Here is a 227,314-nt window from a genome sequence, read left to right as displayed (position 1 = left end):
ATCGTCATGCCGCCCATGCTGTGGCCCGCCAGCACCGCCCGCTCACCCGCCGGGACGAGCGCGGTGACCACGGCCTGGAGGTCGTCGGCCAGCTGCGCGGTGCCGTAGCCGGCCGGGCCGGCCGGTGCCTGGCTGCGGCCGTGGCCGCGCTGGTCGTACGCGATCACCCGGTGGTCGGCGGCCAGCCGGTTGACCACCGGGGCCCAGAACGGCGTCGAGCACGTCCAGCCGTGCGACAGCACCACTACCGGGGCCCCCTCGGGGCCGTACACCTCGGCGTTGAGGCCGGTGCCGTCGGCGGAGCCGATCCGGTGGACGGCCACCGGATCGGGGAGCACGAAGTCCGGGGCGATCACGCGGCCACCTCCGCGGCGACGGGCGCGGTCCGCTTGATCAGCTCGTACTCGGCGAGGTCGACCCGGCGGGTGGCGCGCCGGAAGGAGGTGGTGGAGCCGGGCCAGAGCACGGTGTTGCGGCCCTGGTCGTCGAGGTACCAGCTGCTGCAGCCGCCGGTCGTCCAGACGGTGCGGGACATCCGCTGCTGGAGTTCGAGGTTCCAGTGCCGCTGGGCGCGGGCGGTGGGCTGCATGGCGGTGGCGCCGACCGAGGCCATCGAGGTGAGGGCGTCGACCAGGTAGTTCAGCTGGGACTCGATCATCAGGATCATCGAGCTGTTGCCGAGGCCAGTGTTCGGACCGATCACGAAGAAGAGGTTCGGGAAGCCGCGCACGGTCGAGCCGCGCAGCGCCTCCATGCCACCCTTCCACTCCTCGGCCAGGCTGCGGCCGCCGACGCCGTGCACCCGCTGGGCGATCGGCATGTCGGTGACGTGGAAGCCGGTGCCGAAGACGATCGCGTCCACCTCGTGCTCGCTGCCGTCCGCGCCGACCACCGTGGAGCCGCGCACCTCGCGCAGCCCGGCGGGGACGACATCGGTGTTGGCGGCGGCCAGCGCCGGGTAGTACGTGTTGCTGAGCAGGATCCGCTTACAGCCGATCCGATAGTCCGGGGTCAGCCGGGCGCGCAGGGCCGGGTCGGCGACGCCGCGGGCGATGTGCCGCTCGGCGATCTGCTGGACGAGCCTGAGCAGGCCGGGGCGGCGGACGAAGGCGTCGACCTGGAGCTCGCGCAGCGCGAAGAGCGTGCCGCGGCGCAGCGCGCCCGTGGGCGGCAGGGCGCCGTGCAGCCACTTCTCCAGGCCGGAGATCTCCCGGTCGCGGCGGGGCAGCACCCAGGCGGGGGTGCGCTGGAAGACGGTGAGCCGGCCGACCTTCGGCTGGATCGCCGGGATGATCTGGGCGGCGGAGGCCCCGGTGCCGACCACGGCGACGCGCTTGCCCGCGAGGTCGTAGTCGTGGTCCCAGCGCGAGGAGTGGAAGACCCTGCCGGGGAAGTCGGCGAGGCCCGGGATGTCGGGGATCTGCGGGTCGGCGAGCGGGCCGGCGGCGGAGACGACGGCGTCGGCCGTCCACTCGCCAGCCTTGGTGGTGAGCCGCCAGCGGGTGGCGTCCTCCTCCCAGCGGGCCTCCAGGACCTCGGCCCCGAAGCGCAGGTGGGGGCGGAGGCCGAAGGTGTCGGCGACCCGCTCCAGGTAGGCGCGGATGTCGGGCTGGCCGGAGAAGCTGCGCGGCCACTGCGGGTTCGGCGCGAAGGAGAAGGAGTACAGGTGGGAGGGGACGTCGCAGGCGCAGCCGGGGTAGCTGTTGTCGCGCCAGGTGCCGCCGACCGCGTCGGCGCGCTCCAGGACGACGAAGTCGGTGATCCCGGCGCGGCGGAGGCGCACGCCGGCGCCGAGGCCGCCGAAGCCGGATCCGATCACGGCGACCCGGACGTGCGGGACGGCGGTCGGCGCGGGTGTCTGCTTGCTGCGGGGTGCCATGCGGCGGCTCCTGGGCGAGGGGGCGGGGGCGTTGCGCGGGGCGGGTGGCTCATCCATTCAAACCGCGCCAGTGAACACTGGCACGATCGGCAGGGTAGCCCTTGTCGACAGTCGAGGGAAGAAGACGGGCGCCACCGATTCCGGCGAGTCGCCGCCCTATGCTGAGCGGCGTGGCGGAGATCAGCAGCACCGGACGGACCCGCGAGTACCGCGTCGAGGAACTCGCCGAGGCCGCCGGCATCACCACGCGCACCCTGCGCTTCTACCGTGAACGCAAACTCCTCCAGCCGCCCCGCAAGGAGGGCCGGATCGCCTGGTACGGCGAGGAGCACCTGGCCCGGCTGCGGATGATCGGCGAACTGCTGGAGCGCGGCCACACCCTCGGCGGCATCACCGAGCTGATCGGCGCGGGCGAGCGCGGCCGGGACGTCGCCGACCTGATCGGCCTGCGCAACGAGATCACCGCGAACTGGTCGGACGAGACGCCCGTCCGGATGTCGTGGGAGGAGGTGCTCGCGGCCTTCGGCAACCAGCTCACCCCCGAGAACACCGCCGAGTCGATCGCCCAGGGATACATCACCGTCGAGGACGACGGCATCACCCACATCAGCCGGCGATTGATGGACGCCACCGTCGCCCTGATCGAGGAGGGCGTGCCGCTGGCCGCGGTGCTCGCCGCCAGCCGCACCGCGCAGGACCACGCGGACGCCGTCGCCCAGGCCTTCACCGACCTGGCCCGCGACCACCTGTTCGGCGACCTCGCGCACGCCGACGCGATCAGCCCGGAACGCGCGGCGGCCCTCACGGAGCGGATCCGCCGGGTCCGCCCGCTCGCCCGCGCGGTCGCCGACGCCCAGTTCGCGCTGGCCATGGACCGCCGGGTGAAGTCCGCCTACGAGGGCCTGGCCCAGGGCAACTGACACCCCGTCGGCCCCATCCTTGGCGGGTCGTCCAACCGCGGCCCGGCCCCGCTGTGCGATCCGCTGGGCGATCCGACCGTTCCCGGGCCGGCCCGGCCGCCGATAGCCTCGCAGAGCCAACACCCGCGGACCGTCGAGACGTTCAGGGCCGCTGGCCGGGAGGCGGGCGCCCGGCCGCGGTCCGCGAGGACGGGTCGGCGATGGCCGCACGGACGAGGTTGCGCACCACCACCCGGCTGACCGGCCGCCGGGTGCTGCTCTGGTCACTGCTGGGGCGGCTGCCCAACGCGATGTGCCCGATCGGCGCCCTGCTGCTGGTCACCCACGACTCCGGCAGCGTCTGGCGGGGCTCCGCGGTGACCGGCGCGCTGGCCGTCGCCCAGGCCGTCGGCGGGCCCCTGGTCGGCCGGCTCGCCGACCGGCGCGGCCAGCGCGGGGTCGGGCTCGTCGCGGCCGCCGTCAACGCCGCGGCGATCGTGGCGCTGGTCGCCGCCTCCACCGCCGGGCTGCCGCTCGCGGCGCAGACCGGCTGCGCCGTCCTGATCGGGGCGTCCGTCCCGCTGGTCGGCCCGCTCTCGCGCAGCCGCTGGGTGCGGCTGGCGGCGGGCGACCCGGAGGCCACCACGTCCGCGCTCTGGCTGGACGGCACCGTCGACGAGATCAGCTTCACCGCCGGGCCGGCCGTGGTCGGGGTGCTCGCCACCCTGACCGGGCCGGCCTGGGGCTGCTCGCGGCGGCCGCCCTGGTCGGCGTCTGCGGCACCCTGTTCGCCCGCCACCCCACCGCCGCGCCCGGCGAGCCGGCCCGCCGCAAGGGCGGCGAGCGGCTGCTCGGCCGGGCCTACCTGCTGCTGCTCGCCGGCATGGCCCTGCTCGGCGTCTGCTTCGGCTCCGTCCAGGTGGGCGTCACCGCGGTCACCGGGGCGGCCGGGCGGCCCGGCGCCGCCGGACTCGTCTACGGACTGCTCGGCGGTGCCAGCGCCGTCTCCGGGATCGCCACCGCCGCCCTGCCGGCCCGCTGGGACCTGCCGCTGCGGCTGCGGGCCGGCACCGCGTTGCTGCTCGCCGCCGCGCTGCCGCTGCCGGCCGTCCGCGGGGTCGGCGGCCTGGCGGCGGCGATCGGCTGCCTGGGCCTCGCGGTGGCGCCGCAGATGATCACCATGTTCGGCCTGGTCGAGCGGGCCGTCCCGGCGGCGCGGCTGGGCGAGGCGATGGCCGCCCTGGTCAGCGCCATCACGCTGGCCCAGTCCGCCGGCACCCTGGCGGCCGGCTGGGCGGCCGAGCGGTACGGACCCACCGCACCGTTCCTGGTCACCTGTGCGGCCGCCGGCGCCGCCCTGGTGCTGACCCTGGCCACGGCGACCGACCGGACGTACCGGCCCCGCCCGCAGGAGGCGGTGCCCGCGCTCGCCGGCCGGCGCTGAGAAAATCCCGTTCGGACGGGGAGACCGGGCCGGTACGGTGCGCCCATGGACACCACCGGTACGGAACGCGTCGCCCGGGACGGCCGGGCGCTGGCCGCGGCCGGCACCACGGTGCTGCTCTGGGCCTCCGCCTTCGTGGCGATCCGCGACGCGGGCAGTCACTTCGGCCCGGGAGCACTGGCCCTCGGGCGGCTGCTGGTCGGCTCGGTGGCGCTGCTGGCGCTGCTGCTCCGCCGGGGCGAGGGGCTGCCGCCGCGGGCGGCCTGGCCGGGGATCGCGGCCTCCGGGGTGCTCTGGTTCGGCGTGTACCTGGTGGCCCTCAACTGGGGCGAGCAGAAGGTCGACGCCGGGACGGCCGCCATGGTGGTGAACATCGGCCCGCTGCTGATCGCGCTGCTCGGCGGCCTGGTGCTGCGCGAGGGCTTCCCCGGGCGCTGGTCGCCGGGATGGCGGTGTCCTTCGCCGGCGCGGTCGTGGTCGGTCTGTCGACGTCCGGCTCCGGCCACGGATCCCCGCTGGGGATCGGGCTCTGCCTGGTGGCCGCGGCGACCTACGCGGCGGGCGTGGTCGCCCAGAAGCCCGCGCTCGCCCATGCCTCGCCGCTCCAGGTCACCACCTTCTGCTGCCTGATCGGCGCACTGGTCTGCCTGCCGTCCGCGCCCGCGCTGGTGCACGAACTCGGCCGGGCCCCCGCCGGAGCCACCCTGGACGTGCTGTACCTGGGCCTGTTCCCGACCGCCCTGGCGTGCACGACCTGGGCGTACGCGCTCTCGCGGACCACCGCCGGCCGGATGGGCGCCACCACCTACGCGGTGCCCGCGCTGGTGGTGCTGATGGCGTGGGCGATGCTCGGCGAAGTCCCGGCGCCGCTGGCGCTCGGCGGCGGCGCCCTCTGCCTGGCCGGGGTGGCGGTCTCCCGGCGGCGCTGACGGCCGGCCGCGGGGCGGAGCCCGGGGCGGCTCAGGCCTCCAGCCGCCGCAGCCGCTCGGCGTCGCACGTCCGCGGACAGGTCGCGCAGGCCTCGTCCGGGCGGATGGCGTAGTACAGGCAGCAGCCGTGCCTCGTCCGGGTCGGACGGCTGCGCCCGTCGGCGCCCGTCAGGCGGCGGAAGGCGGCGGCCCCGGGGAACGGCGGGGTGCCGCCCGGCAGCACGGCGGTGGCCGCGGCCACCGCGCGGTCCTCGTCGCCGAGGGTGCGGCCGAGGTACCAGAGGGCCGAGACGAGGTCGTCGCCGACCATGCCCCACATCGCGTGCGGGCCGCGGCGCACGGCGGGCCGGAAGGCGGCCAGCACCGGGCCGCAGTGCGCGGCGACCGCGCCGCGCAGGTCCTCCGGGCCGCCGAGCGGCGCCCCGTCGGGGGCGTCACGGCGAGGGCGGCGGTGGCCTCCTCGATCCACAGCGCCGCCGGGTCGAGCCGGGCGACGCGGCCGGCCAGGTACCAGAGGCCCGCGGTGAGCAGGCAGACCGACCAGAGGTAGTGGTGGAGCAGCCGGGAGGCCGCCACGTGCGGCGGCGGCACGCTGCCGTGGCGGACGGCGATCCGCCCGGACTCGGCGGCGACGAGTGCCTCGACGCGCAGTGCCAGCTCCGTCCCGGCGTGCCAGGTGCCGCCGGTGGCCGGCCGCTCGGCCACCAGGGTGACCCGGAGGTCCGGGCAGCCGTCGACGAGGCGGCGCAGCGACGCGGCCGGGCCGTCGCCCGCGGCGTTCCCGGGCGCGGCGTCGGCGGCGTCGGGCCGGTGCAGGGGTGCGGCCGTCAGGTGGACCATACGGACTCCCGGTGATCAACTAAGGCATGCCTCACCTTACACACCTGACGCCTCATCGGCTCGCCGACACCCGCGGACGCCGCCGGATTTGACGCGATTAGGCACGCCTAACCTAATGTTCCGTTCCGTGTCCAGTACCGAACCCCGGGTGACCGCGCACCGGGCGGCGACCGCCGCCCGGCGACGGTTGCCGCGGCCCGTGCCCGGGCACGCTCGACGGCATCCCGCCGCCGACCCGGCGGCGCACCGACCACGGCGCACGACCACGCCCGGCACGCGCCGTCCCGCCACCGCCCCGAGGACGATGCCCATGCGGCTGTACCTGCTCGCCCTGAACCCCACCGACTCGGTCACCGAGGGCTTCCTCCCCGCCGCCGCCCGGCTGGGCCTGGACGTCACCGTGCTCACCGACTCCCCCGACGCCCACCGCGCCGCGTACGACGCCGCGGACGCCCCGCCCGGGACGGCCGGCGTGGACGTCCTGCCGTGCGACGTCCGGGACTTCCGCGAGGTGGTCGCCCTCGTCGCCCGGCACGGCACGCCCGCGGCGGTGTTCACCAACAGCGACCACCTGCAGACCCAGGCGGCGCTGGCCGCCGGGTACTTCGGACTGCCCGCGAAGGACTGGCGGGCCACCCTGCGGACGAAGAACAAGGCCGAGCTGCGCCGCCACCTGGCCACCGCCGGGCTGGACACCGTCCGGGCCCTGGAGATCCCGCCCGGGCAGGACCCGGCCGACCTCGACCCGCCCTTCCCCTGCGTGGTCAAGCCCCGCGAGGGCGTCGCCAGCGAGGACGTCGCCCTGGTCGAGGACGCCGCGGGACTCGCCGCCCGCTGCTCGGAGTTCCGCCGGCGGCGGCCCCGGGACACCCTGCTGGTCGAGGAGTACCTGACCGGCGGCCTGCACACCCTGGAGACCCTCGGCGACGGCGTCCGGCGGCACGTCCTCGGCGGCTTCCGGACCAGGCTCTCCCCGCCGCCCCACTTCGTCGAGGAGGCCCTGGAGTTCGACCCCGAGCCGCCCCGCCCGGTGGTCGACCAGGTCCTGGCCCAACTCGACGCGCTCGGGGTCGGCATGGGCGCCTGCCACACCGAGTTCGTCGTCCAGCCGGACGGCCGGGCCCGCCTGATCGAGGTCAACTACCGCGCCATCGGCGACCAGTGCGACCTGATGCTGGCAGGGCTGCTGGAGATCCCTTACTTCGAGCACGTGCTGAAAGTCCACCTCGGCGAGCCGCTGCCCGCCGAACTCGGCTCCCGCACCGACCGGTTCGGCACCAACCGGGCGATCTGCGCCGACCGGGCCGGCACCCTGACCGCCGCACCGCCCGCCCAGGAGCACCGCGGCGGCGGCGTCCACCTGGTGTACCGGCCGGTCCGCGGCATCGGCGAGTACCACGAGCACCACCGCACCAACCGGGACTACCTCGGCCTGGTCTGGGCGGTCGGCCCGGACCGGTCCGCCGTCCACGGCGCCGTCGACGACTTCCTCGCCGCAAACCGCTGGGAGATCACCCCGTGACCGGCCCCGACGGCCCGGCGGACGCCCTCACCCTGCGGGTGCTCGGGGCACTGCACCGCGAGGACGTGCTCGGCCTGCGCACCGACGGCGTCCTGCAGCACCGCGCCGACGGCCCCTGGCTGGCCGGCCCGCGCCTCGCCCTGCCCGTCGCCGAGGACGGCTTCCAGAGCCGCCACCGGGCCCGCCGTCCGCTGCTCGAACTCGACGGCACGGCGATCGGCGGCCTCGACGCGATCCTCGACGCCGTGGCCGCCCTGGCCGACCCCCGCGACCGGTCCGGACACCTCGCGTTCGCCGAGGAGTGCCGGCAGGCCCGCACCGCCGAACGCCTCCAACGCGCCACCCGGGACACCGTGCTGGCCGGCCTGGCCGCGCGGCTAGGGGCCGACCCCGCCGACTGGAAGGGCCACGCCGGCACGCTCGGCTTCGACACCCTCGCCGCCCGCCGGCACCACCCCGTCCACCCGACCGGCCACGCCAGGGCGGGCCTCGACGAGGACGCGCTGCTCGCCCACGCACCCGAGCACCACCCGGAGTTCGCGCTGCGGTGGGTCGTCCTGCCGCCGACCGCCGGGCTCGACCTGGGCCCCGCGCCGCTCCCCGGCCGGTGGCCCTCCCCGCCGACCTCGGCCTGCCCGGGCCCGGCACCGCGCTGCCCGTGCACCCGCTCACCGCGGCCGCCCTGCCGCTCGGTGACCTGCCCGGCGCCCGGCTCGCCGACCGCCCGTACCTGACCGTCCGGCCCACCCTGTCGATGCGTACCGTCGCGCTCGCCGACGACCCGGCCGTCCACCTCAAACTCCCCCTCGCCACCAGCACACTGGGGCTGCGCAACCGCCGCACCGTGAAGCCGGGCACGCTGGCCGACGGCGCCGCCGCCGAGCGGCTGCTGGCCGCCGTGCTGGCCCGCGAGCCCCGGTTCGCCGGACGGATCCTGCACGCCGACGAACAGTGCTGGGCGCACAGCGGGCACGAGCTGCTCGCCGTCCTCGTCCGCCGCCAGCCGCCCGGCCTCGACGACGCCGTCATCGCCCCGCTCGCCGCGCTGCTCGCCGTCGCCCCCGGCGGACGGACCGTCCTGGAGCACCTCGCCGACCGCTTCTTCGACCGCAACCCCGTCCGGCTCTACGACACGCTGCTGCGCCTGCTGCTGGACTGGCAGACCACCCTGTTCCGGCACGGCATCGCCCTGGAGTCCCACCAGCAGAACATCGCGCTGGTGCTCGACCGGGCCGACGGGCGCACCCGGCTGCGGCTGCTGTTCAAGGACGACGACGGACTGCGCGTCAACACCGCCCGTCTCGGCGGACTCGGCCGCCGTGCCGAGGAGTTCGACGACGCCAGGATCCGCGTCGACGACGACCGGCCGCTCACCGACCTGTTCGCCACCATCACCGGCCACCTGTGCACCGGCTCGCTCGCCTTCGGCCTGGCGCACCGCGGCCTCGCACCGCTGCCGCACACCCTCGGACTGCTGCGGCTGCGGCTCACCGAGTCCCTCGACCGGATCGGCGCGGCGGGCGCACCGCTGCACGCCGCCCTGCTGGAGGCCGAGAGCCTGCCGGTCAAGGCGATGGTGAGCGCGGGCACGCTGCTCGATAAGGCCCGCTCGGGCGCCTCCGACATCAACAAGCACTACACGACCGGGCCCAACTACCTGCGGGCGGCGCGGGCGTGGGCTCCCACGCCCGCGACCGGGCCCTCCCACACCCCCGCTGGAGCACCCGTATGACCATCCGGCTCGACGCCCGCCGCCGCCCGGCCCCGACCGGGCTGCCCACCGCCGACCACGCCGTCGCCCACACCCTGCTCAACTGCCTGCTGCGGGAGGTCTCCCGGCCGGAGCGGCAGAGCGCCGTCATCGGCGACGAACTGCTCGTCCGGCTCCCCCGGCGCGGCACACTGCTGCGGATCGCGCTGCGCCGCAGCTCGCTCTCCGGGGCGCACCGCTTCACCGGCCCCGTCCTGGCCGACACCCCCGACGGCCCGCGGGAGCTGGGCTGGCACGAACTGGCCGAACACGTCCAGGACGAGCTCGTGCTGCGCGGCGGTGTCCGCAACGAGGAGTTCCTGGAGCAACTCGCCGCCAGCCACGCGGGGGTGGCCGCCGCGCTGGCGGAGCGGCCGGCCCCCGGCCCGGACCGCTACCTGGAGTCCGAGCAGGCCCTGCTCTTCGGGCACCGCTTCCACCCGGCGCCCAAGGCCCGCAGCGCGGACCGGTCCGCCTGGCGGGCCTGGGCGCCGGAGGCCCGGGCCGCCTTCCGGCTGCGCCACCTCGCCGTCCGCAGCCACCTGATCGCCGAGGAGACCGCCGAGGAGGCCGCGCCCGCGCTGCTCGACACCCTGGGCCGCCGACTGCCCGACGGCTACCGGCTGTTGCCCGCCCACCCGTGGCAGTACCGGCTGTTGAGCGGAAACCCGCTGCTGGCCGCCGCCCTCGACCGCGGCGACCTGCTCGACCTCGGCCCCGGCGGCGAGCCGTTCACCGCCACCGCCTCGGTGCGCACCCTGCACGGCGCCGACGCCTTCCTGAAGTTCAGCCTGAACGTGCGGATCACCAACTGCCTGCGCAAGAACGCCGCGTACGAGCTGCGCGGCGCGGTCGCGCTCACCCGGCTGCTCGCCGACCCGCTCGCCGCGCTCGCCCGCCGCCACCCGGACGCCGTCGTGCTGCGCGAGCCCGCCTACCGCACACTGGCCCTGCCCGGCCCGGACGGCCGCCCCGACACCGCCCTGTTCGAGGGGTTCGGGCTGATCGTCCGGGAGGGCCTGGGCAGCGCCGTCCGGCCCGGCCTCACCCCGCTGCTGGCCGCCGCCGTCGCGGACGAGTACCCGACCAGCTCCGCGCACGTCTCGGTGCTGCTCGGCGACGGCGGCCCCGCCGAGGCACTCGCCTGGTGGGCCCGCTACCTGCGACTGCTCGTGCCGCCGGTGCTCGCCGCCTACCTGGACCACGGGATCGTCCTGGAGCCCCACCTGCAGAACGTGCTGGTCTGCGTGGACTCCGACGGCCGGCCGGCGCAGGTCGTCCTGCGCGATCTGGAGGGCACCAAGCTGCTGCCCGGGCACCACCGCGCCGCCCTCGCCGCCCTGCCGCCGGAGGTGGCCGGCCCGATGACGTACGACGCCGACCGGGGGTGGGACCGGGTGGTGTACTGCCTGCTGGTCAACCACCTCTCCGAACTGCTCTCCGCGCTCGCCGACCGGGCGCCGGCCGCACTGGCACCCCGGCTGGAGGCCCGGCTCTGGGCGGAACTGCGCTCCGTCCTGGTCGAGTTCGCCGAACAGAACGGCCGGCCGGCCCGGCTGACGGCCCTGCTCGACGGTGCTCCGCTGCCCGCCAAGGCCAACCTGCTCACCCGTTGGGAGCGGCGGGCCGACCGGGAGGCGGGCTACATCCGGCTCCCCTCCCCGCTCGCGCCCGGGCTCCCGGCCGAGGCGGCGCCCCTCCCGGGAGGGGCCCGGTGAGCGCCGAGGCCGCCGAGGCCGCCGGCCGGAACCGGGTCGCCGAGCACGTCGCCGCGCTGCCCGCCGACGCCCTGCCCGCCTACCTGTACGACCTGCCCGCCCTGCGGGAGCACGCCGCCGCCGTACGGGCCGCCCTGCCGGCCGGGGTCGAGCTGCACTACGCGGTGAAGGCCAACCCGGACACCGCCCTGCTGACCGCGCTGCGGCCGTTCGTGGACGGCTACGAGGTCTCCTCCGGCGGCGAGTGGGCACACGTCCGGACGGTGCTGCCCACGGCGCCACTGGCCTTCGGCGGCCCCGGAAAGACGCCCGCCGAGGTCGCCGAGGTGGCGGCTGCGGGCGTCCATCGCTGGCACGTGGAGAGCGTCCAGGAGCTGTACCGGCTCGCCGCGACCGGCCGGCCCGCCGACGTCCTGCTGCGCGCCAACCCCGGCCTCGCCGCCGGACGCCTGGCGACGGCGGCGCTGGCCATGGGAGGGGGCCCCAGCCCGTTCGGCATGGACCCGGACGACATCGGGGAGTGCCTCCGGCTGCTGCGCCGGCCCGGCTTCGACCGGTTGCGGCTGCGCGGCATCCACGCCCACCTGGCCAGCGGCCTCGACGCCGAGGACCAACTCGCCACCGCCGAGGCGGTCGTGGCCTGGGCCACCGGGCTCGGCGCAGCGGAGGTCAACATCGGCGGCGGGATGGCGGTGGACTACGCCGACCCCGCCGCCCGCTTCGACTGGCCGGCCTTCGGCACGGGGCTGGAGAAGCTGCTCGACCGCCACCCCGGGCTGCGGCTGCGGATCGAGCCCGGCCGGTCGCTGACCGCCTACTGCGGCTGGTACGCCACCGAGGTGCTCGACGTGAAGCGCAGCCACGAGGAGGACTTCGCCGTCGTCCGGGGCGGCACCCACCACCTGCGCACGCCCGCCACCCGCGGGCACGCGCAGCCGTTCTCGGTGCTCCCGGTGGACGGCTGGGCGCACCCGTGGCCCCGCCCGGCCGCGGCCGGGGCGAACGTCACCCTGTCGGGCCAGCTGTGCACCCCGAAGGACGTGCTCGCCGGGCGCGTCCCGGCCCCGGGGCTGCGGGCCGGCGACCGGGTGCTCTTCGCGATGGCCGGGGCGTACGCCTGGAACATCTCGCACCACGCCTTCCTGATGCACCCGCAGCCGGGCTTCCACGTGCTCGACGACCCGGCGGTCCGACCGGCGGCCCGGCCGTCGGGCGGCCGGGTGACGGCCGGGTGACGGCCCCGTCCGGGCGGGCCCGCGCGCCGCGCCCGCCCGGGGCAGGGCCGCCGCAGGTGGCGCCCCTACCGGCGTGCGAGAGTGGTACTCAGCGAAGGGAGCGGGCACGTGCTGATGGAGAAGGTGGCGGAGATCCTCGCCGAGGCGTCTGCCGAGGTGGTCGAGCCCCGATTCCGGGCACTGTCCGCCGGCGAGGTGATGGAGAAGGCTCCCGGCGAGATCGTGACGGTGGCCGACCGCGAGGCCGAGGTGATCATCTCCAGACGGCTGCGGGAGCTGCTGCCCGTTCCGGTGGTCGGCGAGGAGGCCGTCTCGGCCGACCCGTCGCTGGCCGAGGCACTCCGCTCGGAACCGGCCGTCTGGCTGGTCGACCCGGTGGACGGCACGGCGAACTTCGTGGCCGGCCGGCCCGACTTCGCCGTGATGGCCTCACTCGTCCGCTCCGGCCGCACGGTCGCGTCCTGGATCTACCAGCCGGTGACCGGGACGAGCTACGCCGCGGAGCTCGGTGCGGGCGCCTGGCGGGACGGCAGCCGGCTCGTGCGGGAGCCCGCCGCGGACGACCCGGAGAAGTGGCGCGGATCGGTGAAGAGCCGCTACCTCGACCCCGTCCTCCACCACCGGCTGCAGACCAACGCCAGGGCGTTCGGCCGGATCTCCCACGGACTGCGCTCCGCCGGCATGGAATATCCGCAACTCGCCGTCGGCGAGCAGGAGTTCATCCTCTACTGGCGGACACTGCCGTGGGACCACGCACCCGGCTCGCTGATCGTGACCGAGGCGGGCGGGGTCTCCGCCCGCCTCGACGGCTCCGACTACCGGCCCGACCCGCCGGGCTGCGAGGACGGTCTGCTGGTCGCCTGCGACCCGGCGGTCTGGGAGCGCACCCGGGAGATCCTGCTGGACGCCCGGGGCTGACCGGGGCCGGCGCCCACCGGGGCGGCCCCGGCCGAGGCCGGCCGGCCCGGTCACCAGACCACCGGCAGCCGCTCCGGCAGCCGCTTGATGAAGCCCGGACGCCAGGCCAGCTGCTCCAGCGGCAGGGCGAACCGCAGCCCGGGCAGCCGCTCCACCAGCACGGCCAGCGCGATCTCGGCATGCGTGCGGCCGAGCGCCGAGGCCGGGCAGAAGTGATGCCCGGCGCCGAACGCGAGGTGCGGGTTCTGCGCACGGTCGAAGTCGATCCGCTCGGGCTCGGGGAAGACCGCCGGGTCGTAGTTGGCGCCCTCCACCAGTACCAGCACCAGCTCCCCCGCGCGCACCAGCACGTCGCCCACCCGGACGTCGGCGAGCGCCAGCCGGGGCAGCGCGTCGCCGATCGACAGGTTGTGGCGCAGCAACTCGTCCACCGCCCGCCCGATCACGGCCGGCTCGGTGCGGATCCGCTCGGCGAGTTCGGGCCGGCGGACGAGCGCAATGATCGCGTGCAGCAGGAACGACGAGGTGGAGACCGCGCCGGCGCCGAACAGCGACAGGGCCACCGTGGCCAGCAGGTCGTCGTCGACGTGGTCCGACACGTCCGGCGAGCGCCGGAGCGCGGCGAACCGGCCGAGCAGGCCCTCGGTGGGCTCCGGATCGGCGTTCAGCCGCTCCACCATGTAGCCGAGGTCCTTGTACCAGTTGGGGGCCGAACCCTCGAACGGCACCGGGCTGGTGACGAAGGCGAGGTCGACACCGGCCATCAGCCGCCGCCAGTCGTCGGCCGGGATGCCCAGCAGCCGGCAGTGCAGGGCCGCCGAGTACGGCTCGGCGAAGCCGTCCCGCAACTCGCCGGGCGCGCCCTGCTCGACGAGCCGGTCGATCAGCCGGTGCGCCTCGGCCTCCAGCCAGCCCGCCAACTCCCGGTCGGCCCGCGGGTTGAGGGTCTTCATGACGGCCTGGCGCAGCCCGGCGCTGTTGATGTTGCCCATGTTGTTCACCACCTCGGGCGGGATGGTCAGCGCGTACTGGCGCGGGACGCCCGGGTTCGCGGTGTCCTTGAGGCTGAACCGCTCGTCCTCCAGCACCTGCTTGGCCAGGTCGTACGAACTCACCAGCCAGGCCGGGTCGCCGGTCATCGTGCGCACCCGGGCGACGGGGTGCTTCTCACGCAGGACGGCTGCCTCCTCGGGCAGCACGTCGCCGCGGCGGGAGAGCGGGAAGGCGAACTCGGGCTGTTCGGCCGTGGTGGTCATCGGGCTCCTCGTGGATGGGTCGGTGATGGTGATGGGCGGGGCGGGTGGCGCCCGGTCAGGCGGCGACGGCCGCCACGGCCGCCGGACGGACCACGGCGTAGGCCTGTCCGGCGGCTGCGCGCAGCCCCTCGGCACGGCCGAACAGCACGCCGGTGAGCGGCAGTTCGACGTGGTAGCAGGCGACCGAGGAGGCCACCCCGAGCAGGGCCGGGGTGTCCAGGAAGAACGGCAGTTCGGCGGCGATGTAGGCCACGCCGGCCGCCAGCTGGTCGGCGGCCGGGGCAGCTCCGTCGAGCCTGGAGTGCAGGAAGCCGCCGGCCATCCGCTCGGTGGCCGTCCGCAGGGGCCGGTCGGTGCCGAGGGCGTCCAGGACGCCGCGGTGCAGCCGTCGGTAGGCCGCCGTGTCCGTGAAGTCGGACAGGGCATGCACGCCGACCGCTGTCCGTCCGGCGTCGGCGACGCCGCGCTCGACCCGGCGCCGGGTGGCCTTGACCTCCTTGGCCGCCCGACGCGCCGCGGCGTCCGGCGGGTACCCGGCGGCGGCGAACTGGGCCTCCACGTGGAGGTCGGCGTGGACGACGTCCACGGCGGAGAAGCGGCTGCGCCCCCAGTGGACGAGCTCGGCGATCCGCCCGGCACTGAAATAGCTGTTTCCGGGGCTGACCCCGATCAGCAGGTGGTCGCCGCGGCCGAATATCTGCCGGCAGCGTTCGGAGAAGGGCGCCGCGTGGAATTCCGCGGCCGTCGGGGACGGATTCGTCCCGGTGCTCACCGGGGTGTCGCTCAGAAGGGTTTCGCTCATGCCGAAGTCTCCGCAGGGCAGGGCCCGTCGAACGGGGCCGAATGGAAGGGAGAAGTGGTGCGAACGCGCGCCCGGGCGCCCGGTTCGGGCGGGCGGAGCAGTGCGCGGGGAACGGGGCGCCGGGTCGGGCGCGAGTGTTCGGGAGGGGGCTCGGACCGGCCGTGGACAGGCCGGGAACGGCAGGCTGGAGATCCCCCTGCGCCGCTAGTCCCTGGGTGCCGTGTGCTCCCGGTGTGGCGGCGACCACGAGAAGTTACCGCCGTTGATCACCGGATCCGCAAGCCTTGGCAGTTGGTTGGCGAAATCCCGCCGTAGTCCGGCCGAATGGCGATGGACAGCCGGAAGGAAGTATGTTCACGGAACTCCGGCGCATCGATAGCATCATGACTGGTCGTCAGCCATGGTGAGTTTCTCCGGATCCGATGGTCCGCAAAGCCTCCCGGGCTGTACGGGGATTCCGTCAGGCGGATTTCGGCCGGACGGCAATCAGGGCAGCGCGGAGGATCGGCCGGCTCGCCTGAGCCTGGACGGCGTGCGGTCGGCATGATCGAATGAGGCGATCGCCGAGCCGGAGGTGGGAGTGCGACGCAGGGGGTTCCTGCTGCTGGGTGCCGCGGTTGCGGTGCCGTTGGCGGCCGGATGGGCCTGGCAGGAACGGGAGTACGCCCAGGAGGCCCAGCAGCAGCCGGAGGTGTCGACGGACCTCGGACCGATCCGGCGGGATCTGGTGCTGCTCGGGCCGATCGTCTCGACGCACTGGATGCAGACCTCGCCCGGCAGACCCGGGGACCGGGTTCCGGGGCCGACGGACTGGCTCTCCAGCATCGTGGCCCGGTTGGCCCCCGGACAGGTGGCCCGCCTGCTCGGCGATCGGCAGACGACTCCCGTGTCGATGCCGCCCGCCCAGGGAAGCGCCGCCCAGGTGGGGTTCGCCGACTTGGAGATCCCCGCCCCGCTCGCGCCGTTCGTGCCGGCCGGCGGGTTCTGGGTGCGGAACGAGGCACTGGACACGTCCCTGGTGCGGGCCGAGAGTTCGCGGCTGTACTTCGACCGCTCCTCCGACACCGTCTACGTGTCCGCGGTCAACATCCACGACCCGCAGGCGCCCTACGCCCACCACGACCCCGACGGCCACACGGTCGTCGTCACCCCGTCACCGGTTCCCGTTCAGTCCTGAGCCGCCCGCGACGGACCAGGGGCGGATTCCACCTCGCGTCCCTGGCGGACGATGTCGGCCAGCAGTCGGTCGATGTCGGCGGGTGAGGTGTGCGGGTTGAGCAGGGTCAGCTTGAGGCGGACCCGGCCCGGCCCGTGCCGGGCAGCTCGGTGCGGCCGACCACCGCGCGGCCGGTGTGCAGCAGCCGGCGGCGCAACTCGGCGTTGATCCGATCGGCGGCGTCCGGGCCGTCCGTGGCCGGGCGGTAGCGGAACAGCACGGTGGTGAGCAGCGGGTCGCCGTGCAGGTCGAGGGCGGGCTCCGCCCGGACGGCCGCGGCGGCGTGCAGGGCCAGGTCGTGGCAGGCGTCGACCAGGGCGCCGAGGCCCGGACGGCCGAGGGTGCGCAGGGTGACGGCCAGTTTGAAGGCGTCCGCCCGGCGGGTGGTGCGCAGCGACAGCCCGAGCAGGCTGGGGTAGCCGGCCTGCTCGTCGTCGGCGGGGTTGAGGTAGACCGCGCGGCGGGCGAGCGAGGCGTAGGTCTCCTCGCACCGGACCAGGAAGACCCCGGCGGCGGCCGGCTGCCAGCCCAGTTTGTGGAAGTCGAGCGCGACGGAGTCGGCCCGGGCGATGCCGTCGAGCAGCGGGGCCAGCCGGTCGGAGAGCAGCGCGCCGCCGCCGTACGCGGCGTCGACGTGCAGCCAGGCGCCGTGCCGCTCGGCGAGGTCGGCGCAGCGGCCGAGCGGGTCGACGGCCCCCGTGTCGGTGGTGCCGGCGGTGGCGACCACCGCGATCGGGGTGGCGCCCTCCCAGACCGTCTCGGCGAGGGCGTCCGCGAGGGCGTCGCCGTCCATGCGCTGGTCGCGGTCGACGGGGACGCTGCGGACGGCCCGTTCGCCGAGGCCGAGCAGGGCGGCGGCGCGCTGGACGGAGAAGTGGGCGGCGGCGGAGGCGATGATCCGGGGCCGGCGGCCGGGCGGCAGGCCGTCGAGCTCGACGGCGCCGCCGAGGACCCGGTCGCGGGCCAGCATCAGGCCCATCAGGTTGGACTCGGTGCCACCGGAGGTGAGCACCCCGGCGGCAGCGGCGGGCGGGAAGCCGACCAGGGCGGCGAGTTCGGCCAGCAGGGCGGTCTCCAGGGCGGTGGCGGCGGGTGCCTGGTCCCAGGAGTCCTGCGAGGGGTTGAGGGCGCTCACGGCGAGGTCGGCGGCGACCGCGACGGCCAGCGGCGGGCAGTGCAGATGGGCGGCACAGGCCGGGTCGGCCGGGTCGGCGGCCCCGTAGGCGAGGAGTTCGGTGAGCCGGCGCAGGGCGTGCCGGTCGGGCCCCTCGCCGGTGAGCACCCGGTCCACCTCGCGGGCGAGTTCGGCGGGGCCGCCCGGCGGCACGGGGCCGCCGCGGAGCCGCGCGCCGGCCGCCAGGGCGTCCAGGGTCTCGTCCAGCAGCGGGCGCAGGGCTGCCGGGCCGCCGGACCCGCCGGAGAGCGGGGGCGTGCCCCCGGCGGCCGTCACGCCGCGGACCGGGCGGCGGCCTCGACGGCGTCGGCGAGCCGGTCGAGCACGGCCTCGGCCTGCTCGTCGGTGATGGTCAGCGGCGGCAGCAGGCGCAGCACGGTGTCGTGCCGGCCGCCGAGTTCGACGATCAGGCCGCGGCGCAGGCAGGCTTCGCGGACCCGGACGGCGAGGGCAGGGTCGGCGGGCAGCGCGCCGCAGGCATCCGGGGTGCCGGCCGGGTCGACGAGTTCGACGCCCATCATCAGCCCGCGGCCGCGGACGTCGCCGACCACCGGCAGCCGGTCGCGCAGCGCGGCGAGCCGTGCGGTCATCCGGGCGCCGAGTTCGGCAGAGCGCGCGACCAGGCCGTGGGCCGCGACGTACCGCAGGGTGGCGGCGCCGGCGGCCATGGCGAGGGTGTTGCCGCGGAAGGTGCCGGTGTGCGCGCCGGGCTGCCAGGCGTCGTACTCCTCGCGGTAGACCACGACGGCGAGCGGCAGGCTGCCGCCGATGGCCTTGGAGAGCACCATGGCGTCGGGGGTGATGCCGCTGTGCTCGACGGCCCACATGGCGCCGGTGCGGCCGACGCCGGTCTGCACCTCGTCGACGATCAGCGGGATGCCGCGCTCGGCGGTGATCCGGCGCATCGCCCGCAGCCAGTCGTCGGGGGCGGGGACGACACCGCCCTCCCCTGGACGGCCTCCAGGATCATCGCCGCGGGCGCGTCGACGCCGCCGGACGGGTCGTCGAGCAGCCGCTCGGTGTAGGTCGCGGAGAGCTCCGCACCGAGTCGGCCGCCGACCCCGAAGGGGCAGCGGTACGGGTAGGGGTAGGGCAGCCGGGTGACGTCCCCGCGGGCGGGGGTGCGGCGGTGACGGAGCCGGTGACGGCGAGGGCGCCGGCCGTCATGCCGTGGTAGGCGCCGGTGAAGGCGAGTGCGCCGCGGCGGCCGGTCGCGGTGCGCATGAGCTTGAGCGCGGCCTCGACGGCGTCGGTGCCGGCCGGGCCGCAGAAGTGCACCCGGGCGCGGTCGGCGAAGGCGGGCGGCAGCGACTCGAACAGGGCGGTGGTGAAGTCGTCCTTCTCCGCGGTGGCGAGGTCGAGCAGGTGGAGCGGGGCGCCGCTGTCCAGGGTGCGGCGGATGGCGGCCAGCACGACCGGGTGGTTGTGGCCGAGGACGAGGGTGCCGGCCCCGGAGAGGCAGTCGAGGTACCGCCGCCCGTCGGCCCCCTCGACCGTCATGCCGTGCGCCCGGACGGGGACGATCGGGAACGACCGGGCGTAGGTGCGGGCGGCCGATTCGCGGATGCGCTGGCGGCGCAGGATGGCGTCGCCGGCGGGGGCGGCGGCGTCCACGGTGGGGCTCACGGGCAGGCTCTCCCTCAAAGTTAGGTAAGCCTAAGTTTACCGCCACGCCAGCCTCGACCCCGGACCGCCCCGGCGGAACCACCCGGCCGGGTGACACCACCCGCCCTGCACCAACGAGCGCCCGCGGCGAAGGTCACGCGGCCGACCCTCCGGACCGCGCGCCACCGGACCACGGACGACCAGGCCACGGACGACCGGAGCACGGACGACCGGAGCACGGACGACCGGAGCACGGGCGAACGGGGAAGTCCCCCGCGGCCCGCCGATGCGCGGAGCCGGCCGCGACGGGCTCGCGACCGGCATTTCCGCACCGCGCCGAAAGGACCCTGGAGATCCGTTGTTCCACAGTCCTGTCGGCGATATGACGAAGCATCATGCAATCCCCGTCAAATTCCGGCCTTCATCGCGTCAAGGCCGTTGTCAACGCGTTCCCCCTCCGATCAGGCCCTGATGGACGGCCAGGGTCCGCTCGGCGACCCGGTCCCAGGAGAACAGCAGCTCGGCCCGCTCGCGGCCGGCCCGGCCGAACCGCTCCGCCCTCGCCGGGTCGTCCAGCAGCGCGTTCACGGCATCCGCCAGGTCGGCCGCGAGCCGGTCGGGGTCGGCCGGCTCGCCGGTGCCGTCCGGGAGCCGGTCGTACGGGACCAGCAGACCGGTGACGCCGTCCTCGACGACCTCCGGGATGCCGCCGACGGCGGTCGCCACCACGGCCGTCGCGCAGGCCATCGCCTCCAGGTTCACGATGCCCATCGGCTCGTAGAGGGACGGGCAGACGAAGACCGTGGCACTGCTGAGCAACTGGCGCAGGTCGGCCGCGGGGAGCATCCCGTCGATCCGCCGGACACCCTCGCGCACGGCACTCAACTCATTGACCAGAGAGGCGACTTCGGCGCCGATCTCCGGGGTGTCCGGCTGCCCGCAGCAGAGCACGAGCTGTGCCTTCGGATGGATGTCGAAGGCGGCGCGGAGCAGGTGCGGCAGGCCCTTCTGGCGGGTCACCCGGCCGACGAACAGGACGATCGGCAGATCGGGGTCGAGGCCGAACCGCCGGAGCGCGTCGCCCGACGCGTCCGGCCGGTGGACGGCGGTGTCGATACCGTTGTGGATCACGCGCACCCGCTCCGGCGCGACCTCGGGATAGACCGCGAGGACGTCGTCGCGCATGGCCCGGGAGACGGCGATCACGGCGTCGGCGGCCGCCACGGCCGAGCGCTCCATCCAGCCGGACAACGCGTAGCCGCCGCCGAGCTGCTCGGCCTTCCAGGGACGCAGCGGCTCCAGGCTGTGCATGGTCATCACGTGCGGCACGCCGTGCAGTAGCGCGGCGGTGTGACCGGCCGCGTTGGCGTACCAGGTGTGGCTGTGCACCACGTCCGCGCCCGCGCAGTCGGCCGCCATGAGCAGGTCGGCGGCCAGGTGGCCCAGGGCCGGATTGGCGTCGCGGAAGTCCCGCGGGACGCGGTAGGCGGTGGTGCCGGGCTCGTCCTCGGCCCGCCGAGGCAGCGGACCCGGACGTCGGCGAGCCGCCGCATCGCGCGGGTGAGCTCGGCCGCGTGGACGCCGGCGCCGCCGTACACCTCGGGCGGGTACTCCCTGGTCAGCAGGTCGATGCGCATGGTCAGCAGCACTCGCCGGTGCCGGGCCCCGAAGTGCCGGTCGGGGTCGGGGTGGCAGTGGGGGCGGGGCCGTCGGCGAGGACCACCGGTGCGGCGCCGGCACCCCAGACCGGGGCGACCCACAGGGCCAGGCCGGCGGCCAGCAGGACGGCGGAGAAGCGGGCGATCAGGGTCTTGGACATCGGTCGGGGCCTTCCGGGGAGACGAGTTGACACCATGAGTCAATCCTGTGTGACAGATCCTGTCAATCATTCCGCGGCGAACGATCGCACACCAGGAGTACAACGTCATGTCAACCCTCTTTCGAAACCTCCGAACCCGGCACAAAGGCGGATTTGACACCGCCGAGCAACAAAGCTGACCGAGCCGCTTGGCCCGATTCGACGAGTCCTGTAAAACGGGAAGCCACATAACCCTCTCGGAGATGGATACATGGACCAGACGCAGAGTGGGACGAGCGGAATCGGGCAGCGTCTGCGCGAGCTGCGGCTGAAGCGCGGCCTCAACCAGCAGGACCTGGCCTCCGAGGACATCTCGGTCAGCTACGTCTCCCTGATCGAGACCGGGAAGCGGGCGCCCTCGGAGACCGTGCTCAGGAGCCTGGCCGAGCGGGTCGGATGCTCCGTGGAGTACCTGCGCACCGGCCACGACGACGCCACCGTCAAGGAGCTCGAACTCAAGGTCGCCTTCGGCGACATGGCCATGCGCAACGGATCCAACGGCGAGGCCCTGCAGTCGTACAGCGAGGCACTGGCATCCGCCCCGCTGCTCAGCGAGACCATGGTCTTCCGCGCCCGCCTCGGCCAGGCCCTGGCCTTCGAGAAGCTGGGCCGGCTGGAGGCCGCCATACAGCTGCTGACCACCCTCTACGAGGACCCGAACACCGTTGCGGGCTCCGCCCAGTGGGCGCAGATCGCGGTCGCCCTCTGCCGCTGCTACCGGGAGTCCGGCGACCAGATCATGAGTGTCGAGGTCGGCGAGCGCGCGATGCGCAAGCTCGACTCCCTCGGGCTCGACATCACCGACGACCACATCCAGCTCGGCGCCACCCTCATCGGCTGCTACAGCGAGCGCGGCGACCTCGGCCAGGCCAACCTGGTGGCCGCCCGCCTCATGGTGGTCGCCGAGCAGACCGGATCCCGGGTCGCCCGCGGCTCGGTGTACTGGAACGCCGCGATGGTCGCCAAGTCCCGCGGCCGCCTCGACGAGGCGCTGACGCTGACCGAGCGGGCGCTGATGCTGATGGCCGAGACCGACAACGTCCGCCACCAGGCCCTGCTCAAGGGCGTCTACGCCCGGCTCATCATGGATTCCGACTCCCCCGACCTGGAGCGCGCCCAGACCCTGCTGGACGAGTCCCAGCTCGCCCTGCTGGAGGCCGGCACCGCGGCCGAGCAGGCGTGGAACGAGACCGGTCTCGCCCAGCTCGCCGTCCACCAGCGCCGGTACGACGAGGCGGCGGGCCACGCGAACCGCGCGCTCGGCCTGCTGCGCGCCGAGCCGCGCTGGGAGTCCGCCAAGGCCCGGGTGATCCTCGCCGAGGCCCAGTACCTGGGCGGCCACCCGGACAACGCCGTCGCGACCCTCCGCGCGGTCGAGCGCCAGCTCGCCCAGCTCAGCAACAACCGCAGCTCCGGCGAGGTGTGGCGGCAGGTCGGCGACCTCTGGCAGCAGTTCGGCCACACCGCCGAGGCACTGGCCGCCTACCGGCGGGCGCTGACCAGCGTCGGCCTGCGGGGCCTGTCGACGGCCACCGGCGCGGTCATCTCGCCCGGGGTCAACTGAGGCATGACCACCGGATCCCGCCGGACACGCACCGACGTCCGCGGACCGGGACGGGCGAGACCCGCTCGCCCGTCCCGGCCCCGGCCCGGCACGCCCGGCCCGGCGGTCCGCGGCGCCGTCAGCGCACCGGCCGGGTGGCCGCCCGCAGCACGGCGTTGCGCAGCCGGCCGAGCCCGCCCTCGTCCGGCGCCTCGGCGTTCAGCCGCAGCACCGGTGCGGTGCCGGACGCCCGGAGGTTGAACCAGGAGCCGTCGGCGAAGGACGCCGTCAGGCCGTCCAGCCGGTCCGTCGCCGCGGCCGCGTCGCCGAGGGAACGCTCCACCCGCACCATCGCCGCCACCGGGTCCGGCACCACCAGCTCGATCTCCGCCGAGGCCGCGTACCGGACGCAGCCGCTCACCAGCTCCGACAGCGGCCGGCCGGTCGCGGACAGCTCCGCCAGGAGGTGCAGCGCCGCGAGCATCCCGGTCTCCGCGCACCAGAAGTCCCGGAAGTAGTAGCGCCCGGAGTGCTCACCGCCGAGGACCGCACCGTGTTCGGCCATCAGCGCCTTCACGAAGGGGCGGCCGACCCGGGAGCGCACCGGCACCCCGCCCCGCTCCTCGATCACCTCGATCGCCGACCGGGAGGTGAGCAGGTCGTGCACCACCCGGGCACCGGGCTCGTCGGCCAGCAGCCGGGAGGCCACCAGGGCGAGCACCGACGACGCCGGTACCGCCTCGCCCCGCTCGTCCACGGCGAGGCAGCGGTCCCCGTCGCCGTCGAACGCCAGCCCCACGTCGGCACCCTCGGCCCGGACCCGGGCCCGGAGGTCCGCCACGTTGGCCGGCCTCGCCGGATCCGCCTCGTGGTTCGGGAAGGCGCCGTCCGGCTCGAAGTAGACCGGCACGACCTCCAGCAGCGGATGGTCGAGCACCAGCGGCACCGTCAGGCCGGCCATCCCGTTCCCGGCGTCGACGACCACCTTGACCGGGCGCGGGCCGGATAGGTCGACCAGCGAGCGCAGCCGCGCCGCGTAGTCGTCGAGCAGGGCGACCCGGCGGCGACGTCCGGGGACGGCCGCCGGCCGCGCGGCCGCGGGCCCGGCGAGGGCGGCCCGGATCAGCTCAAGGCCGCTGCCCTCACCGACCGGGACGGCGCCGGCCCGGCAGAGCGTGATGCCGTTGTACGCGGCCGGGTGATGGCCCGCGGTGACCATGGCGCCGGGGACGCCGAGGCACCCGGACACGAAGGACAGGTAGTCGGCCGAACCGGGGCCCGCGTCCACGACGTCGGCGCCGTGCTCCAGGACGCCCCGGGCGAAGGCGTCGGCCAGCATCGGGGAGGTGCCGCGCATGTCGCGGGCCACGGCGATCTCGTCGGCCCCCGTCAGGGCGACGAAGGCCGACCCGATCCGGTGGGCTGCCGCCTCGTCGAGCTCCTGGGGTGCCAGGCCCCGGATGTGGTGCGCCCCGACGAGGCGGGCGGCGGTTTCAGGCTCCATCGTGCTCCTTCGGTTGCAGCCAGAGGGTGGCGAGCGGGGGCAGGGTCAGCTCGGTGCTGTGCGTCAGCCCGTGCCAGGGGCTCGGCCCGGCGGTGTGCAGGGCCGTCCCGGCCGCGCCGGCGCCGCCGTAGCGGGGCGCGTCGGTGTCCAGGACCGTCCGCCACCCGCCCGCTCCCGGCAGGCCGACCCGGTGGCCGTGCCGGACGACCGGGGAGAAGTTGCAGATCGCGACCAGTGGCGTGCCGTCGGCGGCGTACCGGACGAAGGAGAGCACGTTCGCGTCCGCATCCGAGGCGTCGAGCCAGCGGAAGCCGTCGGGGGTGGTGTCCTGCTCCCAGAGGGCGGGGGTGGTGCGGTAGACGGCGTTGAGGTCGCCGACGAGCTGCTGGACGCCGCGGTGGTCGGCGGCGGCCGGCCACCCCTCGTCGAGCAGCCACCACTGCGGGCCCTGCTCGTGGTCCCATTCGGCGCCCTGGGCGAACTCCTGGCCCATGAAGAGGAGTTGCTTGCCGGGGTGGGCCCACATGAAGCCGAGGTAGGCGCGGTGGTTGGCGCGCTGCTGCCACCAGTCGCCGGGCATCTTGGAGACCAGGGACTGCTTGCCGTGCACCACCTCGTCGTGCGAGATCGGCAGCACGTAGTTCTCGGAGTAGGCGTAGACCATCGAGAAGGTGATGTCGTTGTGGTGGTACTTGCGGTGCACCGGCTCCTTGGACAGGTAGCGCAGGGAGTCGTGCATCCAGCCCATGTTCCACTTCAGGTCGAAGCCGAGGCCGCCGCTGTCGGCCGGGCGGGTCACGCCGTCCCAGGCGGTCGACTCCTCGGCGATGGTGACCACCCCGGGGCAGCGCCGGTGGACGGTGGCGTTCATCTCCTGGAGGAACCGGACGGCGTCCCAGTTCTGGTTCCCACCATGCCCGTTGGGTGTCCAGGCACCGGGCCCGCGGGAGTAGTCGAGGTAGAGCATCGAGGCGACGGCGTCGACCCGCAGGCCGTCGACGTGGAACTCCTCGCACCAGTAGACGGCGTTGGCGACGAGGAAGTTGCGGACCTCGGTGCGGCCGTAGTCGAACTCCAGGGTGCCCCAGTCGGGGTGCTCGGCGCGCAGTGGGTCGGCGGGTTCGTAGAGGGGTTCGCCGTCGAAGCGGGCGAGGGCGAAGTCGTCCTTGGGGAAGTGGGCGGGGACCCAGTCGACGATGACGCCGATGCCGGCCTGGTGGAGGGTGTCGACGAGGTGGCGGAAGTCGTCGGGGGTGCCGAGGCGGGCGGTGGGGGCGTAGAAGCCGGAGACCTGGTAGCCCCAGGATCCGCCGAAGGGGTGTTCCATGACGGGCATGAACTCGACGTGGGTGAAGCCGAGGGCGGTGAGGTAGCCGGGCAGGACGTCGGCGATCTGCCGGTAGGTGGTGAGGTCGGGGCGCCAGGAGGCGAGGTGGAGTTCGTAGACGGACATCGGGGCGCGGTGGTGGGGGGCGCGGGTGCGGCGCTCCATCCAGTCCCGGTCGTTCCAGGTGTGGGTGGAGGCGGTGACCAGGGAGGCGGTGTCGGGCGGGCACTGGGCGGCGCGGGCGAGCGGGTCGGCCTTCTGGCGGACGTCGCCGTGGCGGGAGCGGATCTCGTACTTGTAGACGGTGCCGGCCTGCAGGGCGGGGACGAAGAGTTCCCAGATGCCGGAGGAGCCGAGGGAGCGCATCGGGTGGCCGGTGCCGTCCCAGTGGTTGAAGTCGCCGACCAGCCGCACGCCGGCCGCGTTCGGCGCCCAGACCGCGAACGACACCCCCGCGATCCCCTCCACCTCCCGCAGGTGCGAACCCAGCACCCGCCACAACTGCTCGTGCCGGCCCTCCGCGATCAGATGCAGATCCAGCTCCCCCAGCGTCGGCGCCACCCGGTACCCGTCCTCCTGGACGGTCTCCACGCCGCCGGGATACCGCACCCGCAGGCGGTACCCCGGCGGCCCGACGGCCGGCAGCAGCACGGTGAACAGGCCGTCCGGGCCGCCGGTGAGCGGCACGGCGCCGCCGGCGGTGAGCAGGTCCACCCCCACCGCGCCGGGCCGCAGCACCCGTACCGCGGTGCCGTCCCCGACCGGATGGGCGCCCAGCACGGCATGCGGGTCGTGGTGCCGGCCGGACAGCAGCCGCGCGGTGTCGTCGGGCGCCGGACGCGCCTCGGGGAGCGGGATCGGGGCGGTCTGCAGCACGGTCACGGAAGGTCCTCTCGGAGTCGGTGGGGAGCGGGGTCAGCGGCCCCGGGCGAGCCGCTCGACGGCGGCCAGCGGGATCGGCATCCAGTCCGGCCGGTGGCGGGCCTCGTACAGCACCTCGTAGACGGCCTTGTCCGCCTCGAAGGCCCGCAGGACGGCCGGATGGCAGTACGGGTCCACCGGCCCGGCGGCGGCGTAGCCGGCCATGAAGGCGTGCCGGCCGCGCTGCGCCCAGGCCCGCGCCTGCCGGATCCGGCGCAGCCGTCCCGGCGAGAGGCGGGCCGCGCCCGCGCCGTCCTCGCCCTCCTCCGCGAGGACGGCGCCGAGGGCCTGCGCGGCGGCGTACTCGAAGGAGCGGAGCATCCCCGCGACGTCGCGCAGCACCGGCTGGGGCCTGCCCTGGGCGGCGCCCGGGCGCCCGGGCTCGCCCTCGAAGTCGATGACCTTCCAGCCGGTCTGGGTGCGCAGCACCTGGCCGAGGTGCAGGTCGCCGTGGATCCGCTGGCCCTCCAGGCCGCGCCCCTGGGAGGCCGCCCGGGTGAAGTCGTCGTAGATCCCGACGATCCGGGCGGCGTACGGCTGGAGCGCGGGCACCTCCTTGGCCGCCTGCTGGAGGCGGAGGGTGAGCTCGTCGGCGCACCGCACGACCTGGGTCGGTGTCAGCACCCTTCGGGGGAAGGCGTCGGCGAGCAGCCGGTGCATCCGGGCGACGCTGCCGCCGAGGGCCTGCGCGTCGGCACTGAAGCCGCCCAGGCCGCAGGTGTCCTCCCGGCCGCGCAGGCTGTCGGCGGCCTGCCGGACGCCGAGTTCCCATCCGCTGCCGTCGGCGGGCAGGTACTCCTGGAGGACGCCGAGCACGAAGTCGCCCGCGTGCAGCCGCCCCAACAGCCGGGGAGTGTGGGTGGAGCCGGCCTCGGTGAGCGCGGACAGCACCTCGACCTCGGGGTTGTTGCCCGGCTGCGGCTGGCGGAACAGCTTGAGCATCAGCCGATTGCCGTACACCACGGAGGTGTTGCTCTGCTCGGCGTCGAGCAGGCGCGGCTGGAGGCCGGCCGGGACGGCGTCCGGCGCGGTGAGCGTCAGGTGCGGAGGGCGGCCGCGGCCGGTGCGGCCGCGCTCCACCAGCAGGGACATCAGTTCCGGGTCCTCGGTGGCCTCGTAGAGCCACCAGTCGTGCCAGCGGCCGCCGGTGATCCGGCCGATGACCGCGCCGGAGAGGGCGGCGGTCAGCCGGCGGCGGACACCGAGCAGGAGCTGGTAGCGGCGGGAGGCACCGGAGGTGTGCTGGGCGGCGAGCAGGGCGTGGACGAGGACGGCGCCGCCCGGGTGGGCGGTCACCGCGTCGGTGATCGGCCGCAGGTCCTGGAGGCAGCCGCTCTCGTGGGTGAACCAGCGGCGGGTGACCAGCCACGGCAGCAGGACGGGCAGCATCGGGCGGAGCAGTTCGTCGCCCTCCAGCCCGGAGCGCCGTTCGGTCGCCAGGCAGGACTCGCATATCGCGGCGGTGGGCATGGTCAGCCGTCCTGACGGACGGTGAGGAGGTGGGCGGGGCTGTGCGCCGGGTCGAGCCGGACGTAGTTGCGGCCGCCCCAGAGGTAGATCTCGCCGGTGAGTGCGTCGCGCACCTTGGTCTCCTCGGGCAGGTCGAGGGTGACGGTGGCTTCCTGGGTGTGGTGGGGGTCGAGGTTGACGACGGTGATGACGTGGTCCTCGATGCCGTCGTCGGTGGTGGCGCGCTTGGAGTAGGCGATGACCTGGTCGTTGTCGGTCTCGTGGAACTGCAGGTCGCGCAGTTGCTGGAGGGCCGGGTGGCGGCGGCGGAGCCGGTTGAGGGCGGTCAGCAGCGGGGCGAGGGTGTCCTTGCGCGTCCAGTCCCGGGGCCGCAGTTCGTACTTCTCGGAGTGCAGGTACTCCTCCGAGCCGGGGTGCGCGGCCTCGTTCTCGGCGAGTTCGTAGCCGGCGTAGACGCCGTAGCTGGGGGCGAGGGTGGCGGCCAGCACCGCGCGGACCGCGAACGCGCCCCGGCCGCCGTGCTGCAGGTAGCCGTGCAGGATGTCCGGGGTGTTCGCGAAGAAGTTCGGCCGCATCCAGGCCGCCGCGTCCCCGGTCAGCTCGGTCAGGTACTCGGTCAGCTCCTGCTTGGTCGTGCGCCAGGTGAAGTAGGTGTACGACTGGTGGAAGCCGATCTTCCCCAGGGTGTGCATCATCGCGGGCCGGGTGAACGCCTCCGCCAGGAACACCACGTCCGGGTCGGTGCGGGCGATGTCGCCGAGGACCTTCTCCCAGAACACCACCGGCTTGGTGTGCGGGTTGTCGACCCGGAAGATCCGCACCCCGTGGCCCATCCAGAACCGCAGGATCCGCACCGTCTCCTTGACCAGGCCGTCGAAGTCCTGGTCGAAGTTGATCGGGTGGATGTCCTGGTACTTCTTCGGGGGTTCTCCGCGTAGGCGATGGTGCCGTCCGCGCGGTGGCTGAACCACTCCGGGTGCTTGTTCACCCACGGGTGGTCCGGCGAGCACTGCAGCGCGAAGTCGAGCGCGACCTCCAGGTTCAGCCCGGCGGCCTCGGCCACGAAGTGGTCGAAGTCCTCGATCGTGCCCAGGTCCGGGTGGACCGCGTCGTGGCCGCCCTCCGGCGAGCCGATCGCCCACGGCGAGCCCACGTCGTGCGGACCGGCCGTCAGCGTGTTGTCCGGCCCCTTGCGGTGCGCCCGCCCGATCGGGTGCACCGGCGGCAGGTACACCACGTCGAAGCCCATCGCCGCCACCGCCGGCAGCCGCAGCGCCGCCGTCCGCAGCGTCCCCGACACCGGCGGCTGCACCCCGGACGGGTCCACCACCGCACCCTCCGAACGCGGGAAGAACTCGTACCACGCCCCGTACAACGCCCGCCGACGATCCACCTGCAACGGCAACTCCTGCGAAACGGTCAGGAGTTCGCGCAGCGGGTAGCGGGCGAGGACGGCGCCGAGGCGGGGGCGGCGGGTCTCCAGCAGCCGTTCCTCGGCGGGGCGGGAGACGTCGCGCAGGGCGGCGGCGGTGCGCTCCAGCAGGCGGCGGCCGCGGCTCCCGGGGACGCCGGCGGCAGCCCGCTCCAGCAGCTGCGCGCCCTCCTCCAGGACGAGTTCGGTGTCGATCCCGGCCGGGATCTTGATCGCGGCGGTGCGCTGCCAGCTGGCGACCGGGTCGCTCCACGCCTCCACCCGGTACGACCAGCGCCCCGGCACGGTGGGGGTGACCTGCGCACCCCAGCGGTCACTGCCCGGTTCCAGCTCGCGCATCGGCGTCCACGGGCCGCGCCGATTGCCGGGGCCGCGGAGCACCACGTTGGCACCGACGGCGTCGTGGCCCTCCCGGAACACGGTGGCGGTCACCGGGACGCTCTCCCCGGTGACGGCCTTCGCCGGTCTGCGGCCGCCGTCGACGGCCGGTCGCACGTCCTGGACCGGGATCCGCCCGGGACGTTCGGGCCGCTGGTGTACCGGGACGGTCGTCCGACGGCGGTGCGGGGCGCTGGCGGTCATGGCGGGACTCCTCTCGTGGGGGCGGTGCGGCGACGGGCGTCAGGGCCGGGTGCCGCGCCGGGAGATCTGGTCGATGATCGTGCGGGCGAACAGGTGGCAGTGGTTGCCGGTGCGGGCGGTCACCAGGTCGCGGTCGACGACCACGTCCTCGTCCACGAAGACGCCGCCCATGTTGCGCAGGTCGCCGAGCAGGTTGTTGTGGACGACCGCCTGCCGGCCGCGGATCACCGCGGGGATCGGCGCGGCCAGCCACATGCCGTGGCAGATGATGCCCTTGACGATGGCCGGGTCGGCGAACGCCCGGCGCAGGAAGGTCGAGGCCGGCGGCAGCCGGTCCACGTCCTCGGTGTAGCGCAGCCGGTCGGCGACGATCCCGGACGGGACGATCACCGCGGCGTACTCCCGCAGGCCGTACTCGTCGATGTCCTCGAAGGACTCGGTGACCTCGAAGGGCATGCCGTGCTCGTGTCCGCGGAAGACCAGCCGGTCGTTGCCCCACATCCGGCTGAGGAAGTGGACGGTGCCACCTTCCTCGGCGAAGCGGCGCTGGTAGTAGAGGATCTCGGGTTCGTAGAAGTCGCTCTCCATGAGCACGGCGATCTTCCGGCCGTTCAGCTGCACGATCATCAACTCCCCTCTTGTGGGCGGTGGGTCGTCACGCCCGGCCGACCACGAGGTCGATCAGGAACGGGCCGGGGTGGGCGAGGGCGGCGTCGATCGCCGGGCCGACCTGCTCGGGCTTCTCCACCCGGACGGCACGGACGCCGAGCGACTCGGAGAGCGCGGCGAAGTCGATCTCCGGGCGGGTGAGGTCGAAGATCCCGGGGTAGTCGTGCGGTTCGATGCCCTGGGTGCCCCAGTACTGCGTGATGTTGTCGTCGAGCAGCTTGTAGCGCCCGTTGTTGCAGATGACGAACTTGGCGGCGATGCCGTAGCGGGCGGCCGTCCAGAGCGCCTGGACGGTGTACATCGAACCGCCGTCGCCGGTGAAGCCGACCACCGTGCGGTCGGGGTGGGCGAGTTTGGCGCCGATCGCGCCGGGGATGCCGACGCCCAGCGAGCCGCCGCGGGTCTGGAACCACTCCCCCGGCGTGTTCGGCGGCAGGTAGCGGAAGAGGCCCGGGAGCTGGTCAGCGCCTCGTCGAAGAGGACCGCCCCGGCGGGCAGCCGGTCGGCGAGCGCGCGGCCGAAGGCGGCGGCGGTCAGCGGCAGGCCGCCGGCCTCGTGGTCGTCCCGGGCCACCGCCTCGACCAGGGCGGACGCCTTCTCCCGGCCCCAGCGGGCCAGCCGCTCGGCGGCCCGGCGGGCCTGCTCGGAGCCGGCCCGGCGGCCGATCGCGTCGGCGAGCAGGCCGAGCGAGCGGCGGGGGTCGGCGACGATGCCGAGGTCGACCGGGAAGTTCTTGGCGATCGCGCCGCTGTCCAGGTCGACGTGGACGACCGGGGCACCCGGCGCGAACACCCCGTCCAGCGCCGGGAACACCTCCGGCAGCACGTAGGTGCCGACCACCAGCACCGCGTCGGCGGCCGCGGTGACCCGGCTGCTGACGGAGCCGAACATGTGGCCCAACTGCCCCCGGTAGGCGGGGTGGTCGACCGGCAGGTTGACCTCGGCCCAGTCCGCGCCCCACACCTCGGCGCCCCACACCTCGGCCAGCCGGGCGAGTTCGGCCTGCGCGCCGGAGAAGTGCACCCCGTCGCCGGCGATCACCAGCGGCCGCTGTGCACCGGCCAGCAGCTCGGCGGCCCGCTCGACCGTCTCCGGCGCGGGCAGGGAGGTGGTGACCGGGTAGCTCGTCGGCACCACGGCCTCGTCGGTGAGGCCGTCCAGCACGTCGGCCGGCAGCACCACCAGGACCGGCCCGTACGGCGGGGCGCCGGCGGTCTTGAAGGCCCGGCGCAGCACCCTCAGCGTGGAGTTGGGGTCGACCACCCGGGTCGCCCACTTGGTGACCGGCTCGGCCATGGCCACCAGGTCGGCGGCCATCTGGGCCTCCATGGCGTCGTACGCGAGGCCGGCCTCGCCGACCACCACGACGAGCGGGGCGTGGCCGCGCATCGCCTGGTAGAGCATGCCGATGCCGTTGCCGAGCCCGACGCCGGAGTGCAGCTGGATCAGGGCGGGCTTGCGGGTGGCGCGGGCGTAGCCGTCCGCGAGGCCGACGACGGCGGCCTCCTGGAGGGCGAGCACGTACTCGATCTCGGGGAATCCGCGCAGCTCGTCCAGGAAGCCCTGCTCGACCGTCCCGGGGTTGCCGAACATGTACGGGACGCCGTCGGCCTTGAGCTGTTCGAGCATCGCCACGCGGGCGGGCCTGCTGGCCATGGTCTGTTTCTCCTTCGGGTCGTCGGTGGTCGTCCGGTCGCCGCCGGCCCGGGGGCGGGACGCATCCCGTCCCGCCCCCGGGGGACGGCGGTGCGTCAGCTGGTGAAGCCCCACTGGCGCAGGCCGTGCTCCAGCACCTCGACCAGCTTCCGGCCGGTCAGGTAGGAGTCGGGGGTGGAGCGCCCGGTGATGAAGGGGTAGTCGACGATGACCGACGTCTCCTTGCCGAAGTTGCCGTGGAAGGCGCCCTCGGGTGCGGTGGCGTCGCGCAGGATGTACTCCAGCGGGTACGGCGGCGGCCCGATCACGAAGTCGGTGCCCATGAAGCCGGTGCCGTCCTTGTAGTCGTACTCGATGCAGTGACCGGTGACGTGCTTGTTGCGCAGGATGCTCACCCGGTCGTCCTGCTCGCGGGCGAACGCCAGCGCCGCCACGCCGTAGCACTCGGCGGCGATCGGCAGGTCCAGCGCGTGGAACGCCAGGATCAGATCGTGCACCCGCCAGTTGTTGGCGAGGTCGACGATCGGACCGCTGCCGCCGACGATCAGCAGCGCGTCGTAGCGGGCCGCGATCTGCTCCTGGACGTGCTCGCGGCGGGTGTTGTAGCCCTCCCAGGCGCGCAGGAAGTCGCTGCGGCTGCGGTACGGCCGGTCCGGCAGCCAGGACGACAGGTCGAGCGGGTCGTCCAGCCGGTCGGAACGGTCGAGCAGCCGCACCTTCTCGGCCATCTCGGTGCTGGTGACCGAGCGGCCCAGCGGGGGTCGATGTACTCCGGGTCCATGCTGGGCGGCAGGGCCGCGGCCCGCTTGCCGGTCGGGGTCGCGAACGTGACCTCGTAGCCGGCCCGGTCGAAGGTCTCCAGCGGTCCGACGAGTTCCTCACCCCAGTAGCCGTACTCCGAGAGCACGACCAGGATTCGCTTCTTCGCCATCGGCGGTTTTCTCCTATCGACTGGCTGGTAATTCCAGCCGGATACCGCGGCAGGACGCCTGCGGCAGTTCTGTCTAACAGCCGATCCGAATTCCGCGCCAGATCCCCCGGCGCACTCCGGGGACCTTTCGAAGTCGGGCATAGGACTTCGGCATGTTCATCGCAGGAACGGTGCTGGTCAGGCGAGTTGCCGAAGAATGGCAGGTGACTTCCCACAGTGCCGACCCGCCGGTCCGATCTCGTTGACGCTCCCGGCGGGCGGATTCTAGCGTCCTTCCCAGACCGCGCACACGAATAGCGGAAAGGGGATCGGCAATGGCCGGCGCAACCTTCGGACAAGGTCCGGAAATCAAGGAATTCGCCCAGGAGTGGTTCGATCTGCTGAGCCGTCACGACCCGGTCGGCACACTCCTGCCACTGGTCGCGGACGAAGGCCTGGAGATGGCCTTCCCCGAGCGGACGCTCCGCTCCCACGACGACTTCCGGGACTGGTACACCGTGGTCGGCGAGGCGTTCGCCGACCAGACCCACACCCTGGAGTCCTTCGACTCCCGGGAGCAGGACGGCCTGGTCGACATCGAACTGGTCGTCGTCTGGGCCGCGCAGCACCTCGCCGACGACGCGTTCCGGGTCTTCCGGGTCGAGCAGAGCTGGCAGCTGCGGCGCGACGCCGGCACCGGCGCCCTGCGCATCCTCCGCTACCGGGTCGGCGCCCTGACCCCGGTCGGGGACGCCGGCTGATGGCGGCCGACTTCGTCGTGGTCGGCGCCGGGTCGGCCGGCGGCGCACTGGCCGCCCGGCTCAGCGAGGACGGCGCCCACCGGGTCGTCCTGCTGGAGGCCGGCGGCTGGCCGGAGCGCGAGGAACTGCACCGCACCGACGCGGACGCGGTCCTCTCGCTGCTCACCGCCGACTGGAGCCCGAGCATCGACTGGGGGTACGCCACCGAGCCCGAGCCGGGCCTCGGTGGGCGGCAGGTCCCGATCGCCCGCGGCCGGGTGGCCGGCGGGTGCAGCGCGGTCAACGCGCTGATGTGGGTGCACGGCAGCCCCCGGGACTACGACGGCTGGCGCGACCTCGGCAACCCCGGCTGGGGGTACCAGGACGTGCTGCCGTACCTGCGGCGGGCCGAGAACTGGGCCGGGGCACCCTCGCCCCGGCGCGGCACCGGCGGCCCGGTGGCGGTCACCGCACCGGAGCGGCCGAGCCGGCTGGCCCGCGCCTTCGTCGACGCGGCCGCCGAACTCGGCTACAGCACCGGCGACACCGACTACAACGCCGGCCGGCAGGAGGGCTTCGGCTTCCACTACCAGCACACCCGGACGGCGGACGGGCGGCGGTCCTCGACCGCCACCGCCTACCTGCGCCCGGCGCTCGGCCGCCCGAACCTCACCGTCGAGACCGGCGCCCAGGCGACCCGGCTGCTGCTGGAGGGCTCCCGGGTGGTCGGCGTCGAGTACCTGCTCGGCGGACGGCCGCACCGGCTGCGGGCCGAGCGCGAGGTGATCGTCTGCGCCGGCGCGTTCGAGAGCCCGAAGCTGCTGATGCTGTCCGGCATCGGCCCCGCCGACCGGCTGCGCGCCCTCGGCATCCCGGTGGTGCAGGAGCTGCCCGGGGTCGGCGAGAACCTCCAGGACCACCTGTTCGCCCCGGTCTGCTACGAGTCGCTGCGCTACTTCCCGGACGACTCGCCGCTCTCCGAGGCGGGCCTGTTCACCCGCAGCGGCGCGGCCGGCCCCGGGCACGGACCGGACCTCCAGTTCACCTTCGGGCCGGTGAAGTTCCTGCCGGCCGGCTCCCCCGACGAGTTGTGGGAGGGGCCCGGGTTCACCTTCGCGCCGATCGCACTGCTGCCCGCCGCCCGCGGCGCCGTCACCCTGCGCGACACCGACCCGCTGTCCAACGCCGTGGTGCGGGCCGGGTACCTGGACGAGCCCGCCGACCTCCAGGTGCTGGTGGAGGGCGTCGAGCTGGCCCGGGAGCTCGCCCGCACCGCACCGTTCGACGAGTTCCGCGGCGAGGAGTACGGCCCCGGCAAGGAGGCCTCGACCGCCGCGGAGCTGCGCGCCTACGTGCGCGCCAACGCCACCACGCTCTGGCACCCCGCCGGCACCTGCCGGATGGGGACGGGGCCGGAAGCCGTGGTCGGGCCCGACCTCCGGGTCCACGGCATCGACCGCCTGCGGGTCGCCGACGCCTCGGTGATGCCGGTGATCACCGCCGGCAACACGCACGCCCCCAGCGTCATGATCGGCGAGAAGGCCGCCGATCTGATCCTCCGTTGACCGAACAAGGAGAGCCCCGATGACAGACCGGCAGGACGCCCTCGACCTGTACCACCGCTTCCTCGACGCGCTGAATCGCAACGACCCGCAGGGCGTCGCCGAGGTGGTCGACCCGGCGTTCGTCGACCACCACCCCGGCTTCGACATCAGCAGCCTGGCGACCTACCAGCAGGCGATCAAGGAGGTCCACGAGTCGCTCGACCTGCGCGGCGAGCTGGAGGAGGCGTTCACCGCCGGGGACCGGGTCGTCACCCGGGTGCGGCTCACCGGCACCCACCGCGGCGAGGTGCTCGGCATCCCCGCCACCGGACGCCCGGTCGCCTGGACCACCACCGAGATCTGGCGCGCCGAGGACGGCCGGCTGGTCGAGCGCTGGGCCCAGGACGACCTGCTCGGCCTCAAGGAGCAGCTCGCCCGCGGCGCCGAGAACGTCGCCGTGGTGCAGCAGGTCAGCGACGCCGTCAACGCGCACCGCTACGACGACCTGGACGCCCTGTTCGGCCCCACCTTCCGGGACAACAACCCGGCCTGGAGCGTGGCGAGCCTCGCCGAGCTCAAGGGCATCATCGTGGCCGCGCACGAGGCGCTGGACTTCCACGCCCACCTGGACGCGCTGTACCCCGCCGACCCGGACAAGGTGATCATGCACATCACCTTCACCGGCCGGCACGTCGGCCCGTTCTTCGGCATCGAGCCGACCGGACGCGAGGTCAGCTGGACCAGCCTGGAGGTCTACCGGCTGGAGGACGGCAAGGTCGTCGAGCGCTGGGTGCAGGCCGACACGGCCGGCCTGATGCGCCAGATCGGCGTCGAGCTCCCGTAGGACGGCGCCGGCACCACCACCGCGCAGCACCCCCACCGATCGCAGGAGGAAACCGATGGACACCAGGGACGTCGTGGACCGGTACTACGAGCTGGCCAACGCCGGCGACTGGGACCCGTGGTGCGACCTGTTCTCGTCCGGCACCGTGATGGACGAGCAGCTGGCCGGCCACGTCGAGGGCCGGGAGACCCTGCGCGACATGATGCGCGGATTCCCGGACATGTACGCGGAGTTCGCCAACAAGCCGGTGCACGTCGTCATCGACGGCGAGCAGGCCGCGGTGGTCTCGCACATCACCGGCCGGACCAACAGCGGCATCGAGATCGAGGCGGAGGTGTGCAACTACTTCCGGATCGTGGGCGGCGAGATCGTCTACATGGCGAACTTCCACGACAGCGCACCGTTCGCCCCGGTGCTCGGGAAGTGAGGCCGCGATGACCGCACCCGCATCGCTGCGCTGGGCGCACGTCGGCCTGAACTGCCGTGACCAGGCGGCCACCGAGGAGTTCTACACCCGCTGGTTCGGCTTCCGCCGGGCCCGGGTGGTGTCCGGCGACGGCTGGACGGTGCTCTTCCTGCGCCGCGGCGAGGCCTGGCTGGAGCTGTTCGGCAGCGACGCCGAGCCGGCGCCGGCCGCAAGGACGACGGCCCGGCCAACCCCGGCACCGTCCGGCACCTGGCCTTCCAGGTCGACGACGTGGACGCCTTCCTGGCCGGGGCGGACGGCGAACTGCCGATCTCCCTGGGCCCGCTGGGCTTCGACGAGTACATCCCGGGCTGGCGGACGGTCTGGGTCACCGACCCGGACGGTGTCGTCATCGAGGTCAGCCAGGGCTACACCGACCAGTCCCCGGAGGAGCTCGGCCGACCCGCCTGACCCGGTGCGGTCGGCCCGTCGGCGGAGCGGTACCCGCGGGCGGGCCGGCCGCCGTCAACGGCCGTGCCACGCAGAGAGGGTGAAGCGATGTTCCACCACCACCACGGCCCGTCGGCCGACGGGATCCGCACCCGGGCCACCTGGGCCGAGCTGTTCTACGACATCGTGCTCGCGTTCGGGGTCAGCCAGACCACGCACATCCTGGCGCGCTCCCCCAGCTGGGCGACGTTCGGCGAGGCGCTCCTGGTGCTCACCCCGCTCTGGTGGGCCTGGGTGGATGTCGCCCTCGCCGTCAACATGGTCGAGGAGACCCATGTCGAGCGCCTGCTGCTGCTCGCCGCGGGCCTGGCCACGTACGGGATGGGGGTGGCCGCCCCGCACGCGCTGACCGGCCACGCCGAGGCCGCGCTGTTCGCCGGCTCCTACCTGCTGCTGCGGCTGCTGATGGGCGAGGCGACCCGCCGCGACCGGCCGTTCGCCCGGACGATCCACCCGTACGCGGCGGGCGTCGCGTTCGCCCTCGCGCTGACCGCCGGGGCCTTCATGAGCCCGCCGGCCCGGGCCGCGGTGTGGGCCGCCGCGATCCTCTCCGAGGCGGTGCTCCCGGCGCTGTCCAGCCGGCGGCTGCACGGCATGACCTACAGCGCCGCCCATCTGCCCGAGCGGTTCGGCCTGTTCATCATCATCGCGCTCGGGGAGAACCTCCTGACCGTCGGCTCGGGGGCGTCCGCGCGGGCGCTCACCGGCGCCCTGATCGCCACGCTGGTGCTCAGCTTCGTGATCGGCGGCGCGCTGTGGTGGCTGTACTTCCACCTCGCCGCACCGGCCGTCGAGCACTCGATGCGCACCCACCACACCCCCGGCACGGTCGTCCGCGACGTGCTCAGCTACGGCCACCTGCTGCTCGTCACCGGCCTGCTGCTGGTCGCCGTGGGCACCGCCCGGACGGTCGCCCGGCCGACCGGGATCTCGCACGACCTGTCCACCGTCCTGCTGCCGGTCGGCGCCGCGATCTTCGCACTGACCTTCGGCTACACCCGCTGGCGGATGTTCGGCGCCGCCTCGGCGACCCGGGTCGGCGCCGGCCTGTGCCTGCTCGGACTGGCGGCCGGCGCGCCGTTCCTGCCCGCCATCGCCACCCTGGGCGCGACCGCCGTCCTGCTGGTCGCCGTCAACGGCCTGGAGCACTGGCTGGTGGCCACCGGGCGCAGCGTCCCGCTGCTGTTCCAGCGCTCCGCGCAGCGGCCCCGGCCCTCCGCGGACCGCCTCTCCGGGTAAAGAGAACAACGAAGTTGACGCAATGTCAGGCAACAGCTCCCACAGTGTGCGACCGAGCGGCCGGCACGGGAACCGGCACCCGCCGACTCGTTAGCGTTTCCGGTGGAAGAAGAGCCCCCGACGACCGGTCCGCGGCCCACCGCCCGACCGGCGCGGCGGCGGATCGGGACAAGGGTGGCCACGACCCCGGGCACATCCGGCAGCTGCCGATCACCCCGTCCGCTCGACGTGCACCGAAACCCCTGCGAAACGAGGTCCCGTGAATCCTCGAAACCCCACCCCCGCCCTGTCCGCCCTCGCCCTCGGCTACTTCAGCCTGGGCACCACCTCGCTCGCCGTCGTCGGCCTCAACGCGCCGATCGGCAAGAGCCTGCACGTCGCCCCGGCCAGCGTCGGCCTGCTGGTCACCGTGTTCGCGCTCACCTTCGCGGTGGCCGCGCCCACCGCGCCGGCGCTGCTGCGCACCATGGACCGCAAGAAGGTCCTGCTGCTGGGACTCGCCCTGCTGACCGTCGGCGGTGCGCTCAGCGCCCTCGCCCAGGGCTACGGCACCATGGTGGCGACCCGGGTGCTCGGCGCCCTCGGCGCCGCGGTCTTCGGACCCGCCTCCTCGGCCGCCGGTGCGGCGATCGTCGCGCCGGAGCGACGGCACCGCGCCCTGGCCACCGTGTTCGGCGGCATGACCGCCGCGTCGGTGCTCGGCGTCCCGCTGGCGTCGTTCCTGGGCTCCACGCTCAGCTGGCGGCCCGCCCTGCTGGGCGTCGCCGTGCTGTCCGCGGTCGCCCTGGTGCTGGTCGCGGTGCTGGTGCCGGACATCCCGGCCGGCGAACCGCCCACCGCCCAGGCGTACCGGGCCGCGCTGCGGACCCCGGGCGCGCTGCCGACGGTGGCGACCACCCTGCTGTTCATGGCTGCCCAGTTCACCGTGTACGCGGTGGCGGGTGCCTACCTGGCCGCCCGGTTCGGCGCCTCGGCGGGCATGGTGTCGGGCACCCTGATGGCGTTCGGCATCATCGGCGTGCTCGGCAACGGGCTGGCTCCCCGGATCAGCGAGCGGCTCGGCGGCACCCGGACGATCACCGTCTCGCTGACCGGTCTCGGCGTGGCGCTGGCGGCGCTGGTCGTCACGCCGAGGGCGGCGGTCGCCGGTCTGCTGATCTTCGCGGTCTGGGCCTTCTTCAGCCAGATGTACCAGGCGCCGCAGCAGGCCCGGCTGATCGCCATCCTGCCGTCCCACCCGGGGCTGATCCTGGCCCTCAACGCGGCCGCGCTCTACCTGGGCATGAGCCTGGGCAGCCTGCTCGGCTCGACGTTCCTGGCGCCGGTGGGCGCCACCTGGCTGCCGGGCGTGGCCCTGCTGCTCCTGTTCGCGGCCGGCGGCACCCAGCTGCTGTCCGGGCGCGCCACCAAGACCCCGGAGCCGGCTCCCGCCGCGCGTCCGGTCCCCGCACCGTCCAACTCCTGACGAAACGGAAGAGTCAACGATGTCCGCAGAGAACAAGCAGCTGGTGACGGACTACCTGGAGAACGTCTGGAACCAGGGCAAGGTCGACGAGGCCGACCAGTACCTGGCCGCCGGACTCGTCCAGCACAACCCGAACCTCCCCGACGGGATCTCCCCGCTGACCACCTTCATCGCCGGCTTCAGGACCCAGGTCCCCGAGGGCCGGTTCGAGATCCGTCGGATCGCCGCCGACGGCGACCTGGTCTTCACCCACAGCCACTTCACCGCGCAGGACGGCGACCGCGGCATGGCCGTGGTGGACGTCTTCCGGATCGAGGACGGCCGGATCGCCGAGCACTGGGACGTCACGACCGATGTCCCGGAGAACACCGCGAGCGGTCACCCGATCGTCTGACCCCGCCCCCGCTGCCCGGAAGCCCCGACCTGCTTCCGGGCAGCACCCTTCCCTGCGGCCCCGTCCGGCCGCGCCCATCCCCGGAGGCGCCATCGTGACCCCCATCGACCGACAGACCATCCTCATCACCGGAGCGACCGACGGCCTCGGCCGGGCCATGGCCGCGCAACTCGCGGCCCAGGGCGCCACCCTGGTGCTGCACGGCCGCAGCAAGGACAAGGGCGAGGCCCTGGTCGAGGAGCTGCGCGCGAAGACCGGGAACGACCGGATCAGCTACCTGCTGGCGGACTTCGCGCGGCTCTCCGACATCCACCGGCTGGCGGACGAGGCCGGCGCCCTCGACCGGCTGGACGTGCTGGTGAACAACGCCGGCATCGGCGTCGAACTGGACCGCCAGGAGAGCTGGGACGGCCACGAGCTGACCTTCCAGGTGGACTACCTGGCCGCGTACGTGCTGGCGGTGCGGCTGGCCCCGCTGCTCGTCCGCTCGGCGCCGGCCCGGATCGTCAACGTCAGCTCGGCCGGCCAGGCGCCGGTCAACTTCGACGACGTGATGCTGCGCCGCCGCTGGGACGGCGTCCAGGCCTACTGCCAGGCCAAGCTCGCCCAGGTGATGCTGACCGTCGACCTCGCGGCGGCGCTGGAGGGCACCGGGGTCACGGTGAACGCCCTGCACCCGGCGTCCTACATGCCGACCAAGATGGTGGTGGGCCTCTTCACGCCGCAGAGCACCGTCGCGGACGGCGTGCGGCACACGCTGCGGCTGGTGACCGACCCGTCGCTGGACGGGGTCACCGGCCGGTACTTCGACCGCTCGACGGAGGCCCGGGCCAGCAGTCAGGCGTACGACAGCGCGGCCCGGGCCCGGCTGCGGTCGATCAGCGAGGAGCTGACCGGGGTGCCGTTCCCGTACGCCGCCTGACCGTGCGGCGACGCGGTGGGGGCGGGCCCGGCCGGGCCCGCCCCCACCGCGTCGCCGGCTCAGCCGGTGGCCGAGCTGCCGTCCTCGCCGCGCTCCCGGGCCAGGCCGTGCAGCAGGTCGTAGCCGAGGGCCGCGGAGGCCAGCGTCACGTGGTGGTGCCAGCCGCGGAAGGAGCGGCCCTCGAAGTCGCCGAGGCCGTAGTCGCGGTGCAGCCGCTCGAAGTCGGCGGCGGCCCGGCCGCGCAGCTCGGCGAGGGCCACCAGCTCGGGCAGCCGCTGCACCGGCAGGTTGGTCACCCAGTAGGTGCGCGGCTGGGAGCGTCCGAACGGCCACTCCACCACCAGGTGCCGGGCCGCGGCCGGCCCGCCCGCGCCGCGCCGCCCGGCGGTGAGCGGCGCCACCACGAACTGCGAGTGGCGGGCCCGGGCGTCCGGGGCGTCCCGCCAGGCCAGCACCGCGCGCTCGCCCTGCGGCCCCAGCTCGTCGGCGAGTTCGGCCGCGCGGCGGCGGACCGCGGCCGGCGCCCGGTGCACCCGGTGGGCGAGCGGGACGGCGCGGTGGGCGCCGCCGGCGCCGGCCTGCAGCACGGTCGCGGCGCCGGTCTGCACCAGGTACCCGAGGCCGCGCTCCTCCAGGCCCACCAGCAGCGGCTCGACCTCCGTCTCGTGGCTCCAGTCCGCGAGCACCGGCGCGAGCGGGACGTCCCACTCCCCCAGCATCTCGTCGAGCGAGTCGAGCACCAGGCGGTGCCGGGGCAGGCACCGGACGCCGTCCGGCACGTGCGCCTGGCTGCGCAGCTCCTCGTCGGCGTCCCAGTGCCGCGGCAGCACCAGCTGCCAGTTGACCGGCTGGCTCCCGTGCTGCGACACCAGCGAGGTGGCGACCGCGAGCTGGCAGTTCATCATCCGGCCCTGGCGGGGCACGAACTGCCGGGCCACACCCGCCGAGCGGGTGCCGTTCTTGGGGAACACCACGTCCTGGACGGACCAGGCCTGCGGCGGGGCCGCGGCGCCCACGAGTTCGGCCAGCCGGCGGCGGACGTCGCCCGCCTCCCAGGTGCTCTGGTTGACGAACTGCTGGATCGGTTGGACCGTCCGGCGGCCCAGCACCTGTTCGGAGATCGCGGCGGGTGTCTTGCGCCCCGGTGTCTGGAGCAGCCCCCGCAGGTACACCTCGCCCCAGCGGCGCTGGTCGGAGCGGGCGAAGTCGGCGAAGAGGTCCTGGCAGTACGCGGAGAGGCCGTCCTGCCGCAGGGCCGCACGCGGTGAACGGAGGTTCGAGATCATGGGCACGGTCGGTCCTTGGGTGAGTGCGGGCACGATGGCGGTGGGCGGCCCCTGCCCCCGCCGGGCGGTGGCCGGCGGGGGCAGGGTCACGGCGGTCAGTCCGTGCTGCAGCGGCTGTCCTCGTCGATCAGGAACGCGTCGGTGGCCAGCAGCGCCCGGGTGACCTCCGGCAGGGTGCAGCCGACGATCACGAAGTCGACGTCGAGGCCGATCTTGGTGCGCTGGAAGAGGAGTTCGTTGATGGCCGGCCTGGCGAGCTCGGTGACCTGGCAGAGGTGGAACTCCACCCGCCGGGGCTCCACCGACAGCGCCTCGGTCAGGCAGCGGCGGAACTTGTCGAGCTCCTCACGGTCGATCACGCCCTCGCAGTGGATGTGCGCGGTGCGGCCGTCGAAGTCGCTGGAGACCCGCAGCCGCATGTCGACCGGCTCGATCTCCACCCGCACCCGCAGCGGCCTGCTGCTGACGGGCAGCCGGACGGTGAGCTGCTTGGCGTCGAAGTCCTCGTGGCGCTCGTCGTCGATCCACACCCGGGACAACTGGACGGTGCCGTACGGCAGCAGGTCGGGCGCGACGCGCAGCACGTGGTCGGGGAAGGCCCCGGGCTGCGGGCGGAAGTGCAGCGTGAGCGGGGCGGAGCCGACCAGCAGCCCGGTGTAGGTGGCCGCCAGGTAGCAGAGCTCCAGCGAGTGGTAGCCCGCCATCGAGTGGCTGCCCTTGAGCCGCTCGGTGCCGACCAGGTACGGAATGCCGTTGGCCAGCACGTTGAAGTAGACGCCGCCGTCGTCGTAGTCGAGGAAGAAGGCGTTGTGGAAGGCGGCGGCCTCACGGGCCAGCCGGCGGTGCTCCGGGTCACCGGTGACGCCGGCCAGGATCAGGTACGCCAGGATCGCCTGCTCCTGCTGCCACCAGGCCTTGCGGTCGTGCCAGACCAGGTGGTGCAGGCCGGTGTCCGGGTCGGCGACGCGCTCGACCACGTCGTACCAGCCGCCGCGCTGCTGGTCGCTGCCGACGGCCGGCATGATCTCGGCGATCCGCTCGGCGAGGGCCGCGTACTCGGGCTTGTCGCGCAGGGCGCGGATCCGGGTCAGGTTCCAGGCGATCTTGAGGTTGTGGCCGACGACGGCGCGGTCCTGCTGCCAGCCCCAGGTGCGGTCGGGGCTCCAGTCCTCGTGGAAGCGCTCCTGCACGAACGGGCTGTTCGGCTCGTCCGGGAAGCGCGCCACGATGGTGTCGGCGGTCTCCTCCAGGAGGTCCGCGAAGTCCTCGCGGCCGGTGGCGAGGTAGGCGTTGATCAGGTAGGCCGGTGCGTGGTCGCCGACGGAGTTCCAGTTCTTCCGGGAGCGGTTGCGGCCCAGCGAGTCGGCCCGGGGGTCCATGGTGATCGGGTCGAGGTGGGAGAAGAAGCCGCCGCGGACCTCGTCGCGGAAGTGGCGCTGGAACAGCTCGACCGTCCGGTCGATGTCGGAGAGGATCCGCGGGTCGCCGGTGATCCGGTAGGTCTGGGTGGGGCCGGCCAGGGCGTAGATCTGCTCGTACATCGGGACGGCGTCGAAGTCGTCGCCGAACTCGGAGGCGAAGACCTTGCGCTGGCCGTTCTCGCCGATGTCGACGCCGTGGTACCAGTACACGACGCCCTCCTCGTCGTCGGCGACCTGCATGTGCTCGCGCAGGTACTCGGTGCCGGACTCGGCGGCGGCCAGGAAGCGCTCCTCGCCGGTCAGCAGGAATGCGGTGGCCAGCCCGTAGACCATCCGGGAGATGGTGTCGGTCTCCTGACGGACGTCGTCACCCGCGAAGTCCGGCAGGTGGGTGCCGCCGAGCGTCAGCTTCGTCCGGAAGTCGCGCCAGTCGTAGCGGCCGTCCGGGCCGGGTCCCTGCGGGAAGTGCCCGCGCAGGTAGAAGTCGGCGATCTCGCCGGCCTGCTGGACCCACCAGGCCGGGTCCTCGAACACGTAGCTGCCGCGGCTGGTCTCCGGGAAGACGATCTGGCGGGCCTCGATCCGCTCGCCGCCGTCCCACTGGTAGAAGAGCCCGTAGACGAAGACGTAGCGGCCCTCGGCGAGCATGTCGCGGGTGGCGTCGCCGGTGTCGCGCGGCTCGTCGCCGAGGTTGCGGACGATCTCGGAGCCGAGCAGGCCGTTCAGGTGGATGGTGAACTCCCGGCCGTCCGAGGTCCGCAGGCCGAACCGGTCGTGCCCGGGCTCGTAGGCGGTGACGTACCCGGCGATGCTGTCGGAGTAGGTGCGCCGGGTCTGGGGTGTGGTCATCGGTGGGTTCCTCCCGAGTCGGGCAGCGCCGCCAGGACGACGACGCTGCGGCCCTGGGCGTGGTGGGTCGGGCCGGGCACGGGGACGCCGGCCTCCGGGGCGAGGACGTCCTCGCCGGCCGCGGCCGCGGTGTCCACCAGACGGGTCCAGCGGTGCCCGTCGACGGCCGGCAGTTCGAAGTCCAGGCCCAGGTGGAACATGTTGAGAATGACGTGCAGGTCGGGGTCGCCGTCGAAGCCGGCGAGGGTGAGGGCGAGCACCCGGGCGTGCGGGTCGTCCCAGCCGGGCTGCTCCAGCACGGTGCCGTGCCAGGTGACGTCGGGCAGTCCGCGCTCGTTCGTCCGGCCGGAGAAGAACCGGGCCTCCCGCAGGGCGCGGTGGCGCTTGCGCAGCGCGATCATCCCCTGGAAGAAGGCGCGGACCTCGGTCTCCTTCTCGGCCTGCTCCCAGTCCAGCCAGGAGACCTCGTTCTGCTGGCAGTAGGCGTTGTTGTTGCCGCCCTGGCTGTTGCGGAACTCGTCGCCGGCCAGGATCATCGGCACGCCCCGGCTGAGCAGCAGCAGCGCCGCGTGGTTCTTGATCTGCCGCACCCGCAGCTTCTCGACGTCCTCGGCGTCGCTGGGCCCCTCGACGCCGCAGTTCCAGCTGAAGTTCTCGCCCGCGCCGTCGGCGCCGGCCTCCCCGTTCGCCCAGTTGTGCTTCTCGTCGTAGCTCACCAGGTCGTTGAGCGTGAAACCGTCGTGGCAGGTGATGAAGTTGACGCTGTTGGTGGGGAGTTCGCCGTCCTTGCCGAAGAGGTCGCGGGAGCCCCCGAGCCGGTCGGCGACGGTGCCGACCAGGCCCGCGTCGCCGCGGACGAACTGCCGCACGTCGTCCCGGTACGGGCCGTTCCACTGCGACCAGCGCTTCCCGGGGAACCGGCCGACCTGGTACAGGCCGCCGCCGTCCCACGGCTCCGCGATGATCTTCGACTCGGAGAGGATGCCGGACAGCTCGATGCCCCAGAGCACCGGCGGCACGTCCATCTCGTACCCCTCGGCACCGCGCGAGAGCTCGGAGGCGAGGTCGAACCGGAAGCCGTCCACGTGGTGCTCGGTGACCCAGTACTCCAGGCACTCGATGATGAACTTCGCCACCGCCGGATGGTTGGCGTTGACCGCGTTGCCGCAGCCGGTGAAGTCCATGTAGTGGCGCCGGTCCTGCGGCCAGAGGTGGTAGTAGACCTCGTTGGCCTGCCCCCGGAAGCTGATCGTGGGGCCGTGCTCGTTGCCCTCCGACGTGTGGTTGAAGACCACGTCCAGGATGACCTCGATGCCGGCCCGGTGGAGTGCCTTCACCATGTCGCGGAACTCGGTGATGTGGGTGCACTCGCACGGGTCCGAGCAGTACCCGGTGTGCGGGGCGAAGAAGCCGAACGGGTCGTAGCCCCAGTAGTTGTGCAGCGGGGTGCCGTCCGGACCGACCCGGAGCACCTGCCGGTCGTCGAAGTCGAACACCGGCAGCAGCTCGACCGCGGTGATGCCGAGCTCCTTCAGGTACGGGATCTTCTCGACCACCCCGCTGAACGTCCCGGGGTGCCGCACGCCGGAGGTCGGCGAGGCGGTGAGGCCCCCGACGTGCACCTCGTAGAGGACGGTGTCGGCGAGCGGCGTGCGCAGCGGCTCGTCGCCCTCCCAGTCGTAGCCCTCCAGGTCCACCACCATGCTGCGCATCGACCAGGCGCAGTTGTCCTCCGGCCCCAGCGCCCGGGCGCGGTCCCAGAGCGAGTTGACGTTGGCCCGGGCGTACGGGTCGAGGAGCACCTTGCGGGGGTTGAAGAAGGTGCCCGACTCCCGGGTGCGGCGCGGGCCGTCGACCCGGTAGGCGTACACCTGGCCGGCGGTCAGGCCGGTGAGGTGGCAGTGCCAGAAGTGGTAGCTGCGGTGGCGCTCCGGGTCGAGCGACACGACCCGGCTCGGCGCCAGGTCCTCGTAGTGGTCGAACAGCAGCAGCTGGACCCGGGTGGCGTGCTCGGAGAACAGCGAGAAGTTGACACCCTCCCGGTCGAGGGTGGCGCCCAGCGGCTGGGGGCGGCCGGGGCGGACCTCCGCCGCCGCGACGGCGGAGCTGCGGGCTGCCTGGCGTTCGGTCATGCGCGTCGTCATTCCTCTGCGGCCGGCGGGTCGGGGGCTCGGGGTTTCGGGGCGGCGGCTGCGGGGGCGGGTCAGCCGACCGGCGTGCGGTCGCCCAGCAGCGCGGCGAAGGCCTCCGGCCAGCGGGTCGCCGCGAAGCCGGGCTCGTTGAAGATCTCGAACGTGACGCCGTCGGCCGCCCGGTGGTAGAGCGCCTGGACGCAGGCCTCGGCGACGTCCTCGCGGGCGACCTGGCCGAAGCCACGGTCGCCCTGCTCCAGCCGCACCCGGGCGCCGCCCGGCAGGTCGGTCAGCCAGCCGGGCCGGACGACGGTGTACGGCAGGCCGGAGCTGCGGACGGCCTCCTCGCCGGCGAGCCGCCAGTCCAGCACCCGGCCGTAGGCGTTCAGCGGGTGTGTGCGGTGGGTCGCGTGGATCTGGCTGACGAGCACCACGCGCGGCCGGTTGCCGCCCTGCGTCGCGGCGGCCAGGGCGTGCAGCACGCCCTGGTGGACGGTGGTCTCCGGCCGGTCCGGTCCGCTGTCGTCCGTCCCGGGCTCCACGCAGTAGACCAGGGCGGCGCTGCGGGCCAGCGGTTCGCCGAGGCTCTCGGGTTCACGTACGTCGGCGCGGTGGAACACCGCGCCGGGCGGCAGGCTGCGGCGGGCGCTCTGCACGCTCCGGCCGACGACGCGTACCTGTTCACTCCGGTCCAGCAGGCGCTGCACGATGAGGCGGCCGAGCCTGCCGGCGCCGCCGAGCACGACCACGGGGCTGTCCATCACTTCCTCCATCGGGAGTTCGGGTGCGGTGCGCGGGCGGGTGCTCAGACCCAGCGCAGGATGTCGTCGGAGCTGGTGAGCGCGGTGCCGGCGGGCAGGTTGGCGAGGGCCGGCACCCGCAGCCGCGGGTAGACGCTGACCCCGGAGAGCCGGCTGCCCTGCCACAGGTGGGCGCCGTCGCCCACCGCGCAGTAGCCGTCGAGCAGCGCGGGCCGGTCCCGGGCGGAGTGGATCTCCGCCATCGGGCCGATGTAGGAGTCGGTGATCCGCGCGTACGGGCCGATGACCGAGGAGTCGCCGAGGGCGGCCCCGCTGAGGCGGGCGCCCTCCCGCAGTTCGGCGCCGTCGCCGATGTCGGTGTACTCCAGGCGGACCCCGGAGCCGACGGTGACGTCCCGGCCGATCCGCACGCCCGGGCCGACCGTGACGTCGCCCTGGGCGATCTTGTCGGCGAGGGTCGTCCCGGAGATGTCGTCCTTGGTGTGCAGGGAGCTCTCGTGGATCCAGTAGCGCGGCTGCTCGCTGCGCGGGTCCGGCATCAGCTGGTTCATCTGGGCGTACGTCCCGGACAGCACGTGACGGAGCGTCAGCAGGTAGTCCTGGACGTTGCCGAGGTCGCCGAGCCGGGCGATGTGGTGGGCCGCGACGGCCCGTCCGTTGCGGACCAGCCAGGGCAGCAGGTCGCCGCCCCAGTCGAGGCTCTGCTGCGCCTGCCGCATCAGCTCGGGCTCGCGGGCGGCGAGCCGCAGGCGGTCGCAGTCGACGAGGTACATCCCCGCGTTGGTGGGGACGAGGGCGCAGCTGTCGGTGGTCGCCTCCGGGAAGAGCTCGTGGATGAGCCCGAGGCCGGGCTTCTCCACGAAGCCGGAGACCAGGCCGTCGCCGTCGGTGCGCATCGCCCCGTACTTCCCCGCCACCTCCAGCGGGCTGCGGGCCACCGCGGCGACGGTGACCACCGCGTCGGAAGCGCGGTGGGTGGCCTCCAGCTCCTCCAGGGAGAAGTCGAAGATCGAGTCCACCGGCAGGACGAGGGCGCGGCCGCCGAGGTCCCACTGCTCCAGGTTGTGCAGGGTGGCCGCGCCGGACCCGACGTTGTAGCGGTCGAAGCTGGAGCGCGAGTAGCGCACCTCCACCCCGTACCGCTCGCCGTGGCCGAGCAGCAGTTTGATCTGGCTCCGGTTCTCCAGACCCTGGGCCACCACGTAGAAGCGTCTGATGCCCTGTTCGCGGCAGGCGTCGACCACCCACTCGATCAGCCGACGGCCCGCGAAGGGGATCAGCGCCTTGCTCCGGATGTAGTCGGCGGACTCCAAGGTGATCGGCTTCGCGCGCTCACCCCGCCCGCCGGCCAGGATGATCCCGACCGTCCCGCTCTCCCGCTCGGCCATCTCGCTTCCCTCGGCTAGGCGACCTTGTCGAGGCAGATACAACACTCATTGTCAAATCCTGTCAAGTCAGCTTGTCAAGCAAGCATTCATGGACATGACATAAATGCCGGCTTGTCATCCACTAAGCGGCCCCCACCTCAACAACACAGGGGCCGGACGGCCCATGAGAACTCGCCGAAGACCTTTACTGGCTGTCAAAAATCGACCTTCACGATCAGAACCCGGGTGGGGCATGATGACGCAGACCGCGCAGGTGGCCCCTGCGGCGGACAACGACCAGGGGGACCACGGCATGCTCACTCAAGCGCGTCGCCGGGCGGCGTTCTTCGACCTCAGGCACAACCTGCTGGCATCCGGCTCGGCGCCGGCCGTCCGGGAGGCCGCGGCCCGCCACCGCTCCGCCGGCGACCTGCTGGTCTGCGTCACCGCCGACCCGCCCCCGGCGGCGCGACCACCCACGGCACCGGACTCGCGGCCGACCTGGTCCTGTACGCCGGCGCCCCGAGCGCGGCCGCCGGCTCGGAGGTGGTCGTGGAGGCGATGGTCCGGCTCGGACTCGACGCCGCCCAGTGCTTCGCCTACGGGGACCACCGGGAGGGCCTGACCATCCTGCGGGTCGTGGGCAACCCCCGGGTGGTGGGCGGCGATCCGCTGATGGCCGAACTCGCGCGGGACAGCGGCTGGCCCGTCCTGCCCACCCCTGACACCCGGCCGCCGCACGCCGGGCCGCCCCGGAGCCGCCTCCGGGCGGCCGGGAATCATTTCCCGCCAGAAGAGACCCGCGGGTCGATTTCCGCGCCACGGCCGTCCGGCCGAGTCCGGCCGGACCGGAGATTCCACAGCGTGGACCCGCACCTGGCGCAGTATGCGGCGGGCCGGCCGGCCACCGCCCACCTCCCCGGAACGCCCATAACGTGCTTGGTGTCCGCACCGAGTGCGATTGTCCGGGCATCCCCGGAGCACCCGGAACAGCTCACGGCTTTTCCGAGGAAAGGGTTTGGTGTTCATCGTGGCCGAAATGTCCCGTCGCGGGATCCTGCGTACGGCGACCGCACTGGGCGGCACCGCCGCCGCGTTCGTCCTCACCGGCGCGGAGCTCGATAGGGCGGCCGCCGCCCCCTGGGTGACTCCGATATTGACAAGGCTGTCGATGTTCTTGTCGATCCGGTCACCGGGGTGCTGCCGGCCGCCGCGACCGTCACCGCGAGCGACAGCCGCTACCTCGATCTGGTCTCCCGCGGGTACAACGGCCGCTTCGCCGCCCAGCCCGACGCGGTGCGGGTCGTCCACTCGACGCGCCAGGTGGTCGCGGCGGTCGGCGACGCCGTCCGGGCCGGCAAGCGCATCGCCGTCCGCAGCGGCGGCCACTGCCTGGACGGCCTGGTCGACGACCCCGCCGTCCGGATCCTGATCGACGTGTCCGAGATGAACGCCGTCGCCTACGACCCCGCCCGGCGCGCCTTCATGGTGGAGGCCGGAGCGATGCTCGGGCACGTCTACCGCACGCTCTACCTCGACTGGGGGTCACCGTCCCCGGCGGCACCTGCCCGACGGTGGGCGTCGGCGGCCACGTCCAGGGCGGCGGGTACGGCGCGATGTGCCGCCAGCACGGTTCCGTCGTCGACCACCTGTACGCGGTGGAGGTCGTCGTGGTCGACGCCGGCGGGACCGCCCGCGCGGTGGTCGCCACCAGTGACCCGGGCGACCCCAACCGCGAACTGTGGTGGGCCCACACGGGCGGGGGCGGCGGCAACTTCGGCGTCGTCACCCGGTACTGGTTCCGCACCCCGGCCGCCACCGGCACCGACCCCGCCGGTCTGCTGCCGAAGCCGCCGGCCACCCTGCTCAAGGCCACCGTGGTGTGGAAGTGGGCCGACCTGACGGCCGACTCCTTCGCTGCCGTGGTCCGCAACCACGGCGCCTGGCACACCGCCAACAGCGCCGACGGCTCGCCCTGGGCCAGCCTGCACAGCGTGCTGATCCTCGGCAACGCGGCGCTGGGCACCGTCACCCTCAGCGCCCAGATCGACGGCACCCTGCCCGACGCCGCCGCGCTGATGACCTCCTACCTCGACGCCGTGACCACCGGCGTCGCCGCGGCGTCCACCCGGACGACCGCCACCTCGCCCTGGCTGAAGGCCACGCTCAAGGACCCGTACGACACCGGCGCCTTCAACCGGACGAAGTCCAAGGGCGCCTACCTGCGCCGCGGTTGGAACGACACGCAGATATCCGCCCTCTACCGCCGGCTCTCCGACCCCGGCTACGACGGCCACGCCTCCGTGCTGCTCTACTCCTACGGCGGCAAGGCCAACACCGTCGCTCCGGACGCCACCGCGATGCCGCAGCGCGACTCCGTGCTGAAGGCCAACTTCACCACCTACTGGCCCGACCCCAGCCAGGACGACCGGCACGTCGGCTGGATGCGCGGCCTCTACCAGGAGGTGTACGCGGCCACCGGCGGCGTCCCCGTCCCGAACGCCGCCAACGACGGCTCCTACATCAACTACCCCGACGTCGACCTCACGGACCCGCAGTGGAACGCCTCCGGCGTGCCCTGGCAGACCCTCTACTACAAGGACAACTACCCGCGCCTCCAGCGCGTCAAGGCCGCCTGGGATCCCGGCAACGTCTTCCACCACGCCCTGTCGGTCACGGCCTGACCCCCGGTCGGCGGTCCTGACCCGGCGGTGGACGACGCCGGGTCAGGACCGCCAGCGGTAGCACAGCTCGGGACGGCCGACCTGCCCGTACTGCGGCTCCCGGAGGGCCTGGCCGGAGTCCACCAGGTGTTCCAGGTAGCGGCGGGCGGTGATCCGGGAGACCCCCGCCGCGGCACCGGCGGCCGCGGCCGACAGGCCCGCGTCGGCGGCCCGCAGCACCCCGGCCACGGTCTCCAGCGTGGGGGCGCTCAACCCCTTGGGCAGCGTCGTGCGTTCGGGCGTGCGCAGCAGTGCGAGGGCCTGGTCGACCTCGTCCTGGCCGACCGCCTCGCCGTCCCGGCCGAGCGAGGCGCGGTAGCGGGCGTAGCGCTCCAGCCGCTCGCGCAGCGCGCCGCTGCTGAACGGCTTCAGCAGGTACTGGACGACGCCGGCGGACACCGCCTTCCGCACCATCGCGAGGTCCCGGGCCGAGGTGACGGCGATGATGTCCGTGGTGTGCCCGGCCGCACGGAGCGTGCGGCACAGCCCGAGGCCGTGGCCGTCCGGCAGGTGGAGGTCGAGCAGGATCAGGTCGACGGGCCGGCCGGCGGCCCGGGCGCGGTCCAGCGCGCGCAGGGCGCCGGCGCAGCTGTGCGCGGTCGCGGCGAGCCGGAAGCCGGGGGTGCGGGCGACGTAGAGGCCGTGCGCGTCGGCGGCGACCGGGTCGTCCTCCACGACCAGGACGGTGATCCCGGCGGTCATCGGACGGCCTCCCGCTGCAGCGGCAGCCGGACGGTGAGCACCGCGCCGCGGTCGCGGCCGACCTCGACGGTGCCGCCGTTGCGGCGGGCGGCCTGGGCGACGAGGGCGAGGCCGAGGCCGCGGCCGTGCTGCTTGGTCGTCCAGCCGCGGCGGAAGACCTCGTCGGCGGCGGCCTCGTCGATGCCGGCGCCGGTGTCGGCCACCCGCAGCAGCAGTTCGGGGCCGGACACCCGGGCGGTGACGGTGACCTCGGGCGGGCCGGGCTGCCGGGCGGCGTTCTCGATGGCGGCGTCCACGGCGTTGTCGATGAGGTTGCCCAGCACGGTGACCAGGTCGCGGGCGGCGAGGTCGGGGGCAGCACCCCGTCGTCGATCCGGCTGTCCTCGGTGAGGGCGAGTTCGACCCCGCGTTCGGCCGCCTGGGAGGCCTTGCCCAGCAGCAGGGCGGCGAGCACCGGCTCGCCGACGGCGCCGACCACGTTGTCGGTGAGCCGCTGGGCGAGGGCGAGTTCGGCGGTGGCGAAGTCCACGGCCTCGCGGTGGCGCCCGAGTTCGATCAGCGAGACGACCGCGTGCAGCCGGTTGGCGGCCTCGTGGGTCTGCGCGTTGAGGGCGTCGGCGAAACCCCTGACACTGTCCAGTTCGCCTGCCAGTGACTGGAGTTCGGTGTGGTCGCGGAGGGTCAGCACGCTGCCGAGGCCGGTGCCGATCGGCGAGGTGTTGAGCACCACCACCCGCTCGGCGGTCAGATGGACCTCGTCGACCGCCGGCCCGGGGCCGAGGACGGCGTGCACCAGGGACTCCGGCAGCCCCAGCGCGGTGACCGGCATGCCGTCCAGCTGCCCCTCCAGGGAGAGGAGTTCGCGGGCGGCGTCGTTGCAGAGCACCACCCGGTGGTCGCGGTCCAGCAGCACCAGGCCCTCCCGGACGGAGTGCAGGGTGGCCTGGTGGTACTCGTAGAGGTGGCTGAGCTCGTCGGCGCCCATGCCGTGGGTGTGCCGGCGCAGCCGGGCGTTGGCGAGGTAGGTGCCGAGACCGCCGAGGACGAGCGCGCCGGCGGCGACGCCGACCAGGGCGAGCATCGGGCCGCTGAGCTGCCGGCTGATCGACTGAACGGTGATGCCCGCGCTGACCAGGGCCACCACCCGGCCCCGGTCGTCCCGGACGGGGGTGACCACCCGCACGGAGGAGCCCAGGGTGCCGGTGTACGTCTCGTGCGAGGTCTCGCCGGCCAGCGCCCGGTCGATGTGGCCGAGGAAGGGCCGGCCGATCTGGGCGGGGTCGCGGTGCGCCCAGCGGATGCCGTGGGTGTCCATCACGGTGACGAAGTCGACCCCGGAGTCCTGCCGGACCCGCTCGGCGTACGGCTGGACGACGGGCGTGGGGTCGGGCCGCAGCGCGGCGTCGCGGACGGTGGGGGCGTCGGCGACGGCGGTCGCGGCGGCGGTGACCTGGCGCAGCGCGGAGTCCTCGGCGCGCTGGGCGGTGAACAGGTAGGCGAGCACGGCGCCGCCGGCGACCACCGCGGCGACGATCACCACCTGGACGGCGAACAGCTGCCCGGCGAGGCTGCGCAGCGGGCGGCGCGCGGGTCGGTGCGGGGCGGCGGTCATGCGGACAGTGTGCACGGTCGCCGCCGGAAGGGGCCCGCCGCGGGCGTGTGAACTCTATGAACGCAAACGTGACCCGCGTCACGCGGGCGCCCATAGTCCTGGAGGGCCCTCCCCCGGGGCCGTCAGGGAACGCAGGGCGAAGGAGCCGCAGATGTCCACCTCAGGAGCAGTCAGCAGAGGCGGGGACCGCACCCGCTACCTCTATCTCGCGGTGGTCGCCGCCGTGGTGGCGGGCATCGTCGTCGGTCTGGCGGCGCCGTCGTTCGCGGTGGGGCTGAAGCCGGTCGGCACGGGCTTCGTCAACCTGATCAAGATGATGATCAGCCCGGTGATCTTCTGCACCATCGTGCTGGGCATCGGCTCGGTCGGCCGGGCCGCGAAGGTCGGCCGGGTCGGCGGCCTCGCCCTGGGCTACTTCCTGGTGATGTCCACCGTCGCCCTCGGCATCGGCCTGGTGGTCGGCAACCTGATCGACCCGGGCGCGGGCCTGCACCTGACCAGCGCCCTCGCCAAGTCGGGGCACGCCCAGGCTGCGGCCGGGGAGAGCACCGGCACCGCCGACTTCCTGCTCGGGACGATCCCCACCACCCTGTTCTCCGCCCTCACCGAGGGCAAGGTGCTGCAGACGTTGCTGGTGGCCCTGCTCGCCGGCTTCGCCCTCCAGGCGATGGGCCCGGCCGGCGCACCCGTGCTGCGCGGCGTGGAGCACCTGCAGAAGCTGGTGTTCCGGATCATGTCGATGATCATGTGGGTGGCGCCGATCGGCGCGTTCGGCGCGATGGCCGCCGTCGTCGGGGCCACCGGCACCGCGGCGCTGAAGAGCCTCGCCATGATCATGGTCGGCTTCTACCTGGCCTGCGCGCTCTTCGTCGGCGTCGTCCTCGGCCTGCTGCTGCGACTGGTCGCCGGGGTCAACGTGTTCGCCCTGCTGCGCTACCTCGGCCGAGAGTTCCTGCTGATCCTCTCGACCTCGTCCTCGGAGAGCGCGCTGCCCCGGCTGATCGCCAAGATGGAGCACCTCGGCGTCAGCCGTCCGGTGGTCGGCATCACCGTGCCGACCGGCTACAGCTTCAACCTGGACGGCACCGCGATCTACCTGACGATGGCCTCGATCTTCGTCTCCGAGGCGCTCGACAAGCCGATGTCGATCGGCCAGCAGCTCTCGCTGCTGCTCTTCATGGTGATCGCCTCCAAGGGTGCCGCCGGCGTCACCGGCGCCGGCCTGGCCACCCTGGCCGGCGGCCTCCAGTCGCACCGGCCCGAACTGGTCGACGGGGTCGGCCTGATCGTCGGCATCGACCGCTTCATGTCGGAGGCCCGCGCGCTCACCAACTTCGCCGGCAACGCGGTGGCCACCGTGCTGATCGGCCACTGGACGGGCGAGATCGACCGCGACCGCCTGCAGCTGGTGCTGGCCGGCGGTCTGCCGTTCGACGAGACCACCCTGGTCGACACCCATGACGCGGCCGTGCCCGCCCAGCCGGGCGCCCCCGCGGTGGAACGCGCCGACGCCTGACGGCGAGGCCCGTCCCGACCCCCGGCCCGGCGCTGCGGCTCCATCCCCCGGAGCGGCGCCGGGCCGGGCCTGCTCGGGCTCACGGCTCGGACAGTCCAGGCCGTGCCCAGGAGGCATGGACGGGCCGGACGGTGTGTCGTCCACGTCCGGCCCGTCCGTCCGCCGCTAGAGGTCGAGCTGGTACTGGTGTGTCGTGTGCGTGGGCAGGTAGCCGAGACTGTCGTTGATCCGTCTCATGTGCGTGTTGCCGTCGGCGGTGTCGGTCAGGAGACCGCCGAGGTCCGGACAGCGCCCATGGGCGTGTCGGATCGACTCGGCCTTCATCCACCGGCCGAGGCCGTGTCCACGGTGCTCCGGCAATACGGCGGTGCCGTAGTGCTGGCCGTCACCTCGTCCGTCGCCGGGGACGACCAGCTCGGTGAACCCGGCGACCGAGCCGTCGGAGGCGTCGACGGCAACGACGGTGTGCAGGTCGTCGCCACGCTGTTCGACAGCCTTCGCCGCGGCCCGGACCCGGTCCACGTCCCAGGTCACCGTGCCGTAGTCGGTGTCGTCCATGGGCACGTCGTCCATGGCGCGACGCGAGGCGGCGAACGACTCGGCGAGGCCGTCGGGCACGGTGCCGTGCCATGACATGAGCCGGTAGCCGGGATGCGGACGCTCGACGATCCCGGCGAGGGCGGTGGTGTCCACATCGGCCAGTGGCAGGCGGGAGAACCTCAGGGTGAGGACCTGACGGAAACCGCGCGCCACCAGGAAGCGGTCGCCGGGCGCTCCGGCCTCGGCCTGCGCGACGACGCAGCGGCGGGCATCGGCTCGGGCAGCGGCCACGGCGGCTTCGAGGAGCTGCGATCCGACGTGCCGGCGGCGCTCGGCCGGATGGACCTGGAGGGTCAGTTCGGCCAGGTGCTGCTGTCCGGGGCTGTCGAACAGGCGCAGGAAGGCAGTCCCGACGGGGTGGAATCGGCGTCGGACGCCAGCCAGGCAAGACGCCGGCTGTTCGCGCCGTGAGCGGGATCGGTCAGTGGGGTGATGCGGGACGACAAGGTGTCTCCGTCATGAGGAAGTGGCAACGGTCAGTACGCGGGCTCAACACCTGGACGCTCCTGCGCATGTGCTCCACACCTCCTCGTCGACGGCGCCGGTCCCTAACGTCATCGGACGGCTGGGAGAACCTAACCGGCCCGTCGAGCACTCCGCAAAGGGTTAACGAAAGACCGGTGCGGGCCGACGGTCACGGCCACTCGTTGTGGGTCAGCGCCGTAGACCGCGACGCGTGGTGGAACACCGTCGGCCGGATCAGGGCCGCAGAGCAGGCTCGCGGCTTCGCATCCGAGCCGGCGGGCCGTGGGGCGGTGGTCCGGGCACACTTGCCTGGGCCGTCGGTGGCTCAGCCGTCGAAGTCGGTCCAGGCGATTCCGAGCCGCCCCAGTGGCCGGCGAACCCTGCGATGTACCGCGCCGACCCACACCGAGGTGTTCCCGTGCCACTGGTCCGTCGTCTCGGCGATCACGCCGGGTGCGACGTAGAAGCGTGTGGAGTGGTTCGGCCGGCGCCAAGGCTCCCACGGCACCGGAGTCAGTACGGCTGTCAGCGTGGCGACATGCTCGGCGGCCAGATCGGCCTGGTCATCACGGTAAACCCCGTGTCCACCACGACCATTCCCTGCGACACCGCAGCCGTCACCCCGGTCCGGAACGTCTTCCACCTCGACTCACCCGAAGACATCCAGGTCAGCATCGACGCGCCCACCACACTGCAGTGGAACCTGAGGATCGAGCAGTAACTCCACCGCCGACGAACAACTGGGCCACCCGCAGCGGGAGATCGGTCCCTGAGACCACTGCTCCGGGCTGGTCCGGAGGCACCCGGCATTCTGCGGCACTGCCTGCGGCACCTGCGGGCTCGGGCAGCCGGCCGAGCGGCCTGATCCCCTCGCCCGAGCCGCCGTGAGGGCCTGCATCGAGTCGTGATCAATCCAAGGGAGCAGGGGATCAATCCCCTGGCCTCGGTCTTGCATGAGGGGCCGTCATCTTGCTGACGGCCCCCTTCTGCGCTTTCCGGTGGGTTGTTTCGGCGAACCGGTCGATCGCGTCGGTGATCACGTGGGTCCAGGGCCATCGCTGGTTGAAGCGCAGGTGGCGGGTGCGGGGCGGTGGTCGCGAGGCGCGCTGCGGCGGAGAACAGTCGCGAAAGCGCGAGGCCTTAAGGCACCGACTTCCGCCTGCCGCTCTTCCAAGTGCCGCGCCTACAGCCGCCCCGCGGACACCAAGCCGTGTTCGTAGGCGGTGATGACGAGGTGGACGCGGTCGCGGGCGTCGAGCTTGGCCAGCAGGCGGGTGACGTAGGCCTTGACGGTGGCACCGGTGATGAAGAGGGCTTCGGCAATCTCGGCGTTGGACAGGCCCCGACCGATCAGGGTGAGGACTTCGCGTTCGCGGTCGGTGATGCCCTGGAGATCGTCAGGGGGCAGGACGGCGGCGGGCTGGGGGCGGGCGGCGAAGTCCTCGATCAGGCGGCGGGTGACTTTGGGGGCGAGCAGGGCGTCGCCGTCGGCCACCACACGGACGGCCGTAATAATGTCGTCCAGGGCCATGTCCTTGACCAGGAAGCCCGAGGCACCGGCCCGTAGGGCGTTGTAGACGTTGTCCTGGTCGTCGAAGGTGGTCAGGACGAGGACGTGCGGGGCACCGGTCTCCCGAGTGATCAGGCCGGTGGCCTCGATGCCGTCCATACCGGGCATCCGGATGTCCATGACGACGACGTCGGGTGCGAGCTCGCGGACCAGCTGGACGGCCTCGGCGCCGTTGCCGGCCTCGCCGACCACCTCGATGTCGGGGATGTCGGCGATCACCATGACCAGACCGGCCCGGATCAGCGGCTGGTCGTCGGCCAACAGGACTCGGATCGGCATCAGACCTCCATGGGCAGGGGCAGGCATCGGACCTGCGTGGGCAGCAGCGGGCGTCGGGCCGCCGCAACCGGCGGCAGGTATCAGGCCCGCGTGGGCAGCGGCAGCCGGGCGGTCACCCGGAAGCCGCCCTCGGGGCGCGGGCCGGCCCTGAAGTCGCCGTTCAGCAGCTTCACCCGGTCATGCATCCCGGCCACACCGTAGCCGGTACCGAGGCCCTTGCCGTGCCCGGCCCCGCTGTCGACGATCACGACCGACAGATCGTCAGGTGCGAAAACCACCGAGACCCGGCACTGCTGCGTACCGGAGTGCTTGACCACGTTGGTGACGGACTCCTGGATGACGCGGAACGCGGCGAGGTCCACCTCCGGCGGCAGCGGGCGCCGCTCGCCGCGCCACTCCACGTCCACCCGGACGCCGGCGTCCCGTACATTCGCCACCAGCTGGTCCACGTCCACCAAACCGGCCAACGGGGCGGCCGACTCGGTGTCATGGAGCGCGCCGAGCATGCGCCGCAGCCCGGCGAGCGTCTCCCGGCTGGTGGCCTCGATGACGCCGAGGGCCCGGCGGGTGCCATCCGGCTGCGTCTCCATGACACGCTTGGCGGCCCCGGCCTGGATCGCGACCACGCCGATGTTGTGCGCGACCATGTCGTGCAGCTCACGGGCGATCCGCAACCGCTCGGCCGTCACGGCCTGTTCGGCCGCCCGGCTACGCACATTCCGGGCGTGCAGGCGCTCCTGGCGCTGGGAGTTGCCGACCACCCAGGCAACGGCGATCATCATCAGGACGACGGCCTCGACCGAGGTGCCGATCCGCAGGCCCAGCGCCAGCCGCACCCCGAGGTAGCCGAACAGCCCCGCCAGGCAGGCCCCGACGGCGAGCAGCGAGATTTTGCGCGGCGCGGCGGCGGTGGCGGCGCTGAGAGCGACGCAGACCGGCAGGTACTGCTCCGGCGCGATGCTGGTGGTGTGGAAGGGCCCGTTGGTCAGCAGCAGCGCGCTGACCACCAGCAGCACCACCGCGCCGAGCGGACGGCGCGTCAGGGCCCAGCAGGCGAGGCCCAGCAGGGCCGCCGCGAGCAGCAGCAGCGCCAGCTCGCGGGGCCGCATCGCGAACGGCTCGGCCTGGTGGCTCTTGTCGCCCCAGGGCGCCAAGGACTCGCCCGGCCACCGGATCTGGACGACGAAGGAGTACAGCGTGGACACGCACCAGGCGAGCGCCGTCCACCCGGCGGGCGTGACGCGCCTCAGCAGCGAGGTCGAAGTCGCGGACATGCGGCGATGGTAGCCAGGCGGGTGCCGGGCGCGAATCGGACCGGGGGTGTACACCCGTGGTCGGTACCGGCGTCCACGGGTGTGGACCACGCTCCGATGCCCGCAGACCGGGGTGGTCGGCACTGTATGGCCCATGACGAACAGGGCGAGCAGGGCGAACTGCAGGAACACCGGCGGGCACAGCAGCGAGGACATCGTCGTCCGGATCACGGACCTGCGGAAGGACTTCGGCGACTACGCGGCACTCGACGGCGTCTCGTTGGAGATCGCCGCAGGCGAGTCGGTCGCCGTGATGGGGGCCTCCGGCTCGGGCAAGTCGACGTTGCTGAACATGGTGTCCGGGCTGGACCGGCCGAGCGCCGGGTCAGTGGTGGTCGGCGGGCAGGATCTGACCGGGCTGGACGAGAAGGGGCTCGCGCTGTTCCGGCGCCGCCGAATCGGCATGATCTTCCAGTTCTTCAACCTGCTGGACGACCTGCCGGCCCTGGACAACATCGCCCTGGCCGGGCAGTTGAGCGGCAGGAAGGCGGCGGCCGCCCGCAGGCGCGCCCTGGAGCTGATGGGCGAGCTCGGCATCGCGGACCGGAAGGACATCTACCCCGCCGCGCTGTCCGGCGGCGAGCGCCAGCGCGTCGCCACTGCCCGGGCCCTGATGAACCAGCCGTCCCTGCTGCTGGCCGACGAGCCGACCGGAGCCCTGGACAGCCGCTCAGGCGAGCAGGTGATGCAGCTGCTCACCGACCTCAACGAGCTCGGCCAGACGCTGCTGATCGTCACCCACGACCCGAAGCTCGCTGCCCGGTGCGCGCGCCGGGTCGTCGAGGTCGCGGACGGCCGCATCGCCGATGACCGCACCATCGCCCAGGCCGGCACCACCGCGGCGGCCGCCCGGTGAGCGCCGTGTGGACGGCCGCCCGCGCGGCGGTCAAGCGGCGCAGGCTGCAGACCTTCATCCTCGGCGTCGTGGTCATGGTCTCCAGCGCCATGGCGATCGCCACCCTTGGCCTGCTGGCGGCCGTGTCCGGCCCCTTCGACAAGGCCTACGACGCCGCCAAGGGCGCCCATCTCGTCACCGAGTTCGACAGCGGCAAGGTCACCCCCGCGCAGCTTACCCGGGCGGCGGACGCCCCCGGTGTCACGGCCGTCGCGGGCCCGTACCCCGAGACCGTCCTGCGCTCCCCCAGCCTGACCGGCGAGCACCCGATCGGGCTGGCCGGCTCGTTCACCGTGGTCGGCCGCGACCGGCCGGACACTCCGGTCGACACCCTGCTGCTCAGCGCCGGGCGCTGGCCGACCGGCCCCGGCGAGCTCGTGCTCGACCTGCCCTCGGGGCTCGGTTCGGTACTGAACGAGTCCGAACGGCACCTGCGCACTCCGGACGGCCTGGACTTCAAGATCGTCGGCTACGCCGCCTCCGCCAGCCAGTCGGCGGGCGGCTGGGTCACACCCGACCAGGCCCGGGCGCTGCACGCCGACTCCCTGCAGATGCTGTACCGCTTCCACAGGGCCGGCTCCGAGGCCGAGTTGAAGACCGGCCTCGCCGCCGCCACCGAGGGCGTGCGCACCGACGCACTGACCGGCACCAGCTCCTACCTGGCGCTCAAGGCGAACCTGGCCAAGGGCCCCAACACGTACGTGCCGTTCCTGACGGTCTTCGGCGTCCTCGGCCTGATCGTCTCCGTCCTGATCGTCGGCAACGTCGTCAGCGGCGCCGTCGTCGCGGGCTTCCGGCACATCGGCATCCTCAAGGCCCTCGGCTTCACCCCGAACCAGGTGACGGCGGTCTACCTCGTCATGGTCACCGCCCCAGCAGTGGTCGGCGGTGTGCTCGGCTCGGTGCTCGGCGGGCTGGTCGGCAAGAAGCTGGTCCACCAGGCGTTCTGGGGGATCTTCGGCAGCGAACTCGTGCAGGACAAGGCGACCGTACCGGTCTGGGTCTACCCGGTGGTGCTGCTCGGGATGCCCGTGCTGGTCGCGCTGTCGGCCCTCCTCCCGGCGATGCGGGCCCGCCGGCTCCCCGCCGCCGTCGCGATCAGCGCGGGCGGCGCGCAGCGGACCGGGCGCGGCCTGGCCGTGCAGCGCAGGTTCGGCAGCTCGCGGCTGCCGCGCCCGGTGAGCCTGGGCCTGGGCTGGCCGTTCGCCCGGCCGGGCCGGACCGCACTGACCCTGTCGACCGTGGTGCTCGGCGTCATGACCGTGACGATGGCGATCGGCCTGTCGGCCTCGGTGGTCAAGTTCGGGCAGTCGCAGAGCCAGACCGACAAGATCCAGGTGCGGGTGCAGGTCAACAACCCGACGTTCGACGCCGTCCCGGCCGCGCACACCGACGACCAGCTCTCCAGCCTGCTGCGCGCGATGCCCGGCACCCGGCACGTGCTAGCGGACGCACCGCTGGAGACCCGTACCACTGGTTCCTCGGCGGTCGTCCGGGTGGGGGTCCAGCGCGGTGACTCCGATGCGCTCCACCCCGATCTGGTGCGAGGGCACTGGATGCGCGGCCCGGGCGAGGTGGTGGTCTCCTCGGAGTACTGGCACCGGCACCAGGTCTCGCTCGGCCAGCAGATCGTCCTGGACGACTCCGACGGGCGGCCCACCCCCGAGACAGTGGTCGGCGAGTCCTCCGGCGGCTGGGACGTCACCAGCCTCGACTGGGACAGGTTCATCAAGCTGAACCCCAACCAGCGCGCGATGAACTTCTACGTCCAGCTCGCCCCGGGCACCGATGCGGCCGCCTACGCCTCGGCGGTCACCAAGGCGGACCGCGGTGTGGGGGCCTCGGTCAACGGCGGCATCGAGACCATGGAGAAGGTCGTGATCAGCGTGGTGTCGACGCTCACCCTGATGCTGATCGTGGTCTCCGCCCTCGGGGTGCTCAACACCGTGGTGCTGAGCACCCGCGAGCGGCGCAAGGACCTGGGCATGCTCAAGTCGATCGGCATGACCCCGCGTCAGGTGATCGCCATGGTGGTGACCTCCATGACGGTCCTCGGCACGGTCGGCGGGCTGCTCGGCGTACCGCTCGGGGTGCTCGCGCACCGGATCATCATCCCGCTCACCGGGCACGGCACTGGGGTCGACCTCCCCGCCTCCCTGCTGCACGTGTGGCACTGGCCGACACTGGTGCCGCTGGCCCTGGCCGGCGCCCTGATCGCCGCCCTGGGGGCCTACCTGCCGGCCCGGGGCGCAGCGAAGGTGCCGGTGGCGGAAGTCCTACGGACGGAGTAACGGCGCCGGCCCCGGGAGCTCGCAGGCCCCGGGGTCGCACGCCGATCACACGCGGCACCGGCCTCGATCCTGCATGAGGGTCCGTCAGCTTGCTGACGGACCTCATGCAGGATCGTCCAACCTCAGAGGCCCCTTCTGTTTTCCTGATCATCCGTTTGACAGTCAGCTCCACGAAAGCGCCAGGCTGGAGATAGGGGTAGCAGTCTTCGGGTTTGCGGTCCCGGAACTTGCGCTCCCGGTCCAGCGGCCGCTCGCCGGGCCGACCAGCAGGTCCTGCCCGCCGGAGGGTGTGAGTGGCATCAAGAACTCGGCGAAGCGGTAGGCCCCGTAAGCTCCGACCAAGCCCTCCGCCGCATGCGACCGGCACGGGATCGCAAAGTCACCACGGACTACGCCTCCACCGTCCCGCTGAGGGCCCAGGCCAGTCCCGTCGCCGGATCCTCCAGGGCCACGTGCAGGTACCAGAGCTCGTCCTCGGCCTCGCACCAGGTGAGGCAGCGCAGCCGCGCCACCAGGGCGTTCACGTCGGACGGGGCGGGCCTCGGCTCGCCGGTCATCGCGACGAGCGCCCGCCACAGGGCCAGCCGCCCGTCGGCCGTCCCGAGCTCCCGGACCCCGGAGGCCGCCTGGACGAGCGCCGGGTAGACCGTGCCGAACGGCAGGTACCCGGCGACCGGATCGGTGTCCTGGGCGAACCGCGCCGCCCCGTCCGGTGCGGTGCCCCGGACGCAGACGGCCCGCAGCCACGGCGCGAGGGCATCCAGCAGCCGGGTGGCCCCGAGCCCGGGGACGAGGGTGCCGGGGCCGGGGAGGTCGAGCCGGCCGAGGCCCTCGCGGGTCGCGGGCAGCGCGAGCAGGGGCCGTCGTGCCCCACCGCCGGGCAGGTAGTCGCGGACGCGGCTGCGCTCCTCCCAGCCGGACTTCTCCCAGGGCTGGAGCGCCAGCGGGACGCCCTCCGGATCGGGATCGGCCCGGCCCGCCAGGTCGTCGCCGAGCAGCGCCCGGGTGTGCGCCACCAGCCGCCGGATCGGCGTCGGCTCCAGCAGCGGGGCGAGCCGGCGCCAGGAGTGCCGGGCGGCCAGCACCTCCCAGAGCGGCCCGGCGTCGTGGTCGGTCGCGCCGGCGGCCGTGTCCGGGCCGCCGTCGGCATCGAACAGCCGGGCCGCCAGCTCGGGCGGCGCCCCGTACGCGATCAGGTGGCCGATCGGCCCGGCCGCCCCGGTCGCGGCCTCCCGGCCCCGGGCCGCGGCGGCCGCGGCGCGGGTCCGCCGGAAAAGTCCGAGCAGCTCCGCCCAGCGGCCCGCGGCCGCCAGGGCGCCCGCCTCGTACTCCTCGTACGTGATCACCTCGTCAATGTACGTCCGGCCTCCCGGTAACAGCTGACATCACGTCAGCACGGTGCGTGTCGGCCGCCGGGCCCGACCGCCGACCGGGCTACTGCGGTGCGCGGCGGCCCGTGAGCACCCGGCGGACGTCCACGAAACCGCTCTGCTGCTCGGTCAGCCGGCCGCCCTTGACCTCCTGGAACGTCACCCAGGTGTTGGTCAGGCGCGGGGACTCCGCGCTCGGCAGCATGCTGCCCATGCCCCAGTCGAGCGGCGGGGTCACCCCGCCGGTGTCCAGCGAGTCTCCGCTGTCCAGCTGACCGCGCAGGGTCTTCGCGGTCAGCGGCCGGCCGGCCGAGGCGAGCCGGTCCGCGGCCTGGAAGAAGACCTGGTAGGCCACCCAGGTGGTCTGGACGCCGAGGTCCGAGACATCGACCGTGGTGCCCGGTTCGTGGTCGCGCAGGGTGTTCCGCAGGTCGTCCCAGACGCTGGACGACTCCGGCGGGTACCACCCCGTCACCAGCGCCCCCTCCAGCGGACCTGCCGTCCCCCCGGTGGCGTCCACCACCGACTGCTGGACGCCGCCGAGCACCGCCCCGAGCCGGGTGCGGGCCGGGCCGATCCGCCGGTACGCGTCCAGCAGGCCGCGGGTCTGGTCGGTGCCGAGCGCGGTGGTCACGCAGCCGTCCTTGCGGTCCCCGCCGATCGCGGTGCGGGCGAGGGCGGCGAAGTCGGCGCCCTTGTCCGGCACCTTCACATCGGTGAGCGCGACCCCGGCCGGCCTGAGCGCCCCGGACAGGTAGCGGGTGAGGGTGTCACCCGCCCGGGTGTCGGGCCGCAGCAGCGCGACCGTCCGGCAGCCGGCCGCCACCAGCTGCTGCCCGCTCCCGGCGATCAGCGCGGGCGTACCGCCGGCGACCGGATAGGACATCGGGCTGGCGAACTCCGGCCCGGACAGCCCGTATCCGCCCAGGTAGGGGATGCCGGCCGCCTCCAGCACCGGCATGAAGTCGTCGCCGTGCTGGCTGTACGAGCCGACCACGGCCACCGCGTGCGCGTCCACCGCCCGGCGGGCGCAGGCCGTGGCACCCGCCGGGATGTCCTGCTCGTCGCAGGTCAGCACCTGCAGCCGACGGCCGCCGAAACCGCCGGCCGCCGTCACGGACCGGCCGATCGCCTCGGCGAGCGCGGTGCTGCCGGACCGGTCGGCGGGACCGGCGCCGAACGGCGCCATGGTCAGCACGGTCACCGAGGCGCCCTGGGCGGCGCCCGCGCCCCCGGCGCACCCGGCGGCTCCGAGCAGGGCCGGGAGCATCGCCGCGGCCACCGCCAGCCGCCCGGCCCGGACCGTCCCGGTCCTCCGCTGTCCCCGCCGCCCGCTTCGCCCTGCCATGCCCGCGTCCTCCCGTGGCCGCCCGATGTCCCGGGCAAGCCAAGCGATCACAGGGCACGCCGAGGCGGACGGCGGGCGAACGGCACGGGGTGTTCGGCGGAACAGCAGACCGCTCCGTGAACGTACCAACACTCCTGCCTACCGCCCGCAATGACGGACCATCAGATCGTTTCCGCAGCTAGCACCGGGTTTCGGCGAGCAACCGGGCGGCGTGCACCCGTCCGGCATGTTCGACCAAGTTGACCAGCACGTCCTTGCCCGAGGCGCGCTGCCGGGCGTCGCAGACCACCACGGGGGTGCTGCCGTCCAGGTCGAGTGCGCGGGCCACCTCGGCCGGCTCGAAGGCCCGGGCCCCGGCGAACCGGTTCACCGCGACCACGAACGGGATCCCGCGGTGCTCGAAGAAGTCCACCGCGGGGAAGCAGTCGGTCAGCCGGCGGGTGTCGGCCAGCACCACCGCGCCCAGCGCGCCCTGCGCCAACTCGTCCCACAGGAACCAGAACCGGTCCTGCCCGGGGGTGCCGAAGAGGTACACCGACAGGCCGTCCCGGATGGTGATCCGCCCGAAGTCCATCGCGACCGTGGTGGTCGACTTCCGCTCCACGCCGCCGAGGTCGTCCACCCCGCGGCCGGCGGCGGTCAGTTGCTCCTCGGTGCGCAGCGGGCGGATCTCGCTGACCGCGCCGACCAGCGTGGTCTTGCCTACGCCGAACCCGCCCGCCACCAGGATCTTGAGCGCGAGAACGGAACCGTCAGAGGGCGCGGAGCCCATGGATGACCTCCAGGAGGATCTGCTCGTCGGGGAGCAGGGCGGGCGGTACGGGCCGGCTGACCCGGATCAGCTCGGCGTCCAGCAGGTCGCCGAGCAGCACCCGCACCACGCCGAGCGGCAGGTCGAGGTCGGCGGCGATCTCGGCGACGGAGAGGGCGTTGCCCCGGCACAGGGCCAGGATGGCCGCCTGCTCCGGGTCGGCCGGCAGGTCCGCTTCCTGCGGCGCGTCGCTGACCACCAGGGCGATCAGGTCGAACCGGGCGCCGCTCGGCACCGTCCGCCCCCGGTGAGCGCGTACGGGCGCACCACCGGCCCGGCGGCGTCGTCGAACCACCGCACCGGCTCCTCGGGTGGCGGCGGGTAGCCGAACGGGCTGCCGGGCAGGTAGCGGCGCGGCGGGTACGCCACGGCACTCACCCGCCGACAGTGCTGCGGGGCGCCGCGTACAGGTGCTCGCCGACCCGGCGCACCAGCCGGGCCATCTCGTAGGCGACCAGGCCGAGATCGGCCTCGGCGTCGGCGAGCACCGCCAGGCAGGTGCCCTCGCCGGCGGCCGCCACCACCAGGAAGCCGCGGGCGAGTTCGACCATGGTCTGGCGGACCTCGCCGGCGTCGAAGTAGCGTCCGGCGCCCTTGGCCAGGCTGTGGAAGCCCGAGGCGATGGCGGCCAGGTGCTCGCCCTCCTCCCGGCCGAGCCCGGCGGAGGTCCCCATGGCCAACCCGTCGGAGGAGAGCATCAGCGCGAATCTGACCCGGTCGACCCGGGAGACGAGCTCGTCCAGCAGCCAGTTGAGCTCGCCGGCCTGGTGCGTGGTGCCGATCATGTGTCTTCTTCTCCTGTGGTCGGACGGCTCGGTTGCTCGGAATTGCCCCGGCTCCAGCCGCGCTGGTAGGCGGACAGGGCGGCGCGGGCCTCCTCGGGGCTGCGGCCTGCCCGGCCGCCCTCCCCGTCGGCGCCGGCACGCTCCGTGGTCTTCGGCGGGGCCTCGCGCAACTGCGGGACGAGGCTGGCCTGCCGGACCCGGCGCGGCAGCCCCGGGTCGGGCGGTCCGTCGCCGGGACGTCCGGCGCCGGAGGTCGGGGCGGCCTGCGTCGGCGACGACGGGGCCGCGGGCGGGGGCACGAGGGACGGGGGCGCGAAGGGCGGGGGCACGGGGGACGGGGGCACGGCCACCGGGGCGGGCCCGGCGGGAGGAGCGGCGTCCGGGCGGGTGCCGTCCGGACGGGTGCCGTCGGGGCGGAACGGCAGGGGCCGCAGCAGGCCCGGATCGCCGCCCAGTGCCCCGAAGGGTGCACCCTGCGCCGTGGAGCCGTCCGCAGGGGGTCCCACCGGCGGGACGGCCGGCGGCCCGCTCTGCGCGGGTTGCGCCGCGGCGGCGACGGCGTCCGGCCGGCCGGTCGCCCCGGGGGACGCGCCCGGGTCCGGTTCCGGGTCCGCCGACGCGACCGCAACGGCCTCCGGCGCGGCCTCCAGCAGCGCGGTCGGCAGCAGCACCACGGCCGTGGTGCCGCCGTACGGCGAGGGCCGCAGCGCCACCCGGACGCCGTTGCGCCGGGCCAGCCGGCTCACCACGAACAGCCCGAGCCGGTCGCTGTCGAACAGGTCCACCTGCTCGGACGCCAGGATCCGCCGGTTGGCGTCCTCGAGCGCCTCCCGGCCCATGCCGAGCCCGCGGTCCTCGATCTCCAGCGCGTAGCCGTTGCCGACCTGCTCGCCGTGGATGTGCACCTTGGTGTGCGGTGGCGAGAACCCGGTGGCGTTCTCGACGAGTTCGGCCACCAGGTGGGTCAGGTCGGCCACCGCGTGGCCGGCCACCGCGGCGTACGGCAGCCGCCGCACGTCCACCCGGGAGTACTCCTCGACCTCGGCCACCGCCGCCCGGACGACGTCGACCAGCGGGACGGGCCGGCGCCAGGCCCGGCCCGGGGCGGCGCCGGAGAGGATGATCAGGCCCTCGGCGTGGCGGCGCATCCGGGTGGTCAGGTGGTCCAGCCGGAACAGGTCGGCCAGCTCCGCGGGGTCGTCGGTGCGGCGCTCCATCGCGTCCAGCAGGGTCAGTTGGCGGTGCACCAGCACCTGGCTGCGGCGGGCCAGGTTGACGAAGACGCCGGAGACGCCGGACAGCACCTCGGCGCGCTCCACGGCGGCGGTCACCGCAGCCCGCTGGACGCGGCCGAGCGCCCCGTGCACCTGGCCGATCTCGTCCCGCCCGTGCGGCACCGGCGGCATCTCCGCGGCGACGTCGATCTCCTCGCCCGCCCGCAGCCGTCGCATCGCGGCCGGCAGCGTCCGGCCGGCCAGCTCCAGGGCCGAGTTGCGCAGCCCCACCAGTTCGGTGACCAGGCCGCGCCCGATCTGCACCGAGATCAGCAGCGAGGCCAGTACCGCGACCAGGCCGAGCAGCACGGCCAGCCCCGAGGAGGTGTACAGGCCCAGCGCGTACGGGGCGGAACGTTCCACCGCCGCGGTGCCGGCGGCCCGCTCGACCGCGCGGAGGCTGCCGGCGGTGCTGTCGGCGACCGCGGCCCAGCGGCCGGCGGGGACGGCCGCCACCGCGGCCCGGCCGTCCGGCGCGGCCCGGACGGCGTCCTCGTAGCGGGCCAGCTCACGGTAGTCGGCGCCGCCCGTGACGGCGGCCAGGGCCGCCCGGTCGGCGGGGCGCAGGTCACGGGCGGCTCCCTGCTCGAGCAGCCGGTGCGCGTACACCGCGGCGCCGAGGTCGCGCCACGCCCCGTCGGCGAGCCCCCGGCGGCCTGGCCGGCCCGCAGCAGCGCGTCCTCGCGGGCGAGCTGCTCGCGCCCGCGGGCGAACTCCAGCAGGACGCGGGCGTCCGAGGCGACCGCGTGGTCCTGCAGGGCGGTGACCGAGGCGGTGACGTCCAGCGCCCGGTCGATGGCGTCCGTGTAGGCCGCGAAGACGCCGTTCCAGGCGGCACCGCGCTGCTCGACGGCCGCCCGCAGCGCCGGCAGGGCCGCGACGGCGGCAACCAGCCGGTCGACCCGGTCGGCGGCCTCCGGGCCGAGCCCCTCGGCGTCGGCCCGGTTGTAGTGCGCGGCGAGGAGAGCGGCGCCGTGGCGCGGTCGGTGGCGTCCGCGGCCCGGCGCAGGTCGTCCTCGGCCGACCGGTCGCCGGCCAGCAGCCGCCCGGCCGCGGTGCGTTCGGCCTGGAGTCCGGTGGTGGCCGCGGCCACCGGGTCCAGCAGGGCACCGGCCACCGTCCGCAGCCGCATGAGGTCCCAGACGGAACGGGCGGTGGTGACGGTGGCGAACGCCCACAGGGCCATCACCGAGACCACCGGCACCATCAGCAGGGCGACGACCCGGGCCCGGACGGTCCGGGGGCGCAGCCGCAGCCCGGCGCGGGGCCGGCGGCCGAAGTCGGACGCGGGCGCCGCGTCGGCCTCCTCCGGGGCCGGCGGCCCGGCGTGCGCACCGCGGTGCCGGCCGGCCGGGCCGGGCCGGACGGGGCCGCGGGCGGCGCCGGGGGCGGCCGCGGGCGCGCTGCGCGGGCCGGCGGCGCGGCGTACTCGCATGGGGGTTCCTCTCGGGGTGCCGCAGCGGGCGGGGCTGACGGGGGCGATGGGGGGCCGGGTACCGGCGCGGTCTCGGCGGCGCGGTCTCAGGCGGCGTGGTCGAGGTCGGGCGCGCCGAGGTCCTCGATCGCCAGCTCACCGGCCTCGCGGTAGGCCGCGCGCTCCTGCGGGCTGGGGGACAGCGCCACGAACGCCGACGTGAGGAAGAGGAAGGAGCCGAGGCCGACGGCGAGCGGGAAGACGAACTGCATCGGGGTGGCGCCGCCGAGCCCGGTGCGGGCCGGATCCATGTGGACGTGCACGGCGGCCATGCCGGTGTAGTGCATGCAGGAGACCGCGATGCCCATGAGGAGCGAGGCCGCCCCGGCGGCGGCCACGTTGCGGATGGTGACGGCGGCCCAGAGCGCGGCGGTCGCCGCACCGACCGCGACCACCACGGAGAACACCACCGTGAGCGGGGTGTAGACGAGCGAGCCGTGGATCCGGACGGCGGCCATGCCGAGGTAGTGCATGGCGGCGACGCCGAGGCCGGTGGTGAGGCCGCCGGCCAGCAGGCTGCGGCCGCGGTGCCGGCCGTAGCCGACGACGAACACGCCGAGACCGACCACGGTGACGGCGACCAGCAGGCTGAGTACCGTGAGCGGGACGTCGTAGCGCAGCTCCGTGCCGTCGACGGAGAATCCGAACATCGCGACGAAGTGCATCGTCCAGATGCCCGAGCCGATCGCCGCCGCCGCGGTCAGCAGCCAGTTGCGGCGTGAGGGGCCGGTGGCGGAGAGCGCGCGCAGGGTGCAGCGCAGGCCGAGCGCGGCGCCGACACAGGCCATCAGATAGGACAGGGCAGGGGTCAGCCACCCGAAGCTGAGGTGGTTCATGGTTCCCAAGGGGGCCTCCGAAGGGCGTGACCTGTGGGGTGGTCATATGCCGCTCGCATGTGCGGGGCGGTTCTCGGATGCGGGCGACGCTACCCAGCGCCCGAATTCGGCCACCCGAAGTTGCCGAAAGCCGCCCGGCACCGCCCGGCCGTGTGCTCGAATGGGCGCCCTCTGTGTGCACGGCACCATGACGCACCGTCATGTCCGCTTGCGGACAAGGCTCGTCGCGATCCCTTCTGCCGGTCGTCGGCCGCCGTTAGGGTCGCGCCACGACGGCCCGCACGACGCGCCCCACCCTGTCGCGCGGGGGCACCCACCCTCCCCACGGACGCATCGCCGTGGTGGCCCTCTCCCCACCCCGCGGGCCGGTGAAGGAGTCCGTTCCCCCATGCCCCCTGTCCTGACCCGTCCGCGGGCGGCCGTCACGGCGCTGGCGGTGACCTGCGGTCTGGCCCTGTCCTGGCTGTCCGGCCTGCACAGCACCGCGACCGCCGCAACCGAGGCCACCGCCGACACGTACACCTGGAGCAACGCCCGGATCGACGGCGGCGGCTTCGTCCCCGGCATCGTGTTCAACCAGACCGAGAAGGACCTGGTCTACGCCCGGACCGACATCGGCGGGGCCTACCGCCAGGACCCGGCCACCAAGAAGTGGATCCCGCTGCTCGACTCGGTCGGCTGGAACGACTGGAACCTCACCGGCGTCGCCTCGCTGGCCACCGACCCGGTGCAGACCAACCGGGTGTACGTCGCCGCGGGCAACTACACGAACAGCTGGGACCCGAACAACGGCGCCATCCTGCGGTCCACCGACAAGGGCGCGACGTGGGCCCGCACCACCATGCCGTTCAAGATCGGCGGCAACATGCCCGGCCGCGGCATGGGCGAGCGGCTGGCGGTCGACCCCAACAACGACAAGGTGCTCTACTTCGGCGCCCCCGAGGGCAACGGGCTGTGGCGGTCCACCGACTACGGCGTCACCTGGGCCAAGGTCGCCGCGTTCCCCAACGCCGGGAACTACCAGCAGGACCCGACCGACACCAGCGGCTACCTCAGCTCGAACCCGGGCGTGCTCTGGGTGACCTTCGACAAGTCCAGTGCGGCGGCCGGCGCCACCACGCAGACGATCTACGTCGGCGTCGCCGACAAGGACAACAACGTCTACCGCTCCACCGACGGCGGCGCCAGCTGGACGCGCCTGGCGGGCCAGCCGACCGGCTTCCTGCCGCACAAGGGGTGCTCGACAGCGCCGACGGCTACCTCTATCTGGCCACCAGCGACACCGGCGGCCCGTACGACGGGGCCAAGGGCGACGTCTGGCGCTACGACACCAAGGCCGGCACCTGGCTGCAGATCAGCCCGGTCAAGTCCTCCGACTCCGGCGCCTACTTCGGCTACAGCGGCCTGACCGTCGACCGCCAGCACCCCAACGTGGTGATGGTGACGGGCTACAGCTCCTGGTGGCCGGACACCCAGATCTACCGCTCCACCGACTTCGGCGCGACCTTCAAGCCGATCTGGGAGTACAACGGCTACCCGAACCGGGTGGACCACTACACCCTGGACACCACCTCCACCCCGTGGCTGAGCTGGGGCAACAACCCCTCGCCGCCGGAGGAGACGCCCAAGCTCGGGTGGATGACCGAGTCGCTGGAGATCGACCCGTTCAACTCCGACCGGATGATGTACGGCACCGGCGCCACGCTCTACGGCACCACCAACCTCACCGCCTGGGACGCCGGCACCAAGGTCACCATCACGCCGATGGTCCAGGGCCTGGAGGAGACCGCGGTCAACGACCTGATCAGCCCGCCGACCGGCGCACCGCTGCTCAGCGCGCTCGGTGACATCGGCGGCTTCCGCCACACCTCGCTGACCACCACCCCGGCCTTGATGTTCCAGCAGCCGAACCACGGCACCACCACCGCCCTGGACTTCGCGCAGACCAACGGCAACACCGTCGTCCGGGTCGGCAACACCGCCAGCGGGTCCACCGACAAGCACATCGCGTTCTCCAACGACAACGGCGCGAACTGGTACGCCGCGAGCAGCGAGCCGAGCGGGATCACCTCCGGCGGCACGGTCGCGCTCTCCGCCGACGGCACCCGCGTGGTGTGGTCGCCGGGCGGGGCCTCCCCCGTCGCCGGCGGGTTCGGCGGCAGCTCCTGGACGGCGGCGAGCGGGCTGCCGGCCGGCGCTAGCGTGCAGGCCGACCGGGTCGATGCCAAGAAGTTCTACGGGTACGCGGCCGGTGCGTTCTACGTCTCCACCGACGCCGGGGCGACGTTCGCCAAGACGGCCGCCACCGGGCTGCCCGCCAAGGGCCCCGTCCGCTTCAAGGCCCTGACCACCACCGAGGGCGACGTCTGGCTGGCCGGCGGTTCGGACGACGCGACGTACGGGCTGTGGCACTCCACCGACTCCGGCGCGTCCTTCACCCGGCTCGCGAACGTCGACAAGGCCGACACCATCGGCTTCGGCAAGGCGGCGACCGGCTCCTCCTACCCGGCGCTGTACACCAGCGCACAGATCGGCGGGGTGCGCGGCATCTACCGCTCGGACAACGCGGGCGCGACCTGGGTCCGCATCAACGACGACAACCACCAGTGGGGTTGGACGGGTGCGGCGATCACCGGCGACCCGCGCGTCTACGGGCGGGTGTACGTCTCGACCAACGGCCGCGGTGTGATCGTGGGCGACACCTCGGTGGTCACCACGGTGACCCCGAGCGCCTCGGCGTCGGCCTCCGTGTCGGCATCCGCGTCACCGTCGCCCAGCGCGTCGGCCAGTGCCTCGCCCAGCGGGTCGCCGTCCGGCTCGGCGTCCCCGAGCCCGAGCCCGAGCGGCGGCACCGCCTCCTGCGAGGTGACGTACGCGGTGAGCAGCCAGTGGGGCGGCGGCTTCGGCGCCAACGTGACCGTCCGCAACACCGGTTCGACCGCGGTCAACGGCTGGACGCTGCGCTGGGCCTTCGCCGACGGCCAGACCGTCGGCTCGCTGTGGAACGGCAGCTGGACCCAGACCGGCGCCAACGTGGCCGTCACCAACCTGAGTTACAACGGCGCCCTGGCCGCCGGCGGGGGCAGCACCTCGTTCGGCTTCAACGGCACCTGGGGCAGCGCGAACAGCAAGCCGTCCGCGTTCACCCTCAACGGCGCTTCCTGCACCGTGAAGTGAGCATGCGCCGCGGGGGCGGTGCGGCAGCCGCCGCACCGCCCCCGCGGTGAGTCAGGAACCGGCCGTCGAGGTGGACGTGCGGTTCTTCGCCAGGCAGAGCACGAAGTTGTTGCCCGTCTCCTCGTGGGTCAGTGAGGACTCCGTGGTCGGGTAGGGCTCGCAGGCCGTCGTGTCGTCGGTGGTGTCGGGGACACGCGCCAGCACCTTGTAGTCCGCCGTCGGGTCGCTGCAGGGCAGCACCTTGAGCTCCGGCGTGGCCGACGTCCCCGCGTTGTGCACGCAGTCGCCGGTGCTCACCGTCAGCGAGGTCGGCACACGGTACGGCGGGGTGTACGAGTCGTCACTGCTGCTGCCGGACAGCGCCGCGGCGATGAAGACGCCGATGACCAGTGTCCACGCCACGACCGGCAGCAGCAGCATCAGCATCGCCGGACGGCGGGTCAGCGGCTTTCCCGGGTCGAGCTGCGGCCCGCGCGGGGCGGTCGCCGGCGGCAGCACCTTGATCTTGTTGTAGGCGAAGAGGTTGCGCAGCAGGGTGATCGGCGTGAAGACCGACGACAGGTAGCCCCACCAGCCCTGGTACAGCGTCCGCGCCGACATGTCGCGGACGGTGGCCGTGCCGCAGGTGCGGCAGAACGGGCCCGGCTGGCGCAGGAACTGCATGATGACGATCATGCCGCGGTGACCGCGGACGGTGACCTGCACCGCCGGGAAGCCGCCGCAGAAGCGGCAGACCGGGCCGCCGTCCGGCGCCTGGGCGGGCGCCCCGTAGGGCACGCCCTGACCCTGGCCCCACGGCGCCGGCTGGCCGTAGGCGGGCGGCGCCGCCGGCGCCGCACCGTACGGCGCGGGCTGGGCGTACGGGCCCGGCTGCGCGGGCTGCGCCGGGTAGCCGTAACCGGGTGCGGACGCGGGCGCGGGCGGCGCCGGCTGTCCGTACGGCCCGGGCTGGGCGTACGGACCGGGCTGGGCGGGGGCTGCCGGGTACCCGTAGCCGCCGGCGGGCGGGTACGGCTGGCCGGGCGCCGGCGGCGTGGGCGGACCGGCGTACGGATTCGACGGCGGGTAAGGAGAGGTCAAAGGTCTGTCCCCGTGGAAGGTCGGTGGCGGCGGCGGACGGACCGGCGGGGGCCGGTGGCAGGAGCGGTCCGCCCGCCCGCACGGTCGCGGATGCGCGAGTTCGGACGTACTCTAGCGACCCGCCCCGACACGCCCGCGCCGCCCCGTCGTCCCCGGACACCGTGCACCGGCCGCCGCCCGGCCGGGCCGTCAGCTCCCGTGCGGGGTCAGCCTGATCCGGACGGGTCCGCGTGCCTCCAGCGTGATCGCCTGCCCCAGCCTGACCTCGGTGTCCACCGTCTCGACCGCGAACTCGCGCAGCACCGCGCCCAGCGCCAGCACCGACTCCAGCATCGAGAAGTGCTGCCCGATGCAGGCGCGCGGACCGCCCCCGAAGGGGAACCACGCGTAGCGGTGCCGGGCCGCCTCCTGCTCCGGCGTGAAGCGGTCCGGGTCGAAGCGCTCCGGCTCCGGCCAGTGCGCCGGGTGCCGGTGGGTGACGTACGGGGCGACCAGGACGTCCGCGCCCGCCGGGATCCGCACCCCGCCGATCTCGCAGTCGGCCACCGCGCGGCGGCCGATCACCGCGGCGGCAGGGTACAACCGCATCGCCTCCTTCAGCACTGCCGTCAGATACGGCAGTGCCGCGAGGTCATCGGCCCGCGGCGGGCGGTCGCCCAGCACGGTGAACGCCTCCTCGCGGGCCCGCTTCTGCTGCTCCGGGTGCATCCCCAGCAGGTGGAGCGCGAAGGCCAGCGAGGTCGCCGTCGTCTCGTGGCCGGCCAGCAGGAAGATCAGTACCTGGTCGCGGAGTTCGGCCGCGTCCAGCTGCTCGCCGTCCTCGCCGCGGGCCGCCGCCAGCAGGCCGAGCAGGTCGTCGGACTCCTGCCCCGCGCGACGGGCGATGATGGCGTCGCACACCGCGTACAGCTCCTGCTCGGCGGCCTTCGCCTGCCGGTTGCCGGGCGTCGGCCACTGCCGCGGCAGGCGAACGGGCGCGAAGCCGCGGTCCCGCACGTAGGCGCCGAGCACCGGGAAGGAGCGGCGGACGGCGCCGATCGCCTCCTCCACGTCGGTGCCGAACAGGATCCGGGCGACCGCCCGCAGCGCGAACCGCGACATCTCGTCCGCCGCGTCCACCACGCCGTCCGGCACCGCGGACCAGCGGTCCACCAGGGCCGCCGACTCCAGCGCGACGGCGTCCGCGTAGGTGTCGACCCGGCGGCGGGTGAACAGCGGCTGCACGAGCCGCCGCTGGCGCTGGTAGTCGGTGTCCTGGGCGGTCAGCAGGCCGTTGCCGAGGCTGAGCCGGACCTCCTCGTACATCACGTTGTCCTTGCGGAAGTCCGCCGCGCGGGTGGCCAGCACCTGCTGCGCGCCCTCCGGCGAGAACACCATCCAGAACTCGGCGCGCAGCCCGGGCGGCCCGGCGGTGAACCGGACCACGTCGCCGTGGTCGCGGTGCGCCGCCAGGTACGCCTTCAGCGGGTCGCGGGTGAGCTCCAGCATCGAGCCGATCAGTGGCAGCCCGGGCGGGCCCGGTATCCGGGTGGCCTGCATGACGTGTCCCCCTCGTCGACGGATCGTGCACCGCCCACGCTAACTGACGGTACGTCGACAAAACAGGCCGCCCCGGTCACTCGTACTCGGTGCCGCCCTTGCGGGTCAGGTAGCCGCCGCCGACCGCCTTGGCGATCGCCCGGCCGCCCAGCACCGGGCTGTGCCGCTCGGTCTGCGGCCGGACGACGACGCCCTCGCGGACGTGCAGCCCCCGGCCGCTGAGCGTCTCGCGGCCCTCGGCCGACGCCAGCACCCGGTCCGCGTCGTAGGGCCCGCGCCACAGCTCGGGCACCACCGGCAGCGCGCCGTCCAGCACCTCGGCCGCGTCCAGCCACACCGGGCGGCCGTCGATCAGCGCCGACACGTCGAAGACCGCGTAGCCCGGCAGCTCGGCCCGGCCCTGCTCGCCGTACGTCAGGTCCTGCACGCCGGTGCCGAACACCTCGCCGAACACGCCCACCCGGCTCGCGCCGAGCCGCTCGGCCAGCCGGGCCGCGACCTCCGGGACGCCGTGTGCCCGGACGGCGCGCCAGTAGAGGTTGACGCCGTCCTCCTTGAGCGCCAGTCCCTGCGCGCCGATGCCCTTGGACGACACCTGCACCTCGCCGCTGTCGGCGTGGAAGGTGAGCAGGCAGCAGCTGCCGTGCACCTTCTCGGTCACCACCACCGGCTCGCCCGGCGCGAACACGTCCGGGAAGCGCTTGAGGTTCTCGACGTCCACCCAGGGCAGCAGGTCGGGGGCGGCCTCCACCTCGCCGCTCATCGCGGTCGGGATCGGCGGCTGCCACTTGGTGATGCCCAGGAGCTCGGCGAAGTCCTCCCCCGCGGCGGCGGCCGCCGCCAGGTCCACCCCGGCCAGGGCCCCCGGACGGCAGACGATGCCCTGGGACAGCTCGCCGCGCAGCCGTACCGCCCTGACCCGGTTGGCGTCGCCGCCGGCCAGCCGGCCGGTCAGGCCCAGCTCCTCGATCAGCCCGGCCGGCAGCACCGCCTGCTCCGGGATGTAGACCGCGGTCTCCCCCGTCCGGTAGGCACCCCTGGCCACCACCGCCCGGTACAGCCCGACCTGGGCCAGCTCCAGCGCGTCGGCGTTCGGGTGCTCCAGGATGGTCAGCTGCTCGGCGGTCACCCGCAATGTCGACATCGGTGTCGTCCTCCCCGTCTCGTGTGCGCCCCACTGTGGCGCGGCGGGCGGAGCGGGGGCCACGGATTTTCCGCCGGCCCGAGCGGCATCCGCATCTGCGCTATCGCACATGCTGGGACACCGGCGTCCACATGCTGGCCTGTGCGATGAAACAGGGGACCTCGGCCCGGCATCTGCGGCACAATGATCGGCGTCGTCACCGCACCTCCGCGCCCCCGACCGGCGCGGCAGAAGGGGAATCGCACCCATGAGCACCGTCAGACGCCGTACCGCCGTCGCCACCGTCGCAGCGCTGGCCCTCGCTGCCGGCCTCACCGCCTGCAGCAGCAGCAGCAGCGGCTCCTCCTCCTCGACGGCGGCCACCCCGGCCGCGTCGGCCTCCGCGTCGGCGTCCTCCGCCAAGGTCTCCGGGGCGGTCACCGTCTTCGCGGCCGCCTCCCTCAAGGAGACCTTCACGGCCCTCGGCAAGAAGTTCGAGGCGGCCAACCCCGGCACCAAGGTGACCTTCAACTTCGGCGGCAGCTCGGCGCTCGCCCAGAGCATCGTCTCCGGCGCCCCCGCCGACGTGTTCGCCGCGGCCAGCCCGGCCACCATGAAGACCGTCACCGACGCCAAGGCCGCGGCGGGCGACCCGAAGGTCTTCGTCCGCAACACCCTGGAGATCGCCGTCCCCAAGGGCAACCCGAAGCACGTCGCGGGCCTCAAGGACCTCACCGGCATCAAGGTCGCGCTCTGCGCCAAGGAGGTGCCGTGCGGCGCCGCCGCCCTGAAGGCCCTTCAGGCCGCCGGCGTGAACGTCACCCCGGTCACCCAGGAGCAGGACGTCAAGGGCGCGCTCACCAAGGTCGAGCTCGGCGAGGTCGACGCCTCGCTGGTGTACAGGACCGATGTGCAGTCCGATGCTGCGAAGATCGACGGTGTGGACTTCCCCGAGGCCGCCAAGGCCGTGAACGACTACCCGATCGCCGCCCTCGCCAAGGCGCCCAACGCGGCCGCCGCCGCGGCCTTCGTCGCCTACATCGAGTCGGCCGAGGCCCAGCAGGCGCTGACCGCGGCGGGCTTCCAGGCTCCGTGACGGCCGGTACCACCGCGGCGACCCGCCGCCCGCGCTCCCGGCGCGGGCGGCGGGTCCCGTACGCCCTGCTGCTGCCCGCCCTGCTCGGGCTGGCCTTCCTCGTCCTGCCGCTGGTCGGGCTGCTCGTCCGGGCACCGTGGAGCGCGCTGCCCGAACAGCTCTCCAGCCCCGAGGTGTGGCAGGCGCTGCGGCTCTCGCTGATCTGCGCCACCTCGGCCACCGCGGTGTCGCTGGTGCTCGGCGTCCCGCTGGCCTGGATGCTGGCCCGCACCGAGCTCCCGGGCCGGCGGATCGTCCGCGCCCTGGTCACCCTGCCGCTGGTGCTGCCCCCCGTCGTCGGCGGTGTGGCCCTGCTGCTCGTCCTCGGCCGCAACGGCATCGTCGGCCGCTGGCTGGACTCGGCGTTCGGGCTGACCCTGCCGTTCACCACGGCAGGTGTGGTGGTGGCCGAGACCTTCGTCGCGATGCCCTTCCTGGTGATCAGCGTGGAGGGCGCGCTGCGCGCCGCCGACCCGCGCTACGAGGAGGCCGCCGCCACCCTCGGCGCCTCCCGGCTGACCGCCTTCCGGCGGGTCACCCTGCCGCTGATCGCCCCCGGCATCGGCGCCGGCGCCGTCCTCGCCTGGGCGCGCGCCCTCGGCGAGTTCGGCGCCACCATCACCTTCGCCGGCAACTTCCCCGGCCGCACCCAGACCATGCCGCTGGCGGTGTACCTGGCGATGGAGTCCGACCCGGAGGCCGCGATCGCCCTCAGCCTCGTCCTGCTCGCCGTCTCCATCGCCGTCCTCGCGGGGCTGCGCGAGCGTTGGACGGCCGGCCCGTGACACCCCCACCGGAGACCGCGATGGCCGCCCTCGACGCCCGCCTCCAGGTCGAACGGGCCGCCTTCCGGCTGGACCTGTCCCTGACCGCGGCCCCCGGCGAGGTCGTCGCCCTGCTCGGGCCGAACGGCGCCGGCAAGTCCACCGCGCTGCGGGCGCTGGCCGGCCTGCTGCCGCTGACCGCCGGGCACCTGAGCCTGGACGGCACGCTGCTGGAGGATCCGGCGAGCGGCCTGCACACCCCGGCAGAGGAACGGCCGGTCGGCGTGGTCTTCCAGGACTACCTGCTCTTCCCGCACCTCAGCGCGCTGGACAACGTGGCGTTCGGGCTGCGCTGCCGGGGCCTGCGGCGGACCGCCGCCCGCACCGAGGCACGGCCGTGGCTGGAGCGGATGGGCCTGGCGGACCACGCCCTCGCCCGGCCGGGCAGCCTGTCCGGCGGGCAGGCGCAACGGGTCGCGCTCGCCCGCGCCCTCGCCGTCCGGCCCCGGCTGCTGCTGCTGGACGAGCCGCTGGCCGCCCTGGACGCCCGCACCCGGCTCGACGTCCGCTCCCAACTGCGGCGGCATCTGGCGGAGTTCGAGGCCGTCGCGGTACTGGTCACGCACGACCCGCTGGACGCGATGGTGCTCGCCGACCGGCTGGTCGTGATCGAGGACGGCCGGCAGGTGCAGGCCGGCACCCCCGCCGACATCGCCCGGCACCCGCGCACCGACTACATCGCCCGCCTGGTCGGCCTCAACCTCTATCGCGGCACCGCGGACGGACACACCGTCACGCTGCCCGACGGCACCGCGCTCAGCACCGCCGACGAGCTGACCGGGCCGGCCTTCGTGTCCTTCCCGCCCGCCGCCGTGACCCTGCACCGGGGACGCCCCGATTCCAGCGCCCGCAACGCCTGGCCGCTCACCGTGGCCGGCCTCGACCTGCACGGCGACCAGGTCAGGGTCGACCTCACCGGCCCGCTGCCGCTGGCCGCCGACCTCACCCCGGCCGCGGCCGCCGAACTCGACCTCGCCCCCGGCACCGAGGTCTGGGCCGCCGTCAAGGCCGCCCAGACCCACGCCTACCCGGCCTGACCGGCCCCGCCCGCCGAGGTCAGCGCGGCGATCCGGGCGGCCACCTGCGCGGGGTCGTACCCGCGCCGCACCATCGCGAACTCCGGCGGCCCGACCGGCGCACCCGCCTGCAGGGCGGCCAGGTACGCGTCGACGGCGGCCCGCTCGCAGCCGCGCCGCACCACGTCGAACCCCTCGAACCCGGCCATCCGGCAACCCCCTCCACCAGGGCCCCACCCCACGGCGGGACCGGGTGACCACCGTACGCCCGGCCCGCCGCGCCGCTCCCCGCCGGGCTCCCCCGCCGGGCTCCCCGCCGGGGCTCGTCCGACCTGCCGATCGGGCAGAATCGGCTGCACAGCGGCGGCCGGAGGTCGGAGGCAGAAGTGAGCGTCATGGGAGCCTGGGTGATCGGCGCCGTCCCCGACGAGGGGATCCGGGAGCTGCTGCGCACCGCCGTCCGGACCGCGCCGCCGACGCCGCCGCCGGTGCGCACCGGCGTGTCCGAAGGGCTGGCCCGGTGGCGGCGCAGCGCGCAGGAGCCCTTGTTCAGCGCCCGCCCGGGTGTTCCGGGGCAGTGGACGGCCGACGAGGCCTTCCGGCTGAGCGCGTTCCTCGACGGGTGCCACGACGACTCCGGTCCGGTGGAGGCGCTGCGCGACGCCGTCGTCGATCACTTCCCGCCCGACGGCGAGGGCCTGTTCGCGGTCTCGGCCCGCAAGGCGAGCCCGTTCTCGGCCCTCGCGTATGCGATCGGGCCCGACGCGGTGCTGCAACTGCCGGGCTGGTTCGGTGACTTCCTGCTCGACTCCGGGGAGGTCCGGGACCGGCTCCCGGCGGCCGAGGAAGCCCTCGGACTGACCGGGAGCCGGCGGCGGGAGGCGGTCGAGCGGATCCGGGCGTGGATGACCGGACTGGGCGACGATCCCGACCACGACGCCGACAAACTCCTCGACGGGCCGCTGCGCGTCCTCCGCCACGCCGCGCGCACCGGCCGGGGCGCGGCCGGTCAGGTCCGCTGGTACTGAGGAGCCGGGCGGTCACTCCTCGGCGGCCCAGGCGGGGGTCCGGAACGTGCCTCCGTACATGGGAAGTTCAATGCTCCCCCGTAGCGGGCGAGCTGGGCCCAGGGGCGGTTGATGCCGGTGGAGCCGTAGCGGCGGACGCGGGTGACGGCGTCCAGGTCGAGGACGTCCACGAGGACCTCCTCGCCGGGGCCGGCCTGCTGGCGGACGAGGCCCTCCGGGTCGACCACGGCACTGCCGCCGAGGCCGGCCGGGTCGGCGGCGTTGACGTTGACGACGTAGACCTGGTTGGTCCACGCGTTGGCGCGGGCGCAGACCAGCTCCATCTCCCGGTCCCGGGTGGGGGTGAGGGTCGGCTGGATGACGATCTCCGCACCGAGCCAGGCGAGTTGGCGCACCGTCTCGGGGAAGGACCCGTCGTAGCAGATCGCCAGCCCGACCCGGCCCGCGCCGGGGATGTCGAAGACGGTGAACTCCGTTCCCGGCGCGGTCTTCTCGTACGGCTGCCAGGGGAAGATCTTGCGGTAGCGGGCGACGATCCCGTCCTGCGGGGAGACCGCGACGGCGGTGTTGTGGACGGTGCCGTCCCCGGTGCGCTCGTACAGGCTGCCCGGGACGAGCCAGAGCCCGGTCTCCGCCGCGAGGGCGCAGATCCGGTCGGTGAGCGGGCCGGGGATCGGGGCGGCGACCTGCTGCATCCAGTCGGCGGGCGCCTCGGCCAGCAGCGGCGGTTCGGCGGCGAGCAGCAGTTCGGGGACGACGACGAGCTGCACGTGCGGGAAGAGCTCGCGGACGGACCGCACCTGGGTGGCGAAGCGCTCCCAGGTGGCCTCGGGGTCGAGCGGCACGGGCACGGTCTGGACGGCGGCGACGGCGAGTGTGCGCATGGGTCTCTCAGTCCTCGGTGACGGTGAGTTCGGTGACGGCCGTACGGCCCTCGCGGAAGAAGCGGCGGAAGCGGGCGCGGACGGTCAGCATCACCAGCGCGCCCAGGGCGATCGAGCCGGCGCCGAGCAGGAAGACCCCGCCGACGCCGTGGAAGGACGTGCTGCCGTAGGCCGGGTCCTCCATGTCGTACGCGCTGCGGGCGAAGGCCGCCAGCATCATCAGGCCGCCGAGCAGCGGCAGGACGCCGCGCAGCAGCAGGTCGCGCGGGGAGTCGCGGAGCCGCTTGCGGAAGTACCAGACGCAGGCGAGCGCCGTGGTGCCGTAGTAGCAGGCGATCAGCAGGCCGATGCAGAGGATGGCGTCGCCGAGGAAGCGGTCCGACACGGCGGTCAGCAGCACCAGCAGGACGGCGGCCGCGGCCCCGAAGAAGACCGTTCCGAAGCCGGGGGTGCGGTGGCGCGGGTGGATCCGGGTGAACGCGCGGGGCAGCGCGCCGTGGGCGGCCATCGACAGCGTGCCGCGGGAGCTGCCGACCAGGCAGGTGAGCAGGGCGGAGACCGCGGAGACGCAGACGGCGAGCTGCATCACCTTGGCCAGGGCGGTGCCGAGCACGGGCGGGGCCAGCGAGGCGAGGATGTCCGCGGCGTTGTCCGGGTTTCCCAGGCCGACGCCGGCCGTCCCGGTGCCGGCGAAGCCGATCGCGGCGAAGGCCGTGAACAGGTAGGTGGCCAGCAGCACCACGGTGGAGATGATTGCGGCCTGGCCGGGGATCCGGTCGCCGTCGCGGGTCTCCTCGTTGGCCGTGATCAGCGCATCCCAGCCCCAGTAGATGAACAGGCAGAGCAGGACGGCCTCGGCGAACGGGCCGAAGCCGGTGAAGCCCGTGGGGTCGAGCCACGCGACCGAGACGGGCTCGGCGCCGTGCCGGGCTAGGGCGGCGACGCCGAACGCCAGCAGCGCGAGCAGCTGCAGGCCGAGCAGGACGTACTGGACGGAGGCGGCGAGCTGGAGGCCGCGGTGGGCGACCGCGGTGACGGCGGCCAGCAGCAGGACGGCGGTGACCGGCACGGCCGGGCCGTGCGCGTGCAGGCCCACCAGGCCCAGCAGGTAGCCGGCGCCGACCTGGGAGAGCGCCGTCATCGCCAGGAGCGTGGCGATCTGCACCACCCAGCCGCCGGCGAGCCAGCCGGTGAGGGGCCCGAAGGCGCGGGTGGTCCAGACGAAGGTGGTGCCGCAGTCGGGCATCTCCCGGTTGAGCTCGCGGAAGGCGAAGGCGGTCAGCAGGATCGGGACGAAGCCGAGCAGCAGGGCGGCCGGCGCGAGGTGCCCGGCGACCAGCGTCACGAAGCCGAGGGTGACCGCGATGCTGTAGGCGGGGGCCACCGACGACAGGCCGAGGGCGACGGAGGCGAGCAGGCCCACCGAGCCGCCGCGCAGCCCCTTGCCGGCCGGGGCGGGCACGGCGGAGGCGGCCGGTGCGGCGGGTACGGCAGGTGGCACGGGTCCGGCGGGTGGCATGTCGGGTCTGGGGCCGGTGTCGGTCGGATTGGTGGTCACGACGGGCTCCTCGGGGGTCGGTTTTGTTAAACGTGGATTTAAGAGGCTGGCCACTCCCCCGTCAATACCTGCACCTGTATCGTTAAACGAAGATGGAACAAGGGCATGGAGGAGAACGGCGTGGCGGCGAAGAGGGGCAGAGACCGGGAGGCCCGCCGGGCCGAGCTGAGCGGGGCCGTGCAGCGCGCCCTGATGGCCCGCGGCCTGGAGGGCCTGCGGCTGCGCGACATCGCCGAGGAGGCCGGGGTCACCCCCGCCGCGGTGCTCTACTACGGCGACCTCGACGGGCTCGTCCACGAGACGTACCAGCGGGCCATCGAGCGCTACAGCCAGGAGCGCGAGGAGGCGGCCGAGCGCTTCACCGACGCCCGCGACCGGCTCCGGGCCTGCATCGACCACGGGGTCGCCTCCGGCCCCGACGACGCCCTGACCCGGCTGCTCTTCGAGTACTGGCCGCGCTGCCTGCGCGACCCGCAGGCCGCTGCCCTCGACAGTGCGCTGACCGAACGCCAGATCGCCGTCTACTCGGGCATCCTGGTCCTCGGCCAGGCCCAGGGGTACTTCACCCTCCAGGACCCGCCGCGGCTGCTCGCCGCGAGCTTCGTCGCCATGGAGGACGGCTACCAGATGGACGTGCTCGCCGGACGCCGGACGCGGGCCGAGGTGATCACCGCCCTGCACGCCTACGCCCGCGCCGTCACCGGCCACGACCTGGCAGTCCGCCCCTGACGCACCCCGCCGCCCGCCGTGTGTAGGGTGGCGCCATGCAGCTGACTGTTCTGCCCCCGCCCGCCGCCTGAGCGGGCGGCCAGGCCACGGAGGACCCCGGGCTTGTCCGACAAGCCCCAGCCCCGGACGAGGGCTCGTGAGACGAGCCCCTGCCCCCGGGCCGGTCGGCGCCGCCCGCAGACGGGACCACGCGACCGATGCCTCTGTGGGAGAACACCCTTGTCTGCTTCCCGTACGCCCCTGCCCGTCGGGCGGGGCCTGCTCTACATCACGCTCTCCGCGACCGCCTGGGGCACCGCCGGTGCCGCGGCCGCCCTGCTCTACGGCACCAGCGGCCTCGGGCCGCTGGCGCTGACCTTCTGGCGCTCGATCGGCGGGGTCGTCCTGCTGCTGGCCGTCCGCCCCTTCACCGGCGGATCCGGCCGGGACGGGCGCCCGGCCCTGCCGTGGCGGCGCCGGCTGCCGCGGATCCTCGTCAACGGACTGGGCCTGACGCTCTTCCAGGCCGCCTACTTCGTGGCCGTCCAGCAGACCGGCCTCGCGGTCGCCACCGTGGTGACCCTCGGGTCGGCCCCGGTGCTGATCGCGGTCGGCGCCCGGCTCACCATGGGCGAGCGCCTCGGCGGGGCCGGGGCGGTGGCCGTCTGCGGCGCCCTGACCGGGCTGGCCGTCCTCGTCCTCGGCGACACCGGCGGCGGCGAGGTCCGGCCGTCCGGGGTGCTCTGGGCCCTGCTGTCGGCGTCCGGGTACGGCTGCATCACGCTCTACACCCGCCGGCTCGGCCGGGCCGGTGAGGCCCAGAGCCCGTCGGAGACGACGCTGTGGTCGTTCGGGGTCTGCGCGGTCTGCATGCTGCCGTTCGCCGCGGCGGAGGGGATCTGGCCGCAGGCCGAGGGCCTGGGCCGGACGGTGCTGCTGCTGGTCTACCTCGCGTCCGTGCCCACCGCGCTCGCGTACGGGCTGTACTTCGCCGGCGCGGCGGTCGTCCGGGCCACCACCGCCTCGGTGATCGCCCTGATCGAACCGGCCAGTGCGACGGTGATCGCCGTCCTGGTGCTCGGCGAGCACCTGGGCGCGGCGGCCGCGGCCGGCACCGCCGTCCTGCTCGTCTCCGTCACCGGCCTGGCCCTCGCCGAGGCCCGGCTCGCCGTCCGGGCCCGCCCGGCCTGACGGCGGATCAGTCCCGCCGCAGGGCGATCGGCCGGTACTGCGGGTCGGGCCGCGGGCGGTCCTGCTCCGGCAGGGCCGCCCCGGCCCGGGGATGCGGCCGACGGCGATCGCCGGCTGCCGGGCCCGCGGGCTACCGGGTGCAGCTGTCCCAGCAGGTCCGGTGCGGGGGCGGGGGCGTCCGGTCGGGATCGGGTCGGCGGGCGGCGTCGGCCGGTCGCCGAAGAGGAAGGCGTGAAGGTCGAGCAGGTGGCCGTACAGCTCGCCCTCGGAGCAGAAGTGGATGTCGTGCCGGGTGACGGACTGCCAGGTTCCCAGGGTGGCCGGCTGCTGCTCCAGGAGGTGTTCCAGTGCGGCCCGCAGCTGCCGGGCGTAGGACCGGTCCCGGGCCAGGGAACGCTTCTCCTCGGCCAGGTCGAGGCCGGCGTTCGGATGCAGGAACCGGCAGAAGAAGCTCCGCAGCCGGCGGTCGTCGCGCCGGCCCGGGATGTCCCAGGCGCTCCACGGTGCCGGTGCGGCCTTGAGGTACGTCAGGGCGGGTACGGCCGGGTCGTCTGCGCTCACCGTGGTTGGGGACGACGTATCCCCGGACCCGGTTCCCGCCGGGCCGCCCGGCAGGGTCCTACCGGAGGGCGGGGTGGTCGGCGACGACGGTGCAGCTGCCGGGGGCGATCTCGGTGAAACCGGCGTCGCGGACGAGCGGCAGGCCGCTCGCGGTCAGTGCGGCCCAGGCCTCGGGGGCGGCGGTGCGGACGGCGAGGGCGAAGCCGCTCTCCGCCCACTCCTTGCGGCGGGTGTCGTCCAGCCGCCACCAGGCGAGCTGTGCCGCGTGGCCGGTCTGGGCCATCGTCTTTCCGGCGCTCATCTCCAGGTCGGGGTTGAGCCAGAGCACGGGGAGGCCGTCGGCGGGGGCGGCCGGCTCGGCGGGGTCGTCGAGGTCGGTGCCGGACACCTGGAGCTTGGCCAGCTCCTTCGGCCAGCCGTCCAGCGGGACGGGCGGGAAGACCCGCACCTCGGCCGCGGCGCCGGTGACCGTGATCCCGGGCAGCTCGCCTGCCTTGCGCCACTCCCCGCCGCGGGCCCGGCGGACGACCTTGCGGATCCGGGCGTCCTCCCAGGCCAGCACCCGTTCGGCCCAGGCGCCGCCGTCCTCGGTGACCCGGGGGTCGGCGAGCAGGGTCAGCACCGCGCGGGCCGAGGTCTCCAGGGCGTCGGTACGGGCCGGCGGGTCGGCCCGCTCGATCCGGACGACCAGGGGCAGGACGTACTGCTCCCGACTGTCGCGGTCGACGGGCTGTTCGGGGCTGCTGGGTGCGTCGAAGGGTGAGCTCACCCCACCAGGATGCCAGCAGCCCCGGGAGCCTCAGCGGCGGTATCCGCGCTGGGGGTCGCGCTCCTCGGCGTCCTCGTAGAAGAGGAACCAGCCCTCGGGATGGGTGGCGGCGAGCAGCTGGTCGGCGCGGTCGGCGGCGTCCAGGTCGGGGTCGCCCTCGTCGGGGCCGTAGACGCCGAACAGCTCGTCGGCGCAGCCCTCCCAGTCGTAGTCGTAGAGATCGGCGGGCAGGTCGCCCATCATGTCGGCGACCGACTCGGGCTGGGCACCGAGCAGCCCGCGGGCGTCGGCGAGGGCGAGCCGCAGGGCGAGCTCCTCGGCGAGACAGCGCGGCAGCGGCCACTCGCCGAGGGCGAGGTCCTCCGCGAGGTCGTCGAAGGCGCGGGCGAAGGCCCGCCGCCAGGTGCGGTGCAGCGCCCAGGTGCGGCGCGGCAGCCGGGCGAACACCGCCCAGTCGTTCTCGTCCCCGCCCATCACCGGGTCGTCCTCGTGCTCGTCGAGGTCGTCGTAGGCGGCGTCGGCGAGGCCGACCAGCTGGGTGTGGAGCAGGCAGGCGGTCCGGGGGGTGAGGGTCCAGTCCCCGGCGTCGCCGTCCTCCGCGTCGAGCGGGAAGAGGACGGCGAAGTCGGGGGCGAAATCGTCGGTGACGCTGATCTCCAGAGTGCCGCCGAGCGCCTCGATGCCGGGCACGGCGGCGACCAGACGGTCGGGGTGGAGCAGGACGCCGAGGGCGGCGTTCGGGTCCTCGGCGACTTCGCGGAGCAGGTCGGCGCGCTGGCCGGCCGGATCCACCCCGTCGAATTCCAGTTCGTCGACGGCCGCCAGCGCGGCGGCACGCAGTGTCGGCCAGTCGGTGATGCGGATGCCGAGCACCACCGTCGCCTCGATCTCCTGCGCGCCGGAGTCCTCCGCCGCGCCCGGCCCCTGGGGATGATCGCTTCGCTCTCCCATGCGCCTACAGTACGGCCACCGGGGGCCCGGAATCACCGGTGTCCGCCACCTTGTCCGTGCCGGGTTCCGGGCGGAGCCCGCCGGGCCCGCTCACGGGCAGGCGTCGTCCTCGGAGGCGTCGATCTCGACGGTGGCGCCGGGGCCCTCGAAGGTGACGATCGCGGTGCCGCGCCAGTCGCCGAACGCCTTGTGGAACGTGACCACGGGCGGCGGCCCGAAGGGCGACAGATCGATCGGGGGCACCGTGGAGGAGTCGCCGAGGGTGGGGGCGGCCACCGGCACGTCCTCGGGCTGCCAGCCCGCCCCGCGGCCGAGGGCGACCACGGCGGCCCGGTCCAGGGCCGGTCCGGCCGCCGGGCCGGCGAACTCGGCGTACAGGTCGGGCGGGCGGCGGCCGTCCGGGGTGTCGCGGCACTGTTCCGCGGAGACCGCGGGCGTGACGCCGAACCTGGTGCCGAGCGCGGGGATCAGCGGGTCGCCGCGCAGCAGGCCGAGCCGGGCGGTGGCCGTCCGGGACGGGTGCTCGACCACGTCGGGCCGCAGGCCCAGCCAGGTGAACAGCCCCGCGACGGCGAGGACGACGACGAGCGCGGCGAGACCGAGCCCTTGGAGGATGCCGACGGCCACGTGCCGCGCTCCCCCGTCCGACGTGGTGTTCTGCACGGCGGGACCTTATCCCGGCGAGCCGCGCCCCACCCCGACGGGTCGTCACCGATGGTGGTGCCATGAGCAAACTCGAGGACTACGGCGGCGGGCAGGTCCCGGACGCCGACGTGCTGGTGGTCACCACGAACGACGTCCCGGGGCACCGGGTGGAGCGGATCATCGGGGAGGTGTTCGGCCTGACGGTGCGCAGCCGCCACATCGGCAGCCAGATCGGGGCGGGCCTGAAGTCGCTGGTCGGCGGGGAGCTGAAGGGCCTGACGAAGACCCTGGTGGAGAGCCGCAACCAGGCGATGGAGCGGCTCGTCGAGCAGGCCCGGTCGCGCGGCGCGAACGCGATCCTGATGATGCGCTTCGACGTGTCGGAGGCCGCCGACGTCGGGACGGAGATCTGCGCCTACGGGACGGCCGCGGTGATCGCCCCGGTCGCCTGACCCCGGCCGCGGCGCCGGGGAACAGGCCGGCCGCCGCAGATGTTTCACGCACGTGACTGTTCACGGTGCAACCATCGAGCCCGCAGCGGTCGACGTCGTGGTGATCGGCGCCGGGCAGGCCGGGCTGTCCGCCGCCTACCACCTGCGCCGCCGCGGCTTCGCCCCGTACACCGGCTTCGTGGTGCTGGACGCGGACGACGCCCCCGGCGGTGCCTGGGCGCACCGCTCCCCGTCGCTGACGATGGCCACCGTGCACGGCTTCCACGACCTGCCGGACGTCGAACTGCCGCAGCCGGACCCGCAGGCACCGGCCCGCGAGGTGGTGCCCGGCTGGTTCGCCGCGTACGAGGCGCAGCACGCCCTGCCGGTGGTGCGCCCCGTCCGGGTGCGGGCCGTGCGCCCGCTGCCCGGCGGGGAGCTGCGGGTGGAGACCGACCGCGGGGTGTGGACGGCGCGGGCCGTGGTCAACGCCACCGGCACCTGGACGCGGCCGTTCCTGCCGCACTACCCGGGGCACTTCACCGGCCGTCAGCTGCACTACGCGCAGTACCGCGGGCCCGCGGAGTTCGCCGGTCTCCGGGTCGCGGTGGTCGGCGGCGGTGCGTCGGCGATCCAGGTGCTGTCGGAGGTCGGCGCGTTGGCCGAGACCCTGTGGTTCACCCGCCGGGCGCCGGTCTACCGCGAGGGCCCGTTCACCCCGGAGGCGGGCCGGGCCGCGGTGGCCCTGGTCGAGCAGCGGGTCCGGGAGGGTCTGCCGGTCGCCAGCGTGGTGAGCGTGACCGGGCTGGGCCCGTCGGTGGCGTACCGGCGGGCCGCGGAGCTGGGCGTGCTGGAGCGCCGCCCGATGTTCGACCGGCTGACCGCGCACGGGGTGGCCCTGGGCGCGCACGAGGAGCAGGTGGACGCGATCGTCTGGGCCACCGGCTTCCGGCCCGAGGTCGCCCATCTGGCCCCGCTGGGCCTGCGCGGCCCGGGCGGGGGCATCCGGATGGCGGGCACCCGGGCCGCCGCCGACCCGCGGATCCATCTCGTCGGGTACGGCCCGTCGGCCAGCACCGTCGGCGCCAACCGGGCGGGCCGGGCGGCGGTCAACGAGATCGTCCGGCTGCTCGGGGCACCGGCGGCGGCGCCGGTGCCCGCTCAGCGGTCGTAGTCGACGGTGACCCTGTCGGAGAGCGGACGGGCCTGGCAAGTCAGCACGTAGCCGGCCGCGACCTCCTTCTCCTCCAGCGCGAAGTTGCGCCGCATCTCCGTCTCGCCCTCGCAGACCAGCGCCCGGCAGGTGCCGCAGACTCCGCCCTTGCACGCGAACGGCAGGTCGGGGCGGGAGCGCTGGGCACCGTCCAGGATCGACCGGTCCCGCGGCAGCGACAGCACGCTGGCCCTGCCGTCGAGCACCACGGTGACCTCGCTGAGGTCACCCGGGACGCTCTCCTCGGCCCGCTCGGCGACCGGCTCGTCCTCCGCGTGGAACAGCTCCTGGTGCACCCGCTCGCCCGGCACGCCCAGCTCGGCGAGCAGCTCCCGGACTCCGGTCACCATGCCGTACGGGCCGCAGAGCCACCAGTGGTCCACCGCCGGCACCTCGACCAGGGCGGCGACCAGGGCCTTCACCCGCTCGGGGTCGAGCCGGCCGCTGAGCAGCTCGGCGTCGCGGCTCTCCCGGGAGAGCACGTGCACCAGCTGGAAGCGGCCTAGGTGGCGGTCCTTGAGGTCGGCCAGCTCGTCGGCGAACATCACGGTGTCGCTGCGCCGGTTGCCGTACAGCAGGGTGACCCGGGAGTCGGGGTGGCCGTCCAGCACCGAGCCGGCGATGGAGAGCATCGGCGTGATCCCGGAGCCGGCCGCGACCAGGACGTGCTCGGCCCGCTCGGTGGGCTCGGCGGTGAACAGGCCGGTCGGCGGCAGCACCTCGACGCGCTCGCCGACCTTCGCGTCCCGCACCAGCCGGCGGGAGAACAGGCCGCCCGGCACCTCGCGCACCGCGATCCGCAGCGGGCCGCCGACCGGCGAGCAGAGCGAGTAGGAGCGCCGCTCGTCGGCGCCGTCCACGAGCCGGCGCAGGGTAAGGGTCTGCCCGGGCCGGAAGACGAAGTCCGCGGCGAGGTCGTCCGGCACCTCGAAGGTGACCGCGACCGCGTCCTCGCAGAGCGGCTCCAGCTCGGCGATGCGCAGCTCGTGGAAGGTCGGGCGGCGGACGGCCATCAGATCTCCTTGATCCGGTCGAAGGGCTCCCGGCAGGCGCGGCAGCGCCAGAGCGCCTTGCAGGCGGTGGAGCCGAAGCGCGACAGCTCCTCGGTGTCGGGGGAGCCGCACTGCGGGCAGGACACGGCGTGCCGGGTGGGGCCGAGCCGGAGCAGACCCGCGGCGGCGCCGGGCTGCGGCGGCGCGATGCCGGCCTCGGCGAGCTTGCGGCGGCCCTCGGCGCTGATCAGGTCGCTGGACCACGGCGGGTCGAGCCGCAGCCGGACCTCGACCCGGGGGTAGCCGGCCGCCCGCAGCCGGGCGTCCACGTCGGCGGCCATCTCGGCGACGGCCGGGCAGCCCGAGTAGGTGGGGGTGATCCAGGCGGTCACCGCGCCGGCCTCCTCCCGGACGTCGGCGAGGACGCCCAGGTCGGCGAGGGTGAGCATGGGCAGCTCGGGGTCGGGGACGGCGGCGGCGACCTCCCAGGCGCGATGCGCGGCGGCGGTCACCACGTCGCCCCCGGGTGTGCCCGGGCGACCACCTGGAGCTCGGCGAGCAGCAGGCCGAGCGCCTCGGTGTGGACGCCGTCGCGGCCGGCCCGGCCACCGATCCGGGCCATCGCCGGGGTGTCCGGCAGGGTCAGGGTGGCCCGCTCGGCGTCGGCGGCGAGCCGGGCCAGCACCGGGCCGCGCAGGCCGGACGGATCGGTGCCGAGCCGCAGCTCGACCTCGTGCGGGGTGAACAGCTCGTCCAGCAGCGGCCACACGGCGTCCAGCCCGGCCTGCATCCGCCCGTGCGAGTACGGGGTGCCGTCACCGAGCCGCAGCAGCCACTCCAGCGCCCACTCGCGGTGGTAGGCGAGCTCCTTGACGCCGCCGGCGGCGACCGCGGCGAGCACCGGGTCGGGGTGCTGCACGAGCCGCTCGTACAGGGCGTGCCGGGCGGTGGCGAAGACCAGCAGCCGGGCGACGGTGTGCGCGAAGTCGCCGTTGGGGACTTCGACCAGGCGGACGTTGCGGAACTCGTGGTCCTCGCGCCAGTAGGCGAGGTCGTCCTCGGTGCGGCCGGTGCCGTCCGCCTGGCCGGCCCGGGTGAGCAGCCGGCGGGCCTGGCCGAGCAGGTCGAGGCCGAGGTTGGCGAGCGCCACCTCCTCCTCCAGCTCGGGTGCCCGGGTGCACCACTCGGTCAGCCGCTGGGCGAGGACGAGGGCGTCGTCACCGAGCATCAGGCAGTACGCGGCGAGGTCGGCGCCGTCCACGCCGCCCGGCAGGGCGGTGTCGACGCCCAGCAGCGGGTCGGCGAAGCCGGTGCCGTACGCCCAGCGGGCCTCGCCCTCCGGCTCCGGCTCGGCCTCGGAGAGGGTCAGGTAGACGTGGTCGTCGGTCATCTCGGCATCCCCTGCGGCTCAGATGTGCGGGACATCCTCGGGGATGTCGTAGAAGGTCGGGTGGCGGTAGACCTTGTCGCCGCTCGGTGCGAAGAACGGGTCCTGCTCGTCCGGCGCGGAGGCGGTGATCGCCGCGGAGGGGACGACCCAGAGGCTGACGCCCTCGTTGCGGCGGGTGTAGAGGTCGCGGGCGGCCAGCAGCGCCATCCGGTCGTCGGAGGCGTGCAGCGAGCCGACGTGGACGTGGTTGAGGCCGCGCCGCGGGCGGACGAACACCTCGTAGAGCGGCCAGTCGGCCCTGGTCCCGGTCACTGTGCGCTCCGCTTCTGCTCGGCCTGCCGCTGCCCGGCCTGCTTCTGTGCGTACGCCAGGGCCGCCTCGCGGACCCAGGCGCCGTCCTCGTGGGCCGCGCGGCGGCGCTCGACGCGCTGCGCGTTGCACGGCCCCTGGCCCTTGATCACCTGCTTGAGCTCCGACCAGTCGGGCTCGCCGAAGTCCCAGCTGCCGCGCTCCGCGTTCCAGGCCAGGGCCGGGTCGGGGAGGGTCACACCGAGGTGCTCGGCCTGCGGGACGGTCATGTCGACGAAGCGCTGGCGCAGCTCGTCGTTGGTGTGCCGCTTGATCCGCCAGCCCATCGACCGGGCGGTGTTCGGCGAGTCGTCGTCCGGCGGGCCGAACATCATGAGCGACGGCCACCACCAGCGGTCCACGGCGTCCTGCACCATCCGGCGCTGGGCGGTGGTGCCGCGCATCATCGTCATCAGCAGTTCGTAGCCCTGCCGCTGGTGGAAGGACTCCTCCTTGCAGACCCGCACCATGGCCCGGGCGTACGGGCCGTAGGAGCAGCGGCAGAGCGGGACCTGGTTGCAGATCGCCGCGCCGTCCACCAGCCAGCCGATCACGCCGACGTCGGCGAAGGTCAGCGTGGGGTAGTTGAAGATCGAGGAGTACTTCTGCCGCCCGTCGACGAGCTTCTCGGTGAGCTCGGCGCGGTCGACGCCGAGCGTCTCGGCGGCCGCGTACAGGTACAGGCCGTGGCCGGCCTCGTCCTGCGCCTTGGCCAGCAGGGTGGCCTTGCGGCGCAGCGAGGGCGCCCGGGTCAGCCAGTTGCCCTCCGGCTGCATGCCGATGATCTCCGAGTGGGCGTGCTGCGCGATCTGGCGCACCAGGGTCGCGCGGTACGCGTCCGGCATCCAGTCCCGCGGCTCGATCCGCTGCTCGGCGGCCACCACCGCGTCGAAGCGTGCCTCCAGGGCCGCCACGTCGGTCTCTGTTGCCGTCACTCCACCCACCTCCCGACTGACCGTTCGGTCGGTTCCATTCTGTACGCGAGGACGGCGCTCTGACAAGGCACGCGGGTCACGGTCCGGTCATGGGCCGGTCAGGGCGGGGTGGAGAGCGGCGTGCGGGCCTGCGGGCCGGTCGGCGCCGGTCCGGGGCGGCGCGCCCCGGGCCGGCGCCGTCGTCAGCCGCGCTCGCGCAGGCGGGGAAGCGGGACGGCCAGCAGCGCCGCCAGCAGGGCGATGCGCTGCGGGAGCTGCTCGATCACCACGTGCTCGTGCCGCGCGTGCGGACCGGCACCGACGGGCCCCAGCCCGTCCAGGGTGGGCAGGCCGCGCGCACCGGCCAGGTTGGTGTCCCCGGCGCCGCCGGCCGGCGCGCCGTCGACCTGCTGGCCGAGCGCCGCGGCCAGCGAGCGGACGTGCCGCAGCAGCGGGTTGCCGTCCCGCTCGGGCCAGGCGGGGCGACTGGAGAGCACCTCGGTGCGCACCTTGGCGCCCGGCCGCCGGGCGGTGAGGTGGGCGAGGGTGTCGAGGGCGCGGCGCTGCGCCTCCGCGGTGGAGAAGCGCAGCCCCAGCTCGGCCTCGGCGCGGCCCGCGACCACGTTGGCCCGGGTGCCGCCGGTGATCCGGCCGGTGTTCAGTTCGGTGCCCGGCTGCCGGGCCAGTCCGCGGACGGCGACCAACTGGTCGACCAGCTCGTCCACGGCGGAGACTCCCTCGGCGGCCGCGTTGCCCGCATGCGCCTCCCGCCCGGTGACGGAGAGCAGCACCCGGGTGGAGCCGCGGCGGGCCGTCTTCAGCCGGCCGTCGGGGTGCGGCGGCTCCAGGCCGAGCACGGCGGCGGCGCCGGGGAGCTGGCGCTCGACCAGGCGCCGGCCGTCCGGGCTGCCCACCTCCTCGTCGGAGACGACGACCAGCCGCACGGGCCGGTGCGGGCGCTGCCCGAGGTCGGCGAGGAGGGCGAAGGCGCCCTCCAGGACGGCGAGTCCGGCCTTCATGTCGAGGACGCCCGGGCCGCTGAGCCGGCCGTCCCGCTCCTCGACGGGCCAGTCGGCGAGGGTGCCGGCGGGCCAGACGGTGTCGTGGTGGCCGACCACCAGCAGGTGCGGCAGGGAGTCGTCCTGGCCGGGCCACTCGGCGAGCAGGTGGTCCCCGGCCGGGCCCGGCTCGCGGCGGACGGCGGCACCGGTGGCCCGGAAACCCGCGGACAGCTCCTCGGCGAGGGCGTCCAGGCGGGGGGCGTCACCACTGGGGGACTCCATCACGGCCAGGGCGGCGCAGCGGCGGCGGACGGCGCCGGCGAGGGTGCGGGCCCGGGTGGTCAGCGCCCGCGGGAGGCCGGGCAGCGCGGGCGGTGCGGCGGTGGTCGGATCGGTGGCGGCCGGTGCGGCGACGGCCGCGGTATTCGCGGGATCGCCGCCCTCGGCGGACCGGTCGGCCGCGGTCTCGGCGACGCCGATGGTGCCCGGCTCGGCCGGGAGGACGGTATGCGGGCTCACCGGGTGCCTCCGGTCCGGTCGGCGGCGCACGGTGCGGCGGGTGCGGCACCCGGTGGGGCCGCCGCCCCGCCGCGGGCTCCCGCCGGACCGGACCTTCGACTGGGCAACGGCTGATGATGCAGCCTCGGACTGGGCGCCACTGCGTCCTCCTCGCTCGCTCCGGCGACCCCGGCTCGGCCCGGGGCCCGTGGACGGCGTCCCGGTGCGCGGTGCGGACGGGCCCCGCCGCCGGGAACACGAGAAGTGAGCCTAGAAGACCCGTTCGTTTCCGTGCGAGGTGGCCCGGTGCTCCGCAACCCGGCGCCGGCCGGTCTGCGCGCGTCCCGCTTCCACGATGGACCTGCGGCGACGGTTCGGCAGGACGAACCGCACGCGGGCGGCGGATCCACGTCCGACGAGTGACGGCCGATCAGCCTTTGGTACGGGTCGGAGCGGTCCGCGCGTCCGCCCGGGTCCGCCGTCCGGTACGGCACGCGGGGCGGGGAATGGCACATGGAATGACAGATATTGAAATCTGTCATTCCATGTGCCATAGTCGTCAGGGTCAGCAACCGACCCCTTTCGGGAGCACCCCATGACCACCCGACCCGCCCGCACCACGCTCGGCACCACCGGCCCGGCCACCTCCGCGATCGGCCTCGGCCTGATGGGCATGTCCGACCTCTACGGCCCCGCCGACGAGGCCGAGTCGATCGCCACCGTGCACGCCGCCCTGGACGCCGGCGTCACCCTGCTCGACACCGGCGACTTCTACGGCATGGGCCACAACGAACTGCTGCTGCACGAAGCGCTGCGCGGCCGGGACCGCGAGAGCGTGCAGATCAGCGTCAAGTACGGCGCCCAGCGCGGCCCCGACAACAGCTGGCTCGGCTACGACGCGAGCCCGGCCGCGACCAAGGCCTCGCTCGCCTACTCCCTGCGCCGACTGCGCACCGACTACATCGACGTCTACCGCCCGGCCCGGCTCGACCCGAAGGTGCCGATCGAGGAGACCGTCGGCGCCATCGCCGACCTGGTCAAGGCCGGCTGGGTCCGGCACATCGGCCTCTCCGAGGTCGGCGCCGCCACCCTGCGCCGGGCCGCCGCCGTGCACCCGATCAGCGACCTGCAGATCGAGTACTCGCTGATCTCCCGCACCCTGGAGGCCGAAGTCCTGCCGACCGCCCGCGAGCTCGGCATCGGCATCACCGCCTACGGCGTGCTCTCCCGCGGCCTGCTCAGCGGCCACTGGCGGCCGGACACCGAGATCGCCGCGACCGACTTCCGCGGCCACAGCCCGCGCTTCCAGGGCGACAACCTCACCCACAACCTGGCCCTGGTCGAGGCGCTGCGGGCGATCGCCGAGGCCCGGGGCGCCAGCGTCGCCCAGGTCGCGATCGCCTGGGTCGCCTCCCGCGGCTCCGACATCGTGCCGCTGGTCGGCGCCCGCCGCCGGGACCGCCTGACGGAGGCGCTCGGCGCCCTCGACGTGCAGCTCTCCGCCGCGGACCTCGCCGCGATCGAGGCCGCCGTCCCCGCCGGTTCCGCCGCGGGCGACCGGTACGCTGCGGCCCAGATGGCCGGCCTCGACAGCGAGCGCTGAGCCACCCGCACCACGCACCGACGAAGGACGGCCTCCCCGTGACCACGGACAACGCACTCACCCCCGAGCAGATCCTGTGCGCGGCGGAGGACGTCCTGCGGCGGTTCGGCCCGGCGAAGGCGACGGTGGTGGACATCGCCCGGGCGCTCGGCGTCAGCCACGGCAGCGTCTACCGGCACTTCCCCAGCAAGGCGGCCCTGCGCGAGGCGGTCACCCAGCGCTGGCTGGACCGCTCGCACGACGAGCTGGCCGCGATCGCCGAGGACGGCGGCCCCGCGGACGAGCGGCTGCACCGCTGGCTGGCGACGCTGTTCGCGGCCAAGCGGCAGAAGGCGCTGGACGACCCGGAGATGTTCGCCACCTACATGACGCTGGTCGGCGAGCTGAGCACCACCGTCGACGCCCACGTGGCGACGCTGGTCGGGCAGATCCGGCGGATCGTCGAGGACGGTGTCGCCCAGGGGGTCTTCCGCACCCCGGACGCCGGCTCGGCCGCCCGCGCGGTCTTCCAGGCCACCGCACACTTCCACGACCCGGCACACGCGCACGAGTGGTCGCACGAGCGGGCCGGGGCGGACTTCGAGGCGCTCTGGTCCCTGCTGCTGAACGGCCTGCGCGGCCGCTGAACGGGCGGACTGCACGGGGCCGGCCGATCGATCGCTCAGGCCGTCCCGTCCCGCAGCGGCGCGCTGTGCCAGCGGTCGAAGGCCCGGCGCGGGTGCGCGGGCAGCGCGGCCCGTCCGGTGGCCCAGAGCAGGGTGGCCCACCGGTCGGAGTCCCCCGGCGCCCCGGGGAACAGCCGGGCCAGCGCCCGGTCGCACAGCCCGGCCGGCGGGGACCAGCCCAGGCCCAGCCCGGTCGTCACGTCGTGGGTGTGCACCAGGGTCTCCACCACCCCCATCGCGGCGAAGCCCTCCGGGTCCGACACCCCGTAGGCGTGGAAGGCCCGGCCTCCGGCGGGACCGTCGCGACCATCGCCGCCAGGAGTCCGCCGCCGGTCTCCAGCACCTGCAGCAGGCCCGCCGCACCGACGGCCCGGTCGACGAACACCACGTTCGGCGGCCCCTCGGGCCGGTCGCGCCGCCAGCGCAGCGGCACGAAGCCGTCCAGCGGAGGACGTGCCGGCGCGAGCTGGGCGGCGTAGGCGAACAGCCCGTCGGCCGTGTGCTCCAGGGTCTCCCAGCAGTCCCAGTCCAGGTCTCCGGCCCGGGTGTGCCAGTCGGCCGCGAGCGCGTCCGTCAGCGTGGCGACCGCCAGGCCGACGGCCCGTCCGACGTCCGCCGCGGTGACCGGCCCGGAGGTCGCCGAGCGGGTGGCGGTCGGCGATCCGGCCCCGCCGACGATCCGTTCCTGTGGCATGGGCCGACCCTAACGGACGTGCCCCGGGGCCGATGCGGCGGCAAAACGGCTCGCGCGGCCCGCCGCCCCGCACCCACAATGGCGCCTCCGGTTCTTCTCACCTGGAGGATGACGTGCGCGCCCCCACCCCCGCCCTGGACAGCCTGCAGGGCCTCGCCCTCGGCGACGCCTTCGGCGACCGCTGGTTCTCGCCGGGGGTCGACGAGGCGGCCGCGGAGTACGCGGCCAGGATCCCGCGCCGCGCCCCCTGGCACTGGACGGACGACACCGCGATGGCCCTCGTCCTCGTCCGGCACCTGCTCGACTTCGGCGAGGTGCGGCAGGACGAGCTGGCCGGCGCGTTCGCCGCCGCGTACACCGCGCAGCCCGGCCGCACGTACGGGCCGTCGATGCACCAGGTGCTGCGGCAGGTCCGGGACGGCGCCGACTGGCGCACGGTCACCTCGGCGATGTTCGGCGGGCAGGGCTCGCACGGCAACGGCGCCGCGATGCGGGTCGCGCCGCTCGGCGCGTGGTTCGCCGACGATCTCGACCGGGTCGCCGAGCAGGCCCGACTCTCCGCGGTGACCACGCACTTCCACCCGGAGGCCGCGGCGGGCGCGGTCGCGGTGGCGCTGGCCGCCGCGTTCGCGGCGCGCAGCCGGGGCTCGGCGGCCCCCGCCCGGGCCGACTTCCTGCGGGCGGTCGCCGACCGGCTGCCGGCGGGCGACGTGCGCTCGGGTCTGCGGACGGCCGCCCGGCTGCCGGCCGGTACGAGCATCCGGCACGCCGCGGTCGTGCTCGGCTCGGGCGCCCTGCTGTCCGCCCCGGACACCGTCCCGTTCGCGCTCTGGTCGGCGGCCGGGCAGCTCGACTCGCTGCCGGACGCCCTCTGGGAGACCCTCGGCGGCTGGGGCGACATGGACACCACCTGCGCGATGGCGGCCGGCGTGGTCGCCGCTCGGACGGGCCTGGCGGGGGTGCCGGTCGGCTGGCTGGCCGCCCGCGAGGGCCTGCCCGGCTGGGCCGGCGCCACTGCGGTGCCGGACGGCGGGGCCGCCGCCGGCCGGGGCTGAGCCCGGCCGGCGGCGGCCCGGTACCGCGTCAGGCGAGGGTGCAGGTGGCACCGTTGAGGGTGAAGGAGGTCGGCGCGGCGTTGGACGCGGCGAAGGTGCCCTGGAAGCCGAAGCCCGTGGAGGCACCGGGCGCCAGGCTGCCGTTGTACCCCAGGTCGGTCGCGGTGACGGTCGCACCGGACTGGGTGACCGTCGCGTTCCAGGCGCTGGTGACCTTCTGGTCCCCCGGGTACGTCCAGCGGAGCGTCCAGCCGGTCACGCTCGCCGTGCCGGTGTTGCGCACGGTCACGTCCGCGGTGAACCCGCCCGTCCAGGCGTTGGTGCGGTAGGCCACCGAGCACGCCGCGCTGCCGGTCGGCGGCTGCGAGGTCGGGGGCTGCGAGGTGGGCGGCTGCGACGTGGGCGGCTGGCTGGTCGGGGGCTGCGACGTGGGCGGCTGGCTGGTCGGCGGGGCAGTCGGGTCGGCGGCGTTGACGGCCAGCTGGTAGGCGATGTCCGCGACGAAGGTGCCCGCGGCGGCCGCGCAGCCGTCCGCCTCGCCCGGGGGCTTGATCCAGAGGAAGGCGTCGATCGCGGCGTCCCCGGTGGCGGCGGTCGGGTAGGCGCCGATCGCACGGCCGGAGGGGTCGCACCAGGCGCCGCCGCCCGCCGGGCCGTTGCCGTTGCGGCTGGTGTCGACGACGGCGTGCAGGTTGCCGGGGTTGCCGAGCGAGGACAGCACCGACTTGCTGTAGGCGACCTCGTTCGCGGTGCTGTTGAAGTTGGAGACGTTGGTGAAGAAGCCGTCCGCGTTGCTCAGCACACCGGCGCTGCGCAGCCGGTTGGCCTGCTCGGCGGCGCTGTTCCAGGCGGAGTGCCCGCCGTCCATGTAGACCTTGGCGTTCGGCGCGGCGGCGTGGATCGTGGCGCCGGCCCGGGAGAGCGAGGCGAACCGGTCGGCCTGCTGCTGCGCGGACAGGCAGGTGGTCAGCGCGATCGAGTCCGGCTCCAGGATCACCACCGAGCGCCCGCTGCCGAGCCCGGCGGCGAACTTCGCCACCCAGGCGTCGTACGAGGCCAGATCGGGCGCGCCGCCCGCGGAGGCGCCGCCGCAGTCGCGGTTGGGGATCTCGTACACGGCCAGGACGGGCACCTGGCCGGCTCCGGCGGCGGCCGAGGTGACCGTGCGGACGTCCGCGGTGATGGTGTCGGGCTTGTAGTTGGCGAACCAGATGCCCTGCGGCTGGGAGGCGATCCGCTTGGAGATCACCGGGGTGCGCGAGTCGTTCGGGTTCGCGGCGACCCACTTGACGACCTGGGAGGCCGGGTCCTTGTAGAACTGGGTCGTCGCGGGCAGGCTGCCCTGCACGGCGGCGCCGGCGCCGGTCTGGGTGGCCACCAGCATCGCGGCGGCCACTGCGCCGACGGCCAGGGCGAGGCCGGCCGTGCGGCCGCGCCGGGCACCGGCCCGGTGGCGCCGCGGGGTGGGGCCGGGTGCCGGGACGGCGCGCCGAAGGGGCTCGGGGGTGCTCACAGTGTCCTCCGCGTGCTCTCGGGTGGGAGAGGATGGGGCGGCCGCCGAGCATGGGAGCGCTCCCGCACGGCCGGGGCCGATCGTAGCCGCGCATGCCTCTCAGCGAAATCCCTTGTGCAGACGGAAGTTTCGACATCGTTCGACACCGGTGGCGTCATCACTGGTGGGAGCGCTCCCGCATCGGGACCGAAAAGGGACCGGCCGGCGGCAGACGCCGCCGGCCGGTCCCTCCCGCCCCACCCGTCCGGTCAGTCCCGGGAGTTGCCGAACAGCAGCCGGTACGCGATCAGCAGCACCAGGGCCCCGACGATGGCCGAGCCCCAGGTGGCCAGGTCGAAGAAGTGCTTGGTCACCGAGCGGTGCAGCACCGTCGAGGAGAGCCATCCCCCGACGAACGAACCGGCGATGCCGATCAGCGTGGTCACGATGAAGCCGCCCGGGTCGCGCCCGGGCAGCAGCAGCTTGGCGATGGCCCCGGCCACCAGGCCCAGAATGATCCAGCCGACGATCCCCATACCCGTCTCCTGCCCTTCGTGCTCCGGCGGCGCACCGCCGCGTACAGGGGGACGCCCCCTCCCCCTGGTGGTTCCCCCTGCTCGAACGCCCATGCGTGACCGCAGATCTGACCTGTGGTCCGGACAGCCCCGCGCCGGGACCGCAGGCCCTAGGCTGGGCGCCGACAGCCGGTCCGATCATGGGTGGAGGCAGACGGTGGACCAGGACGGCGTGTGGGGCACGGGGCGCGGGGGCGGCGTCGATCTGCGGGCCGACGTTCCGCACCCGGCCCGGATGTACGACTACTACCTGGGCGGCAAGGACAACTTCCCCGCCGACCGGGAGGCCGCCGAGCGGGCGCTCGCCGCCAACCCGGAGTTCCGCACCACCGCCCGTGCCAACCGCGCCTTCCTCCAGCGGGCCGTGCGCCACGTCGCCGGGCAGGGCATCGACCAGTTCCTCGACATCGGCACCGGCATCCCGACCGCCGGCAACACCCACGAGATCGCCCAGCTGGTCAACCCGGCGGCACGGGTCGTCTACGTCGACAACGACCCGATCGTGCTCACCCACGCCCGCGCCCTGATGGCCGGCATGGGCCTGGGCCGCACCGCCGTCCTGCAGGCCGACCTCCGCAGCCCGGCCGCCATCCTCGCCGCCCCCGAGGTCGGCGAACTGCTCGACCTCGACCGGCCGGTCGCCCTCGTCCTCGCCGCCGTGCTGCACTTCCTGCCGGACGAGGACGAGCCCGCCCTCGTCCTCAAGACCCTGATCGACGCCCTCGCACCCGGCAGCCACCTGATCCTCTCCCACGGCACCGCGGACTTCATCCCGGACGAGATCCGCGACCGGGTCACCGGCGTGTACGACCGGGCGACCGCGCCGCTGGTGGGGCGCAGCCGCGCCGAGGTCCGCACCCTCCTGGACGGCCTGGAGGTGCTGGAGCCCGGGGTGGTGACCGTGCCCTTGTGGCGGCCGGACGCCGACCCGGACGAGGCCGCCCACCGGGTCAGCATGTACGGCGCGGTCGCCCGCAAGCCGTAGGGATCGTCGGACGAGCGCGGGGCCCGGCGAGCCACCCCGGCCGTCCGGCGCCCGCCCGCGCGTGAGAGAGTCGGCGGCCCGCAGGGCGAGGAGGTGCCGATGGGCGGCGCAGGTGGCCGGGTGCTGGTGGTGGACGACGACGCGGCGATCCGGCGGTCGCTGGAGCGCGGGCTGCGGCTGAGCGGCTTCGCCGTCCAGGTCGCGCCGGACGGCGAGAGCGCGCTGGCGCTGATGGACGGCCCGACCGCACCGGACGTGCTGGTGCTGGACGTCTCGATGCCCGGGCTCGACGGGACGGGCGTCTGCCGGGCGCTGCGGGCCGTCGGCGACGAGACCCCGGTGCTGATGCTCTCCGCGCTGGACGAGCTCGCCGACCGGGTCGCCGGGCTGCAGGCCGGGGCCGACGACTACCTGGTGAAGCCCTTCGCCCTGGAGGAGCTGGTACTGCGGCTGCACGCCCTGCTGCGCCGGCGACCGGCACCGCCGTCCGACGTGCTGCGGGCCGGCCCGCTGACGGTCTCCCCCGCGACCCGCCGAGTGCACTGGGAGGACACCGAGCTCCACCTGACCCGGCGCGAGTTCGAACTGCTCACCCAGCTCGTCCGCAACGCCGGGATCGTGCTCACCCGGGACCAGCTGCTGGACCGGGTCTGGGGCTACGACTTCGAGGTGCGCAGCGACGCCGTGGACACCTTCGTCAGCTACCTGCGGCGCAAGCTGGAGGACGGCGGGCGGCCGCGCCTGGTGCACACCGTCCGCGGGGTCGGGTTCGTGCTGCGGCTGCCGTCCGACGGGGGCAGCCGTGAAGCTCTCCAGCCGGATCGCGCTCTCGGTGACCGTCCTCGTACCGGTGCTGGTGCTGGCGGCGGGCCTGCTGCTGCTCGGGTTGGTCCACCGCGACCTCGCCCGCCAGCAGGACGCGGTGCTGCGCGAGCGGGCCGCCGCGGTGCTGCCGAACGTGCGCACCCTGCTCGCCGCGGACAGCAAGGGCAGGCCCCGGGCCGAGCAGAACCAGCAGCGCAAGGTCCTCGACGGGGCACTGGATTCCGGGGTCCGGCTGGCCGGCGAGGACGGCACCGTCCGGCTCGTCGTCGGCCCGCAGCCGGCCGAGAGCGTCCCGCTGCCGGCCGCCGCCGACGCCCCGGTGACCGTCCGGGACTCCGGCCGGTCGTGGCGGGTGCTGTCCGTCCGGGTGGACGGCGCGGCACCCGGCACGCTCTGGCTGGTCTCGCCGTCCTCGGCGGTGGATCCGCAGGTCGCGGCCGTCCGGCGGCGGGTGCTGCTGGTCGCGCTGCTGGCCGCGCCGGTGGCCGGCCTGCTCGCGTTCGGCCTGGCGGGGCGGGCCACCGCCTCGCTGCGCCGGCTCAGCGCCCGGGCCGCCGCGCTGGATCCGGGCAGCGGGGCGACGGCACTCGCGCACACCCCGAGCCGGGTCCTGGAGGTCGACGAACTGGCTGCCGCGCTGGGCCTGCTGCTGGCCCGCTACGACGAGCAGGCCGGCCGGACGGCGCAGGCCCTCGACACCGCGCGGTCGTTCTCCTCCGCGGCCTCGCACGAGCTGCGGACCCCGCTGACCGCGATGCGCACCAATCTGGACGTGCTGGCCGCCCACCCCGGCCTGCCGGCCGACGAGCGGGCCGAGGTGGTCGCCGAGCTGTCGGAGGACCATGCCCGGCTGGAGGAACTGCTCACCGCGCTGCGGACGCTGGCCAGCGGCGACCTGGTCGAGGTCTCCGCCTTCACCGAGCTGGACCTGGGCGAGCTGGTGGAGAGCGCGGTCGCGGAGGCGGTGCGCCGCCGTCCGCAGGCCGTGATCGACGCCGCGGTGGAGCCGGGGATCCGGGTGTTCGGGTGGGAGGCGGGCCTGCGGATCGCGCTCGCCAACCTGGTCGGCAACGCCGTCGTGCACGGCCGTCCGCCCGGCGGCGGCCCGGCAAGGATCACGGTGCGGCTGCGGGCCGGCCGCAGCGGGGCCGCGGTGCTGACCGTCGACGACACCGGACCGGGTGTGCCGCCGGCCGAGCGGGCCGCGGTCTTCCACCGCTTCCACCGGCGGCCGGACAGCCCGGGGTCGGGCCTCGGCCTGACCCTGGTGGCCCAGCAGGCGGCGCTGCACCGCGGCACGGTGACGGTCGGCGACGCGCCGCCGCCGGGCGGGTGCCGGTTCGAGGTGCGGCTGCCGCTGCTGCGGCCGGAGGCGCCGACCCTGCAGCTGCCGGCCCGCCGCGACTGGCTCTCCGGCGACCGGTGAGCCGGGCGGGCCCCGGACGGGATCACAGGGATTCCACAAGAAGCCGTCCTACGCTCCCCGCGTCCGATCACCCCGGTACCGGAGGAGAACCGCCATGCACGTCAACCGCAAGGCCGCCGCTGTCGGCGCACTCGCCCTCGCAGGCACGCTGCTCGCCGCCGTCCCCGCCCAGGCGGCGTCCGCGCCGAAGAACGACGGCGCGAAGTCGGTCTGCAAGCGCCTGCCGAAGATCCAGGAGCGCGTCGACAAGGCCGTCCAGCGGCTCAACGGCGACACCACCGTCCTCGGCTCGGTGGCCCGGCTGCAGCAGCGGGTGACCGACGCCAAGGCCGCCGGGCACACCGAGATCTACACCTACCTCAATGACCGGCTGACCTTCCGCAAGAGCCTGCTGCCGACGCTGCAGACCCGCCAGGCCGACCTGAAGTCGGTGGCCACCTGGTGCGCCGCCCAGCCCTCGCCGGCGGCGAGCAAGTGAGCCCCCGCCCCGTGCGCCGACGCCCGGCGCGTCACCGGGCCGGGGCAGCCGCCGCGGTGCTCGCCGCGGCCGCCGCCCTGCTGCTGACCGGCTGCGGGCCGACCGCGAGCTCGCCCGGCAAGGCCGCGGCGACCGCGGACGACGGCCAGGTCCAGCAGATGCAGCAGAAGGTGGACTCCGCGGAGAGCGCCGCCGCGCAGGCCGACTCCGACGCGACGCAGAACAACTGACGCTCCGGCAGCAACACCCGGTTCCGGTGAGGGTGTTGCTGCCTGCACCGGCCACGCGCGGGGCCCGTCCCTCCCCCGGGGGACGGGCCCTTCGCCGTGCCCGCCGCCCGGCGGCCGCGCCCGAACGGGTCACCGCGGGCGGCCGCCTGCCGGACACGGCTTGACTCGGGCCGCCCGCGTCGTGAACGATCGCGGCATGAAGCCCGGCACCATCCTGGTCTGCCGCCTGCACGTCGATCTGCGACGCCAGGCGAGCGACATGTGTGCCCGCTGACGGTCCCCCTCCTCCCCGTGCCGATCTCCGGGGCCGGGACCGTCCGTTCGTTCTGACGCTCTTCCCTCCCCGGCCGTCGCGCCGCCCTCGCCGGCGGGCGCCTGCCGCCGCCCCCCGGTCACCCGAGGATGTGCCATGAGCCTGGACCTCGCCGTACCCGCCGCCGACCCCGCAGCGACGGACACCTCGCGTCCGCTGTCCCCCAACGCCCTGCGCGCCATCGTCAGAGCGGCCGCCGAACGGCCCGAGGAATGGATCCACCGGGTCCGCCTGGCCACCGGCGACCGCTGGTACGAGCGGCTGTCCGTGGCCGAGGACCACGAGGTGTGGCTGATCAGCTGGCTGCCGGGGCAGTCCACCGGCTTCCACGACCACGGCGGGTCGCGCGGCGCGTTCGCGGTGGCACTCGGCGAGCTGGAGGAGCTGTCGCTGGGCGGCCCCGACCACGGGCTGCTGGTGCGCCGGCTGCCGTCCGGCAGCGAGCGCTCGTTCGGCGCCGACTACCTGCACGACGTCCGCAACACCTCCACCGGGCCCGCGGTGACGATCCATGCGTACTCCCCGCCGCTGAGCGAGATGTCGCGTTACGAACTGCGGGCGAAGGGCCTCGTCCGCACCGCCGTGGAAGGACCGGAGCAGTGGTGACGACGATCGACGACCTGGTGGCCCGTGCGCGGGCCGGAGTGGACCGGCCGGGCCCGGCCGAGGCGGCCCGGGCGGTGGAGCGGGGCGCCCTGCTGGTGGACATCCGGCCCGCCGCGCAGCGGGCCCGCGAGGGCGGGATCCCCGGTGCGCTGGTGATCGAGCGGAACGTGCTGGAGTGGCGGCTCGACCCCGCCGGCAGCCACCGGATCGCCGAGGCGGACGGCCACGACGTGCACTGGATCGTGGTCTGCTCGGAGGGGTACGCCTCCAGCCTCGCGGCGGCGAGCCTGCGCGAGCTGGGGCTGCACCGGGCCACCGATCTGGACGGCGGCTTCGTCGCCTGGGCGGCGGCAGGCCTGCCCACCCTTTCCGGGGACGAGGGTTTGGGCTGACGCGTACCTGGGGAGCCGATCAGGTGTTCGCTTGTCACTTCCGCCTCATCCGTCCGTACATCACCGCACGTCAGGCTGCTGGGAACCACCTGTGATCAGATTCGAGGGCGCGGGCAAGCGCCATCCGGACGGGACCGTCGCCGTCGAAGAGCTGGACCTCGACGTGCCGGAGGGCCGAATAACGGTGCTCGTCGGCCCGTCCGGCTGCGGCAAGACGACCATCCTGCGGATGGTGAACCGGATGGTCGAACCGACCGCCGGCCGGGTGCTGCTGGACGGGCAGGACGTCGCCGGGCTCAAGGCCACGACACTGCGCCGGGGCATCGGCTACGTGATCCAGCAGGCCGGGCTGTTCCCGCACCGCCGGGTGCTTGACAACGTCGCCACCGTCCCCCACCTGCTGGGCTGGGACAGGAAGCGGGCCCGGGCCCGCGCGGCCGAACTGCTGGAGCTGGTCGGGCTGGCCCCGGAGACCGCGAAGCGGTACCCGTCCCAGCTCTCCGGCGGCCAGCAGCAGCGGGTCGGCGTCGCCCGGGCGCTGGCCGCGGACCCGCCCGTCCTGCTGATGGACGAGCCGTTCAGCGCGGTCGACCCGCTCGTCCGGGCCGGCCTCCAGGAGGAGCTGCTGCGGCTGCAGTCGGAGCTGAACAAGACCGTGCTGTTCGTCACGCACGACATCGAGGAGGCCGTCCGGCTCGGCGACCGGGTGGTGGTGCTGCGCGAGCACGGCCGGATCGCCCAACTCGCCGACCCGCACACGCTGCTGACCGCGCCCGCGGACGAGCGGGTGGCGGCGTTCCTCGGCCGCGACCGGGGCCTGCGCGGCCTCGGGCTGCGGCCCGCCGCCGACGTCGCGCTGCTGCCGGCCGACGGCGTCCACCACGGCTGGCGGCTCGAACCGGACGCCGACGGCCGGCCCGCCGCCTGGGTCCGCGGCCCCGAGCGGCGCGACGCACCGTCCTTCGCCCCCGCCGTCGACTCGCTGCGCGCGGCGCTGGACGCCGCGGTGCTCTCCCCGGCCGGCCTCGCCGTGGCGGTGGGCGCCGACGGGCGCACCACCGGTCTCGCCTCCCGGGCGGCCGTGCTGGCCGCCCTCGGCGCCGAGGGCGGCGGCGCACCGGCCGACGCCCCGCAGCCGGACGCCCCGCAGCCCGACGGTGCGGGGGCCGGCCGTGGACGGTGAGCCGATCGTCCGCTGGCACTGGATCGGCGACCACCTCGCGTACCTGCGCGACCTGACGCTCGACCACGCCGTCATCTCGCTCGTCCCGGTGCTGATCGCCCTGGCCGTCGCCGTCCCGCTGGGGCTGCTCTGCGCCCGGGTGCCGCGGCTCTACCAGCCGCTGTCCGCCGTGTTCAACGTGGTGTACGCGCTGCCGTCGCTGGCCGTCTTCGTGGTGCTGATCCCGTACACCGGGCTCGCCACCCGGGCGACCGTGATGGTGCCGCTCACCTTCTACGCCCTGGCGGTCCTGCTGCCGACCACGGTGGACGGGCTGCGGGCGACCCCGGAGGCCGTCCGGCAGGCCGCCACCGCGATGGGGTACGGGCCGTGGCACCGGCTGGCCGCAGTCGAACTGCCCGCCGCGGTGCCGTTCCTGGTGGCCGGGGTGCGGGTGGCGGCGGTCTCGTCGATCTCGCTGGCGGCGGTGGGCGCCCTGGTGGGCCGGGGCGGCCTCGGCTACCTTTTCGTCGACGGCTTCCAGCGGACGTTCCCGACCCCGATCGTGGCCGGCATCGTGCTGGTGGCGCTGCTGGCGCTGACCACCGACCTGGTACTGCTGCTCGCCCGGCGGCTGCTGGCGCCCTGGGCGTCGGGGGTGCCCGGTGAACTGGTCCGGCTGGCTGAACACCTTCTTCACCGCGCCGGCCCGGCAGTCCGGGCCGGACGCGATCGGGCACCGGATCGCGGAACACCTGGTGTTCTGCGGCGAGGCGCTGTTCTGGTCCGCCCTGTTGGCCGTCCCGCTGGGGCTGCTGATCGGCTACACCGGCCGCGGCGTGTTCGCCGTGACGGCGCTGACCGGGGTGGCCCGGGCACTGCCCACACTGGGCCTGGTGACGCTCGCCGTGCTGCTCGCCGGGGTCGGCGACACCGCCGTGCTGGTGCCGCTCATCGCGCTCGCCGCGCCACCGCTGCTGGTGGCCGCCGCCGAGGGCGTGCGCGGTACCGACCCGGACGTCCGTGACGCCGCGCTCGGCATCGGCCTGACCCATGCCCAGGTGCTGCGGCAGGTCTGCCTGCCCGCCGCCCTGCCCACCCTGCTCGCCGGGCTGCGCACGGCGACCGTGCAGACCATCGCCACCGCGACCGTCGCGGCCTACGTCGGCCTCGGCGGGCTCGGCCGGTACGTCGTCGACGGTCTGGCCACCCGCGACTACCCGGCCACCGTCGGCGGCGCCCTGCTCGTGGTGCTGCTCGCGGTCGCCGCCCAACTGCTCTTCGCCCTCCTGATCCGCCTCGCACGTCCGCCGGGCGCCCGAACCGGGCGCTCCGACCGCTCACCCAAGGAATCGACATGACGACCCGTCTGGTCCGCACCCTCGCCGCAGCCGCCCTCGTGCTGGGCGCCGCGGCCTGCTCCTCCTCCGGCGGCGGCGACCCGCTCGCCGGCAGCAGCGCCGCCCCGGCCCCGGCCGGCGGGAAGACCGTGGTGGTCGGCTCGGCCAACTTCCCGGAGAACGTGCTGCTCGCCTCGATCTACTCGCAGGCCCTGAAGGCCAAGGGCGTGAGCGTGCAGGAGAAGTTCAACATCGGCAGCCGCGAGGTGCTCTACGGGCAGTTGCAGAGCGGCAACCTGACCGTGCTGCCGGAGTACAACGGCGCGCTGCTGGCCTACCTCGACCCGAAGACCACCGCCACCAGCACCGAGGCGGTCGACGCCGCGCTCCAGCAGAAGCTGCCGGCCTCGCTGGCGGTGCTCGACCCGGCCGCGGCCGAGGACAAGGACTCGCTGACGGTCAGCCAGGCGACCGCCGACCGGCTCGGACTGAAGTCGATCGCCGACCTGAACGGCAAGGCGGCCGACCTGGTCGTCGGCGGCCCGCCGGAGTTCAAGTCCCGCCGCGAGCAGCAGTTCAAGGACGTCTACGGGGTCGCCTTCAAGGAGTGGAAGCCGACCGCCGACACCACCGCCAACGCGCTCAAGGACGGCACCGTCCAGGTCGGCAACGTGTTCACCACCGACCCGCGGATCGTGCAGTTCAAGCTGGTGTCGCTGGCCGACCCGAAGAACGTCTTCAGCGTCCAGAACGTCGTCCCGCTGGTGAACAAGGCCGGGGTGGACGCCACCGCGACCGCCGCGCTGAACGCCGTCTCGGCCAAGCTCGACACCGCCGGGCTGACCGCCCTGATGAAGCGGGTCTCCGTCGACAAGGAGGACCCGTCGGCGGTCGCGAAGGACTGGCTGAAGGCCAACGGCCTCGGCTGACCGGTGCGGCGCCGCGGCCGCCCCGGCTCCGGGGCGGGTGCGGCGCCGTCCGTGCCGGGCCGGTCAGATCCGGTGGGCGATCCGCTCCAGCAGCGGCAGCGCCGCGGCCAGCTGCTCCTGCTCGGCCGGGGACAGCTCCCCGGTGATCGCCAGCACCAGCCGCCGGGACCGTTCGCGGCGGGCACCGCGCAGGCCCTCCCGACCCGCCTCGGTGAGCGAGACGAGGACCTGCCGGCCGTCGGCCGGGTCGGCGGCCCGGGCGACCAGGCCGCGGGCCCGCAGGGCGGCCACGATCGGCCCCATCGACTGCGGGCGGATCCCCTCGCCCGCGGCGAGGGCGCTCTGGGTGGCCGGCCCCTCGCGGTCCAGCCGGACGAGGACCGAGGTCTGCGACAGCGTCAGCTCGCCGTCCGGCTTGAACCGGCGCAGCCGGTGCACCAGCGGGCCGAGACAGGCCCGGAGGTCGGTCGCGATCCGCTCCGGATCAGGGGCACTCGTCATGGTATGCAGCATAGACTGTTCAGTCTTGGCTTGTGATATAGCTGGCCCATGAGCGAATCCCTCAGCGCGACGACCGTCCGGATCGCCGGCCACCACGGCGACGGGATCGAGGCCTACCTCGCCCGCCCCGAGGGCGGACACCGGCGCGGCGGCGTCGTCGTCATCCACCACATGCCCGGCTACGACCGGGGCACCAAGGAGATGGTCCGCCGCCTGGCCGAGCTCGGCTACGACGCGATCTGCCCGAACCTCCACTTCCGCGAGGCCCCCGGCGCGGCCCCGGACGACGCGGCCGCCACCGTCCGGGCCGCCGGCGGGGTGCCCGACGAGCGGCTGGTCGGCGATGTCGCCGGCGCCGCCGACCACCTGCGCTCCCTGCCGACCTCCAACGGCCGGGTGGGCGTCCTGGGGCACTGCTCCGGCGGCCGGCAGGCCGTCCTGGCCGCCTGCGAGCTGGACGTCGAGGCGGCCGTCGACTGCTACGGCGCCTTCGTCACCGGCACCCCGCCGGAGGGCTTCCCGCTGAAGGTCACCAACCTGGTCGACCGGCTGCCCGGGCTGCGCGCCCCGCTGCTCGGCCTGTTCGGCGGCCTGGACGCCTACCCCGGCCCCGAGCAGGTCGCCGAGCTGGACGGGATCCTCACCGCGCACGGCAAGGAGCACGCGTTCCACACCTACCCGGACGCCGGCCACGCCTTCTTCGCCGTCGACCGCCCCTCGTACAACGTGGCCGCCGCCAACGACGGCTGGGAGCGGATCGGCGACTTCCTCCGCATCCACCTGGGGGTCTGACCGTGTGCACCTACACCACCGTCCGGGAGAGCATCGACGGCAGCGCCAAGGGCCCGGGCGGCACCTGGTTCCACGTCAGCGACCTCACGGTCTACTTCGACCACCCGGTGCACGCGATGGCCGAGCACACCCTCAACATCGACCTCGCCGACCCGAGCCGCGGCCCGGGCGCGCGGGTCGCCCTGGAGCTGACCGCGGAGTCCGCCCGCAGACTGGTGGCCGCGATCCAGGAGGCACTGGCCGCCGTCCCGCCCGAGCTGGCGGTCTGACGGACGGAAAATCCCTCGCCGGACGGATCGTGGACGACCACCATGGCGCCATGACCGACGACACCGTACTCGCCCTCCCTCCGGAGATCCTCGCCTACTACTCCCGGGGCGAGGAGGAGGGCCGCCTGCAGCGCGGCGCCAACCGCCTGGAGTTCTGGCGCACCCAGGACGTCCTGCGCCGACTGCTCGGGCCCGCCCCGCTGCGGGTGCTGGACGTCGGCGGCGGCGCCGGCGTGCACGCGGCATGGCTGGCCGCCGACGGCCACCGGGTCGACCTCGTCGACCCGGTGCCGCTGCATGTCGAGCGGGCCTCGCGGCTGCCCGGCGTGCGGGCCCGGCTCGGCGACGCCCGCGACCTGCCGGCCGACGACGCCGGCTACGACGCGGTGCTGCTGCTCGGCCCGCTCTACCACCTGACCGGGCGGGCCGAGCGGGTCCGGGCGCTGGCCGAGGCACGGCGCGCGGTGCGCCCGGGCGGCCGGGTCATCGTCGCCACCATCAACCGCTTCGCCGGCCTGCACGACCAGCTCCGGGCCGAGCGCTACTTCGAGCCCGGGCGGCGCGCGCTGACGGACGCCTGCGCGGCCTCCGGCCTCCTCTCCCCCGGCGCCGAGGACGAGCTCTTCACCACGGCCTACTTCCACCGGGCCGGCGACGTGCCGCCGGAGTTCGCCGACGCCGGGCTCGCGGTGACCGGCCAGTACGGCCTGGAGGGCGCGGCCTGGCTGATGGGCCCGGTGAACGACTGGCTGGACGACCCGCAGCGGCGGGAGGCGGTGCTGGCCGCCCTGCGGAGCACCGAGTCCGAGCCGTCGCTGCTCGGCGTGAGCGGACATCTGCTGACCGCCGGGGAGAGACACCGGGACTGACGAACTGTAAGGAACCTTGACAGACGACTGGTCCAGACCAAAGATGGGTGCCGTTCCTCCGACCGGGACGCATCGTGGGGGTGTGACCGCCGGCCGGGCGTGCCTTCCCTGTACCGCCGCACGACCCACCGCATCCGTCGTCTCCATGGAGTACCCATGCGTCTGCAACGACCCCTGAGCGCCCTGCTCACCGGTTGTGCCACCCTGCTCGCCGCCGCCGGGATCGCCGTCACCGGCGGTGGCACCGCCCAGGCCGCGACTCCGCTGCCGCAGCACGTGTTCGCCCCGTACTTCGAGGCCTGGACGGGTGAGAGCCCCGCCGCGCTCGCCCAGCAGTCCGGCGCCAAGAACCTCACCCTGGCGTTCGCCCAGACCGCCACCAAGGGCTCCTGCACCCCGTACTGGAACGGCGACACCGGCATGCCGATCGCCGCCTCCACCTTCGGCTCCGACATCGCCACGATCCGCGCGGCCGGCGGCGACGTCATCCCCTCGCTCGGCGGCTACACGGCCGACACCACCGGCACCGAACTCGCCGACAGTTGCACCGACGTGAACCAGATCGCCGCCGCCCTCGAAAAGATCATCACCACCTACGAGGTCAGCCGGATCGACCTCGACGTCGAGGCCGACTCGCTGGACAACACCGCGGGCATCGACCGCCGCAACAAGGCGATCAAGCTGGTCGACGACTGGGCGGCCGCGAACGGCCGCTCGATCCAGTTCTCCTACACCCTGCCGACCACCACGAGCGGACTCGCCGCCAGCGGCCTCGCCGTGCTGAGGAACGCGGTGCAGAACAACGCGCGGATCGACGTCGTCAACCTGATGACGTTCGACTACTACGACAACGCCGCGCACAACATGGCGACCGACACCCAGACCGCCGCCACCGGCCTCTACAACCAGCTCGCCACCCTGTACCCGACGAAGACCGCGGCGCAGCTGTGGGCCTCCATCGGCATCATCGAGATGCTCGGCGTGGACGACTTCGGCGCCGCCGAGACGTTCACCGTCGCCAACGCCGCCAGCGTCTACAACTGGGCCGTCTCCAAGGGCGTCAACACGCTGTCCTTCTGGGCGCTCCAGCGGGACAACGGCGGCTGCGCGGCGGCCGGCACCGCCGGGGCCGACAACTGCTCCGGCATCGCCCAGAACACCTGGGACTTCAGCCACGTGTTCGCGCCGTTCACCTCCGGCGGCAGCGGTCCGGTCACCAACGACTTCTCGCTCGGGCTGAGCCCCGCCGCGGGCAGCGTCACCGCGGGCGCCGGCACCACCTCCGCGCTCTCCACCGCCGTCACCGCCGGTGCCGCCCAGACCGTGAACCTGTCGGTCAGCGGCGCGCCGGCCGGCGTCACCGCCACGCTGAGCGCCTCCTCGGTCACCGCCGGGTCGGGCGCCACGCTGACCGTGGCCACCACCGCGGCCGCCGCCCCCGGCAGCTACCCGCTCACCGTCACCGGCACCGCGCCCTCCGGCAGCCACACCGCCACCTACACCCTGACCGTCCAGGGCACCGGTGGCGGCGGCAGCGGCAGCATCGTCAACGGCGGCCTGGAGACCGGCGCGCTCGCCCCCTGGGCGTGCCAGAGCGGCGGCGCCGTCGTCGCCACCCCGGCGCACTCCGGCACCCACGCGCTGCTGGCCGCGGCCACCTCCGGCCAGACCGGCGAGTGCACGCAGAGCGTCACCCTGGCGCCCAACCACGCGTACACGCTGACCGCCTGGGTCCAAGGCAGCTACGCCTACGTCGGCGTCACGGGCGGTGCCACCGCCTCCACCTGGGCGTCCTCGACCGGCTGGACGAAGCTGACCGTCCCGTTCACCACCGGCGCCAACGGCACCGTCTCGGTCTACCTGCACGGCTGGTACGGCCAGGGCAACGTCTACGGCGACGACTTCTCCATCGCCTGACACTCCGGCACTCCGTCAGGTCCGTCCCGGCGCCGGCCGGGCCGGGCCTGACGGCTTTTCGCATCCGTGTTCTAGGATCGCGGGCTATGGGCAACGGGTGGGGCGGGCCGCAGGGCCGCGACAACGGGGGCGGGGACGGCCCGGACTGGGCCGCCATGGCCGACCAGCACGAACGGGAGACCAGACGGCGCCGGCAGCTGCGGGTCGTCGGCGGCACGGTCGCCGCCGTCCTGCTGGTCGGCGGCGTCACCGCGACCGCCGTCACCGTCTCCGGCTCCTCCGGCGGCAGGAACGCCGCCGCGGGCACCGCGACCACCGGGGCGAGCGCCCGGGCCGCACTGGCCGACGACGGGTCCGACCCGGTGGTCGTCGGCACCGCACCGGGCGCCTCCGCCGGCCCCTCGGCGTCCGCCGCGGCCTCCGCGGGCGCCGCGGCGAGCCCCTCCGGCACCGCCGGCGGCCGCCCGTCCGGCAGGGCCTCGGCCGGAGCGTCCTCCGCCGCCCCCACCGACCCGCTGACCCGGATCTCGTCCGCGGCAACCGACACCGCCCCGCTCGACCCCGCGGCGATGTTCGCCGACCACCTGACCGTCGGCGGCCGGGTCTGGACGAGGCTCACCACCGCCTCCACCGTCCCCTGCTGGAAGGCCACCACCGGCGGCCTCGGCGACGTGCTGGCCCCGCAGGGCTGCCGCACGATGCTCCGCGCCACCTACACCTCGGGCAGCAGTGCGGTGACCGTCGGCGTGGCCGTGCTCGACTCCAGGGCCCAGGCGGACGCCGCCGCGGCCGGGTACCGCGGCCAGGTCCAGGGGCTGGTGCCGTCCGGCCACACCTCGTACTGCACCGGTCCGGGCTGCGCCAACACGCACGGTTCGGTCGGCCGGTACGACTACTTCACGGTGGCCGGGACGGTGAAGCCCGGCGGCAACACGGCGGACGCCACGGCCGCGGCCGCCCAGGGGACTTCGCCGGGTACGCCCGCGGCAGGCTGCTCGCCCGCGGGCAGTGACCGCCGTTCAGGCGCCCGCACCGGCGCCGGCCCGGGCGGCCGCGACGGCGGCCGGGCGCCACGGCCGGCAGAGCACCAGGAACGTGGTCAGCGAGAGCAGCGCGCAGACCAGCACGACCAGCCCCAGGGCGAGCCCGGACGGGTGCCCGGCCACGCTGCTGAGCGGTGCCACCACCGCGCCGCAGACGAAGGTGGAGACGCCGAGCAGCGCCGAGGCCGACCCGGCCGCGTGCGGCGCGCGGCTCAGCGCCCGGGCCGAGGAGTTCGGCCCGACCATGCCCATCGACGTCATCAGCAGGCACATCGCCGGGCAGACCGCGGCCAGGCCGAGGTCCCACACCCCGGTGGCGAGGGTCAGCACCGCCCCGGCGAGGACGGCGCCGCACAGCCCGGTCACCATCAGCGCGTCCGGCCGCACCCGGGTCACCAGCACGCGCCCGTTCAGCTGCGTGGAGGCCATCAGGGCCACCGAGTTGACCGCGAACAGCAGGCTGTAGGCCTGCGGCGAGACGTGGTAGACCTCCTGCAGCACGGTGGACGACCCGCTGACGTAGCCGAACAGCGCGCCGAAGGAGAACGTGGTCGTCACCGTGAAGCCGACGAATCGCCGGTCGCGCAGCAGACCGCCGACCGCCCGCAGCGTGGTGGACAGCCCGCCGGCGTGCCGCCGTTCGGGCGGCAGCGACTCCTGCACCCCCAGGGCCGCGGCCAGGGCCAGCAGGCCGCCGGTGACGGCCAGCACCACGAAGCTCCCCCGCCAGGTAGTGACGTGCAGCAGTTGGGCGCCGAGCACCGGCGCCACGATCGGCGCCAGCCCGGACACCAGGGCCAGCGACGCCATGAAGCGGATCATCGCCACACCCTCGTAGCGGTCCCGGGCGACCGCCCGGGCGATCACCAGCCCGGCCGCGCCCGCCATCCCCTGCAGGAAGCGCCCGGCGACCAGCACGGACACGCTCGGCGCCAGCACGCAGACCGCGGTGGCCAGCGTGTACAGGCCCATGCCCGCCAGCAGCGGCCGCCGCCGGCCGTGCCGGTCGCTGGCCGGGCCGAACAGCAGCTGCCCGAAGGCCATGCCCAGCAGCGAGGCCGTCAGGGTGAGTTGGACAGCCGGTGCGGTGGAGTGCAGATCCGCGGTGAGCGCCGGCAGGGCCGGCAGGTAGAGGTCGGTGGTGAGCGGCCCCAGGGCCACCAGACCGCCGAGCACCACGACCGCCGCGCGGCCCGGCCCGGCCCCGCCGGCCGCCCCGCGGGCCGAGGTCCGCTCTCCATCCGCGTCGACGGTCGGGCCGGCCATGGGACTCCTCGCGTGGTCGGGCCCGGCGGCATGCGGCCGGGGTTCGTACCCTAACCCGCGGCGGCGGACGCGGCCTCGGGGCCGTCCGCGGCGTGGAACTCCCGGACCACCTCGATCAGGCCGACGATGTGCCGGTTGAACTCGGCCAGCTCCTCGGCCGGCACCCAGAGCTCCAGGATGGTCTCGCCGCCGGCCTGACGGACCGGGAAGCGGGCGAGGTAGTCGCTCTCCACCTCGAACCGGGTGACGTAGCCGGACCCGGAGGCGGGCACGTTCCAGTCCCGGGCGATCCGGATGGCGTAGTCCTCGTTCAGCACCGGGTAGAAGATCGGCTGCTCGGGCAGCCGCGGCGGCCAGGCCCGCCGGCCGGACGCCTCGACGAGGGCGAGCTCCTGCGGACCGGTGGGGCGCCAGAGCGTGGTGGTCTCCATGGCGCCCCACCGTAGGGTCGCCGCCGTGCGGGCGGCGAGCGGTTTTCGCCGCCCGCGGCCGACTCGGCGGTGGGCCGGCTCAGCGGTAGGCCGACTCGCCGGTGATCGCCTCGCCCAGGACGAGGGTGTGGATCTCGCTCGTCCCCTCGTAGGTGAGGACGGACTCCAGGTTGTTGGCGTGCCGCAGCACCGGGTACGCGAGGGTGATGCCGTTGGCGCCCAGCACCGTGCGGGCCGACCGGGCGATCTCCAGGGCGGTGCGGACGTTGTTGAGCTTGCCGAAGCTGATGTGCGCGGGCAGGGCGCGGCCCTCGTCCTTGAGCCGGCCGATCCGCAGGGCCACCAGGTACGCCTTCTCCAGCTCCAGCACCATCTCGACCAGCTTCTCCTGGGTCAGCTGGAAGCCGGCGATCGGGCGGTCGAACTGGATCCGGGTCCGGGCGTAGTCCAGGGCCGAGGTGTAGCAGTCGCGGGCGGCGCCGACGGTGCCCCAGAGGATGCCGTAGCGGGCCTCGCCGAGGAGGAGAGCGGCCCGCGCAGGCCGCGGGCGCCGGGCAGCACCGCGTCGGCCGGGAGCACGACGTCGTCGAAGGCCAGCTCGCTGGTGACGGAGGCGCGCAGCGAGAGCTTGCCGTGGATGTCGGTTGCGGTGAAGCCCTTGGTGCCCTTCGGCACCAGGAAGCCGCGCAGGCCGTCGTCGGTCTGCGCCCAGACCACGGCGAGGTCGGCGATCGAGCCGTTGGTGATCCACATCTTGGAGCCGTTGAGCACCCAGTCGTCGCCGCGGCGCCGGGCCCGGGTGCGCATGTTGGCCGGGTCGGAGCCGAAGTCCGGCTCGGTGAGGCCGAAGCAGCCGATCGCCCGGCCGGCGGCGAGCTCGGGCAGCCACTGCTGCTTCTGCTCCTCGGAGCCGAAGGCGTGCACGGACCGCATGGCGAGCGATCCCTGGACGGAGACGAAGCTGCGCAGGCCGGAGTCGGCGGCCTCCAGCTCCATGCAGGCGACGCCGTACTCGACGGCGGTCGAGCCGGCGCAGCCGTAGCCGTCCAGGTGCATGCCGAGGACGCCCAGGCTGCCGAGTTCGGGGGCGAGTTCGCGCGCGGGGAAGGTGCCCTGCTCGAACCAGTCGGCGAGGTGCGGCCGGATGCGCTCGTCGGTGAACCTGCGGACGGTGTCGCGGATCAGCCGCTCCTCGTCGGTGAGCAGGTCGCCGACGGCGAGCAGGTCGGTCGGGTCGAGGCGGTCGGCGCTGCGGGCCATCGTGCGGTCTCCTCCGGGCGGGCGGGGTCTGCGGGTGGGGTCTCGGCTTGCGGCGTCGAGTATCGCCCACACCTCCTACCGACGGGTAGCACCGCCGCCCCGGCCGCGTCGGCCGTCGTCAACTCGGCATTCCCGCCGCCCTCTTGACGTGGACAGGTGCGGCCGGTTCACTGGTCTCGACCATTAGGAAAGTTTCCTTACTTTCCTTGGCCCTCGCACGCCTCCCCCACACGCCCCTCCCCCGGAACGGTGACCCATGACCGCACGCGCCCTCGCCCGTCCGCTCCTCGCCCTCGCCGCCACCGCCGCACTCACGGCCGGCGCACTCGCCCTGGCCCCCGCCGGGCAGGCCGCGACCGCCGACCCGGTCGGGCTCAACGCCCCGTACGAGTACCTGGGTTGGGGAAGTCCGCAGAAGCCCGCCGACGTCATGGCGGCGACCGGCGTCAAGCAGTTCACGCTGGCCTTCATGCTCAGCGACGGCGGCTGCAACCCCAAGTGGGACGGCAGCCGGGCGCTGACCGGCGGCAGCGACCAGAGCGCGATCAAGGCGATCCGCGCCGCCGGCGGCGACGTGGTGGTGTCGTTCGGCGGCTGGAGCGGCAACAAGCTGGGCGAGAAGTGCAGTTCGGCCGGCGCGCTGGCCGGCGCCTACCAGAAGGTCATCGACGCCTACGGGCTCAAGGCGATCGACATCGACATCGAGGACACCGAGGTGGCGAACGCGACCGTCCGCCAGCGGGTGGTCTCCGCCCTCAAGACGGTGAAGGGCAACAACCCGGGCATCCGCGAGTACGTCACCTTCGGCACCACCACCATCGGGCCGGACGCCGACGGGCTCGACCTCATCCGCAAGGGCGCCGCGGCCGGCCTCGCCCTGGACGGCTGGACGATCATGCCGTTCGACTTCGGCAGCCACAGCGGTGCGATGGGCACCGTCTCCACCAAGGCCGCCGACGGCCTGCAGAAGGCGGTCGCGAGCGCCTACGGGTACGACAGCGCCACCGCCTACCGGCACATCGGCATCTCCTCGATGAACGGGCGGACGGACGAGAGCGACGAGACGGTCTCCACGGCGGACTTCACGACCATCGCGAACTACGCCAAGGCGCACCACCTGGCGCGGTTCACCTTCTGGGCGGTCAACCGGGACCGCTCCTGCCCGTCCGGCACCTCGGCCGGCGACTCGTGCAGCGGGATCTCCCAGTCGCCGTACGCGTTCACGAAGATCGTCGCCGGCTACCACGGCTGACCCGGGCCGACCGTCGGGCACCGGCCCCGGTGCACGCCGCCGGCACCCGACGGTCAGCGCCGGGCGATCAGCGCCGCCTCGGCGTAGTTGTCCCAGTGCGCGGCCGCGCCGGGCGGGATGCACGCCCAGTCCTGCATCGGCCGGCCGCCCACCGGGTCGAACAGGTGCGCGCCGGGCAGTCGCAGCGCCTCGGCCAGTGCCGGGCTGTCACGGCCCAACCGGCAGACCAGTTCGCCCTGGTGGAGCCCGGCGAAGGCCTTCCCGGCAGCATCCTTGAGGCACGGCATGCCGAACATGGTGGCCCGGCTGACGCCGCGCGCGGTGAGTTCCTCGGCGATCTCCGCATAGCGGAATCCCGGATCGGAATCGTCGGTCATGGGGTCATGGTGCACCCGCCGCGGCCGGGCGGCACCCCTGCCGCACCCGGTTTCGGGCCTTGAGCCCCGACCATCCGGCATGTAAGGATTGAGACCCGTGAGCACCCTTGTACACGCGCTGCCCGCGTCCCCGCTGACCGCCGCCGTCGCCCAGACCCCGCTCGCCCCGCTGGACATCGCGGGCAACGCCGCGACCGCCGCAGGGCTCGTCCGCCGGGCCGCCGACTCCGGCGCCCGGCTGCTGCTGCTCTCCGAACTCTTCCTCACCGGCTACGAGACCGTCGCGATCGCCGCCGACCCCGGTCGGCTCACCGTCGCCGACGACGACCCCCGCCTGGACCCGCTGGCCGCCGCCTGCGCCGAGACCGGAACGGCCGTGGTGGCCGGCGCGCCCGTCCGGGACAGCCGGACGGGCGCCCTGCACATCGCGGCGCTGGCCCTGGACGGCACCGGCCGGCGGGCCGCCGCGTACCGCAAGCAGTTCGCCACCCCGAGCGAGCGGGCCGCCGGCTTCGCGGCCGGCACCGCCGGCTGCACCCTCGAACTGGACGGCTGGCGGCTCGGCCTGGGGATCTGCTGGGACTCCGGCTTCCCCGAGCACGCCCGCGCGGCGGCCCTGGACGGCGCGCACGCCTACCTGGTCGGCGCCCTCTTCGGCACCGGATCCGGTGCCCACCAGCGCCGCACCGTCTTCCCCGCCCGCGCCCTCGACAACACGATGTACGTCCTGCTCGCCAACCACGTGGGCCCGTCCGGCCCGTACACCGGCTGCGGCGCCAGTGCCGTCTGGGGCCCGGACGGCCGGCTGCTGGCGGAGGCCGCCGCGGACGCACCGGAGCTGCTCACCGTCCGGCTCGACCCGCAGGCGCTGGCCGCCGCCCGGGTCGAGGACCCGGTCCTCCTCCAGCCGGGCCTGACCGCCGCCCACGGCCCGCGCACGGCCGCCGCACTGGCCTGACGGCGGCGCCGGCGGCACCATCGGAAATACCCGGGACCGCCGCGCGGCTGTCCGGTCCAGGAGGTGTCGCACGATGGGTGACGAGCGGAACGGGCAGGCCCACGAGGGCTACCGGGTCGAGCACGACTCGATGGGCGAGGTCTGGGTGCCCGCGGGGGCCCGGTGGCGGGCCCAGACGCAGCGCGCGGTGGAGAACTTCCCGGTGTCCGGCCAGCGGCTGGAGCGGGCGCACATCGCGGCGCTGGCCCGGATCAAGGCCGCCGCCGCGGTGGTCAACGCCCGGCTCGGCGTGCTGGACGGCGAGACGGCGGAGGCGATCCGGGCCGCCGCCGAGGAGGTGGCGGAGGGCCGCTGGGACGGCGAGTTCCCGGTGGACGTCTTCCAGACGGGCTCCGGCACGTCGTCCAACATGAACGCCAACGAGGTGATCGCCACCCTCGCCACCGAGCACCTGGGCCGGCCGGTGCACCCCAACGACCACGTCAACGCGAGCCAGTCCTCCAACGACGTCTTCCCGTCCTCCATCCACATCGCCGCGACGGCCGCCGTCACCGGCGAGCTGATCCCGGCACTCGACCACCTGGCAGCGGCGCTGGAGCGCAAGTCCGCCGAGTTCGCCGAGGTGGTCAAGTCGGGCCGGACGCACCTGATGGACGCCACTCCCGTCACGCTGGGCCAGGAGTTCGGCGGATACGCCGCGCAGGTCCGGTACGGCGTGGAGAGGCTGCGCGCCGCCCTGCCCCGAGTGGCCGAACTGCCCCTCGGCGGCACGGCGGTGGGCACCGGCATCAACACCCCTCCGGGGTTCTCCGCGGCGGTGATCGCGGAGGTCGCCCGGGCGACCGGGCTGCCGCTGACCGAGGCCCGGAACCACTTCGAGGCCCAGGGCGCCCGCGACGCGCTGGTCGAACTCAGCGGCCAGCTCCGGACGGTGGCGGTCGGCTTCACCAAGGTCGCGAACGACCTGCGGTGGATGGGATCCGGCCCGCGGACGGGCCTGGGCGAGATCAACCTGCCCGATCTGCAGCCCGGGTCCTCCATCATGCCGGGCAAGGTCAACCCGGTGCTGCCCGAGGTGGTGCTGATGGTGGCGGCCCAGGTGATCGGCAACGACACCACGGTCACCGTGGCCGGGGCCAGCGGCAGCTTCGAGCTGAACGTGATGCTCCCGGTGATCGCCCGCAACGTCCTGGAGTCGGTGCGGCTGCTCGCCAACAGCGCCCGGCTGCTGGCCGACCGGACGGTCGACGGCATCACCGCCAACGTGGCGCGGGCCCGCGAGTTCGCCGAGTCGTCGCCCTCGGTCGTCACCCCGCTCAACCGCTGGATCGGCTACGAGGAGGCGGCGAAGGTGGCCAAGCAGTCGCTGGCCGAGCGGAAGACGATCCGGCAGGTCGTCCTGGAACGCGGCTACGTGGCGCAGGGGCTGCTCACCGAGGAGGAGCTGGACACCGCGCTCGACGTGCTGCGGATGACCAGGCCCTGACCGCCGGGCCCCGACCGGCGGGCACGACGAACGGGTGCGGGCCGAGGGCCCGCACCCGTCCGATGGTTCGCTTCGGTCTCCGTCATCCGCGCCCCCTGCCCATCCTCGACGTGGCGCCGGTGAGCGTCAGCCCGAAGGCCGCCAGGGCCAGGCACGTCATCACGCCACCGGTGATCACGTTGGTCCAGATGGTGCGGTTGACGGCCTCACCGCCGACGGTCGCCCAGGGAGCGACGATCGCCCAGATGCCGATCGCCATCGCGGCCCAGGCGCGCGCGTGCGTGCGCTCGAGTGCGGATCCGTAGCCGGCCATGAGGTAGGCGAAGACGAGCCCGCACAGCAGGTTGCTCACACTCAGCCCGGAGAAGGCCCCGACCACGGGGTTCAGGCCGAACCCGACCACCCACGGGGAGATCGCCAGGAAGAGTCCGGCGCAGATGGAGAGCGCCTCGACGCCCTGGGCCAGCGGCGTTGCGGTGACACGCTCGTAGTGTTGACGAAGTTCGATGATGTCCGGGTGGTGTTCCATGCCCGTCGGGCTCTGGGTCGACACCGAGGACCACCTCCAAGTGTGAGGAAGGCGCGAGTTCCTTACCCATTGTGTCCCTTATCTTCCCCTTATGCGAGGGAATCACTCATTTGCCGGGTTTTGGTTCTGTCAGGCCAGGGTGAGCACATCCGGGACGCCGAGGAACGCGGCGACTGCGGCGGCTTCCTCCGCCAGCGCGGCGCGCACCCCGCGCGGCAGCGGCCCGAACGCCTCGACCACCAGCCCGTCGCGCTCCCGCCGCCAGGTGCCGAGCACCCGGCCGTCCGCGACCACGGCCGGCCTGATCACGCCGCCGCCGGCGTTGATCCGCTGCGCGAAGGCCTCGTCCAGCATCACCGCCCGGCTGCGGTAGCCCAGCAGGTAGCCGTCGTACGCGCCGAGCAGGCGCACCAGCGGCGGCCCGGACGACGGCCCCGCCGCACCGGCGACGGCGAACAGCCCGGGCGAGGGCTGCTCGGCCGAGGCCGCCTCGAACGCCGAACGGGCGGCCGTCACCGGCAGACCCGCCCAGGCGCCGAAGTCGGCCGGACCCGCCGGGCCGAACGCCGCCAGGTACCGGCCGGCCAGCGCGGCGGCCGGGTCCGCGGGCGGCGGGCCGCCGGCCGGCATTGGGAGATAGCCCGGCTCCCGCGGCGCGACGTCGGCGCCGCGGCACAGCAGCCCGTGCGCCGCCGCGTACGCCATGAGGTGGGCCGGCGCCTGGCCCTTCGGGTCGATGCCGACGCCCCGTTCGCCCAGCAGCGCGACCAGCGCGGCCCGGCTGTGCGGCCCCTGCGGCAGTGTCGGCAGCAGCTCCAGCGCGCGGGCGCAGATCTCGTCGGTCAGGCCGAGTTCGCGGCGCCGGCGCGCGCCGCCGGCCAGGTTCCTGGCCGCGAACAGGCCCAGCATCCACCGGGCGTCCGCGGCCGGCACCAGGTGCAGGGTGCCGCGCATCAGCCAGGTGGACACCACCTCGCCGGCCGCCTGCGCCCGCCCCGGCTCGGCCGGGTCCGCCACGCCGCGGGCCCGCAGCGCCAGCCGGGCCGCCGCGGCATCCTGGGCCTGGACCCCGCCCGAGCTCCGGGCCACCGCGACCGCGGCGGCCTCCGGGCGGCCGAACTGGGCGTGCATCCGGCGCAGCAGCAACTCCTGGTCGTCCACGGGTCCATTGTGGCGCGGGCGCCCGCCGCGTGAGGTGCGTCTCACCGCGCCGCACCCGGATTGCCTATGCAACTCGTTGCATAGCAGGATGCGGGCATGGCACTGGAGCACGCGATCCTCGTCTCCCTCCTGGAGCAGCCCGGCTCGGGGTACGAGCTGGCCCGACGGTTCGACCGGTCCATCGGGCGCTTCTGGACCGCCACCCACCAGCAGATCTACCGGGTGCTGCGGCGGATGGAGGCGGACGGCTGGGTCGCCGGGCAGGAGATCGCCCAGGACGGAAGGCCGGACAAGAAGGTCTGGTCGGGCACCGCCGCCGGGCGGCGCGCCCTGGTCGACTGGCTGCACGAGCCGGTCGAGCCGGAGACCGTCCGGCACGAGCTGGCCGTGAAGATCCGGGCGGCCGCGTTCGACGACCCGTCCGCACTGGTCCCCGAGGTGGAGCGGCACCGCGCCGAGCACGCGGCGCTGCTGGAGCGCTACCTCGTGGGCGAGCGGCGCGACTTCCCCGACCCGGCCGCACTCGACGACCAGCAGCGCCTCCAGCACGTGGTGCTGCGCGGCGGCATCGAGTACGAGCGGATGATCCTCGCCTGGCTGGACGACGTGCTCGCCACCCTGCACCGCCTCGGCACACCGCCCCCGACACCCTCGACCCCCGGGACCTGATGATGCTGTTCAACCCGCGCACCTACGACCCCGCGCAGTTCGACGACACCACCCGCCGGCTGCTGCGCGCCACCGTCGACTGGTTCGAGTCGCGCGGCAAGAAGGCGCTGATCGACACCTACATCGACCGCTCGTGGTACGGCGACTTCCTCGAGTTCGCCGCCAAGGAGGGCCTGTTCGCGGAGTTCCTGACGCCGTCCTCGGCCGACCCGGCGAAGCGCTGGGACACCGCGCGGATCGCCGAGCTGAACGAGATCCTCGGCTTCTACGGCCTCGGCTACTGGTACACCTGGCAGGTCACCATCCTCGGCCTCGGCCCGGTCTGGCAGAGCGAGAACGAGGCCGTCCGGGCCCGGGCGGCGAAGCTGCTGACGGAGGGCCACGTGATGGCGTTCGGCCTCTCCGAGCGCAGCCACGGCGCGGACATCTACTCCACCGACATGATCCTCACCCCGGACGGCGACGGCGGGTTCACCGCGACCGGCGCCAAGTACTACATCGGCAACGGCAACGTGGCCGGCCTGGTCTCGGTCTTCGGCCGCCGCTCGGACGTCGAGGGCCCCGAGGGGTACGTCTTCTTCGCCGCGGACAGCCGGCACGAGGCCTACCACCTGGTCAAGAACGTCGTGAACGCGCAGATGTACGTCAGCGAGTTCCGCCTGGAGGACTACCCCGTCCGCGCCGAGGACGTGCTGCACACCGGCAAGGCCGCCTTCGACGCGGCGCTGAACACCGTCAACGTCGGCAAGTTCAACCTCTGCACCGCCTCGGTCGGCATCTGCGAGCACGCGATGTACGAGGCCGTCACGCACGCCCGCAACCGGGTGCTCTACGGCCGCCCGGTCACCGACTTCCCGCACGTGCGGCGCGAGTTGACCGACGCGTACGCCCGGCTCGCCGCGATGAAGCTGTTCAGCGCGCGGGCGGTGGACTACTTCCGCACCGCCTCGCCGGAGGACCGCCGCTACCTGCTCTTCAACCCGATGACCAAGATGAAGGTCACCACCGAGGGCGAGAAGGTCATCGACCTGATGTGGGACGTCATCGCGGCCAAGGGCTTCGAGGCGGACACCTACTTCGACAAGGCCGCCAAGGACATCCGCGGCCTGCCGAAGCTGGAGGGCACCGTCCACGTCAACCTGGCGCTGATCCTCAAGTTCATGGGCAACTACCTCTTCGCGCCGGCCGAGTTCGAGGCGGTGCCGAGCCGGCTGGACGCCGCCGACGACGCCTTCCTGTTCCGGCAGGGCCCGGCCCGGGGCCTGGGCGCGATCCGCTTCCACGACTGGCGGACGGCGTACGACGCGCACGCCGCGGTGCCGAACGTGGCACGGTTCCGCGAGCAGGCGGACGGGCTCTGCGCGCTGCTGCTGGCCCACGCGCCGAGCGCCGAGCAGCAGCAGGACCTCGACTTCCTGCTGGAGATCGGCCAGCTGTTCGCCCTGGTGGTCTACGGCCAGCTGGTGCTGGAGCAGGCCGGGCTGACCGGGCTCGACGCCGACGTCCTGGACCAGATCTTCGACGCGCTGGTGCGGGACTTCTCCGCGCACGCCACCGAGCTGCACGGCAAGGCCTCCACCACCGAGGAGCAGGCGGCCTGGGCGCTGGCGCACGTCCGCCGCCCGGTCGCCGACGCGGCCCGCGGCGAGCGGGTGTGGGCCCTGGTCGAGGCGCTGTCCGGCGCGTACGCGATGCAGCCGTAGGACGGCCCGCCGCGCGGGGGTGCCGGACGGGCGCCCCGCGCACGGCGGAACTGACACCGGGTCACGCCCGCCACGGACGGAGCATCAGATCGGGCCGCGGCCCGGCGGGCGCGGCACAGTGGCCCTCAGTACCGTCCAGCTGAAAGGCCGTCGGCATGCCGCCGAATCCGCGAACCCAGACCGTCCGCCGCGCCCTGGCCGCCGCCGCGCTGGCGGCGGCCCTGCTGCCGGCCGCCCCCGCTGTCGCCGCCCCGCAGGTCCGCACCTCGTACGGCCGGCCGGTGCCGCTCGGCGAGGGCGCCGCGCACACCTACGTGCAGCTGGCCGGTGACCGGCCGGTCGCCATCGGGGTGGCCCTCACCCGGGGCGCACTGGACGGCCTGCCGACCGAGCCCGCCGACGGGAAGCACTGCTTCGACCGGGACGGCGACGGCACGATCGACCCGATGAAGGAGTGCGCGGGCGGCCACGAGTACCCGCTGCAGCTGCCCGACGCGCTGCGCCGGCTGCCCGGCAGCCCGCTGACCTTCGCCCTGCTGGACTGGGACCCGGCCGGCCACGGCCCGCCGCACGTCTACGACCACCCGCACTTCGACGTGCACTTCTACCTGCAGTCGGACGCCGAGCGGCAGGCCATCCGGCCCGGGCCCTGCGGGATCCTGATCAACTGCGACGACTACGCCACCGCGACCCGCCCGCTGCCGGCGCAGTACCTCCCGGCCGACTACTCGGACAAGGGCCTCGCCCAGGTCGCGATGGGCAACCACCTCACCGACCTGACCGGTGAGGAGTGGCACGGGCACGCCTTCTCCCGGACGTTCGTCTACGGCGTCTACGACGCCCGGATCACCTTCCTGGAGCCCATGGTCGCGCTCTCCGACCTGCGGGCCGCCGAGAGCGGCGACCCGGCCGCGGAGTGCCGCCCGGTCAAGCAGCCGAGCGCCTGGCAGCAGCCCGGCTGGTACCCGCGGCAGTACTGCGTGCGCCACCGGCCGGAGAGCGGCGAGTACACCGTCTCGCTGGAGGACTTCGCCCGGCACGCGTGAGCCGCCGTCCCCGTTCGCCCCGTCCCCACCCCCGGAGGTCCCGCCATGTCCCCCATCGGCCTGCTCGCCCGGATCGAGGCCAAGCCCGAGCACGCGGAGGAGGTCGCCGAGCTGCTCATCGGCGCCCTGCCGCTCGCCCAGGAGGAGGTGGCGACCCGGACGTGGTTCGCCTTCCGGGAGAGCGCGACCGTCTTCGGCATCTTCGACACCTTCGACGACGAGGCCGGGCGCACCGCCCACCTCCAGGGGCCGATCGCCGCGGCCCTGATGGAGGCCGCCCCGAGGCTGCTCGCCGCCCCGCCCGACATCCGCCGGGTGGACGTGCTGGCGGCCGCCCTGCCGTAGCCCGCGGCCCCGGCCCGGCCGGACGTACGGTGGGAGGTGGGGAGGCTCAGCCGCACGTGGAGAGGCTCGCCATGATCTACAGCGACCGCACCGACGCGGGACGCCGGCTGGCCGCCGAGCTGACGCGGTGGCGTGGCGCGGACGCCGTGGTGGTGGCGCTGCCCCGGGGCGGCGTCCCGGTCGCCGACGAGGTGGCCCGGGCGCTCGGGGCCCCGCTCGACATCTGCGTGATCCGCAAGCTCGGCGTGCCGTTCCAGCCCGAGCTGGGTATGGGCGCGATCGGCGAGGACGGCGCCCGGGTGCTCAACGACGAGGTGATGCGGAGCGCCCGGATCACCCCCGAGCAGCTGGCCCGCGTCGAGGAGGCGGAGCGCGCCGAGCTGGAGCGGCGGGCCGGGCGCTACCGGCGCGGCCGCCCTCCCGTCCCGCTGCAGGGGCGCCCCGTGATCGTGGTGGACGACGGGGTGGCGACCGGGTCCACGGCGCTGGCCGCCTGCCGGATCGTCCGGGCGCGGGGCGCCGCCCACGTGGTACTGGCGGTGCCGGTGGCGCCGCGGGACTGGGCGGAGCGGCTCGACCGGGACGCGGACGAGCTGGTCTGCCCGTACACCCCGGCGGTGTTCTGGGCGATCGGCGAGTTCTACCGGGACTTCGCGCAGACCCCGGACGAGGAGGTGGAGCGGCTGCTCGACGCGGCGGCGGCGCGGGCGGGCGGCGGCGGCACCGCCTCGGAGACCGTCCTGACGGCGGCCGGGGTCCGGCTGCCGGGCCGGCTGACCGTCCCGCAGGGCGCCACCGGGCTGGTGCTGTTCGCGCACGGCAGCGGCAGCAGCCGGCACAGCCCGCGCAACCGGTACGTCGCCGCCGAGCTCCACCGGGCGGGCCTGGGCACGTTGCTGTTCGACCTGCTGACCGCCGAGGAGGAGCCCGACCGGGCGAAGGTGTTCGACCCGCCGCTGCTCGGAGCCCGGCTGGCGTCCGCGACCCGCGAGGTGGCCGACCGGCCGGAGTGCGCCGGGCTGCCGGTCGGGTACTTCGGGGCGAGCACCGGCGCCGCCGCGGCGCTGTGGGCGGCCGCGGAACCCGGTGCCCGGGTGGCCGCGGTGGTCTCGCGCGGCGGCCGGCCCGACCTCGCCGGGCCCCGGCTGGCCCACGTCCGGGCGCCGACCCTGCTGGTGGTCGGCGGCGCGGACGCGACCGTGCTCGCGCTGAACCGCACCGCACTGGCGGGGCTGGGCGGCGAACGGGAGCTGGCCGTCGTCCCGCGGGCCGGCCACCTCTTCGAGGAGCCGGGCACGCTTGAGCAGGTCGCCCGGCTGGCGGTGGAGTGGTTCACTCGACATCTGGGGAAGGCGGCCTCCGACTGGGCAATCTGACCAGCCGGCCCGGCCTCTACCTGCTCACCTTGTACACATTGATCAGTGGAAAACGGACCTGTTGCCCAGCCTCCCGACCGGAGGCAAGCTCTGCGCAACCGCACCCGCCGACACCCCCGGCCGTGCGGAGTACCTCAACGTGGAGGAGCACCGATGACCGCCAACGCCGTGGAACTCACCCCCGAGGAGCTGGAGGCCGGCCTCGACGCCGAGCAGCTGCGCACCCTCGTCGGGCTGGTCGAGCACGACTCCGCGGGCGACCCCTTCCCGGTCACCGCCCAGGACGCGGTCGTCTTCGTCGTCGGCAACGCCACCCAGACCGCCCAGTTCTACCAGGCCGTGTTCGGCATGGAGCTGGTCGCCTACTCCGGCCCCGAGACCGGCCGCCGCGACCGCAAGGCGTTCGTGCTGCGCTCCGGCTCCTGCCGGTTCGTGATCAAGGGCGGGGTGTCCCCCGACAGCGCCCTGCTCGACCACCACCGCCGGCACGGCGACGGCGTGGTCGACCTCGCGCTGGAGGTCCCGGACGTCGACAAGTGCATCGCGCACGCCCGCGCCCAGGGCGCGACGATCCTGGAGGAGCCGAACGACGTCTCCGACGAGAACGGCACCGTCCGGCGTGCCGCCATCGCCACCTACGGCGAGACCCGGCACACCCTGATCGACCGCTCCGGCTACCGCGGCCCCTACCTGCCGGGGTACGTGGTGGCCGAGTCGAAGGTGCAGCGCCCGGCCGGTGCGCCCAAGCGCCTGTTCCAGGCCCTGGACCACGCGGTCGGCAACGTCGAGCTCGGCCGGATGAACGAGTGGGTCTCGTTCTACAACCGGGTGATGGGCTTCGTGAACATGGCCGAGTTCGTCGGCGACGACATCGCCACCGAGTACTCGGCCCTGATGTCCAAGGTCGTCGCCAGCGGCAACCACCGGGTCAAGTTCCCCCTGAACGAGCCGGCCGTCGCGAAGAAGAAGTCGCAGATCGACGAGTACCTGGAGTTCTACACCGGCGCCGGCTGCCAGCACATGGCGCTCGCCACCAACGACATCCTCACCACCGTCGACGTGCTGCGCTCGCGCGGCGTCGAGTTCCTCAACACCCCGGACTCGTACTACGAGGACCCGGAGCTGCGGGAGCGGATCGGCAAGGTGCGGGTGCCGATCGAGGAGCTGAAGAGCCGCGGCATCCTGGTCGACCGGGACGAGGACGGCTACCTGCTGCAGATCTTCACCAAGCCGATCGGCGACCGGCCGACGGTCTTCTACGAGTTCATCGAGCGGCACGGTTCGCTGGGCTTCGGCAAGGGCAACTTCAAGGCGCTCTTCGAGGCGATCGAGCGCGAGCAGGACAAGCGCGGAAACCTCTGACACCACGAGGGAGACCGGGACACCATGGCGCACTACCGGCAGCTGGGCGCGATCCCGCCCAAGCGGCACACCCAGCACCGCACGCCCGAGGGCGGGCTGTACTACGAGGAGCTGATGGGCGAGGAGGGCTTCACGTCCGACTCCTCGCTGCTCTATCACCGGGGCATCCCCTCGGCGATCGTGGACGCCCGGCCGTGGGAGCTGCCGAGCCAGGCCACCACGGCGAACCTTCCGCTGATCCCCCGCCACCTGAAGCTGCACCAGCTCTTCGGCGAGGACTGGAAGGGCGTCGACGTGGTGGCCGGGCGCCGCCTGGTCCTCGGCAACGCCGACGTACGGATCTCCTACGCCGTCGCCGGCGCACCGAGCGAGCTGTACCGCAACGGGCTGGGCGACGAGTGCGTCTACGTCGAGTCGGGCACCGCCGTGCTGGAGACGGTGTTCGGCACGCTGGACGTCGTCCAGGGCGACTACGTGATCATCCCGCGGGCCACCACGCACCGCTGGGTGCCCACCGGCGACGGCCCGCTGCGGGCGTACTGCATCGAGGCCAACAGCCACATCACCCCGCCCAAGCGGTACCTGTCGCGGTTCGGCCAGCTGCTGGAGCACGCGCCGTACTGCGAGCGGGACCTGCGCGGGCCGACCGGGCCGCTGCTGGTGGAGGGCACGGACGTCGACGTCCTGGTGAAGCACCGCGGCCCGAACGGCGTCGCGGGCACCCGCTACACGGTGCCGCACCACCCGTTCGACGTGGTCGGCTGGGACGGCTGCCTCTACCCGTACGCCTTCAACATCGCCGACTTCGAGCCGATCACCGGCCGGATCCACCAGCCGCCGCCGGCCCACCAGGTCTTCGAGGGCAACAACTTCGTCATCTGCAACTTCGTGCCGCGCAAGGTGGACTACCACCCGCTGTCGATCCCCGTGCCGTACTACCACGCCAACGTCGACAGCGACGAGGTGATGTTCTACTGCGGCGGCAACTACGAGGCCCGCAAGGGCTCCGGGATCGGCCAGGGCTCGATCTCGCTGCACCCCGGCGGGCACACCCACGGCCCGCAGCCGGGCGCCTACGAGCGCTCCATCGGCGCCGAGTTCTTCGACGAACTCGCCGTCATGGTCGACACGTTCCGGCCGCTGGAGCTCGGCGAGGGCGGCACCGCGAGCGAGGACCCGGGCTACCCGTGGACGTGGTCGGGCGGGCGAGGGCCGGCCCGATGAGCGTCCCCGCCCTGTACCGGGGGCTCTTCGACGACGCCGCGGTCTTCCCGCCCGGCGACCTGCCGCTCCGCCGGGCGGTGCCCGCGCACCTCGGCCACCGCTCCGCCTGGTACGCGGACGCGGTCGGCCCGTTCCTCTGCGGGCCGGCGCTCGCCGACGAGTTGGCGCAGCTCGGCACCGGGATCCCGGTCGGGCTGGTGCTGCCGGGGGCAGCTCGGGCCCGACCGCGGCACTGTCCGCGACCGCGGCCCTCGACGTGGTGGGCGTCGAGATCGCGGCCGCGGACGTCGCCGCCACCGTCGGCGAGCTCGCCGCCACCCTGCCGGCCGGCATCGCCGCCGCCGTCGAACTCCCGCGCGACGGCGCCCCGGAGAAGTCCTGGACGCCCTCGCCGGCACGCCGTACCGGGCGAAGTACCGCACCGGCGGGCTCACCCCGGCGGCCTTTCCGCCCGTGGCCGAGCTGGCCGCCTTCCTGGTCGGCTGCGCCGAGCGCGGCGTGCCCTACAAGTGCACGGCCGGGCTGCACAACGCCGTCCGGCACACCGACCCGGAGACCGGCGCCGAGCACCACGGCTTCCTGAACGTGCTGCTGGCCGCCGCGGCGGGCAGCGACCGGCGGGCCGTCGAGGAGATCCTGGCCGAGCGCTCCGGTATCGTCCTGTCCGGAGCGGTGATCTCCCTGACGGCACCTCAGATCGCCTCGCTGCGAGGCCTGTTCACATCCTTCGGCACGTGCAGCGTCGCCGAACCGCTCGCCGACCTGGCCGATCTCGGCCTGCTCCGCCCACCCCCGCTGGAGGACCGTTGACCTGGCTCGCCGTCCCGCAGGACTCCCCCTACGGCATCCAGACCCTGCCGTACGGCGTCTTCACCGCCGCCGACCAGCCCGGCCGGCGCCGGGTCGGTGTCCGGATCGGCGATGCGGTGCTGGACGCCGGCGCGGCGGCCCGCGCGGTCGGCTCCGCCGCCGTGCTGCTGGAGGCGGGTTCGCTCAACCCGCTGATGGCGGCCGGGCGTTCGCTGTGGCGCGAAGTCCGGGCCGCGCTCACCGAGTGGCTCACCGACGAGGCGCACCGCCCTGCGGTCGAACCCTGCCTGCTGCCGCTGGCCGAGGTCGAGCTGCACCTGCCGTTCGAGGTCGCGGACTACGTCGACTTCTACGCCTCCGAGCACCACGCCACCAACCTCGGCCGGATCTTCCGCCCCGGGTCGGAGCCGCTCACACCCAACTGGAAGCACCTGCCGATCGGGTACCACGGCCGGGCCGGCACGGTGGTCGTCTCCGGCACACCGGTCGTGCGGCCGCACGGGCAGCGCAAGGCGCCCACCGAGCCGCTGCCCTCCTTCGGCCCGACCCGGCGGCTGGACATCGAGGCCGAGGTCGGCTTCGTGGTCGGCACCCCCAGCGCGCTCGGGACCGCCGTCCCGCTGGCGGACTTCCGCGAGCACGTGTTCGGTGTCTGCCTGCTCAACGACTGGTCCGCCCGGGACATCCAGGCCTGGGAGTACGTCCCGCTCGGCCCGTTCCTCGGCAAGTCCTTCGCCACCTCCGTCTCCCCCTGGGTGGTGCCGCTGGACGCCCTGGAGCACGCCCGGGTCGCCCCGCCCGCCCGCGACGTGGAGCCGCTCGGCTACCTCGACGACCGCGGCGGCGAGCCCTGGGGACTCGACCTCGCCATGGAGGTCGCGCTCAACGGGCACCGGATCTCCCGGCCGCCGTTCGCCACCATGTACTGGACCGGCGCCCAGCAGCTCGCCCACCTCACCGCCAACGGCGCCTCGCTGCGGACGGGCGACCTCTTCGCCTCCGGCACCGTCAGCGGGCCGGAGCCGGAGACCCGCGGTGCCCTGATCGAGCTCACCTGGAACGGCGAGCACCCGATCAAGCTCGCCGACGGCACCGCCCGGACCTTCCTGGAGGACGGCGACGAGGTCGTCATCACCGCCACCGCCCCCGGCCCGGACGGCACCCGGATCGGCTTCGGCGAGGTCACCGGCCGGATCGTTCCGTAGGGCCGGCCCCTCCCCGCCGCCCGCCGTCCTGGACCCGGGTCACGCCGCGTGCACCGGACAGAACGGCGGGCGGAACGGCCGCTGCGCGCCGCGGACCGGCCGCAGGTCGGCATGCCAGCGGCCGTCGATCACGCCGCGGTGCAGGTCGACCAGGCGGTTGGTGCCGCCGAGCACGTGCCGCCGGTACGCGGCCACCACCGGGGCGTCGGGGCCGACCAGGCCCTCCACCACGTCCTCCAGGAAGCAGATCGGGCAGCCGTGGGTCAGCATCGCCCCCTCGTCGCGGACCCCGGTCAGCAGCAGGGCGCCACCCGGGGCGACACCCAGCAGGATCTGCTCCGGCGGCGCGTCCCCGGCCGCCGCCGCCAGCACCTCGGCCCGCAGCACCTGCGGGTCGGCCGGCCGTATCCGGCGCCCCACCGCGATGCCCATCGCCAGGTTGGCCGCGCAGACCAGGATGACCACCCCCACCAGCCACAGCAGCCAGACCGGGCCGTCGCCGAGCCCGCGCCAGGCCGCCGCCACCGCGGCCACCGCCACGATCGGCACCCGCAGCCCGACCGGCGGCCGCCCCACCAGCATCGCCACCAGCGTGACCGCCAGCACGGCCCCCACCAGTGCGTCCAGCACCGTCCCCATCCGCTCCCCCTCGGTGTCGGCCGGCCCGGCGGCCGGTCACCCGTATCGTTTCCCGCGGCACGGCATTCGAGACGGGAGAGACCTCATGAGTGTGGAATTCGGGCAGGACGGCCGGGTCGGCCGGATCGTCCTGGACCGCCCGAGGGCGCTCAACGCACTGACCCACCCGATGCTGACCGCGATCGGCGACACCCTGCGGGCCTGGGCCGACGACGACTCCGTCCGGGCGGTCGTGCTGACCGGCGCCGGGGAGCGCGGGCTGTGCGCCGGTGCCGACATCCGGGTGCTGCACGACGACGCCAAGGCCGGCGGCGAGGGCGCGCGGGTGTTCTTCCGCGACGAGTACCGGCTCAACCTCCTGATCTCGCGCTACCCGAAGCCGTACGTGGCGGTGATGGACGGCATCACCATGGGCGGCGGCGTGGGGCTGTCCGCGCACGGCTCCGTCCGGATCGTCACCGAGCGCTCCCGGGTCGCGATGCCGGAGACCCGGATCGGCCTGGTGCCCGACGTCGGCGGCAGCCGCCTGCTGGCGCGGGCCCCCGGTGAGCTCGGCACCCACCTGGCCCTGACCTCCGCCTCGATGGGCCCGGGCGACGCCCTGCTCTGCGGCTTCGCCGACCACTACGTGCCCTCCGCCGAACTGCCCGCCCTGCTCGCCGCCCTGGCCGACCGCACCCCCGCCGAGGCGCTCGCCGGACACACCGCCCAGGCCCCCGCCGCCGACCTGGCCGCCCGGCGCGGATGGATCGACACCTGCTACGCCGCCGACACCGTCGAGGAGATCCTCGACCGGCTCGACGCCGCCGGCGACCCGGACGCCAAGGAGGCCGCCGAGCAGATCCGCGGCCTGTCGCCGACCGCCGTCAAGGTGGCCCTCGCCGCCCTGCGCCGCGCCCGTACGCACACCTCGCTGGCCGAGACCCTGGAACAGGAGTACCTGGTCTCCTGCGCCGCCCTCGACTCGCACGACCTGGTGGAGGGGATCCGCGCGCAGGTGGTCGACAAGGACCGTGACCCGAAGTGGCGGCCGGCCACCCTCGCCGAGGTCGGCGAGCCGGACGTCGCCCGGTACTTCACGGGGCCGGCGCTGCGGCTCGACCGGACACCGCCGGCGTGACCTCCGTCTCGCCTGGCGAGACTGGCGCACCGACCGGCCGGTCGGAGATCGTGTTCACCGTGAGGGCGCGCGCCGTGCCACCGCGCAACGAAGGGAATCAACGACGATGACCGCGTACGAGACGATCCTGGTCGACCGCAAGGGCCGGGTCGGCCTGATCACGCTCAACCGGCCGAAGGCGCTGAACGCGCTCAACTCGCAGCTGATGAACGAGGTCGTGGAGGCCGCCACGGCCTTCGACCGCGACCCGGAGATCGGCTGTCTGGTCATCACCGGCTCGGAGAAGGCGTTCGCGGCCGGCGCCGACATCAAGGAGATGCAGGACAACCGCTTCCCGGACGTCTACCTGGACGACTGGCTCGGCCCCTGGGACCGGCTCGGACAGCTGCACAAGCCCGTCGTCGCGGCGGTCGCCGGCTACGCGCTGGGCGGCGGCTGCGAGCTGGCCATGCTGTGCGACATCCTGCTCGCCGCCGACACCGCGAGGTTCGGCCAGCCGGAGATCAAGCTCGGCGTCATCCCGGGCATCGGCGGCTCGCAGCGGCTCACCCGGGCGATCGGCAAGGCCAAGGCGATGGAACTCTGCCTGACCGGCCGGATGATGGGCGCCGAGGAGGCCGAGCGGGCCGGCCTGGTCTCCCGGATCGTTCCCGCGGCGGACCTGCTCGACGAGGCGATGGCGGTCGCGGAGACCGTCGCCGCGATGTCCGCGCCGGCCGCGGTGATGATGAAGGAGAGCGTCAACCGCGCCTTCGAGACCACCCTCGCCGAGGGGTGCGCTTCGAGCGCCGGCTCTTCCACGCGGCGTTCGCCACGGCCGACCAGAAGGAGGGCATGGCGGCCTTCGCCGAGAAGCGCACGCCGGACTTCCGGCACCGCTGACGTCCTGACGGCCCGCCGGCCCGGCCGGCGGGCCGCGGCATCCGTCACCGTCATTGCGCCCCGCGGCCGGGGCTGCGACGATCTCTCCCTGCATCGAAGCAAGGGGGCTCCCATGTGGCCGTTTCGCCGTCGCCGTACCGCTGCCGTACCGCCCGCAGCCGCAGTCGCACCGCCGACCGCGCCCTCGCCCGCGACCGACGCGGGCTCCGGGCCCGCGGCGTCCGCGCCGGCGATCAGCCTGGCCAAGCTGCAGGCCGACGCACCCGCCCTGGTCTCGCTGTACAAGACCGCCGGGGTGTCGCTGCGCAAGCAGGGGCTCGACGGCCGGCGGGCCGCCGTCTACCTCGTGCTGGACCACTCCGCCTCGATGAGCGGCCTCTACCGGGACGGCTCCGTCCAGCGCCTGGCCGAGCAGTCGCTGGCGCTGTCGGCCAACCTGGACGACGACGGCACGGTGCCGGTGGTGCTCTTCCACGACCGGGCGTACCAGCCGTACGAGGTGGAGATCGGACGGCACGCGGGCGCCGTGGAGCAGGTCCGCAAAGCCGTCGGGGCAACGTTCGGCGGCACCCGGTACGCGCCCGCGATGAAGGCCGTGCTGGACCACTACCGGCGGTGCGGCGCGACCGACCCGGCGTTCGTGATCTTCCAGACCGACGGTGCCGCGTTCGACCGCAAGGCCGTGCTCAAGCTGCTGCGGGACTCCTCGGGCCTGCCGGTGTTCTGGCAGTTCCTCGGCTTCGGCGAGCACGAGGCCAAGCAGTTCGCCTTCCTGCGCTCACTGGCCGCCCTGGACGGCCGCGCCACACCGAACGCCGGCTTCTGCGCGACCGGGCGGCGCCCCCGGGACCTGGCCGACGGCGTGCTCTACGAGCGGCTGCTGGCCGCCTACCCGGCCTGGCTGGCCGCCGCCCGGGCCGCGGGCGTCACGGACTGACCGGGGCGCCGCCCGCCGCGGCCCCGGCCCCGCCGTCGGCGGCCGCCGGCCCGTCCGGCGCGGGTGGCCCGTCCGGCGCGGGTGGCAGCGGGTCGCCGAGCCTGGCCAGGCCGCTGCGGGTCGCGGCGACCACGATCCGGTCGCCCACCTCCAGCCGGCGGGCCCGGTCGGCCGGGTTCCACTGGAGCACGGCGCGGCCGGCCCGCCGCACCGCGATCACCCGGACACCGCCGGGCGCCTCGACGGCGTGCAGGTCCCGGCCGACCGGTCCGGTGCCGGCCTCCACCGCGAGCTCGGCGATCAGCAGCACGTGCCGGTAGACCGAGAGCGTGCCGAGCACCTCACGGCCCATCAGCGCGGCGGCGAACGCCGGGGCGGACAGGTAGGAGACCGAGCGGGAGGCGACGTTGCCCAGGGTCGCGTAGACGTGGTGGGCGAAGTCGTCGTCGAACAGCCGCACCACGATCCGTACGTGCGGCTGGACGGCCCTGGCCTCCAGCGCGGCCTCCAGGTTGACCGCGTCGTCGCTGGTCACCGCGGCGAGCGCGCGGGCGCGGTGGATCCGGGCGCGGCGCAGCTGGCTCTCCAGCGGGGCGTCGCCGACCAGCACGGGGATGCCGAGGGCGCGGACGGCGGCGATGCCGCGGGCCTGCGGGTCGCGTTCCACGCAGACCACCGGCACCCCGGTGGCGTGCACCAGCGTCGCGACCCGGGTGCCGACATTGCCGAGGCCGACCACCACGACGTGGCCGCTCACCCCGGCGCCCGGCCCGCGCGGCAGCCCGCGGCGGCCGCTGGCGAGCGCCTCGACGACGATCGCGGTCGCCAGCGGCATGAAGGTGATCCCGCAGAAGGTGATCACCACCTGTGCGACCCGCTGCAGGCTCCCCCGTGGCCGGGGTCGTCGGGCTGGGCCGCACCGGCGAGGTCGAGCAGGGCGAGGTAGACCGACCAGCCGGCGTCCCGGTTCGCCGTCCAGAGGACGACCGTGCTGAGCACCACGGCGACCAGGGCGGTGCCGAGCACCAGGCGCATCCGGGCGCCGGTGACGTAGCGCAGGGCGTCCAGCAGCGTCCAGCGCAGCCGGGACGTCCAGGGCACGCGCAGCGGCGGCTCGGCGGTGAGCGCCTGCAGCGCGGCCAGGCCGCCGTGGTCCTCCGGCGTCGTCGGCGGCGCGGCCGACGGGTCCGCCGGGCCGTTGTCGCCCAGGCGGCGGGCCAGGGCGATGAACTCGGCGGCCCGGCCGGCGCTGTCCGGCAGCAGGCGCACCCGGGTGAGGTCCCGGCGGTCGATCCGGTCGGCCACCAGGCAGAGCCGGGAGGCAGTGATGTCCTCGTCATGGGCGATGTACAGGTAGCGTCCGTCGACCTCGACCGAGTTGGGGCGGCCGAGCACGCCGTTGGCGAAGGCGGGCGCGGCGGTGGCGGAGCCGGAGAGCGCGGCGCAGTTGGGCAGCAACCGCTCGATGTGCTCGCCGAGGCGCTGGTTGAACACCCTCAGGACGATCCGGATCCCCGGGTTGCGCTCCTCGGCGCCGAGCGCCGCGTGGATGTTCTGCTGGTCGTCGCCGTCGACCAGGGCGATCCCCCGGGCGGTCGCCGCACCGGCCGCCCCCAGGGCCTCGCCGGTGACCGTGCCGTACTCCAGCACGGCGGCGACGCCCGGGAGTTGGGCGATCCGCGGGCCGTGGTCGCGGGACCGGTCGGGCACCAGGGCCACCACCGGCACGTCGTAGTGCTCGGTCAGCTCCACCACCAGCCGGTGGGCGAGCGCGTTGCCCCCGCACACGATGTAGTGCCCGGTTGGCGCCTCGCCCCCGGCGCTCCCCTGCCCGTCCTGCGTCATACCGACGCAGGGTAGGCGCCGCAGTGGTCGGCCAGGCGGCCGGAGTGTGTCCGACGGGTGATCAGTTCGTCTTCGGACAGGGCGATTCGGCCCGGCTCAGAAAGTGTTGGGTAATTGATCAGCTGCATGGAGTGATGCATGGGTTGTGATCTTCGCGGGCGAGGTGTCCGCGAAGATCGCCGCCATGTGTGTCTGTTCGTGTAAGCCGTCCTATGAATCGTCGTTGACGGATGCTCAGTGGGCGGTGATCGAGCCGTTGCTGCCGGAGCGGGACCTGCGTCGGGGTGGCCGTCCGTTGAAGTTCCCGCGCAGGCTGATTGTGGACACCGTGCTGTACGTGCTGGTCAGCGGTTGTGCCTGGCGGCTGGTGCCGCATGACCTGGCGCCGTGGGACGCGGCCTATCGGTGGTTTCGTGCCTGGACGGCGGACGGGACCTGGGACCGGGTCCACGACGCGCTGCGCGAGCGGGTCCGGCTGGCGGACGGCCGGGATCCGCAGCCGTCGGCGGCGGTGCTGGACTCGCAGTCGGCTCGCAGTCACCAGGGCGGGCAGGCGATCGGCTACGACGCGGGCAAGCGTGTGCGTGGCCGCAAGCGGCACCTGCTGGTGGACACCTGTGGACTCGTGCTGCGGGCGGTCGTGCACTCGGCCTCGGTGCAGGACCGGGCGGGCGCGAAGCTGGTCCTTGCCGGGATCCGGAACCTGTTTCCGCAGGTCGGGCTGGTCTGGGTCGACGGCGGCTACGTCAATGTCGTCGATGCCAGCCTGGTCGGCTGGGCGGCGGAGCACGAGAACCTGGAGATCGTCGCGGTGCCGCGGAACGCCGATGTGAAAGGCTTCCGGGTGCTGCCCCGCAGGTGGGTGGTGGAGCGGACTTTCTCCTGGCTGGGGCGGTGCAGACGGTTGGCACGGGACTACGAACGCAAGACCGCGCACGCCGAGGCGATGATCAAGGTTGCGATGATCCGGCTCATGGCCGCTCGCCTCGCCGGCGAGGAGATCGAACCGCGCGGCCCCATCGAGACCGAAGCAGCCCGCCGCCTCGCCGACGACCTCAAAACCGAGTAGTCCCCCGCTTACCCAACACTTTCTCAGGCGCCGGCGGTGACACCGGCGACGAGCAGCAGCAGGACGGCGGAGACCGCGGTCATCCGGCGGGCCGCGGCCGGAGTGGCGCCGAGCCTCGTCCCGGCCCGGCCGGCCGCGAGGGCGACCGCCCCGTAGATGCCGGCGCAGGCCAGCACGTTGACGGCGCCGAGGGCCAGCACCTGGCCGCCGACCGGTAGGCCGGCGGCCGGGTCGACGAACTGCGGGACGAGCGAGAGGTAGAGCAGCAGGCCCTTGGGGTTGAGGAGGGCGGTCAGCATGCTCTGGCGCAGCACGGTGGCGGCGGGCTGCGGCCGGGCCTCGGGCAGCCGCCCGCCGCTGCGGCGCAGCGAGAGCAGCATGGTGAGGGCGAGCACGGCGAGGTAGGCGGCGCCGGCCCAGCGCAGTGCGGGCAGGGCGGCGGGGACGGCCCGCAGGGCGGCGGCGAGGCCGGCCGCGGAGAGCAGGGTGTGCACGGTGTAGCCGGCGCAGACGCCGGCGACGGCGAGCAGCGCCGACCGGCGGCCCTGGCCGAGGCCGCGGGCTGCGATGTACAGCCAGTCCGGCCCGGGGGTGCAGACCAGGAGGAGGTCCACCCCGAGGAAGAGCAGCAGCGCGTGCGCGTCCATGGCACTCCGAGTCGTCGGCCGGATGTCGGCAGGGGATCGTCGGTGACCGAAGGTAGCGGGAATGCCGGGGCAGCCGATGACCTGTCTGTGCAGTTCAGGGCGGTCGTTTGGCAGAATGTTGCGCCATGGACCGAACCGACCGCAGAATCCTCCGCGAGCTCCAGCGCGACGGCCGGCTGACCAACGCCGAGCTGGCCTCCCGGGTCGATCTCACCCCTTCTCCGTGCCTGCGCCGGGTGCGGCAGCTGGAGCAGGACGGGGTGATCACCGGCTACCGGGCGCTGCTGGACGGCGCCGCGGTCGGGCGCGGCTTCCAGCCGTTCGTCACGGTGGTGATGCGCCACGAGGACCGCGCGACGGTGGCCGAGTTCGAGCAGCGGGTGGCGGCCCTGCCGGAGGTGGTGGAGGCGCACCGGCTGTTCGGGGATCCGGATTACCTGCTGCGGATCGCCGTGGCGGACATCGCCGCGTACGAGCGGTTCATCACCGACGTGCTCTCCGGCCTGCCGGGGATCGCGCAGGTGAACTCACTGCTCACGATGAAACGGGTGAAGGCGGACGCGGGACTGCCGGTCACTCCGGGGTGAGCGGCCGGAAGTGCACCACGGTGGGCGGGTGCAGCAGGTAGGCGAGCTCGCCCTCGGCCCACACCGGCCGGATCCGCCACATCGGGCCGGCGTAGGCGCGCAGCGCGGCCTCGTCCCGCCACCTGGTGATCATGACCACCCGGTGCTCGCCGTCACCGAGGGCCCGCAGCAGTTCCGCGGCGAGGCAGCCGTCGGTGCGGAGGATCTGCGGCAGGACGTCGGCCCGGAGCCGGGCGCAGAACTCGTCGGCCCGGGCGGCTGCCACCACGGCTTCCCAGATCCGCACGATCATGACGACCTCCTCCGGACGGCGCCGCCCCCGTCTCCAGTATCCGTGTCCCCGGTGTGTGCCCGGCGCTCGGTTCGGCGCTCCGTTCGGCAGCGCTGCGATTGCCGCCGTGCCCGGGCCGCCGGACGCTGGGAGGAGGCCCGGATCGCCGGGCCACGGGAGACGAGGTGGTGACCATGGCGGTCTGTGCGGTCTGCAAGAACGACTACTGGCTGTCCTTCGAGATCAGGACGGTCAGCGGCGACACCTACACCTTCGACAGCTTCGAGTGCGCGATGGAGAAGCTCGCGCCGCGCTGCGAGCACTGCAACGTCCGGATCGTCGGCCACGGGGTGGAGGTGGCGGGGATGTTCTTCTGCTGCGCCAACTGCGCGCGGGCCAACGGCGGTCTGGGCGACCAGATCCGCGACGCGGTGGGCGCGCACCCCGGCGGCTGAGCCCGGCGCCGGGCCGTTGGGGCCGCCCGCTCAGACCCGGGCGTGCGAGGCGATGTCGGCGGTGAACTGCTCGATCATCGCCGGCGTCACGGTGGGCCGGCACTGGGCGATCGCGGCGAGGTAGTCGTCGGTGGTGGCCCCGGCCTCGGCCGCCCCGCCCGGTGTGCCGAGGTCGCGTTCGAAGGCGGCCTGGGCGGCGCTCCGCGCGGCGTGCTCGATGTCCGCCGGGGTGAACAGCTCGCTCGCGGCGACCAGGGCGGCCAGGTCGACGTCCGCGCGGGCCTGCGCGTAGCGCGACCAGATGGCGGAACGGGCGGCCGCGTCCGGGGTGCCGATCGGGATCAGGTAGTCGAACCGCCCGTGCCGCACGAAGGCCGAGTCGAGGGAGCGCACGGAGTTGGTCGCGCAGACCAGCAGCCGCTCCTCGCCCTCCCGGAAGCCGGGGATGAGCTTCAGCAGCTCGTTGGTCACGCCGTGCATGCCGGACGGCGCGCCCTCGCCGCGGACGGGCGCGATCTCCTCCACCTCGTCGATGAAGACCAGGACGCGTTCCAGCTGGGCGATCCGGGCGAACGCGGTGCGCAGCGCGGCTGCCAGGTTGCCCTCGTCGGCGAGCCGGGAGGGCAGCAGCTCGACGAACGGCCAGCCCAGCCGGGAGGCGACGGCCCGCGCGAAGGTCGTCTTGCCGGTGCCGGGCGGCCCGAACAGGGCGACGGCGCGCGGCGGCCGGACGCCGTGCCGGGCGGCCCGCTCGGGCTCGGCGAGCGGCAGCACCACGCGGCGCTCGATCAGCGACTTCTCGGCCTCCATGCCGGCCATCCGCTCCCAGAGGTCCCCGGGCAGCAGCCGGCCGCCGAGCTCCTCCAGCAGGCCCGCGGCGGGGCCGGCCTGCGGCTCGTCCTTCTCGAAGTAGGCCGCGGCCGGGCGGCGGGTGTAGCCGGCATTGTGCAGGCCCTCGCCGAGCAGCTCCTCGGCCGGCAGCACGTAGGCGATGCGCCGCACCCGGCGCTCCAGCAGGCGGCGCTCCAACTCCCGCAGCAGGGCGCTGGCCAGGCCCCGGCCGCGCCGGCCGGGGGCGATCGCGATCCGCATCACCCAGGCGCGCTCGCCGGCCACGTGGGCGAGCGCCGCCCCGATCGGGGTGCCGTCGCTGACCGCGACGACGGCCGGCTGCCGGGAGGTCAGCGCGGTGATGCACTCGGCCAGGGAGAAGACCGACTCCTGGCCGAGTTCGGCGGTGGTGTCGATGAGGTGGACGACGGCCGCGAGGTCGTCCTCGCGGTAGTCGTGGATCAGCCACTCGCTGCCGGCACGGTGCACGGGGGCGCCTCTCGTTCGTCCTGGACGGTCGGGTGCCAGGACGGTAGGCCGCGGCGGGCGGCGGCGGCGCCTGCCGGACCGGACAAGGGCGCGGGTGCGAACCGTACGGATCGGGGGTGGCGCGGGTGCCGGTCAGAAGGTGAAGCGCAGCGACCGGACCCGGTGGTCGAAGCTGGACGGGACGAGGACGGGATCGCCGATCGAGCGCACCCGCGGCAGCCGGGTGAACAGTTCGCGGTACAGCGACTTCATCTCCTGCCGGGCGAGGTACGCGCCGAGGCAGTAGTGGGCCGCCGCCGCCGAACCCGAGGTGCGGGTTGGGCGAGCGGGTGAGGTCGAAGGTGTCCGGGTCGGTGAAGACCGCCTCGTCGCGGTTGGCGGAGCCGAAGAACAGCACCACCTTGTCGCCCGCCGCGAGCCGGGTGCCGTTCAGGTCGTGGTCGGCGGCGACGGTGCGGCGGAACTGGATGATCGGCGTGCTGAACCGGATGATCTCGTCGACGGCACCGCCGAGGTGGGCGTCCAGGTCGCCGAGCAGCAGGTCGCGCTGCTCGGGGTGGGTGGTGAGCAGGTGCAGGCCGTGCGCGAGCGCGTTGCGGGTGGTCTCCACCCCGGCGACCAGCAGCAGCGAGAAGAAGGCGCCCAGCTCACGGGAGTTGAGGTGCCGGCCGTCGACGTCCGCGGCGACCAGCGCGGAGATCAGGTCCTCGGTCGGGCGGCGGCGGCGCTCCCGGCCGAGCGCGGCGATCACCAGCTGCATCCGGGCCAGCGCCCGCAGGCCCCGGCCGGGGATCCGGATCCGGCTGCGGGCCACCCCGGTGTGCTCGGACGCCCGGTTGACCTGGTCGAGGATCTGCCGCCGCTGCCGGGCCGGGATGCCCATCATCCGGCAGATCACCTGGTACGGGAGCTCGGCGGCGACCGCGGCGACGAAGTCCTCCGGCCGGCGGGCCGCCACCCCGTCGACGATCTCCACCGCGAGGCTGCGGATGTCCTCCTCCACGCGGGTGATCAGCCGCGGGGTGAACGCCCGGGAGACCACCCGGCGCAGGTCGGCGTGGCGCGGGTCGTCCAGGTTGACCATCGAGTCGCCGAACACCGTCCGCACCCAGCGGGCCGGTTCGGGCGTGGTGACGCCCGGCGCGCTCACGAAGACCGCCGGGTTGCGGCTGGCCGCCACCACGTCGGCGTGCCGGACGAGGGCATGGAAGGGACGGCCGGTCGCCCGGTCGGTGAACACCACCGGGCCGTCCAGCCGCCGGAGTTCGGCGAAGGCGGCGGCGCGGTCCGCCGCGGGACGCCGCCAGAAGGCCGGGTCGGCGAGGTCGATGCCCGCCGGGGCCGGCCTCGCGGCCGTGGAACGGGTGCCAGCCGGTGCGCTCATGACGGCCTTTATCCGCCAGTCGGTGGCGGAATGTCAAATTCCCGTCACTCCTTGTGGTTTCACTTGGTGAGGCGGGCCGTCCCGTCGTCTCCGACGGCCGGCGCGTCCGCCGCGTCCTGTTCCTCGGGCTCCCCCGCGTCGTCGGCGTCGGTCCCCGGGACGAGTTCGCGGGCGAGCAGTGTGGCCCCGGCGACCGCGCCCGGCATCGCGAGCACGGTCAGAAAGGGCACCAGGAACATCAGCACCAGCGGCACGCCGAAGCCCAGTGCCAGGCCCAGCCGGGAGCGCAGCAGGCGCAGCCGCTCGCGCTGCGGCACGCGGCGCCGCTGGAGCGCCACCGCGGTCAGCTCGACCGTCAGGAAATAGCCCGAGACGCAGAAGCCCAGGACGGGTACGACGGTCTGGCCGACCGCCGGCACGAACCCGCCGAGGAAGAGCAGCACACCGAACCCGGCCACCCGCACCAGCACGGACAGGCTGTCCCGGGCCGAGACCAGCATCTCGCGCCAGAACGGCAGGTCGGGGACGGCAGGGGCATCGCCCTCGCTCTCGTCCACGGTGGCGCAGAGCGACTCGTAGAAGGGCTGGCCGACCAGCAGGGTCACGGCGGTGAAGGTGACGATCGACAGCAGGGCGCCGAGGCCGATCACGGCCGCCGCGAGGGTGCCGCGCAGCAGGCCCTGCCACGGCGAGCCCCAGTGGTCGGCGAACGGCGAGGCCCAGTCGGCGAGGTCGCCGGACCACACCACCAGCGCGGTCAGCGCCGCCACGTAGCCGACCAGCGTGATCAGGGCGGGGATCATGCCGAAGCCCCACCAGCGGCCGTGCCGCGCCACCCACCGCTGCCCCTTGAAGAGGAAGCCCAGCCCCGCCGCAAAATCTCGCATGGCCGCAAGCCTACGGGCCCGGTCCGCCACCGGCCCCGGGCCCCCGGCCGGGCCGGGAAACGGCAGGGAAACCGGGCGGCAACCGGGCCGCGCCCGGGCGGCGACAAGGCGTACGGAACGTACGCCGGCAGGGCCCGCGATACGGGCGGAGTGTCCCTTGGCCCGTGCCGGAGCGCGGGTCGAGATTGTCGGTATGACGACCGCCCCCACCACACCCGCGGATCCCGCCGCGGAGGTCACCGCCTACGGTGCCCACGTCCTCGCCGTCGAGCCGACCGGCGCCGAGCCGGTGCCCGAATCCGCCCGGCACGGCAGCCCGCTGGGGCTGCTGTGGACATGGCTCTCACCGAACATGGAGTTCGCCACCGTCTACATCGGGGTCATCTCCGTCCTGTTCTTCGGGCTCGGCTTCTGGACGGCCACCGCCGCCCTGCTGCTCGGCACCGCCGTCGGCTCGGTGACCCACGGACTGCTCGGGCTGTACGGGCCGCGCTTCGGGGTGCCGCAGATGGTCGCCGGGCGGCTCGCGTTCGGACGCCGCGGGAACGTCCTGCCGGCGGTGCTCAACGCCGCCGGGGCGGGCCTGGGCTGGTTCGCCGTCAACAGCGTGTCCGGCGCCTTCGCGCTGTCCACCCTGACCGGCTGGCCCACCCTGGTGAGCCTGGTGCTGGTGGTGATCGCGCAGGTCGCGGTGGCCTACCTGGGCCACAACTTCGTCCACAGCTTCGAGAAGTACGCACTGCCGCTGCTCACCGCGGTGTTCCTGGCGGCCTCGGCCGTGACGCTCGGCAAGGCCCACCTGGGCGGGGCGGCGGGCACCTCGGGCAGCGTCGGCGGCTTCCTCCTGGCATTCAGCGCGGCGTTCGGCTACGCGGCGGGCTGGAACCCCTTCGCCTCCGACTACACCCGCTACCTGCCGTCGGACAGCCCGCGCCGGCAGGTCGCCCTCTACCCCGCGCTCGGGGTCTTCGCCGGCGTCTCGCTGCTGGCGGTGGTCGGCGCGGCCTCGGCGACGATCGCGACCTCCGAGCAGAACCCGACCGCGGCCTTCACCGGCCATCTCCCGGGCTGGCTCGGCGACCTGACCCTGCTGGCGATCATGCTGGGCGCGGTCTCCGCCAACGCGATCAACATCTACTCCGCCGGGATGTCCTTCGTCTCGCTGGGCTTCCACCGGCTGCCCCGCGGACCGGTGGCACTGGCCATCGGCGTGCTGGGCTTCCTCGTCGCCTGGAGCGGGCTCTCCGACGCCGGGCACTCCTACGAGGCGTTCCTCCTGGTCATCGCCTACTGGGCGGCGCCCTGGCTGGCGGTGGTCCTCACCGACCAGTACCTGCGCCACCGGGCCGGGACGACCACGGCCGAGGCGGTCGCGCGGATGGCCGACCCCGACCGGGAGGTGTGGGCCGGCCCGGTGGCCATGCTCGCCGGCACCCTGGTGTCGGTGCTGCTGTTCTCCAACCAGGAGGACTTCTCCGGCTACCTCGTCCGGGCCGCGCCCGGCATCGGCGACCTGACCTGCGTGGCGGGGTTCGTCTGCACGGCCCTGCTGTACGCGGCGCTGCGCCGGGTGCCCGCGACGGCGCCGACCCGCTGAGCGGCCCGGTGCGCGGCCGGCTGCTCCCGGGAGGCCCGGAGCAGCCGGAACGCACAGGCGGCGAGCAGCAGTTCGGCCTGCAGCTCGGGGTCGTCGACCTCGATGCCGAGCAGCCCCTCGATCCGCTCCAGCCGCTGGTACAGCGACTGCCGGCCGATGTGCAGCAGGGCGGCCGTCCGGGTCGGCGAGCAGCCGTGCCGCAGGTGCACCTCCAGGGTGCGGACGAGGTCGCTCGGGTGGCGCGACTCCCAGTCGAGCAGGGGCCCGAGGGCGTCCTCGGCCAGCCGCGACCAGCGCTCCCGGCCGCCGGAGCGGGTCAGTTCGCGCTCCAGCGTCAGGGCGCGGGCCGTGGCCACGCAGGGCTCCCCGGGGCCGGGGCGGCCCGGCTCGGCCGACGGCACGGTGACCGCGAGTTCCAGGGTGGTGGCGGCCTCCCGCAGGCTCTCGCCGAAGCGCTCCCAGCCCGCCTCGGCCGGGACGGACGGCCCGAGACCGACCACCGCGGCCGGCGGCGCGACGGCCCGCAGGGCGTCCCGGACGGCCCGGACCGGATCGGGGCCGGGTGCCACCGCCAGCAGCGCGGACAGCCCGCCGTCCAGCTCCGCGGTCAGCGCCGCAGCGCCGGACCGCCCGGCCGGCACCGCGACCACCCGGGCGGCCACCGCCTCCGGCAGGCCCCGGGCGGCGAGCCCGATCACGCGGTGCCCGTCCGGGACGCGGAAGCCCGCCAGCTCCGCCCGGGCGGCCGCCTCGGCCCGGCCCACCGCCGCGCCGTCCAGCAGGTCGGCGAGCAGCGCCCGCCCGTGCTCGGCGCTGCCCGGCGCGGTGTGCGCACTGCCGCGGAAGCGCCGGGTGGTCCGCTCGGCGAGCGAGAGGGAGACGATCGCGGTGTTGACCGCCTCGGCGATCCGGACGAACGGCACGACCCGGCGCAGCGCGACCAGCGGCACGCCCACCCGCTCGCACTCGGCGGTCACCGGCGGCGGCATCTCCGGCAGCGCCCGGCCGACCTCGACGAAGAGGGCGGCCGCCGAACGGGCGGCGAGCTCGCGGACGTAGCCGCGCTGCCGGTCGGCCGAGGCCCGGGCGAGGCCGTAGCCGTTGGTCAGCAGCAGCTCGCCGCCGTAGAGGAACGCGCAGCCCTCGTACACCTCGCTGGAGTGCACCCAGCGGACCGTCCGGTCCAGGCCGGCACGGCCGGCGAGCAGCACGGGGGCAGCCGGGCCGAGGACGTCGAAGGCAAGGATCTCGCGGACGGTCAGTGCGGGCAACGAGGTCTCCCGGCGGGGTCGGCGCGGTGGCGCGGTGGCCGCCCGGCGGTGTGCGGGCGGTGGGTGACGGGCGGGGGCCGTGGGTGCGCGGCGGTGCCGCCGGTCGGGTTCCCGGTGTCGGCGACCCGTCGGATGCGGCGCCAGGGAGGGTACGCACCCTTCGTTGCCGGGGTGTTTCGCAAGACGGAGGAGGAGACGGTGGATACAGCGGCCATGCTCGCGGTGGCGGTCGAGGAGGCCCGGACGGGGCTGGCGGAGGGCGGCATCCCGATCGGGGCGGCACTCTTCGGCCCGGACGGCGAACTGCTCGGACGCGGCCGCAACCGCCGGGTGCAGGACGGCGATCCGTCCATGCACGCGGAGACCGCGGCGTTCCGGGCGGCCGGCCGGCTGCGCGGCTACGGGCGGACGACGATGGTCACCACGCTCTCGCCCTGCTGGTACTGCTCGGGCCTCGTTCGGCAGTTCGGCATCGGGCAGGTGGTGATCGGCGAGGCCCGCACTTTCCACGGCGGCCACGACTGGCTGGCCGGGAACGGCGTCGGGATCACCCTGCTGGACGACGAGGAGTGCGTCCGGCTCATGACGGACTTCATCGCAGCCCGACCGGAGCTGTGGTTCGAGGACATCGGCGAGTAGAGGCGGCAGCGATGGCAGACGTACGCATCCCCACGGTCGACCTCGGCGCGTGGACGGCCGGGGACGAGGAACAGCGGGCAGCGATCGCCCGCAGCGTCGACGAGGCCCTCGGCCGGGCCGGCTTCCTGCTCCTCACCGGGCACGGCGTGACGGAACGGGAGCGGGCCGACGTCCGGGCGGCCGCCCGGGGTTCTTCGCCCTCCCCGAGGAGGTGAAACGGCGCTACGCGGTGGCGGTCGGCGGCCGCGGCTGGCTCGGCCCGGGCGCCGAGGCCAACGGCTACTCCGAGGGCACCACGACCCCGCCGGACCTCAAGGAGTCCTGGACGGTCGGCGCCGAACAACCCACCGGCGACCCTGAACTGGACGCCTACTGGTTCCGGCGCAATGTCTGGCCGGACGACGAGGCGCCCCGGCTCCGGAGCCTGGTCGAGGCGTACACGGCACGGATGCGGACGGTCGCCGACGAGACCCTGCGCCTGCTGGCCGCCGCCCTGGGCCAGGCCCCGGACTTCTTCACCCGGCACACCGGGTCGCCCACCCACACCTGCAACATCAACTGGTACCCGGGGGCGGACGTGCTCGGCCCGCCCCTGCCCGGCCAGTACCGGATCGGCCCGCACACCGACTTCGGCACGGTCACGCTGCTCGACCGGCAGCAGGGCCGCGGCGGCCTCCAGATCTGGACGGAGGAACAGGGCTGGGCCGACGCCCCGTTCGACCCGGGCGCGCTGACGGTCAACATCGGCGACCTGATGGCCCGCTGGACGGGCGACCGGTGGCGCTCCGGCCGGCACCGCGTGCTGCCGCCCGCCCCCGAGGCCCCCGAGGAGGAACTGATGTCCCTGGTGTACTTCTACGAGTGCGACCCGCACACCACGGTCGCCCCGCTCCCGGCCCCGCTCGGCAGGGTGGCGTACGAGCCCGTCGACTCCACCGACTACCTGCGGGCCAAGCTGGACGCGATCACCGTCGGCTGAGCCCGGAGACGGCCGTGCCCGCCGGGACGACAGCCCCGGCGGGCACGGACGGTCCTACGACGGCGAAGCCGCCCGGGTCAGCCCCGGACCTCGGTCACGGCCGCGCCCAGCGCCTCCTTGATGCGGGGGCCGAGGCGGGTGAAGCCCAGCTCCTTCATCGCGGCACGCAGCAGCTCGTCGTCGCTGCGCTCGGTGCCGTCACCGTCCAGCCAGCCCACCAGCGCGGCCAGCTCGGCCGGGGTGTAGGCCGTCACGGCCTTGCCCGCAACGATCTCCGGCTTGACGGGACGCCCGGCGGACGCAACGGCAACGGGCTCGACCTCGGCAACGGGCTCAGGCTCGGGCTCGACAACCGGCTCAGCCTCGACCTCGGCAACGTGCTCGACCTCGGGCTCGGGCTCGGGCTCGGGCTCGGGCTCGGGCTCGGGCTCGGGCTCAACAGCAGCCTCGACCTCGGGCTCGATGACGGGCTCGACCTCGGCCTCAACGATCGGCTCGACCTCGGCCACCGGCTCAGCCTCGACCTCGGCAACGGGCTCAGGCTCGGGCTCGACAACCGGCTCGACCTCGGCAACGGGCTCAGGCTCGGCCTCAACGATCGGCTCGACCTCGGCCACCGGCTCAGCCTCGACCTCGACAACCGGCTCGACCTCGGCCACCGGCTCAGCCTCGACCTCGACAACGGGCTCAGGCTCGGGCTCGACAACCGGCTCGACCTCGGCCACCGGCTCAGCCTCGACCTCGACGACCGGCTCGACCTCGGCCACCGGCTCAGCCTCGACCTCGACCTCGACCTCGGCGACAGCCTCGATCTCCGTCTCCGTCTCCGGGGCCGCGTCCTCCGCTTCCTCCGCTTCCTCGGCTCGGGCGCCGCCGTCGCGCGGGCCTGCGGCCAGGGCGTGGCGGGCGGCCTCCTCGGCCTCGGCGTCGTCCTCGCCGGCCACGGCGTGCCGGTCGTAGGCGGCGATCGCGGACTCCCGGTCGGCCTGACGCTCCGTCAGCTCGTCCAGCAGTTCGCCCAGGCCCTGCTCCGCCAGGGCGGTGCGCAGGACGGCGAGCGCGGGCAGCCGGTACAGGGTGCCCTCGTCGGAGGCGAGGCTGTCGACCAGGTCGGCCAGGTCGGCGAGGGCGAGGCCCTCCAGGTCCTGGCCGGGCAGCAGGCGGCCGAGTGCGCGGACCGCGGTGCCGAGGGCCTCGATGGCCTGGGCGGTCTCGGCCAGCAGCGCGCCGTCGGCGGGCACCGCGGGCACTCCGTCGCCGGTGGCGAGGGAGGACCAGTCGGTGCGGGCGGCGGCGGCGGCCACCAGGGCGGCGTGCAGGTCCGCGCGGCCGGGCCGCTTGCCGACCACCAGGGCACGGGCCTCGGCGCGCAGGGTGCGGCGACGGCCCCAGGAGAGCTTGACGCCCTGCTCCTTGCGCCAGCGGCCGGTGGCGGTGGCGGCGGTGAGCGCCGCCAGGTCGGCCTGGTAGGCCTGGGCCCGCAGGGTGGCGGAGGAGGCCTGGACGCGCTGCAGGACGTCGAGCAGGGTGCTCAGCCCGAGCAGCGTGTCGGGGACGTCGAGTTCGGCCTTGGCCGCGATGCCGGTGACGGCGGCGCCGACCGCGCGGATCTCCAGGCTGCGGAGTTCGGCGAGGACGGTGGACGCCGCACGGGCGTCCTCGGCACCGGTGATCGTGCCGGTCGCACCGAGCCAGGGGTTGGCGGCGGGGGTGAGCGCGAAGCCGCCCTGTTCGGCGTAGCGGCCGAGCTCCTCGCGGATGTCCGGCTCGGCGGCGCCGCCAGGAGTGGCAGCCGGGGCCGTCGCCGAAGCGTCGGCGTCGTTCAGGTAGCGCACTGTCATGTGGAAGTCCGGTTCGTGGCGGGGGCGGGAGGGGGGTGGCGGAGAGACGGGCGCCGCGGTGCGGCCCGGCTGGTACGGCGCGAGGGCCAGGATACGGGTGCGCGTTCGACGGACGCACGCACCGGGCGGGTTGTTGCGGAGCTGTGCCGTGTCATGGCCCGCGCCGGGGCGCGAGGTGGCCGATGTCGCGGAGCGTGACGGGCCGGAGGTAGTCGCGGGGCGCCTCGCGCTGCCACCACTCGCCGGTGGCGCGCAGCCGGCCCCAACTGCTGTACCGGTAGCGGAAGAGCCGGGCCCGGACGAAGGTCGGCGGCCGGTCCGGGAACGGGTTGTGGCGCAGCAGCCGCAGGGTGTCGGGGTCGTTGACGAGCAGCCGGGCCGCGAAGGAGGTGAACCACGGCCGGGCGTACGAGGGCGAGATGGCGGCGAACCACAGGAGCCAGTCCAGCCGGAGGTGGTAGGGGGCGATCTGGCGCGGCATTCGCCGGAGTTCTCCCGGTTTGCCGTGGAATCCGTACTCCTGCCAGTGGGTGTCGGGGCCGGGGAGCGGGGCGTCGGTGCCTTCGACCACCACCTCGTGGCGGATGCGGGTGACGCTGCCGAAGGCGCCGTAGCTGTTGACGAGGTGGAGCCGGTCGAAGGAGCGGTTCATGGCCTGGTGCGGGGAGAGCAGGTTGGCGGCGGGGCGGCGGCTGAGCAGCAGGACGCCGGCGGTCAGGGCGAGGACGAGCACCTCGTACCAGAGCGGGGCCGCCGCGAAGTGCGGGGCGGCGGGCAGCGGGAGCAGCCGGCCGGCGGTGCGGGCGTCGACGGCGGAGAGGGCGAGGGCGATGGTCAGCCAGTTGAGCCAGGCGAAGTTGCCGGAGAGCACCAGCCACAGCTGGGTGGCGATCATCAGGGCGGCGGCGATGCTCGCACCGGGCTGCGGCAGGAAGAGTGCGAAGGGCACGGCGAGCTGGACGACGTGGTTGGCGGCGACCTCGACGCGGTGCAGCGGCCGCGGCAGGTGGTGGAAGAACCAGCTGAGCGGCCCGGGCATCGGCTGCGTCTCGTGGTGGTAGTAGAGGCAGGTCAGGTCGCGCCAGCAGCGGTCGCCGCGCCATTTGATCATCCCGGCCCCGAACTCGACCCGGAACAGCAGCCAGCGCAGCAGCCACAGCACGGTGAAGGGCGGCGCGACGGTGCCGTTGCCGAGGAACGCGGCGAGCACGCCAGCCTCCAGGAGCAGCGACTCCCAGCCGAAGGCGTACCAGGTCTGGCCGACGTTGACGATCGACAGGTAGAGCAGCCAGAGCACCGCCCACCCGAGCATGGCCGCCCAGAGCGGGACGAGTTCGGCGGCGCCCGCGGCGACGGCGGCGGCGAGGGCCGCCCCCGTCCAGGCGGCGACGGCGAACGCCCGGTCGCTGTAGTGGAGGTGGAAGAGGCTGGGCGAGCTGCCCAGCGGCACCCGGGCGGTGAAGCGGGGCACCGGCAGCATGCCGTGCTCGCCGATCAGGGCGCGGAACTGGCGGGCGGCGGCGGTGAATCCGACGGCGTAGAGGACGGCGAGCAGGCGCTGGAACAGCTGGCGGGCGAGCCAGTACTCGGGTGCCGCGAACCACTCCACCTCGCCCGCTCCTCGGGTCGGCCGCGCTCTGACCGCCCCCATGCCTACCACCCGGCGGCGGCCGTCGCCGGTGCGGGCGGGCGGCGGCCCAGCGCGCTTCATCCGTAAGGCGCAGTCGCGGGGTTCGGTCAGCGGACGCCGCCGGCCCGTTCCTCGGACCTGGGCTGCGGTCGCGGGCCCGGCTGTGGTCCCATACGAACGTTCAGTACCGAACCCGGGAGACACCCATGACATCCGCTTCGCCGCAGCCGTCCGCCGAACCCGCCTGTCCGGAGCCGGCACCGGCCGCGGCACCGGCCTCCGCAGCACCTTCGGCAGCGTCCCCGGAGGCTGCCCCGGCGCCGGGAGCCGTCGCCGGCCGGCGGATTTCCGGCCAGGTCTGGGCCGCCCTGGGCATCGTCTACGTGGTGTGGGGCTCGACGTACCTGGCGATCCGGATCGTGGTCGAGACGATGCCGCCGTTCCTGTCGGCCGGCGTGCGGTTCCTGACCGCCGGACTGCTGCTGGCCGGGCTGCTGGCGTGGCGGCAGGGCCCGGCGGCGCTGCGGGTCTCCCCGCGCCAGCTCGGGTCCGCGGCCCTGGTCGGCCTGCTGCTGCTGATCGGCGGCAACGGGATGGTGGTGCTGGCGGAGCGGTCGGTGCCCTCGGCCTGGCGGCGCTGATGGTGGCGAGCGTGCCGCTCTGGGTGGTGGTGGTGCGCCGCTTCGCCGGGCAGCGGACTCCGCGGTCGACGCTGGGCGGGGTGCTGCTCGGCCTGCTGGGCCTGCTCGTGCTGAGCTCGCCCGGGTTCACCGGCGCCGTCCGCCCGACCGGGCTGGTGGCCCTGCTGACGGGGTCGCTGCTGTGGGCGTGCGGGTCGGTGCTGGCGGGCCGGCTTCCGATGCCCGCGAATCCGCTCACGGCGAGCGCGTACGAGATGCTGGCGGGCGGAGCGGGTGCGCTGTTGTTCGCGGTCGTCCGGCACGAACCGAACGGTTTCGATCCGGCGAGGGTGTCCGCCGGATCATGGGCGGGGCTGGCCTATCTCGTCGTGTTCGGATCCCTGGTGGCGTTCAGCGCGTACGCCTGGCTGCTCCAGCGGGCGCCGCTGCCCCTGGTGGCGACGTACGCGTACGTCAACCCGGTGGTGGCGGTGCTGCTCGGCTGGCTCGTCCTGGCCGAGTCGCTGACCTGGGCCATCGTACTCGGTGGCGGGATCGTGGTGGCCGGGGTGTGCCTGGTCGTGCGCACCGAGCGCTGAGCCGCGCGACGGCGGGTGCCGGGGCAACCGGGCGGCACCCGCGCGGCCCGGGCGAGTTGAGAAGTTGTCAGCTCGGCCCCCGGCAGCGTGCCCGATATGCGGCGAGACGGGGATCATGTGCGGATCTTGTTTTCAACAAGGTAACAATGTGATCGAGAAATCCCACCGAATGTTTTACTTATTGACGCCGAGCGTCTGCGCCCGATTGACTCACTGATCGCCGCAGACGGCGGCGATGTCAGGGAGGCACCACCCACCATGAACGCAATGACGCGTCGCATCCTCGCCGGCACGGTCGCTGTGTCGGCGGCGATGTCACTGGCCGCGTGCGGCTCGGGCACAGGCGCGGGCTCCGCGTCCGGCAGCAAGACCATCGGCCTGCTGCTGCCGGAGAAGTCCTCGTCGACGCGGTACGAGAACTTCGACAAGCCGCTGATCGAGTCCTCGGTCAGCGCCCTGTGCACCAAGTGCGTCGTCGACTACGCCAACGCGGACGGCGACGAGGTCGCGCAGAAGGAGCAGTTCGACGCCCTGCTGGCCAAGGGCGTGAAGGTGATCCTGCTCGACCCGGTGAACTCGCAGTCCACCGCCGCCTGGGTGACCGCCGCCAACAAGAAGGGCGTCAAGGTCATCGCGTACGACCGGCTGGCCGCCGGAAACGTGGCCGCGTACATCTCGTTCGACAACGAACGTACTGGCGAACTGCAGGGGCAGGCGCTCGTCGACGCGCTCGGCGACAAGGCGGGCAACGCCAACATCGTCATGATCAATGGCGCGGAGACCGACCCGAACGCGGCGATGTTCAAGAAGGGCGCGCACCAGATCCTGGACGACAAGGTCAAGAAGGTCGTCTACGAGCAGTCCGGCGAGTGGAAGCCCGAGCTGGCCGCCCAGAAGATGAACGAGGCCATCGGCCACTTCGGCAAGAGCGGCATCCAGGCCGTGTACTCCGCCAACGACGGCATGGCCGCCTCGATCGTCGCCAGCCTCAAGCAGGCCGGGATCAAGGTCCCGGTCGGCGGCCAGGACGCCTCGCTCGATGCGATCCAGCGGATCCTGACCGGCGATCAGGCGTACACGATCTACAAGCCGTACCGGCCGGAGGCCGACGCCGCCGCCACCATGGCGGTCTACCTGGTCAAGGGCCTGGACATCACCTCGGTGGCCAGCGCGATGACCGAGAGCAACGGCCTGCAGATCCCCTCGATGCTGCTCAGCCCGGTCGTCGTCACGCAGAAGACGGTCGCCTCCACGGTGATCGCCGGCGGGCTCTACAAGGCCGCCCAGGTCTGCACGCCGGAGCTCACGCAGGCCTGCAAGGACGCCGACATCAACCTCGGCTGACAGCTGCACCCGACGGGCGCGCCGGCCGCAGGTCAGCCGCGCGCCCGCTGGGTGGCCGCGATGCACGCCAGCACCGCCAGCGCGGCCACCGGCGCCGCCGGCGACATCCGCTCGCCGAGCACCAGCACCGCCCAGCCCAGCGTCAGCAGCGGCTGGGCGAGCTGGAGCTGGCTTGCCTTCGGCACCCCGATCGCGGCCATCCCGCGGTACCAGACCACGAAGCCGCCGAACTGCGAGACCGCCGCCGTGTAGGCGAGTCCGGCCACGGCCCGCCCGCCCGGGTGCCACGACTCCGCGGGCAGCGCCAGCGCGGTGGTCAGCGCGGTCGCCGGCAGCGCCATCAGCACCGCCCATCCGATGACCTGCCAGCCGGGCATCCGCCGGGCCAGCCGGCCGCCCTCCGCGTAGCCGGCCGCGCACACCACCAGCGCCGCGAACAGGCAGAGGTCCGCCCTGCCGAGCCCGCCCCGGCTCTGCAGCGCGGTGAAGGAGAGCACCACCCCCGCCCCCGCCAGCGCCGCCCACCAGAACGCCCGCGACGGCCGGACCCCGCCGCGCAGCGCGGCGGCGGCCGCCGTGACCAGCGGCAGCAGTCCGACCACCACCGCCGAGTGCGCGGTCGACGAGGTCTGCAGGGCCAGCGTGGTCAGCAGCGGGAAGCCGACCACGCAGCCGGCGGCGACGACCAGCAGGGCGGGCAGGTCGCGACGGGCCGGCAGCGGCACCCGACGGACGGCCAGGCACACGCCGGCCACGGCCGCGGCAAGGACGCCGCGCAGCCCGGTGGCCGTCCACGGGCCGAACCCGGTCAGCGCCCAGGCGGTGGCCGGGAAGCTGAAGGAGAAGGCGAGCACCCCCGCCGCGGCGAACGCGGTGCCGCCGACTGCTACTGGAGTGGTCCGGATAGCGCTATCGTGTGCTGTCATGCATGAGCGTAGCAGTGGGGCGGATCTTGCGGCCATCCTCCGCAAGGAGGTGGAGCGCTACCCGGTGGGGACCAGGCTGCCGTCCAGCCGCGCCCTGATGGAGCGCCACCAGGTGAGCCCGGTGACGGTCTCCCGGGCGATCGCGCTGCTGGCCGCCGACGGCCTGGTGGTCTCCCGGCCGGGCGCCGGGGTGTTCCGCGCCGCACCACCGCGCACCGCGCCCCCGGCCGGGGACACCTCCTGGCAGGAGGTCGCGCTCAGCGCCGAGGCCGGGATCCCGCCCGCCCGCTCCACCGACGCCTCCGGGGTGTTCGGCGCCCTGGCCCTGCCGCCCGCCGAGGTGATCGACCTCAACGGCGGCTACCTGCACGCCTCGCTCCAGCCCGAGCGGGCGCTCGCCGCCGCGCTGGCCCGGGCCGGCCGCCGGCCGGGCGCCTGGGGGCGCCCCCGCTGGAGGGCCTGCCGGAGCTGCGGGCGTGGTTCGCCCGGGACGTCGGCGGCACCGTGAGCGCGGCCGAGGTGCTGGTCACGGCCGGCGGTCAGAGTGCGCTCACCACCGCGCTCCGCTCGCTGGCGGCGCCCGGTGCGGCCGTCCTGGTCGAGTCGCCGACCTACCCCGGTCTGCTCGCCGTCGCCCGGTCGGCCGGGCTGCGCCCCGTCCCCGTCCCGGTGGACGGCGACGGCGTCCGGCCGGAGCTGCTCGCCGAGGCGTTCGCGGCGACCGGCGCCCGGGTGTTCGTCTGCCAGCCGCTGTTCCAGAACCCCACCGGCGCGGTGCTCTCCGCCGCCCGCAGGCCCGAGGTGCTGCGGATCGCCCGCGCGGCGGGCGCGTTCGTCGTCGAGGACGACTTCGCGCGGCGCCTCGCCCACGCGGACGCCCCGCCGCCCGCCCCGCCGCTGGCCGCCGACGATCCGGACGGCACCGTGGTGCACGTCCGCTCGCTGACCAAGCCGACCTCGCCCAGCCTGCGGGTGGCGGCGCTGACCGCCCGCGGCCCGGCCCTGGAACGGCTGCGCGCCGTCCAGGCGGTGGACAGCTTCTTCGTCCCCCGCCCGCTCCAGGAGGCCGCCCTCGAACTGGTCGGCGCCCCCGGCTGGGGGCACCACCTGCGCAGCCTCGCCGGGGCCCTGAGGGACCGCCGGCAGACCCTGGCCGGCACCCTGCAGCGGCTGCGCCCCGAGCTGCTCGGCGCCCGGCTCCCGCTCGGCGGCCACCACCTGTGGCTGCGTCTGCCGGACGGAACCGACCCGCAGGCGCTGGCCGCCGCCGCACTGCGCGCCGGGGTCGCGGTCACCCCCGGCCGGTCCTACTTCACCGCCGAGCCGCCCGCCGCCTTCCTGCGGCTCGGCTACGGGGCCGCAGAGGGGCCGGACCGGCTGGTCGCGGGCGCCGAGCGGCTGGTCGGGGCGCTCGACGCACTCTGACCGGCCCCGGCAGCCCCCGCCGCGGGCCCAGGTGACGAAACGTCAACGATCACGGGGCAAGATCGACCGGGCGGGCGGGGCGGGCCAGACTGGGCGGCATGTCCACCACGACCGGCCCCGCCCCGACCCTGCCCGCCCAGCCGGCCCCACCGGCCGCGCCGCAGCCGGCCGCGGAGCCGGCCGCCCTCCCGACGGCCGACGACACCGGCCACATGGTGGTCTGCGGGCAGGACACCCTGGCACTGCGGCTGGCCGTCGAACTCACCACCCTGTACGGCCGGTCGGTGACCGTCGTCGTCCGCTCCGTGCACGAGGGCCAGGGCCCGCAGATCGCCGCCCTGGCCACCGAACGCCGGCTGCCCGTCCGGGTGGTGGAGGCGCCGGAGCCGACGCCCGCGGTGCTGGCCGCGGCAGGCGTCCGGCAGGCCGCCGCGCTCGCCCTGACCGGCGGCGACGACCAGGCGAACGTCCAGGCCGCGCTGCGCGCCCGCCGGCTGAACCCGCAGATCCGGCTCGTGCTGCGGGTCTACAACCGCAAGCTCGGCCGCCGGGTGGGGCAACTGCTCGACCGGGCCGCCGCGGCCCGCGCCGACGGCAGCGCGCCCGAGGCGTCCACCACGGTGCTGTCCACCTCGGCAACGGCCGCGCCCGCCCTGGTCTCCGCCGCCGTCTCCGGCCACCCCGCGGTGGTGCACGCCGACGGCCGGCTGCTGCGCACCGCCGAGGTCGGCCCCGACGGCGAGCCCGGCGGCACCGCGCTCGCCACCGTCGCCGTCCTGCCGCCCGGGCCGCGGCCGCTCGCCCTGGACCTGCTGCCCGACCCGGCCGCACCCGTCCCGGAGGGCGGGCGGCGGCTCGTCCTCGAACTCCTCGGCCACCCCGAGGAACCGCGCCGGCGGCGCCGGCTCCCCGGCCTCTCCGGGCTGCCCGTGGCGGCGCTCTTCTCCCGCCGGCTGCGGATCGCGCTGGGCTCGCTGGTCGCCGTGCTCGCCGCCTTCGCCGGCCTCACCTCGCTGGTCACCGGCCAGAGCCCGGTGCACACCGGCTACCTCGCCGTCCTGGACGTCCTCGCGATCGACGATCCCGCCACCGCCGAGAGCCCGGCCCGCAAGGTGCTGCAGATCCTCACCGCGCTCACCGGCCTGCTCCTGCTGCCGCTGCTCACCGCCCTCGCACTGGAGGGCCTCGGCACCTTCCGGGCCGCCTCCGCCCTGCGCCGTCCACCGCGCGGGCTCTCGGGGCACGTGGTGCTGCTGGGCCTCGGCCGGGTCGGCAGCCGGGTGCTCGACCGGCTGCGCGAGCTCGACCTGCCGGTGGTGTGCGTGGAGAGCGATCCCACCGCCCGCGGGGTGGCCCGAGCCCGGGCGTACGGCGTGCCGGTGGTGCTCGGCGACGCCACCCAGGACGGGGTGCTGGAGGCCGCCAGGGTCGGCCGCAGCACCGCCCTGCTGGCGCTCACCGCCAACGACTCGATCAACCTGGAGGCCGCGCTGTCCGCCCGGGAGGCCAATCCGGGCCTGCGGGTGGTGATGGGCCTGTTCGACGACGACTTCGCGGCCGACGTCTACCGGGCGCTGCGCGACTCGTACCCGGGCGCGGAGACCCGCAGCCACAGTGTGTCGTTCCTGTCGGCGCCGGCCTTCGCCTCGGCGATGATGGGGCGCCAGGTGCTCGGCGCGATCGCGGTCGGGCGGCAGGTGCTGCTGCTGGCGGCGGTCGACGTCGGCGACCACCCCGACCTGGCCGGCCGCACGGTGGCCGAGGCGCACCGGGCCGGGGCCTGGCGGGTGATCGGCCTGGACCTCAACGATCCCGCGCACCGCGCCGCCGACCTGGGCCTGCCGCGCCGCGCCCGGCCGGAACTGTGCTGGAACCCGCCGGCCGCGCGGCTCCTCGGGGCGGGCGACCTGGTGGTGGTCGCCGCCACCCGCGAGGGCCTGGCCCGGCTGCTGCGCTCCGGCGGATGAGCCGGGCCCGGGGGCGGCGGCAGCGCCTCCCCGGGCCCGCGACGCCCGGTCAGCCCTGGTGGACGGCCCAGAACTCGTCGAAGCTCAGCAGGCCGTCGTGGCTGGTGTCGGCCTTGGCGATGACCGCCTGGGCCATCGGCACGGTGACGTACGGGTCGCCCATCTCCGCCATGACCTTGGAGTACTCCTCCGGCGAGATGAATCCGTCCCCGTTGATGTCGAAACGGGCGAACGTCGTCTTGGCCTTGTCGATGTCCATCTGGGCAGCTGCTCCTTCTGGGTGATGCTGTGACGCAGGAACGATACCGGCGGCCGGGGCCCGCCATCAGCCCAGGCGGCGCGCGGCCGGTCCGATGGCCCGGCCCGGCGGGCCCGGCGAGACTGGCTGTGTGCCCGAACTCCCCGAAGTCCAGGCGCTCGCCGAGCGCATGACCGCCGCCTGCGCGGGCCGCACCGTGGCCCGGGTCGAGGTGCTGTCCGTCCAGGTTCTGAAGACCTTCGACCCGCCGCCGCACGCCCTGCACGGCTGCGCGGTCGCAGGGGTGGGGCGGCACGGCAAGTTCCTCGACCTGGCCACCGCCGACGGCCCGCACCTGGTGCTGCACCTGGCCCGGGCGGGCTGGGTGCACGCCCGGGCGTCCTTCCCGGCCAAGCCGCCGGGCCGGCGCGGGCCGCTGGCGCTGCGGCTCGTCCTGGACGACGGCTCCGGCTACGACGTCACCGAGCAGGGCACCACCAAACGGCTGGCCGCGTACGTGGTGACCGACCCGGCGCAGGTGCCCGGCGTGGCCCGGCTGGGGCCGGACGCGCTGACCGTGACGGCCGAGCAGCTCGGCGCACTGGCCGGCGGCGCCCGGCAGCGGCTGAAGACCTTCCTCACCGACCAGGGCGTGCTGGCCGGGGTCGGCAACGCGTACTCGGACGAGGTCCTGCACCGGGCCCGGCTCTCGCCGTACGCGCTCGCCGCCACGCTCGGGGCGGAGCAGACCGCCCGGCTGCACGCCGCGCTGCACGAGGTGCTCACCGAGGCGCTGGCGCACGCCCGGGCAGTGCCCGCGGACGGGCTGAAGGCGGAGAAGAAGGCGGGGCTGCAGGTGCACGGCCGGGCCGGCGAGCGGTGCCCGGTCTGCGGGGACACCGTGCGGTCGGTGAACTTCGCCGACTCCTCGCTCCAGTACTGCCCGACCTGCCAGACCGGCGGACGGACGCTGGCCGACCGGCGGCTGTCCAGACTGCTGAAGTGACGCCCCGAGTGTGCTTGAATCTGCTCGCAACATCCTGAAATCGAGCATGATCGCGCAGAGTGGGGGCATTCCGACCGTGCTGCTCATCGTCACGCCGAACCCGGCGCTCGACCTGACCTACACCGTGCCGCGGCTGCGGCCGCACACCACCCACCGGGTCGCCGCCGTGGCTGCCCGGGCCGGCGGCAAGGGCGTCAACGTCGCCCGGGTGCTCGCCGCACTCGGCCGCCCCACCCGGCTCGTGCTGCCGCTCGGCGGGCCCGACGGCACCGCCGTGGCCGCCGACCTGACCGCGGCCGGGCTGCCCCACCTCGCCGTCCCGATCGCCGGCGCCACCCGCCGCACGGTCGCCGTGGTGGACCCGGCGGACGCCACCCTCTTCAACGAGCCGGGCCCCGAACTCGCCGCCGCCGAGTGGCGGGCCGTGGTCGCCGCCGTCGCCGGGGCGCTGCCCGGGGCCGGCGCCCTGGTGCTGTCCGGGAGCCTGCCGCCCGGCTGCGCCGACGACGCGTACGCCGAGCTCGTCGCCCTCGCCCGGACCCACCGCGTCCCCACCGTGCTCGACGCCGACGGCCCCGCGCTGACCGCCGCGCTGGCCGCCGGCCCCACCGTGGTCAAGCCCAACGCCGCCGAACTGCTGGCCGCCACCGGCAGCACCGACGTCGCCACGGCGGCCGAGGCCCTGCGCGGCCGCGGGGCCGACACGGTGGTCGCCTCGCTCGGCCCGGACGGCCTGTACGCGGCCACCCCCGAGGGCGGCTGGCGGTGCACGCCACCCGTCCGGGTGACCGGCAACCCCACCGGCGCGGGCGACGCGGCGGTGGCCGCCCTCGCCGCCGGCCTGCAGGCCGGCGCCGCCTGGCCCGCCGTGCTCCCGGACGCGGTGGCGCTCTCCGCCGCCGCCGTGCTCGCCCCGCAGGCCGGGGACTTCGACCGCTCCGCCTACCTGCGGTTCCGCTCCGCCGCCCGGGCCCTCCCGATCCCCGCGCCCCGGCCGGCGGGGGCTGACCGCCCGCCGGCGCGGCGGCCCGGTGTGGCACAGTGCGACGCGGGGCAGTACACCGCCCGCACACGGGACGGGGAGAGGACGGCCGATGGTCTCGACGCTTGGCGACCGGTCGAACGGCCGGGTCGACGCGGTGGTGGTCGGCGCCGGCCCCAACGGCCTGGCCGCGGCCTTGGTCCTGGCGGGTGCCGGGCTGGACGTCGCGGTGTACGAGGCCGCCGCCACCGTCGGCGGCGGCACCCGGACGCGGGAGCTCACCCTCCCCGGGTACCGCCACGACGTCTGCTCGGTGGCCCACCCGATGGCCCTGGCCTCCCCGTTCTTCCGCGCGTTCGGCCTGGAGGACCGGGTGGACCTGCTCCAGCCGACGGCGGCGTACGCGCAGCCGCTGGACGGCGCACCCGCCGGAATCGCCTACCGGGACCTCGACCGGACGGTGGCGCGGCTCGGCCGGGACGGCCCCGCCTGGCGCGCTGTGTTCGGCCCCCTGACCGAACGCTGGCAGGGCCTGGTGCAGGCCGCGCTCTCCGACCAGCGCCGGCCGCCGCAGGATCCGCTGACGGCGCTGCGGCTCGGCCTGCGGATCGCCGAGTTCGGCACGCCCGCGTGGTCGGCCCGGTTCCGCGAACCGGCCGCCCGGGCGATGCTGGCCGGGGTCGCGGCCCACGCGATCGCGCCACCGCGGGCCCTGCCGCCGGCCGGCACCGCGATGCTGCTGGCGTCGCTGGCGCACGCGGTCGGCTGGCCGGTGCCGCGCGGCGGCAGCCAGGCGATCGCCGACGCCATGGCGGACGGGCTGCGCGAGCGGGGCGGCCGGATCGTCACCGGCCACCGGGTCGACACGCTCGACGAGCTCCCCGAGGCCCGCGCCGTGCTGCTCGACCTGACCCCGGCCGGGCTGCTCCGGCTCGCGGGCCGGCGGCTGCCGGAGCGCTACGCCCGGCGGCTGCGCGCGTTCCGGTACGGCTCGGCGGCCTGCAAGGTGGACTTCGCGCTCGCCGGGCCCGTCCCGTGGGCCGACCCGGCCTGCGCCGAGGCCGGCACCCTGCACCTGTCGGGCGGCCGCGAGGAGACGGTGGCCGTGGAGCGCGAGGTCGCCGCCGGCCGGCACGCGGCCCGGCCGTACGTGCTCGCGGTGCAGCCCGGGGTGGTCGACCCGTCCCGGGCGCCGGCCGGCCGGCACACCCTCTACAGCTACGCCCACGTGCCGCACGGCTCCACGGTGGACGTCGCGGACGCGGTCGAGCGCCAGATCGAACGCTTCGCCCCGGGCTTCCGCGACCTGGTGCTGGCGCGCGCCGTGACCACCGCCGCCGACCAGCAGATCCACAACGCCAACTACGTCGGCGGCGACATCGGCGGCGGCGCGATGTCGCTGTGGCAGACCGCCTTCCGCCCGATCGCGGCCCTGGATCCGTACGCCACTGCCCTGGACGGCCTCTACCTCTGCTCCGCCTCCACCCCGCCCGGCCCCGGCGTCCACGGCATGTCCGGCCTCCACGCCGCCCGCCGCGCCCTGCGCCGCACCTTCGGCATCACCACCGACCCGCTGGCCGCGGTCGCACCCGGGCACCGGACCTGACGGTACGCCCGCCGACAGGACGGACCCACCACCGCTACGTACGGAAGGCGGCACGATGCCGACCTCGTCGACGCCGGAGCTGCTCGACACCCGGAGCTTCAGTCTGATCGACTATCGGCACAGCCATGCCCACGCCGTTCTTCGGGGCTTTCCACCGTTCGACGACATCACGGTGGAGCGCGGCGAAGGTGTGGTGCTCGATCTCCGTTTCGTCGGCCTCCAGCGGATCTCCTGCTGGAAGGACATCGGCACGCTCCACCTCCGGATCGCGGATGCCGGCGAGCGCTCCTCCCTGGAACGGCGCATCGGGACGTTCAGGAGGCACCAGGCGTACCTGCTCGAACCCGATTCGATCGAGAGCTACGTGATCGCGGGGGCCGTCCACTGGGCCGAGTTCCTCCTCCCGACGCCCTTCACGCACCCCAGCCCGCTCGACCCGTCCAATCGGGCGGAGGTGGAGCTGTACCGGCCGATCGGCGGCGTCGTGCACTCGTCCGCCTCGGCGCAATGACGACCGTGCGGACGCCACCGGCACCGGACGGGGCCCGGCCGGGGACCGCGGCTCACGGCGGTTCCGCCACCACCACCTCGGCGGGGCGGATCAGCTGGTCGCCGACGCGGTAGCCGGTGCGGACGATCTCGACGCAGACGGGGGCGTCCACCGCGGCGGACCGGGTGTAGCCGATGGCCAGGTGGAGCACCGGGTCGAAGGCGTCGCCGACGGCGCCGACGGACTCCAGGCCGAGCGCGGCCAGCTCGCCCTCCAGCAGCTCGGCGACGGCGCCGAAGCCGTCCACGACCTCGCCCGCGGCCCGCGCGCGGTCCAGGGCGTCGAGCACCGGGAGCATCCGGGCGAGCACGTTGGCCACCGCGATCTCCCGGACGGCCAGGCGGTCGCGGCGGACCCGGCGGCGGTAGTTGTCGTACTCGGCCTTCAGCCGCCGCAGGTCCTCGGCGGCGCCGGGTGGCAGCCCGGTGCCGTCCCCGCCGGCATGCGCCATAGGACGGCTCCCTTCGGTGCTACCGGTCGCCCCCTAACCGGGATAAAACCGGATAAAGTTCTTGTCAAGGGCCGAGGCAGGGAGGTAGACACGATGATCACCGAACTGGCCGTGGAGCGGGTCGAGTTCACCTGCGGACAGTGCTGGCACCACTGGACGGTGGACTACGACGTCCAGCACTACCGGGACGACGACGGCGCCGACTGGGAGCTCTTCTCCCACGACGGCATCGGCGCCGCGTCCCCGTACACCGCCGACGGCGGCGCACCCTGCCCCGGCTGCGGCCGGCACTGGGTCGGACACCTCGCGGCCCGCCGGCTGGTACCGCCGGCGCCGGGCGGCGCGGCCACCCCCGGCACCGGATCACCGACCTCGCCGGGCACCGCCCCGAGCGCCACGACGCCCCGCTGCTGAGCGGGTCGACGGCGCCGCGGCCGGCCGCGGGGCCGCGCCCCTGACGCCGCCGGGCGGAGCCGTCCCCAGGGCTCCCATCTGCGGCGCGGCGGCCCGGAGGGATCCGCCCGCGCCGCCGGGCCCCGGTAGTCTGGCGGCCCGACCGACGCCACCGGGAGCCCGAACGTGACTGTCCCCACCGCCGCCCAGCCCACCCCGCCGGGCACCGGGGCCGTGGCTGCCCCGCTGGTGGCCGCCGTCGACCTCGGCGGCACGAAGATCGCCGCCGCCCTGGTCGACGGGGACGGCGCGCTGGTGGCCCGGGCGCAGCGGCCGACCCCGGCCCGGGCGGACGCCGAGACGGTCGCCCGGGCCGTCCTGGACACGGTCGACGAGCTCGCCGCGCACCCGCGCTGGGCCGAGGCGGCCGCCCTGGGCATCGGCAGTGCCGGCCCGGTGGACACCGCGGCGGGCACCGTCAGCCCGGTGAACATCGCCTCCTGGCGGGGATTCCCACTGGTCGGGCGGGTCGCCGGGCATCCCGCGGTGGACGTGCCGGTGACCCTGATCGGGGACGGCGTGGCGATCGCCGAGGCGGAGGCCTGGCGGGGCGCGGCGGCCGGGTACCGCAACGCGCTGTGCATGGTGGTCTCCACCGGTGTCGGCGGCGGCCTCGTCCTCGACGGGGCCGTCCGCCCCGGCCCGACCGGGAACGCCGGGCACATCGGCCACATCAGCGTGGACCTGGACGGCGCCCCCTGCCCGTGCGGGAGCCGGGGCTGCGTGGAGATCCTGGCCAGCGGCACCGCGATCGCCCGCTACGCGCGGGAGCACGGCTGGCGGGCCCCGGACGGCGACACCACCGCGGCCGCGGTGGCCGCGGGCGCCGCCGCCGGGGAGGCCGTCCCGCTGGCCGCGTTCGACCGGTCGGCCCGGGCGCTGGCCGCGGGGATCGCCGCGACGGCGACGCTGGTCGAGCTGGAGGCCGTGGTGATCGGCGGCGGCGTGGCCCAGGCCGGGCCGCTGCTGTTCGAGCCGCTCGCGCGCCACCTGGCGACGTACGCGGCGCTGCCCTTCGCGCAGGGCATCCAGGTGCACCGGGCGGTGCTCGGCACGGACGCGGGCCTGGTGGGCGCGGCCGCCGCCGCCATGCGGACGGCCGCGGCCCGGCGGTAGCCCACCGGGGCCGTCCCCTGCTTCCGGGCGGGCGCCGTCAAGCGCTCCCGCCGACCGGTCGGCGCGCCCGCCCGGGGTGCCGGGCGGGCGGGATCAGGTGGGGCCGGACCTCGTCGGCGACCGCCGGGCCGTAGGCCTCGGCGAGCCGGTCCAGGAAGCTGCCGGGTTCGAAGGCGTACTCCTGGGTGCCGACCGCCTCCAGTGCCAGGGTGGCCAGCAGGCAGCCGACCCGGGCCGCGGTGGGCAGGGACAGCCGCCACGCCCCGGCGGCCAGGAATCCGGCCCGGAAGGCGTCGCCGACACCGGTGGGGTCGGCCCGGACGCGCTCGGGCGGCGCGGGCACCTCGACCGGCGGGCGGCCGGCCCGCTCGATCCGGACGCCGTCCGCGCCGAGCGTGGTGACCCACGTCCCGACCCGGCCGAGCAGCGCCGCGGCGTCGAGGCCGGTGCGGCGCAGCAGCAGTTCGCGCTCGTAGGCGTTGGTGAACAGGTACCGGGCTCCGTCGACCAGGGCGATGGCCCGCGGGCCGTCGAGCCGGGCGAGCTGCTGGGAGGGGTCGGCGGCGAACGGGATGCCCGCGGCCCGGCACTCGGCGGTGCGGCGGAGCATGGCGTCCGGGTCGTCCGGGCCGATCAGGACGAGCGCGGCCGGTCCGGTCCGGGCGAGCACCTCGGCCAGCCGGATGTCCGCGGCGTGCGCCATCGCGCCCGGGTAGAAGGAGGCGATCTGGTTCTGCCGGAGGTCGGTGGTGCACAGGAAGCGGGCGGTGAACAGCTCGGGCACGACCAGGACGCCCGTCGTGTCCACGCCGTTGGCGCGCAGCCAGGCGTCGTACGGGCCGTGGTCGGCGCCGGCCGCGCCGACCAGCACCGGGCGCAGCCCGAGCCGCCCGAGCCCGAACGCGATGTTGGCGCCCACTCCCCCGCGCCGCACCTCCAGGGTGTCGACCAGGAACGACAGGGAGACGTGGGCCAGCCCGTCGGCGAGGAGCTGGTCGGTGATCGAGCCGGGGAAGGTCATCAGGTGGTCGGTGGCGATCGAGCCGCTGATCACGATCCGTCCGGTGGCGGCGGCCGGGGGCCGGTCATGGGGTTCCCTTCGGTGGGGTCGGCGCGGTGCTACCAGCCGCGGCGCAGGCCGGCGGGGGCGCGCAGCCGGGCGACCAGGGAGCGGCGCAGCTCCCGGTCGTGGTCGGTCTCCACCGGCAGGTCGAGCTGGACGATGTCGACGCCGGCCGAGCGGAGCAGGCCGATCCGGGCGGCGACGGTGGCGGGCGAGCCGGTGTGGGCGGCGGCCAGCGAGCGGCGGATGAAGGCGGCGGTCTGCTCGGTACCGCGCTGCGGGTCGGAGCGGCCGCGTTCGCGGTCCCGGTCGAGCTGGACGGTCTCCGCCCAGCGCCCCGCGTCCGCACCGGTGGTGAGCCGCAGGGCGTCCCGGCGCAGTCGGCGGGAGCGCTCGCGGGCGTCCTCGTCGGTGTCGCCGAGGACGACGGTGACGTGCCGCCAGATCCGCAGGGTGCGCCCGTGGGCGGCGGCCGCCGCCCGGACCTCGGCGATCCGGCGGCGGGTGTCCGGCAGCGGCAGCGGGCAGACGGCGTACACCTCGGCGAAGCGGGCGGCGAGGTCGACGCCCTGCGGGGAGGAGCCGCCGAAGGAGACCAGCTCCCCGCCCGGACGCGGCAGCAGCCCGGCCCGGGCGCCGCGGACGGTGTAGAACTCCCCGGCGAAGTCGATCTCCTGGTGTTCGGTCAGCGACCGGCGGAACAGGTCGAGGTACTCCCCGGCCCGCCGGTAGCGGTCCTCCTTGCCGAGCAGGTCGCCGTCGCGGGCGACGTCGAGGTCGCTGGAGCCGACGATGACGTGGGCACTGACCCGGCCGCCGGAGAGCCGGTCCAGGGTGGCCAGCGACCGGGCGGCGACGGTCGGCGCGGTGGTGCCGACCCGGTGCGCGACGGCGAGCCGCAGCCGGTCGGTGGCGGCCAGCGCCCAGCCGGCCACCAGCCACGGGTCCGGCCACGAACTGGACTGCACCACCAGGGCGCTGTCCAGCCCGTCCTCCTCGTTCTCCCGCGCGGTGCGGGCCACGTACGCCGGGTCGGGGTCCGCTCGCGCAGGTCGGGGGCGTGCCGCAGGGCCTGCCGCTCCTGCGGGGTGCGGCCCGGGAGGGGTGCGGCGCGGACGCCGCCGCGGATCTCCAGTTCCATCGGGTGTCCCTTCGATGTGGACGGCGGGCGCCGGGGACGGTCGGCCCGGTCAGCGGCCGGCTGCGGGGCCGAGCCGGGCCAGGGTGTCCAGCAGCCGGGCCCGGCTGACGAAGACCTCGGGTGGCAGCGAGACGTACAGCTGGATGGTGGTGACGCCGGGGCGGTGGTACTGCAGGATCCGTTCGCGGCACTCCTCCGGGGAGCCGCTGATGAACAGTCCGTCGACGACCTCGTCGGGCAGCGCCTTCTGGGCGCCCTCCGGGTCGCCGGCCGCCCAGCGCTCGTGGGTCTCGGCGAGCAGGTCGCCGTTCCCGAGCCACTCGTGGAACTTCCGGTACGGGTCCCGGTTGAGGATCCAGGCGAGGAAGGGCCGGGTGGCGCGGTGCGCGTAGTCGGTGTCCTCGGTGGGGCAGACGAAGACCTTGACGACCAGTTCCTTGCCGGGCGGCTGCGGGCCGACGGCGTCCAGCACCTTGGGCACGTCCTGGGGGAACAGCAGGTTGGTGATGGCGCCGTCCCCCTCGGTGAAGCCGAGCTTCAGCATGCCGGGGCGCAGCGCGCCGAGGATCACCTTGACCGGGTCGGCGGGCGGGTGCGGCAGCCGGTAGCCGGTGATCGAGAAGGTGTCGAAGTCGCCGGCGATGTGCTCGCCGCGCAGCGCCCGGGTGACGAACCGCAGGACGTCCCGGGTGCGCTTGAACGGCTCGTCGAACGGGATGCCGTTGATGTCGGTGACGTGCGCCGGAACCGACGCGCCGATGCCCAGCAGCAGCCGCCCGGGGGCGAGTTGGGCGAGGGTGGCGGCGGTCTGGGCGAGCACCGCGGGGCCGCGGGTGTGCACCGGGACGATCCCGGTGCCGATCCGCAGGCCCGACGACCACGCGGCGGTGGCCGCCAGCGGGGTGAAGGCGTCCGTACCGCCGCCCTCCGCGCTCCAGACGTCGGTGTAGCCGAGGTCGGGGAGCCGCTCGACGAGGAAGCGGTGCCGGTCGATGGTGAGGCCCGGCAGCGGGAGGGTGATGCCCCACCGGGGCGGTGCCGCCTCGGTGTGGTGGAGCGGTTCGTACGGGGCGGTCATGGGTCGGCCGTCCTTCCTGTGGTGCCTTCGATGTGCGGGGCGGGCCTGGGCCGACGGCTACCTGCGGACCCAGACGGTGGTCAGGTCGAGGAACCAGGACTGCGGCTGGACGAGCCCCTGGACCTTCGGCGACAGGGCGCGCGGGTTGCGGTCGTTGACCACGAACAGCCACGGCGCGTCCTCGGTGACCTGGGCGAGCGCGGTGCGGTAGTCCGCCGTCCGCCTGGCCTGGTCGGGCGAGGCGGAGGCGGCGGCGAGCAGCGCGTCGACCTTCGGGTTGCTGTAGTGGCCCGTCCAGAACGGGCTCTTGGAGCCGATGAAGAGCGGCAGCAGCGCCTCGGACTGGAACAGCGTGGTGGACTGGGCGATGGCGTCGGAGCCGAGCGCGACCTGGCCCTTGGCCTCGGCGCCGATCAGCGTCGTCCAGTCGGTGGTGCGCAGTTCGACCTTGATGCCGACGGCGGCCAGGTCGCGCTGGAGGGCCTCGGCGATCGGCACGGGCAGCAGGTTGCCGGAACCGCCGGTGGGCACGGTGACCGAGGTGGAGAAGCCGTTCGGGACGCCGGCTGCGGCGAGCAACTGCTTGGCCTTGCCCGGGTCGTAGGAGTAGACGTCGCCGGACGGGTCGTAGGCGGCCGTGGCCCGGGGAGCGGCCTGGTAGGCGGGGTCGGCGGTGCCCTGGAGCAGCTTCTCGGCGATCGCCCGGCGGTTGATCGCGTAGTTGGCGGCCTGCCGGACGCGCGGGTCGCGCCACGGCCCCTTGGTGGTGTCCAGGATCCAGTACCAGAGGTGGTCGTAGCTGTTGGTGGCGATGGTGGCGCCGTCGGCCTTCAGGGTCTGGATGTCGTCGGGGTTGGGGTACTCGATCCAGTTGACGCCGCCGGAGCGGAGCGCGGCGGTGCGGGCGGCGGCGTCCGGGAAGGACTTGACGATCAGCCGGTCGAGCTTGGGGGCCCCGCGCCAGTAGTCCTTGTTGGCGGCGAGCTCGATCTGCTGGCCCTCGGTCTGCGAGACGAAGGAGAACGGGCCGGTGCCGACCGGGTGCCGGGAGAAGTTGGCCGAGCCGGTCCTGCGGACGGCCGTGGGGCTGGCGATCAGGACGTGCGCCAGGTCCTCGGGGAAGTGCCCGTTCGGGTCCTTGGTGACGAGCTCGACGTGGTCGGCGTCGGTCTTGCGGTAGGAGACGATGTCGCCGGCGTACTCCTTGGCGGCGGCGCCGAGGGCGTCGGTGTACTCAGGGCTCTTCTTGTTGAGGTAGCGGTCCAGGTTGAAGACCACCGCGTCGGCGTCGAACGCCGTGCCGTCCTGGAACTTCACGCCCTTGCGCAGCTGGAAGGTCCAGGTCCGCGCGTCGGCGGCGACCTGCCAGGACTCGGCGAGGGCGCCGGTGACGACCGGCGGCCGGTCGGTGTTCTTCAGCAGCTCGTACCGGGTCAGGCCCTCGTAGATCTGGAAGCCGACCAGACGCTTGCCCTCGAAGCCGGCGCCGCCGATCACGGTGTCCGGGTTGGGGAGCCTGCCGGTGGCCCCGACGACCAGGGTGCCCCCGCGGTCCGCGCCGCCGGCGGCGTCGCCCGCGCCGGAGGCACCGCCGGACGCGCAGCCGGTGGCCGCGAACAGCAGGGCGGCGGCCGTCGGGAGGGCGGCGGCTCTGGAACGGGCGGCGCGCAGCGGGTGGTGCGTCATGGTGTGTCCTCGTTCGGGTTCGTGGTGCCGGTGTGTCAGGTGAGGGTGGTGCGCCCGGTGGCGGCTTCGAGCAGCGCCCGGGTGTAGGGGTGCGCGGGGGCGGCCCAGAGGTCGGCGGTGCGGCCCTCCTCCAGGACGCGCCCGTGCCGCAGGACCAGCACCCGGTGGGCCAGGTGCCGGACGACCGCGAGGTCGTGGGAGATGAACAGGTAGCCGAGGCCGGACCGCTCCCGCAGGTCGGTGAGCAGGTCGAGCAGCCGCACCTGGGCCCCGCGGTCGAGCGCGGAGGTCGGTTCGTCGCAGACCAGCAGGTCGGGACCGGTCGCCAGGGCCCGGGCGACGGCGACCCGCTGGAGCTGGCCGCCGGAGAGTTCGCGCGGGTACCGGGCGGCCAGCGCGGGCTCCAGGCCGACCTGCCGGAACAGCCCGGCGACGGCCTCGGCGCGCCCGCGGCGCGGTGTGCCGTGCAGCCGCAGCGCGAAGGCCACCGCCTCCCCGCCCGCAGGGCCGGGTTGAGCGAGCCGCGCGGGTGCTGCGGCACGAACTGCAGCCGTGCCCGGACGGACCGGTCCCGCGCACCACGCAGCCGGTACGGATCCCGGCCGGCGAAGCGGACGGTGCCGCCGTCGGGGGCGAGCAGCCCCAGCGCGAGCCGGGCCAGCGTGGACTTGCCGGAGCCGGACTCGCCGACCAGGCCGACCGCCTCGCCCGGGCCGACCGCGAGGCTGACGCCGTCCAGGGCGAGCCGGTCGCCGTAGCGCTTGACGACGCGGTCGACGCTCAGCAGGGCGGAGGCGGTCATCGGTGCGCTCCCGGGTCGGCGGCGACGAGCGCCGCGGTGAAGGCGTGGCCGGGGCTGGAGAGCACCCGCTCGGCGGGCCCGGCCTCGACGATCCGGCCCGCGCGCATCACCGCGACCTCGCCGCCGACCCGGCGGGCCGCCGCCAGGTCGTGGGTGACCAGCAGCAGGGCGATGCCGCATTCGGCGCGCAGGGTGGCGAACAGGTCGAGGATCCGGCCGCGGACGAGCGCGTCCAGCGCGGTGGTCGGCTCGTCGGCGACCACCAGTTCGGGACCGCAGGCGATCGCGACGGCGATCGCGGCGCGTTGCCGCAGGCCGCCGGAGAGCTCGTGCGGGTAGGCCCGGGCGACCCGGTCCGGGTCGGGGATCCCGGCGGTGCCGAGCAGCCGGGCGACCGCGGCGGCGAGCGCCCTGCGGCCCTCCGCTATCCGGTGGCGGCGCAGCACCTCGGCGAGTTGCGGGCCGATCCGGCGCAGCGGGTCCAGCGAGGCCGTCGGGTCCTGCGGGACGTAGCCGATCCGCCGGCCGCGCACCCGGGACAGCGCACGCTCGTCGAGGGCCGTCAGCTCGGTGCCGGCCAGCCGGACGGAGCCGGTGACCTCGGCGCCGCGGCCGGGCAGGCCGAGCACGGTGCGGGCGACGGTGGTCTTGCCGCTGCCGGACTCGCCGAGCAGGACGAGCGCCGCGCCGGGCTCGACCGCCAGCGACACCCCGTCCACCGCCCGGACGCCGCCCGGGTACCGGACGCCGAGGTCCGTGACCTCCAGCCCGCTCATCGGACGGCCTCCGGCAGCCGGGCCCCGGTGTCGCCGATGCGGTGGCGCAGCGCCTCACCGAGGGTGTTGAAGACCACCGACACCAGCAGGACGGCGAGCGCGGGCAGCACCGCCACCCACGGGTGGGTGAACAGGCTCGGCCGCAGCTCGTCGAGCATGGCGCCCCATTCGGCGGTCGGCGGGCCGACACCGAGACCGAGGAAGGACAGCCCGGCGGCGTACACGACGGCGAGACCGACCAGCGAGGAGCAGTACACAAGGACGACCGGGGCGACCACCGGGACGACCTGGCGGAGCACCAGGGAGACCGGCCCGGCCCCGCTGACCCGCGCGGCCTCCAGGTACTCGGCCGTCCGGATCCGCTGGACCTCGGTGAAGGCGACCCGGGCGACGGCCGGGGTGAGCACCACGGACAGGGCGAGCAGGGTGGCCCCGAGGCCGGGTCGCAGCAGGGTCGCGACGGCGATGGCCAGCAGCACCCCGGGGAAGGCGTACAGCACGTCCAGCGAGCGCAGCAGGGCCTGCTCCAGCACCCGCCCGCCGAGGCCCGCGGCGACGCCCAGCAGGGTGCCGGCCGCGGCGGCGACGGCCACCGGGACGATCCCGCCAGTGAGCGACGCCCGGGCGGCCCAGATCAGCCGGCTGAGCATGTCGCGGCCCTGGCCGTCGGTGCCGAGCAGGTGGCCGGGGCTGCCCGGGTCCAGCAGGCGGTCCTGGAGGTGCCCGGCGGCCGGGTCGTCGGGGGCGGCCAGCGGGGCGGCCACCGCCAGCAGCAGGAGCAGCACGGCGAGGACGGCCGGGAGCACGACGGGCAGGCGGGGAAGCAGGCGACGGCGCATCGTCAGCTCCTCACCCGGGGGTCGATCAGAGCGTGCGCGGCGTCCACCAGGATGTTGACGCCGACGAAGGCCACCGCCACCACCAGCACGCTGCCCTGGACGAGCGGCAGGTCGCGGGCGGACAGCGCGTCGTAGAGCAACCGGCCGATGCCGGGCCAGGCGAACAGGGTCTCCACGAAGACCACCCCCTCCAGCAGGTAGGCGAGTTGCAGGCCGCCGATGGTCAGCAGGGCGGGCGAGGCGTTGTGCACGCAGTGCCGCAGCACCGCCCACCGGCCCAGCCCCCGGGCCCGCAGCCCGTCGGCGAGCTCGCCGGCCAGCACCGAGCCGAGCACCGCCCGGAACACCCGGGCGGTCAGCCCCAGCGGGACGAGCGCGGAGGCGACGGCCGGCAGCACCAGGTGGCGCAGCAGGTCGGCCGGGCCGCCGTCGCCGAACGCGTCGTGGGTGCCGCCGGCCGGCAGCCAGCGCAGCTGCACCGAGACGACCGCGATCAGCACCAGGGCCACCGAGTACTGCGGCGCCGAGACGGCCAGTGTGGACAGCACGCCGGACAGCCGGCCGCCGAACCCGCGGGGACGCAGCGCGCCGGCCGCCCCGAGCAGCACGCCACCGGCCAGCACCAGGGCGAACGCCGCCGCGGTCAGGGTGAGGGTCTGCCCGAGTGCGGGCACCAGCAGCTGCGCCACGGGCCGCTGGGCGGAGATGGAGGTGCCGAGGTCGCCGGTGGCGGCGTGGGCCAGCCAGGACAGGTAGCGGACGGGCAGCGGGCGGTCCAGGCCGAGGCGCTGTGCCAGTTCGGCCCGGGCCTCGGGCGGGGCGCCGGGGCCGAGGAAGGCGGCCACCGGGTCGCCCGGGACGAGGGCGACGGTCACGAAGACCACCGCGGTGACCCCGAGCAGGGTGGGCACCGCCAGCAGCAGGCGGCGCAGCAGGAACCGTCTCACCCGTCGGCCCTCCGGGGCGGGGCGCCGGGCGGGCCGGCGGCGGGCCGGTGGGCGGGGGCGGGCATGTGCGGATTCCTTCCTGGGCGTCGGGTGGTCCGGCGGCGTCGGGCGCCCCGCCGGCCGGGGCCGGGTACGGCGGCACGGGGTACCGGGCGGGTGGCGGTCCGGGGTGCCGGACGGGTGGCGGTTCGGGGAACGGTGCGGCGACGGCAGACGCAGCGCCGCGCCGGGACGTCCGGCCGCTGTCAGGAAGGCTGCGGGCCACGGGGCCGGACAGCCAGTCAGCAGTTCATGCTGTTACCGCTGCTCATAGGAGTGCGGGGCCGGTGTTCGCCGCTGCCCCCGCCGCCGGGCCCCGGTCCCGTCCTTGACCTGCTGCGAGAGCCGGACCTAGGCTGGTTGTATGGCTAATCGGCGGACCGACTTCACCCTGGTCGGGATCGGCGGCTCCTGGCACCGCAGGTGCTTCGACGAGCTGTGTCGACCGCGCGTCACGCGCTGACCGCCAGGCCGCTCTCCCGCGCCGCGTCAGCGCCCCTCCCCACCCCGGGATCCACCGCTGCGCCGCCGCCTGCCCCCTGCCGGGCCGGCGGCCCGTCCGCAGCCGCCACGGATCCCCGCCGTAGCGCCGTGCCCGAGGGCCGGCCCGCCACCTTCGAGGGGACCGCACCGCGATGCCGCACCACACCGAACCGCCCTCCGCCACCGGAGGTCCGCGATGGCAGCACTGACCCAGCTGGCCGGGCCCGGCGCCGCCCGGACCTGCCGCCACCCGATCCGCCGCCCGCAACGGGTCGGCCCGCCGAGCGGCCCGCCCGCCGGGCCGTCCGCCACCGGCGGCCACGGCGCTCCCGGTTCGGGTGCGCCCGGCCCGTCCGACGTCCTGTTGCACGCCGAGATCGACAACCCGCTCGACCTGATCGCCGGTCACCAACTGCTGGCCGAGGCCGTGCCGGCGGTCGCGGCGACGGCCGCCGCGTGCGCCTGCGGGCATCCGATGTGCGGCGGTGGTGAGCCCCACCGCACCGCCGTGGCACGGGTGTTCCTGATGGAACGCCATCCGGTGGCCAGCGCCGGGCTGCGCAGCGTGCTGGCGTCGGTGCCGGGGCTGGCGGTGGTCGGCTCGACCGGCGACCCGCTGCGCGCGGTGGCCGCCGTCCGCCGGGTGCGGCCCGACGTGATCCTGCTCGGCCGGGGCGCCACCCTCGGCGACGACCTGGCCGCCGTGGTGGCGCTGCGCGGGCCCGACGGGGCGCCCGACGCCCGGGTGCTGCTGCTGCGCCGCGCCGAGTCGACGGCGGAGGCCAGCCGGATCCTGCTGGCCGGCGCCAGCGGCTGCTTCCCGCTGGACCTGGCCGAGGACCGCATCATCGGTGCCGTGCAACTGGCCGCGGCAGGCGGGTCGGTGTTCCTGCCCGCGCCGCCGCCGGCCCGTCACCACCCGACCGGGACGGTGGGCCACGCGGCCGAGCCGCAGCCGCAGCAGGTCGGCCTCACCGCACGGGAGCGCGAGGTGCTCGCCAAGCTGGCGCTGGGCCTGAGCAACGCCGAGATCGGCCGCGAACTGGCCCTCGCCGAGGCCACCGTGAAGAAGCACCTCACCCAGGCGATGCGCAAGATCGGCCAGTCCGACCGGCTGCGGGCGGCCCTGTACGCGCACCGGCACGGCCTGGCCGGCTGACCGCGTCCGCCGCCGCACCGTCCGGGGGCGGGTCCCGACCATCGGGGCCCGCCCCCGGCGTGCCGGGCCCGGCGGGGGCCGCGGGGGCGACCTTCGGAGCATCCCGGGGCGCCGATGGTCGCCCACGGCGGCTCCGTTCGGGGCTTCTGACCGACCGTCGGCGGTTCGTAGCGTGGGCAGTGCGGGCCGGCCACGGGCGGCCGGGCCGCCGCGGTCGCCGCGCCAGCGGTCGACACTCCAGCCGAAGGGAGACCCCGATGGGCGATGTGTCCGACGGAACCATCGCACGCACCGGCGACCGGCCCGCCGCGCCCGAGCAGCCGAGATCGCCGTACCGCGCGATGCCGGACGCCGAGCGTTCCGCGCTGTGGCGCCGCCGCCTGCACGAGGCCGAGGCCGGTCTGACCCGCTACCTGGTGTCGCGGGGCGACGAGGTGCACCTGACCGACTGGTTCGCCCTCCAGTCGGAGATCTTCGCCGACCTGCCGGACGCGGCCACCGCGCCGGCCTCCGAGTGGCAGCGGGTGTTCTTCCGCGGCCAGGCGCTGATGGAGCGGTTCCTGGTCGCCCGCTACGGCGAGGAGGTTCTGGCCGCCTGGGCCCGGTCGAACGCCGAGGTGCACCGGGAGGTCGAGCCCGACCACGGCCGGGGCGCCGCCGACCCGATCCACCGCATCGCCCGGCAGGCCGAACTGTACGGGTCCGACTACGAGTTCGACGACGAGGCGCCGCCCACCGCGGAGGCGGCGGCGCTCACCATCACGCACTGCGCGATCTGGGACTACCGCGAGAAGGCCCGCCGCAGCGGCGTCCGGATCACGCTGGCCTCGCCGTGCACGTACTGCACCGAGGCGCTCTCCGCCAACATCCGCGCCAAGGGCTACCGCCCGGCGCACCGGCTGCACAGCGGCCCGACCGGGCACGGCTGCCGCTGGGAGGCGTGCGCCCCGGGCCGCGCCGACCGCACCGACCGCACCGACCGCACCGACCGCACCGACGAATCCCGGGAGGCCTGAGATGTGCGGAGTCACCGGCTGGCTCGACTGGGAGGTCGACCTGCGCGAACGCGCGCGGGTGGTCGCCGAGATGACGGCCACGCTGGCCTGCCGCGGCCCGGACGCCGACGGTGTCTGGCTGTCCCGGCACGCGGCGATCGGCCACCGCCGCCTGTCGGTGATCGACCTGGACGGCGGCGCCCAGCCGCTGGCCGACGCCGAGCACCCGGCGGCCGTCCTCGGCTACAACGGCGAGCTGTACAACGCGCCCGACCTGCGGCGCGAGCTGGAGGCCCTGGGCCACGCGTTCCGCACCCGCTCGGACACCGAGGTAGTGCTCCGCGCCCACCTCCAGTGGGGGCGGACGCACCCCGGCGCTTCAACGGCATCTTCGCGTACGCCCTGTGGGACACCCGGCGCGAGGAGCTGCTGCTCGTCCGCGACCACCTGGGCATCAAACCGCTGTACTGGCACGCGCACCGCACCGGGGTGCTGTTCGGCTCCGAGCCCAAGTCCCTGCTCGCCAACCCGCTGTTCCCCGCCGAGTTGGACGCCGAGGGGGTGGCCGAGCTGTTCGCGCTGCCGGCGGCGCCGACCGCCGGGCACGGGCTGTTCCGCGGGCTGCGCGAGGTGCGGCCCGGCCACCTGGTCACGGTCTCCCGCACCGCCACCCGCGAAGTCCGGTACTGGCAGCTGGAGTCGAGACCGCACACCGACGACGCGGCGACCACCCGGGACACCGTCCGGGCGCTGCTCGCCGACGCGGTGGAGCGCCAGCTCCTCAGCGACGTGCCGCTGTGCACCCTGCTCTCCGGCGGCGTCGACTCCTCGGCGATCACCGCGCTCGCCGCGGCCGCCCGCGAGCGGGCCGGCCAGGGCAAGATCACCAGCTTCTCGGTGGACTTTCCCGGCAGCGCCGACCGCACCCCGGACGCCTGGCGGACGACCCGGGACGCCCCGTACGTGGCGGCCGCCGCCGACCACATCGGCACCCTGCACACCTCCGTCCTCGTCCCCGACGACGACCTGCTGGACGCCCGGGACGCGGTGCTGCGGGCCCGCGACCGCCCCGGCTGGGGCGAGATGGACGCCTCGCTGCACCTGCTCTTCCGCGAGGTGCGGCGGCGCTCCACGGTCGCGCTCTCCGGCGAGGCCGCGGACGAGATCTTCGGCGGCTACCCGTACTTCCACGACGGGCCCGCGCTCGCCTCCGGCACCTTCCCGTGGCTGCACGGGCGGACGACCCCGGCCGCGCTGCTCCGCCCGGAGGTGCGCGCCGACGTCCGCCCGGACGAGTACACGGCCGAGGCGTACCGCCGCTCGACCGCCGAAGTCCCGCGGCTGGCCGGGGAACCGGCCGAGGACGCCAGGGTCCGCGAGGTGTTCCACCTGGCGCTGACCCGGTGGCTGCCGCCGCTGCTGGACCGGGTCGACCGGGTCTCCATGTCGGTCGGACTGGAAGTCCGGGTGCCGTTCTGCGACCACCGGCTGGTGGAGTACCTGTGGAACGTGCCGTGGGCGCTCAAGGCGCCCGGCGGGCGCTCCAAGGGCCTGCTGCGGGACGCCGTCCGGGACCTGCTGCCACCGCAGGTCACCGACCGGCCGAAGAGCGGCTACCCGTCGACCCCCGCCGTGCGCTACACCGAGGTGCTCACCGCCCGGGCGCACGACCTGCTCGCCGACCCGAACGCCCCCGTCTTCGACCTGGTGGACCGGGCAGGGGTGCGCCGGCACCTCACCGAGGGCCGGCCGCTGCCGAGCCCGCGCACCGCCCCCAACCCGGTCGGCGGCCTGGACCACCTCGTCCAGGTCGACGAGTGGCTGCGCGCCTACCGGGTGGGGCTGCGGTGAGCGCCCCCGCCCGGACGGGCACCCCCGGGGCCGAGGCCTTCCGCGGCGCCGCCCGGCACTGGGCGACCGGTGTCGCGGTCGTCACCGCCGACTTCGACGGGGAGGTGTTCGCCAAGACCGTCTCCTCGTTCTGCACGCTGTCGCTCGACCCCCTGCTGGTGAGCGTCGCCGTCACCCGGCACAGCCCGATCGTGGCAGCCGTCCGCTCCGGCGGCCGGTTCGCGGTCTCGGTGCTGAGCGACCGGCAGGCGGGCGTCGCCCGGCGGTTCGCCACACCGGGCGCCGGCCGCGCCCTCGGCTCCTTCACCGCGGTGCCGATGCGGACGGAGACCACCGGCGCGCCGGTGCTGGAGGCCGCGCTCGCCTGGTTCGACTGCCACCTCCACGCGGCGCAGCCGGGCGGCGACCACACCCTGCTGATCGGCCGGGTGGCCGCCGCCGACGCCACCGGCGGCCGTCCCCTGCTCCACCACGACGGCCAGTTCCGCACACTGGCCCCCACCCCTCTCACCGCGACAGGAGTCGGCGCATGACCCTGCTGGACACGCCCGCCGCCGCCCGGGGCCTGCTCACCGGCGACCGGTACCGGGCCGAACTCGACGACGGGCGCGAGCTCTACCTCGACGGCACCCGGATCGGCAACCCCGCAGAGCATCCCGCGTTCCGTCCCGCCGCCGACGAACTCGCACGCCTGGTCGACCTCCAGCACGACCCCGACCACCGCGAGCTGCTCACCTGGAAGGACCCGGACACCGGGCTGCGGCTGGCCCGCGCCTACCAGCCGCCGCGCACCCTGGAGGACCTGCGCGTCCAGCGGCGCAGCGCCGAGTTCTGGCACGCCGAGGCGCTCGGCCAGCAGGGCCGCTCGCCGGCCTTCATGGCCTCCATCGCGGTCGGCGTGTACGACTTCCGGCACCGGCTGGCCACCGCCGATCCGCGGTTCGGCGCCAACGCCGAGGCCTGGTACCGGTACTGCGCCGAGAACGACCTGGTGCTCTCGCACGCGCTGGGCGACCCGCAGATCGACCGTTCCACCGACCCGGTGGACGACCCCGACCTGGCGCTGCGGGTGCTGGAGGAGAACGAGCGCGGCATCGTGGTGCGCGGCGCGAAGCAGCTCACCACGCTGGCCCCGCTCGCGCACGAGGTGCTGGTGTACCTGTCGGCCTCGTTCGCGGAGCGCCGCGGCGAGCAGTTCGTGGTCTGGTTCGCGCTGCCGCTCAACACGCCCGGCCTGGTGACGCTGGCCCGCGAGCCGCTCGGCGGCGAGTCCTGGGGCCACGCCCACCCGCTCGGCGCCCGCTACGACGAGCAGGACGCGATGCTGTTCTTCGACGACGTCCTGGTGCCCTGGGACCGCGTCTTCCTGCTCCGCGACGGGCAGCTGGCCCGCGAGGGGCTCGGCCGGATCAACGCCTGGAGCGCGTACGTCGGCCACATCCGCTACCGCGAGCGGCTGCGCACCCTGCTGGCCACCGCCACCCTGGTCGCCGAGTCGATCGGTGTGGACGGCTTCCGCAACATCCAGGAGGACCTCGGCCGGCTCGCCGGGTACGCCGAGCTGACCGAGTACTTCCTGGACGCCGCCGAGGCCCGCGGCGCGGTCACCGACGGCGGCCTGTTCGCGCCCGGCGACACCGCCGCCTCCCGGGTCTGGTCGGCCGAGGTCGCCGGGAGCGCGGTGGAGATCGTCCGGCGGATCGGCGCCTCCGGCCTGCTGATCCAGCCGACCGCGGGCGACCTCGCCCACCCCCGGCTGCGCCCGCACCTGGACCGCTACATGCGCGGCAAGGGCATCGACGCCGAACGCAAGTCCCGGCTGTTCCGGCTCGCCTGGGAGCTCACCGGGGACGGCTTCGGCCAGCGCCAGGACCTGTACGAGTACGTGCACCGCGGCGACCTCGCCCGCAACCGGATCAACATCTTCAGGCGCTACGACCAGAGCGCCGCCCGTGAGCGGCTGCTGAAGCTCGTCGCTCCCCCGTCCGTCACCCCCAGGAGGGCCAGTCGTGACCACCGCGTCCGCCGTCGAGATCCAGTCCCGCACGCTCGCGGGCTACGCCGACGCCAGCAGGCTGCGCCAGGTGCAGGACCGCGACTGGGTGCTCGACCGGGTCACCGGCGAGCCCCGCACCCTGATCGACCTGGGCAGCGGCATCGGTCAGCTGCTCCAGGAGGCGCTGGAGCGGCTGCCGTCGCTGCGGCTCGCGGTCGGCCTGGAGCGCTCCGAGCACCGCATCGCGGAGGCCGCCGAGCGCCTCCGGTCGCACGGTGACCGGGTGGCCCTGCACCCGGCCGACCTGACGGCGCCCGAGCCGCTGCCGTACCGGGCCGAGGTGATCACCCAGACCTCGGTGCTGCACTGGCTGTACCCCGACGAACACCGGGTGTTCGCCTGGGCAGCCGAACACCTGCTGCCCGATGGGCAGTTCCTGCTCACCACCTACCATCCGGCGCGCGACGCCCACGGGTTCGGCGGCGAGGACGACCTGGTGCGCGACGCCCTGGTCGCCCTCGGCGCCGACCGGGCGGAGGTGCCGGCGGTGTTCGAACGCGGCGGCGTGCTGCCGATAGCGACCCGGACCCGCCCGGTGGACGGCCTCACCGAGGCGCTCCGGCCGCACCTCGCCGTCCGCGGGCATCTGGAGCGGGACGCGGTGGTCACGGTGGAGGGCCCCGAGCAGTACGAGCACTTCCACGCCGCGACCTTCGGCGACTACTACAGCCGGCTGGTCGAGCCCGCGCAGCGGCCGGCGTTCTTCCGGGCCGTCGGCGAGAGCGCCTGGCGACGGCAGCAGGAGAGCGGTCACGTCAGCCACATGCCCGTCCGGCTCTGGGAACTGACACACCGTTGATTCCGGTGGTGTGCGCCGGCCCGCTCCCCGCGGGCCGGCGCACACCGCCTACCCTGGACAGGCACCGCACCGTCGGCCCCGCCGCCCGCACCGCCCGCCGAGGAGCAGAACCGTGTCAACTCCCGCCACCGGACAGGAACTCGGCGCCTTCCTGCGCGCTCACCGCGAGCTCCTCAAGCCCGCCGACGTCGGCCTGACCGCCACCGCCCGCCGCCGCACCCCCGGCCTGCGGCGGGAGGAGGTCGCCTCGCTCTCCGGGGTCGGACTCGCCTGGTACACCTGGCTGGAACAGGGCCGGGTCACCGCCTCCCGGCAGGTGCTGGAGGCGGTCGCCCGCGCGCTGCGGCTGGACGCGGCCGGGCTGCGGCACGCCATGCGCCTGGCCGGCTACCACGAACCGGCCACCCCGGACGGCGCGGGGGCCGGCCGGCTCGCCGCCGCCGTCCAGCCCGTGCTGGACTCCTGGCCGGCCAGCCCGGCCGTCCTCGTCGACCGGCACTTCGACCTGCTCGGCTGGAACGCCGCCTGGGCAGCCCTGTGGGGAGCGCCCGAGACCGTGCCCGCCGACCGCCGCAACCTGATGTGGCTGATGGCGGCCGACCGGCGGCTGCGCGCCGTCCTGCACGACTGGGAGCCGCTGGCGATGAACGTCTTCCAGCACTTCCGTGCGCAGGCCGGGCCCGCCCTCGCCGATCCGCGCACCGGCGAGGTCTACCGGCACCTGGACGCGGACGCGCCGGAGCTCCGCCACTGGTGGGGATGCCACTCGGTGGCGGAGCTGACCGCCCGCACGGTCACCGTCGAGCCGGCCGGCGTCGGGCCCGTCCGGCTGACGCTGTCCTCGTTCCACCCGGTCGACGACCCGTCGGCGCTGGTGCTGCTGTTCACCCCGGCCGACGCGGCCGGGCGCGAGCGGATGGCCGACCTGACCGCCCACCCGCTGCGGGCGGTCGACCCGGCAGCGGGCGGGCGGCGGGCGGCCGGCTGACCGCCGCGGATCAGCCCGCGGCGGGCGCCCGGCGCAGGCCCCGGCCCACCACCAGGGCGCCGAGCGCGGCCAGCACCGCCGCACCGGCGCCGATCAGCAGCGCCCCGGTCGCCACGTCGTCGAACGCACCGACCGCCCAGGCGCCCAGGCCGGTGCCCGCGTACATGGTGGAGGTCAGCCAGGCGCTGGAGGTGGCCCGCAGCTCGGGGGCGACCGTGCCGGCCAGGGTCTGCTGGTCCGTCACGAAGCCGCCGCTGGCCACGAACCACACCACGACGCCGGCCAGGGCCACGGCCAGGCCCGGCCCCTCGGCGGCCAGCGCCACCCCGGCGGCCAGCAGCACGCCCCACACGGGCAGCAGCGGCAGGTCGGTGCGGCCGGCCGCGCGGGCCCGGTCGCCGAGCCGCCCGCCGAGCAGCGAACCGGCGACGCTGCCCGCGCCGACCAGCAGGCCGACCAGGCCGAGCGCCTGCACCGACAGGCCGAAGCGCTCGACCAGCACGGCGCCGAGGAAGGTGTACGCGCCCAGGTTGGCGCCGTGGAAGACGGTGTTCACCAGCAGCGCCCGGCGCAGCGCCGGGTCGGCCCAGCCGGCCAGAACCGCGCGCAGCGCACCGGCGGCCGGGGCCGTGACGACCGCACCGCCCCGGACCTGGCGCAGCAGCAGCGGGACGGCGGCGGCGGTGCCGACCGTCAGCGCCCAGAACGCCGCCCGCCAGCCCGCGGCGCCGGCCAGCAGCCCGCCCAGCGGGACGCCGATCACCTGGCCGCAGGAGAACAGCGCCATGCCGAGGCCCAGCGCCCGGCCGCGCACCGCGTCCGGCGCGGTCTCCGCGATGTGGGCCCAGATCGCCGGGCCGGCCGCCGCGGCCGCCAGCCCCGCCACCGCCCGGGAGAGCACCAGCAGGGTCAGGTCCGTGGAGAGGGCGGCCGCCGCGTTGGAGACCACGAACAGCAGGGTGCCGGCCACCAGGGTGCGGCGCCGTCCGAACCGGTCGCTCAGCAGCCCGAGGAACGGTGCGGCGACCGCGTACACCAGCACGTACGCGGTGACGCTGGAGGCCGCGGCCGTCTCGGTGACGTGGATCGAGCCGGCGATGGTGGGCAGCAGCGGCGACACCAGGAAGGTCTCGGTGCCGAACAGGAACAGCAGCACGAACACGCCGGCGTAGCGCCACCGTTCGAGCCCGGCTGCCCCGGCCGGGGTCTGCTCGGCGGTCGTCGGCGGATCGGAGATGGTGCTCACGGGATCACCCTTCGGTACGGGTCCGGAGCCGCCCGCCGGGACGGCGACGGGCGGCGGCTCCGGGCGGGGTCGGGTCACGGGCCGTCCGGCCCGGCCATCGTGCGGGGGCCGCCGGACGGCAACCAGACAGGCGATCATCCTGTGACCGGGCGTCACAGGCTCGGGCCGGGCGGCGGCCCCGACACGCCGCCGGTCGGCCGTACCCGGGCGGCCGCCCGGCGATGGCCTTCAATCGCAGGGTGAGCTGTCTCTTCTGCCAGGCCGTCGCCGGGGAACTGGCGGTCCACCGGGTCCTCGACGACGAGGCCGTCTGCGCCTTCCTCGACCACCGCCCGCTCTTCCCCGGCCACCTGCTGGTGGTGCCCCGGCGGCACGTCGCCACCCTGACCGACCTGACGGCGGAGGAGACCGGTCCGTACTTCGAGCGCGTCCGGCGGCTGACTGCGGCCGTCGAGGCGGGCATGGCCGCGGCCGGCAGTTTCGTCGCCGTCAACAACCGGATCAGCCAGTCGGTGCCGCACCTGCACGTGCACGTCGTGCCGCGCAATCCCAAGGACGGACTGCGCGGCTTCTTCTGGCCCCGCGGCCGCTACGCCGACGACGCGGAGGCGGCGGCCGCCGCCGCGCGGGTCCGCGCCGCCTTGGACTCCCGCTGAGGTGCCGGGCGGACTGTCGGTGCGGTGCGGCAGGCTGCCGGGCATGGACGAGCAGCAGTTCTGGGACGTGATCGCCGAAGCCCGCCGGCAGGGCGGCGAGGACGCCGAGGCGGTCGCCGCCCACGCCGCCGACCTGCTCGCGGCCCGGCCGCGGGCGGACATCCTCGACGCCGAGCGGGTGCTCCAAGGCCTGCTGGCCGACTCCTACCGGGGCGAGCTGTGGGGCGCCGCCTACCTGATCAACGGTGGGTGCTCGGACGACGGCTTCGACTACTTCCGCGGCTGGCTGGTCACCCGGGGCCGGGAGGTCTTCGAGCAAGCAGTCGCCGAACCGGACTCGCTGGCCGGGCTGGCGGCCGTCCGCGCCGCCGCCGAGGCGGGCGAGGATCTGGACGGCGAGGACACCCTCGCCGTCGCGTGGACGGCACACCGCGCCGCCACGGGCGAGGACCTGCCGGACGACTGCTTCACCCTCTCCTACCCGGACATCCGCTTCGCGTGGGACTTCGACGACGAGGGCGAGACCGCCCGCCGGCTGCCCCGGCTGTCCGCCCTCTTCGCCCAGGACTGAGCCGGGACTGAGCCAGGGCGGGCCCGGACCGCGCCCGGCCCCCGATCGGCGACAATGGGTGCCGTACGGAGCGCCGGAGCGGCCGGCGCCGGCCCCCTCGGCAGGAGATCACCCGCGGTGTCCCCCACGCACGAAGCCCCCGTCCCCGACCGGGAGACGCTCGGCCTGGTCAGCGACTGCGCGAACTGCTTCGGGCTGTGCTGCGTGGCACTCCCGTTCGCAGCGTCCGCGGACTTCGCGGTGGACAAGGCCGCCGGCACGCCCTGCCGCAACCTCCGGGAGGACTTCCGCTGCGGCGTGCACGCCACGCTCCGCGACACCGGCTGGCGCGGCTGCACCGTGTTCGACTGCCACGGCGCGGGCCAGAAGGTCTCCCGGCTCACCTTCGGCGGGCGGGACTGGCGGCAGTCGCCGGACACGGCGCGGCAGATGTTCGCGGTGTTCCCGGTGATGCGACAGCTGCACGAACTGCTCCAGTACCTCGCCGAGTCGCTCGGCCGCCCGGCCGCCCGGCCGGTCCACGCCGAGCTGCGGCGGGCTCTGGAGGAGGTCGACGCACTCACCCGCGGCAGCGCCGAGTCCCTTGCCGCGGCGGACGTGCCGGCGATCCGGGCCGAGGTCAACGCCCTGCTGCTGCGGACCAGCGAACTCGTCCGCGCCGGATTGCCCGGCCGCCGGCGCAACCACCGCGGCGCCGACCTCGTCGGGGCCCGGCTCAAGGGCGCCGACCTGCGCGGCGCCAACCTCCGCGGCGCCCTGCTGATCGCCGCCGACCTCACCGGCGCGGACCTGCGCAGCGCCGACCTGATCGGCGCCGACCTGCGGGACGCCCGGCTCGGCGGCGCCGACCTCACCGACGCGATCTTCGTCACCCGGCCACAGCTCGCGTCCGCGCGGGGCGACGGCGCCACCCGGCTGCCCGCCGGTCTGGACCGCCCGGCCCACTGGGGGCCGGGCGCCGTCGACAAAGGCCCGATGACCGGGCGTCAGTCGGTCCGGGCGCCCTCGGCGAGCACGGCGTCGGCGGCGGCCGGCTGCGGGTCCGACGCCTGCCGGATCCGGGCCCAGGCGTCGTGGTCGAGGCGGGCGATCCGCTCGTACTCGGCCAGGAACCCGTCCACCTGACCGGCCTCCGGTGCCGCGCCGCCGAGACCGGCCCGGTGGTAGGCGATCCGGCGTTCCAGCTCCTCCAACCGGTGGACGGTCTCCGACCGCTGGATCCACAGGGTGCGGTGCCCGAAGAAGGCCTGCCAGGCGGCGAGCACGGTGATCAGCGCGCCGAGGCCGAGGGCGCTGTCCGCCAGCCACTCCCGCGCGGCGCCGTCGACCCGCACGCCGAGCAGCACGGTGATCGCGGCCGACAGGCCGACGGTCGCGAGCTGGAGCGCGAAGGCGGTGCTCCGGTCCCGGTCGCGGCGCCTGCGGCGGCCCACCAGCTGACGGCGCACCTCCTGCTCCACGAAGTCGAGCTGACGAACCGTCGGGCCCGTGTCCGTCGCACCCTCGTCCGTCCTGTCGGCGTCCATGCCGTCCCCCTCGCCCGTCCGGCGGCCAGTGTGCCATCCGCCGCCGACGGCGCGGCACCCCGGGGGCGGTGGGACAGAACCCCCGCCCCATCGCGTTAAGGGGTCATGGACCGCACAGTTACCGAACATCCCGCGCCCGCGCGGCCGCTGGAGTTCCGCGCGTTCGCCGCGGCGAGGGGGCACCACCTGATCAGAACCGCCTACCTCCTCACGGGCGGCGACGCGCACCTCGCCGAGGACCTCGCCCAGGAGGCGCTGAGCCGCCTGTACGGCCGCTGGCGGAAGGTCTCCCGGCTGGAGAACCCGGCCGGGTACGCGCAGACCGTCCTGGTCAACACCTTCCTCTCGCACCGGCGCCGCCGCAGCAGCAGCGAACAGCCCACCGACCGCATCACCGAGGTCGGGGTGAGCGGGCCGGACACCTCGCTGCGGGTGACGCTGCTCCGGGCGCTCGGCGAACTGCCCGCGCAGGACCGGGCGGTGCTCGTGCTGCGGTACTGGGAGGACCGCAGCGTCGAGGAGACCGCGGCAGCCCTGCGGATCGGGTCGAGCACCGTCCGCTCCCGCAGCAGCCGGGCCCTGGCCCGGTTGCGGGCGGTGCTGGGCGAGGGCCTGGACGAACTCGTCCGGCCGTGAGGCTCCCCCAGCCCGAGCAGTCGCCACACCCGCAGGCCGCGGGACACCACGAGAGGACGCGGAGCACAACGATGCCCTGGGAAGAGAACTTCACCGCCGCGCTGGGGTCGGCCGCCGACCTGGCGCCCGAACCGGACCCGACCGGCCTGGCCGCGGCGGCCGAGCACCGCGGCCGGCGCCGGCGGCGCCGCCGGGCCGCGCTGACCGGCGCGGTCGCCGCCGTGGTGGCGGCCGCGGTCACCGGCGCCGTGCTGACGGGCCCGGGCGCCCTGCTCACGGACCCCGCGGACGGCCCGCAGTCCGAGATCTCCGACACCTACATGCGGGACACCCTGCTCTCCCTGCTGCCGACCGGGCAGACCTCCGCCGCACAGGGGATCGGACGGTCCCGGGGCAGCACCCTGCGCCCCTCCGCCACCGTGCGGTTCGACACCGGGCACGGCGCCGGCCAGATCAACCTGCTCACCGAGCACGTCGCCGTGCCGCTGACCGCGGACACCGCGGGAACGCAGTGCGCGGACCCGTTCGAGACCCCGACGGAGAGCTGCGCGCGGACCGTCCGGACGGACGGGTCGGTCCTGGTGACCAACGTGCTGCTGCCCCGCGCCCAGGGCATGCCGAAGGAACTGGTGGTGGTCGACACCCGCGCGGACGGCACCCAGGTGCGGGTGGAGGCCTACAGCCCGGAGGGCGGCACAGCCGTCCCGCTCACCGTCGACCAGGCGGTCGCGGTGGCCACCAGCAGCGCCTGGGCCCACCTCGCCGACGGGATGCGCCCCACCTCCGTACCGGCGACGCACGCGGCCGTCCCGGCCGCCGCCGACCTGCGCGCGGAGGCGGTCCGCCTGCTGCCCGCCGGAGCCGCCGCGGAATCGGCCGACGCCCCGCAGCAGCCGCCGGGGGCGACGCACCTGAAGGTGACGGTCGGTGGCGCGTCCAGCTGGCTGACCGTCCGGGTGTCCCCGAAGTGGTCGCCGGAGGGCGGCGGGGATCCTCGCAAGTCCTTCGAGTCGAACGCGCGGGGGACGCTGTCGCACACCGCCGACGGCAGCAGCGTGGTCGTCCGGCAGACGGGGCGGACCAAGGAGGCCACGGGGGCCGGCAGCGGGGCGACGATCCAGACCGCGATCGAGGTGCTGCACCCCGACGGCACCCTGGTCTGGGTCTCGGAGCAGAACGGCCCGAACGGCTACACCTTCGAGCCGGGCACGCCCGCCCTCACCGTCGATCAGCTGACCGCCGTGGCGACGGCGTCGGTCTGGCGGCGGGGGTGACACCGGACGGGAGGTGACGTCAGCCCTCGTCGACCCAGGCGGGCAGCGCCTCGCGGCGCGCCGCCCAGCCGTCGGGGAGCCCGGCGAGGCCGGTGCGGGCCGCCACCGTCCCGCCGGTGACGGCGCAGGTGGTGTCCACGTCGCCGAGGCCCTCCGCGGTCGTCCACAGGGCGTCGGCGAGGCTGTCGAGGTGGTGGGCGGCGGACCACAGGGCGAAGGGCACCGTGTCGGCCGCCCGGACCTCGGCACCGTTGCCGAGGAGGTCGGCCGCCCGCCAGGCAGGGGTGTCGGCGGGCAGCCCGGCGGCCCGGTGCAGTCCGTCGCGGACCGGCCCCGCCGGGGTCCGGTCCGCCACTTCGGCCAGCAGGTCGGCGCCGTCCGGTGCGGGCAGGCCGCGGCTGCGGGCGGCGAGCGCGGCCGCCACGGCCACCGCCACCGCGCCCGCGACGCCCTCCGGGTGGGCGTGGGTGACCTCGGCGGAGAACACCGCCTGCTCCACCGCCTCGTCCAGGTCCTCGCAGAACCACGCGCCGAGCGGGGCCACCCGCATGGCTGCCCCGTTGCCGAGGCTGCCCTCGCCGTCGAACAGGCCGCGCGCCGCGGTGCGCCACGCGGACGGCCGGTCGGCCAGGGCGGGCAGCAGCCGGTGCATGCCGTGGCCGTAGCCGCGGTAGGGGTCGGCGCGGTAGGTGACGCCGAACACCAGCGCCAGATCCTCCTGGTGCACGGCGCCGTACACGGTCAGGACCCGGAACAGCCCCAGGGCCATCGCGGTGTCGTCCGTCCAGTGCCAGGGCGACTCCCCGGGTGTCCGGCGGGCCCGGATCTGGTCGAACGCATCCGGGGCGGGACGGAAGAGCGGGAACCAGCGCTCCCCGAACGCATCACCGAGGGCCAGGCCTTCCAGGGAGTCACGGGCGGCAGCAGAGGGGGTCATGGGCGGCATGCTGCCAGCGGCCGCCCCGCGGGCGCACGGGCTTTTCGGGCGGGTCGCGGTTGTGCGCAGCGGTGCTGATCCGCCGTCAGGCCGCGAGCAGCCGCCGGCAGTGCTCGACGAAGGCGGCGAGGGCGAGTTCGAAGGCGGCGTCGGCACGCGGCACGGGGCTGGCGGCGAGGGCCGCGGCCAGCAGCGGGGTGGCGTTCTCGTCGGCGACCTCCCACATGGTCTCGGGTGCGGCGAGGTCGAGCGCGGAGCCGAGGACGAGGTTCTCCAGCGCGGTGAGCACCGGCATGGTGTCGGGCAGCGCGAAGCCGGCCTCGACGAGCATGCCGAGGGCCTGCTCGTAGGCGGTCAACACGCGGGGTTCCCGGACGGGTGAGGTGGTGAGCAGCGGGATGGTGCGCGGGTGGGCGGCGAACGCCGCCCGGTAGGAGCGGGCCCAGGCGGTCAGGGCGGTGTCCCAGGGCCGCAGGTCCAGGGCGGTGGCGTCGATGGCGGCGACGACGCGTTCGCGCAGCAGCTCGACGACTCCGCCGCGGCCCTCCACGTGGTGGTAGACGGAGGCGGTCTGCACGCCGAGCCGTTTCGCGATCTGCGGCACGCTGAAGTCGCCGTGCTCGTCGACGAGCGCGAGCGCGGTGGCGCCGATGCGCTCCTTGTCCAGCAGGGCCCTGCTCGGCCGCCCCATGTCCGACTCCCAGCTCGAAGGTCTTCCCAGATGCTACGGCCGCGGTCTACAGTGCCGAAAACCGAAAGCCTTTAGGTTTATGTCGATCCCCCGCCGGCACCGCACGAAGGGCACCCCCATGTCCCTGACCTCGCAGGCATCCCCGCCGCAGGCCCCCACGCTCAGATCCGGCAGCCTCGGCACCGGCGACATCACCTTCTTCGTCGTCTCGGCCGCCGCCCCGCTCACCGTGATGGCCGGCGTCGCCCCGTTCGCCCTGGCCATCGGCGGCATCGGCGCACCGGTCGCCTACCTGGCCGCGGGCGTCGTCCTGGCCGTCTTCGCCGTCGGCTTCACCACCATGGGCCGGCACGTCGCCAACGGCGGCGCCTTCTACGCGTACGTCACCCGGGGCCTGGGCCGCCCGGCCGGCATCGGCGCCGCCGTCCTCGCCCTGCTCGCCTACAACGGGCTGCAGATCGGCATGTACGGGCTGATCGCCACCAGCACCCGGGACACCCTGCAGGCGCTGTTCGGCTGGGACGTGCCGTGGCAGCCGATCGCCGTCGTCTCCGTGCTGGTCGTCTGGTTCGCCGGCTACCGGTCGATCGACTTCGGCGCGAAGGTGCTGGGCGTCCTGCTGGTCGCCGAGACCGGGATCCTCGTGCTGCTCGCCGGCGGGGTGCTGCTGCGCGGTGGCGCGCACGGCCTGCACCTGGACTCCTTCGCCCCGCACAACGCCTGGACGCCGGGCACCGGCGCCGTCCTGGCCTTCGCCTTCGCCGCCTTCTGCGGCTTCGAGTCGACGGCGATCTACCGCGCCGAGGCCCGGGACCCGCGCCGCACCATCCCGCGCGCCACCTACCTCGCGGTCGCCTTCCTCGGCCTGTTCTACGCCTTCATGGTGTGGACGGTCGTCCAGGCCTTCGGCGCCCGCGAGGTGCTGGCCGCCGCCACCGCCGACCCGGCCGGGCTGTTCTTCGCGGCCACCACCGAGTACGTCGGCAGCTGGGCGGCCGACGCCATGCACGTGCTGATCGTCACCAGCGTCTTCGCCTCGCTGCTGGCCTTCCACAACGCGATCACCCGCTACGGCCACGCGCTGGCGCACGAAGGCGTGCTGCCCGCGGCGCTCGGCCGGGTCCACCCGCGGCACCGCTCCCCGCACCTGGCCGGTGCGGCGCAGACCGTGCTGGCCGCCGTCGTGGTGCTCGGCTTCGCGGCGGCCGGCGCCGACCCGTACGCGCAGTTGCTGCTCTGGGTGAACAGCCCCGGGCTGCTCGGCATCGTGCTGCTCCAGGCCCTCACCGCGATCGCCGTCCCGGTCTGGTTCCGCCGCATCCGGCACACCGAGGGCGTGCTGCGCACGGTGGTCGCGCCGGTGACCGCGGCCCTGCTGCTGCTCGGTGCGCTGTACCTGCTCGTCGACAAGATCGAGTTCCTCACCAACGCCTCCACCGGCGTGAACCTGCTGCTCGTCCTGCTGGTGCCGGCCGTCTTCGGCGGCGGTCTGCTGCTCGCCGCCCGGCTGCGCCGCACCCGCCCGGCGACCTACGCGGCGTTCGCCGGCGAGACCGACACCACCGAGACCCGCACCGCCGAGACCGACAACGCCGAGACCGTCACCGCCGGCTGACCGACCGACCTCGACCGGCATCCGCCGGAACAACCACCGGGAGCACCACCGTGGCCAACGCCGACCTCCTCGTCACCGGCGCCCGCATCCACACCCTCGACCCGGCCCGTCCGACCGCCGGCGCGCTGGCCGTCACCGGCGGCGTGATCACCGCCGTCGGCGAGCCGGCCGAGCTGACGGCCCTGCGCGGCCCCGGCACCACGGTGCTGGACCTGGCCGGCGCCACCGTCACCCCCGGCCTCACCGACGGCCACACCCACCCGCTGATGGGCCTGGACGTCGCCACCGGGCTCGACCTGTCCGGCTGCCGCGACCTGGCGGCGCTGCGCACCGCCCTCGCCGAGGCCGCCCGGGCGACACCGCGCGGCGGCTGGGTCACCGGCTGGAACCTGGACCACAACACCTTCAGGGACCACCCGATCGACCGCACCGCGATCGACGACGTGCTCGGTGCCGTCCCGGCCTTCCTGCGGCTGTACGACGCGCACTCCGCGCTGGTGAGCGGCCGGGCGCTGGAGATCGCCGGCATCACCGGGCCGCGGCCGTTCGCCCAGCGTGCCGAGGTGGTCTGCGACGCCGGCGGCCGGCCGACCGGCCACCTGGTGGAGCACGCCGCGATCGACCTGGTGACGCCGTTCGTGCCCGCCCCCGCGGCCGCCGAACGCCGCGCCCGGCTGCTCGACCTGCTGCGCGGCATGGCCGCCACCGGCCTCACCACCGGCCACGTGATGGACCTGCAGAGCCCGGGCGCGCTGGAGCTGCTGGCCGCCGCCGAGGACGGGGACGCGCTGCCCGTCCGGCTGCTCATCCACCCGTGGTGCATGCCCGGCGACGGCGACGAGGGCGTCGACCGGCTGATCGCCCTGCAACGGCAGGCCGGGCGGGACTGGCGGGTGGCCGGCGTGAAGTTCTTCATCGACGGCACCGTCGAGGGCGGCACCGCCTGGCTGGAGCACCCCGACTGCCACGGCCAGGGCACCGACGCGTTCTGGCCGGACGCCGCCGAGTACACCCGCGCGCTGCACCGGCTGGACGCGGCCGGCGTCGCCACCGCCACCCATGCGATCGGCGACGCGGGCGTCCGGCACGTGCTGGACGGTGTGGAGGCCCTCGGCACCCCCGGGCACGGCACCGGATCGAGCACATCGAGACCGTGCCCGACGCCCAGCTGCCGCGCTTCGCCGCCCTCGGCGTGGCCGCCTCCATGCAGCCGGGCCACTGCGCGTACACCCGCGCCGACCGCACGGACGCCTGGTCCCGGCGGCTGGGCCGCGAGCGTGCCGAACGCGCCTGGCGGTGCCGCGACCTCCGCGAGGCCGGCGCCACCCTGGTGCTCGGCTCGGACTGGCCGATCTCCGGCTACGACGCGCGCGGGGTGCTCGCCGCGGCGCGGCTGCGGCGCCCGGCGGGCTCGCCGGACACCGCGCCAGTCCGGCCGGAGCAGGCGCTCACCGCGCTGATGGCGCTGGAGGGCTGCACCACGCACGCGGCGCGCGCGGTCGGCGAGGAGGCCGTGGCGGGCCGGATCGCGGTCGGGTACCGCGCCGACCTCACCGCCTTCGGGGTGGACCCGCTGGCGGCGCCGGCCGACGAGGTCGCGGCCGCGCCGGTCCGGCTCACCGTGGTCGGCGGCCGGGTGGTGCACCGGGCGGACTGACCGGGCCGGGCCGCCGCCGGCGGGCTCAGGGCCAGAGCAGGGTGTGCGTCCAGGCGATCCGGCCGGTGCCGAGCCCGGTGCGGGTGTACCGCAGCCGGACGTGCCGCCGGCCCGGGTCGCCCTGCCAGAACTCCACCTCGTGGGCGCGCAGCACGTAGACCGTGTGCCCGGCGGCGACCAGCTGCGGGTCGGCGTCCAGCAGCAGCTGGGCCTCCTCCGCGGCGAGGTCGTAGGCGGCGAGCGAGCCCAGCGGCTCGCTCTGCCGGCCGACCAGGGAGGCCACCCGGGCGCCGGGCGAGCGGTGCCGGAACTCGTCCGCGGACACCGCGGCGGGCGCCGGCTCGACGGCTCCGCGCACCCGGACCTGCCGCCCGAGCTGCGGCCAGTAGACGCTGAGCGCGGCCATCGGGCTGAGCGCCAGCTGGCGGCCCTTGGGGCTGGCCGCGTCGGCGGCGAACAGCCAGCCGGCCTCGGCGGTGTCCACGTCGCGCAGCACCAGCACCCGGGCGTCCGGCACGCCGTCCGCGTCGACCGTGGACAGCGTCATCACCTGCGGGTCCGGCACGCCGGCCTCCACCGCCTGCACCAGCCAGTCGACGAACAGCGGCACCGGTTCGGCCGGTGCCGCGTCCGGCTCGAAGGGGGCAGGTCACGGACCATCGGTGGCCGCTCGCGGAGCATCTCCCCCACGGCGCTCGGCCGGTAGGTGCTCGCCCGGTGCCCGTCGGCCCCGTACTGCTCCGTCCGCTGTCCGCCCGGGTGCTGCGCCACGGTTCGCCTCCTGCTTCCTCGCCCCTCCCTCCACGGTACTCAGTGGTGGAACGCGCTGCGTGCCTCCACCCCTGCTCGCGCAGCGGGGCCGGCTGCTGCCGCAGCTCCGGCAGGAGCCGCTTGAGGTCGGTGATCAGCAGGTCGGCGAGGTCGTGCGAGAAGCCGTTGCGGCAGACGACCCGGAGCACGGCGAGGTCGGTGCGGTTCTCCGGGAAGGTGTAGGCGGGCACCAGCCAGCCGCGTTCGCGCAGCCGCCGGGAGACGTCGAAGACGTCGAACTCCTTGACGTCGTCCGCGGTGGTGAAGGCGAAGACCGGCAGTTGGTCGCCGCGGGTGAGCAGCCTGAAGCAGCCGAGCGCCTCGATCTCCCCGGCGAGCCGGCCGGCGACGTCCCGGGCCGCCTGCTGGACGGCCCGGAAGCCGTCCCTGCCGAGCCGCACGAAGGTGTAGTACTGCGCGACCACCTCGGCGCCCGGGCGGGAGAAGTTCAGGGCGAAGGTCGGCATGTCGCCGCCGAGGTAGTTGACCCGGAACACCAGTTCCTCGGGCAGGGCAGCCGGATCGCGCCACAGCACCCAGCCGACGCCCGGGTACACCAGCCCGTACTTGTGGCCCGAGGTGTTGATCGAGGCCACCCGCAGCTGGCGGAAGTCCCAGGGCAGGTCGGTGTCGAGGAAGGCGGCGACCATCGCCCCCGAGGCGCCGTCCACGTGCACGGGGACGTCGAGGCCGGTGCGCTGCTGGAGGTCGTCCAGGGCGGCGCAGATCTCCGGCACCGGCTCGTAGGAGCCGTCGAAGGTGGAGCCGAGGATGGCCACCACCCCGATGGTGTCCTCGTCGCAGAGCGCCACCGCGCGGTCGGCCGTCAGGTGGAAGGTGTCGCCCTCCATCGGCGCCAGCCGCGGCTCGACCTCCCAGAAGGTGCAGAACTTCTCCCAGCAGACCTGGACGTTGACGCCCATCACCAGGTTGGGGCGGGCCCCGGCCGCGTACCGCTCGGGGTTGGCCTTCATCCAGCGGCGCTTGAGGGCCAGCCCGGCCAGCATGCAGGCCTCGCTGGAGCCGGTGGTGGAACAGCCCACCGCAGTGGACGGGTCCGGCGCGTTCCACAGGTCGGCGAGCATCGCCACGCAGCGCCGCTCCAGCTCCGCGGTCTGCGGGTACTCGTCCTTGTCGATCATGTTCTTGTCGACGCACTCGGCCATCAGCACCCGGGCCTGCGGCTCCATCCAGGTGGTGACGAAGGTGGCCAGGTTGAGGCGGGCGTTGCCGTCCAGCATCAGTTCGTCGTGGATCAGCTGGTATGCGGCGGACGGGGTCATCGGGCCGTCCGGCAGCTTGTGCGCGGGCGGCGCCACGGCCATCGCGCCGATCGGGTCGGCCTCGCCGAGCATCGGGTTGACGGCGAGCCTGCGGTCGTCGTCCCGTCCCTGGTGGAGCGGCATGGGAACTCCCTGGTGGGTGGTTGGTCCGTCACCACCGTCGCACCGCGCGCAGGCCTCCGCATCCGGTCACCCGGACGGCCGATCACTGGTGGCGACCGCCCCGGGCGCGGCGCAGCGTCGGCAGCATCTGCGATCGACTCCGAAGGGAGCCGCCATGACCGCCACGCCCTCCTCGACCGGACCTTCCTCCCGCCCGACGGGCACGGTGCCACCACCGGCCAACAGCGGCTGGGTGAGCGGCCTGGTGCTGTTCGCCGGCGTGATCATGCTGGTCAACGGCCTGCTCGACCTGTTCCAGGGCATCGTCGCCGTGGCGCAGGACGACCTCATCGTGACCACGCCCAAGTACGTGTTCCGGTTCGACCTGACCTCGTGGGGCTGGATCCACATCGTGCTCGGCCTGGTACTCGCCCTGGTCGGACTCTGCGTGCTGCGCGGGATGGCCTGGGCCCGCTACACGGGCATCGCCGTCGCCTCGCTGAGCGCGATCTTCAGCTTCCTGTGGCTCCCGTACTACCCGGTCTGGGGACTCGTGGTGATCGCCCTGGACGTCTTCGTGATCTGGGCCCTGGCGGTGTACCGGGAGGACTGACGCCTCGCCACCGACGCCGAGCGGCCGCCGCACCGAGGTGCGGCGGCCGTTCGGCTGCGTGACGGGGTCTCACTCCACCGTCCAGCCGATGCGGCCGATCCCGGAGCTGTAGAAGGCGCAGGTGCCGCGGGATTCGCCGACCCCGCCCGGGGGCACCGTCGCCGAGTTGCCGGTGACGTCCGGGGCGAGGCCGCAGACGATGTCGGCGTGGAAGGTGACCGTCCCACCGGTGTCGTTCTCGCAGTCGACGCCGCCGGTCAGCGGGTCGTTGGTGTGGACCCAGGCGGTGCAGTCCAGCCCGGAGCGGGCGGTGCGGACGGCCCCGCCGGGCGCCGCGGCGGCCGCCGGGAACACGGGGGCGACGACCAGCAGCAGAGCGGCGGCGGCGACCGGAAGGGTCTTCAACTGTCCTCCTGGGGAAGCGGAACGGGCCTTGCCCCAGGCCTTCCCCGAAGGATCGGACGTACACTGACTCTTTCGGGTGACGCAGCCGCCCCTCAGGGCCGACGGTCGTTCAGGATCCGCTGGAAGAGCACGTGGTCGGTCCACTTCCCGTCCAGGAACAGGTAGTCGCGGGCCACCCCGATCCGCTCGAACCCGCACTTGGCCAGCACCCGCTGGGAGCCGGTGTTGGCGACCGCCGCACCCGCCTCCAGGCGGTGCAGGCCCAGCTCCTCGTCGGCGGCCCGGCAGGCCAGTTCCGCCGCCGCGGTCGCCAGGCCCCGGCCGGCCGTCGCGGCGTCGATCCAGTACCCGAGCACCGCGCTGCGGACGTGGCCCGGCACGACGGCTGAAATCGTCACCGTGCCCACGACCTCCTCCTCCCGGACGAGCACCCAGTGCACGCCGCGGCCGGCCTCCAGCGCAGCCGCCTGGTCCGCCAGCCGGGCCCGCTGCGCCTCCGGGGTGAAGAACGACTCGTCCCGGTGCGGGTCCCAGGGCCGCAGGTGCTCCCGGTTGCGCAGGTACGCGCGCAGCATCGCGTCGGCGTCCTCCGGCGCGGACGGGCGCATCAGCACGTCCGCGGCGACCACCGCCGTCAGCGCGCTCACCGCAGCCCCAGCACGTCGGGGTCGGACGCCAGCGTGCGCATCGGCTCCCGGGGGTCGGCGACCAGCTTGCGCGCGGCCAGGTCGAGGAAGCCGCCGACGGCGGTGACCTCGGCCGCGACCGTGCCGTCCCGCTTCACCACCGTCTGCTCGACCCGGAACGTCCGGCCGTCGCCCCACACGAAGCGGGAGCTCACGTCGACCTCGTCGCCGGCCCGCAGCTCCCGCCGGTAGCGCACGGTGGTCTCCAGCACGACCGGGCCGACCCCCTGCGCCATCAGGTCGGCCTGGCGGATCCCGGCGTGCTGCAGGTGCGCCCAGCGGGCGTGCTCGGCGTACTGGAGGTACACGGACTGGTTCAGGTGGCCCTGGGCATCGGTCTCGTAACCGCGCACCGTGATCGGGACGGAGAAGTCGTGGTCTGCCATGGGACGAACGCTACGCCCGGCCGACGGTGCCCCGGCCGTCAGGGGGCGAACCGCCGGCCGGGGGCGGCTCACCCGCGCTCCGCCGCGATCTGCCGGGCCATCAGGGTGGTGAGCTCGTAGGCGGTGTGCGAGGCCGCCACCGAGGTGATCTCGGCGTGGTCGTACGCGGGAGCCACCTCGACCAGATCGGCGGAGACCAGGTTGCAGCCGGCCAGGCCGCGCAGGATCTCCAGCAGCTCGCGGGAGGTGAGGCCGCCGGCCTCGGGGGTGCCGGTGCCGGGGGCGTGCGCCGGGTCGAGGACGTCGATGTCGATCGAGACGTACAGCGGCCGGGTGCCGATCCGCTCGCGCAGCTGCTGGACGACCTCGTCCACGCCGCGGCGCATCACGTCGGCGGAGGTGACGATGCCGAAGCCCAGCTTCTCGTCGTCGTCCAGGTCCTGCTTGCCGTAGAGCGCCGCGGGTGCCGACGTGGGAGAGGGCGGAGGTGTCGAGGATGCCCTCCTCGACGGCCCGGCGGAACGGCGTGCCGTGCGTGTACTCGGCGCCGAAGTAGGTGTCCCAGGTGTCCAGGTGGGCGTCGAAGTGCAGCAGCGCGACCGGGCCGTGCCGGTCGGCGACGGCGCGCAGCAGCGGCAGGGCGATGGTGTGGTCGCCGCCCAGGGTCATCAGCCGGGCGCCGGTGGCGAGCAGGTCGCGGGCGGCCGCCTCGACGGTCTCCACCGCCTCGTTGATGTTGAACGGGTTGGCCGCGATGTCGCCGGCGTCGGCGACCTGGGCGAGCGCGAACGGGGAGGCGTCCTGCGCCGGGTTGTACGGGCGCAGCAGCCGGCTTGCCTCGCGGATCGCGTTGCCGCCGAACCGGGCACCGGGCCGGTAGGAGACGCCGGTGTCGAACGGGACGCCGACCACCGCGACGTCGGCGCGGCCGACCTCGTCCAGCCGGGGCAGCCGGGCGAAGGTGGCGGGCCCGGCGTAGCGGGGGACGCGGGAGGAGTCGATCGGTCCGCGCGGTTCGAAGCTGCTGCTCATCAGGGTCCTCGGGTGGTTCTCAGTCGGTGTGGTCGGGGGCGATCCGGTGGGCCAGCCGGAGCAGGGCGGCCCAGGCGAGCGCGGCGGCCTGCTCGTCCCGGAGGTCGGAGTCGGTGTCCTCGCCGGCCAGCTGCCGGGCGGCGAGCTCGCTGACCTCCGGGGAGGGCAGGACGAGCCGGGCGCCGCCGGCCCGGGCGGTGGTCTGGATCTCGCAGGCCTTGTCGAGGTAGTACATCCGCAGGAAGGCCTCGCCGGGGGTGCGGCCCACCGTGAGCAGGCCGTGGTTGCGCAGGATCAGCGCCGGGTGGCCGGCCAGGTCGGCGACCAGCCGCCGCTGCTCGTCGAGGTTGAGCGCGACACCCTCGTAGTCGTGGTAGCCGACCCGGTCGTGGAACTCCAGCGCGATCTGGTTGACCGGCAGCAGGCCGTCGGCCTGGGCGGCGACCGCGCAGCCCGCCCGGGTGTGGGTGTGCAGGACGCAGTGGGCGTCCGGACGGGCCGCGTGGATCGCGCTGTGGATGACGAACCCGGCCGGGTTCACCGGGTACGGGCTCTCCTCGACGGGGTTGCCCGCCAGGTCGATCTTCACCAGGTTCGAGGCGGTGATCTCCTCGAACAGCAGCCCGTACGGGTTGATCAGGAAGTGCTGCTCCGGGCCGGGCACCCTGACCGAGATGTGGGTGAAGATCAGGTCGGTCATCCGGAAGTGCGCGACCAGCCGGTAGACGGCGGCCAGCTCGCGGCGGAGCCGGAGCTCCTCGGCGCTGCGGCCGGCGGTGCCGTCGGCGGGGACGGCAGCGGTGGTCAGGGTGCCCGTCATGGTCAGACCCCCGCGGTGACGGGCTCGGGCTCGACCGGGGTGCGACCGTCGAGGCGGTCGCGCCAGGTGGCGAGGATGCCCTCGTCGGTGGGCCGGGTGGCCAGGCTGACCGCGAGGTAGGCGACCAGGCTGACGCCCAGGCCGTAGTAGATGGGCTCGTTGGCCAGCGTGCCCTTGGTGATCATCAGGCCGATCACCGTGGCACCGCCGGCGATCATCGCGGCCAGCGCGCCCTGCACGTTGCCGCGCCGCCACAGCAGCCCGCCCAGGATCGGCACCAGCAGGCCGCCGACCAGCAGGTTGTAGGCGACCGTCAGCGCCGACAGCACGTCGTCCAGCAGGCAGGCCAGGCCGATCGACACCGCGCCCAGGACGATGATCGCCAGCCGGTTCGAGCCGACCTCGTCGTGGCCGCCGTCGGCCACCGCGCCGCCCCGGCCCAGCCGGCCCCGGACCCGCGCCCAGATGTCGTTGTTCGCCACCGTCGCCGACGCGATCAGCGCACCACTGGCCGTCGACATCATCGCCGACAGCGCCGCGGCCAGCACCAGGCCGCGCACACCCGTCGGCAGCGCGCTCTTCACGATCGTCGCGAACGCGCTGTCCGCGCCGGGCAGCTGCGGGTACAGCGCCTTGGTGGCCATCCCGATCACGGCGCCGGCGAGCGCGTAGACCAGGCAGTAGACGCCGGCCACGGTGCCGCCCCAGGACGCGACCTTGTCGGTACGGGCGGTGAACACGCGCTGCCAGATGTCCTGGCCGATCAGCATGCCGAAGGTGTAGATCAGCACGAAGGTGAGGATCGACTCGCCGCCGATCGAGCCGAACGAGAAGTAGCCGTCCGGCAGCTTGTCGGCCATCGCGCCGAACCCGCCGGCCTTGACGACGGCGATCGGCAGCAGGAGCACCAGCACGCCGATCGACTTCACCACGAACTGCACCATGTCCGTGAGGGTGATCGACCACATGCCGCCGAGGGCCGAGTAGCCGACCACGATGGCGCCGCCGATCACCACGGCCGCCCAGCGCGGCACGTCGAACAGCACGTCGAACACGGTGGCGTAGGCGATGGTGGAGGTCACCGCGAGCATCAGGGTGTAGACCCACATCACCACGCCGGAGATCACGCTGGCGGCGTCGCCGTAGCGCAGCGAGAGCATCTCGGCCACGGTGTAGACCCGCAGCCGGGCGATCCGGGCGGAGAAGAACACGCTCAGCGCGAGCAGGCCCAGGCCGATCGCGAACACCATCCAGGCCCCGGACAGGCCGTAGGTGTAGCCGAGCCGGACGCCGCCGATGGTCGAGGCGCCGCCGAGAACGACGGCCGCCATCGTGCCGGTGTACATCAGGGGGCCGAGACGGCGGCCGGCGACCAGGAAGTCGCTCTTGGACCGGGCACGTCTCTTGCCCCACCAGCCGACGCCGATGATGCCCAGCAGGTAGCAGGACATCACCACGTAGTCGATGGCCATGGAGTCCTCCGATCCGGCCGGTCCGCGCGGGGGTGCGGACGTGCCGGGGTGCTCGTGGGGGACGGCGGCCCGGGGCCGGGCACGGGGGTGCCCGGCCGCGGGTCGCACGTGAGGGGGACGGTGGGGCCGTCGGTGGTCGTACCGACCGTACGTCGACCCGTGAGGAGAACGTAAACGGCCCGTGGCCCGGGCTGAAGTGTCGGAACCGTCCATTCTCTATGCTGGGAATGGCGGAAGCATCCATCGGAGCGCCCGTCCGTCCACCGCCCGTCCACCCCGCGAGGGAGTCCGGCTTGTCCGCCCAGCCCGTCCGGCCCGCCCCGTACGACCCCCGCCGGGCACCCCGACGCTGCCGCTCGCCGTCCTGCTGGGGGCGCCCGGGCTCGGCCTGGAGCTGATCGCCGGGCCGCGCGACGAGCGGCTGATCGGCACCATCGGCACCACCGAGCTGCCGGAGCCCGCCCCCTACCTGTTCGGCGGGGAGCTGCTGCTGACCGCGGGCGTCCGCTTCCCGCCCACCCCGGAGGCGGTCGACGCGTACGTGCGCAGCGTCGTGGCGGCGGGCATCGCCGCGCTCGGCTTCGGTGTGGCCCCCGTGCACGACGAGGTGCCCGGCGTACTGGTCGAGGCGTGCGAGCGGCACCGGCTGCCGCTCGTCCGGGTCCCGCCGGCCACGCCGTTCGTGGCGGTCAACCGGGCCGCCTACCGGTTCATGGCCGAGGCCCGCAGCCGCGACCTGCGGGAGGTCTCCGAGGCGCAGTCCGCGCTCGCCTCGGCGGCGGCCCGGCCGGACGCGCTGCCCGCCGTCCTGCACCAGCTCGCCACCCGGGTCGGCGCCTGGGCCGTCCTGCTGGACGCCGGCGGGCAGGAGCTGTTCGCCGCGGGCGCGCGGCCCGCGCCACCCGTCCCGCGGCAGCTGCGCGAGCTGGCCACCCGCACGGCCGCCCGGCTCACGGACCGCCCGCCCGGGGAGCGGCCCGCACCGCCCACCGCCGCCGTCGAGCACGCCGCCGGCCGGCATCTCACCGTGCACACCCTGCCCGGGGCCCTGGTGCTCGGCACCGCCGCCGAGGCGCCGCCGACCGCCGTGCACCGGTCGGTCACCGGGGTCGCCACCGTGCTGCTGTCACTGCTCACCAGCCCCCGGCACGCCCTCGGCGCGGACGCGCGCGGCGCCGGTGCGCTCGTCCGGCTGCTGCTCGGCGGCGAGCCCGCCGCGGTGGCGCCGCTGCTGCACCCGACCGGGAGGTGGACGGTCGTGCAGGGCCGTTGCAGCCGGCCCGGCCACGGCGAGGACCCCGTCCGGCTGGCCGCCCTGGGCACGGCCCTCGGCACGCCGTACCTGGACGTGTCCGGCACCGACCTGCTCGCCCTGGTGCCGGGCGACGCGCCCGCCGACCCGGGCGGGGCCGTCCGGCTCGGCTGGACACTCGGCATCAGCGCCCCCGTCGGCGCGGACGGGCTCCCGTACGCGGCCACCCAGGCCGGGCGGGCCCTGCGCCGGGCCCTCGCCGCCGGGCTGCCCGCGGCGCACCAGCGCGAGGAGGCGCTCAGCGTGCACACGCTCGTCCCCGGCGAGGACGCGCGGGCGCACGCCGAGGCGGTGTTCGCCCCACTGGCCGGGGCCGCGGCCCCGGGCGCGGCGGTGCTGCTGGAGACCCTGCGCGGCTGGCTCGCCCAGCACGGCAGCTGGGACCGCACGGCGGCGGCCCTGGCCCTCCACCGGAACACCGTCCGGCAGCGCATCGCCCGGATCGCCGACCTGCTCGGCACCGACCTGGCGGACCCGGACGTCCGGATGGAGCTCTGGTTCGCCCTGCGGCACCTCCCGGGCGAGCAGCCGCCGGAGCACTGAGGCAGCTCGAAGCCGCGCTTCTGACGAACAGTCAATCTTTGTGCGAAAAAGGGAAACCGGCGGCTCGCCCCCTTCGTTCGACCGGGTGCTGACGATGTACCGACACACGACGGGAGCACAGCACCGTGCGAGTCCTCTTCACCGCGCCGGGCGCGGCCGGGCACCTCTTCCCCTGATCCCCACGGCGCAGGCACTGCGCTCCGCCGGGCACGACGTCCTGCTCGCCGGGCGGCAGCCGGTCGAGATCCTGCGGGCCACCGGGCTGCCGGTGGTCGAGGTCGGCGACGGCAGCACCCTGCGCGACGCGTTCCGGCACGCGGCGGATGCGGCGGCGACCGAGCCCGGCTACGTCTCCGGCTCCCGTACGGAGGAGGAGACGATGCGGCTGGCGTCGCTCGGCTTCGCCAACCACGGCCGCCGGGCGCTGGACAACCTGCGCGCCCTCGCCGGGGGCCGGCGCCCCGACCTCCTGGTGCACGCCGCCTTCGACGCCGCCGCCCCCTGGTCGCGGCCGAGCTCGGCATCCCCGCCGTGGTGCACAACTTCGGGGTGATGTCCGGGCTCTCGATGGCCGACCGGCTGGCCGGCGCCCTCACCGAGGACTACCGGGCGGGCGGGCTGGCCGGCCCCGGGCCGCGGAGCGTGGTGGACGTCGTCCCGGCCTCGCTCGGCGGCGACGGCACCGGCTGGCGGGTCCGCTACGTCCCGTACAACGGCGGCGGGACGGTGCCGGCCGAACTCGCCCTGCCCGGCCCGCGGCGCCGGGTCGCCGTCACCCTCGGCACCGTGCTCACCGACTGGGACGGCGTGCGCGCCATCACCCGGGTCATCGAGCAGGCCGCACGGGTCGACGCCGACTTCCTGCTCGCGGTCGGCGACGCCGACCTCGCACCGCTGGGCACCCTACCCGCGAACGTGCGCCCGCTCCCCTGGGTGCCGCTCGCCCAGCTGCTCGAGTCCGCGGACGCGGTGGTGCACCACGGCGGGTCGGGCACCATGCTGACCGCGGCCGCGGTCGGCATCCCGCAGCTGATCCTCCCGCAGGGCGCCGACCACTTCACCAACGCGGACGCCTCGACGGCCCTCGGCTTCGCCCTCCGCGCCGAGGACACCGCCGTGGACACCGAACTGCTCGACGCCCTCCTCGACGACGACCGGCTGCGCAAGAGCGCCGCCGCCGTCCGCGCCGAGATCACCGCCCTGCCGTCCCCGGCCGAACTCGTGCCCCGCCTGGAGGAGTTCGCCGCCGGCCACTGACGCCCGGGGGTCAGTCGGCCGGGGAGAGCTCCGCCATCGGCGACCAGCCCTGGCCGGGGGCCTCGACGTAGATGATCTGCGGGGTGCGGGAGATGGCCTGCGGCAGGGCGGCCATGGCGGCCTTGAAGTGGTCGGAGTTCACGTGGGCCTCGCCCGCCGCGGCCGACTCGAACGCCTCCAGCAGGACGAACGCGTCCGGGTCGTCCACGCTGCGCGACCACTCGAAGAACAGGTTGCCGGGCTCGCTCCTGGTCGCCCGGGTGAAGTCCTCGACCAGCGGGAGCCAGCGGTCGCGGTACTCCGGCCGGACGGCGAACTTGACGGTGATGTAGATCATGACGGTCCCTTCGATGGGGCGGCGTCCGTCCGCCGCCCGGCGTGCCGAGCGTCGCACACCCGGCGCCCCGGGCACGGCCGGACCGCCGGGCCGGACGGCAGCACGCCGTCCGGCCCGATCCGGTCGGGACCGGGTCAGACCCGCCGGGCAGTGATCAGGGCGCCGTCCAGCGGCAGGTCCGCCCGGCCGGTCGGCTCGAAGCCGGCCTCGGCCAGCAGCCGCCCGTAGTGGGCGGCCGTCCGCTCGCGGCCGCCGACGTTGCAGAGCATGTGGACGTCCCACGGGACGGCCAGGGACGGGCTGTCGTCCTCCGGCAGCAGGCGCTCCACCACCAGCAGCTCGGCGTCGGCCGGCATCGCCTCGGCCAGCCGCCGCAGGATGGCCAGGCACTGCCGGTCGTCCCAGTCGTGCAGGACGCGCGACAGCAGGTAGATGTCGCCGCCCTCGGGGACGGCCTCGGTGAAGTCGCCCTCCACCAGTCGGCAGCGGTCGGCGCAGCCGGCCTTCGTCATGGTCGTCCGGGCGGCCTCGACGGCGTGCGGGCGCTCCAGCAGGACGCCCTCCAGGTGGGGGTGGGCACGCAGCACCCGGCTGAGCAGTTCGCCGTTGCCGCCCGCCACGTCGACCACCACCTTCGCCCGGCCGAAGTCGACGAGGTCGGCCACCGGGCCGAACATGGGAGCGCTCGCGGCCATCGCCCGGTCGAAGAGGTCGGCCAGCTCGGGGCGGGCCGCGAAGTACGGGAAGTGGTGGGCCCCGAACACCTCCTCGAAGGCCTCGCGGCCGGTGCGGACGGCGTGGCCGAGCGCACCGAACGACCGGTAGAAGGGGCCGCCGTAGAGCTGGGCGAGGGCGTGCAGCGACTGCTCGGTGCCCGTCCGCAGCAGCCGGCCCGTCGGGGTGAGCCGGTAGCGCTCCGGGCCGTCGGCTCCCTCGGCGGCCCCGTCCGCGGTGACCACGCCGAGGCCGGCGAGGTAGCGGAGCAGCCGCCGGAGGCTGTCGTGGTGGGTGCCGGTGAGCACGGCGAGCCGGTCGGTGGCGGGCGGCCGCTCGGTGTCGAGGTGATCGGCGAGCCGGAGCTCGGCGGCGACCGCCAGCGCCTGGGTGGCCCAGGCGCCGGTCATCAGGGTGAGGAGCTGCTCGGCGGGCCCGCTCGGGGTGCGCCCGTGCGCGGCGAGCACGCCGGCGTGGTGACCCGCGGCGTTCAGCTCCAGGCGGCTGTAGGGCCCGGTGGCGGCGTCGGCCCGGAAGTAGAGGACGGTGGCGTTCTCGTGCGCGTTGTGGCCGCCGCCGTCGGCGGTGGTCCGCCCGGCGGTGAGCAGGGTCTCGCGCAGCCCGGCGAGGACGACCGCGTCCGGGTCGGTGACCTCGAAGGCGAGGTGGGCCTCGTGGTTGTCGCGGCGCTCGCCCTCGACGACGGCGTCCAGGCCGGAGCCGGGCGGCACGGCGAGCGCGAAGATCTCGATCTCGCAGGCGGAGCCGTCTGCGGCGGTCACCGGGGCGCGCAGGATGCCGACCTCCAGCGAGGCCGCGGGCCGGCCGTAGCGGTGGGCGAGCCGGCCCCGGACGACCACGCTGGGGGCGACCGGGCCGACCGCCAGCCCGCGGGCCCGGAGCTCCTCGCGGAGACCGGCGAGAGACGGCGGGAAGACCAGGACGGCAGCGTGGGTGAAGGCGGCGTGGGCGGCGAGCGCGGCCCGTTCGGGGCCGGCGAGGCCGGGCAGGAGCGCGGCGAGGACGGTGCCGGTGTCGTTGCCGCGGATGAAGGCGGCGGCGCGGTCGATCCGTTCGAGGTCGGCGGGATCGGTGCGCAGCAGTGCGGCGGCCAGCGGTGCGGCCATCGGTGGTACCCCCGTGTGATGGTGACGTGTGGCGGTCGGTCGGGCGGGTGGACGGTCGGACGGGTGCGTGGGCGGACGGGACGGGACGGACGGGGTGGTGACGATCCGTCAGATGCCGACGTAGTTCTCGGCGAAGTGGTCCTGGTGGCGGCGCGAGGTCTGCAGGCTCTCCAGCCGGGCCTGCTGCAGCGCGCGCAGGAAGACCGCCTCCTCGCCGTCCCCGGCGGGGCCGTGCAGCAGGTTGATCATCCAGTGCGAGAACTCCTGGGCGCGCCAGATGCGGGGCAGGCAGTCGGCGGAGTACCGGGCGAGCGGCCGCTCGTCGCCGCCGTCGAGCAGGGCGGTCAGGGCGGCGGCGAGCAGCTCGGCCTCCATGACGGCGAGGTTGGCGCCCTTGGCCGCGGACGGGCTGATCAGGCTGGCGGCGTCGCCGACCAGGAAGAGCCGGCCGTACTGGATCGGGTCGAGCACGTCGGAGCCCATGTCGACCACCCGGCGCTCCAGGATCGCCCCGCGGTGCAGCGGGCCGTGCCGGTCGGCGCGCAGCCGGGCGCCGAGGGCCGTCCAGATCCGGTCGTCCGTCCAGGCCGCGGGGTCGTCGCCGCGCGGGCACTGGAGGTAGTAGCGGGTGACGTCGGGCGTGCGGGCCATGTGCCCGGCGAAGCCGTCCGGGTGGACGCCGTACGCGACGGCGGCCATGCTCTGCGGCGCGGCGGCGAGCAGCGCCAGCCAGGAGACGCCGTGGTCGCGCCGGTAGCGGCGGACGGCACCGGCCGGGACGGCGGTGCGGGCGATGCCGTGCCGGCCGTCGCAGCCGGCCACGAAGCGGCCGGACAGCCGCCGGAGCGCGCCGTCCGGGCCGCGGGTGGTGACGGCGGGACGGTCGGTGCCGAGGCCGTCCACGGCGACGGCGGCGGTCTCGAAGCGCAGGTCGCCGCCGCGGTCGAGGAACGCGGCCACCAGGTCGCGGACGAGGTCCTGCTGCGGGTACACGGTGTGCACCTCGCCGCGGCCCAGGCCGCCGTACGCCAGCTCGAACTCGCCGGACGCGGTGCGGAAGGCGCAGGTGTCGTGCCGCCGGCCGTGCTTGAGCAGCCCGTCGGCGAGGCCGGCCCCGGTGAGCACCCGGACGGTGTTGGCGGCCAGGAATCCGGCCCGGGCCCGCTGCTCGACGTGGACGCGGCTGCTGCGCTCGACGACGGTGCATGCGATGCCCGCGGCGGCCAGCAGGTTGGCCAGGACCAGCCCGGCCGGGCCGGCCCCGATGATCGTGACGGTCGTGCTCTCCTCGGTGACGCGGTCCACCGAACCTCCCCTCGTGCGCGCGGAATCGCGGCGCGCACCACTCCCCGGCTCTGACTGTGCTCGATCGACTTCCTATCAGGACCGCGCCGCAGGCGGGTAACCGGCGCACTCCAGGCGGGTGAACGACGGGGCCGGACGGAGAGTTTCACGGAGCGTCGGACACCTGATCGGGTCCGGCTTCCTCGGACGGCCGGCTCCGGTCCTGTCCGATCTTGAGCGTTCAGGTCCGCGGCCGGTGATCGTCGATCAATCCCCGCGGCGGCCATTTTCACCTGATGGGGTGGCAGGCGCTGCTCCGGCCGGTCGATCGGCGGCTCGGCGATCTAGTGTTCAGTGCTGGGCGGGCCGGTCTGCGCCGAGTCGCCATCTTCTTTTTGTCGTAACGGATATGACGCTCCGCCAGCTCACGGTGGGGGCGCCGAGAACCACCCTGACGAAGGAGTACCCTGCCGATGTCCGTGGACGCGAGCCCGGAGGCACCGCAGGTGCAGCAGCAGTCCAGCCTTGCCACGGCTGCAGCCCGCAACCTCGCCACGACCACCAAGTCCGCCCCGCAGATGCAGGAGATCACCTCGCGGTGGCTGCTGCGGATCCTGCCCTGGGTGCAGACGTCGGGTGGCACCTACCGGGTGAACCGCCGGCTCACCTACACCGTCGGTGACGGCCGGATCGAGTTCATCAAGACCGGTTCCGAGATCCGGGTGATCCCGCGCGAGCTGGGCGAGCTCGCCCTGCTGCGCGGCTTCGAGGACGTCGACGTGCTGACCGCACTGGCCGACCGCTGCGTCCAGCGCGACTTCGGCCCCGGCGAGGTGCTGGTCGAGGCGGGCACCCGGTCCGAGCACATCCATCTGATCGCCCACGGCAAGATCAACCAGATCGGCACCGGCCGGTACGGCGACTCCTCGGTGGTGGAGGTCCTCGGCGACGGCGACCGCTTCGGCGAGAACGCCCTGCTCGACGCCGACGCGCTCTGGGAGTACACCGCGAAGTCGGCCACCGCCGGCACCGTCCTCTCCCTCTCCCGCCGGGAGTTCGAGGCCGTACTGGACGGCTCCCCCGCGCTGCGGGCGCACCTGGCCGAGTTCAGCGCGCTGCCACAGCAGCGGCAGAACGAGCGCGGCGAGGCGGAGATCGCGATGTCCGCCGGCCACACCGGCGAGGTCCTGCTGCCCGGTGCCTTCGTCGACTACGACCTGCGGCCCCGCGAGTACGAACTGAGCGTCGCGCAGACCGTGCTCAAGGTGCACACCCGGGTCGCCGACCTCTACAACCAGCCGATGAACCAGATCGAGCAGCAGTTGCGGCTGACGATCGAGGCGCTGCGCGAGCGCCAGGAGCACGAGCTGATCAACAACCCGGAGTTCGGCCTGCTCAACAACGCCGACTTCGACCAGCGGATCCAGACCCACTCCGGCCCGCCGACCCCGGACGACCTGGACGAGCTGCTCAGCCGCCGACGCGACTCCGAGTACTTCCTCGCCCACCCGCGGACGATCGCGGCCATCGGGCGGGAGCTCAACTCCCGCGGGCTGTACCCGGACCACGTCGACCTGCAGGGCCAGAAGGTGCCGGCCTGGCGCGGTGTGCCGATCCTGCCGTGCAACAAGATCCCGGTCACCAAGGAGCGCACCAGTTCAATCCTGGTCGTGCGCACCGGCGAGGACAACCAGGGCGTCATCGGCCTGCACCAGACCGGCATCCCGGACGAGTACCAGCCCAGCCTGTCGGTCCGCTTCATGGGCATCGACGAGAAGGCCCTGATCTCCTACCTGGTCACCGCCTACTACTCGGCGGCCATCCTGGTGCCGGACGCGGTCGGTGTGCTGGAGAACGTCGAGATCGCGAACGGCCGCAGCTGACGGAGCGGCACCCGTAACCATCGGCATGATCTTCCGGTTGACGTGGCGTCGGGCGGTGCCCCAGGCACCGCCCGACGGTTCGTCCAGCTCCCGCAGGCCCGAGGAAAGGCCCCCGCACCCCATGTCCGGACCGTCCCCGCGACCCGGCCGCCGCATCCGGCTGGCCGGGGCGGTGCTCGGTGCCTCCGCCGCCTGCACCGCGCTGACCGGCGCGGCGGCGGCCTCCGCCGGCGCGCTCGGGCCCGCGCACGGCGGGCCCGACCTGGGGGTCGAGAACTGTCTCTCGATCGGGATCGAGGTCTCCGGGGGCACGTCGACGTCTCGGTGGACACCTCCACCGAGGTGTGGTTCGGCGGTGCGGAAGGGCTGTCGCACGGCCCGCACCCGGAGCGCTCCGGGCACCCCGGGCATCCGGGTCACCCAGGGCGTCCCGGACACCCCGGGCGTCCGCCGCGGCCGCCGCACCCCTGCCCGCCGCCGAAGCCGTCGCCGTGCCCTCCCACGCCCACGCCGACGCCCTCCCCCACGCCGACGCCCTCCCCCACGCCCACACCCACCCCGGTGCGGACCCCGACGCCGCCCCCGGCGCCGCCCAGGCCGACCCCGCGCGCACCCGCGCCACCGGCACCCACGCCCGTCCCCGGACCGCCCCCCACGCGAACAACGGCGCCGCCCGCCGTCGTGGTGCCACCGCCCGCACCCCCGCACCCACGCCGCACAAGCTCTGGGTCCCGCCGAACCGGCCGGCCCCGCCGCCCACGCGGCACCGGCAGAACACCCCGGTGACCACGATGATGCTGGTCACCGTGCCGGCCGTCCTGTCCGCGGCGGCCTTCAAGGTGCGCAGCCGGGCCGCCCGCGGCGGCGGCCGCTCCTGAGCGGAGGGCCGGTCGACCAGCCGCCGTCAGACGAAACGATCCAGCAGTGAACAGGAGTTGTCATGTCGGAGTGGCTCGCCCTGGCGATCGCCATGTCGGCCGCCTGCGCGGTCATGGTCGCCGTGGTGGTGCTGCGCCAGCGCAGGGTCACCGAGGACGACGATCCGTCCGAGACACCGGACGTCATCGAATACATGACGATGATGATCGGCGTGGTGTACGCGATCGTGCTGGGCCTGGCCATCGCCGGCGTCTGGGAGGCCCGCAGCTCCGCCCAGGACGACCTGCTGTCCGAGGCACAGGCCCTGCACGAGGTGAGCGCCCGCGCCGAGGTCTATCCGGCGGACTTCCGGGCCCGCGTCCGCGGCGACGTCGACGCCTACGTGAGCTTCGTGGTCGACACCGAGTGGTCGTACATGGAGAAGAACGGCGAGATCTCGCCGCGCGGCACCGAGCTGCTGGCCAAGCTGCGGCAGGACGTCGCCTCGCGGGCACCGCAGTCCGACCTGGAGGCCCAGGTCTACCAGCCGATCATGGACCGGATCGCGGCGGCCGACGAGGCCCGGACGTCCCGCGGCCAGAACGTCGGCCCGACCATGCCGGGCGTGGTGTGGTTCGGCCTGATCGTGGGCGCGCTGGTGACGGTCGGGATGGTCTTCGCCCTGCAGATCCGGCGCTCGGGGCGCGAACTGATCCTGGTCGGCACCTTCAGCGCGCTGATCGCCTTCCTGCTGTTCCTGATCTGGGACTTCGACGACCCGTTCGGACGCGGGATCTCGGTGACCACGCAGCCGTTCCTCGACCTGTTCCCCGCGCTGCACTGAGCGCGGGCCACCGCACGGCGGAGGGGCCGGCCCGCGCGCGCGGGTCGGCCCCTCCGGTACGTTCCGCTCCGGCGGTGCCGGATCAGTACGGCTTGACCAGGACGTGGGCCGCGCCCGGGATGCCGACCTTCAGCAGCTCGTCCTCCTCCGCCGTGGTCGGCGTGCCCGTCTCCTGCTTGAGCACGGCCCGGGACAGCGCCTGCACGAACATCGCCCGCGGGCGGCGGCGCTCCTCCCAGGTCTGCAGCGCCTCGGGCACGGACCCGGCGGCGTCCAGCGACCGGGCGAGCACCAGCGCGTCCTCGACCGCCATCGCCGCACCCTGCGCCAGGTGCGGGGTGGAGGCGTGCGCCGCGTCACCGGCCAGCACGACCCGGCCGACGTGCCAGGGCTCCTCGACGGTCACCTGGGAGATCCGCGAGTGGACCACCGCGGCCGGGTCGGTGACGTGGGTGAGCGCCTCGGCGACCGGTCCGGCGAAGCCCGCCAGCCGCTCGGCGAGCTGCTCGTGGGCACGCTCCGGGTCCGGCCGGAAGTCCTCGGCCTCGGCGAAGACCGCGCCCAGGTACATCAGGTCGCCGGTGATCGGGGTGAGCAGCGCCTTGGCCGCCTGGTTGCCGGTGCTCATGACGACGCCCTCGACGCCGCTCTGCCGCGGCACGGTGACCCGCCAGTTGGCGAAGCCGGTGTACTCGGGGCGGTAGCGGTCGCCGTACAGGCGGGTGCGCAGCGGCGAGCCGATGCCGTCGAAGCCGACCACCACGTCCCACCGGCCGGCGGAGCCGTCGGAGAGCGTCACGTCGACGCCGTCGTCGTCGGCGGCGAGCTCGGTGATCGTGGTGCCGAAGCGGATGACCGCGCCGGCGGCGGTGGCCGCGGCGCCGAGCACCCGGGCCAGCGCGGGCCGCGGGATGCCGTTGTTGGCGGGGGCGCCGTCCATCCGCGGCTGCGGGATCTTGGCCAGCGTGCCGCCGGCCGGGTCGCAGATGGTGAGCACCTCCCACTCGAAGCCCTCGGCGAGGCAGGCGTCGAGGACACCGATCTCGCGCATCACGTGGAGGGCGTTGGAGGGCTGGATGATGCCGACGCCGAGGGCGTCCAGTTCACCGCGGAGCTCGGCCACCTCCACGGTGTGGCCGCTGCGGGCGAGCGCGGTGGCCAGGGTGAGGCCGCCGATGCCGCCGCCGTGGACGAGGACGCGCAGGGATGTTGCCATGTCTGTTCTCTCCGGGGTTCGGGCGCGGCCGGGCAGGGGAGGCCGGGCCGCCGGTGGGGCGGGACGTCGTGCCGGGGTCAGCCGGCGGCGGCGGGCAGGGCCATCAGGTGGTCGACGAGGGCGAGCAGCACGTCGCGGCCGAAGGAGCGCTCGCGGACGTCCCCGACCCGCATCGGGACGTGCGGGTCGAGGTCGAGGGCGGCCCTGATCTCGTCCGCGGAGCGGGTGTTGACGCCGTGGAAGCAGTTGATCGCCACCACGAACGGGATCCCGCGGCTCTCGAAGAAGTCGATCGAGGCGAAGCTGGTCTCCAGCCGTCGGGTGTCGGCGATGACCACCCCGCCGAGCGCGCCGTTGACCAGGTCGTTCCACATGAACCAGAACCGCTCCTGGCCGGGCGTGCCGAACAGGTAGACCACCAGCTCCGGGCTGACCGTGATCCGGCCGAAGTCCAGGGCGACGGTGGTGGTGTCCTTCTGGTCGACGCCCGCCAGGTCGTCCACGCCGACGCTGGCGGTGGTCAGGTACTCCTCGGTGCGCAGCGGCGCCACCTCGCTGACCGCGCCGACCAGGGTCGTCTTGCCGACCCCGAAGCCGCCGGCGATCAGAATCTTGACGGCGGCCGCCGCCTGGGTGGTCGTCATCTCGTTCACAGCCTCCTCAGTCCCTCACGTACGGCGGCGAGCAGGACCAGGTCGGGGCCGCCCGCGGCCCGTGCCACCGAGAGCGGGGCACGGGCCAGCAGGAGGCCCTGGGAGACCAGGTCGGCCAGCAGGATCTTGGTCACCGAGACCGGCAGGTCGATGTCGGCGGCGACCTCCGCCACCGCCGCGGAGCGGCGGCAGCGCGCCAGGATCGCCCGGTGCTCGGGCTGGAGCCTGCCCGGGCGGACGGGCGCACCGTAGGCGTCCCGAGGGTCCTGGGCGGTGGTGAGCAGGGTGATGAGGGTGAAGTCGTCGCGCTCCGGCGCGGTCCGCCCGCGGGTGATCGTGTACGGGCGGACCATGCCGTCGGCGGCGTCGCCGTCGTCCTCGTCCCAGTCCGGATTCACCCGCGCTGCCCGCCGCGGGCGCCGAAGGCGTCGAAGTCGCCGCGGACGGGCGTGCTGAGCTTCTGGCCGACCTGCTGCACCAGGTTGTGCATGGCGAGCGACATGACCTCGGCGTCCACCTCCTGGGAGGCGACGACCGCCAGGTGGGTGCCCTGGCCGGCGGAGATGACGAACAGCCAGAGCTCGGCCAGTTCGACGATCACCTGGTGGACGGGGCCGCCCTCGAAGAGCTGGCCGACCCCGCGGGCGAGGCTCTGCTGCCCGGTGGCGATGGCCGCGAGCCGCTCGGCGTCGGAGCGGGCGATGGTGCGGGAGTGGCTCACCACAAGGCCGTCGTCGGACAGCAGGACGGCGTTCCTCGTCCCGGCCACCGAGTCCACCAGGCCGTCGAGCAGCCAGTCCAGGTCCTGGTGGGTGGCGGTTGTGCGCGTCATGACCGGTCTTCTCTCGTAGGGATGGGAGGGGTGTTCCAGGTGTCGTCGGCGGGAGAACCGCCCGGTCCGGCCGGCAGGTCGCCCGTGCGGGCGGCCCGGGAGCGCCGCTGGAAGGCACCGATCGCCGCTCCGGCCCGTCGGGGGCCGGCCGGAACAGCGGGTTCTCGTCCCAGCGGGGCGGCCTGGGCGTCGCGGAGCGGTCGGCCGGGGTGACCCGCAGCTCGTCCACCAGGCTGGCCTGGCGTACCCGCCGGGGCAGCGGCGGCTCATTGCCCGGCCCGGCCTGGGCGGGCTCGGCGGGCGCCGGGAGCACCACGGCCGCGGGCAGCGGCTCGACGGTGGGGACCGGGGGCGCCGCGGGCAGCGGCTCGATGGTGGGCACCGGGGGCGCCGCGGGCCAGTCGGCCGCCGTGACCGGCACCGGCCGGTAGGGCTCCGGGAGGGTGTACGGGCTGTGCCCGTGGGCCGGTCCCGCGCCGCGGCCGCTGTCGCCGTACGGGGAGCCGTAGGGGTCGGCGGGCAGCGGCTCGGGCTCGCCGCCGGTGTGCCGGGCGGCCGGGGCGAACGGGTCGGCCGGCAGGCCGGGGCCCTCGACCGACGGGTACGGGTCCCCGTCCGGGTAGGCGGTGCCGTCCGGGTACGGGCCGGGCTCGGCGGCGGTGAGGGCGGGGGTCGGCAGGCTGGTCACCCCGGCGAGGGCGCGGCCGCGGGAGCGGGTGGGCAGGGTGGCCGCCTCGACCAGCGGGGGGACGGCGACCGGCCGGCCCAGCGGGTCGGGGACGATCAACTCGTCCGGGACGAGCACCACGACCCTCGTCCCGCCGAACGCGGACTGGCGGAACTCGATCCGCAGCCCGTTCTGGTCGGCGAGCCGGGCGATGACGTAGAAGCCGAGCCGGATGTCGTCGCCGCGGGCCAGCACGTCGGTGCGCGGCGGACGGCTCATCAGGTCGTTGGCCTCGGCGAGCTGCTCGTCGTCCATGCCCAGGCCGCGGTCCTCGACCTCGATCGCGACGCCGCGGCTGACCCGTCCGGCGCGGACCTCGACGGGGCTCGGCGGACGGGAGAACGCCAGGGCGTTCTCGATGAGTTCGGCGATCACGTGGGCGACCGGGCCGACGGCCCGCTCGGACAGCCAGGGGCTGCCGTCCAGGTCGATGACGACCCGGCGGTAGTCCTGCACCTCGCCCTGGGCGGCGCGGATCACGTCGAGCAGCGGGACGGGCTTGCGCCAGCGGCGGTGCGGGGTGCCGCCGGCCAGGATGACCAGGTTCTCCTCGTAGCGGCGCAGGCGCGCGGTGAGGTGGTCGAGGTCGAACAGGCCGTCCAGGATCTCCGGGTCCTCGTGGCGGCGCTCCAGCTCGTCGAGCTTCTTGAGCTGCTGGCCGATGAGGAGCTGGGTGCGGCGGGCGATCCGCTGGAGCAGCCGCTCGAAGCCGCGGTGCTGCTCGGCCTGGGCCACGGCGGCCTGCAGGGCGCTCGTCCGGGCAAGGTTCAACGCCTCGCCGAGCTCGGCGAGTTCGTCCTCGGTGCGGGCCCACGGGTCGCGCGGGATCGCCTTGGCCTGCTCCTCGACGTCGATCTGCTCGCCCTGGCCGAGCCGGGCGACGACATCGGGCAGCGACCGTTCCAGGTCCCTGGCCTGCTCCTGGAGCCGGACGATCCGCCGGCGCAGGGTGCGGGTGAGCCGCCAGCTGGTGATGACCACGGCGACGACCGCGAGCAGGCCGATGACGGTGGTGAGCACCAGCTTGAGCAGCAGGTCCATGATGCTGCCCTTGCCCTCGTCGACCACGGCCGCGGTGCGGTGCTCCAGCAGGTCGACGAGTTGCGGGGTCAGCTGGTCCATCGCCTGGCGCCAGGCCTGCCGGTCGCCGTCCAGCGGGATCCGGCCGGACTTGTCGGCCGCCACGGGCTTGAGCAGGGACTGCTCCAGGCGGGTCTTCGTCTGCCAGGCGGGGCCGTTCGCGATGCGCTGCCACATCGCGGCCTCGTCGGGCGCGAGGTAGGGGGCGACCTTGGTGCCGTACTGAAAGGGCTGATCGTCGACGGACTGCCGGAACTGCTGGTAGTCGTCGGCGGAGAGGCTGCCGTCGGCCCAGCCGCGGGCGAGCAGGGCATCCGACCGGGAGATCATCTCCTTGGTCCAGAACAGGTCGACCAGCGGCTGGGAGAGCGTGGTGACCCGGCCGTTGTCGACGTGGCTGAGGGCCGAGAAGAGCTGGAGGTCGACCGCGATCAGGTCGGTGTAGTACCGGTAGACGGCGGCCTGCTGCTCGCTGCCGCCGCCGTCCACCAGGGTGCGCTGGGCCGGCAGTTGGCCGATCGCCTGGCGGGCCCGCTGGACCGCCTGGCGGACCTCGGCGGGTGCGTCGGAGGCCTCGACGTCGGAGAGCGTCTGGAACTGGACGATGGCCTGGTCGGTCTTGACCCGCTGCGCCCGCAGCGCGTCGTCGGGCCCGCTGTGCCGGGCGAGGGTTTCGGCGCTGAGCCGGCGCTCCTCCTGGAGGCTGTAGTAGACGATGTTGGACGGCTGGCCGGCCTTCTGCGCCAGGAGGCCCTGGGCGGCCTGGCGTTGGAAGTCGAGCAGGAGCTGTCCGCTGGCGACGGCCCAGAGTGCGGCGAGCGCCACACCGGGGACGATGGCCAGCACGAGCAGGGTCGCGCGGAGCGAGAGCCTGCCCGAGTTGATCCGCCGAGTCGCGCGCGTGCGCAGGGGATTCTCCTTGGAGATGACGCCAGTCGTTCGGAACTGGTCGAATCTGATAAGGACTCTGACGGACGGATATTAGCCACACCGTATAACAGTAGGGAAAACGCACCCCTGCTCCTGAGGTGCCGTCACCAGGCGTCACACCGAACACTCCTGGCTGCCAAACAGCCCCTGAACAGGTGAAACGCCTTTACCGACGCATCACATGAGGTTGCATCGCACAACTTCATTACAGGACCTGCACGGTGCCCGGAGGCCGCGCCGGGCGCCGGGGGCGGGCGGTGGACGGGGCACGGCCGCCCGACCGGAGCCGTCGGCCGCGGCCGTCCGCCGAGGATGCGGACCGGTCGACGCCCCCTGCCGGGCCCCGCGTCCGGTGGCGCGAACTCGCCCCGCGCAATAGCAGGAATGCTTCGACGGTGCATCACGGATCGGTCAAGTCGTACCCCGGCGGCGATATCCGCCGAACACGACGATGGCGGGATGCCAAGGGCATCCCGCCATTCGGACAGCCGCGCTGCGGCAGCCCCCGCCATTCGGGCCGGCACGGCCGCGCAACCCCCGCAGCGCCGCCGGCCCGGCTCAGGCCCCCTCCGCCCCCTCCGCCCCCATCGCCTCGACCGCCGCCGCCAGGGCCGCCGCGATGTCGCGCTCGGCCGCGGCCTTGTCGACACCCAGGCCGGCCAGCACCCCCTCGCCGCCCTCCACTTCGAGGAGGGCGAGCAGGATGTGCTCGGTGCCGACGTAGTTGTGGCCCAGCCGCAGGGCCTCACGGAAGGTCAGCTCCAGCACCTTGCGGGCGGCGGTGTCGAACGGGACGAGGGCGGGCAGCTCCGCCGAGACCGGCGGCAGCGCCGCCTCGGCGGCCGCCCGGACGGCCTCCGGCGTGACGCCCTGGGCGGTGATCGCCGCGGCGCCGATCCCCTCGGGCTCGCCGAGCAGGCCGAGCACCAGGTGGGCCGGGGTGATCTCGGCCCGGCTGCCCGCCCGGGCCTCGTTCTGCGCGACCACCACGACGTTGCGGGCACGCGGGGTGAAGCGGCCGAAGCCCTGACTGGGGTCGAGGGCACCCGGCTCGCCACCCGGGTCCTTCGGCACGAAGCGCTTCTGCGCGGCCTGCCGGGTGACGCCCATGCTGCGGCCGATGTCGGTCCAGGACGCGCCGGAACGGCGGGCCTGGTCCACGAAGTGGCCGATCAGGTGGTCCGCGACCTCGCCGAGGTGGTCGGCGGCGAGCACCGCGTCGGTGAGCTGGTCGAGGGCGTCGGTGTGGGACTTCTTGATGGCCTCGATCAGGTCGTCGAGGCGGACGGGATGCGTGAGCGCGGCACGGTTCTCCATGTGTCAACCATAGGTTGACACATGGAAGGTGTCAACCGAAGGTTGACAGTCCGTGCCGCGCGCGGCCCGCCCCGTTCAGCCCGCGGCCCGCGCCGCGAGATCGAGGGCGATGTCCGTGATCATGTCCTCCTGGCCGCCGACCATCCCCCGCCGACCGGCCTCCACCAGCACCGACCGGGTGTCCAGCCCGTAGCGGGCGGCCGCCGTCTCGGCGTGCCGCAGGAAGCTGGAGTACACGCCCGCGTAGCCGAGCGTCAGCGTCTCGCGGTCGACCCGCACCTCGCGGTCCTGGAGCGGCCGGACGATGTCGTCCGCGGCGTCCATCAGCGGGAACAGCTCGCAGCCGTGCCGCCAGCCCATCAGGTCGGCGACCGCCACGAACGCCTCCAGCGGGCAGTTGCCGGCCCCCGCTCCCTGACCGGCCAGCGAGGCGTCCACCCGCACGGCCCCGCTCTCCACCGCCACCACCGAGTTCGCCACACCGAGGGCGAGGTTGTGGTGGGCGTGGATGCCCATCGCGGTCGACGGCTCCAGCACGTCCCGGTAGGCCCGGAAGCGCTCGCGCACACCGTCCATGGTCAGCCGGCCGCCGGAGTCGGTCACGTAAACGCAGGTCGCGCCGTACGACTCCATCAGCTTGGCCTGGCGGGCGAGTTCGGCCGGCTCGGCCATGTGGGACATCATCAGGAAGCCCGCCACGTCCATGCCCAGCTCGCGGGCGGCCGCGATGTGCTGCGCGGAGATGTCGGCCTCCGTGCAGTGGGTGGCCACCCGGACGGAGCGCACCCCCAGGGCGTGCGCCTGCCGCAGGTCGTGCACGGTGCCGATGCCGGGCAGCAGCAGGGTGGTCGGCACGGCGGTGCGGGCGGCGTCCGCGACCGCCTCGATCCACTCCCAGTCGGTGTGCGCGCCGACCCCGTACGTGATGCTGGAGCCGGCCAGCCCGTCGCCGTGGGCGATCTCGATGGCGGCGACGCCCGCGGCGTCCAGGGCCGCGGCGATGGTGCGGGCCTGCTCGACGGTGTAGCGGTGCCGGACGGCGTGCATCCCGTCCCGCAGGGTGACGTCCTGGATGTACAGCTCCGGGCCGGTGGTCTGGTCGGTCATCGCGCGGACACCTCCGGGGCGCGGTGGGCGGCCATGTGCTCCGCGGTGCGCAGCGCGGCCGAGGTCATGATGTCGAGGTTGCCCGCGTACGCCGGCAGGTAGTGGGCGGCGCCCTCCACCTCCAGGAAGACCGAGACGCGCAGCGCCCCGCCCGCCACGGCGTCCGGCGGGAGCAGGCCGCGCAGCGGGTCGTCCGCGGCGACCCGGTCGAACTGGACCTTCTGCTTGAGCCGGTAGCCGGGCACGTAGGCCTGGACCCGGCCGACCATCTCCTCGACGGCGGCGGTCACCGCCCCCTCGTCGCAGTCGCCGACCAGGCAGTGCACGGTGTCGCGCATGATCAGCGGCGGCTCGGCCGGGTTCAGCACGATGATCGCCTTGCCGCGGGCCGCGCCGCCGACCTTCGCGATGGCCGAGGAGGTCGTCTCGGTGAACTCGTCGATGTTGGCCCGGGTGCCGGGGCCGGCCGACCGGGAGGCGATCGAGGCGATGATCTCCCCGTAGTGCACCGGGGTGACCGAGGAGACCGCGGCGACCACCGGGATGGTGGCCTGGCCGCCGCAGGTGACCATGTTGACGTTGGGCGCGTCCAGGTGGTCGGTCAGGTTGACCGGCGGCACCACGTACGGGCCGAGGGCGGCCGGGGTCAGGTCGACCACGGTGCGGCCGGCGGCGCGCAGCAGCGCGTCGTGGCGGCGGTGGGCGCCGGCCGAGGTGGCGTCGAAGACCAGCGACACGTCGGCGAACTCGTCCATCCGCAGCAGGCCGTCGACGCCCTCGTGGGTGGTGGCGACCTTCAGCCGGCGGGCGCGGGCCAGGCCGTCCGAGTCCGGGTCGATGCCGGCCATCGCGGCGATCTCCAGGGTGTCGGAGAGCCGCAGGATCTTGATCATCAGGTCGGTGGCGATGTTGCCGGAGCCGATGACGGCGACCTTGGTCGTCACTGCGCGTCCCCTTCCGGAGCGAAGGCGACCCGGACGGAGCCGAGTCCGGTGATGTGCGCCTCGAAGGAGTCGCCGGGCGCGGCCGCGGCCATCGGGCCGAGGGCGCCGGTCAGCACGATGTCGCCGGCCCGCAGCGGGTCGCCCATCGAGGCCAGGGTCGAGGCGAGCCAGACGGCGGCGTTGAGCGGGCCGCCGAGGCAGTCCGCGCCGGTGCCGCGGGAGACCTCCCGGCCGTCCTGGGTGAGGGTCATCGCGACCGCGCGCAGGTCCACGGCGGTGAGGGGGACGGGGGTGCCGCCGAGCACGAAGAGCCCCGAGGAGGCGTTGTCCGCGACGGTGTCGGTGATGGTGATGTCCCAGCCGGCGATCCGGCTGTCGACGATCTCCAGGGCGGGCAGCGCGAAGTCGACCGCGCGGATGACGTCGGCGACGGTGCAGTCGGCGTGCGGCAGGTCGGCGCCGAGGACGAGGGCGACCTCGGCCTCGACCTTGGGCTGGAGCAGCCGGCCGACCGGCACCAGGCCGCCGTCGGGCACCGCCATGTCGGCCATCAGTGCGCCGAAGTCCGGCTGTCCGACGCCCAGCTGGCGCTGCACGGCGGGCGAGGTCAGGCCGATCTTGCGGCCGGCCACCCGGCGGCCCGCGGCGACCGCCCGGTCCACGGCGAACCGCTGGACGGCGTACGCGGCGGCGACGTCGCCGGGGGCGAGCAGGGAGCGCACGGGCGGGCAGGGCACGCCGGTGCGGGCGGCCTCGGCCAGGACCTCGGCGGCCTTGACGACCTCTGCCGGGAGGCCGGCGGCGGTCACCGGCCGTTCCGGGCGGCTCGGAACGGGACGCGGGGCGCGGCCATGCGGCACCTCCAGGAGGAAACGGCGGGGGCGAGGCCCGGTGGGGGCCTCTCGACGCCTCCGGTATAGACGCCCTGCCGATCCTGGGGCAATCGGCGTTCCGTGTCACGGAACGCCGCGCGGTGCGGGCGTGGCGCCCGGGCTGCCGGCGGTGGGGGTCGTCGGCGGACCGGGCGGTCACGGGCCCGGCGCTGCACGCCGCGGGTGCATGCGCCGGCGCCGGTGGGGCTGGAGAGCCCCGCCGGCGCCCGTCGGTCAGGTCTGCCGCAGTGCACGCTGAAGGCGGGCCGGACGATCGGTGCGGTAAGGACATCCGGGCGTCGGCGGACCGCGGCAGCGCGGTCCGTCCACTCCGGCACCGACATCCTGCCGGGTGGCCGTAGCGCGCGGGTAGCGGCTCCGTATCGCGTCGGACGGACCGTCAGATAGCGCACCGAACGACCCAAATCGCCTCCCGCAGCGGTGATTTCAGCTATCGGATGAGCAAAATTCCCGCCGTCCCGGGCATGTCAGGAACTCCGCGCGCGCGCGCGGAGTTTCCCGTCTCGCACGCTGATCATCAGACGGGGATCAAGGAGAACGAGTTGGCCCGCAAACCGCGGCCCGTCGACCCGGCAGCCGGGCCGATACCCGCATTCGCCCACGATCTGCGCAAGGTCCGCGAGGAGGCGGGCGAACCGACGTACCGCGCGCTCGCCACCCTGGCGGGGTTCAGTGCCACGACCCTGAGCGACGCGGCAGGCGGCGTACGCTTCCCCAGCCTGGAGGTGACCCTGGCGTACGTCGGCGCCTGCGGCGGCGACGTCGGCGCGTGGGAGCGGCGCTGGCAGGATCTCGACCGCGAACTCGCGGGCGAGCGTGCCGCATCCGCGTCCGCAGCACCGGCCGCACCGACCCCGCTCGCCGCGGCGCCCGGGGGCGGGGCGGCAGCGCCGGTGCCGGCGACCGTCCGCGGGGCGCTCGCGACCGTGGCGACCGTGGCCCCGCCCGCACCGCCGTCCCCTGCCGTGCCCGAACTCATCTCCCCCGTCGACACGGTGACCTCCGGCCGGCCGCCACGGCCGTTCGCCGCGCTGCCGACCTGGGCCCGCTGGTCGGCGGCGGCCACCGTGCTCGCCCTCGCCGCGGCGTTCGGGCTCCTCACCCTGCACCCGACCGGGGGCCGAGCTGCCCGCGGGCGGAGCCGGCCGGGGCGTTCTCCGGGACGACCTACCTCGTCAACACCCTCGTCCGGGCCGGCGCCAACCGCGGGGCGGCCGTGGTGGCGCAGGCGCCGTCCGGCTGTTCGCTGCAGTTCACCGGCTACTGCCTGGGCGACGTGATCACGGACACCACCTCGGGCACGGCCGACATCCGCTGGTTCAAGATGCGCGGCGGCGGGGTGGTCTCCTCGGGGGTCGTCCACGGCAATCCGCCGAGCGGCATGAAACCCTCGGACTGCCCGGACTCGGTGCCCGCGCCGGCGAGTATCGCCCTCGCCGTGGTGCGGCCGCCCGGCATCACGGACAGCCTCGAACTGCGTGCCTCCGGGAAGCAGTTGCCGATCGTCGGGTTCGCCGCGTACTACGCCGTGCCGGACGGGTCCGGCAAGGCCGCCAGCTGGCAGCAGCTCGGGTTCAACAGCAGGGCCGGGACGGCGTTCGCGACGTCCTGGGGGTCGGCCCGCTGCGCCAGGGGGCGGCCCCCGGCGCGACCGTCACGGTGGTGGCGGTGGCCTGCCTCGGCGGCGGCACCCCCACCCCCGTCCTCGATGCCCGGCGTGTCCCGCTCGGCACCGCCGGCGCCGCGCCGGCCGCCGTCGGCACGGCCGGTCCGGCCCTGTCCGACCTGAGGACGGCCGACCTCACCGCGGCCGACCGGGTCAAGGCCGAACAGGCCGCCTGCAAGTACCCGGAGATCGGCTGACGGCACGCCGGGAGCGGCCGCGCGGGCGACCTCCGCCCGCGCGGCCGCCGCGCGACCGCGACGATACGCCAGCCACCGACACTGGGGCGGCGACGGCCCTGCGCGGCACGGGTCCTGTCGGACCGTCAGCCGATGGTCGTCGCCTCGTCCCGTACCCGTTCGGAGAGGCGACCGTGAGACTCCATCGAATACTGCGCCGGGCATCCGGCCTGCTGGCCGCCGCGGCCATGGCCCTCGGCCTGCTGACGTTCACCGGCGCGGGGGCCGCCTCGGCCGCCACCGGCGGCGGTGCGGCGGCCCTCGCGGCCGCCAACGTGGCCAGGACCGCCGGCAGCTGCGCCGACACCCCGACCACCAACAGCCTGGGCGGCACCCAGTTCGAGCACAGCTGCACGGGCGGCGCCTCGGGCGGCCCGGAGTACTGGTGCGCCGACTTCGCCCTGTGGGTCTGGCGCAACGCCGGCTTCTACACCGGCGGGCTGGACGCCTCCGCGGCGAGCTTCCTCACCTACGGCCAGACCAACGGCACCCTGCACACCTCGGCCTCGTACGTGCCGCAGCCCGGGGACGCCGTCGTGTACGGCAGCACCCAGGACTCCGACATCCACCACGTGGGCATCGTGACCGCCGTGAACACGAACGGCTCGGTCACCACCGCCAACGGGGACTGGGGCGGCGACCCGAACGCCTCGACGATGGCCCAGTTCGCCGTCAGCTCCAAGGTCGTGTCGATCACCCTGGCTGCCGGCCAGACCGCGGTCGGCAGTGTGCCGACCGCCGTGGACCCGGCCGACGGCTACGTGATCAAGGGCTACACCACACCCGCCGCCGCGGCGCCCGCCAACCCGTACACGCCGACCCAGGTCTGCGGCAGCGGCTACACCGTGATCGACACCCACGACCTCGGCGGCGCCGTGGTCGACCTCCTCTACAACGCCTCAAGCGGCCGCAACTGCGTGGTGACGATGGTCTCGCAGCCCTCCGTCGCCGTCCCGCTGGACGCCACCCTGACCGTCCAGGGGGAGCCACGGTCGACGATCCCGGGAGCTACACCTATTACGCCGGACCGGTCTCCGCGGCCGCCGCGAGCGCCTGCGTGAAGTGGGGCGGCACCTTCCGGAACACCATGTGGACCAGCGACTGGGGCCACTGCGGCTGATCCGGGCGCGCCCCGGCAGGGCCCGTCCGGCTGTCGAACGGATGTTGTACGGAGTTGATTGACCGGCACCGGACGGGCCTGCCGGACAACCCGTTCACGGGTTTGATCAGGTTCGGCGGTCGGCGGCGCCCCGCAACGGGGAAGCGCCGCCGGCCGCCGGATCCGGTGTGTTCGGTCCACAGAGAGCGGGGCAGATGGAATTCGGGATCCTGGGGCCGCTGCAGATCCGGGACGACGCGGAACTGCGCGCCGTCCCGGCAGCCAAGCAGCGCGTCCTGCTGGCAGCACTTCTCGTCCGCAGGGGGCAGGTGGTGCCGACGGAGCTGCTCGTCGACATCATCTGGAACATCCACCCTCCACGCAGCGCCGCGACCACGTTACGGAACTACGTGATGCGGCTGCGCAAGGGCATCGGCCGGGCCGGCGAGCGGATCGAGACCCGCGCCGGCGGCTACCTGATCAACGTCGAGGCCGAGGAGTTCGACGCGCACCGCTTCATCGCGCTGCGCGACCTCGGCGCGGAGGCCCTCCGGCGGGGCGAGCCGGAGCGGGCCCGCACTCTGTTCGACGAAGCGCTCGGGCTCTGGCGCGGACCTGCCCTGGTGGACGTCGACTCGGACGCGTTGCGCCGCGCCGAGGCCGAACGGCTCACCGAGGCCCGGCTCGACGTCCAGGAGTGCCGACTGGAGACGGAGTTGATGACAGGTCAGCACGCGGTGCTCTTCGGCGAGCTGCGCTCGCTCACCGCCGCCCACCCCGAGCGGGAGCGGTTCTGGGTGCAGCTGATGACGGCGCTGTACCGCAGCGGGCGGCAGTCCGAGGCGCTGACCGTCTACCAGCAGGTCCGCGGCATCCTGGACGAGGAGTTCGGCGTCGAACCCGGCGCCGAATTACGCACCGTCCACCAGCGCATCCTCGCCGCCGACCCGGAGCTGCACCGGCCGGCCCCGGCGGCGGCCGGGGAGCGCCCCAGCACCCTTCTGATCACTGTCCCGCCCTTCCAACTGCCTCCGGACCTGCCGGACTTCACCGGCCGCGCCACCGGGACGGCCGACCTGACCCGCCGCCTCGACGCCGGCAGCCGGCACGCGCCGGTGCTCGCCGTCGTCTCGGGCGCCCCCGGCACCGGCAAGACGGCCCTGGCCGTCCACGCGGCGCACGCCGCCCGGGCGGGCCATCCCGACGGTGCCCTCTTCGCCGACCTGCGCGGATCCCACCTCGATCCCGCGCCGCCCGCCACGGTGCTGCGCGGCTTCCTGCTCGCCCTCGGCGTGGCGCCCGACGCCGTCCCGGCCGGGCTGGCGGAGCGCACCGCGCTGTACCGCTCGCTGCTGGCCGGGCGGCGCCTGCTGGTCGTCCTGGACGACGCCGCCGACACCGGGCAGATCAGGCCGCTGCTGCCCGCCGACCCCGCCAACACGGTGCTGGTCACCGCCCGCCGCCGGCTCGCCGACCTGGCCGGTGCGCACGCCGTCCACACCGCCGAACTCCCGGACGCCGACGCCCGGGACTTCCTGGCCCGGGCGGCCGGCCGGGCCAGGACGGCCGCCGACCCGCACGCGACCGCCGCCCTGATCCGGGCCTGCGAAGGGCTGCCGCTGGCCCTGCGGATCTGCGCCGCCCGGCTCTGC

At 74.6% G+C, this 227,314-nt stretch carries 187 protein-coding genes and 31 pseudogenes (2 of these 218 cut by a window edge); 110 read left to right on the top strand and 108 right to left on the bottom strand.

Going from position 1 to position 227,314, the window contains the following annotated elements:
- On the bottom strand, positions 1-356 hold the start of the coding sequence (locus tag ABEB13_RS31120; RefSeq protein WP_345708128.1) for an alpha/beta fold hydrolase. 565 nt of this gene lie to the left of the window's left edge; the window shows 356 of its 921 coding nt (coding positions 1-356); the start codon lies at positions 354-356; its stop codon lies off the left edge, out of view.
- Entirely contained in the window at positions 353-1,879 is a 1,527-nt protein-coding gene (locus ABEB13_RS31115) for a flavin-containing monooxygenase (RefSeq protein ID WP_345708127.1), read from the bottom strand. Before ABEB13_RS31115 ends, ABEB13_RS31120 begins: the two co-directional genes overlap by 4 nt.
- A gap of 170 nt (positions 1,880-2,049) precedes the next feature.
- Here ABEB13_RS31115 and ABEB13_RS31110 point away from each other — a divergent pair, with 170 nt between their 5' ends.
- Positions 2,050-2,799: a MerR family transcriptional regulator gene (locus tag ABEB13_RS31110; protein WP_345708126.1), complete on the top strand. Its 750-nt coding sequence runs from the start codon at positions 2,050-2,052 to the stop codon at positions 2,797-2,799.
- Between the two features lie 142 nt (positions 2,800-2,941).
- Here ABEB13_RS31110 and ABEB13_RS31105 read toward each other — a convergent pair whose 3' ends face one another.
- A complete protein-coding gene (locus tag ABEB13_RS31105) occupies positions 2,942-3,577 on the bottom strand; it encodes a hypothetical protein (RefSeq protein WP_345708125.1) in 636 nt (211 codons plus the stop codon).
- 84 nt (positions 3,578-3,661) lie between these two features.
- Here ABEB13_RS31105 and ABEB13_RS31100 point away from each other — a divergent pair, with 84 nt between their 5' ends.
- Complete coding sequence (locus ABEB13_RS31100; protein WP_345708124.1) at positions 3,662-4,222, top strand: MFS transporter; 561 nt, start codon at positions 3,662-3,664, stop codon at positions 4,220-4,222.
- Between the two features lie 45 nt (positions 4,223-4,267).
- Positions 4,268-5,151, top strand: a pseudogene (locus ABEB13_RS31095) (DMT family transporter).
- Between the two features lie 31 nt (positions 5,152-5,182).
- On the opposite strand, the gene ABEB13_RS31090 reads toward ABEB13_RS31095, so the two are convergent.
- On the bottom strand, positions 5,183-5,620 hold the full coding sequence (locus ABEB13_RS31090) for a (2Fe-2S)-binding protein (protein WP_345708123.1): 438 nt from the start codon (positions 5,618-5,620) through the stop codon (positions 5,183-5,185).
- Between the two features lie 681 nt (positions 5,621-6,301).
- On the opposite strand from ABEB13_RS31090, the gene ABEB13_RS31085 reads away from it, so the two are divergent.
- From ABEB13_RS31085 to ABEB13_RS31065, 5 genes and pseudogenes are all read left to right on the top strand, one after another.
- Positions 6,302-7,513, top strand: a complete 1,212-nt coding sequence (locus ABEB13_RS31085) for an ATP-grasp domain-containing protein (RefSeq protein ID WP_345708122.1) — start codon at positions 6,302-6,304, stop codon at positions 7,511-7,513.
- A pseudogene (locus ABEB13_RS31080) lies at positions 7,510-9,245 on the top strand (IucA/IucC family protein). The gene ABEB13_RS31085 and the pseudogene ABEB13_RS31080 overlap by 4 nt, the downstream one beginning before the upstream one ends.
- Positions 9,242-10,981 (top strand): IucA/IucC family protein, encoded by a 1,740-nt coding sequence (locus tag ABEB13_RS31075; protein WP_345708121.1) that lies wholly within the window; start codon positions 9,242-9,244, stop codon positions 10,979-10,981. The pseudogene ABEB13_RS31080 and the gene ABEB13_RS31075 overlap by 4 nt, the downstream one beginning before the upstream one ends.
- A complete protein-coding gene (locus ABEB13_RS31070; RefSeq protein ID WP_345708120.1) occupies positions 10,978-12,216 on the top strand; it encodes a type III PLP-dependent enzyme in 1,239 nt (412 codons plus the stop codon). The genes ABEB13_RS31075 and ABEB13_RS31070 overlap by 4 nt, the downstream gene beginning before the upstream one ends.
- A 114-nt stretch (positions 12,217-12,330) precedes the next feature.
- A complete protein-coding gene (locus ABEB13_RS31065; RefSeq protein WP_345709885.1) occupies positions 12,331-13,134 on the top strand; it encodes an inositol monophosphatase family protein in 804 nt (267 codons plus the stop codon).
- A gap of 50 nt (positions 13,135-13,184) precedes the next feature.
- Here the strand turns inward: ABEB13_RS31065 and ABEB13_RS31060 are convergent, their stop codons facing one another.
- Both ABEB13_RS31060 and ABEB13_RS31055 read right to left on the bottom strand, forming a co-directional pair.
- Positions 13,185-14,390 (bottom strand): cytochrome P450, encoded by a 1,206-nt coding sequence (locus tag ABEB13_RS31060; protein WP_345708119.1) that lies wholly within the window; start codon positions 14,388-14,390, stop codon positions 13,185-13,187.
- 55 nt (positions 14,391-14,445) lie between these two features.
- Complete coding sequence (locus ABEB13_RS31055) at positions 14,446-15,192, bottom strand: tRNA-dependent cyclodipeptide synthase (RefSeq protein ID WP_345708118.1); 747 nt, start codon at positions 15,190-15,192, stop codon at positions 14,446-14,448.
- Between the two features lie 580 nt (positions 15,193-15,772).
- On the opposite strand from ABEB13_RS31055, the gene ABEB13_RS31050 reads away from it, so the two are divergent.
- On the top strand, positions 15,773-16,369 hold the full coding sequence (locus tag ABEB13_RS31050; protein WP_345708117.1) for a hypothetical protein: 597 nt from the start codon (positions 15,773-15,775) through the stop codon (positions 16,367-16,369).
- 106 nt (positions 16,370-16,475) lie between these two features.
- On the opposite strand, the gene ABEB13_RS31045 is transcribed toward ABEB13_RS31050, so the two are convergent.
- From ABEB13_RS31045 to ABEB13_RS31030, 4 genes and pseudogenes are all read right to left on the bottom strand, one after another.
- Positions 16,476-17,858, bottom strand: coding sequence for a pyridoxal phosphate-dependent decarboxylase family protein (locus tag ABEB13_RS31045; protein WP_345708116.1), 1,383 nt, complete (start codon positions 17,856-17,858; stop codon positions 16,476-16,478).
- Positions 17,855-19,208 (bottom strand): annotated as a pseudogene (locus tag ABEB13_RS31040) (diaminobutyrate--2-oxoglutarate transaminase family protein). Before ABEB13_RS31040 ends, ABEB13_RS31045 begins: the two are co-directional and overlap by 4 nt.
- Before the next feature lie 420 nt (positions 19,209-19,628).
- Positions 19,629-20,824 (bottom strand): annotated as a pseudogene (glgA, locus tag ABEB13_RS31035) (glycogen synthase).
- Positions 20,825-20,826: 2 nt separating this feature from the next.
- Positions 20,827-21,006, bottom strand: a complete 180-nt coding sequence (locus ABEB13_RS31030; protein WP_345708115.1) for a hypothetical protein — start codon at positions 21,004-21,006, stop codon at positions 20,827-20,829.
- A gap of 250 nt (positions 21,007-21,256) precedes the next feature.
- On the opposite strand from ABEB13_RS31030, the gene ABEB13_RS31025 reads away from it, so the two are divergent.
- Positions 21,257-22,609, top strand: a complete 1,353-nt coding sequence (locus ABEB13_RS31025; protein WP_345708114.1) for a helix-turn-helix domain-containing protein — start codon at positions 21,257-21,259, stop codon at positions 22,607-22,609.
- Between the two features lie 118 nt (positions 22,610-22,727).
- Here the strand turns inward: ABEB13_RS31025 and ABEB13_RS31020 are convergent, their stop codons facing one another.
- The 7 genes and pseudogenes from ABEB13_RS31020 to ABEB13_RS30985 form a co-directional block, all read right to left on the bottom strand.
- Positions 22,728-24,092, bottom strand: a complete 1,365-nt coding sequence (locus tag ABEB13_RS31020; RefSeq protein WP_345708113.1) for a phosphohexomutase domain-containing protein — start codon at positions 24,090-24,092, stop codon at positions 22,728-22,730.
- Positions 24,082-26,301 (bottom strand): 1,4-alpha-glucan branching protein GlgB, encoded by a 2,220-nt coding sequence (gene glgB / locus ABEB13_RS31015; RefSeq protein WP_380233359.1) that lies wholly within the window; start codon positions 26,299-26,301, stop codon positions 24,082-24,084. Before glgB ends, ABEB13_RS31020 begins: the two co-directional genes overlap by 11 nt.
- A gap of 33 nt (positions 26,302-26,334) precedes the next feature.
- Positions 26,335-27,810, bottom strand: a complete 1,476-nt coding sequence (locus ABEB13_RS31010; RefSeq protein WP_345708112.1) for a maltokinase N-terminal cap-like domain-containing protein — start codon at positions 27,808-27,810, stop codon at positions 26,335-26,337.
- 2 nt (positions 27,811-27,812) lie between these two features.
- A pseudogene (locus ABEB13_RS31005) lies at positions 27,813-29,824 on the bottom strand (alpha-1,4-glucan--maltose-1-phosphate maltosyltransferase).
- A 39-nt stretch (positions 29,825-29,863) separates the two neighbouring features.
- On the bottom strand, positions 29,864-30,445 hold the full coding sequence (locus tag ABEB13_RS31000; RefSeq protein ID WP_345709883.1) for a DJ-1/PfpI family protein: 582 nt from the start codon (positions 30,443-30,445) through the stop codon (positions 29,864-29,866).
- A gap of 34 nt (positions 30,446-30,479) precedes the next feature.
- Positions 30,480-32,149 (bottom strand): annotated as a pseudogene (locus ABEB13_RS40810) (thiamine pyrophosphate-binding protein).
- Between the two features lie 95 nt (positions 32,150-32,244).
- A pseudogene (locus ABEB13_RS30985) lies at positions 32,245-33,080 on the bottom strand (type 1 glutamine amidotransferase domain-containing protein).
- 314 nt (positions 33,081-33,394) lie between these two features.
- On the opposite strand from ABEB13_RS30985, the gene ABEB13_RS30980 reads away from it, so the two are divergent.
- From ABEB13_RS30980 to ABEB13_RS30935, 10 genes and pseudogenes are all read left to right on the top strand, one after another.
- On the top strand, positions 33,395-33,820 hold the full coding sequence (locus tag ABEB13_RS30980; protein ID WP_345708111.1) for a hypothetical protein: 426 nt from the start codon (positions 33,395-33,397) through the stop codon (positions 33,818-33,820).
- On the top strand, positions 33,820-35,364 hold the full coding sequence (locus ABEB13_RS30975; RefSeq protein WP_345708110.1) for a GMC family oxidoreductase: 1,545 nt from the start codon (positions 33,820-33,822) through the stop codon (positions 35,362-35,364). Before ABEB13_RS30980 ends, ABEB13_RS30975 begins: the two co-directional genes overlap by 1 nt.
- Before the next feature lie 19 nt (positions 35,365-35,383).
- Positions 35,384-36,187: an ester cyclase gene (locus tag ABEB13_RS30970; protein WP_345708109.1), complete on the top strand. Its 804-nt coding sequence runs from the start codon at positions 35,384-35,386 to the stop codon at positions 36,185-36,187.
- Positions 36,188-36,242: 55 nt separating this feature from the next.
- Positions 36,243-36,614, top strand: coding sequence for a nuclear transport factor 2 family protein (locus ABEB13_RS30965; protein WP_345708108.1), 372 nt, complete (start codon positions 36,243-36,245; stop codon positions 36,612-36,614).
- A gap of 7 nt (positions 36,615-36,621) precedes the next feature.
- A pseudogene (locus ABEB13_RS30960) lies at positions 36,622-36,771 on the top strand (VOC family protein); the annotation flags it as partial.
- Positions 36,772-36,884: 113 nt separating this feature from the next.
- Entirely contained in the window at positions 36,885-37,064 is a 180-nt protein-coding gene (locus tag ABEB13_RS30955) for a hypothetical protein (RefSeq protein WP_345710019.1), read from the top strand.
- An 87-nt stretch (positions 37,065-37,151) separates the two neighbouring features.
- The gene (locus tag ABEB13_RS30950) at positions 37,152-38,342 is read left to right on the top strand and encodes a low temperature requirement protein A (RefSeq protein ID WP_345708107.1); all 1,191 of its coding nucleotides are present in this window, start codon (positions 37,152-37,154) and stop codon (positions 38,340-38,342) included.
- Between the two features lie 259 nt (positions 38,343-38,601).
- A complete protein-coding gene (locus ABEB13_RS30945; protein ID WP_100887770.1) occupies positions 38,602-39,807 on the top strand; it encodes an MFS transporter in 1,206 nt (401 codons plus the stop codon).
- 19 nt (positions 39,808-39,826) lie between these two features.
- Complete coding sequence (locus tag ABEB13_RS30940) at positions 39,827-40,201, top strand: nuclear transport factor 2 family protein (RefSeq protein ID WP_345708106.1); 375 nt, start codon at positions 39,827-39,829, stop codon at positions 40,199-40,201.
- 94 nt (positions 40,202-40,295) lie between these two features.
- Complete coding sequence (locus ABEB13_RS30935) at positions 40,296-41,123, top strand: SDR family NAD(P)-dependent oxidoreductase (RefSeq protein WP_345708105.1); 828 nt, start codon at positions 40,296-40,298, stop codon at positions 41,121-41,123.
- A 59-nt stretch (positions 41,124-41,182) separates the two neighbouring features.
- Here the strand turns inward: ABEB13_RS30935 and ABEB13_RS30930 are convergent, their stop codons facing one another.
- The 5 genes from ABEB13_RS30930 to ABEB13_RS30910 form a co-directional block, all read right to left on the bottom strand.
- Positions 41,183-42,409, bottom strand: a complete 1,227-nt coding sequence (locus tag ABEB13_RS30930; protein WP_345708104.1) for an IS701 family transposase — start codon at positions 42,407-42,409, stop codon at positions 41,183-41,185.
- A gap of 95 nt (positions 42,410-42,504) precedes the next feature.
- Positions 42,505-44,679: an AGE family epimerase/isomerase gene (locus ABEB13_RS30925; protein WP_345708103.1), complete on the bottom strand. Its 2,175-nt coding sequence runs from the start codon at positions 44,677-44,679 to the stop codon at positions 42,505-42,507.
- Entirely contained in the window at positions 44,676-46,811 is a 2,136-nt protein-coding gene (gene glgX, locus ABEB13_RS30920) for a glycogen debranching protein GlgX (protein WP_345708102.1), read from the bottom strand. Before glgX ends, ABEB13_RS30925 begins: the two co-directional genes overlap by 4 nt.
- 71 nt (positions 46,812-46,882) lie before the next feature.
- The gene (locus ABEB13_RS30915) at positions 46,883-47,572 is read right to left on the bottom strand and encodes an NAD(P)H-binding protein (RefSeq protein ID WP_345708101.1); all 690 of its coding nucleotides are present in this window, start codon (positions 47,570-47,572) and stop codon (positions 46,883-46,885) included.
- 44 nt (positions 47,573-47,616) lie between these two features.
- A complete protein-coding gene (locus ABEB13_RS30910; protein ID WP_345708100.1) occupies positions 47,617-48,960 on the bottom strand; it encodes a sugar phosphate nucleotidyltransferase in 1,344 nt (447 codons plus the stop codon).
- Positions 48,961-50,136: 1,176 nt separating this feature from the next.
- On the opposite strand from ABEB13_RS30910, the pseudogene ABEB13_RS40805 reads away from it, so the two are divergent.
- Together ABEB13_RS40805 and ABEB13_RS30905 are read left to right on the top strand one after the other, a co-directional pair.
- Positions 50,137-50,493 (top strand): annotated as a pseudogene (locus ABEB13_RS40805) (FAD-binding oxidoreductase); the annotation flags it as partial.
- 20 nt (positions 50,494-50,513) lie between these two features.
- On the top strand, positions 50,514-51,623 hold the full coding sequence (locus ABEB13_RS30905) for an FAD-binding oxidoreductase (RefSeq protein WP_345708099.1): 1,110 nt from the start codon (positions 50,514-50,516) through the stop codon (positions 51,621-51,623).
- Between the two features lie 42 nt (positions 51,624-51,665).
- Here the strand turns inward: ABEB13_RS30905 and ABEB13_RS30900 are convergent, their stop codons facing one another.
- Both ABEB13_RS30900 and ABEB13_RS30895 read right to left on the bottom strand, forming a co-directional pair.
- Positions 51,666-52,364, bottom strand: a complete 699-nt coding sequence (locus tag ABEB13_RS30900) for a response regulator (protein ID WP_345708098.1) — start codon at positions 52,362-52,364, stop codon at positions 51,666-51,668.
- Positions 52,361-53,976, bottom strand: a pseudogene (locus ABEB13_RS30895) (sensor histidine kinase). The gene ABEB13_RS30900 and the pseudogene ABEB13_RS30895 overlap by 4 nt, the downstream one beginning before the upstream one ends.
- 151 nt (positions 53,977-54,127) lie before the next feature.
- On the opposite strand from ABEB13_RS30895, the gene ABEB13_RS30890 reads away from it, so the two are divergent.
- Positions 54,128-55,492, top strand: a complete 1,365-nt coding sequence (locus ABEB13_RS30890) for a cation:dicarboxylate symporter family transporter (RefSeq protein ID WP_345708097.1) — start codon at positions 54,128-54,130, stop codon at positions 55,490-55,492.
- A 165-nt stretch (positions 55,493-55,657) separates the two neighbouring features.
- Here the strand turns inward: ABEB13_RS30890 and ABEB13_RS30885 are convergent.
- Positions 55,658-56,538 (bottom strand): annotated as a pseudogene (locus ABEB13_RS30885) (GNAT family N-acetyltransferase).
- Between the two features lie 599 nt (positions 56,539-57,137).
- Here ABEB13_RS30885 and ABEB13_RS30880 point away from each other — a divergent pair.
- Positions 57,138-57,278 carry a hypothetical protein gene (locus tag ABEB13_RS30880; RefSeq protein ID WP_345708096.1) on the top strand — a complete coding sequence of 47 codons (141 nt, stop codon included), beginning with the start codon at positions 57,138-57,140 and terminating at the stop codon, positions 57,276-57,278.
- A gap of 462 nt (positions 57,279-57,740) precedes the next feature.
- Here ABEB13_RS30880 and ABEB13_RS30875 read toward each other — a convergent pair whose 3' ends face one another.
- Positions 57,741-58,406: a response regulator gene (locus ABEB13_RS30875; RefSeq protein WP_345708095.1), complete on the bottom strand. Its 666-nt coding sequence runs from the start codon at positions 58,404-58,406 to the stop codon at positions 57,741-57,743.
- Positions 58,407-58,486: 80 nt separating this feature from the next.
- The gene (locus tag ABEB13_RS30870; protein WP_345708094.1) at positions 58,487-59,680 is read right to left on the bottom strand and encodes a sensor histidine kinase; all 1,194 of its coding nucleotides are present in this window, start codon (positions 59,678-59,680) and stop codon (positions 58,487-58,489) included.
- Positions 59,681-59,813: 133 nt separating this feature from the next.
- Here ABEB13_RS30870 and ABEB13_RS30865 point away from each other — a divergent pair, with 133 nt between their 5' ends.
- Positions 59,814-60,575, top strand: a complete 762-nt coding sequence (locus tag ABEB13_RS30865) for an ABC transporter ATP-binding protein (protein ID WP_345708093.1) — start codon at positions 59,814-59,816, stop codon at positions 60,573-60,575.
- Complete coding sequence (locus tag ABEB13_RS30860) at positions 60,572-62,905, top strand: ABC transporter permease (RefSeq protein WP_345708092.1); 2,334 nt, start codon at positions 60,572-60,574, stop codon at positions 62,903-62,905. The genes ABEB13_RS30865 and ABEB13_RS30860 overlap by 4 nt, the downstream gene beginning before the upstream one ends.
- A 389-nt stretch (positions 62,906-63,294) precedes the next feature.
- Here ABEB13_RS30860 and ABEB13_RS30855 read toward each other — a convergent pair whose 3' ends face one another.
- The 8 genes and pseudogenes from ABEB13_RS30855 to ABEB13_RS30820 form a co-directional block, all read right to left on the bottom strand.
- Positions 63,295-64,251, bottom strand: coding sequence for a hypothetical protein (locus tag ABEB13_RS30855; protein WP_345708091.1), 957 nt, complete (start codon positions 64,249-64,251; stop codon positions 63,295-63,297).
- An 88-nt stretch (positions 64,252-64,339) separates the two neighbouring features.
- On the bottom strand, positions 64,340-65,623 hold the full coding sequence (locus ABEB13_RS30850) for an ABC transporter substrate-binding protein (RefSeq protein WP_345708090.1): 1,284 nt from the start codon (positions 65,621-65,623) through the stop codon (positions 64,340-64,342).
- A 178-nt stretch (positions 65,624-65,801) separates the two neighbouring features.
- Positions 65,802-66,395, bottom strand: coding sequence for a GTP-binding protein (locus ABEB13_RS30845; RefSeq protein ID WP_345708089.1), 594 nt, complete (start codon positions 66,393-66,395; stop codon positions 65,802-65,804).
- Positions 66,376-66,779: pseudogene (locus tag ABEB13_RS30840) on the bottom strand (DUF742 domain-containing protein). Before ABEB13_RS30840 ends, ABEB13_RS30845 begins: the two are co-directional and overlap by 20 nt.
- Positions 66,780-66,808: 29 nt before the next feature.
- Positions 66,809-67,219 carry a roadblock/LC7 domain-containing protein gene (locus ABEB13_RS30835; protein WP_345708088.1) on the bottom strand — a complete coding sequence of 137 codons (411 nt, stop codon included), beginning with the start codon at positions 67,217-67,219 and terminating at the stop codon, positions 66,809-66,811.
- On the bottom strand, positions 67,216-69,102 hold the full coding sequence (locus ABEB13_RS30830; protein WP_345708087.1) for a sensor histidine kinase: 1,887 nt from the start codon (positions 69,100-69,102) through the stop codon (positions 67,216-67,218). The genes ABEB13_RS30835 and ABEB13_RS30830 overlap by 4 nt, the downstream gene beginning before the upstream one ends.
- A gap of 89 nt (positions 69,103-69,191) precedes the next feature.
- Positions 69,192-69,671 (bottom strand): annotated as a pseudogene (locus ABEB13_RS40800) (nitrate- and nitrite sensing domain-containing protein); the annotation flags it as partial.
- Between the two features lie 343 nt (positions 69,672-70,014).
- On the bottom strand, positions 70,015-70,812 hold the full coding sequence (locus tag ABEB13_RS30820) for an MHYT domain-containing protein (protein ID WP_345708085.1): 798 nt from the start codon (positions 70,810-70,812) through the stop codon (positions 70,015-70,017).
- A 391-nt stretch (positions 70,813-71,203) separates the two neighbouring features.
- On the opposite strand from ABEB13_RS30820, the pseudogene ABEB13_RS30815 reads away from it, so the two are divergent.
- Positions 71,204-73,980 (top strand): annotated as a pseudogene (locus ABEB13_RS30815) (cellulose binding domain-containing protein).
- 51 nt (positions 73,981-74,031) lie between these two features.
- Here ABEB13_RS30815 and ABEB13_RS30810 read toward each other — a convergent pair.
- The 3 genes from ABEB13_RS30810 to ABEB13_RS30800 form a co-directional block, all read right to left on the bottom strand.
- Positions 74,032-75,060 carry an LppU/SCO3897 family protein gene (locus ABEB13_RS30810; protein ID WP_345708084.1) on the bottom strand — a complete coding sequence of 343 codons (1,029 nt, stop codon included), beginning with the start codon at positions 75,058-75,060 and terminating at the stop codon, positions 74,032-74,034.
- Positions 75,061-75,249: 189 nt separating this feature from the next.
- Entirely contained in the window at positions 75,250-76,599 is a 1,350-nt protein-coding gene (locus ABEB13_RS30805) for a cytochrome P450 (protein WP_345708083.1), read from the bottom strand.
- Between the two features lie 76 nt (positions 76,600-76,675).
- Positions 76,676-77,743, bottom strand: a complete 1,068-nt coding sequence (locus ABEB13_RS30800) for an RNA ligase (ATP) (protein WP_345708082.1) — start codon at positions 77,741-77,743, stop codon at positions 76,676-76,678.
- 247 nt (positions 77,744-77,990) lie between these two features.
- Between ABEB13_RS30800 and modA the strand changes: the two genes are divergently transcribed.
- Genes modA through ABEB13_RS30785 form a run of 3 tightly spaced genes read left to right on the top strand, consistent with a single transcriptional unit; the run spans position 77,991 to position 80,718 of the window.
- Entirely contained in the window at positions 77,991-78,818 is an 828-nt protein-coding gene (gene modA, locus ABEB13_RS30795) for a molybdate ABC transporter substrate-binding protein (RefSeq protein WP_345708081.1), read from the top strand.
- Positions 78,815-79,642: an ABC transporter permease gene (locus ABEB13_RS30790; RefSeq protein ID WP_345708080.1), complete on the top strand. Its 828-nt coding sequence runs from the start codon at positions 78,815-78,817 to the stop codon at positions 79,640-79,642. The genes modA and ABEB13_RS30790 overlap by 4 nt, the downstream gene beginning before the upstream one ends.
- Positions 79,643-79,662: 20 nt before the next feature.
- A complete protein-coding gene (locus ABEB13_RS30785) occupies positions 79,663-80,718 on the top strand; it encodes an ABC transporter ATP-binding protein (protein WP_345709881.1) in 1,056 nt (351 codons plus the stop codon).
- On the opposite strand, the gene ABEB13_RS30780 is transcribed toward ABEB13_RS30785, so the two are convergent.
- Positions 80,706-80,906 carry a hypothetical protein gene (locus ABEB13_RS30780; RefSeq protein ID WP_345708079.1) on the bottom strand — a complete coding sequence of 67 codons (201 nt, stop codon included), beginning with the start codon at positions 80,904-80,906 and terminating at the stop codon, positions 80,706-80,708. The two genes, ABEB13_RS30785 and ABEB13_RS30780, sit on opposite strands and share 13 nt — an antisense overlap.
- Positions 80,907-81,083: 177 nt before the next feature.
- On the opposite strand from ABEB13_RS30780, the gene ABEB13_RS30775 reads away from it, so the two are divergent.
- A complete protein-coding gene (locus ABEB13_RS30775; protein ID WP_345708078.1) occupies positions 81,084-81,725 on the top strand; it encodes a hypothetical protein in 642 nt (213 codons plus the stop codon).
- Here the strand turns inward: ABEB13_RS30775 and ABEB13_RS30770 are convergent.
- On the bottom strand, positions 81,707-82,609 hold the full coding sequence (locus tag ABEB13_RS30770) for a carbon-nitrogen hydrolase family protein (RefSeq protein ID WP_345708077.1): 903 nt from the start codon (positions 82,607-82,609) through the stop codon (positions 81,707-81,709). The genes ABEB13_RS30775 and ABEB13_RS30770 overlap by 19 nt on opposite strands.
- Before the next feature lie 7 nt (positions 82,610-82,616).
- Entirely contained in the window at positions 82,617-84,167 is a 1,551-nt protein-coding gene (locus ABEB13_RS30765) for an APC family permease (RefSeq protein WP_345708076.1), read from the bottom strand.
- 105 nt (positions 84,168-84,272) lie between these two features.
- On the opposite strand from ABEB13_RS30765, the gene ABEB13_RS30760 reads away from it, so the two are divergent.
- Both ABEB13_RS30760 and ABEB13_RS30755 read left to right on the top strand, forming a co-directional pair.
- Entirely contained in the window at positions 84,273-84,896 is a 624-nt protein-coding gene (locus ABEB13_RS30760; protein WP_345708075.1) for a TetR/AcrR family transcriptional regulator, read from the top strand.
- Positions 84,897-85,115: 219 nt separating this feature from the next.
- Positions 85,116-86,066 (top strand): DMT family transporter, encoded by a 951-nt coding sequence (locus tag ABEB13_RS30755; RefSeq protein WP_345708074.1) that lies wholly within the window; start codon positions 85,116-85,118, stop codon positions 86,064-86,066.
- Between the two features lie 619 nt (positions 86,067-86,685).
- Here ABEB13_RS30755 and ABEB13_RS30750 read toward each other — a convergent pair.
- The 3 genes from ABEB13_RS30750 to ABEB13_RS30740 form a co-directional block, all read right to left on the bottom strand.
- Positions 86,686-87,396 carry an aminoacyl-tRNA hydrolase gene (locus ABEB13_RS30750; RefSeq protein ID WP_345708073.1) on the bottom strand — a complete coding sequence of 237 codons (711 nt, stop codon included), beginning with the start codon at positions 87,394-87,396 and terminating at the stop codon, positions 86,686-86,688.
- 30 nt (positions 87,397-87,426) lie between these two features.
- The gene (locus tag ABEB13_RS30745; protein WP_345708072.1) at positions 87,427-88,347 is read right to left on the bottom strand and encodes a hypothetical protein; all 921 of its coding nucleotides are present in this window, start codon (positions 88,345-88,347) and stop codon (positions 87,427-87,429) included.
- Between the two features lie 90 nt (positions 88,348-88,437).
- On the bottom strand, positions 88,438-89,010 hold the full coding sequence (locus ABEB13_RS30740) for a hypothetical protein (RefSeq protein WP_345708071.1): 573 nt from the start codon (positions 89,008-89,010) through the stop codon (positions 88,438-88,440).
- Between the two features lie 62 nt (positions 89,011-89,072).
- On the opposite strand from ABEB13_RS30740, the gene ABEB13_RS30735 reads away from it, so the two are divergent.
- Positions 89,073-89,444, top strand: a complete 372-nt coding sequence (locus ABEB13_RS30735; protein ID WP_345708070.1) for a YbjQ family protein — start codon at positions 89,073-89,075, stop codon at positions 89,442-89,444.
- A gap of 52 nt (positions 89,445-89,496) precedes the next feature.
- Positions 89,497-90,597 (top strand): FAD-dependent oxidoreductase, encoded by a 1,101-nt coding sequence (locus ABEB13_RS30730; protein WP_345708069.1) that lies wholly within the window; start codon positions 89,497-89,499, stop codon positions 90,595-90,597.
- Here the strand turns inward: ABEB13_RS30730 and paaE are convergent.
- The 6 genes from paaE to ABEB13_RS30700 form a co-directional block, all read right to left on the bottom strand.
- On the bottom strand, positions 90,585-91,649 hold the full coding sequence (gene paaE / locus ABEB13_RS30725) for a 1,2-phenylacetyl-CoA epoxidase subunit PaaE (protein WP_345708068.1): 1,065 nt from the start codon (positions 91,647-91,649) through the stop codon (positions 90,585-90,587). The two genes, ABEB13_RS30730 and paaE, sit on opposite strands and share 13 nt — an antisense overlap.
- Entirely contained in the window at positions 91,649-92,143 is a 495-nt protein-coding gene (paaD, locus tag ABEB13_RS30720; protein ID WP_345708067.1) for a 1,2-phenylacetyl-CoA epoxidase subunit PaaD, read from the bottom strand. Before paaD ends, paaE begins: the two co-directional genes overlap by 1 nt.
- On the bottom strand, positions 92,137-93,018 hold the full coding sequence (gene paaC, locus ABEB13_RS30715) for a 1,2-phenylacetyl-CoA epoxidase subunit PaaC (protein ID WP_345708066.1): 882 nt from the start codon (positions 93,016-93,018) through the stop codon (positions 92,137-92,139). Before paaC ends, paaD begins: the two co-directional genes overlap by 7 nt.
- An 18-nt stretch (positions 93,019-93,036) precedes the next feature.
- Positions 93,037-93,330 carry a 1,2-phenylacetyl-CoA epoxidase subunit PaaB gene (gene paaB / locus ABEB13_RS30710; protein ID WP_100887807.1) on the bottom strand — a complete coding sequence of 98 codons (294 nt, stop codon included), beginning with the start codon at positions 93,328-93,330 and terminating at the stop codon, positions 93,037-93,039.
- A complete protein-coding gene (gene paaA, locus ABEB13_RS30705) occupies positions 93,327-94,301 on the bottom strand; it encodes a 1,2-phenylacetyl-CoA epoxidase subunit PaaA (protein ID WP_345708065.1) in 975 nt (324 codons plus the stop codon). The genes paaB and paaA overlap by 4 nt, the downstream gene beginning before the upstream one ends.
- 182 nt (positions 94,302-94,483) lie before the next feature.
- The gene (locus tag ABEB13_RS30700) at positions 94,484-95,800 is read right to left on the bottom strand and encodes a M20 family metallopeptidase (RefSeq protein ID WP_345708064.1); all 1,317 of its coding nucleotides are present in this window, start codon (positions 95,798-95,800) and stop codon (positions 94,484-94,486) included.
- A 574-nt stretch (positions 95,801-96,374) separates the two neighbouring features.
- Here ABEB13_RS30700 and ABEB13_RS30695 point away from each other — a divergent pair.
- Both ABEB13_RS30695 and ABEB13_RS30690 read left to right on the top strand, forming a co-directional pair.
- Complete coding sequence (locus ABEB13_RS30695; protein ID WP_345708063.1) at positions 96,375-97,382, top strand: aldo/keto reductase; 1,008 nt, start codon at positions 96,375-96,377, stop codon at positions 97,380-97,382.
- Positions 97,383-97,420: 38 nt separating this feature from the next.
- Positions 97,421-98,008 (top strand): TetR/AcrR family transcriptional regulator, encoded by a 588-nt coding sequence (locus tag ABEB13_RS30690; protein WP_345708062.1) that lies wholly within the window; start codon positions 97,421-97,423, stop codon positions 98,006-98,008.
- 35 nt (positions 98,009-98,043) lie between these two features.
- On the opposite strand, the pseudogene ABEB13_RS30685 reads toward ABEB13_RS30690, so the two are convergent.
- Positions 98,044-98,741: pseudogene (locus tag ABEB13_RS30685) on the bottom strand (hypothetical protein).
- Positions 98,742-98,854: 113 nt separating this feature from the next.
- On the opposite strand from ABEB13_RS30685, the gene ABEB13_RS30680 reads away from it, so the two are divergent.
- Positions 98,855-99,796: an ADP-ribosylglycohydrolase family protein gene (locus tag ABEB13_RS30680; RefSeq protein WP_345708061.1), complete on the top strand. Its 942-nt coding sequence runs from the start codon at positions 98,855-98,857 to the stop codon at positions 99,794-99,796.
- Between the two features lie 28 nt (positions 99,797-99,824).
- On the opposite strand, the gene ABEB13_RS30675 is transcribed toward ABEB13_RS30680, so the two are convergent.
- Together ABEB13_RS30675 and ABEB13_RS30670 are read right to left on the bottom strand one after the other, a co-directional pair.
- Positions 99,825-101,309 (bottom strand): glycoside hydrolase family 6 protein, encoded by a 1,485-nt coding sequence (locus ABEB13_RS30675; RefSeq protein ID WP_345708060.1) that lies wholly within the window; start codon positions 101,307-101,309, stop codon positions 99,825-99,827.
- Between the two features lie 248 nt (positions 101,310-101,557).
- Positions 101,558-101,824 (bottom strand): GlsB/YeaQ/YmgE family stress response membrane protein, encoded by a 267-nt coding sequence (locus ABEB13_RS30670; RefSeq protein ID WP_100887813.1) that lies wholly within the window; start codon positions 101,822-101,824, stop codon positions 101,558-101,560.
- Between the two features lie 196 nt (positions 101,825-102,020).
- Here ABEB13_RS30670 and ABEB13_RS30665 point away from each other — a divergent pair, with 196 nt between their 5' ends.
- The 11 genes and pseudogenes from ABEB13_RS30665 (at position 102,021) to ABEB13_RS30615 (ending at position 110,549) form a co-directional block, all read left to right on the top strand.
- Positions 102,021-102,848 (top strand): SAM-dependent methyltransferase, encoded by an 828-nt coding sequence (locus ABEB13_RS30665; RefSeq protein WP_345708059.1) that lies wholly within the window; start codon positions 102,021-102,023, stop codon positions 102,846-102,848.
- Between the two features lie 99 nt (positions 102,849-102,947).
- Positions 102,948-103,628 (top strand): annotated as a pseudogene (locus tag ABEB13_RS30660) (response regulator transcription factor); the annotation flags it as partial.
- Between the two features lie 22 nt (positions 103,629-103,650).
- Positions 103,651-105,099 carry a sensor histidine kinase gene (locus ABEB13_RS30655; protein WP_345708058.1) on the top strand — a complete coding sequence of 483 codons (1,449 nt, stop codon included), beginning with the start codon at positions 103,651-103,653 and terminating at the stop codon, positions 105,097-105,099.
- Between the two features lie 94 nt (positions 105,100-105,193).
- The gene (locus ABEB13_RS30650) at positions 105,194-105,577 is read left to right on the top strand and encodes a hypothetical protein (protein ID WP_345708057.1); all 384 of its coding nucleotides are present in this window, start codon (positions 105,194-105,196) and stop codon (positions 105,575-105,577) included.
- 11 nt (positions 105,578-105,588) lie between these two features.
- Positions 105,589-105,807 carry a hypothetical protein gene (locus ABEB13_RS30645; protein WP_345708056.1) on the top strand — a complete coding sequence of 73 codons (219 nt, stop codon included), beginning with the start codon at positions 105,589-105,591 and terminating at the stop codon, positions 105,805-105,807.
- A 409-nt stretch (positions 105,808-106,216) separates the two neighbouring features.
- On the top strand, positions 106,217-106,726 hold the full coding sequence (locus ABEB13_RS30640) for a cysteine dioxygenase (RefSeq protein WP_345708055.1): 510 nt from the start codon (positions 106,217-106,219) through the stop codon (positions 106,724-106,726).
- Positions 106,720-107,118 carry a rhodanese-like domain-containing protein gene (locus tag ABEB13_RS30635; RefSeq protein ID WP_345708054.1) on the top strand — a complete coding sequence of 133 codons (399 nt, stop codon included), beginning with the start codon at positions 106,720-106,722 and terminating at the stop codon, positions 107,116-107,118. The genes ABEB13_RS30640 and ABEB13_RS30635 overlap by 7 nt, the downstream gene beginning before the upstream one ends.
- Before the next feature lie 91 nt (positions 107,119-107,209).
- Positions 107,210-108,301, top strand: a complete 1,092-nt coding sequence (locus ABEB13_RS30630; protein WP_345708053.1) for an ABC transporter ATP-binding protein — start codon at positions 107,210-107,212, stop codon at positions 108,299-108,301.
- A pseudogene (locus tag ABEB13_RS30625) lies at positions 108,276-108,839 on the top strand (ABC transporter permease); the annotation flags it as partial. The gene ABEB13_RS30630 and the pseudogene ABEB13_RS30625, both read left to right, overlap by 26 nt.
- Positions 108,840-108,945: 106 nt before the next feature.
- The gene (locus ABEB13_RS30620) at positions 108,946-109,641 is read left to right on the top strand and encodes an ABC transporter permease (RefSeq protein ID WP_345708052.1); all 696 of its coding nucleotides are present in this window, start codon (positions 108,946-108,948) and stop codon (positions 109,639-109,641) included.
- On the top strand, positions 109,638-110,549 hold the full coding sequence (locus ABEB13_RS30615; protein WP_345708051.1) for an ABC transporter substrate-binding protein: 912 nt from the start codon (positions 109,638-109,640) through the stop codon (positions 110,547-110,549). The genes ABEB13_RS30620 and ABEB13_RS30615 overlap by 4 nt, the downstream gene beginning before the upstream one ends.
- 63 nt (positions 110,550-110,612) lie before the next feature.
- On the opposite strand, the gene ABEB13_RS30610 is transcribed toward ABEB13_RS30615, so the two are convergent.
- Entirely contained in the window at positions 110,613-111,050 is a 438-nt protein-coding gene (locus ABEB13_RS30610; RefSeq protein WP_345708050.1) for a MarR family winged helix-turn-helix transcriptional regulator, read from the bottom strand.
- 48 nt (positions 111,051-111,098) lie between these two features.
- Here ABEB13_RS30610 and ABEB13_RS30605 point away from each other — a divergent pair, with 48 nt between their 5' ends.
- The 4 genes from ABEB13_RS30605 to ABEB13_RS30590 all read left to right on the top strand — a co-directional run bounded on the left by ABEB13_RS30605 (position 111,099) and on the right by ABEB13_RS30590 (position 114,897).
- The gene (locus ABEB13_RS30605) at positions 111,099-111,842 is read left to right on the top strand and encodes a dienelactone hydrolase family protein (RefSeq protein ID WP_345708049.1); all 744 of its coding nucleotides are present in this window, start codon (positions 111,099-111,101) and stop codon (positions 111,840-111,842) included.
- A 2-nt stretch (positions 111,843-111,844) separates the two neighbouring features.
- Positions 111,845-112,111 (top strand): DUF6295 family protein, encoded by a 267-nt coding sequence (locus tag ABEB13_RS30600; protein ID WP_345708048.1) that lies wholly within the window; start codon positions 111,845-111,847, stop codon positions 112,109-112,111.
- Positions 112,112-112,161: 50 nt separating this feature from the next.
- Complete coding sequence (locus tag ABEB13_RS30595) at positions 112,162-112,980, top strand: class I SAM-dependent methyltransferase (protein ID WP_345708047.1); 819 nt, start codon at positions 112,162-112,164, stop codon at positions 112,978-112,980.
- Positions 112,981-113,136: 156 nt separating this feature from the next.
- A complete protein-coding gene (locus ABEB13_RS30590) occupies positions 113,137-114,897 on the top strand; it encodes a glycosyl hydrolase family 18 protein (protein WP_345708046.1) in 1,761 nt (586 codons plus the stop codon).
- A gap of 712 nt (positions 114,898-115,609) precedes the next feature.
- Here ABEB13_RS30590 and ABEB13_RS30585 read toward each other — a convergent pair.
- From ABEB13_RS30585 to ABEB13_RS30570, 4 genes and pseudogenes are all read right to left on the bottom strand, one after another.
- A complete protein-coding gene (locus ABEB13_RS30585; RefSeq protein WP_345708045.1) occupies positions 115,610-115,765 on the bottom strand; it encodes a hypothetical protein in 156 nt (51 codons plus the stop codon).
- A 151-nt stretch (positions 115,766-115,916) separates the two neighbouring features.
- Positions 115,917-117,206, bottom strand: a complete 1,290-nt coding sequence (locus ABEB13_RS30580) for a multidrug effflux MFS transporter (RefSeq protein ID WP_345708044.1) — start codon at positions 117,204-117,206, stop codon at positions 115,917-115,919.
- A gap of 50 nt (positions 117,207-117,256) precedes the next feature.
- The gene (locus ABEB13_RS30575; protein WP_345708043.1) at positions 117,257-117,637 is read right to left on the bottom strand and encodes an ADP-ribosylation/crystallin J1; all 381 of its coding nucleotides are present in this window, start codon (positions 117,635-117,637) and stop codon (positions 117,257-117,259) included.
- Between the two features lie 79 nt (positions 117,638-117,716).
- Positions 117,717-118,897 (bottom strand): annotated as a pseudogene (locus tag ABEB13_RS30570) (acyl-CoA dehydrogenase family protein).
- Positions 118,898-119,153: 256 nt separating this feature from the next.
- Between ABEB13_RS30570 and ABEB13_RS30565 the strand changes: the two are divergent.
- Positions 119,154-120,149: a chitinase gene (locus ABEB13_RS30565; RefSeq protein WP_345708042.1), complete on the top strand. Its 996-nt coding sequence runs from the start codon at positions 119,154-119,156 to the stop codon at positions 120,147-120,149.
- A gap of 53 nt (positions 120,150-120,202) precedes the next feature.
- On the opposite strand, the gene ABEB13_RS30560 is transcribed toward ABEB13_RS30565, so the two are convergent.
- Positions 120,203-120,526, bottom strand: a complete 324-nt coding sequence (locus ABEB13_RS30560) for a hypothetical protein (RefSeq protein ID WP_198523977.1) — start codon at positions 120,524-120,526, stop codon at positions 120,203-120,205.
- Positions 120,527-120,623: 97 nt separating this feature from the next.
- On the opposite strand from ABEB13_RS30560, the gene ABEB13_RS30555 reads away from it, so the two are divergent.
- Together ABEB13_RS30555 and ABEB13_RS30550 are read left to right on the top strand one after the other, a co-directional pair.
- A complete protein-coding gene (locus ABEB13_RS30555; RefSeq protein WP_345708041.1) occupies positions 120,624-121,484 on the top strand; it encodes a carbon-nitrogen hydrolase family protein in 861 nt (286 codons plus the stop codon).
- Positions 121,485-121,557: 73 nt separating this feature from the next.
- Positions 121,558-122,970: a class II fumarate hydratase gene (locus ABEB13_RS30550; RefSeq protein ID WP_345708040.1), complete on the top strand. Its 1,413-nt coding sequence runs from the start codon at positions 121,558-121,560 to the stop codon at positions 122,968-122,970.
- An 82-nt stretch (positions 122,971-123,052) separates the two neighbouring features.
- Here the strand turns inward: ABEB13_RS30550 and ABEB13_RS30545 are convergent, their stop codons facing one another.
- Both ABEB13_RS30545 and ABEB13_RS30540 read right to left on the bottom strand, forming a co-directional pair.
- Positions 123,053-123,523: an SPW repeat protein gene (locus tag ABEB13_RS30545; protein ID WP_345708039.1), complete on the bottom strand. Its 471-nt coding sequence runs from the start codon at positions 123,521-123,523 to the stop codon at positions 123,053-123,055.
- 105 nt (positions 123,524-123,628) lie between these two features.
- Positions 123,629-124,660, bottom strand: coding sequence for a DNA glycosylase AlkZ-like family protein (locus ABEB13_RS30540; protein WP_345708038.1), 1,032 nt, complete (start codon positions 124,658-124,660; stop codon positions 123,629-123,631).
- 96 nt (positions 124,661-124,756) lie between these two features.
- Between ABEB13_RS30540 and ABEB13_RS30535 the strand changes: the two genes are divergently transcribed.
- The 9 genes from ABEB13_RS30535 to fahA all read left to right on the top strand — a co-directional run bounded on the left by ABEB13_RS30535 (position 124,757) and on the right by fahA (position 134,400).
- Entirely contained in the window at positions 124,757-125,329 is a 573-nt protein-coding gene (locus ABEB13_RS30535; protein WP_345708037.1) for a PadR family transcriptional regulator, read from the top strand.
- The gene (locus ABEB13_RS30530; RefSeq protein WP_345708036.1) at positions 125,329-127,032 is read left to right on the top strand and encodes an acyl-CoA dehydrogenase family protein; all 1,704 of its coding nucleotides are present in this window, start codon (positions 125,329-125,331) and stop codon (positions 127,030-127,032) included. The genes ABEB13_RS30535 and ABEB13_RS30530 overlap by 1 nt, the downstream gene beginning before the upstream one ends.
- A 155-nt stretch (positions 127,033-127,187) precedes the next feature.
- Complete coding sequence (locus tag ABEB13_RS30525) at positions 127,188-128,078, top strand: hypothetical protein (protein WP_345708035.1); 891 nt, start codon at positions 127,188-127,190, stop codon at positions 128,076-128,078.
- Positions 128,079-128,123: 45 nt separating this feature from the next.
- Positions 128,124-128,423, top strand: a complete 300-nt coding sequence (locus ABEB13_RS30520) for a putative quinol monooxygenase (RefSeq protein WP_100887838.1) — start codon at positions 128,124-128,126, stop codon at positions 128,421-128,423.
- Positions 128,424-128,494: 71 nt separating this feature from the next.
- The gene (locus ABEB13_RS30515) at positions 128,495-129,799 is read left to right on the top strand and encodes a phosphoribosyltransferase family protein (RefSeq protein ID WP_345708034.1); all 1,305 of its coding nucleotides are present in this window, start codon (positions 128,495-128,497) and stop codon (positions 129,797-129,799) included.
- Positions 129,800-129,952: 153 nt separating this feature from the next.
- A complete protein-coding gene (hppD, locus tag ABEB13_RS30510) occupies positions 129,953-131,161 on the top strand; it encodes a 4-hydroxyphenylpyruvate dioxygenase (RefSeq protein WP_345708033.1) in 1,209 nt (402 codons plus the stop codon).
- Between the two features lie 24 nt (positions 131,162-131,185).
- Complete coding sequence (locus tag ABEB13_RS30505; RefSeq protein WP_345708032.1) at positions 131,186-132,385, top strand: homogentisate 1,2-dioxygenase; 1,200 nt, start codon at positions 131,186-131,188, stop codon at positions 132,383-132,385.
- A gap of 453 nt (positions 132,386-132,838) precedes the next feature.
- Positions 132,839-133,195, top strand: coding sequence for a hypothetical protein (locus tag ABEB13_RS30500; protein ID WP_345708031.1), 357 nt, complete (start codon positions 132,839-132,841; stop codon positions 133,193-133,195).
- The gene (fahA, locus tag ABEB13_RS30495) at positions 133,192-134,400 is read left to right on the top strand and encodes a fumarylacetoacetase (RefSeq protein ID WP_345708030.1); all 1,209 of its coding nucleotides are present in this window, start codon (positions 133,192-133,194) and stop codon (positions 134,398-134,400) included. Before ABEB13_RS30500 ends, fahA begins: the two co-directional genes overlap by 4 nt.
- Positions 134,401-134,439: 39 nt before the next feature.
- Here fahA and ABEB13_RS30490 read toward each other — a convergent pair whose 3' ends face one another.
- Positions 134,440-135,039, bottom strand: a complete 600-nt coding sequence (locus ABEB13_RS30490; protein WP_345708029.1) for a hypothetical protein — start codon at positions 135,037-135,039, stop codon at positions 134,440-134,442.
- A gap of 85 nt (positions 135,040-135,124) precedes the next feature.
- Here ABEB13_RS30490 and ABEB13_RS30485 point away from each other — a divergent pair, with 85 nt between their 5' ends.
- From ABEB13_RS30485 to ABEB13_RS30475, 3 genes and pseudogenes are all read left to right on the top strand, one after another.
- Positions 135,125-136,159, top strand: coding sequence for an enoyl-CoA hydratase/isomerase family protein (locus ABEB13_RS30485; protein ID WP_345708028.1), 1,035 nt, complete (start codon positions 135,125-135,127; stop codon positions 136,157-136,159).
- Between the two features lie 106 nt (positions 136,160-136,265).
- A pseudogene (locus ABEB13_RS30480) lies at positions 136,266-137,041 on the top strand (enoyl-CoA hydratase).
- 112 nt (positions 137,042-137,153) lie between these two features.
- Entirely contained in the window at positions 137,154-137,978 is an 825-nt protein-coding gene (locus ABEB13_RS30475; RefSeq protein WP_345708027.1) for a VWA domain-containing protein, read from the top strand.
- Here ABEB13_RS30475 and ABEB13_RS30470 read toward each other — a convergent pair.
- Together ABEB13_RS30470 and ABEB13_RS30465 are read right to left on the bottom strand one after the other, a co-directional pair.
- Complete coding sequence (locus ABEB13_RS30470; protein ID WP_345708026.1) at positions 137,968-138,843, bottom strand: NAD-binding protein; 876 nt, start codon at positions 138,841-138,843, stop codon at positions 137,968-137,970. The genes ABEB13_RS30475 and ABEB13_RS30470 overlap by 11 nt on opposite strands.
- On the bottom strand, positions 138,837-139,823 hold the full coding sequence (locus ABEB13_RS30465; protein WP_345708025.1) for an NAD-binding protein: 987 nt from the start codon (positions 139,821-139,823) through the stop codon (positions 138,837-138,839). Before ABEB13_RS30465 ends, ABEB13_RS30470 begins: the two co-directional genes overlap by 7 nt.
- A 184-nt stretch (positions 139,824-140,007) precedes the next feature.
- On the opposite strand from ABEB13_RS30465, the gene ABEB13_RS30460 reads away from it, so the two are divergent.
- Positions 140,008-140,892 (top strand): IS5 family transposase, encoded by an 885-nt coding sequence (locus ABEB13_RS30460; protein WP_345709548.1) that lies wholly within the window; start codon positions 140,008-140,010, stop codon positions 140,890-140,892.
- A 23-nt stretch (positions 140,893-140,915) separates the two neighbouring features.
- Here ABEB13_RS30460 and ABEB13_RS30455 read toward each other — a convergent pair whose 3' ends face one another.
- Positions 140,916-141,539 carry a LysE family translocator gene (locus tag ABEB13_RS30455; protein ID WP_345708024.1) on the bottom strand — a complete coding sequence of 208 codons (624 nt, stop codon included), beginning with the start codon at positions 141,537-141,539 and terminating at the stop codon, positions 140,916-140,918.
- A 125-nt stretch (positions 141,540-141,664) separates the two neighbouring features.
- On the opposite strand from ABEB13_RS30455, the gene ABEB13_RS30450 reads away from it, so the two are divergent.
- Positions 141,665-142,126: an Lrp/AsnC family transcriptional regulator gene (locus ABEB13_RS30450; RefSeq protein ID WP_345708023.1), complete on the top strand. Its 462-nt coding sequence runs from the start codon at positions 141,665-141,667 to the stop codon at positions 142,124-142,126.
- Here ABEB13_RS30450 and ABEB13_RS30445 read toward each other — a convergent pair.
- The gene (locus ABEB13_RS30445) at positions 142,113-142,418 is read right to left on the bottom strand and encodes an antibiotic biosynthesis monooxygenase family protein (RefSeq protein WP_345708022.1); all 306 of its coding nucleotides are present in this window, start codon (positions 142,416-142,418) and stop codon (positions 142,113-142,115) included. The genes ABEB13_RS30450 and ABEB13_RS30445 overlap by 14 nt on opposite strands.
- 173 nt (positions 142,419-142,591) lie before the next feature.
- Between ABEB13_RS30445 and ABEB13_RS30440 the strand changes: the two genes are divergently transcribed.
- Entirely contained in the window at positions 142,592-142,852 is a 261-nt protein-coding gene (locus ABEB13_RS30440; protein ID WP_100892499.1) for a Prokaryotic metallothionein, read from the top strand.
- A gap of 30 nt (positions 142,853-142,882) precedes the next feature.
- Here ABEB13_RS30440 and ABEB13_RS30435 read toward each other — a convergent pair whose 3' ends face one another.
- The 3 genes and pseudogenes from ABEB13_RS30435 to ABEB13_RS30425 form a co-directional block, all read right to left on the bottom strand.
- Complete coding sequence (locus ABEB13_RS30435; RefSeq protein WP_345708021.1) at positions 142,883-144,172, bottom strand: ATP-binding protein; 1,290 nt, start codon at positions 144,170-144,172, stop codon at positions 142,883-142,885.
- Positions 144,173-144,304: 132 nt separating this feature from the next.
- Positions 144,305-145,556 (bottom strand): annotated as a pseudogene (locus tag ABEB13_RS30430) (cytochrome P450).
- Between the two features lie 59 nt (positions 145,557-145,615).
- Positions 145,616-146,443: an EI24 domain-containing protein gene (locus tag ABEB13_RS30425; RefSeq protein ID WP_345708020.1), complete on the bottom strand. Its 828-nt coding sequence runs from the start codon at positions 146,441-146,443 to the stop codon at positions 145,616-145,618.
- A gap of 193 nt (positions 146,444-146,636) precedes the next feature.
- Between ABEB13_RS30425 and ABEB13_RS30420 the strand changes: the two genes are divergently transcribed.
- Positions 146,637-148,040: a purine-cytosine permease family protein gene (locus tag ABEB13_RS30420; RefSeq protein WP_345708019.1), complete on the top strand. Its 1,404-nt coding sequence runs from the start codon at positions 146,637-146,639 to the stop codon at positions 148,038-148,040.
- Here the strand turns inward: ABEB13_RS30420 and ABEB13_RS30415 are convergent.
- Positions 147,923-149,311: a PucR family transcriptional regulator gene (locus ABEB13_RS30415; protein WP_345708018.1), complete on the bottom strand. Its 1,389-nt coding sequence runs from the start codon at positions 149,309-149,311 to the stop codon at positions 147,923-147,925. The genes ABEB13_RS30420 and ABEB13_RS30415 overlap by 118 nt on opposite strands.
- Before the next feature lie 213 nt (positions 149,312-149,524).
- Between ABEB13_RS30415 and ABEB13_RS30410 the strand changes: the two genes are divergently transcribed.
- Positions 149,525-149,950 carry a nucleoside deaminase gene (locus ABEB13_RS30410; RefSeq protein WP_345709880.1) on the top strand — a complete coding sequence of 142 codons (426 nt, stop codon included), beginning with the start codon at positions 149,525-149,527 and terminating at the stop codon, positions 149,948-149,950.
- Positions 149,951-149,961: 11 nt separating this feature from the next.
- Positions 149,962-150,929, top strand: a pseudogene (locus ABEB13_RS30405) (isopenicillin N synthase family dioxygenase).
- A 77-nt stretch (positions 150,930-151,006) separates the two neighbouring features.
- Here the strand turns inward: ABEB13_RS30405 and ABEB13_RS30400 are convergent.
- Together ABEB13_RS30400 and ABEB13_RS30395 are read right to left on the bottom strand one after the other, a co-directional pair.
- On the bottom strand, positions 151,007-152,770 hold the full coding sequence (locus ABEB13_RS30400) for a hypothetical protein (RefSeq protein ID WP_345708017.1): 1,764 nt from the start codon (positions 152,768-152,770) through the stop codon (positions 151,007-151,009).
- A gap of 151 nt (positions 152,771-152,921) precedes the next feature.
- Positions 152,922-154,379, bottom strand: a complete 1,458-nt coding sequence (locus tag ABEB13_RS30395; protein ID WP_345708016.1) for a lipase maturation factor family protein — start codon at positions 154,377-154,379, stop codon at positions 152,922-152,924.
- A gap of 227 nt (positions 154,380-154,606) precedes the next feature.
- On the opposite strand from ABEB13_RS30395, the gene ABEB13_RS30390 reads away from it, so the two are divergent.
- The 3 genes from ABEB13_RS30390 to ABEB13_RS30380 all read left to right on the top strand — a co-directional run bounded on the left by ABEB13_RS30390 (position 154,607) and on the right by ABEB13_RS30380 (position 156,963).
- On the top strand, positions 154,607-155,041 hold the full coding sequence (locus ABEB13_RS30390) for an EamA family transporter (protein WP_345708015.1): 435 nt from the start codon (positions 154,607-154,609) through the stop codon (positions 155,039-155,041).
- Positions 155,042-155,052: 11 nt separating this feature from the next.
- Entirely contained in the window at positions 155,053-155,619 is a 567-nt protein-coding gene (locus tag ABEB13_RS30385; RefSeq protein WP_345708014.1) for an EamA family transporter, read from the top strand.
- Positions 155,620-155,877: 258 nt separating this feature from the next.
- A complete protein-coding gene (locus tag ABEB13_RS30380) occupies positions 155,878-156,963 on the top strand; it encodes a sugar ABC transporter substrate-binding protein (protein ID WP_345708013.1) in 1,086 nt (361 codons plus the stop codon).
- Positions 156,964-156,995: 32 nt separating this feature from the next.
- Here ABEB13_RS30380 and ABEB13_RS30375 read toward each other — a convergent pair whose 3' ends face one another.
- Positions 156,996-157,889, bottom strand: a complete 894-nt coding sequence (locus ABEB13_RS30375) for a DMT family transporter (RefSeq protein ID WP_345708012.1) — start codon at positions 157,887-157,889, stop codon at positions 156,996-156,998.
- Here ABEB13_RS30375 and ABEB13_RS30370 point away from each other — a divergent pair.
- Positions 157,888-159,314: pseudogene (locus ABEB13_RS30370) on the top strand (aminotransferase-like domain-containing protein). The gene ABEB13_RS30375 and the pseudogene ABEB13_RS30370 sit on opposite strands and share 2 nt — an antisense overlap.
- A gap of 98 nt (positions 159,315-159,412) precedes the next feature.
- Positions 159,413-161,281, top strand: coding sequence for an NAD-binding protein (locus tag ABEB13_RS30365; protein WP_345708011.1), 1,869 nt, complete (start codon positions 159,413-159,415; stop codon positions 161,279-161,281).
- A gap of 49 nt (positions 161,282-161,330) precedes the next feature.
- Here ABEB13_RS30365 and ABEB13_RS30360 read toward each other — a convergent pair whose 3' ends face one another.
- Positions 161,331-161,540, bottom strand: coding sequence for an EF-hand domain-containing protein (locus ABEB13_RS30360; RefSeq protein WP_345708010.1), 210 nt, complete (start codon positions 161,538-161,540; stop codon positions 161,331-161,333).
- 130 nt (positions 161,541-161,670) lie between these two features.
- Between ABEB13_RS30360 and ABEB13_RS30355 the strand changes: the two genes are divergently transcribed.
- The 4 genes and pseudogenes from ABEB13_RS30355 (at position 161,671) to ABEB13_RS30340 (ending at position 165,624) form a co-directional block, all read left to right on the top strand.
- Entirely contained in the window at positions 161,671-162,525 is an 855-nt protein-coding gene (locus ABEB13_RS30355; RefSeq protein ID WP_345708009.1) for an Fpg/Nei family DNA glycosylase, read from the top strand.
- A 46-nt stretch (positions 162,526-162,571) separates the two neighbouring features.
- Positions 162,572-163,459: pseudogene (locus tag ABEB13_RS30350) on the top strand (1-phosphofructokinase family hexose kinase); the annotation flags it as partial.
- Between the two features lie 160 nt (positions 163,460-163,619).
- Positions 163,620-165,113, top strand: a complete 1,494-nt coding sequence (locus ABEB13_RS30345) for a phytoene desaturase family protein (protein ID WP_345708008.1) — start codon at positions 163,620-163,622, stop codon at positions 165,111-165,113.
- Positions 165,114-165,168: 55 nt separating this feature from the next.
- Positions 165,169-165,624 (top strand): hypothetical protein, encoded by a 456-nt coding sequence (locus ABEB13_RS30340; RefSeq protein ID WP_345708007.1) that lies wholly within the window; start codon positions 165,169-165,171, stop codon positions 165,622-165,624.
- Between the two features lie 52 nt (positions 165,625-165,676).
- Here the strand turns inward: ABEB13_RS30340 and grpE are convergent, their stop codons facing one another.
- The gene (gene grpE / locus ABEB13_RS30335; protein WP_100887866.1) at positions 165,677-166,114 is read right to left on the bottom strand and encodes a nucleotide exchange factor GrpE; all 438 of its coding nucleotides are present in this window, start codon (positions 166,112-166,114) and stop codon (positions 165,677-165,679) included.
- Positions 166,115-166,207: 93 nt separating this feature from the next.
- Between grpE and ABEB13_RS30330 the strand changes: the two genes are divergently transcribed.
- Positions 166,208-166,528 carry a hypothetical protein gene (locus ABEB13_RS30330; RefSeq protein WP_345708006.1) on the top strand — a complete coding sequence of 107 codons (321 nt, stop codon included), beginning with the start codon at positions 166,208-166,210 and terminating at the stop codon, positions 166,526-166,528.
- A 213-nt stretch (positions 166,529-166,741) separates the two neighbouring features.
- Positions 166,742-167,683, top strand: coding sequence for an ROK family protein (locus ABEB13_RS30325; RefSeq protein ID WP_345709879.1), 942 nt, complete (start codon positions 166,742-166,744; stop codon positions 167,681-167,683).
- 37 nt (positions 167,684-167,720) lie between these two features.
- On the opposite strand, the gene ABEB13_RS30320 is transcribed toward ABEB13_RS30325, so the two are convergent.
- From ABEB13_RS30320 to ABEB13_RS30280, 9 genes and pseudogenes are all read right to left on the bottom strand, one after another.
- Entirely contained in the window at positions 167,721-168,704 is a 984-nt protein-coding gene (locus ABEB13_RS30320) for a PfkB family carbohydrate kinase (RefSeq protein WP_345709878.1), read from the bottom strand.
- A gap of 98 nt (positions 168,705-168,802) precedes the next feature.
- Positions 168,803-169,903: an LLM class flavin-dependent oxidoreductase gene (locus tag ABEB13_RS30315; protein WP_345709877.1), complete on the bottom strand. Its 1,101-nt coding sequence runs from the start codon at positions 169,901-169,903 to the stop codon at positions 168,803-168,805.
- 33 nt (positions 169,904-169,936) lie between these two features.
- Positions 169,937-170,965: an LLM class F420-dependent oxidoreductase gene (locus tag ABEB13_RS30310; RefSeq protein ID WP_345708005.1), complete on the bottom strand. Its 1,029-nt coding sequence runs from the start codon at positions 170,963-170,965 to the stop codon at positions 169,937-169,939.
- A gap of 57 nt (positions 170,966-171,022) precedes the next feature.
- Positions 171,023-172,651, bottom strand: a complete 1,629-nt coding sequence (locus ABEB13_RS30305) for an ABC transporter substrate-binding protein (RefSeq protein ID WP_345708004.1) — start codon at positions 172,649-172,651, stop codon at positions 171,023-171,025.
- 35 nt (positions 172,652-172,686) lie between these two features.
- Positions 172,687-173,139: an ATP-binding cassette domain-containing protein gene (locus ABEB13_RS30300; protein WP_345708003.1), complete on the bottom strand. Its 453-nt coding sequence runs from the start codon at positions 173,137-173,139 to the stop codon at positions 172,687-172,689.
- A 71-nt stretch (positions 173,140-173,210) separates the two neighbouring features.
- Positions 173,211-173,453, bottom strand: a pseudogene (locus ABEB13_RS30295) (ATP-binding cassette domain-containing protein); the annotation flags it as partial.
- The gene (locus ABEB13_RS30290; RefSeq protein WP_345708002.1) at positions 173,450-174,229 is read right to left on the bottom strand and encodes an ABC transporter ATP-binding protein; all 780 of its coding nucleotides are present in this window, start codon (positions 174,227-174,229) and stop codon (positions 173,450-173,452) included. The pseudogene ABEB13_RS30295 and the gene ABEB13_RS30290, both read right to left, overlap by 4 nt.
- On the bottom strand, positions 174,226-175,068 hold the full coding sequence (locus tag ABEB13_RS30285) for an ABC transporter permease (RefSeq protein WP_345708001.1): 843 nt from the start codon (positions 175,066-175,068) through the stop codon (positions 174,226-174,228). Before ABEB13_RS30285 ends, ABEB13_RS30290 begins: the two co-directional genes overlap by 4 nt.
- 2 nt (positions 175,069-175,070) lie before the next feature.
- Entirely contained in the window at positions 175,071-176,015 is a 945-nt protein-coding gene (locus tag ABEB13_RS30280) for an ABC transporter permease (protein ID WP_345708000.1), read from the bottom strand.
- Between the two features lie 718 nt (positions 176,016-176,733).
- Here ABEB13_RS30280 and ABEB13_RS30275 point away from each other — a divergent pair.
- The 7 genes and pseudogenes from ABEB13_RS30275 (at position 176,734) to ABEB13_RS30240 (ending at position 184,385) form a co-directional block, all read left to right on the top strand.
- Positions 176,734-177,696 carry a LuxR C-terminal-related transcriptional regulator gene (locus ABEB13_RS30275; protein WP_345707999.1) on the top strand — a complete coding sequence of 321 codons (963 nt, stop codon included), beginning with the start codon at positions 176,734-176,736 and terminating at the stop codon, positions 177,694-177,696.
- A gap of 257 nt (positions 177,697-177,953) precedes the next feature.
- On the top strand, positions 177,954-178,712 hold the full coding sequence (locus ABEB13_RS30270) for a hypothetical protein (protein ID WP_345707998.1): 759 nt from the start codon (positions 177,954-177,956) through the stop codon (positions 178,710-178,712).
- 1 nt (position 178,713) lies between these two features.
- Positions 178,714-180,542: pseudogene (gene asnB / locus ABEB13_RS30260) on the top strand (asparagine synthase (glutamine-hydrolyzing)).
- On the top strand, positions 180,539-181,075 hold the full coding sequence (locus ABEB13_RS30255) for a flavin reductase family protein (RefSeq protein ID WP_345707996.1): 537 nt from the start codon (positions 180,539-180,541) through the stop codon (positions 181,073-181,075). The pseudogene asnB and the gene ABEB13_RS30255 overlap by 4 nt, the downstream one beginning before the upstream one ends.
- A complete protein-coding gene (locus ABEB13_RS30250) occupies positions 181,072-182,817 on the top strand; it encodes a 4-hydroxyphenylacetate 3-hydroxylase family protein (RefSeq protein ID WP_345707995.1) in 1,746 nt (581 codons plus the stop codon). The genes ABEB13_RS30255 and ABEB13_RS30250 overlap by 4 nt, the downstream gene beginning before the upstream one ends.
- The gene (locus ABEB13_RS30245) at positions 182,699-183,397 is read left to right on the top strand and encodes a class I SAM-dependent methyltransferase (RefSeq protein ID WP_345709876.1); all 699 of its coding nucleotides are present in this window, start codon (positions 182,699-182,701) and stop codon (positions 183,395-183,397) included. The genes ABEB13_RS30250 and ABEB13_RS30245 overlap by 119 nt, the downstream gene beginning before the upstream one ends.
- A 112-nt stretch (positions 183,398-183,509) precedes the next feature.
- Entirely contained in the window at positions 183,510-184,385 is an 876-nt protein-coding gene (locus ABEB13_RS30240) for a helix-turn-helix domain-containing protein (RefSeq protein ID WP_345707994.1), read from the top strand.
- Positions 184,386-184,395: 10 nt separating this feature from the next.
- On the opposite strand, the gene ABEB13_RS30235 is transcribed toward ABEB13_RS30240, so the two are convergent.
- Positions 184,396-185,631 (bottom strand): MFS transporter, encoded by a 1,236-nt coding sequence (locus ABEB13_RS30235; RefSeq protein WP_345707993.1) that lies wholly within the window; start codon positions 185,629-185,631, stop codon positions 184,396-184,398.
- A gap of 239 nt (positions 185,632-185,870) precedes the next feature.
- Between ABEB13_RS30235 and ABEB13_RS30230 the strand changes: the two genes are divergently transcribed.
- From ABEB13_RS30230 to ABEB13_RS30220, 3 genes and pseudogenes are all read left to right on the top strand, one after another.
- Positions 185,871-186,287 (top strand): HIT family protein, encoded by a 417-nt coding sequence (locus ABEB13_RS30230; protein WP_345707992.1) that lies wholly within the window; start codon positions 185,871-185,873, stop codon positions 186,285-186,287.
- Positions 186,288-186,330: 43 nt separating this feature from the next.
- Positions 186,331-186,858 carry a DUF4240 domain-containing protein gene (locus ABEB13_RS30225; protein WP_345707991.1) on the top strand — a complete coding sequence of 176 codons (528 nt, stop codon included), beginning with the start codon at positions 186,331-186,333 and terminating at the stop codon, positions 186,856-186,858.
- 117 nt (positions 186,859-186,975) lie between these two features.
- A pseudogene (locus ABEB13_RS30220) lies at positions 186,976-187,806 on the top strand (pentapeptide repeat-containing protein); the annotation flags it as partial.
- Positions 187,807-187,844: 38 nt separating this feature from the next.
- On the opposite strand, the gene ABEB13_RS30215 reads toward ABEB13_RS30220, so the two are convergent.
- Positions 187,845-188,384: an SLATT domain-containing protein gene (locus ABEB13_RS30215; protein WP_345707990.1), complete on the bottom strand. Its 540-nt coding sequence runs from the start codon at positions 188,382-188,384 to the stop codon at positions 187,845-187,847.
- A 105-nt stretch (positions 188,385-188,489) separates the two neighbouring features.
- Here ABEB13_RS30215 and ABEB13_RS30210 point away from each other — a divergent pair, with 105 nt between their 5' ends.
- Positions 188,490-189,020: a SigE family RNA polymerase sigma factor gene (locus tag ABEB13_RS30210; protein ID WP_345707989.1), complete on the top strand. Its 531-nt coding sequence runs from the start codon at positions 188,490-188,492 to the stop codon at positions 189,018-189,020.
- Positions 189,021-189,091: 71 nt separating this feature from the next.
- Positions 189,092-190,294, top strand: a complete 1,203-nt coding sequence (locus ABEB13_RS30205) for a hypothetical protein (protein WP_345707988.1) — start codon at positions 189,092-189,094, stop codon at positions 190,292-190,294.
- 19 nt (positions 190,295-190,313) lie between these two features.
- Here the strand turns inward: ABEB13_RS30205 and ABEB13_RS30200 are convergent, their stop codons facing one another.
- Together ABEB13_RS30200 and ABEB13_RS30195 are read right to left on the bottom strand one after the other, a co-directional pair.
- A complete protein-coding gene (locus ABEB13_RS30200) occupies positions 190,314-191,231 on the bottom strand; it encodes an ADP-ribosylglycohydrolase family protein (RefSeq protein ID WP_345707987.1) in 918 nt (305 codons plus the stop codon).
- 85 nt (positions 191,232-191,316) lie between these two features.
- Complete coding sequence (locus tag ABEB13_RS30195) at positions 191,317-191,922, bottom strand: TetR/AcrR family transcriptional regulator (RefSeq protein ID WP_345707986.1); 606 nt, start codon at positions 191,920-191,922, stop codon at positions 191,317-191,319.
- Between the two features lie 118 nt (positions 191,923-192,040).
- On the opposite strand from ABEB13_RS30195, the gene ABEB13_RS30190 reads away from it, so the two are divergent.
- Positions 192,041-193,537 (top strand): APC family permease, encoded by a 1,497-nt coding sequence (locus ABEB13_RS30190; RefSeq protein ID WP_345707985.1) that lies wholly within the window; start codon positions 192,041-192,043, stop codon positions 193,535-193,537.
- Positions 193,538-193,587: 50 nt separating this feature from the next.
- Positions 193,588-195,194: pseudogene (locus ABEB13_RS30185) on the top strand (amidohydrolase).
- Positions 195,195-195,219: 25 nt separating this feature from the next.
- Here ABEB13_RS30185 and ABEB13_RS30180 read toward each other — a convergent pair.
- Together ABEB13_RS30180 and gad are read right to left on the bottom strand one after the other, a co-directional pair.
- Positions 195,220-195,771 carry a pyridoxine/pyridoxamine 5'-phosphate oxidase gene (locus tag ABEB13_RS30180; RefSeq protein WP_345709875.1) on the bottom strand — a complete coding sequence of 184 codons (552 nt, stop codon included), beginning with the start codon at positions 195,769-195,771 and terminating at the stop codon, positions 195,220-195,222.
- Between the two features lie 233 nt (positions 195,772-196,004).
- Positions 196,005-197,410 (bottom strand): annotated as a pseudogene (gene gad, locus ABEB13_RS30175) (glutamate decarboxylase).
- Positions 197,411-197,564: 154 nt separating this feature from the next.
- Here gad and ABEB13_RS30170 point away from each other — a divergent pair.
- Entirely contained in the window at positions 197,565-198,002 is a 438-nt protein-coding gene (locus ABEB13_RS30170) for a DUF7144 family membrane protein (RefSeq protein ID WP_345707984.1), read from the top strand.
- Between the two features lie 69 nt (positions 198,003-198,071).
- On the opposite strand, the gene ABEB13_RS30165 is transcribed toward ABEB13_RS30170, so the two are convergent.
- From ABEB13_RS30165 to ABEB13_RS30140, 6 genes and pseudogenes are all read right to left on the bottom strand, one after another.
- Positions 198,072-198,407: a hypothetical protein gene (locus ABEB13_RS30165; RefSeq protein WP_345707983.1), complete on the bottom strand. Its 336-nt coding sequence runs from the start codon at positions 198,405-198,407 to the stop codon at positions 198,072-198,074.
- A gap of 92 nt (positions 198,408-198,499) precedes the next feature.
- Positions 198,500-199,054: a GNAT family N-acetyltransferase gene (locus tag ABEB13_RS30160; RefSeq protein ID WP_380230387.1), complete on the bottom strand. Its 555-nt coding sequence runs from the start codon at positions 199,052-199,054 to the stop codon at positions 198,500-198,502.
- On the bottom strand, positions 199,051-199,479 hold the full coding sequence (locus ABEB13_RS30155) for an acyl-CoA thioesterase (protein WP_345707982.1): 429 nt from the start codon (positions 199,477-199,479) through the stop codon (positions 199,051-199,053). Before ABEB13_RS30155 ends, ABEB13_RS30160 begins: the two co-directional genes overlap by 4 nt.
- Before the next feature lie 68 nt (positions 199,480-199,547).
- A pseudogene (speB, locus tag ABEB13_RS30150) lies at positions 199,548-200,511 on the bottom strand (agmatinase).
- A gap of 19 nt (positions 200,512-200,530) precedes the next feature.
- Complete coding sequence (locus ABEB13_RS30145) at positions 200,531-201,331, bottom strand: class II aldolase/adducin family protein (RefSeq protein ID WP_345707981.1); 801 nt, start codon at positions 201,329-201,331, stop codon at positions 200,531-200,533.
- Positions 201,332-201,333: 2 nt separating this feature from the next.
- Positions 201,334-202,803 (bottom strand): sodium:solute symporter family protein, encoded by a 1,470-nt coding sequence (locus ABEB13_RS30140; protein WP_345707980.1) that lies wholly within the window; start codon positions 202,801-202,803, stop codon positions 201,334-201,336.
- 181 nt (positions 202,804-202,984) lie between these two features.
- On the opposite strand from ABEB13_RS30140, the gene ABEB13_RS30135 reads away from it, so the two are divergent.
- From ABEB13_RS30135 to ABEB13_RS30125, 3 genes are all read left to right on the top strand, one after another.
- A complete protein-coding gene (locus tag ABEB13_RS30135) occupies positions 202,985-204,658 on the top strand; it encodes a PucR family transcriptional regulator ligand-binding domain-containing protein (protein ID WP_345707979.1) in 1,674 nt (557 codons plus the stop codon).
- A 94-nt stretch (positions 204,659-204,752) separates the two neighbouring features.
- The gene (locus ABEB13_RS30130) at positions 204,753-205,211 is read left to right on the top strand and encodes a glycosyltransferase family protein (protein ID WP_345707978.1); all 459 of its coding nucleotides are present in this window, start codon (positions 204,753-204,755) and stop codon (positions 205,209-205,211) included.
- On the top strand, positions 205,190-205,915 hold the full coding sequence (locus ABEB13_RS30125; protein ID WP_345707977.1) for a glycosyltransferase: 726 nt from the start codon (positions 205,190-205,192) through the stop codon (positions 205,913-205,915). Before ABEB13_RS30130 ends, ABEB13_RS30125 begins: the two co-directional genes overlap by 22 nt.
- A gap of 10 nt (positions 205,916-205,925) precedes the next feature.
- On the opposite strand, the gene ABEB13_RS30120 is transcribed toward ABEB13_RS30125, so the two are convergent.
- From ABEB13_RS30120 to ABEB13_RS30110, 3 genes are all read right to left on the bottom strand, one after another.
- Positions 205,926-206,252: a putative quinol monooxygenase gene (locus ABEB13_RS30120; protein ID WP_345707976.1), complete on the bottom strand. Its 327-nt coding sequence runs from the start codon at positions 206,250-206,252 to the stop codon at positions 205,926-205,928.
- A gap of 134 nt (positions 206,253-206,386) precedes the next feature.
- A complete protein-coding gene (locus ABEB13_RS30115) occupies positions 206,387-208,093 on the bottom strand; it encodes a methyltransferase (RefSeq protein WP_345707975.1) in 1,707 nt (568 codons plus the stop codon).
- 108 nt (positions 208,094-208,201) lie between these two features.
- Positions 208,202-209,398 (bottom strand): 4-hydroxybenzoate 3-monooxygenase, encoded by a 1,197-nt coding sequence (locus tag ABEB13_RS30110; protein ID WP_345707974.1) that lies wholly within the window; start codon positions 209,396-209,398, stop codon positions 208,202-208,204.
- Between the two features lie 452 nt (positions 209,399-209,850).
- Here ABEB13_RS30110 and ABEB13_RS30105 point away from each other — a divergent pair, with 452 nt between their 5' ends.
- The 3 genes from ABEB13_RS30105 to ABEB13_RS30095 all read left to right on the top strand — a co-directional run bounded on the left by ABEB13_RS30105 (position 209,851) and on the right by ABEB13_RS30095 (position 212,962).
- Positions 209,851-211,260, top strand: coding sequence for a family 2B encapsulin nanocompartment shell protein (locus tag ABEB13_RS30105; RefSeq protein WP_345707973.1), 1,410 nt, complete (start codon positions 209,851-209,853; stop codon positions 211,258-211,260).
- A gap of 491 nt (positions 211,261-211,751) precedes the next feature.
- Positions 211,752-212,138 (top strand): hypothetical protein, encoded by a 387-nt coding sequence (locus ABEB13_RS30100; protein ID WP_345707972.1) that lies wholly within the window; start codon positions 211,752-211,754, stop codon positions 212,136-212,138.
- Between the two features lie 62 nt (positions 212,139-212,200).
- On the top strand, positions 212,201-212,962 hold the full coding sequence (locus tag ABEB13_RS30095; protein WP_345707971.1) for a bestrophin-like domain: 762 nt from the start codon (positions 212,201-212,203) through the stop codon (positions 212,960-212,962).
- A gap of 82 nt (positions 212,963-213,044) precedes the next feature.
- Here the strand turns inward: ABEB13_RS30095 and ABEB13_RS30090 are convergent, their stop codons facing one another.
- The 9 genes and pseudogenes from ABEB13_RS30090 to mhpD form a co-directional block, all read right to left on the bottom strand.
- On the bottom strand, positions 213,045-214,178 hold the full coding sequence (locus tag ABEB13_RS30090; RefSeq protein WP_345707970.1) for an FAD-dependent monooxygenase: 1,134 nt from the start codon (positions 214,176-214,178) through the stop codon (positions 213,045-213,047).
- 77 nt (positions 214,179-214,255) lie between these two features.
- On the bottom strand, positions 214,256-214,822 hold the full coding sequence (locus tag ABEB13_RS30085) for a GTP-binding protein (protein ID WP_345707969.1): 567 nt from the start codon (positions 214,820-214,822) through the stop codon (positions 214,256-214,258).
- 5 nt (positions 214,823-214,827) lie between these two features.
- Positions 214,828-215,136: pseudogene (locus tag ABEB13_RS30080) on the bottom strand (DUF742 domain-containing protein); the annotation flags it as partial.
- An 89-nt stretch (positions 215,137-215,225) separates the two neighbouring features.
- Positions 215,226-215,663 carry a roadblock/LC7 domain-containing protein gene (locus tag ABEB13_RS30075; protein WP_345709873.1) on the bottom strand — a complete coding sequence of 146 codons (438 nt, stop codon included), beginning with the start codon at positions 215,661-215,663 and terminating at the stop codon, positions 215,226-215,228.
- Positions 215,664-216,513: 850 nt separating this feature from the next.
- Positions 216,514-218,295 (bottom strand): annotated as a pseudogene (locus tag ABEB13_RS30070) (sensor histidine kinase); the annotation flags it as partial.
- 663 nt (positions 218,296-218,958) lie between these two features.
- Positions 218,959-219,717 (bottom strand): Clp protease N-terminal domain-containing protein, encoded by a 759-nt coding sequence (locus ABEB13_RS30065; protein WP_345707968.1) that lies wholly within the window; start codon positions 219,715-219,717, stop codon positions 218,959-218,961.
- A gap of 75 nt (positions 219,718-219,792) precedes the next feature.
- Complete coding sequence (dmpG, locus tag ABEB13_RS30060; protein WP_345707967.1) at positions 219,793-220,824, bottom strand: 4-hydroxy-2-oxovalerate aldolase; 1,032 nt, start codon at positions 220,822-220,824, stop codon at positions 219,793-219,795.
- Positions 220,821-221,768, bottom strand: coding sequence for an acetaldehyde dehydrogenase (acetylating) (locus ABEB13_RS30055; RefSeq protein WP_345707966.1), 948 nt, complete (start codon positions 221,766-221,768; stop codon positions 220,821-220,823). Before ABEB13_RS30055 ends, dmpG begins: the two co-directional genes overlap by 4 nt.
- Positions 221,765-222,577 (bottom strand): 2-keto-4-pentenoate hydratase, encoded by an 813-nt coding sequence (mhpD, locus tag ABEB13_RS30050; protein ID WP_345707965.1) that lies wholly within the window; start codon positions 222,575-222,577, stop codon positions 221,765-221,767. Before mhpD ends, ABEB13_RS30055 begins: the two co-directional genes overlap by 4 nt.
- 626 nt (positions 222,578-223,203) lie before the next feature.
- On the opposite strand from mhpD, the gene ABEB13_RS30045 reads away from it, so the two are divergent.
- The 4 genes from ABEB13_RS30045 to ABEB13_RS30030 form a co-directional block, all read left to right on the top strand.
- Entirely contained in the window at positions 223,204-223,941 is a 738-nt protein-coding gene (locus ABEB13_RS30045) for a helix-turn-helix domain-containing protein (RefSeq protein ID WP_345707964.1), read from the top strand.
- Positions 223,942-224,323: 382 nt separating this feature from the next.
- Positions 224,324-224,524 (top strand): hypothetical protein, encoded by a 201-nt coding sequence (locus ABEB13_RS30040; protein ID WP_345707963.1) that lies wholly within the window; start codon positions 224,324-224,326, stop codon positions 224,522-224,524.
- A gap of 173 nt (positions 224,525-224,697) precedes the next feature.
- A complete protein-coding gene (locus tag ABEB13_RS30035) occupies positions 224,698-225,624 on the top strand; it encodes a CHAP domain-containing protein (protein WP_345707962.1) in 927 nt (308 codons plus the stop codon).
- A 253-nt stretch (positions 225,625-225,877) separates the two neighbouring features.
- A protein-coding gene (locus ABEB13_RS30030; RefSeq protein WP_345707961.1) for an AfsR/SARP family transcriptional regulator crosses the window boundary here: on the top strand, positions 225,878-227,314 show its 5' portion. It continues 333 nt past the right edge of the window; the window shows 1,437 of its 1,770 coding nt (coding positions 1-1,437); its start codon is at positions 225,878-225,880; its stop codon lies off the right edge, out of view.

This window comes from Kitasatospora paranensis (genome assembly GCF_039544005.1).
Taxonomy (GTDB): Bacteria; Actinomycetota; Actinomycetes; order Streptomycetales; family Streptomycetaceae; genus Kitasatospora; species Kitasatospora paranensis.
The sequence above is the reverse complement of the archived record's forward strand: the minus strand, read 5'-3'. Positions and strand labels throughout refer to the sequence as shown.

What these genes read in the sequence shown, in the direction of transcription:
- ABEB13_RS31115 (WP_345708127.1), bottom strand. Translation starts at nt 1,879, where the DNA reads ATGGCACCCCGCAGCAAGCAGACACCCGCGCCGACCGCCGTCCCGCAC.
- ABEB13_RS31100 (WP_345708124.1), top strand. Translation starts at nt 3,662, where the DNA reads ATGGCCCTGCTCGGCGTCTGCTTCGGCTCCGTCCAGGTGGGCGTCACC.
- ABEB13_RS31085 (WP_345708122.1), top strand. Translation starts at nt 6,302, where the DNA reads ATGCGGCTGTACCTGCTCGCCCTGAACCCCACCGACTCGGTCACCGAG.
- ABEB13_RS31075 (WP_345708121.1), top strand. Translation starts at nt 9,242, where the DNA reads ATGACCATCCGGCTCGACGCCCGCCGCCGCCCGGCCCCGACCGGGCTG.
- ABEB13_RS31065 (WP_345709885.1), top strand. Translation starts at nt 12,331, where the DNA reads ATGGAGAAGGTGGCGGAGATCCTCGCCGAGGCGTCTGCCGAGGTGGTC.
- ABEB13_RS31060 (WP_345708119.1), bottom strand. Translation starts at nt 14,390, where the DNA reads ATGACCACCACGGCCGAACAGCCCGAGTTCGCCTTCCCGCTCTCCCGC.
- ABEB13_RS31055 (WP_345708118.1), bottom strand. Translation starts at nt 15,192, where the DNA reads ATGAGCGAAACCCTTCTGAGCGACACCCCGGTGAGCACCGGGACGAAT.
- ABEB13_RS31030 (WP_345708115.1), bottom strand. Translation starts at nt 21,006, where the DNA reads ATGTCCAAGACCCTGATCGCCCGCTTCTCCGCCGTCCTGCTGGCCGCC.
- ABEB13_RS31025 (WP_345708114.1), top strand. Translation starts at nt 21,257, where the DNA reads ATGGACCAGACGCAGAGTGGGACGAGCGGAATCGGGCAGCGTCTGCGC.
- ABEB13_RS31020 (WP_345708113.1), bottom strand. Translation starts at nt 24,092, where the DNA reads ATGGAGCCTGAAACCGCCGCCCGCCTCGTCGGGGCGCACCACATCCGG.
- ABEB13_RS31010 (WP_345708112.1), bottom strand. Translation starts at nt 27,810, where the DNA reads ATGCCCACCGCCGCGATATGCGAGTCCTGCCTGGCGACCGAACGGCGC.
- ABEB13_RS30980 (WP_345708111.1), top strand. Translation starts at nt 33,395, where the DNA reads ATGGCCGGCGCAACCTTCGGACAAGGTCCGGAAATCAAGGAATTCGCC.
- ABEB13_RS30975 (WP_345708110.1), top strand. Translation starts at nt 33,820, where the DNA reads ATGGCGGCCGACTTCGTCGTGGTCGGCGCCGGGTCGGCCGGCGGCGCA.
- ABEB13_RS30970 (WP_345708109.1), top strand. Translation starts at nt 35,384, where the DNA reads ATGACAGACCGGCAGGACGCCCTCGACCTGTACCACCGCTTCCTCGAC.
- ABEB13_RS30965 (WP_345708108.1), top strand. Translation starts at nt 36,243, where the DNA reads ATGGACACCAGGGACGTCGTGGACCGGTACTACGAGCTGGCCAACGCC.
- ABEB13_RS30950 (WP_345708107.1), top strand. Translation starts at nt 37,152, where the DNA reads ATGTTCCACCACCACCACGGCCCGTCGGCCGACGGGATCCGCACCCGG.
- ABEB13_RS30940 (WP_345708106.1), top strand. Translation starts at nt 39,827, where the DNA reads ATGTCCGCAGAGAACAAGCAGCTGGTGACGGACTACCTGGAGAACGTC.
- ABEB13_RS30930 (WP_345708104.1), bottom strand. Translation starts at nt 42,409, where the DNA reads ATGATCTCGAACCTCCGTTCACCGCGTGCGGCCCTGCGGCAGGACGGC.
- ABEB13_RS30925 (WP_345708103.1), bottom strand. Translation starts at nt 44,679, where the DNA reads ATGACCACACCCCAGACCCGGCGCACCTACTCCGACAGCATCGCCGGG.
- glgX (WP_345708102.1), bottom strand. Translation starts at nt 46,811, where the DNA reads ATGACCGAACGCCAGGCAGCCCGCAGCTCCGCCGTCGCGGCGGCGGAG.
- ABEB13_RS30915 (WP_345708101.1), bottom strand. Translation starts at nt 47,572, where the DNA reads ATGGACAGCCCCGTGGTCGTGCTCGGCGGCGCCGGCAGGCTCGGCCGC.
- ABEB13_RS30910 (WP_345708100.1), bottom strand. Translation starts at nt 48,960, where the DNA reads ATGGCCGAGCGGGAGAGCGGGACGGTCGGGATCATCCTGGCCGGCGGG.
- ABEB13_RS30900 (WP_345708098.1), bottom strand. Translation starts at nt 52,364, where the DNA reads ATGACCGCCGGGATCACCGTCCTGGTCGTGGAGGACGACCCGGTCGCC.
- ABEB13_RS30890 (WP_345708097.1), top strand. Translation starts at nt 54,128, where the DNA reads ATGTCCACCTCAGGAGCAGTCAGCAGAGGCGGGGACCGCACCCGCTAC.
- ABEB13_RS30875 (WP_345708095.1), bottom strand. Translation starts at nt 58,406, where the DNA reads ATGCCGATCCGAGTCCTGTTGGCCGACGACCAGCCGCTGATCCGGGCC.
- ABEB13_RS30870 (WP_345708094.1), bottom strand. Translation starts at nt 59,680, where the DNA reads ATGTCCGCGACTTCGACCTCGCTGCTGAGGCGCGTCACGCCCGCCGGG.
- ABEB13_RS30865 (WP_345708093.1), top strand. Translation starts at nt 59,814, where the DNA reads ATGACGAACAGGGCGAGCAGGGCGAACTGCAGGAACACCGGCGGGCAC.
- ABEB13_RS30850 (WP_345708090.1), bottom strand. Translation starts at nt 65,623, where the DNA reads ATGGCAGGGCGAAGCGGGCGGCGGGGACAGCGGAGGACCGGGACGGTC.
- ABEB13_RS30845 (WP_345708089.1), bottom strand. Translation starts at nt 66,395, where the DNA reads ATGGGCTCCGCGCCCTCTGACGGTTCCGTTCTCGCGCTCAAGATCCTG.
- ABEB13_RS30835 (WP_345708088.1), bottom strand. Translation starts at nt 67,219, where the DNA reads ATGATCGGCACCACGCACCAGGCCGGCGAGCTCAACTGGCTGCTGGAC.
- ABEB13_RS30805 (WP_345708083.1), bottom strand. Translation starts at nt 76,599, where the DNA reads ATGCAGGCCACCCGGATACCGGGCCCGCCCGGGCTGCCACTGATCGGC.
- ABEB13_RS30800 (WP_345708082.1), bottom strand. Translation starts at nt 77,743, where the DNA reads ATGTCGACATTGCGGGTGACCGCCGAGCAGCTGACCATCCTGGAGCAC.
- modA (WP_345708081.1), top strand. Translation starts at nt 77,991, where the DNA reads ATGAGCACCGTCAGACGCCGTACCGCCGTCGCCACCGTCGCAGCGCTG.
- ABEB13_RS30785 (WP_345709881.1), top strand. Translation starts at nt 79,663, where the DNA reads ATGGCCGCCCTCGACGCCCGCCTCCAGGTCGAACGGGCCGCCTTCCGG.
- ABEB13_RS30780 (WP_345708079.1), bottom strand. Translation starts at nt 80,906, where the DNA reads ATGGCCGGGTTCGAGGGGTTCGACGTGGTGCGGCGCGGCTGCGAGCGG.
- ABEB13_RS30770 (WP_345708077.1), bottom strand. Translation starts at nt 82,609, where the DNA reads ATGCGCACACTCGCCGTCGCCGCCGTCCAGACCGTGCCCGTGCCGCTC.
- ABEB13_RS30760 (WP_345708075.1), top strand. Translation starts at nt 84,273, where the DNA reads ATGGAGGAGAACGGCGTGGCGGCGAAGAGGGGCAGAGACCGGGAGGCC.
- ABEB13_RS30745 (WP_345708072.1), bottom strand. Translation starts at nt 88,347, where the DNA reads ATGGGAGAGCGAAGCGATCATCCCCAGGGGCCGGGCGCGGCGGAGGAC.
- ABEB13_RS30735 (WP_345708070.1), top strand. Translation starts at nt 89,073, where the DNA reads ATGAGCAAACTCGAGGACTACGGCGGCGGGCAGGTCCCGGACGCCGAC.
- paaE (WP_345708068.1), bottom strand. Translation starts at nt 91,649, where the DNA reads ATGGCCGTCCGCCGCCCGACCTTCCACGAGCTGCGCATCGCCGAGCTG.
- paaC (WP_345708066.1), bottom strand. Translation starts at nt 93,018, where the DNA reads ATGACCGACGACCACGTCTACCTGACCCTCTCCGAGGCCGAGCCGGAG.
- ABEB13_RS30695 (WP_345708063.1), top strand. Translation starts at nt 96,375, where the DNA reads ATGACCACCCGACCCGCCCGCACCACGCTCGGCACCACCGGCCCGGCC.
- ABEB13_RS30670 (WP_100887813.1), bottom strand. Translation starts at nt 101,824, where the DNA reads ATGGGGATCGTCGGCTGGATCATTCTGGGCCTGGTGGCCGGGGCCATC.
- ABEB13_RS30650 (WP_345708057.1), top strand. Translation starts at nt 105,194, where the DNA reads ATGCACGTCAACCGCAAGGCCGCCGCTGTCGGCGCACTCGCCCTCGCA.
- ABEB13_RS30640 (WP_345708055.1), top strand. Translation starts at nt 106,217, where the DNA reads ATGAGCCTGGACCTCGCCGTACCCGCCGCCGACCCCGCAGCGACGGAC.
- ABEB13_RS30615 (WP_345708051.1), top strand. Translation starts at nt 109,638, where the DNA reads ATGACGACCCGTCTGGTCCGCACCCTCGCCGCAGCCGCCCTCGTGCTG.
- ABEB13_RS30610 (WP_345708050.1), bottom strand. Translation starts at nt 111,050, where the DNA reads ATGACGAGTGCCCCTGATCCGGAGCGGATCGCGACCGACCTCCGGGCC.
- ABEB13_RS30605 (WP_345708049.1), top strand. Translation starts at nt 111,099, where the DNA reads ATGAGCGAATCCCTCAGCGCGACGACCGTCCGGATCGCCGGCCACCAC.
- ABEB13_RS30595 (WP_345708047.1), top strand. Translation starts at nt 112,162, where the DNA reads ATGACCGACGACACCGTACTCGCCCTCCCTCCGGAGATCCTCGCCTAC.
- ABEB13_RS30590 (WP_345708046.1), top strand. Translation starts at nt 113,137, where the DNA reads ATGCGTCTGCAACGACCCCTGAGCGCCCTGCTCACCGGTTGTGCCACC.
- ABEB13_RS30580 (WP_345708044.1), bottom strand. Translation starts at nt 117,206, where the DNA reads ATGGCCGGCCCGACCGTCGACGCGGATGGAGAGCGGACCTCGGCCCGC.
- ABEB13_RS30575 (WP_345708043.1), bottom strand. Translation starts at nt 117,637, where the DNA reads ATGGAGACCACCACGCTCTGGCGCCCCACCGGTCCGCAGGAGCTCGCC.
- ABEB13_RS30565 (WP_345708042.1), top strand. Translation starts at nt 119,154, where the DNA reads ATGACCGCACGCGCCCTCGCCCGTCCGCTCCTCGCCCTCGCCGCCACC.
- ABEB13_RS30560 (WP_198523977.1), bottom strand. Translation starts at nt 120,526, where the DNA reads ATGACCGACGATTCCGATCCGGGATTCCGCTATGCGGAGATCGCCGAG.
- ABEB13_RS30550 (WP_345708040.1), top strand. Translation starts at nt 121,558, where the DNA reads ATGGGTGACGAGCGGAACGGGCAGGCCCACGAGGGCTACCGGGTCGAG.
- ABEB13_RS30535 (WP_345708037.1), top strand. Translation starts at nt 124,757, where the DNA reads ATGGCACTGGAGCACGCGATCCTCGTCTCCCTCCTGGAGCAGCCCGGC.
- ABEB13_RS30530 (WP_345708036.1), top strand. Translation starts at nt 125,329, where the DNA reads ATGATGCTGTTCAACCCGCGCACCTACGACCCCGCGCAGTTCGACGAC.
- ABEB13_RS30525 (WP_345708035.1), top strand. Translation starts at nt 127,188, where the DNA reads ATGCCGCCGAATCCGCGAACCCAGACCGTCCGCCGCGCCCTGGCCGCC.
- ABEB13_RS30520 (WP_100887838.1), top strand. Translation starts at nt 128,124, where the DNA reads ATGTCCCCCATCGGCCTGCTCGCCCGGATCGAGGCCAAGCCCGAGCAC.
- ABEB13_RS30515 (WP_345708034.1), top strand. Translation starts at nt 128,495, where the DNA reads ATGATCTACAGCGACCGCACCGACGCGGGACGCCGGCTGGCCGCCGAG.
- hppD (WP_345708033.1), top strand. Translation starts at nt 129,953, where the DNA reads ATGACCGCCAACGCCGTGGAACTCACCCCCGAGGAGCTGGAGGCCGGC.
- ABEB13_RS30505 (WP_345708032.1), top strand. Translation starts at nt 131,186, where the DNA reads ATGGCGCACTACCGGCAGCTGGGCGCGATCCCGCCCAAGCGGCACACC.
- ABEB13_RS30490 (WP_345708029.1), bottom strand. Translation starts at nt 135,039, where the DNA reads ATGGGGACGGTGCTGGACGCACTGGTGGGGGCCGTGCTGGCGGTCACG.
- ABEB13_RS30485 (WP_345708028.1), top strand. Translation starts at nt 135,125, where the DNA reads ATGAGTGTGGAATTCGGGCAGGACGGCCGGGTCGGCCGGATCGTCCTG.
- ABEB13_RS30475 (WP_345708027.1), top strand. Translation starts at nt 137,154, where the DNA reads ATGTGGCCGTTTCGCCGTCGCCGTACCGCTGCCGTACCGCCCGCAGCC.
- ABEB13_RS30465 (WP_345708025.1), bottom strand. Translation starts at nt 139,823, where the DNA reads ATGACGCAGGACGGGCAGGGGAGCGCCGGGGGCGAGGCGCCAACCGGG.
- ABEB13_RS30460 (WP_345709548.1), top strand. Translation starts at nt 140,008, where the DNA reads ATGTGTGTCTGTTCGTGTAAGCCGTCCTATGAATCGTCGTTGACGGAT.
- ABEB13_RS30455 (WP_345708024.1), bottom strand. Translation starts at nt 141,539, where the DNA reads ATGGACGCGCACGCGCTGCTGCTCTTCCTCGGGGTGGACCTCCTCCTG.
- ABEB13_RS30450 (WP_345708023.1), top strand. Translation starts at nt 141,665, where the DNA reads ATGGACCGAACCGACCGCAGAATCCTCCGCGAGCTCCAGCGCGACGGC.
- ABEB13_RS30445 (WP_345708022.1), bottom strand. Translation starts at nt 142,418, where the DNA reads ATGATCGTGCGGATCTGGGAAGCCGTGGTGGCAGCCGCCCGGGCCGAC.
- ABEB13_RS30440 (WP_100892499.1), top strand. Translation starts at nt 142,592, where the DNA reads ATGGCGGTCTGTGCGGTCTGCAAGAACGACTACTGGCTGTCCTTCGAG.
- ABEB13_RS30425 (WP_345708020.1), bottom strand. Translation starts at nt 146,443, where the DNA reads ATGCGAGATTTTGCGGCGGGGCTGGGCTTCCTCTTCAAGGGGCAGCGG.
- ABEB13_RS30420 (WP_345708019.1), top strand. Translation starts at nt 146,637, where the DNA reads ATGACGACCGCCCCCACCACACCCGCGGATCCCGCCGCGGAGGTCACC.
- ABEB13_RS30410 (WP_345709880.1), top strand. Translation starts at nt 149,525, where the DNA reads ATGCTCGCGGTGGCGGTCGAGGAGGCCCGGACGGGGCTGGCGGAGGGC.
- ABEB13_RS30400 (WP_345708017.1), bottom strand. Translation starts at nt 152,770, where the DNA reads ATGACAGTGCGCTACCTGAACGACGCCGACGCTTCGGCGACGGCCCCG.
- ABEB13_RS30390 (WP_345708015.1), top strand. Translation starts at nt 154,607, where the DNA reads ATGACATCCGCTTCGCCGCAGCCGTCCGCCGAACCCGCCTGTCCGGAG.
- ABEB13_RS30380 (WP_345708013.1), top strand. Translation starts at nt 155,878, where the DNA reads ATGAACGCAATGACGCGTCGCATCCTCGCCGGCACGGTCGCTGTGTCG.
- ABEB13_RS30375 (WP_345708012.1), bottom strand. Translation starts at nt 157,889, where the DNA reads ATGACAGCACACGATAGCGCTATCCGGACCACTCCAGTAGCAGTCGGC.
- ABEB13_RS30365 (WP_345708011.1), top strand. Translation starts at nt 159,413, where the DNA reads ATGTCCACCACGACCGGCCCCGCCCCGACCCTGCCCGCCCAGCCGGCC.
- ABEB13_RS30360 (WP_345708010.1), bottom strand. Translation starts at nt 161,540, where the DNA reads ATGGACATCGACAAGGCCAAGACGACGTTCGCCCGTTTCGACATCAAC.
- ABEB13_RS30345 (WP_345708008.1), top strand. Translation starts at nt 163,620, where the DNA reads ATGGTCTCGACGCTTGGCGACCGGTCGAACGGCCGGGTCGACGCGGTG.
- ABEB13_RS30340 (WP_345708007.1), top strand. Translation starts at nt 165,169, where the DNA reads ATGCCGACCTCGTCGACGCCGGAGCTGCTCGACACCCGGAGCTTCAGT.
- grpE (WP_100887866.1), bottom strand. Translation starts at nt 166,114, where the DNA reads ATGGCGCATGCCGGCGGGGACGGCACCGGGCTGCCACCCGGCGCCGCC.
- ABEB13_RS30330 (WP_345708006.1), top strand. Translation starts at nt 166,208, where the DNA reads ATGATCACCGAACTGGCCGTGGAGCGGGTCGAGTTCACCTGCGGACAG.
- ABEB13_RS30320 (WP_345709878.1), bottom strand. Translation starts at nt 168,704, where the DNA reads ATGACCTTCCCCGGCTCGATCACCGACCAGCTCCTCGCCGACGGGCTG.
- ABEB13_RS30310 (WP_345708005.1), bottom strand. Translation starts at nt 170,965, where the DNA reads ATGACCGCCCCGTACGAACCGCTCCACCACACCGAGGCGGCACCGCCC.
- ABEB13_RS30305 (WP_345708004.1), bottom strand. Translation starts at nt 172,651, where the DNA reads ATGACGCACCACCCGCTGCGCGCCGCCCGTTCCAGAGCCGCCGCCCTC.
- ABEB13_RS30290 (WP_345708002.1), bottom strand. Translation starts at nt 174,229, where the DNA reads ATGAGCGGGCTGGAGGTCACGGACCTCGGCGTCCGGTACCCGGGCGGC.
- ABEB13_RS30285 (WP_345708001.1), bottom strand. Translation starts at nt 175,068, where the DNA reads ATGCGCCGTCGCCTGCTTCCCCGCCTGCCCGTCGTGCTCCCGGCCGTC.
- ABEB13_RS30275 (WP_345707999.1), top strand. Translation starts at nt 176,734, where the DNA reads ATGGCAGCACTGACCCAGCTGGCCGGGCCCGGCGCCGCCCGGACCTGC.
- ABEB13_RS30270 (WP_345707998.1), top strand. Translation starts at nt 177,954, where the DNA reads ATGGGCGATGTGTCCGACGGAACCATCGCACGCACCGGCGACCGGCCC.
- ABEB13_RS30250 (WP_345707995.1), top strand. Translation starts at nt 181,072, where the DNA reads ATGACCCTGCTGGACACGCCCGCCGCCGCCCGGGGCCTGCTCACCGGC.
- ABEB13_RS30225 (WP_345707991.1), top strand. Translation starts at nt 186,331, where the DNA reads ATGGACGAGCAGCAGTTCTGGGACGTGATCGCCGAAGCCCGCCGGCAG.
- ABEB13_RS30215 (WP_345707990.1), bottom strand. Translation starts at nt 188,384, where the DNA reads ATGGACGCCGACAGGACGGACGAGGGTGCGACGGACACGGGCCCGACG.
- ABEB13_RS30210 (WP_345707989.1), top strand. Translation starts at nt 188,490, where the DNA reads ATGGACCGCACAGTTACCGAACATCCCGCGCCCGCGCGGCCGCTGGAG.
- ABEB13_RS30205 (WP_345707988.1), top strand. Translation starts at nt 189,092, where the DNA reads ATGCCCTGGGAAGAGAACTTCACCGCCGCGCTGGGGTCGGCCGCCGAC.
- ABEB13_RS30200 (WP_345707987.1), bottom strand. Translation starts at nt 191,231, where the DNA reads ATGACCCCCTCTGCTGCCGCCCGTGACTCCCTGGAAGGCCTGGCCCTC.
- ABEB13_RS30195 (WP_345707986.1), bottom strand. Translation starts at nt 191,922, where the DNA reads ATGGGGCGGCCGAGCAGGGCCCTGCTGGACAAGGAGCGCATCGGCGCC.
- ABEB13_RS30190 (WP_345707985.1), top strand. Translation starts at nt 192,041, where the DNA reads ATGTCCCTGACCTCGCAGGCATCCCCGCCGCAGGCCCCCACGCTCAGA.
- ABEB13_RS30170 (WP_345707984.1), top strand. Translation starts at nt 197,565, where the DNA reads ATGACCGCCACGCCCTCCTCGACCGGACCTTCCTCCCGCCCGACGGGC.
- ABEB13_RS30155 (WP_345707982.1), bottom strand. Translation starts at nt 199,479, where the DNA reads ATGGCAGACCACGACTTCTCCGTCCCGATCACGGTGCGCGGTTACGAG.
- ABEB13_RS30145 (WP_345707981.1), bottom strand. Translation starts at nt 201,331, where the DNA reads ATGACGGGCACCCTGACCACCGCTGCCGTCCCCGCCGACGGCACCGCC.
- ABEB13_RS30140 (WP_345707980.1), bottom strand. Translation starts at nt 202,803, where the DNA reads ATGGCCATCGACTACGTGGTGATGTCCTGCTACCTGCTGGGCATCATC.
- ABEB13_RS30130 (WP_345707978.1), top strand. Translation starts at nt 204,753, where the DNA reads ATGTACCGACACACGACGGGAGCACAGCACCGTGCGAGTCCTCTTCAC.
- ABEB13_RS30120 (WP_345707976.1), bottom strand. Translation starts at nt 206,252, where the DNA reads ATGATCTACATCACCGTCAAGTTCGCCGTCCGGCCGGAGTACCGCGAC.
- ABEB13_RS30115 (WP_345707975.1), bottom strand. Translation starts at nt 208,093, where the DNA reads ATGGCCGCACCGCTGGCCGCCGCACTGCTGCGCACCGATCCCGCCGAC.
- ABEB13_RS30105 (WP_345707973.1), top strand. Translation starts at nt 209,851, where the DNA reads ATGTCCGTGGACGCGAGCCCGGAGGCACCGCAGGTGCAGCAGCAGTCC.
- ABEB13_RS30095 (WP_345707971.1), top strand. Translation starts at nt 212,201, where the DNA reads ATGTCGGAGTGGCTCGCCCTGGCGATCGCCATGTCGGCCGCCTGCGCG.
- ABEB13_RS30090 (WP_345707970.1), bottom strand. Translation starts at nt 214,178, where the DNA reads ATGGCAACATCCCTGCGCGTCCTCGTCCACGGCGGCGGCATCGGCGGC.
- ABEB13_RS30085 (WP_345707969.1), bottom strand. Translation starts at nt 214,822, where the DNA reads ATGACGACCACCCAGGCGGCGGCCGCCGTCAAGATTCTGATCGCCGGC.
- ABEB13_RS30075 (WP_345709873.1), bottom strand. Translation starts at nt 215,663, where the DNA reads ATGACGCGCACAACCGCCACCCACCAGGACCTGGACTGGCTGCTCGAC.
- ABEB13_RS30065 (WP_345707968.1), bottom strand. Translation starts at nt 219,717, where the DNA reads ATGGAGAACCGTGCCGCGCTCACGCATCCCGTCCGCCTCGACGACCTG.
- dmpG (WP_345707967.1), bottom strand. Translation starts at nt 220,824, where the DNA reads ATGACCGACCAGACCACCGGCCCGGAGCTGTACATCCAGGACGTCACC.